Genomic DNA, 224131 nt, shown 5'->3' on the forward strand with positions numbered 1-224131 from the left:
GCCTGCGGCTGCGAGCGGCTGGTGCGTACGAGGGCTTCGATCGCGATCTGCAGATCCTGCACGTAGGACGACTGGCGTTCATTGAGGATCACGAAATCCACCGCCAGCTGCTTCATGCGCCAGTATGCGTGCGCCTTCAGCAGTTCGTGGGCGACATCGATGTCGTCGAGGTCGGAAATGCGGAGCAGCACGATGGGGAGGTCGCCGGAAATGCTCTGCGCCCAGAGGCCGGACTGCGGCCCCCCGCCGCGCAGGAGGGTGTCGGACGACGGGCGTAGCGTCGGCGCAGCGTAGATCGCATAGCCGGCGAGCCGCTGATATGTGGCCGCATCGCTCGCGGTGATGCCGAGGTGGTAGAGCTCGACCTGAGCCTGCGTCCAGGCGAGGGTTGCCGCGCGGCTGTAGGCGGCGGTGTCGCGATGCTTGTCGATGCCGTCCAGCAGCGCGCTGCGGCTGGACGTTGCCATGGTCCAGAACGCCACCCGCGCCATGCCGCCCGGCTCGATCCTCACGCGCCGGCGCAGGGCGAAGATGGGGTCCAGCACCCTGCCGGTGGTGTTGGAGAGGGGCCGCCCGTCGATGATCGCGATGGGGTCGCGCACGCCATGGCCGCGGCCGAGGAAGCGGGCCCGGTCGGTTTCGATCTCCGGCCCACCCACGGCCTCGCCATCCAGCACGCTGAAATGGGCGGCCCAGATTTCCGGCTCGCCCGGCGAGCGCCGCCGGCGCGTCGCGAGGATCGCACCGATGTCGGAGAGGTATTCGGTCTCGACGAAGAGCTTGGAAAAGGCAGGGTGGGCGATGTCGGAGGACTGGGGCGCCAGCACCAGCTCGGCGTAGGAGGTGATTTCCAGCTCCCGCCAGCGGGTGCCCGTGTTGGAGATCGAGACGCGGCGCACCTCGGCATCGTCCTCGGCGGAGACGAGCACATCCAGCGTGGTCTCCAGAGTGCCGTCGCGGCGCGCGAATTCCGCGCGGTCCTCGTGGAAGGTCACATGATAGGCGGCCGGCTCGACGCCGCTCGGCTGGGCCCCGCACGACCAGACCTCTCCGCTGTGCACGTCGCGGATGAAGACATAGGAGCCGTAGTCATCGCAGGTCGGATCCTCACGCCAGCGGGTGACGGCGAAGTCGCCCCAGCGGCTGTAGCCGGAGCTGGCGGCCGTCAGCATGGCGCAATAGCGCCCGTTGGAGAGCAGGTGGGTGGCGGGCGTTGCCTGCCGCGCAGAGGTGAAGGTGCGGCCGGCAGGTGGATCCAGATCGCGGGCGCGGGCCGTCGAGCGCCCGTCCGCCGACCAGGGGCGAACCACGGCCACGTCGCGGGGCGTGCGCTCCTGCAGCAGCAGTTCCGTCGCCTGGATCAACGGCTCGGCGTGGAAGCGCGCGCGCATGATGCCGCCCATCAGCGTGTCGGCGATGGCGACGATGGTCATGCCCTGATGGTGCGCCATGAAGGCCTTCACCACGGCATGCCGCGCGCCCACCGGGACGCGGCTCGTGGTGTAGTCCAGCGCTTCGTAGAAGCCGTAGCGGCCACGGCCGCCGGCCTCCCGGAGCCGGGCAAGATTGGCGCAGGCGGCGATCGGGTCGGCCATGGCGGCAAGAGCGGTCGCGTAGGGCGCGACCACCAGATTGTCGCCCAGCCCCCGCTTCAGCCCCAGGCCGGGAACGCCGAAATTGGAGTACTGATAGGTGAGTTCCAGGTTGCGGGCGTTGTAGGCGGATTCGGAAATCCCCCACGGCACCCGCAGGTCGGCCGCATAGTCGATCTGCCGGCGCACCACGAGCCGGTTGGTCTGGTCGAGCAGGCTGCCGGCGGGCGCACGCATGATCAGCGACGGCATCAGATACTCAAACATGGAGCCCGACCACGAGATCAGCGCGCCGCCATGGGCGATGGGCGTCACCGAGCGCCCGAGGCGGAACCAGTGCTTGGCGGGGACATCCCCCTTGGCGATGGCGAAGAAGCTGGCGAGGCGGGCTTCCGAGGCGAGAAGATCGTAGCAGCTGGGGTCGAGCGTCCCCTCCGCCACCAGATAGCCGATGGACAACAGGTTGCGGTCGCGGGACAGGAGGAAGCCGAACTCCATCTCAAGCGCCATGGCGCGGGCCGCATCCTCAAGTGCGGCGAGGCGGGAGGCGAGCGCGGTCTCCTGCGTCTGGCTGTGTGCGAGGTCCCGGCGATGGCTGGCGATGATGTCGAGGCTGGCCCGCGCCCAGAACAGCATATCCGCGCCGGCAGCGTCGCCGCGCTCGGTGGCGAGGGCGAGGGCGATATCCATCATGGTGTCCGCGCCGGCGGCGAGATCGGCGAGCCGGAGGGCGAGATCCTCGTCCGCGTGTGAGGCCCGGCGCGCGCCGGCGGCAAGGGCGGCGAGGGTCTCGTCCAGCTGCGGGAGGGTCACCGTCTGGGTGCGCCGTCCGTCGGCGAGGAGGCCGGCCTCCTCGCGGGTCAGGTCCAGCGCATCGGCAATGCCGGCCAGACGCTGCGCGATGGGCTGCTCGGACGCATTCCACGCATGGAGCGCGTTGGCGAGCGCGATGAGGTGCCCGGCGAGGTTGCCGCTGTCGACCGTGGAGACGTATTTCGGGTCTAGCGGGCGCAGGTCACTTGTATCATACCAATTGAAGAAGTGGCCGCGGAAGCGGGGAAGTCGCGCCATGGTGGCAAGGCTCGCTTCCAGCCGCCCCAAAGCGGCATCGGTGCCGAGCCATCCGAAATCGCGGGCGCTCGCGATGGAGAGAAGATAGAGGCCCATATTGGTGGGCGACGTCCGGTGCGCCACCACGGGCGCAGGGTCTTCCTGAAAGTTGTCCGGCGGCAAATGATGGTCGGACGCCGTCACGAACGTCTCGAAGAACCGCCATGTGCGCCGCGCGGTCAGCCGCAGGGTCTGTGCCTGGGCGTCGGACATTTCCAGCTGGCCTGCCGGATGGGGCGCACGGCTGATGCGGTACGCCACGGCTGGCGATGCAGCCCACGCCACGGCAAACACGGCCGCGAGCGGCCAGGCGCCCTCTCCCGCGACGGCCGCGACAGCCACCGCGACCGCAGCGATGATCAAGCCTCCGGCCATCCGGCGGTAGGAGCCCGCAAGGTCGAGGTGCCGGGCAAGGCTCGCCTGCGCGGCGGGCACCCATTCCAGCAGGTGGCTGCGGGTGACCAGCAGCCGCCACAGGGTGCGCACGATGGCATCGCCCATCAGCCAGGCCTCGTAGGCGAGGAACACCACATTGAGTGTGGATTGCAGCGTCGCCAGCCTGAGGTCGGCCAGCAGGGCGCGCAGATGGCTGACAGCTGCGATGCCGCGCTGGCGGGGCACGATGGCCGCGAGAACCGGAATGAAGTGCGGCAGCGCGAGGGTGAACAGCACGGCGGCGGTCCAAAACAGCGCGGCGGCGAACGGCAGCGTCCACCCGGCGACCAGAGCCGCAACGGCGAGCGGCGCCGAGAGCGAGCGGCGCAGATTGTCGAGCATCTTCCAGCGCCCCATGACGGGCATGGTGTCGAAGCCGGGGGCGGCGCCGGGAAGCTTGGGGCCGCGTCCGAGTATCCAGGGCAGAAGCTGCCAGTCGCCCCGCGCCCAGCGATGGCGCCGCAGGGCGCTGACGTCGTAGCGGGCGGGAAACTCCTCCACCACTTCCACATCGGAGGCGAGGCCCGCGCGCGCAAACACCCCTTCAAACAGATCATGGCTGAGCAGGGTGGAATCCGGCACGCGCCCGTTCAGCGCCGCCTCGAAGGCGTCCACGTCGTAGATGCCCTTGCCGACATAGGAGCCCTCGCCTGACAGGTCCTGATAGACGTCGGACACCGCCGAACCGTAGGGGTCGATGCCGCTCATGGAGGAAAATGTGCGCTGGAACAGGGATCCCTCCTCGCCCATGGGCAGAGAGGGCGTTACGCGCGGCTGCAGCACACCATAGCCTTCCACTACGCGGCCCGCCGCCGCATCGAAGCGGGGTCGGTTGAGCGGATGGGCCATCTTGCCGATGAGCCGGCGGACCGTGTCGCGCGGCAGCCGGGTGTCGGCATCCAGGGTCACCACATAGCGCACGCCCTCCGGCAGGCTCGGCGGAGATCCGGCGATGTCCACGAACGTGGTGTCGGTGGCGCCGCGCAGCAGGCGGTTCAGCTCATGCAGCTTGCCGCGCTTGCGCTCCCAGCCGATCCAGCGCGCCTCGCCCGCATTCCACACCCGCCGCCGGTGCAGCAGGGCGAACCGGGCACCGCCCGGCGCGGGCCCGTAGCGCGCGTTGAGGGCTGCGATCCCCGCCGCAGCCTCGGCGAGCAGGGCGTCGTCGCCGTCCGCATGCTCCGACTCGGAATCGGTCCAGTCGGACAAAAGAGCGAAATGCAGGTCGCCTTCGGGGCTGGCGAGGTGATGAATCTCCAGCCGTTCGACATTCTCCGCGATGGATGGGGGACTCGTCAGCAAGGTGGGCACCGCCACCAGGGTGCGCAGATGGGAGGGAACGCCATCGCGCAGCTCAAGCGCCGGCAGGGCCGTTGCCCCGAAGCCGAAGCTCATGGCGCGATTGACCAGGGCCACCGCGGCATCGATGGCCGGCACCGATCCGAGCAGAGTGAGAATAACGAGCTGTGCCGCACCGACGCCGGCGGCACCGAGGGCGAGAAGCGGCAGGGCCAGAAGCACTGCTGCCGCGATGGCGATGGCGGCCACATAGCCGCCGACGCCGAAAGCCCGGTTCAGGTGGGTGGAGATATTGCGGATGGGCAGGCGAAATCCGACGTGACGTTCGAAGGCGCGCCGTCCGCTTCCAATCAGGTGATAGCCGGGCTCGCAGTCACGCGGGAGCGGCTCCTGATGGGGATGCGCAGCGCAGGCACTCTCGATTGCGGCAATGGCCTCCCGGGCGATATCGAGTTCGCTGTGCCGGGACCCGCGCGCCAGTTGCTCGATGGCGTCCCGGTAGAGATTGCGGGTCGGAAAATCCATGGCGTCATAGTCGCTTCCGGCGGACAGCAAAGCGTGGACGAGGCTGGTGCGCTCGAAGACGTCCTGCCAGTCCAGGTCGGAGATCAGCCGCAGGCTGGTGATGATGTTGCGGATGGTGACGTTCGCCGCGCCCTGGCTGCGGTGCACGTCGCGCACCACCGTGTCGGCTGTCGTGTGCCGCGCCGCCAGGCGCTGGTCGAGCCAGACCAAAGCCGGAGTGATCCGCGGGTCCTGATCGCGCAGCCGGTGAACCAGCTGGACGGCGAAGGCGTCGGAGATCTGGCCCTGCTCATGCTTGCCGAGCACGCGTTCGACCGGCTCGCCGGGTGTCCCGCCGACGCCCAGCAGCCGATCGGCCAGCGCATCAGCCTCGCGCCGGGCGATCCGGTCGTCGACGATCGCCTCGGCCAGGCGCCGGAGATTCTCGATGAGCACGATCCGCAAGGTGATGGAGACCGCCCACAGCTCGCCGATAGTGAGCGGCTGGATCTCCTGATAGGCCGTGAGATAGCGCGTCAGCATCTCCGGATCGAAACGGCTGTCGGTATGGGCCACGAAAGCCCATGCCACGCCGAACACGCGCGGATACCCCGCGAACGGCCCGCCGGCGAGCTTGGGAAGCTGGCGGTAGTAGCCCGGCGGCAGATCGGAGCGGATCTCCCGGATCTGCTTTTCCACCAGATGATAGTTGTCGATCAGCCATTCCGCCGACGGGGTGATGGCGCCGCCTTCCGCGACGGATGTGGCGATGGCGCGGTAGGCGGCCAGCAGAATGGCGCCATTGTCGGCGAGGCGGGCGGAGAGCGCGTGTCCCCGGGCGAGCCGCGGTTCCACCATCTGGGCGGACGCAAGGCTGCGGGCGTGCTCTTCAAGCCTTTCCGAACCGAACAGTTCCTCGCGGATGGGCTGCTGATCCCACGGCGAGGATGCGGGTGTGCGCCCGAAGACACTGAGAAGAAGGGAAAGCAAATGGACCTTTCTGCCGCGTGGTGCGGCCGGTGATCGGCCGTGCGGAAAGCGCTGTCGATGTGCACAGCTTCGCGTGCGGTCTCATGACCGGCGGGACACCGCCCTAATCCTGAATGGTGTCCGCGAAGGCCCGGGCGAAGCGGACGGCAAGGGCGCGGGCGTCGGCCTGGAGTTGCTCGGTGCTCTTGGGAGCGGCCGCGCTATTGCGGACAGGAATCTCGAGCGTGAGGCTGCCGCCGCCGCTGTCCTGCTCGCGCCAGATGACCCGGGCGAGGACGTGCTCCGCGTCGAGCGACTGGAAAACGATCTGGAGGCCCTTGTTCATGCGATCGAACGCCTTTCTTGCCGGAGGCACGGCGTGCGACGCACCGCTCGCGTGCGATCGTGCGAAGGGGGCCGGGGCGCCGGCCGATGGTGGGCCCTAGAAGTCGGACGTGGACAGGCGGTGGAAGCTTTGCCGCCGCCGCGCGTAGACGCCGCTCGCGGCGCGCTCGATCCGCTGCCGGTTGGTGTCGAAGGTGCGCAGGGACGCGGCCTCGTCGTGGCCGCTCTGGGGACTGAACCGCGTCAGGACATCGGCATCGAGATGGAACGCGACTTCGAAGGCGGAATCGTGCCCCCAGAAGGTCACGCAGCGCCTGACGGGATCAAAGACGCGGCTGGCATTGGGAAACTGAAGGGTCATGGAAGCCTCCTGTTTGCGGCCCATCCGTCAAAGGAGGAGCGCGTCCGCCGAAGGGGCTTCACGCGCCCTCGCGGATGTCTGCTGGTCCTTCAAGACGGCGGCATCGAGTTCGGCGGCATTCACCGAAAGGCACTTGCTTCGACCCCGGGGCGCCGCGAGGGCGGGCGTGTGCAGCATCGTCGCCATGCGCCGGTAGGCCAGGAATGAGACGCCGAGAAGCTGCTCCTCGTCGATGACGAGTCGGTAGGTTCCCGCCGGGAGGTCGCCGTCCGTATCGCTGAGATGGAAGGCGTGGTCGAACGTGACCGTGGTTTCACGGGTGCGGACGTTCATGACATCACCTCAGCCTTTCTTCTTGGGCTGCCCCAAGGAAACGGGAGACCCTTTCACGAACGACGCCGGCGGCTCGGGCACCTTGATCTTCTTCGGCTTCTTGGTTTCGCGATTGCCGCGCATCTGTCCTTTGGCCATGATCGTCTCCTCTCGGGCACGTGGGTCGATCCTGCCGGCGAAACGAAAAACGCCCTGCGACCATCAAGGGCCACAGGGCGTCGGGCGCTCTGCCAGGCAAAGGGATGGCACATCGCCACCGGGGCTGCCGGTACATCCGCGGTCAGCCTTCGGCAACAACGATCAGTCCGGCGCTCCTGAAAGACTCGGGCTGCCGGCCATTAGGTCAGCTCAGATCCTTGAGCATGTCCGCGGACATCTTCCCGCTCTTGCGATCGGCGACGAGCTCAAAGCCCACCTTCTGGCCTTCGCGCAGCTCGCCAAGGCCGGAGCGCTCGACAGCGCTGATATGGACGAACGCGTCATTGCCGCCCGCATCAGGAGCGATGAATCCAAAGCCCTTCTGGGCGTTGAACCACTTCACGGTTCCCTCAGTCATGGGAAACCCTCTCAATTTCGATAATTAGCTCACCGGCCCATGGCCAGTCGTCGACATCGCATTTTCTGGCGAGAATTTCTGGATGGGCGCAAAATACAAATCTGCGCAAAACCAATTGATCAGGCTTTGTATCGACCAGATCACTATGCTCCGATATCCGCGAATTTGCAACATTATTTATAGGTCAATCAATTCAACAAGGCCGCAGCCCGCCCATGTGCTAAGCTTATGGTCCCGCCCCCTTTGAGCAGACCTGACCCCAGGCTAGCCAGGTGCGCTTTTGTTTGCGCAGCCTGGCCAGACGCCCAAGCGCGGCAGAGCCCCACCGAGGCGCCCTTGATTCCTCTCCAAATCCGCCGCACCACCACCTTTCGCTTCCATCGGCCGGTGATTCGCCCGGATGTTCCGCGGATAGCCCATGCTCCGGCAGATCCGTTCGATCATCAGCACGACGCTGCGCCGGTCGCGTCCATGACTGGTGACCGGAGATTACGTTCCTCAGCTGCTGTCCGATCGTCGAGGGCGGGGTGGCAAATTGAGGAGGGCAGAGCAGCCGTTGCGGGGCGGCTGTTCTGCCCCCATCCGCCTCCGGCGGAGGCAGATGCCGATGGTCTATTCAACTGGCATTCGATTTTAACGTGAACCCAGCGGTTTTGAGCGTCACAGGGCGCAACAAAAGCCCCTCGCGAATTCGCATTTTATCTGAGTCTGCGACTATGTCTCCGAGCAAAGACAACATCAACATCCGATCACTCGATGCGATAGATGTTTCGATGGCTGTAAACATGATAATTGCACGTTCCAGCGCCGCCAAGCGTTGCATTTTATCATTTCCTGCTAGGCAGATGGGCCGCGTCAGAATGGATTTCCATCTGCATCGCGAGCATCCCTGCGTCTCCCCTCCGAGGCAGATCTACGTTTTGCGGGATGGCGCAGGAATTCTGTCAGCTTTTTCTTCCGCAAGCAGGCGAATAAGAATTTTGCGGATGGTTGGGTCCGTTTCAGTCTCGATCTTTTTTTCAAAGTTCTTAATGTTATTGCGATGCACGAAGTCGTCATGGATGCTGGGCATTGCGCGCTCCTTTCCGGAGGGCAGTTCTCAGACGAAGCGCGACGTTACTCGTTTTACTACAATGCGTCCAACTATATGTACGTTGATCGTCGTGTTTTGCTGTTCCGCTCAAGCTGCCAATCTCGAACTTCTGTTCACCAGTTGGGGTGCTGAAAGCGCCGCTGCAGCCCCGGTGGACAGCAAACCGCCTGCGACCGGTTTCCTCGATGCGGGCCGAAGTGCTTCAGGCCATCTCAACCTCGCGGATCGCGCTCCCATGGCCCGCGTGGAGGCGGACGAATACCCTAGCCCTTGATAGGCCCCAGGTTAGGAGAGATGGGGCATCATGGCCAGCCCATGCCAGCCAAGCCAGGCGGTGTATAGCCCGACCATCAAGATAAGCGCGGCGGATGCATAGGGAGCACGCCGGGCGAAGGCGCTGAAGCCGGACCACCGCCGCGAGATATGCCGGACGCTGAGCGCGGCGAGCAGGCCGGCCGATACCAGCGTGAGAGCAAGGCCGATGCTGAAGCAAACCACCAGCACGAAGCCGATGCTCAACTGCTTGAGCTGCATGCAGATCAGCAGCACGGTGATGGCCGCAGGGCATGGGATCAGGTGAACCGCCCCTAGATTCCTGGACGCCTTCTTCCCTTCGGGCGGAGCACGGTGCGGATCGAGGGGAAGGCCAGCCTTCCCCGTCCTGTGATCTGGTGCAGCCGGTTGAGGATCGATACTGCCTGTCGGGGCAGGGGGCTCCGGTGCGGACGTCGCATCTTCATGCGCGCCGCCGGAATGGTCCATTCGGCCTTTTCCAGGTCGAACTCGCTCCATTCCGCCATCCTGAGCTCGCCAGGCCTCGGAAAGAGGATCGGCATGAGCTGCAACGCAGCTCTTGTCGTGGGTTGGGGGGAATGGTGCCGGATGAGGGGATCGAACCCCCGACCTTCGGTTTACAAAACCGCTGCACTACCGCTGTGCTAATCCGGCGGCCCCCATTCGGGTGCGTCTTTTCCTCTAGCAGCGGCGCCGCGCACGGACAAGCGCGGCGGTTGGGTCACATGAAAACGGCCCCGCCCGGGGGGCGGAGCCGTTCGATCTGAGGCCGCGCAGCAGGGCTGCGCGGGTGCTCAGTGCCAGTGATCGATGTTGCGATCCTTGGTCTCGGGCACGAACAGAAGACCGATGACGAAGGTCATCAGCGCGATCACGATCGGGTACCAGAGGCCGTAGTAGATGTCGCCGGTGGCCGCCACCATGGCGAAGGCCGTCGCCGGAAGCAGGCCGCCGAACCAGCCGTTGCCGATGTGGTAGGGCAGCGACATGGAGGTGTAGCGGATGCGGGCCGGGAACAGCTCGACCAGAGCCGCCGCGATCGGTCCGTACACCATGGTCACGAACAGCACGAGGATGAACAACAGCCCGATCACCGCCGCCACCTGCGGGCGGAAGATGTCGAACGGATGCGCCATCTTCACGACGTCCTTGTTGGTCGCCGCGGACGGGTAGCCCGCCGACTGCAGCGCCGCCAGGGCGTTCTTGTTGAAGTCAGGCGTATAGGGGATCACGGTGTCGTTGATCTTCAGCTGCACCGGGGAACCGGCGGGGCCGGCCTCGGTCGAGTACTTCACCGAGGACTTCGCGAGGAAGTCGCGGGCGAGGTCGCAGGGCTGGCTGTAGATACGGGTGCCCACCGGGTTGAACAGGCTTCCGCAGTTCGCCGGATCGGACACCACCGTGACCCGGATGTTCTGGATCGCCTTTTCCAGCGCCGGATTGGCGTAGGTGGTGATCATGTTGAACAGCGGGAAGTAGCTCGCCGCGGCGATCAGGCAGCCGGCGAGGATGATCGGCTTGCGGCCGATCTTGTCGGACAGCCAGCCGAAGAACACGAAGAAGCCCGTACCGAACACCAGCGACCACGCGATCAGCAGGTTCGAGGTGTAGCCATCGACCTTGAGGATCGATTGCAGGAAGAACAGGGCATAGAACTGGCCCGTGTACCAGACCACGCCCTGGCCGGCGACGAGGCCGAACAGCGCGATCAGCACGACCTTGAGGTTGCCCCACTTGGCGAAGGCCTCCGACAGCGGTGCCTTGGAGGTGGTGCCCTCCTCCTTCATCTTCTGGAAGGTCGGCGATTCGGAGAGCTGGAGACGAATCCAGACCGAGATGCCGAGCAGAGCGATGGAGACGAGGAACGGCACGCGCCAGCCCCAGGCCGCGAAATTCTGCTCGCCCACGATGGTGCGGGTGAACAGGATGACGATCAGCGAGAGGAACAGGCCGAGGGTCGCCGTGGTCTGGATCCACGAGGTGTAGAAGCCGCGGCGGCCGTGCGGGGCATGCTCGGCCACGTAGGTTGCAGCGCCGCCATACTCACCGCCGAGGGCGAGGCCCTGCAGCAGGCGCAGGGCGATGAGGATGATCGGAGCGGCGATGCCGATGGTGGCCGCGTTGGGCAGGATGCCGACGATGAAGGTCGACAGGCCCATGATGAGGATGGTGACGAGGAAGGTGTATTTGCGGCCCACGAGATCGCCGATGCGGCCGAACACGATGGCGCCGAAGGGGCGCACAAGGAAGCCGGCGGCGAAGGCCAGAAGGGCGAAGATGTCACGGGTGGCCGGCGGATAGGCCGAAAAGAACTGCGCGCCGATGATCGCCGCCAGCGAGCCGTACAGATAGAAATCGTACCACTCGAACACGGTGCCCAGGGACGAGGCGAAGATGACCTTCTTCTCCTCCCGGCTCATGGGGCGGGGCTTCGCTGCCGCCCCCGCTGTTGTCACGCTCATGGAACCACTCCCTCCCATCGCTTCGGGGCTCCGCCGCCGGCGGATGTCGGACCCAACAGGTCCTGCGGGAGAGGGTCTTTTCGGCGCAAGCCCACAAGGCCGTCCGCACGTGGCGTGCGGCGGATCTCAGGGCGTTCCTCCGGTAGACCCTCTGGGTTCCGCGTCATTGTTGGCGCGCGGATATCCCACAGGGCTGGGCGCGCACGGCGCGCCGAGCGGTATCATGGCGAAGGTGTGGCGACCTTACGATTGGTCAATGGTCTTAGGTGCAGGGCGGAATTGTGGGTGCGCTGCAGCGCGGCTGCACGCCCCGGTTCCGCTGCGCTTCAGCTCTTCTTGAGTGCGCGGCGGGCGATGCCGAGGGCCAGGGCGGCGGCGTTGGACACGTTGAGGCTCTTGATGGCGCCCGGCAGGTCGATGCGGGCCAGCACGTCGCACGTCTCGCGGGTGAGCTGGCGTAGCCCCTTGCCCTCGGCGCCCAGAACCAGAGCCAGCGGCGCCCTCAGGCCGGTGTCCTCGATGTCCGCCGGTCCGGCGCTGTCGAGGCCCACCACCAGCATGCCGTTGTCCTTCAGCTCGGTCAGGGCGCGGGAGAGATTCTGCACCAGGCAGAAAGGCACGTGCTCCAGCCCGCCGGAGGCGCTCTTGGCCAGCACGCCGGTCGCCACCGGGCTGTGGCGCGCGGTGGTCACGATGGCGCTGACCCCGAAGGCCGCCGCCGAGCGCACGATGGCGCCGACATTGTGCGGGTCGGTGATCTGGTCGAGCACCAGCACGAGCTCGCTCTGCGCCAGATCCTTGAGCGGCGGCGAGCGCAGGTGATCGACTTCCGCCAGCAGGCCCTGATGCACCGCATCGGGGCCGAGCAGCTTGTCGATGTCGCCGGGGCGCACCAGCTCGGGCGTGACCGGAGGCACGAGGCCCTCCTCGGCGAGGCGGTGGATGGCGTTCTCCGTGGCCATCAGCTTGCGGAAGCGCCGCTTGGGATTGCCGATGGCCTCGGCGACCGTGTGCCAGCCATAGAGCAGGGCGACGTCCTCCGCCCCGGCCCACGGCGGTGGCTTGCCGCCGCCCTTGCCTTTGCGCGGGGGAAACGGCGCGCCGGATGGGCGCGTGCCGCCACGGCCGGCGAAGGGCGGGCGGGCGCCGGGGCGGCGCGGTTCGCGAGGCGGACGATCAGACATGCCGTGGCTTTGTCAGACGCGGCCGCCCGGCGCAAGGGGCGTCGCGGTGGGGACGGGCCTTTCGCGGCCGGCTGCGCCGGTGCGGGCGGCCAAGCCGTCCACAGGGCCGCGGGCGCCGGCGCATGAGGCGGCGATTTCCGGTTGACTTCGGGACGGTGTTTTCACATAAACCCGGCCTCGGATGGCGATTTGAGTTCAGGCTCTGCGTCACCTTCGGCCGCTGGGGCTTTCCTGCATCACCAGTCCGGCTCGAAGCCTTCCTGCTTCGGCATGAAGGTCCGCGATGACGGGCGTCGTTATGGAGGGGTGCCCGAGTGGTTAAAGGGGACGGACTGTAAATCCGTTGGCTCTGCCTACGTTGGTTCAAATCCAACCCCCTCCACCACCCGTCGTCGCGATACGCTCTCAGGGGCGCGGGACCGCTTGCGCCGGTCCCTGGAAGCAGGACGGCACCGGTCGATCCGGTCGCCTGCCACCTCTTCCGCCCTTAAGGCCGGCGTGTTAAGCCGGTCGGAATGCGGGTGTAGCTCAATGGTAGAGCAGCAGCCTTCCAAGCTGAATACGAGGGTTCGATTCCCTTCACCCGCTCCAGCTTCATCTGCCGAAAATCAGATCAATCCGCTCTGCGCGGCAACGTCCCCCATATGAGCGTGGGCCGGTCCAGGCACCGCCCGCATTCCAATTGATTCGCGGGGGAGGGGAGACCGTGCCGCCGTCGGGCCGAGGGCGATGGCGACGGCTCGTCCCAAATAAACGGCCGTCAGGGGCGCTCGGCGCCCCTGACGGCCTGGAACCCCGCCTCGTTGCACGGCGGCCTGGGGCCCGCACGTACACCCCACCGAGGTCGAGGTTCCGATCCTGAAACGACCGCTGCGCGGCCGGTCACTGCGCGTTGATGGCGAGGCCTTCCACGTAGGTGAACTTGGCGTTGGTGCCCTGCTGGAGCGTCGGCAGCGCGCTGAGCACCGTGGCATTGGCGGCCCTCAGGACGCGCAGGTAGCCATCGGGGCCGGGGAAGCTCACGGTGCCGGCGGCGGGATCGGTGGCGACGACCGGGGCGACGATCGTCACCTCGCGCAGGCCGAAGCCTTCCGGCAGACCGGGGAGGCCGTCATTGACCACGACCTCGTTCAGCACTTCCGCCGGCTCGTTCTTGGCGGGCTTGGCGATGGCCGTGACCACGCCCGGCAGCTTGCGGATCAGCAGGCTCTGCCCGTTGCGGAAGGCGCTGAGGTCACCCACCAGCGGCGGCGCGACAACGGCCCAGCGCTTGCCGGCCGGGGTCTCCAGCACCACGGTGCGGGTCGCCGGATTGGCGGACACGAAGCGCACCTTCCAGGAGAGGATCGTGGCGCTGCCGAGGCCCGGCAGGGTCACGACGTCTATCGCCTCGGGCTTCGGCACATCCTGTGCGGCGGCCGGCAGGGCGGTGAACACGCTCGCCGTGGCGAGGCTCGCGGCGACGATGGCCAGCTTCAGGGTGCGAAAGGTCATGTGATAGTCCTTTTGGATCGTTGTATGGATGGGAACGCGCATGGATGCGCCCCGAAACGCGGATCGTCTTTTCGGCGGCCTGCGCCCCGGCGCATCGCTATTGCCTGACCCGCGCCGCGTGATGCGGCGGCGTCAGGAGGCCGTGACGGCGGGAATTTTCCAGCTGCCGTCGAGGATCGAGGGCTTCTTCGGGTTCGGCCAGTACATGCGCAGCATGAGAACGAACGTCCCGGCCGGCGCCGGGAGCCAGTTGGATTCCTTGTCGGCGCCCGGCGAGGCGTGCTGAATATAGAGGTCGACCGAGCCGTCGGCATTCGTCTTGAGGTTCTGCCGGGCACTGATCGAATAGCGGTTCAGTGGATTGGCGACGAAGAAATAATTCTCGTCATACATGGTCAGCGACCAGAAGCCCTTCACCGGGGGAAGCTGTCCCTTGGGGAAGTGCATGACATATGTCTTCGAGCCGTCGTACTTGCGCGCGAGAAGGCCGCCGCCGGACTTCAGCGAGGTCGGGTAGACCGCATCCTCCGGCCGGTTCGCGCCGAGGCCGACGGCCGTGATGAGGGCGCGCTGGATGTAGTCCGTGCCGTAGACGCCGGTCGCGGTAGTGAAGCGCCAGCCGTTCACGTTCTTGATTTCCGACCCGGTCACGAAGTGCGCCATGATGCGGTCGAAGCTGAACTTCGGCACCCGGTTGAGCACGGCGGGATCGGCGGCCTTGGGGTCGAAATCCTTGCCGGGGACGATGCCGATCGCGGCCAGCCGGGGCAGGATGGCGGCATCGGCCGGGGCGGGCGGGTTGGTCTTCATCAGTTCGGCGAGCAGCTTGAAGTAATCGACACCGCTGAGGCCGTTCACCTGGTCTCGCACCGCCGTCTTCATGTCGATGGCCGGGTTCACCGTGCCCGCCGCCGGCGTGTAGTCCTTGCCCCAGGCGCTGAGGGGATAGAGCTTGCAGGCGTCCTGAAGCGCATGCACCGCCGCATAATCCTCCGGCGTGCCGGTGCAGTAGATGCGGCCCAGCAGCCAGACGAGAGCGGTCGGAGATTTATACTGCACGACGCCGGCCGGCAGCGTGCCCTTCCAGCCGGGACCGGTAATGGCATAGGTCTGCGCACCCGTGCCCGTGGTGCGCGTTCCCGGCACCTGGAACACGTTGGTCCAGCCGTCGAGCATGGGGAAGAGGAAGTAGCGCCCCTTCATGTCGGGGATGCTGACGATCCACGGCTCCTTGCCCACGTCGAGCCAGGCGGTGGTGTAGAGCGTGTCGGCGTTGGGCGCCGTGACGTCGCGGAAGCTCGCGTCGGGATAGGTGCGCAAGCGCACCAGCTGTCCCATGGGCGCCCGCGTGCCCTCCGCGGTGGCAACGTTGGTCATCACCCGGCGGGTCATTTCCATGGTCACCAGCGGATAGCCGTAAATATAGGCTTCCGAGGCGGCGCGCAGGTCCTCGACGTCGGCGGTCAATTCATGGATCAGGCCTTCTGCCTGAGCCGAGCCAAGCGCGGTGCTCGCTGTCAGAAGGCCGAGACCGGCGGCAACTGTGCGCCTGGAAACTTTCATCGCGTATCCCCCGATCAACAACGTGCAACTTGCGTTGCCTCTGGCGGCCCTGCGGCGCGGCGGGACGTTATATCAAGCCAAAGGGGCAGGTTTTGCTTTGCGCGCCATCGCGGGAAGCTTCGGGGCAGCACGTCGGCACCTGTCGTTACGGAGGGTGGTAATACAGTAGCCTCCCGGAATTTGGTACGTGCTGACGAAGAAGAAATTTGTACAAATATTGTAATGACTTCGCGGATCATCGGGCGCAGAGGGACCCCAGCGGCCCTTTGCCCGCCGAAAATTGGCTCCAACTTACATACAAACCCGAACTGCCCTGCCGTTCTCAAGCGGACTGGTATTTGAGGACGTTCGCTCACTTCTTGCCGGGCGCAGGATTCGGCAAAGAGGGCTCAGCGGCCCGCATCAGGGTTTCCGTGTCGCCCAGCCAGGGAGGCCGGCGTGCGCGGATCGGGCGGCCCCGCGCTGGCGATACCGCCGCGTTGCGCGTGCGGCTGCCCTGATTATTGTTCCGGTGGAGCTTCAAGGAGACGCGCGTGCGTAGAGTTCGACGTTGGGCCAAGGCTTTCGCGGCCGGAATGGGCCTGTCGGCCGTCATCGCCCTGCCGCCGCTGGCCGCTGCGCCCCTCGAAACGCTCGCGCCGGGCACGCTCTCGGTGTGCATGTTCGCTACCTTCCCGCCCTTCGTCGGCAAGTCCGATGCCGGCGCGTGGGAGGGATCGGACGTGGACTATCTGAAAGCCTTCGCCGCGAAGATGGGGCTCCGGTTCCTGCCGGTGGAGGTGGCGGATTTCGACGGGCTGTGGCTGCGCCCCGGCGCGGGAGCCTGCGACATCGCCGCCTCGGGCATTGCCGACCTTGCCGCGCGCCGGCAGGAGACGGGCGCGGCGGGGGTGTGGTCGGATCATTATTATTTCGTCCTGCGCGCCTTCGGCGTCCGCAAGGCCGATGCCGGGAAGCTGTCGCGTGCAGGCGACCTTGAGGGCAAGACGATCATGGTCATCGCCGGCTCGACGGCGGATGTCGATGTCAGAAGCCGGGTTGCGAATGGCCACGTCCCGGATGTCACCATTATCGGCACCTCGGACGACGTGGAGAATGCGCGGCGGGTCCGTGATGCCTCGGGAGACGATGGCCCCTTCGCGTTCGGCTCAGGGCTTGGCACCGTTCAATACCTGTCCCGGAAGATGGGCCTCGTCCCGGTGTGGCCCCACTGCATGATGACGCCGGACGGCAAGGTGAGGAACGAGCCCTTCTCCTTCATCGTCCGGGCGAAATCGATCGGCGTGGCGGAGGCGCTCAACGCCTTCATCGCCGCGACGCCCTACGGTGCCGGCCGGGGCCAGGATGCCTGTCCGGATGACGGGCGATAGGCGAGGGGAGGGCCTCGCCCCCAGGATCAGGCCGAGGGCTTTTCCGCCAGCCAGCCCTTCACCTTGCCGATCACCGCGGCGGCGATGCTGTCCACGGATTCGCCGCTGAACTGGGCGGCCGCGCTTGAGGCCTTCACATCGGCCACGGCGGCGAGGACCGCCCCGGTGGGCACGTCCACGAGAGTGACATCGCAGGTGATGAAGATGCCCTGGGTCGTGCTCACGGCGACACCGGCGGCGAGGGGGCCGGCGATGACGGCTGTCAAAGCGGTCGCCGCCATGACCTGCCCGGTCCGCTCGGACGAGGTGGGAATGAGCAGGCTGCGCACGGTGATTTCCAGCCGTGCGGGACGCGTTCCCTGCATCAGGCTCGGCAGAAGTCGGTGGCTCTCGGTCGTCAGGGCCGCCGCGAGCCGGTGCTCCGCATAGGAGCGGAAGCCGGCGCGCTCGACGCGGTGGAGATCGGCCCTGGGCGTCTCCTGCTCCTTCTTTTCCAGCGCGTCGGCCTCGGCCCATTTCACGGCGGCGTCGGAGGGAAACGTGACCTTCACGCTGGCAAGCGTGAGGCCGGCCACGTCGGCTTCGGTCAGGGTGTGCTTCGGCAAAGTGGAGCAGGCGGCAAGAAGCACCGCGACGGCGAGCATGGCCGTCGTGCAGATTCGCAGTTTCAATCGATCCTCCCGCCCTTTTGTGACGGACGGTGTCGGGCGGCCGCCCGCATGGCAAGGCGTATTCCGCTGGGAAGTGCACGTTTTGGATGTGTGTGGTTGCAATGACACGTCGGCTCAAGAACCCGGAGCGCCCGCGCCGAGGCCGGACGCCAATCGGGCCGCGGCCCAACGGGGTGGAGGATGCCCCGCAGCATGTCCCGCCCCAATGAAGCGCCTCTTGCATCCGCCCCTGAAACCCCCTATCCCACGGCGGATTTTTTGGCGGCCCGCGCGGGGCGCTGACCGAGAGTGAGAGAGAGAAATGGCCAAAGAGAAGTTCAACCGCTCGAAGCCGCACTGCAACATCGGCACGATCGGTCACGTTGATCACGGCAAGACGTCTCTGACGGCTGCGATCACGAAGATTCTTGCGGAGTCCGGCGGCGCGACGTTCACGGCGTACGACCAGATCGACAAGGCGCCGGAAGAGAAGGCGCGCGGCATCACGATCTCGACCGCTCACGTTGAGTACGAGACCAACAACCGCCACTACGCGCACGTCGACTGCCCCGGGCATGCCGACTATGTGAAGAACATGATCACCGGCGCGGCGCAGATGGACGGCGCGATCCTGGTGGTGTCGGCGGCCGACGGCCCGATGCCGCAGACCCGCGAGCACATCCTGCTCGCCCGTCAGGTCGGCGTGCCGGCGCTGGTGGTGTTCCTGAACAAGTGCGACATGGTGGACGATCCGGAGCTCCTGGAGCTCGTGGAGATGGAGGTGCGCGAGCTCCTCTCGAAGTACGACTTCCCCGGCGACGACATCCCGATCATCCGCGGCTCGGCGCTTGTTGCGCTGGAGAACGGCGATCCGGAGCTGGGCAAGAACGCGGTGCTGAAGCTGATGGAGGCGGTCGACGCCTACATCCCGCAGCCCGAGCGTCCCATCGACCTGCCGTTCCTGATGCCGATCGAGGACGTGTTCTCGATCTCCGGCCGCGGCACCGTGGTGACCGGCCGCGTCGAGCGCGGCATCATCAAGGTGGGTGAGGAAGTCGAGATCGTCGGCATCCGCCCGACGGTGAAGACGACGGTGACCGGCGTCGAGATGTTCCGCAAGCTGCTCGATCAGGGCCAGGCTGGCGACAACGTCGGCATCCTGCTGCGCGGCACCAAGCGCGAGGACGTGGAGCGCGGCCAGGTGGTGTGCAAGCCGGGTTCGGTGAAGCCGCACACGAAGTTCAAGGCCGAGGCCTACATCCTGACGAAGGAAGAGGGTGGTCGTCACACCCCCTTCTTCACCAACTACCGCCCGCAGTTCTACTTCCGCACGACGGACGTGACCGGCGTGTGCACGCTGCCCGAAGGCACCGAGATGGTGATGCCGGGCGACAACGTGTCGATGGACGTGCACCTGATCGTTCCGATCGCCATGGAGGAGAAGCTGCGCTTCGCCATCCGTGAAGGCGGCCGTACGGTTGGCGCCGGCGTCGTCGCTGCCATCATCGAGTGATTGCAAAGACCCTCAGGTCTTTCCGGACGGGCGCCTTCGGGCGCCCGTTTGCTTTTGGGCGGCGGCCTGAGTTGGGGACACGGCACGAGATCATCCAGCCGCCCCTTTACAGCCGCGCGGCATCCCACTAAACACAGCCGGCCGATGCGCTGGGTCACTTCCCGGCGCGGCGGAGTCTACCCTCGAGGCAGGTTGATCGCTGAATAGCGGATTATTCCGGGCGTCGGGGCGCAGGCCTTAGGAGTGTAGCTCAACTGGTTAGAGCACCGGTCTCCAAAACCGGGGGTTGGGGGTTCGAGTCCCTCCACTCCTGCCATTTCCGGAAAGCCCAAGGAGCGGGCTTGCTCGGGATGGCAGGTCAGGCGAGACGCCGCCGAAACGGCACGGCTTGAAGGCGCGTTTCGGGTGGCCCATATGAGGCATGGCCCGGCCCCGCCGAAGGCAGCACCGCAGCAACGTCTCGCGAGAGCCGAAGCCGGCGGGAAGAGAATTTAAGCGGCAAGTGCCGCATCCGCGCCACCGGGCGGTCCGGGGCGCATGAGCAGGCGGCGCGGGAACGGGCGGCAACAGGAACGGACGGCAAGACGCCATGGCGAAGAACAGCCCGATGGAGTTCTATCAGCAGGTCCGCGCGGAGACGGCCAAGGTCACCTGGCCCACCCGCCGCGAGACGCTGATCACCACCGCCATGGTGTTCGTGATGGTGTTCCTGGCGTCCATCTTCTTTCTCGTGGCCGACCAGATCATCCGGTTCGGCGTCTCCACGCTGCTGACCCTCGGGCACTGAGGCGGGAGGCCCACATGGCGAAGCGCTGGTACATCGTTCACGCATATTCGAACTTCGAGAAGAAGGTGGCCGACTCGATCCGCGAGCAGGCCGACCAGCGTGGCCTGACCGACCTGTTCGAGCAGATCCTCGTGCCCACCGAAAAGGTGGTGGAAGTGCGCCGCGGCCGGAAGGTCGATGCCGAGCGCAAGTTCTTCCCCGGCTACGTCCTGGTGAAGATGGACCTCACCGACGAGGCGTTCCATCTCATCAAGAACACGCCGAAGGTCACCGGCTTCCTGGGCGCCGACAACAAGCCCATGCCCATCTCCGAATCGGAGGCCATGCGCATCCTGCAGCAGGTGCAGGAAGGCATCGAGCGTCCGAAGCCGTCGATCTCCTACGAGGTCGGCGAGACGGTGAAGGTGTCGGACGGCCCGTTCGCCTCCTTCAACGGCATCGTGGAAGAGGTGGACGACAGCCGCTCGCGCCTGAAGGTGGCGGTGTCCATCTTCGGCCGCGCGACGCCGGTGGAACTCGAATTCGGTCAGGTCGAGAAGGTCTGACCGGAACGGCCCGTCGCTCCTTCGGGGGCAAGGGGCCGAAGTCTGGCGCGCTGCCTTGGGGCCGTGCGCCGGCGTGGGAGGGGAGGGGGCGTCTCGCCAAGCGCCCTTTTGACCCGCACCACGCAATCCCGCCCGCCGCTCCCTCACCGGACGGCGGCGCATTTTGGGAGTTGTTGAAATGGCGAAGAAAATTACCGGTTACGTCAAGCTGCAGGTGCCCGCCGGCAGCGCCAATCCGGCCCCGCCGATTGGTCCCGCGCTCGGTCAGCGCGGCCTGAACATCATGGAATTCTGCAAGGCGTTCAACGCCCAGACCGCGCAGCTCGAAAAGGGCATGCCGATCCCGGTGGTGATCACGGCCTATCAGGACCGCTCCTTCACCTTCGAGCTGAAGACCCCCCCGGTCTCCTACTTCCTCAAGAAGGCCGCCGGCCTCGAGACGAAGAAGAAGCCCGGCTCGGGCTCGAAGACGCCCGGCAAGGGCACCTTCGTCGGCAAGGTCACGCGCGCCCAGCTCGCGGAGATCGCCGAGAAGAAGATGAAGGATCTGAACTGCGACACCGTTGAGGCCGCCGTCCAGATGATCGAAGGTTCGGCCCGGTCCATGGGCCTGCAGGTTCAGGGGTGAGCGCCATGGCGAAGGAAGGCAAGCGCATCCGCGCCATCAACGAGGGCATCGACCGTAACAAGCTGTACGGCCTGGACGACGCCCTCAAGCTCCTCAAGGAGCGCACCACCGCCAAGTTCGACGAGACCATCGAGGTCGCGCTGAACCTCGGCGTGGATCCCCGTCACGCCGACCAGATGGTCCGTGGCGTGTGCAACCTGCCCAACGGCTCCGGCCGGACCGTGCGCGTGGCGGTGTTTGCCCGCGGCGCCAAGGCCGACGAGGCCAAGGCGGCGGGCGCCGACATCGTGGGCGCCGAGGACCTCCTGGAGACCATCCAGGGCGGCACCATCGAGTTCGATCGCTGCATCGCGACCCCGGACCTGATGCCCCTCGTCGGCCGTCTCGGCAAGGTGCTCGGGCCGCGCGGCCTGATGCCGAACCCGAAGGTCGGCACCGTGACCATGGACGTGAAGGGCGCCGTCGCCGCCGCCAAGGGCGGCGCGGTGGAGTTCCGCGTCGAGAAGGCCGGCATCATCCACGGCGGCATCGGCAAGGCCTCGTTCCCGGCCGACAAGCTGGCCGAGAACATCCGCGCCTTCGTGGACGCGGTGGTGAAGGCCAAGCCCGCCGGCGCCAAGGGCACCTACCTGCAGCGCGTCGCAGTCTCCTCCACCATGGGGCCGGGCATCAAGGTTGAGCCGTCCACCGTGCTCTCCGCCTGATCGGCACAGATCAAGCTTCTGGAAAGGCCGGGCCGGTTGGTCCGGCCTTTTCGTTTGGATGTCACGTCTTGGCGAGGTTCGCACGGCCTTCCATCGGTGCATGGCAGGCCGGCAGCTGCCGTATGCAAAAAGTGCGCAAGGATCATGATCGGGGCGTGACAAGAGGAAGAGCAGCCTCTATATGGGCTGTTCCCGGGCGGCTTGCTGCCCGGATCAGGTATTGTGGCTTTCGCCCTTGACCGGGTGGAAGGGCTGGGAGGGTTCGCCCGCCCGGCCTTGTCGTCTGTCAGGCGTTCGGGTGGCTCCTTGGAGCCTCCGGGCGAACCAGCAGGCAAAGTCCTGTCCGAGACTGCCGGTGCCGTGGTGCCGGCCCGATGGAGATGCGCCCGCAAGGGATGTTCGCTCAATCGGGCCGAGGATCAAGGCTTAATTCCCGAAATCCGCCCTAACGGGTGGTTAATGGGGAGCCAGCATAGACGGGGAAGACCGTAATTTGCCCTCCGGACGGCGCGAGCCGGCGGAGATGAAGATCGGTTCGGAACCAGCGCCTTGCGCTTCGCGACACGGAATTCCGTGCCCGGGCAATAGGGGACAGGGCATGAGAGCGTCGCGGATCGCGGCCTTCCATGTCGTCAGACAGGTTGGCCGCAGGACGCGGCAAGGCGCAACCGGCGGGACCGGACGCCTCCTTCGGGAGGTTGAGGGTGCCGCCAAGGCTTAAAGAGAGCCAGACGTGGATCGAGCGGAAAAACAAGAGCTCGTCACGACGCTCACGGATGTGTTCAAGAGCACGTCCGTCGTCGTGGTCGCCCACTATTCCGGCCTCACCGTGGCCCAGATGTCGAAACTCCGTCGACAGATGAAGGCCGAGGGTGCGACCGTGAAGGTGGCCAAGAACCGCCTCGCCAAAATCGCTCTGGAAGGCTCCGACGTCGCCCATGTGGCGTCCCTGCTGAAGGGACCCACCGTGATCGCCTATTCCAGCGATCCGGTGGCGGCGCCGAAGGTTGCCGTCGAGTTCGCCAAGGCCAACGACAAGTTCGTGATCCTCGGCGGCGCGATGGGCAAGACGGCCCTTAACGTGGACGGTGTGAAGGCGCTTGCCACACTCCCGTCCCTGGACGAACTGCGTGCCAAGCTCGTCGGCCTTATCCAGGCCCCGGCGACCAAGATTGCGCAGCTCACCACGGCACCGGCGGCCAAGCTCGCCCGCGTGTTTGGGGCCTATGCCAAGCAGGACGAAGCAGCGTGAGGCCGCGGCCGCCTTTGGCGGCCTGATCTCGCAATTCCAAAATCCGAACCTATCTTAAGGAATATCCCATGGCTGACCTGACCAAGCTCGTCGACGAGCTGTCCTCCCTCACCGTGCTCGAGGCCGCCGAGCTGGCGAAGCTCCTCGAGGAGAAGTGGGGCGTTTCCGCCGCCGCCGCCGTGGCCGTGGCCGCTGCCCCGGCTGCTGCCGCCGCCGCGGTGGAAGAGCAGACCGAGTTCACCGTGATGCTTGCCGCCGCCGGCGACAAGAAGATCGAAGTCATCAAGGAAGTCCGCGCCATCACCGGCCTTGGCCTCAAGGAAGCCAAGGACCTCGTGGAAGGCGCTCCGAAGCCCGTCAAGGAAGGCGTTTCCAAGGACGAGGCCGAGAAGCTCAAGGCCCAGCTCGAGAAGGCTGGCGCCAAGGTCGAGCTCAAGTGAGCTTTTGACGTTTCGGGTCCCGGCCTTGTGCCGGGACCCGTTCCATAGCCGGCCGGAAGGCCGGACAGGGAGAGAGACGGTTCTCCCGGCAGCCGGTCCGGACAAGGTTCGGGGCTGCCGGGAGAGCCGTCATGGTGCTGAAAGGGGATGGCGTTTCGCCCCCAACCCTTGAAGGCACGATGGCTGATTGAGGTTCCGGTGCCGGCGCGGCGAGCCCGCCTCCTTCGGGAGGACAGGGGCCGGCCCGAGAGACCAGGACGGACGAGGATCGAGATGGCGCAAACGTTCACCGGTCGTAAGCGGATCCGCAAGTTCTTCGGCAAGATCAAGGAAGTGGCCGAGATGCCGAACCTCATCGAGGTTCAGAAGGCGTCCTACGACCAGTTTCTCCAGATCGAGGAGCCCAAGGGCGGACGCGACGACGACGGCCTGCAGGCGGTGTTCAAGTCGGTGTTCCCGATTTCCGACTTCTCCGGCGCGGCCATGCTGGAGTTCGTGCGCTACGAGTTCGAGCCGCCGAAGTATGACGTGGACGAGTGCCGCCAGCGCGGCATGACGTTTGCCGCCCCGCTGAAGGTGACGCTCCGCCTCATCGTGTTCGATGTGGATCCGGACACCGGCGCCAAGTCCGTCAAGGACATCAAGGAGCAGGACGTCTACACCGGCGACATCCCGCTGATGACCATGAACGGCACGTTCATCGTCAACGGCACCGAGCGCGTCATCGTCTCCCAGATGCACCGCTCGCCGGGCGTCTTCTTCGACCACGACAAGGGCAAGACCCACTCCTCGGGCAAGCTCCTGTTCGCGGCGCGCATCATCCCCTATCGCGGGTCCTGGCTCGACATCGAGTTCGACGCCAAGGACATCGTCTATGCGCGCATCGACCGTCGCCGCAAGATCCCGGTGACGAGCCTGCTGTACGCGCTCGGCCTCGACAACGAGGAAATCCTCTCGACCTTCTACGAGAAGGTGCCCTACGAGCGCGCGAAGGGCGGCTGGCGCATGCCGTTCGATCCCAAGCGCATGAAGGGCTACAAGGCCGTCGCCGACCTGATCGACGCCGACACCGGCGAGGTCGTGCTCGAGGCCGGCAAGAAGCTCACCGTTCGCGCCGCGCGTCAGCTCGCCGAGAAGGGCCTCAAGGCCCTCAAGATCTCGGATGAGGAGATGGTCGGCCAGTACATCGCCGAGGACCTCGTGGACCTCCAGTCCGGCGAGATTCACGCCGAGGCCGGCGACGAGATCACCGAGAAGACGCTGAAGCTGCTCGAGGAAGCCGGCTACAACGAGATTCCGATCCTCGACATCGACCACGTCAACACCGGCGCCTACATCCGCAACACGCTGGCGGCGGACAAGAACGTGACCCGCGAGGACGCGCTCTTCGACATCTACCGCGTGATGCGCCCGGGCGAGCCGCCGACGCTCGATTCGGCGCAGGCCATGTTCCACTCGCTGTTCTTCGATCCCGAGCGCTACGACCTCTCCGCGGTCGGCCGCGTGAAGATGAACATGCGCCTCGACCTCGACTGCCCCGACACCGTGCGGGTGCTGCGCCGCGACGACATCCTCTCCGTCATCAAGACGCTGGTGGAGCTGCGCGACGGCAAGGGCGAGATCGACGACATCGACCACCTGGGCAACCGCCGTGTCCGCTCGGTCGGCGAGCTCATGGAGAACCAGTACCGCGTCGGCCTGCTGCGCATGGAGCGCGCCATCAAGGAGCGCATGTCGTCCGTCGACATCGACACCGTGATGCCGCAGGACCTCATCAACGCGAAGCCGGTGGCGGCCGCGGTGCGCGAGTTCTTCGGCTCCTCGCAGCTGTCGCAGTTCATGGACCAGACCAACCCGCTCTCCGAGATCACGCACAAGCGGCGTCTCTCGGCGCTTGGCCCGGGCGGTCTGACCCGCGAGCGCGCCGGCTTCGAGGTGCGCGACGTGCACCCGACCCACTACGGTCGCATCTGCCCGATCGAGACGCCGGAAGGCCCGAACATCGGCCTCATCAACTCGCTGGCGACCTTCGCCCGCGTGAACAAGTACGGCTTCATCGAGGCGCCCTACCGCCGCGTCGTGGATTCGAAGGTCACCGACGAAGTGGTCTATCTCTCCGCCATGGAGGAGGGGAAGTACTACGTCGCGCAGGCCAACATCCCGCTCGACAAGGATGGCCGCTTCGAGGAAGACCTCATCGTCTGCCGCCATGCGGGCGACGTGCTGCTCGTCAGCCCCGACCGCGTGGACTTCATGGACGTGTCGCCGAAGCAGCTGGTTTCGGTCGCCGCGGCGCTGATCCCGTTCCTTGAGAACGACGACGCCAACCGCGCGCTCATGGGCTCGAACATGCAGCGCCAGGCGGTTCCGCTGGTGCGTTCGCAGGCGCCGCTCGTCGGCACCGGCATGGAGGCCGTGGTCGCCCGTGACTCCGGCGCCGCCATCGCCGCCCGCCGCACCGGCGTGATCGACCAGGTGGACGCCACCCGTATCGTCATCCGCGCCACGGAAGAGTCCGACCCCTCCAAGTCGGGCGTCGACATCTACCGGCTGATGAAGTTCCAGCGGTCCAACCAGTCGACCTGCATCAACCAGCGTCCGCTGGTGCGCGTGGGCGATCAGGTGCGCAAGGGCGACATCATCGCCGACGGCCCGTCCACGGAGCTGGGCGAGCTCGCGCTCGGCCGCAACGTGCTCGTCGCCTTCATGCCGTGGAACGGCTACAACTTCGAAGACTCGATCCTCCTCTCGGAGAACATCGTCAAGGAAGACGTGTTCACCTCGATCCACATCGAGGAATTCGAGTGCATGGCCCGCGACACCAAGCTCGGGCCTGAGGAAATCACCCGCGACATTCCCAACGTCTCGGAAGAGGCGCTGAAGAATCTCGACGAGGCCGGCATCGTTTACATCGGCGCCGAGGTCCGCGCGGGCGACATCCTGGTGGGCAAGATCACGCCGAAGGGCGAGAGCCCGATGACGCCGGAGGAAAAGCTCCTGCGCGCCATCTTCGGCGAGAAGGCCGCCGACGTGCGCGACACCTCGCTCCGCCTGCCGCCGGGCACCACGGGCACCATCGTCGAGGTGCGCGTGTTCAACCGCCATGGCGTCGACAAGGATGAGCGCGCCCTGGCCATCGAGCGCGAGGAGATCGAGCGTCTCGCCAAGGACCGTGACGACGAGCAGGCGATCCTCGATCGCAACGTCTACGGCCGCCTGACCGAGATCCTCGACGGCAAGGTCGCCATCGCGGGGCCGAAGGGCTTCAAGAAGGAAACCGCCGTCACCCGCGAGATCCTCACCGAGTATCCGCGCTCGCAGTGGTGGCTGTTCGCCGTCGCCGACGACGCCATCATGGCCGAGCTGGAGGCGATCCGCGCCCAGTACGACGATTCGAAGAAGCGGCTCGAGCAGCGCTTCCTCGACAAGGTCGAGAAGCTGCAGCGCGGCGACGAACTGCCCCCCGGCGTGATGAAGATGGTCAAGGTCTTCGTCGCGGTGAAGCGCAAGATCCAGCCCGGCGACAAGATGGCCGGCCGGCATGGCAACAAGGGCGTGGTCTCGCGCATCGTGCCGGTGGAGGACATGCCGTTCCTCGAGGACGGCACCAACGTCGACATCGTTCTGAACCCGCTGGGCGTGCCCTCGCGCATGAACGTCGGGCAGATCCTCGAGACGCATCTCGGCTGGGCCTGCGCGGGCCTCGGCCGGCAGGTGGCCGCCGCGGTGGAAGCCTATTACGCCAAGCAGGATCTGAAGCCGCTGCGCGATCGGCTGGAGATCATCTACGGCAAGGATGAGATCGAGCAGCTCAAGGACGACGAACTGCCCGAGCTCGGCGAGAACCTGCGCAAGGGCGTGCCGATGGCCACTCCGGTCTTCGACGGCGCCCACGAGGCGGACATCGAGCACGAGCTGGAACGGGCGGGACTCGACCGCTCCGGACAGTCCACGCTGTTCGACGGACGCACCGGCGAGCCGTTCGATCGTAAGGTGACGGTCGGCTACATCTACATGCTGAAGCTGCATCACCTGGTCGACGACAAGATCCACGCCCGGTCCATCGGCCCCTACTCGCTCGTCACCCAGCAGCCCCTGGGCGGCAAGGCGCAGTTCGGCGGCCAGCGCTTCGGCGAAATGGAGGTGTGGGCGCTCGAAGCCTACGGCGCCGCCTACACGCTGCAGGAGATGCTCACCGTGAAGTCGGACGACGTGGCCGGCCGCACCAAGGTCTACGAGGCCATCGTGCGCGGCGAGGACACGTTCGAGAGCGGCATTCCCGAGAGCTTCAACGTGCTCGTGAAGGAAATGCGCTCGCTCGGCCTCAACGTCGATCTCGAGAACACCTGACGGGCGCTTCAGCCCGTCGCCCCGCGCAAAGCGGATTGCCCGACCGGCGCTTCTGCCGGCCGGGCCTCAAGTTAAAGGCCCACTTCGTTTGGGAGCCAGCTCATGAATCAGGAAATCCTGAACGTCTTCAATCCGACCGTTCCGGCCCCGAGCTTCAATCAGATCCGCATCACGATCGCGAGCCCGGAGAAGATCAAGTCGTGGTCCTACGGCGAGATCAAGAAGCCGGAAACCATCAACTACCGCACGTTCAAGCCCGAGCGTGACGGCTTGTTCTGCGCGCGCATCTTCGGTCCCATCAAGGACTATGAGTGCTTGTGCGGCAAGTACAAGCGGATGAAGTACAAGGGCATCATCTGCGAGAAGTGCGGCGTCGAGGTCACCCTCTCGCGCGTGCGCCGCGAGCGCATGGGCCACATCGAGCTCGCCGCCCCGGTGGCGCACATCTGGTTCCTGAAGTCGCTGCCGAGCCGCATCGGCCTGCTGCTCGACATGACGCTCAAGGACCTCGAGCGCATCCTGTACTTTGAGTACTTCGTCGTCATCGAGCCGGGCATCACCAAGCTCAAGTACCGTCAGCTCCTCTCCGAGGACGATTACCTGCGCGCCCAGGACGAGTACGGCGAATCGAGCTTCACCGCCATGATCGGCGCCGAGGCCATCCGCGAGCTGCTGCGCTCCATGGACCTTGACAAGATCGCCGCCGATCTGCGCGTGGAGATCTCCGAGGCCACCACCGAGCTGAAGCCCAAGAAGCTCGCCAAGCGCCTGAAGATCGTCGAGGCCTTCCAGCTCTCCGGCAACAAGCCGGAGTGGATGATCCTCACCCATGTCCCGGTCATCCCGCCGGACCTGCGCCCGCTGGTGCCGCTGGACGGCGGCCGGTTCGCGACCTCCGACCTCAACGACCTGTACCGCCGCGTCATCAACCGCAACAACCGCCTCAAGCGGCTGATCGAGCTGCGCGCGCCGGACATCATCATCCGCAACGAGAAGCGCATGCTTCAGGAAGCGGTTGACGCGCTGTTCGACAACGGCCGCCGCGGCCGCGTCATCACCGGCGCCAACAAGCGTCCGCTGAAATCGCTCGCCGACATGCTGAAGGGCAAGCAGGGCCGGTTCCGGCAGAACCTGCTCGGCAAGCGCGTGGACTATTCCGGCCGCTCGGTCATCGTGGTGGGTCCGGAGCTGAAGCTGCACCAGTGCGGCCTGCCCAAGAAGATGGCGCTGGAGCTGTTCAAGCCCTTCATCTATTCGCGCCTCGACGCGAAGGGCCATTCGGCGACCGTCAAGCAGGCGAAGAAGCTGGTGGAGAAGGAGCGTCCGGAGGTTTGGGACATCCTCGACGAGGTGATCCGCGAGCACCCGGTGATGCTGAACCGCGCGCCGACGCTCCACCGCCTCGGCATCCAGGCGTTCGAGCCGGTGCTCATCGAAGGCAAGGCCATCCAGCTGCATCCGCTCGTCTGCTCGGCGTTCAACGCCGACTTCGACGGCGACCAGATGGCCGTCCACGTCCCGCTCTCGCTGGAAGCCCAGCTGGAAGCGCGCGTGCTGATGATGTCCACCAACAACATCCTGCACCCGGCGAACGGCCAGCCGATCATCGTGCCGTCGCAGGACATCGTGCTTGGGCTCTACTACCTCTCCATCATGAAGGAGAAGGAGCCGGGCGAGGGCATGATGTTCGCCAACATGGCGGAGATCGACCACGCGCTGAACGCCAAGGCGATCACACTCGCCACCAAGATCAAGGGCCGCTACATCGGCATCGGCCCGGACGGCAAGCAGTATTCCAAGATCTATGAGACCACGCCCGGTCGCATGAAGATCGGCGAGCTGCTGCCCAAGGATCCGAAGCTCTCCTACGACGTCGTCAACAAGCTGATGACGAAGAAGGAAATCTCCAACATGATCGATGCCGTGTATCGGCACTGCGGTCAGAAGGAGAGCGTGATCTTCTGCGACCGCATCATGGCGCTCGGCTTCTACAATGCGTTCCGCGCCGGCATTTCGTTCGGCAAGGACGACATGGTGGTGCCGAAGAAGAAGTGGGATCTGGTCGAGGAGACCCGCGCGCTCACCAAGGAATACGAGCAGCAGTACAACGACGGCCTCATCACCCAGGGTGAGAAGTACAACAAGGTCGTCGACGCCTGGGGCAAGTGCTCCGATCGCGTCGCCGAGGAGATGATGAAGGAAATCTCTTCGGTCAAGAAGGACCCCAAGACCGGCCGCGAGAAGCAGATCAACTCGATCTACATGATGAGCCACTCCGGAGCGCGTGGGTCGCCCGCTCAGATGAAGCAGCTCGCCGGCATGCGTGGCCTCATGGCCAAGCCGTCGGGCGAGATCATCGAGAGCCCGATCATCTCGAACTTCAAGGAAGGCCTGACCGTGATGGAGTACTTCAACTCCACCCACGGCGCGCGTAAGGGCCTTGCCGATACCGCTCTGAAGACGGCCAACTCGGGCTATCTCACCCGTCGTCTCGTCGACGTGGCGCAGGATTCCATCATCACCGAGCGCGATTGCGGCTCGGACAAGGGAATCCACATGCGCGCCATCATCGACGCGGGCCAGATCGTGGCGTCGCTCGCCTCACGCGTCCTCGGCCGCACCGCGGCGGAAGACATCGTGGAACCGGCGACCGGCGACATCATCGTGCCCAAGGGCCAGATGATCGAGGAGCCGCACGTCGAGCGGATCAACAAGTCGGGCATCCAGGAAATCAAGATCCGGTCGGTGCTGACCTGCGAGACCCGCAACGGCGTGTGCGGCACCTGCTACGGGCGCGATCTCGCCCGCGGCACGCCGGTCAACATGGGCGAGGCGGTGGGTGTCATCGCCGCCCAGTCGATCGGCGAGCCGGGTACCCAGCTCACAATGCGCACCTTCCACATCGGCGGCGCGGCGACCCTCGCCGACTCGTCCTTCGTGGAATCGAACTTCGAGGGCTCCGTCCGCATCCGCAACCGCAACGTGGCGCGGAACTCGGACGGCGATCTCGTGGTGATGGGCCGCAACCTCGCTGTGGTCATCGTCGATCATGACGGTACCGAGCGCGCGGTGAACCGCGTTCAGTACGGCGCCCGCCTCAAGGTGGACGAGGGCGATACCATCAAGCGCGGCCAGCGCATCGCCGAGTGGGATCCCTACACCCGTCCCATCCTGTCGGAAGTGGACGGCACGGTGGCCTTCGAGGACCTCATGGAGGGCTCCTCGATGAACGAGCAGGTCGACGAGTCGACCGGCATCGCCAAGCGCGTGGTGACGGATTCGCGGTCTGGCCGTGGTCCGGAGCTGCGTCCGGCGATCCTCATCAAGGGCAAGGACGGCAAGATCATCAAGCTGCCCCGTGGCGGCGATGCACGCTATGCCCTGCCTGTCGAGGCGATCATCTCGGTCGATCCGAACCAGACCTTGAAGGCCGGCGACGCGGTGGCCCGCGTGCCCATGGAAAGCGCCAAGACGCGCGACATCACGGGCGGTCTGCCGCGCGTGGCGGAGCTGTTCGAGGCGCGCCGTCCCAAGGATGCGGCCATCATCGCGGAGATCTCCGGCACCATCCGGTTCGGCCGCGACTACAAGAACAAGCGCCGGCTCTCCATCGAGCCGACGGACGGTGGGGATCCGGTCGAGTACCTGATCCCGAAGGGCAAGCACATCCATCTTCAGGACGGCGACGTGGTGGAGAAGGGTGACTTCATCGTCGACGGCAACCCGGCTCCGCACGACATCCTGGCGATCAAGGGCGTGGAAGAGCTTGCCGCGTTCCTCGTGAACGAGATCCAGGAGGTCTACCGGCTCCAGGGCGTGCACATCAACGACAAGCACATCGAGGTGATTGTCCGGAACATGCTCCAGAAGGTGGAGATCGACGACTCGGGCGAGACCGACTTCCTCGACAACGAGCAGGTCGACCGGCTCGAGTTCCTCGAGGCGAACGAGAAGGCCGCCGAGGAGGGCAAGAAGCCCGCCACCGGCCATCCCGTGCTGCTCGGCATCACCAAGGCGTCGCTGCAGACGCGCTCCTTCTTCTCGGCGGCCTCCTTCCAGGAGACCACCCGCGTCCTCACGGAAGCGGCGGTCAACGGCAAGATCGATCCGCTGGAAGGGCTCAAGGAGAACGTCATCGTCGGCCGCCTCATCCCGGCCGGTACCGGCGCCCAGATGTCTCGCCTGCGGACCATCGCGACCAACCGCGACGACCTCATCGTTGCGACCCGCGACGAGCAGGGCGACGGCCAGCCGCTCGTGGAAGGCCCCGCCGACGCGGCGGAGTGATCCGGCGCTCAAGCGCTCGCATCCATCGGAAAGGCCGCCCTTCGAGGCGGCCTTTTCTTTTGCCGGGAGAGGGCGGCCAAAGCGGCCGATCGGGCCGATCTCCGGCATTGCCCAGGCAACGCTAGCAAGCTGACACTGAGCACGATCTCGGGGGATTCGGGGCGCAGATCATGGTCAAACTCAAGCGTAACCTCGGGCCGGTCGAGGCTGTGGGGCTGTCGGTCTCGGTGATGGCGCCCACCATGGCCATGGCGCTCAATGTAACGCTGGCGGTCGGCGCCGCGGGTATCGCTGCGCCGCTCGGTTTCGCGCTCGGCACGCTCATGGTGGCGCTTGTCGGATTCTCCTTCGTCTTCTTCGCACGGAAGACGACGCGCGCCGGCTCGGCTTATTCCTACATCGGCCAGACCTTCGGTCCGCGTGCCGGGTTCATCGCCGGCTGGTGCATGCTGCTTTTGTACATTGCAGGCGGTTCGGGCAGCGCGGCTCTGGTGGGGGACTTCCTGCGGGCCGCCTTCGCCGACCACGGCATCCATATCGGAGCCTGGTGGCTGGCGCTGGGCGTCGCGGCGCTGCTCGTCGGCACGCTCTTCGCCTACCGCGACATGGCGGTGGCGGCGCGGCTCATGCTGCTGCTGGAGCTGGGCTCCATCTGCGTCATCGTCTATCTGGGCGTGAAGATCCTCACCGCCGTCGGCGCCACCGGCGGCCTCACCGCCGCGCCGTTCCGGCCGGATCCCACCATGGGCTGGTGGGGGGTGGGCTATGCGGTGGTGTTCGCCGTGCTCTCCTTCGCGGGCTTCGAGGCGGCAGCGACCCTCGCTGAGGAAACCGGCCAGCCCGGCCGCGCCATTCCCATCGCGCTCCTCGGCTCGGTGGTGCTCGCCGGCCTGTTCTTCGTCTTCGCCTCCTACATCCAGGTGGTGGGCTTCGGCGTCGACAACATGAAGGCGCTGGCCGCCGACGAGGCGCCGCTCAACACGCTGGCGCTGAAATACGGCACCCTTCGGATGGCGACCGCGCTGGACATCGCCGCCGCGGTGTCTGCCATCTCCTGCGTGCTTGGCACGCTTGCCGCGGCCGGGCGCATGCTGTTCGTGCTGGGCCGCGCGGGCCTGTCGGACACGGCTGCGTGGGTGCATCCCGTCCACGGCACGCCTGCGGTGTCGGTGCTGGTGGTTGGCCTGCTGATGCTCGCCGGCCTGCTGGCCTGGGCGCCCTTTATCGGCCCGGCGGATTATTACGACAATGTGGGCACCATCGGCGTGCTGGCGCTGATCGTCGCTTATCTCGGCGTCACGCTCGCCGCCGTCGTCCATGCGGTGAAGGCGAGGAGCCTCGTCTGGCTCGCGCTGGGACTGCTCGGCTCGCTCGCCATGCTCTGGCCGCTCTATAATTCTGTCTATCCTGTGCCAGCGTTCCCGGGAAACCTCTGGCCTTATGTGGTGATGGCCTGGATCGCGCTCGGCGCCGCCCTTGCGATGCTGCGCCCGGGCATCCGGAACGCCGAGCCGTAGGCCCGAGCCGATTTGGCTTCAGTCCTGCATGGCCGTACCGCGGATGTGCCGGTGCGGCGCCTTTCCGACAGGGAGGGGCTGAGGAAGCACCTCCCGGGCACGGGCACCTGTCACAGACACGCGCCCGCGGGCAAAAGGCGCGTTGCATGACCGACACGAGTTTCTCCGGGACCGAGCAATGGGTCGTCTGGAACGGCTCTCTGGGCGTGCTCGACATGGTCACCATCGGCCGTGTGGAGGCGGACGCTGCGGGGCGGCAGGCGTGGCTCGATGCACCCTATGGCGTGGTCGGGCCCTTCAGCCTGGACGAACTGGAGGAGACGGGCCGCATCGCCTTCGGCGCCTGCTTCGTCATGTCCCGGAAGCGCTGGCAGGAGGATCAGGTCGAGCTGCGCAGCGCCGCGCAGAAGGCCCGCCGCGCGCTCATGGCCATGTTTGACGGGGAGGACGACAGCGCGCACCGCGAGGCCCTGGGCCTGCCGCCCGACGGCCGGCTGGACGCCGCCGAGATCAACGCGGCCTTCCGCCGCCGCGCCAAGACCGCCCATCCCGATGCGGGCGGCAGCGATGCGCACTACCGCCGTATCGCCGAGGCCCGCGACGCGCTGCTGGAGATGCTGGTGGACGCGTGAGGCGCTGCTGGACCTGCAAGCGGGCGCCATGATGGTCAAGGCTTGCGCCATCGCCTATGGTGCCGCCCCGTTTCCAGCCTGATCGTGCCTCAGTGAGCTTCGCCGCAGTCCTCCAAGCCACCCTTGATCTGATTGAGGAAGTCGACGCCGTCGCGCGTCCGGCCGATGCTGTCGTCTCCGACTTCTTCCGCACCCGGCGTGATATTCCGGCGGTGCAGCGCGGCCCGATTTCGGAGCTGCTGTATATCCTGCTGCGGCATCACGCCCGGCTCGGCTGGTGGCTCAAGCGGCACGGACGGCCGGATACGCCCCGCAACCGGCTGCTGGCCTGGCTGGTGCTCGGCGGCGGCAAGACGCGGGATCAGGTGCAGGCGCTGTTCTCCGGCGCCAAGTTCGCGCCGGCCCCGCTCACCGATCCGGAGCGCGCGCTGCTGGTCAAGCTGCAGGGCGCGCGGATCGACCATCCCTCCATGCCGGAGGATGTGCGCTACGAATGCCCTGAATGGTGCGCGGAGGGGCTGCATTGCCGGTTCGGGGAGGACTTCCCCCATGAGATGGCGGCGATGCTGACGCCGGCGCCGCTCGACCTGCGCGTCAATCCGATCAAGGCTGACCGCGCGGAGATACTGGCCGCCCTGCGTGCCCTCGGCCTGCCGGCCGAGCTGTCGCTCCTCTCGCCCTATGGCATCCGCGTCAGCGAGCGCCCGGCGCTCAACCGCCTGCCCATGCTGAAGACCGGCGAGGTGGAGATCCAGGACGAGGGCTCCCAGATGGTGGCCGTCGTGGTGGATGCCAAGCCCGGCGAGCGGGTGGTGGATTTCTGCGCCGGGGCGGGTGGCAAGACGCTGGCCATCGCCGCGCAGATGAAAAACAAGGGCCACGTCATCGCCTGCGACGTGCTGGAGAACCGCCTGAAGCGCGCCGCCGAGCGGTTCCGCCGCGCCGGCCTCCACAATATCGAGACGCGCCCGCTCGCCAGCGAGACCGACCGCTGGGTGAAGCGCCACAAGGGCGGCTTCGACCGGGTGCTAGTGGATGCGCCGTGCAGCGGCACCGGCACATGGCGGCGCAATCCCGACGCGCGCTGGCGGGTGCTCGGGCCGGGGCTGGACGCGCTGCTGCCGCTGCAGGCCCGCATCCTCGCCAGCGCGGCGCGGCTGGTGAAGCCGGGCGGACGGCTGGTCTATGCCACCTGCTCCCTGCTCGCCGAGGAGAATGAGGAGCAGGTCGCCGCCTTCCTCGCGGCGCACCCCGCCTTCCGGGTCGTTCCCCTGAGCGAGGTGGCGCCGCAGATCCAAGGTTCGGCGCATCCCGACTATCTGGCGCTCACGCCCGCGCGGCACGACACGGACGGCTTTTTCGCCGCCGTGCTTCAGCGCGAGGCGGCTGCGGCCGAGACGGACTCAGACCCCGAATAGGCCGCCCTACTTCTTGCGCAGCGGCACGCCCTTGGTGGTGAAACGCTGCGCCCCGGCGGGGGTGGGCCGCACCGGGCGGCGGGTGCCGGCGGCCTTGCCGGTGCCGGGCGGCTGGTGCGCGGGGATGAGCTGGTCGGGGCGCGGGCCGATGAGGTCGGCGCGGCCCATGGCCTTGAGGGCATCGCGCAGCAGCGGCCAGTTATCCGGGTCGTGGTAGCGCAGGAAGGCCTTGTGCAGCCGCCGCTGGCGCAGCCCCGTGACGGTCGCCACCCGGTCGCTGCCGCCCCGCCGCACGGCGCGCAGCGGATTGACGCCGGTGTGGTACATGGCTGTGGCGGTCGCCATGGGTGAGGGCAGGAAGGTCTGCACCTGGTCGGCGCGATAGCGGTTTTTCTTGAGCCAGAGCGCGAGGTTCATCATGTCCTCGTCGGTCGTGCCCGGATGCGCGGCGATGAAATAGGGGATGAGGTAGTATTTCTTCCCCGCCTGCTTCACCGCGGCGTCGAACATCTCCTTGAAGCGGTCATAGGTACCGATGCCCGGCTTCATCATCTTGTCGAGCGGCCCGCGCTCGGTATGCTCCGGGGCGATCTTCAGGTAGCCGCCCACATGGTGCGTCACCAGCTCCTTGATGTATTCCGGGCTCTCCACGGCGAGGTCGTAGCGCACGCCGGAGGCGACCATCACCTTCTTCACCCCCTCCACTTCGCGCACCTTGCGATAGAGGCGGATGAGGTCGTCGTGGGAGGTGTTGAGGTTCGGGCAGATGCCGGGGAAGACGCAGGACGGGCGCCGGCAGGCCGCCTCGATCTTCGGATCCTTGCAGGCCATGCGGTACATGTTGGCGGTGGGGCCGCCGATGTCGGAGATGACGCCGGTGAAGCCCGGGGTCTTGTCGCGGATCAGCTCGATCTCGCGCAGGATCGAGCCCTCCGAGCGGTTCTGGATGATGCGGCCCTCATGCTCGGTGATGGAGCAGAAGGTGCAGCCGCCGAAGCAGCCGCGCATGATCGTCACCGAGAAGCGGATCATGTCCCACGCCGGGATCTTCGCATCCCCATAGGAGGGATGCGGCGCGCGGGCGTAGGGCAGGTCGTAGACCGCGTCCATTTCCTGCGTGGTGAGCGGAATGGGCGGCGGGTTCAGCCACAGGTCGCGGTCGCCATGGCGCTGCACGAGGGGGCGGGCATTGCCGGGGTTGCTCTCCCGGTGCAGCACGCGGGAGGCGCGGGCATAGGCTTCCTTGTCCACCTCCACCTGCTCGTAGGCCGGCAGGCGGATGACCACATCGCCGGGATGGCGCGCGGCGCCCTCGTCCGAGGCGTCGAGGTCGTCGGCGTGGAGTTCGGTGTAGTTCTCGGGCACGCGGCGGAACAGGGCCACGCCGCGCACGTCGTCGATGTCGCGCGGGGCGTCGCCGGCCGCGATGCGGTTGGCGACTTCCACCACGGCGCGCTCGGCATTGCCGTAGATGAGCAGGTCCGCCTTGGCATCGGCCAGGATGGAGCGGCGCACCTTGTCGGACCAGTAGTCGTAATGGGCGATCCGGCGCAGCGAGGCCTCGATGCCGCCGAGGATGATCGGCACGTCCTTGTACGCCTCGCGGCAGCGCTGCGTGTAGACGATGGTGCAGCGGTCCGGCCGCTTTCCGCCCTCGCCGCCGGCGGTATAGGCGTCGTCATGGCGCAGCCGGCGGTCCGCCGTGTAGCGGTTGACCATGGAATCGAGGTTGCCGCCGGTCACGCCGAAGAACAGGCGCGGCTTGCCCAGCGCCTTGAACGGCTCCGCCGACTGCCAGTCCGGCTGGGAGATGATGCCGACGCGAAAGCCCTGCGCCTCCAGAAGCCGGCCGATGATGGCCATGCCGAAGCTTGGATGATCGACATAGGCATCGCCCGTCACCAGAACGATGTCGCACTGATCCCAGCCGAGCGCCGTCATCTCGGCGCGGCTCATGGGCAGGAAGGGGGCCGGCCGGCTGGCCGGGGCGGGCCAAGGCAGGAAAGGCAACGGCGTTACGGGGCAGACCTGTGTGTCCATGGGTGACGAATAGGGATCAAAAGCGGCAAATTCAACCGATCCCGGCCCATGCCGGAACACATCTTCTCGTGCGGGGACCCTTCCCGTGCAAAGCCGGCTTGCGAAGGCGAAAGGTGCGCGGGGCGGCTGGCCGGTCTAGGTTGGCGGCAACGTTTCACAGCCCAGAAGTGTCTGCCTTGAAGAAGATCGGCTTTCTCTCGTTCGGCCACTGGACGCCCTCGTCCCAGTCGCAGACCCGCTCGGCGGCGGATGCGCTGCTGCAATCCATCGAGCTCGCGGTGGCGGCGGAGGAGCTGGGCGCGGACGGCGCCTATTTCCGCGTCCACCACTTCGCCCGCCAGCTCGCCGCCCCGTTCCCGCTTCTGGCGGCGGTGGGCGCGCGCACCAAGCGCATCGAGATCGGTACCGCCGTCATCGACATGCGCTACGAGAACCCGCTCTACATGGCGGAGGACGCCGGCGCGGCCGATCTCATCGCCGGCGGGCGGCTTCAGCTCGGCATCAGCCGGGGCTCGCCGGAGCAGGTGATCGATGGCTGGCGGTATTTCGGCTACGGCCCGCCGGAAGGCCAGACCGCCGCCGACATGGCCCGTCGCCATGCCGAGGTGTTCCTGGAGGTGCTGAAGGGCGAGGGCTTCGCTGAGCCCAATCCCCGGCCCATGTTTCCCAACCCGCCCGGCAAGCTGCGGCTGGAGCCGCACTCGCAGGGCCTGCGCGAGCGCATCTGGTGGGGCGCCAGCTCCAACGCAACGGCGGTTTGGGCCGCCAAGCTCGGGCTGAACCTGCAAAGCTCCACCCTGAAGGACGATGAGACGGGCGAGCCCTTCCATGTCCAGCAGGCCGCGCAGATCCGCGCCTATCGCGCCGCCTGGGCCGAGGCGGGCCACGCCCGCACCCCGCGCGTCTCGGTGAGCCGCTCCATCTTCGCGCTCGTGGACGACCGCGACCGCGCCTATTTCGGCCGGGGCGGCAAGGAGGAGGATTCCATCGGCTTCATCGATGAGAAGACCCGCGCCATCTTCGGCCGCAGCTACGCCGCCGAGCCGGACGCCCTCATCAAGCAACTCGCCGAGGACGAGGCCATCGCCGAGGCCGACACGCTGCTGCTCACCGTGCCGAACCAGCTGGGCGTCGACTACAACGCCCATGTCATCGAGGCCATCCTGACCCATGTCGCGCCAGCCCTGGGCTGGCGCTGAGGCGGGACATGATCGGCTTGCAGGGCCATGGCCCTGCAAGCTATCAGCCGCTGCAGAGGCGCATCCAGTGCCGGTGCTCGCGCGGGATGCGGCCGGCCTCGCAGGCGCGCCGCGCCTCGCCGTCGAGCGCCATGAAGCACGACTTGCCCTCGCGCAGATGCTGGCACCAGCCGCGATCCGCGGCGTCGTTGAACGACATGAAGCATGATTTCCCTTCGACATAGGCCTGGCAGAAGCCACGGTCCGGGCCGTCGAAGGTCATGAAGCAGGACTTTTTCTTGGAGCAGATCTCCGGCACCGGCTGAGCCTGGGCGGAAACCCCGCCCAGCGCCGCGAGAAGCACCAGAAGTCCGATAAGCCGTTTCATTGCGTCCACCATTCGTGGGTGTTGTTGGCTCCGGCCGGGATATCAGGCCTTGTGGCGGATCTTACCATTCATCATGGTCAGCTCGACCTTCGCCTTGTGGATGTCGCGCGGATCGCCCTCGAGGATGTTGCGGTCGAGCACGATCAGGTCGGCGAACTTGCCGACCTCCAGCGATCCGATCCTGTCGTCCATGCGGAGCTGGTAGGCGGCGCCCATTGTGTTGGCGTGAATGGCCTCGGCCACCGTCAGCCGCTCGTCGGCCGGCACAAGCACGGCGGCGTCCGCCTTGCCGATCAACCGGCGAGTCACGCCCACCTCGATGGAATCGAGCGGCTTGTAGGTGGAGAAATAGCCCGCCGCCGGCCAGTCGGTGCCGAACGATACGCGCCCGCCCTGGTTCAGGATGGTCTTGGTGCGGTACAGCTTGCTGGCGCGCGGCTGCCCGTAACGCGCGAGCATGTTGATCATCGTGTCCGGATCGGCCGACGACCAGTTGGCGGAGAACTGCGCCGTCACGTTCATCTTGGCGAAGCGCGGGGCGTCGCTGTCCTCCACATAGACCAGATGGGCGATGGCATTGCGGCGGTCGCGCTTGGGATTGGTGGCGATCGCCTTCTCCATGCCGTCGAGCGCCACGCGGGCCGTGCGCTCGCCACAGGCATGGACGTGGACGTCGTAGCCGGCCGCGTCCACCGCCCCGATGAGCTGGTGCCACTGGGCCTCGGTGAAGGGCGAGGCTCCGATGGAGTTGGGCATGTCGGCATAGGGCTCGATCAGCCACGCGGTGTAACCGCCCTGCGAGCCGTCACCGACGATCTTCACGATGTCCACGTGCACCAGCTCGCTCGACACCCGGCTACGGACGTCCTTGAACTGTTCGACCACGTCGTCGATGGGCAGGCTTTTCACCGAATAGGAGGCCGATACCCGGAACGGCAGGGCATCGCGCTTCTCTGCGTCCACATAGATGTTGATGACGGCGCCCTGGTCGGAGCCAATGGGTGGCACGCCGGCGTCGAACAGCGAGGTGATGCCGGCCGCTGCGGCCTTGGGCAGCCAGCGATCCAGCAGCTTGCCCAGGTTGGCGGCGGTGATCGGCTCGACCGCATTGACGAGGGCGAGCACGGCGTTGACTTCGAGAACATAGCCGGTGGGCTCGCCCTTCTCGTCGCGGGCGTAATAGCTGAAGCGCGGGATGGGGTCCGGCGTGTCGCGGGTCACTCCGGCCATCTCCAGCGCCTTCGAGTTCACCCACAGGCTGTGGCCGTCGATGGCGAAGAAGAAGGCCGGCCGGTCGGGCAGGATGCGGTCGAGCTCGGCGCGGGTCGGGCCCTCCGGCGGGAACATGTCGACCCGCCAGCCGAAGCCGCGAATGGGGCCGGTGGGATTTTCCTTGGCATATTGCTCGATGGCGGCGAGGGCATCCTTCATGGTCGGCAACTGGAGGTCGATGCCGGAGGTCAGGAAGGCGCCGAGCAGGGGATGGGTGTGCCCCTCCACGAAGCCCGGCATGAGCAGGCGGCCCTTGAGGTCGATCACCTGCGTCTTCGGCCCGGCGAGCGCCATGGCCCCGGCCTCGTCGCCCACATGGATGATGGTCTTGCCGCGCACCGCGACCGCCTTCGCCCAGGGCTGCGCGCCGGAGACGGTGTAGACCGGCCCGTTGCGGAACACGAAATCGGCCGGGCCGGTCGCCGCCGCGGCGGGCTGCGACCCCTGCGCGCGCACCTCGGTCGCGCGGAAGACCGGCGCCATGGCTGCCGCCGCCGTCATGGCCATGCCGGCGCCCAGCACGGAGCGGCGGTTGAGGCCGCTCGCCCGGCCGAAAGCCTCGAAATGGGGTGCCCATTCACACGCGATACACACTGCCGTCCCCTCCCGTGAGCGGCGATGTGCTGATTGCGCGTGCGTGAAAGCAACGCAAATCACTCGCCTTCCGAAAGGGTAGCGCGATCCTGTGACGGTAAAAACGACTTCTTTCGTGAATTTCGGCAACCGCTGCCCGCCGCCCCGGCTGCGCCCTTGACGCAGGTGAAGGCGCACCCAAATCAACATTGCCGGCCGCAAGGCCGGAACAGACATCGCACCATGCGTGCGAGGTGCTTGTACCCATGTTGCTCGAAGGAGGATGTGGCTATGAGAACCACGCGAGGCGAGCGGCCGCAGGCGCCGCCGTCCCTTCAGTCGAAAGCCGCTCTGGTCCATCCGGACCAGGTGCTCGATCACCCGTCCATGAATGATGAGGAAAAGCGGGCGCTGCTGTCGTCCTGGGCATCGGACCGCCACGCGGTCGAGAATGCGCCGGCGCTCCGGCGTCTCGACAGCGGCGCGGTTGTTTCCATCGACGACATCCTGGCCGCGCTGGCGGCGCTTCCCGCCGCGCCTCCCCAATGCGGACAGGGCGGGAGCTGGACCGCCGTCGAGCGCCGTCAGAAGCCGTTCTCGCCCCCGTGGCGCAAGGCGCGGTCACGCCCCAATGGAGAGCCGCCCCCGCGCGGCGGCGGTCGGGCCGCCCTGCGGCTGGCTCCGGTGAATGACGTGAATGCATGAAGCGGCGCGGCGCTGGTTCGATCCGGCGCCGCGCCCGCCGAGAATCAGCCCATCGGGGGCGTCATAGCCGGCACAACGGCGACCACCTCCAGCTGATGGCGCCGCCCGTCCCGGGCTGTCCAGGAGATGGACTGGTTTTCGGACAGGCCGATCAGCGCCGCGCCGACGGGGGTCATCACCGAGACCTTGCCGTCGGCGATATCCGCGTCCTCGGGATAGACCAGCCGGACGGTGCGGGTCGTGCCCCCCGACCGGTAAGTGACGGTGGTGCCCATCTGCACCGAGTTCGGCGGCGCGCGGTCGGGGGCCACGAGCCGGGCGCGATCCAGCTCCGAGAGCAGTTCCTCCGCCACGTCCGGAATGGTGTCGAGGGCAGCGGTGGCGAGGCTGGTGAGGCGGTCGTGGTCGGCGCGATTGAGGATGAGCGCCGGCAGGCGCTCCCGGCGGGATTGTTTCGTCATGTGGTCGATCTTTCGCACGAGCGCGCACTGCGGCGGCTGTCGGTGCAGCGGCCGCTCGCATAAGGCGCGATGGGATGGCGGATTTGCGCGATCGGCGGCCGCCGCCTCGGGTCCGGGCACGGCATCGCATCACCCCGGCATCCGGGGCGCAAACGCCGGACGCGGGGCTACGCTCCTGCGATAGGGCAGGGGCGGCAGTGAATGTATCGGGCGCCGTTCATGCGCCCATGAGGCCCCCGACCTTCCCTTATGTCAAGTCGGTCGGCGCGGTGCGCTGATGGGGCGGGAGGGCGAGATGTGGGCCATTCGCCGCGTCATTCGGCCAGCCGCGTGGCCGCCGTGAAAAGATGAGCCCTGCCGTCCGAGCGTGGACGGCAGGGTACATGGTTCAGTTGGCCTTTTTCTCGCCTCGCGCGGCAATCACCGCCGGGCAGGCGCTTTCGGACAAGGGGCGGAAGGCCTCGTCGCCGGGCAGGGTGGCGACCAGCTTGTAGAGGTCCCACTCGCCCTTGGAGGCCTCGGGAGACTTCACCTCGAAGACGTAGAAATCATGCACCATGCGCCCGTCCTCACGGAGCTTGGCATTGCGCACCACGTCGTCCTTGATCGGCAGCTCGCCCATCTTCTTCACGACGGTCTGCGCATCATCGCTCTTCGTCGCCGCCACAGACTTCAGATAGTGCAGGACGGAGGAATAGACGCCGGCGTGAATGGCGGACGGGATCTTGCCATTCTGCGCCTTGAAGCGCTCCGAGAAGGCGCGGGTGCCGTCGTCGAGGTCCCAGTAGAAGCCTTCCGAGAGCAGCGTGCCCTGCGCCACCGGCAGGCCGACGCTCTTCACGTCCAGCGCAGTGAGGAAGAAGGCGACCAGCTTCTGCTTCGAGGTGGTGATGCCGAACTCGCGGGCGGTCTTGATGCCCGTCACCGTATCGTTGCCGGCATTGGCGAGGGCGATGATGTCCGCGCCCGAGCCCTGCGCCGTCAGAAGCGGCGAGGAAAGGTCCACCGCCGGGAAGGGATGGCGCACGGAGCCGAGCACCTTGCCGCCCTTCTTGCCCACCACGGTCTTGGCGTCGGCCTCCAACTGCTGGCCGAGGGCGTAGTCCGCCGTCACCAGGTACCAGGACGTGCCGGGCTGGGTGAGGCGGTTGGCGATGCCGGCCACCTGCACGTAGGTGTCCCACATCCATTGCACCACGTGGCCGGGCTGGCACGCATCGCCGGTGAGGCGGGCGGTGCCGCCGGGGAAGAGCGCGACGCGGTTCTTCTCCTTCACCAGCGGCGCGATGGCGAGCTGGATGGAGGCGTTGGACATGTCGGCGAGGACGTCCACGCCATCCTGATCGATCCACTTGCGCGCGGTGGCGGAGGCGATGTCCGCCTTGTTCTGGTGATCGGCGGAGACCATCTCGATCTTCATGCCGGCGCACTCGGCCTTCAGGCAGTCGTCGATGGCCATCTGCGCGGCGATCAGCGAGCCTTTCCCGGTGATGTCCGAATAAACGCCGGACATGTCGGTGAGCACGCCCACCTTCACCGTGCCCCCGGAGATTTCTGCCGCCGCCGGAGCTGCGGCGAGTCCCGCCGCCAGGGCCAAGGCGAGGGGGCCGAATTTCGCTGTCATGGATGTCCTCCCGGTCATTCTTGTCATTGGTCGGCGCTCACCAGTGGACCATGGGCAGGCCCGCCACCGGTGAACGGAAAAAGGGAATGCGGGCGCCGCGCAGACTGCCCACATAGACGGTCCGAAGGTCCGGGCCGCCGAAGGTGACGCTCGCGAACCAGGGGGCGATGGTGCCGCCGCAGGCGAGCATCAGCTCCGGCGTCACGACGTCCTTCTCCAGCGCCGCCATCAGCGCCTTGCCGGCGGCGCTGCCGCGGTCGTCATCGAGGATGATGCGCAGGTCGCCGTCCGGGGTGATGGCGAAGATGCGGTCCGTCATCACATGGGTGCCCCAGAGGTTGCCATGCGCGTCGAAGGCGATGCCGTCGATGAAAGCGCCGTGGTCCGAGGGGCCGAAGGTCTCGCGGTCGGTGAGGTCGCCATTGGGCAGCGCCCTGAGGCGCGTCACCCGCTTGCCGCCCGTCTCGACAACGTAGAGCCATTCCTCCTTGGCGTCGAAGCGGATCTCGTTGGTGAAGCAGAAGCCGTCCGCGACGATGCGCAGATGGCCGTTCTCGTAAAGCGCCACATAGCCGTCCGAGACGTTCGGGCTCATCGCCTGCATCCAGTTCTTGATGCGGGTGGAGATGGTGAGCCAGATGCGGTCACGGCTGTCGCGCAGCACGAAATTGACCTTGCCGATGGGTGTGCCGTCGATGGTGTCGGCGAGCACGCGGGATTGTCCGTCGCGGGTCATGATTTCCAGCCGGTCGGTACCGAAATTGGAGATCAGGATGTCCCCATTGCGGGCGAAGGCGAGGCCGTTCGGCAGGGTGCCGGCGACGAAGCGGGTCTCCTCATCGGTGGCGGAGGCGAAGTGCGTCGCCTCGCTCTGCGCGATCAGCGTCTGGGTGCCGTCCGGGCGGATGTGGACGACCCCGCCACGGGCATCCGCGCTCCACAGCGATCCGTCGCGCTCGGCGAGGATGCATTCGGGACGCTGCAAGTTCTCGCCCACATAGGCGATGGCGGCGGGGTCGACCTCGAAGCCGTCGATGGGGTTGGGCGCTGCCATGGCGTTCCTCAGTCTGTCAGAAGCTCACCTTATCGGCGCCCTTCAGCCCTAGGGTGGTGCGGGCCTCGTCCGGGGTGGCGATCTCGTGGCCCAGCTCTTCCAGAATACGCCGGATCTTCGCCACCTGCTCGGCATTGGAGGAGGCGAGCTTGCCGCGGCCGATGAACAGGCTGTCCTCCAGCCCCACCCGCACATTGCCGCCCAGCATGGCCGCCTGCGTGGCGAACGGCATCTGGTGGCGACCGGCGGCCAGCACCGAGAAGTAATAATCCTTGCCGAACAGCTTGTCGGCGGTGCGCTTCATGAACATCAGATTGTCCATGTCCGGCCCGATGCCGCCGAGAATGCCGAAGATGAACTGCAGGAACACCGGCGGCTTGAACCAGCCCTGGTCGAGGCAGTGGGCAAGATTGTAGAGGTGGCCCACGTCGTAGCATTCATGCTCGAACTTGGTGCCGTGCTCCTCGCCCAGCATCTTGTAGATGCGCTCGATGTCGCCAAACGTATTGCGGAAGATGAAGTCCTTCGTGCCGGTGAGGTAGGGTTCCTCCCAGTCGTGCTTCCAGTTGGAATAGCGCTTCGCCAGCGGGTGCAGCGCGAAGTTCATGGAGCCCATGTTCAGCGAGCACATCTCGGGCGCGGCGATCAGCGGCGCGGCAAGGCGGTCCTCCACGGTCATGTTCAGGCCGCCGCCGGTGGTGATGTTGATGACCGCGTCGGTCGCCTGCTTGATGCGCGGCAGAAACTCCATGAACACGGCGGGATCGGGCGTCGGGCGCCCATCCTTCGGATCGCGGGCGTGCAGGTGCAGGATGGCGGCGCCGGCGTCGGCCGCTGCGATGGCCTGCTCGGCGATCTCGTTGGGCGTGATGGGCAGCGCGTCGGACATGGTGGGCGTGTGAATGCCGCCCGTCACCGCGCAGGTGATGATGACCTTGCTCAAGACGTGTCTCCGCAAAAATGCGTTCAATCGGGAAGGATGGCGACGGCGCGCGTCCAGCCGGCGGAGGCGGCGCGCACCTTCACCGGGAAGCAGCTGATGGTGAAGCCGGTGGAGGGCAGCGCCTCAAGATTGTGGAGCTTCTCGATCTGGCAATAGCCCTTCTCGCGGCCGGCCTTGTGGCCTTCCCAGATGAGGGAGGCATCGCCCGTCTCGGCAAAGCGGCGGGCGGTGAAGGAGAAGGGCGCGTCCCAGCTCCAGCCGTCCGTGCCGACCACGCGAACGCCTTGATTTACAAGGTGGAGCGTGGCGTCGCGGCCGAAGCCGCAGCCCTTGTCGATGTAATCGGCCTGACCATAGGCGATGCCGGCGGAGGTGTTCGCCACCACGATGTCGAGGGGGCTCAGCCTATGGCCGATGCGCGCCAGTTCCGCGTCGATCTCCGCCGGCGTCACCACATGGCCGTCGGGCAGATGGCGGAAGTCCAGCTTCACGCCGGGGCGGAAGCACCAGTCGAGCGGGATCTCGTCAATGGTGATGGCGCGGGCGCCGCCGTCCATGGTGGGGTGATAGTGCCACGGCGCATCCACATGGGTGCCGTTGTGGGTGGAGATGTGGGCGGTCTCCACCGCCCAGCCCATGCCCTCGGGAAGCTGCTCGGGCGTGAGGCCGGGGAAGGCGGCGCACAAGGTGGCGGCGGTTTCGGTGTGGACTGAATAGTCGATGCGGACCCGCTGGAAGGGTGGGTCGGCGGGCACGTCGTTTTCCAGCGGAATGGAGATGTCGACGAATTTCGGCACGGCGTCCCATCCTCCCCGGCCCGTCAGGCGGGCTTCGATTTTTGGCATTTTGAACAGTCGTACAAGTTATTGTACGTACGTTCAAGATGCATATGAATGCGAGGGCACCGATGGCGCAGATCCTCACACCGCGACTGGTGCGAATGCAATGGCAGCGCTAGAAGAGGCCATGGAGACGACGAAGAAGACCGCGCCGGTCCGGCGCTCGGCTGCTCCGGCGGCGCGCCGGAAGGCGCCGCGCCGCTCACCCGTGGCACCCGAGGAGATTCAGCGTCCCGACCGGCGGCAGGACATCCTCGACAGCGCGGAATTCCTCTTCGCCGAGCGGGGCTATGCCGCCGTTTCCGTGCGCGACATCGCCGCCCGCGCGGGGGTTCCCGTGGCGCTGGTGAGCTATTATTTCGGCCGCAAGCCGGAGCTGCTGGCGACCGTGTTCGCGCATCGGCAGGCCAATCTGGATGAGCGCATTTCCCGCATCCGGGAAATCGGCGCGCGCGGGCCGGGCCCTGGCCGCGTGGAAGAGATCGTGGCCGCCTGGGCGGAGCCGGTGGTGCGGCTGACCGGCTCGGCGAGCGGCGACAGCTTTTCCCTTCTCGTCGCCCGCACGGCCTGGGACCCGGGGCCGGAGGCGACGGAGATCATCGGGCGCTTCTACGATCCGCTGGTGCATGCCTTCCTGGAGGCCATGTCGGTGGCGCTGCCGGATTGCCCTGCGGACAAGCTGCTCTGGGCCTACGAATATGCGGTCGGCGCGCTGCTGATGTACGTCGCCGACAAGCGCATCGAGCGTCTGTCGAACGGCCGGGCAACGGCCGGAGACCCGGCGCGGTTCGACGATTTCGTTCGCTTCGTCACCGCCGGCCTCACGGCCATGTGCCGCTGAAGGCGGGCCGGGGGGCTCCGCAAGGCTGCGCAAGGGTTCCGCGCTTCAGGCGCCATCGGCGATGGGTTCAAGCCACCTCACGACCGGAAAAGCGCTCGCCGGGTGATGGCGCGGCGCGATCGATGGCAGCGGCGATCATCGTTGGCTGGAGCAGCCTCTGGCGCGACTTCCGGGCGGAGATCACGGGATGTGGCGGTACAACAAGCGTTTGCAACGCTTTGGAATGGTGCTGCGAGAGAGGATTGAAGGTCCTGCTTCGTCTGCCGAAACCCCAGTGCTCAAAGGGTTGTCGCGAGTTTGTTCCAGTCCGTTGGTGCAATGGCTTGTAGCAGATTCGGCGATTGCCGTCGCATCACCATTGCGCCTACCGGCGGCCTCACCACCTCGTGAGGGGACGTTCATGGTCGTGTTTCCCGCGACGTGTTCAACAAACTTGAAAGCCGTTGAGCATGGAGTATGTTCAACGTAAACGGATTTTGTTGAACATGGCCATCTCCCGGCATTCCACCATTGCCCACGCCGCCTATCTCGATCTTATCCGCTCTCTGGAAGACGAGGTGGTCTCGGACATCCGCGGCACGCCCACGAGGGTCCAGCGGGGGGAGCGGACCTATTGGTACGACACCTACCGGGTCGGTTCCGAGGTCATGAAGAGATACATCGGCGAGGACAGCGAGGAATTGCGGGGCCGCCTTGAACGTCTGAGCGAACTGCGAGGGGATGCCGATGAGCGCAGGAGGCAGCGGTCGCGGCTGATCCGCATCCTGCGCGCGGAGCGGTTCATGAGCGTCGATCCGGGGACAGGCAGCCTCCTTGCGAGCATGGAAAAGGCGGGCGTGTTTCGTCTCGGCGGGACCATCGTGGGCACCCATGCCTTCAGGCTCTACGAAGGGGAGCTGGGTGTAACCTACGGGTTCGAGGACACGGCGATGACCGATGATCTGGACATCGCGAGCTTCGAGCGTCTGTCGCTGGCGCTGGCGGATACCATATCTCCAACCCTCCAGCAGGTACTTTCCGATTTTTCGTTCGAACCCGTTCCTAAGCTGGAGCCCGAGAAGGTCTGGCGCTGGCGGCAGACGAGAAGCAACCTGCTCGTCGAGTTTTTGACCCCCTCTTTCGAGGAAGAGGAGGGGCTGAGGCCGCTTGCCGCCTTGGGAGTCTACGCCCAGTCGCTGCACTATCTGAACTATCTGGTCGCAGAGCCCATCAATGCTGCGGTTCCTTATCGTTCTGGGGTCCTCGTGCGAATTCCGCGTCCGGAGCGCTTCGCGATCCACAAGCTCATCGTCGCGGATCGTCGCCAGACGGGGCCGGACTGCCTCAAATCCGTGAAGGATCGTCGTCAGGCGGCTTTCCTGATTCAGATCCTCGCCGAGGATCGACCCGACGATCTCGCAGACGCCTACGAGGTCGCAATGAGGAACGGCCCGAATTGGCGGAAGCGGTTGGAGGCGAGCCTCAGTCGCGAGCCGGAAATCTCGGAGATCCTGACCGGGCTGGGCAGATAAGGACCGCTGTGGTCTTCCACTCCTTCCGGCACACGTTCGAGGACGCGGCACAGCGCTCCGACCTGCCCGGCGGCGTGATCGCGGCTCTTGGCGGATGGGATGTCCCCGGCGGGTGGGGCGCGATGGATGGCTATGGTCGGGCGAAGTTCGCTGTGAAGCTGGCTGCCGAAGTCGAGAAAATCGACTTTGAGGGCGTGCGTTTGTGAATGGCGTGCCGTCCGCGATGCGCCAGACCTTGCCAAATGCGCGTCTGAACGTCCGGTAGGGGGCCGGAAGTTGACGGACGGCTTTTGGAGAGCGAGTTTAAGAAAGCAGACTTTCGCTCACGTTCGATCAAAGTCGCGGTTCGAATCTTCTCTGCCGGGCCGCGAGCGACTTGGAAGAGAACTATCTGTTCGTCACAGCCCTCTCACTCCCACTCCCTGAGCAGCGTCGAGAGATCGACGGAGACACGTTCTGGGCGATAGGGAGGGAGACCTTTCGGCACGCGGCGAACGAGGTGCGCGACTTCCTCACTTCGTGACCGGAGGGGATCCGGCCACGAAGCGCTGATAACTGTTGGGCGGATTCAGCCGGCGAGGCGGAAGGCGATCACCGGCAGGTCTTCCATCTTCAGCGTCTCCGCCTTCACCGGCACGGGCCCCCGCTCGAACAGGGCGTGCAGGGACTCCGGCCGGGCCTCGACGCCAAGGATGATGGCCTGCACGATCGGCCCTTCCCGGAGCCGGAGATGGCCGTAGACATAGGGGGCGATCGTCTCGAAGCGGGGATGGCAGGCGGGCGTGATGTTGTGCGTCGCGTAGAGCAGCGTCGCCTCGCCGCTCAACTCGACGCCCTCGACCTCCCAGCTGCCGCAATGCTCGCAGCACCCGGTCGGCGGGAAGGTCAGCTTGCCGCAGGAGCGGCAACTCACCGCCCGGAACACGTTCTGCCCCAGTCCTTCGTAGTACCAGCGAATGGCGCTTGGCTGCTCGGCGACATCCTGCATGTCACAGTCCTCCCAGAACGACCACGGTGCCGATCATGGCGTAGCCGTGGGTGTGGATGACGGAAATCTCCGGCGGGCTCGGTATCTGCCGGGCACCGGCCTTGCCGCGCATCTGCAGCACTGCCTCATAGGTATCGCTGCCGGCGCTGGCGCCCCAGGCATGACCGAAGGCATGGCGGCCGCCATGGGTCGACATCGGCCGGTCGCCGTCGAAGCGCAGCCGCCCGCTACGTGCCGCGTCGAGCCCGCCGCCCGGCGGCAGGTAGCCGATCGTCTCCGCCGTGCACAGGCCGGAGATGTGCGAGCAGTCATGGGTGTGGAGATAGTCGATATCCGCCGGTCCGATAGCGGCCATGCCGAAGGCGGCATCGATGGCCCGCCGGTCGAATTCCCAATGGGTGGGATCCTCGCCATACCAGGGCAGATCGCTATAGCTGATGCCGAAGCCCTTGAACTCCACCGGCTGCGACTTGCCGCCCCTGGCGAGATCCGCGCGGGTCAGCACCATGGCGGAGGCGCCGTCGGCGGTGGTCACGAGGCTGAGCAGACGCGATGGCCAGGCGACGAACGGGTTATGCTCGTCCGAGCGCCAGTAATCGAAGGCATCGGTGAAGCCCTTGTCCGCCGCCCGGTCTTCCAGCGTCTCCTGAATGTTGGCCTTCGGGTTCAGCGAGCCGTGCAGCCGCCGCGTGCGGCAGAGCTCGAACATGCCCCGGTCGTAGTCCTCGATGGAGATTCCGTATTTGCGGCAGTAGCCCAGCGCGACGAGCCCGTTATAGGTCGAGAAAATGTCGTAGCCCTGCGGTACGCCGTAGGCCTGGTTGACCGCCATGTCGGTCCACAGCCATGTCTGCTGATGGGAAATGGGCTCGCGCTCATAAGGGCTGAAGCCCTTGACCTTGGTCCGGGTCGTCTCCAGCCCGTAGACCAGCACGGTGTCATAGACGCCGGCGGCGATCGACATGGCCGCCAGCGAGGCGCCCACATTGGTGGTCGAGCACTGGGCCTCGAAGTGAACGCCAGCCTTGAACTGGGTGCCGGTCCATTTCGCCAGTTGCGAATAGGTGCCCGGCACCTGCGAACTGTGCACCATGGCGTTGCCGGCGAAAACCGCATCGACATCCTGACCGGTGAGCCCGGCGTCGTCCAGCGCCTCCTTGACCGCGCGGGCGGTGAGTTCCTGGAGGCTCAGGCCCTTGAGTTCCGGTGTCTCCAGCAGGTCGCCGAACCGCGAACAGCCGACGCCGGAAATGGCCACACGTTCCCTAAGCTTGCTTTCCCTCATGGCGGAGGTCCTTTCATTCACTCCGGTGGGCGCACCCCGGAGGGGGAGCGGCGAGCTGTCGGGGAAATCGGCCGCACCGTGCTCTGCGCCGCTCCTGCAGCCCGCCGGAATGGGACACCCTTCGCCCCGGCTCGGTGTTGATGGGGATCAACGGATGCGGATAATTCTGTCCCTGGCCGCTCACGAGCCGGCAGTGCGCGCGCCGGACGGGAAGCGCGCCGGTTTCGCGACCACTTCCTCGTCACTCACCTCGCTGAAATCGCGGTAGAAGCCGCCGATCGCCTCGAACGGTTCCGGCACCATTACGCACTTCGGGCTCGCTTCGACTGGTTGAACTATTATACAATGCCAGCTGAATGAATGTCAGCTTTCGAGGCCATAGCAATGGCCCGCGAATGACCTCAATGGGGTCGATAGCTGCCGGGCCGCTTCCATAGTTCGCCAAATGCCGCTTCAGCATCGGCCTGAGCCAATATGACCTAAGCGACTTCGAGCGGCGCGTGATCGTGACGTTGCTGCCCCTTGACGTTGCCCCTCCTGGCTAATCCAGTTTGAAGTTCGTTCTGGCCCATTGAGAGGACCAGAACATGAGGGGCAGCCGCTTCACGGAAGAGCAGATCATCGGGATCCTGAAGGAGCACGAGGCCGGGGTGCCGGTCTCGGACCTGTGTCGCAAGCACGGGGTCAGTGACGCCAGCATCTACAAGTGGAAGGCGCGTTTCGGCGGGATGGACGTATCGGAGGCCAAGCGGCTGCGGGCGCTCGAGGATGAGAACGCCAAGCTCAAGCGCATGCTCGCCGACGCCATGCTGGACAACGTCGCGCTGAACCGCTCATGCTGGCTTCGTTCTCGACGCTCTCGAGCAGGCTGTGCACGAACGGCGAGCGAAAGCCACGTCACGCTCGAATGGCGCGACTGCAAGGATTACCCCACCTTCACACGACCCGTCACTCAGGTCGCCCCCAGCCACCCGGAGTGCAAGGTAGCTGCCTGAGGCCGAAAGACGGTGAATACGAAGAAAGGGGCGGCTTCGGCCGCCCCTTTCTTTTGTCCTGTCTGATTTCAATCATTGGGCCCGAATGCAACCTTGATCAGCTCGGCCAAGGGCGCGAACCCGTCCGCCGGTCGCAACAGGCGGAGCGGAGTGTCCCTACGCCCTGTGCTTGGGCTTTGCCGTCGATGCGCGCACAGGCTTCCGGTTCGGGAGCTTGAACCACGGCACGCCGGGCCACGCAGATTTATGGGCCACCGCCTAGGATTTGGGTCCCGGCGCGGATCGGCGCGGGTCACTTGGTGTCGCGGATCGCGTCAATCGTCTTCTGCCCAAAGCGCTTGGCGAATTCGGCATAGGCCGGTTCGAGAAGGGCGACGAACGGAGCCTTGTCCACCTCGTTGATCTCCATGCCTGAACTGCGCAGCGTCTGGACGCCGGTCGCCTCCAGCTTCTCCACCTCGGCGCGCTGGGCGCTGATCGCCTTGGCGACGCCCGCCTGGATGATCTTCTTGTCCTCTGCGCTGAGCTTGTTCCACGTGGTCGGCGCCATCAGGATGGCGGTGGGTGCGTACACATGGCCGGTCAGGGCGAGGTATTTTTGCACCTGGAAGAACTTTGCGGTGATGATGTTCGACAGCGGGTTTTCCTCGCCGTCGACCACGCCCTGCTGGAGCGCAGCGTAAAGCTCAGGCCAGGCGATCGGCGTCGGGCGCGCGCCGAGCTGGCTGAACGCCCGGACGTGAATCGGGTTTTCCATCGTGCGGATCGACATTCCGGAAATGTCGGTGGGCGCCTTCACCACCCGCTTGTTGTTGGTGAGATGACGAAAGCCGTTTTCGCCGTAGCCGAGGCCGACGAGGTTCTGCCCCGCGAACTTCTTGAGAATGTCCTGTCCAACGGGGCCATCGACAACCGCGCGGGCATGGGCGGTGTCGCGGAACAGGAAGGGAATGTCGAACACCAGAACCTCCGGCACGAAATTGCCGACCACCGAGGTGCTGGTCATCGCCATGTCGATGGTGCCGAGCTGCACGCTCTCGACGATTTCCCGCTCGCCGCCGAGGGAGCCGCCGGGAAAGATGTCGACCTTGATACGGCCGTCGGAATCCTTCTCAACTGACTGCTTGAACGCTGTCGCCGCCACGCCGAAGTGGCTGCCCACGGGATTGACAAAGGCATATTTCAGTTTGGTCGTCTGCGCATCCGCCGAGGTCGCGACGAAGGCGAGCAGGGCGGCGCCGATAAACCAGTTCTTCATCAAAAGTCTCCGGGTTGACGGTGTCGGGGGGACGGAGGTCGGGTTGCTCGGTGAAGGAGAAGCGATGCTCCGCGTTCAGGCCACGCGGTAGCGCTCGACAATGTCGAGGTCGGGCTCGATGCCGAGACCGGGCGCACGCGGCACGGGCAGGCGGCCGTTCACGGGCAAGGTGGCGCCGCCGTAGATCTCGGCCTCGAAGTCGCAGTACAACCGCTCCAGCATCGGCACGGAGCGCTGCGCGCCACAGATGTGCAGCGTCGCCACCTGGCCAGGGCCGAACAGGGCGCAGTGCGGCACGAACTCGATGGCGCTGGCCTCGCAGAACGCGGCGATCTTCATCAGCTCGCTCACGCCACCGGTCTTGGCCACATCGGGCTGCGCGATGTCGATGGCGCCGGCGTCGACCATGGCGACGAAGTCATGCAGCGAACCGGCATTCTCGCCGGCAGCGATGCGGTGCCGGCGCGACTGCCGGACCCGGGCAAGTCCGCGATAATTGTCCGGCGGCCAGATCGGCTCTTCCAGCCACATCAGCCCAAGGCCGGCGAGGCGGGCATCCATGGCCAAGGCCTCAGCGACCGACCACGGGCAGTTGACGTCGAGCATGACCTGCGCGTCCGTCCCGGCGGCCTCGCAGGCGGCGGCGATCTCGGGATAGGTGGTCTCGTGCAGCTTGATGTAGCGGTAGCCCTCGTCGATGGCGCGACGGGTGGCGCGGGCCACGCCCTCCTGCGTGCCGTAGCGCAGCAGGCTCGCATAGACCTCTACGTCATCCGCGAAGGTGCCGCCGAGCAGGTCGACCAGCGGTCGGCCGGCCGCCTTTCCGGCGATGTCCCAAAGGGCGATGTCGATGGCCGAGATGCCGTACATGGTCGGGCCCACCCGCCCGAAATTCTGCATGCCGAATTCCAGCTTGAACTTGATGCGCGAGATGGCGGCCGCATCCTCGCCAAGGATCAGCGGGAACAGGCGCGTCTCGATCAGGGCACGCAGCGAGACGTCCTCGTTGCGCGAGAACGCTTCCCCCCAGCCGACCTGCCCCGTGTCGGTCTCCAGCCGCACGAACAGCGTGTCGAAATTGTTGCGCGGCGCGCTGGTGAAGGCCCAGACCGGTGTGGCATCGCTCTGGAACGGTACCGAGGCGAGAAGACACTCCGCCTTGACAATGCGGCCGGCCGCGCTTTGCGAGGGACGGTCGAGCTTCAGGGTTGGGGCGAGATTCACGTCAGTCTCCGTTGAAAGGCAGCAGCGTCACCGCGCGCCGAGAAGGTCCGGGAGGGCGAGGGTCACGGCGGGAATGAGGGTGATGAGAACCAGCACGACCAGTTGCAGGGCGAGGATCGGGTAGATCTCGCGGTTGAGCTCCGACATCCTGACCTTGGCCACCATGCCGGTGACCGCCAGCAGGCTGCCCACCGGCGGCGTGATCATGCCGAGGTTGAGATTGATGATGACCACGATGGCGAAATGGGTCGGATCGATGCCGAGGGCGGCGGCCATGGGGGCGAGGATGGGCGCCAGCACCAGCACGCCGGGAAGCGGTTCGATGAAGATGCCGAAGATCAGCAGGAAGACGTTGACCGCCAGCAGGAAGGCGAGCTTGGACAGGCCGAGCGAGCCGATCCAGTCGGTCATCATCTGCGGCACCTGGGCGAAGGTGAGCAGCCAGGCGAAGGCCATGGAGGCGGAGATGATCAGCAGCACGGCCGCCGTCATGAACGCCGAGCGGGCCAGGATGTCCGGGATCATCGACCAGTTGAGCGTGCGGTAGACGAACATCCCGCACACGAGGGCGTAGAACACCGCGATGACGGAGGCCTCCGTCGGGGTGAACGCGCCGCTGTGCACGCCGACGACGATGAGCAGGGGCAGCATCAGCGCCGGAATGGCACGCCAGCTGGCGGCGAGGCCCTGCCGCCAGGTCGGGGGCACGCCGTCGTCGCGGAAGTTGCGGCGCCGGCTGACGTAGCCGTTGTAGCCGAGCAGCGCGCCGGAAATGAGCAACCCCGGCAGGACGCCGGCTACGAACAGCCGCGGGACCGAGACGGCGTCATCCTGCAGGGCATACAGTATCATGATGATGGAGGGCGGGATGATGGGCCCCACGAGCGAGGCGCTGGCGGTGAGCGCCGCCGCATAGGGCAGCGGATATCCCGAGCGGCCCATCATGCGGATGAGCAGGGCACCGGGCCCGGCCGCGTCAGCGACCGCCGAGCCGCTGATCCCGGAGAAGAAAGTGATGGTGAGGACGTTCGTATAGCCGAGGCCGCCGCGCTTATCGCCGACAAAAAGCGAGGCGAAGCGAAGCAGAACTTCCGCCAGCGAACCGCTCGACATCAATTCCGCGGCCAGCAGGAAGAAGGGGATCGCCATCAGCGGAAAGCTGTCGAGGCCGGCGATCATCTTCTGCGCGACGATGATCGCCGTCAGGTCGCCGGCATGGGTGGCTGTCAGGGTTGCCAGCACCAGCGCGAAGCCGATGGGCACCCCGATGACCAGCAGGCCGCTCAGCGCGGCAAACATGACGACCGAGATCATGACGCGGCCGCCTTCTGAGGATCGAGGTCTTCGGAGGATTCAAACGCGCCCTGCCGGACGAAGCCGACGGCAATCATCGCCAGGTGCCAGAGGGTCAGGGTGAAGCCGACCGGCGCGGCCAGCGCGACGACCGCGAAGGGGACACCGAGAACCGGCGTCGTCTGGTTCCACGAGCGCCCGACATAGGACCAGCCGGCATAGGCGACCCATATACATGTGGCGCCGACCAGAACGACCACCACCAGCCGCAGCAGCTTGCGCACGACGGGGGGAGCAAGCTCGGCCAGTGAATCCACAGCGACATGGCCGCCGACGCGCAGAACCGGGCCGATCCCGACAAGGGCGAGCCAGATCATGGCATAGCGGCTGAGCTCCTCCGCCCAGACCAGAGCGCCGATGGACAGGTAGCGGAGCATCACGCTGGTGAAGACCATGACCGCCATCGCGCCCAGGATCAGAATCATGAGCCACCGGTTGACGAAGAGAAGGGCGGCATCGGCCTGATGCACGCGGCGCCACCCTCCACCATCCGTGCCTTTGAAGGCGCTCTCAGTTCCCACGTCCGGCCTCTGAACTTATAGTTGATTGTCAACAATTGACGAATTTACACTCTTCGATATGAATTTGGTCAAGCTGATATTTGCGTCACTCAGGGACCGATAAATGAGCGGCATCACCTCGCTGGAGCCACCCAAGCGCCAGAGTCTCGACCGTGCGGCAGCGGACAGCCTGCGCCGAGCGATACTGACCGGCGCGATTGCCCCCGGCGCCCGGCTCACCGAAGCCCGTCTTGCCGAGCAGTTCATGCTCTCGCGGGGAACGGTCCGCGCGGCGTTGCAGCGCCTGGTGTCGGAAGGGCTGGTGATCCAGCGCCCCTATAGCGGCTGGGACGTGCTGACGTTGACGATTCAGGACGCCTGGGAGCTTTCCACTCTGCGCTCAAGCCTGGAGGCTCTTGCCGGGCGGCTCGTCGCCGACAAAATCAGCGATACGGGGCGCGCTGTTGTCATGGGCGCCTATGGGCAGCTGGCACAGGCCATCGAGAATGGTGGAGGCGAGGATCTGGTACAGGCCGACATGGACCTGCATCAGGCCATCGTCGGACTATCCGGCCATCGGCGATTGTGTGAGCAATACGCACTGATCGCCAACCAGCTTCGCCTCTACATCGCCTCGTCGAACAAGCTGGCGCAGACCATGGAGCGGGTACGCGAGCGTCATCTCGTGCTCATAGAGCCATTGCTTGCCGGAGATGCGGAGGCCGCGGAGGCGGCTTTCCGGGCCCATGCGATCCGCAGCGGCGAAGAAATCATCGAGCACTTGAAACTGTCAGCGACCAACTGAAGGTCGGGCCGGCGCCCCGGCGGGCATCCGTGGCCCATGGCGCCGTCTCGAACGGCGCTCTCCAGCCTGATCGGCTCAAGCGACTGTCTGACCCTCAGCTCCTGCAAATGCACCACCGACCGACGGATGCAGAGCGGCCCCCCTGACCTGAGCCCCATTTCTCCTCCGGTTCTGGCGAGAGTCCGCAGGTTGGTTTGTGGCCTCAGGCGGCCACGGTTTCCAGATTGATTGTTGCGGCGAACTCGGCTGGGGATCGCTGGCGCAGCGCCGAGTGAGGTCGGTTGAGGTTATAGTCCTCCTTCCATGAGCCGATGGTGGCGCGGGCCTGCGCCAGGTTCGAGAAGAGGGTCTCATTCAGGCACTCGTCCCGGAACCGGCCGTTGAAGCTCTCCACGAAGCCGTTCTGCATGGGCTTGCCCGGGGCGATATAGTGCCATTCGACGCCCGTCTGCTGGCACCATTTGAGCACCGCCATCGAGGTCAGCTCGGTGCCGTTGTCGGAGACGATGGACGAGGGCTGTCCCCGGATGGCCATTGGCCCATCCAGTTCACGCGTCACCCGAAGGCCCGACAGCGAAGTGTCCGCAACCAGCGCCAGGCACTCCCGGCTGAAGTCGTCCACGACGGCCAGCACACCTCGCCCGATAGCGGATGATCTGGCGGTGGGTGAGGGGCTTAGGGCCGGATCGTATCGCGTTCCATCGCGTCTCCAACTGGGCAAGCGCGATGCCGCGGCGGGACTTGGCGACGGCCGGATTGCGGATGCGCAGCGAGAACTTCACCTCCCGCCCCGGCCTGACCAGCGCGACGTGCTCCGGTTCTCCGGCTTCGGCAGGGAAGGCCAGGGCAATGGCCTGTCCCTTGGTCGCATCAACGATGTCCGCGGGGACTCGGGCGCGGAATGAGAGGAAGGAGGTGTCTCGGCGACGGACGGGGCGGGGCATGCGAAGGGCCATTGTGTGCCGCTCCTGTGTACCAGTGAGCGACCCGAAAATCCCTAATTTTCAACGATCTGAGGCCGGATAAGGCTTTGAGATGGTGCTGCGAGAGAGGATTGAACTCTCGACCTCTCCCTTACCAAGGGAGTGCTCTACCACTGAGCTACCGCAGCGTGCCGGCGGGCCGCATGGAAGCGGGGACCGCGGCGACGGGTGTGCCGTCGTCAGGAGCGCTCCTCTAGTACATGCGGCGCTGCGGTGCAAGGGGCCGGGTGCCGATGGCGGTGGATGACGCCACAAACGGACACGCCCGCGCAAACCCCCGGTGCCGTTCGCCGAAAAAATGCGCCTGCTTGCGGCTTGAGCGTTTCCTTCTGCCCAGCTAGCCTCCATCCTACGTGGCCTGGATGGGGGAAGTCATGGCAGCGGACAAGGCGCGCAAGGAAACCATAGGCGCCGTCCGGCGCACATTCGCCCCGTGGAAGGACCCCGGCCAGACCCCGCTCATCCGCTTCGAGAACGTCATCAAGCGGTTCGGCGACTTCACCGCCGTCAATAACGTCAGCCTCGACATCTACGAGCGGGAATTCTTCGCGCTGCTCGGCCCCTCTGGCTGCGGCAAGACCACCCTCATGCGCATGCTGGCCGGATTCGAGGAGCCCACCTCCGGCCGCCTCACGCTGGCCGGGGAGGATCTGGCGGGGGTGCCGCCCTACCGGCGGCCAGTGAACATGATGTTCCAGTCCTACGCGCTGTTCCCGCACATGAACGTGGCGGACAACATCGCCTTCGGCCTGAAGCAGGACAAGATGCCCAAGGCCGACATCGATGCCCGCGTCGAGGAGATGCTGCATCTCGTCAAGCTGGAGCAGTTCGCCAAGCGCAAGCCTCACCAGCTGTCCGGCGGCCAGCGCCAGCGCGTGGCGCTGGCGCGATCCCTCGCCAAGCGGCCCAAGGTGCTGCTGCTGGACGAGCCGCTCGGCGCCCTCGACAAGAAATTGCGCGAGGAGACGCAGTTTGAGCTGATGGACCTGCAGATGTCCCTCGGCATGACCTTCCTGATCGTGACGCACGACCAGGAGGAGGCCATGACCGTGGCGGACCGGATCGCCGTCATGAATCACGGCGTGCTGGTGCAGGTAGCCCCGCCCGCTGAAATCTACGAGCAGCCCGCCACCCGCTACATCGCCGACTTCATCGGCGAGGTGAATCTCATCGAATCCACCGTCACCGCCTGCGAGGGCGAGATGACCCGGCTGACCTCCGATGTGACGCCTTCTCCGCTGAGCGTGGCCCATCCGTGCGAGGTGGCCGCCGGGGGCAATGCCTGCATCGCCATCCGGCCGGAAAAGCTGCGGATCTCCCTCGATCCTCCGCCGGAGGGGAGCGAGAATATCTTCGCCGGCAAGATCTGGGATATCGGCTACCTGGGTGATCTCTCCATCTACCATGTGGAGCTCGCCTGCGGTCAGCGGCTGAAGGTGTCCCAGCCGAACCTGTCGCGCCGGGTGGCGCGCCCCATTTCCTGGGAAGACGAGGTGTGGGTCACCTTCGACCCCGACGCCGGCGTTCTGCTGACCCGCTGAGGAGAAACGGACATGGCCATGGCGGGCGAGAAGGGCAGGGGCCGCTGGTTCGTAATCGCGGTTCCCTATCTGTGGCTTCTGGCGCTGTTCCTCGCGCCCTTCCTCATCGTGTTCAAGATCTCGCTGTCGCAGGACGTGGTGGCCCAGCCGCCCTATGCCCCGCAGCTCGATCTGTCCAACGGCCTTGCGGGGCTGACGGACTTCCTCTCGCAGCTCTCCTTGGCCAATTACGGCTACGTGCTCGATTTCTCCAACGAGTTCCTGGAGGCCTACGGCTCAAGCCTTGTGATCGCCTCCATCTCCACCGTGCTTCTGCTGCTGGTGGGCTACCCCATCGCCTACGGCATGGCGCGGGCGCCGCGCTCCATCCAGCCGACGCTGCTGATGCTGGTGATCCTGCCGTTCTGGACCTCGTTCCTGATCCGCGTCTACGCCTGGATCGGCATCCTCTCGCCGGAGGGCCTGCTGAACCAGGGGCTCATGGCGCTGGGCGTCATCGATACGCCGCTGGAGATCCTGAACACCAATCTCGCGGTCTATATCGGCATCGTCTATTCCTACCTGCCGTTCATGGTGCTGCCGCTCTACTCGGCGCTGGAGAAGCTGGATCTGACGCTTCTTGAGGCCGCGGCAGACCTCGGCTGCCCACCGACCAAGGCGTTCTGGACCATCACCTTCCCGCTCTCCATCCCGGGCGTCGCCGCCGGCGCGCTGCTGTGCTTCATCCCGGCGGTGGGCGAGTTCGTGATCCCCGATCTGCTCGGCGGCTCCGACACCCTGATGATCGGCAAGTCGCTGTGGACCGAGTTCACCGTGAACCGCTCCTGGACGGTGTCATCGGCGGTGGCGGTGCTGCTGCTGCTGGTTCTGGTGATCCCCATCGTCATCTACCAGAACATCCAGCAGCGTGAACTGGAGGCGGGCAAATGAAGAAGGGCCTCACCTGGTTCAACATCACGTCCATCGTGCTCGGATTCGCCTTCCTCTACATCCCGATCCTTCTGTTGGTCATCTACTCCTTCAACGCCTCGCGCCTCGTCACCGTGTGGGCGGGCTTCTCCACCCAATGGTACTGGTCCCTGCTGGAGAACGAGCAGCTCATCGACGCCGCGTGGGTGACGCTGCGCATCGCCTTCTTCTCCTCGCTGGTGGCGACCGTGCTCGGCACCATGGCGGCGCTGGCGCTGACCCGCTACGGGCGGTTCGGTGGCCGCACCCTGTTCTCGGGCATGATCTATGCGCCCCTCGTCATGCCTGAGGTCATCACCGGCCTGTCGCTGCTGCTGCTGTTCGTGGCGGTGAATTTCGACCGCGGCTTCTGGACGGTGCTGCTGGCCCACATCACCTTCACCATGTGCTTCGTGGCCGTGGTGGTGCAGTCGCGCCTTGTCACCTTCGACCGCACGCTGGAGGAGGCGGCGCTGGATCTCGGTTGCCCGCCGTTCCAGACCTTCATCAAGATCACTTTGCCGCTCATCCTGCCGGCGGTGGTGTCCGGCTTCATGCTGGCCTTCACCCTGTCGCTGGATGATCTCGTGATCGCGAGCTTCACCACCGGGCCCGGTGCGACCACGCTGCCCATGCGCATCTATTCGCAGGTCCGCCTTGGCGTGACGCCGGAGATCAACGCGGTCTGCACCATCCTCATCGCCATCGTGACGGTGGTGGTCATCGTCGCCTCCATTCTCACCAAGCGCGCGGAGAACCAGCGGCAGGCGGAGGAGCGGGCGGCGCTGCAATAGGGCGCGAGAGGCGAAGGCCTTCGGGCGACCGGTTCGCGCATGCCGTCGCCTCGGCGCAGGGCCGCGAGGGCATCCCGGCGGCAAAAGCGCCGAACGCGGTCACGATCTGGATCATGAGCAGCAAGGCGCCGGCCAGCATCGCTCCGCCCATCAGCAGGGCGAGTCCACGGTTGCGATCAGCGGATACGGAGGCGGCGGTGGCCATGCCCAAACTCCCGGTGTGCGAGACACCGGGAGCGTGACAGTGAAGTGTTAACCATAACCTTAAGTTCTGCCCGTCCCGCGTCCGCGGCGAAAGGCCGCCTCAGCGCCCCTCCCGCACCCAGGCGGCGGTGATGACGCCGAGCAGCAGGAGCAGGCCGGAGAGGCCCGCGAACATCGGGAACAGGCCGATGCCGCGCACGACCGAGGCATCGCGCGTCTTCAGGCCCATCCAGTCCTCGCCGGCAAGCCTATCGGAGGCCGAGACCTGCACGAGGCGCGGCACCTGCCCGTTGAGGTCGGCAAGGCGCCACACGCCGCCGCCGGTGGCCGCCGCGATGGGGGCGAGCACGTCGCGGGTGCTGGTCACCTCGGCGAACTCCTTCGGATTCAGCGGGCCGATATTGGCTAGTGCATTGAGCGTGCCGTTCTGCGCCCGCCACAGGCCGAGTTCATCGGCCGGCGTCTTCGCCTGCCAAAGGCCGGGCTCCACCTGCGCCAGGGTGAGGGTGCGCAGCGCGCCGGATGGGGTGGTGACGGTGGCGGGCGGCACCTGGTCCGCCATAGTCTGGCGCTCCACGATGAGATCGCGGCCGGAGACGGTGAGCTTGAGCCGCTCCTCCTCCAGGTCCGGCTCCTTCATCAGCCAGTGGGACAGGCGGCGCAGCAGGTCGATATGGGGGCCGCCGCCTTCATAGCCGCGCGCCCACAGCCAGATGTGGTCCGAGAGGAGCAGGGCGACGCGGCCCTCTCCCACCCGGTCCACCAGCAGCACCGGCTTTTCGCCGGGCGCGGACATGAGGCTCGTGCCGGAGCGCGCCTGCGCGTCGATCACGCGGAAGAAGCGGCTCCAGTGGGGCGGGTCGCTCTCCGAGCCCGGCAGGTTGCGGGTGACGGGATGGCGCTTGCCGGGGTCGGTGAGCTTCGCGTGGTAGGGCGCATCGGTGGCCTCCCCGCGCGGAATGCCGGGCAGAATCTCCTCCAGCGGCGTGTTGTAGAGCGAGCCGGTATCGATGAAGTCCGTACCCGCCGCCACCAGCACGGCGCCACCGGCGCGCACGTAGCGCACGATATTGTCGAAATAGATCTGCGGCAGCACGCCCTGCTGGGCGTAACGGTCGAAGATGATGAGGTCGAAATCCTTGATCTTGGTCTGGAACAGCTCGCGGGTCGGGAAAGCGATGAGCGAGAGTTCGTTGATGGGCGTGCCGTCCTGCTTCTCCGGCGGGCGCAGGATGGTGAAGTGGACGAGGTCCACGTTGGCGTCGCTCTTCAAGAGGTTGCGCCAGGTGCGCTCGCCCACGTTCGGCTCGCCGGAAACGAGGAGCACGCGCAGCTTGTCGCGCACGCCGTCGATGGCGACGGCGGTGCGGTTGTTCACCTGCGTCAGCTCGCCATCGAGCGGCGGCACCTCGAACTCGACGATGTTGGGGCCGGCGTGGGTGATGTCCACGTCGATGCTGGCGCTGCGGCCGGTGGTGACGGTGGGCCGGCCGATCACCTCGCCGTCGCGGCGGATGGTGACGGGCACGCGGGCGCCGGCCGGGGCACCTTCGTCCGTCACCTTGAAGGTCACGGTCTGCTTCTGGCCGACGATGCCGAAGCGCGGCGTCTTCTCCAGCGCCACGCGGCGATCCCGCTCGCCGGCACGGCCGGTGATGAGGGCATGGACGGGAGCGGAGAAGCCGAGCGCGCCGGCATTCTCCGGCGTGTCATGGACGCGCCCGTCGGTGATCATGATGGCGCCGGCCACCCGCTCGGGCGGCACGTCGGCAAGGCCGGCCGAGAGCGCGGAGAACAGGCGCGTGCCGTCCGCCGAGCCGTCGCCCGCATCAGCCTCGATGGTCCGTACCTCGACGCCGGAAAGCTTGCCCAGGCGTTCGGCGAGCTGGGCGCGCGCCGCCTCGGTCTGCTGGGTGCGTTCGCCGAAGGATTGCGACTGGCTCTTGTCCACCACCACCGCCACCACGGAGGACAGCGGCTCGCGCTCCTCGCGGGTGAAAGAGGGGTTGGCGAGGGCGAGCAGGCCCACCGCCAGCGCCAGCGCGCGGAACACCGAGCCGCGGGTGCGGGAATAGACGAGCAGGCCCGCCAGCAGCGCAGCCGCGACCGCAACCGCTATCAGCGCCGGCAGCGGCAGGAAGGGGGAGAAGGTGAGGCCGTAGCTCATGCTTGGTCACTCGCGCGACTCCCTCTCCCCTTGCGGGAGAGGGCCGGGGTGAGGGGTCTGCCGGGCAAGGGGGCCGCCGGGAAAGCCTGGCGGAGCCACCCCCTCACCCCCCGGCCCCTCTCCCGCAAGGGGAGAGGGGAGGCGAGCGGCGAGCGCGGGAAGAAGACCGAACGGCCGGGCGTATGCATGCTATTGCCCCAGCCGTTCCAGCAGCGCCGGAACATGCACCTGGTCTGCCTTGTAGTTGCCGGTCAGCACGTACATCACCATGTTGGCACCGGCCCGGAAGGCGATCTCGCGCTGGCGCGGCTCGCCGGGCGTGAGCGGCAGCATCGGCTCGCCCGAGCGTGACACGGCCCAGGCGCCGGCCAGATCGTTCGAGGTGATGATGACGGGGGACACGCCGTCGCCGGCGCGGGCGGGGCGGTCGGCATCGTCGCGGGCGGCGGGTAGCGCTTCCACCCAGGTTGTGCCGCCGGTGAAGCGGCCGGGAAAATCCTTCAGGAGATAGAAGGCTTTGGTGAGCACGTGGTCGCGCGGCACCGGCTCCAGTTCCGGAATGTCGAGGCGGGAGAGGATTTCCTTCAGCCGCGCCTGCGCCGGGGTGAGCGGCGCGCCGGGGCCGCCGGGGGATTCGATGGCGTCGCGGGTATCGAAGATCACCGTGCCGCCCTGCTTCATATAGGTATCGATGCGCGCCAGCACCGGCTGGGCGGGAATGGGCGTGTTGGCGAGGATGGGCCAGTAGAGCACGGGGAAAAAGGCAAGCTCGTCCCGCGCGAGGTCCACGCCCATGGCCTCTCCCGCCTGCAGCGCGGTGCGCTGGCCGAGGAAGGTCGCAAGGCCGTCGAGGCCGGCGCGGGAGATGTCGTCCACCTCGCTGTCGCCCGTCACCACATAAGCGAAGCGGGTCTGCGTGGTGGCCTTCAGCGCGAAGCCATCGTCGGCGCGGGCCGGGGCGGGCACAAGGGCGCCGGCGGTCGCGCCCAGCATGAGGGCGGCGAGGAGGGCCGCCGCGGCGCCGCGACGGGCTTTCGTTCCACCCATGCGCGAGAGCCCTCCCGCCAGGAACAGCACCGCCAGCGCATCGAGAAGAAGCAACAGCATGGCGCCGATCAGGATCGGCCCGCGCATGTCGCGCGGCGCGCTCTCCTGCAAGGGCTCCGTGCGGCCCCCCAACGCTGCGAGATCAAGCACCTTGGGGCGGTCGGCCGGTAGCAGGGTGTTCACCGCCACGAGGCCGTCCGGCGGACCGTAAAAGCCGGGCGGATGATCGGCGGTGGAGCGGCCGCGATAATCGGCGGGCAAGGCGCGGGCGGTAGGGCCGGCGGGGCGGAAGGCGCCGAAGCCGTCGAGCACGCGGGCGGGCGGCAGCGCCGCCACATCCGGCCGGCCAGCGGATTGGAGCGCCGTGCCGGCGGGTGCCGTCTCGGGCGGGGGCGGGGCGTCGGACAGGGCAACCACGTGGCGCAGCATCTCAACGAATGTGCCGGAAAGGGGCAGGTTCGACCAGGAGGTGTCGCCGGTGACATGGAACAGCACCAGCGCGCCCTTGCCCCGGCGGGTACCGGTGACGAGGGGCGTGCCGTCCGCGAGCGTCGCCCACGTGCGGTCGCCGAGCGTGCCGTCCGGCTCGGCGAGCACCTGCCGGTTCACCGTCACGTCGTCGGCGGGCTTGATGTCGCGGAAGGGGCCTTCCGGCGTCAGGGAGCCGAGCTTCTGCGGCGTCTCCCACGACAGGGAGCCGCCCAGAACACGGCCGCCGCGTCGCAGGCGCACGGGCAGGAGATCGTCCTGCGCATTGGCGAGGCGCGGACCGGCGAAGCGGATGAGCACGCCGCCGTCTTCCACGAACTTGGCGAGCCGGTTGCGGGTGGCGGGCGGAATGGTGCCGACATCGGTCAGCGCCAGCACGGGCAGGCGCTGGTCCAGGAAGCGGTTGATGTTCTCCGTGGCCGATCCCGTCTCCGCCACCCGCAGGTCGGCGAAGGGGCCGAGCGCGCGGGAGAGATAATAAGTCGGCGCCAGCAGCGGCTGGCCGGTGTCGGTGGAGGTGCCTGAGACGACGCCCACCGAGCGCCGCCGCCACCGCTTGTCCAGAAGCTGCACGGCGCCGGCCGAGTGCTCGCCGGCAATCTCCAGCCGCGCCACTTCGTTGCGCAGTTCCACCGGCAGGTCGAAGCGGGCGTCCACCTCGCTCGTGCCCTCCGGCAAAGTGAAAGGCGCTTCGGCGAGGACGAGGCCGCGCATGTCGCGGGCCGTCACGCGGCCGGCGCGGGGGGCACCGGACGTGGGGCGCACCACCTTCACAGTGAGCGCCTCGGCTGCATTCTCCGCCGCCGCGAGCGCGAGCGGCTCGGCGACGCCGCCACCCACCACAAGCAGCCGGGCGCCGGCGCCGAGGTCGGCGAAGGCGCGGGCGGTGTCGGGATCGGCGCCAAGGTCGACGCCATCGGAAATGTAGACCACGCCCGCGCTGGGCTCCGCGCCGAGGAGGCGCCCGGCCAGCGCCAGCGCCTCCTTGCGGGCCGGCGCATAGGGCACCGGCTCCAGCGAGCGGAGGCGGTCCCGCGCGGCGGCGGGGGTGGAGAGCGTCGCCTCGCGCGGCACGTCGCCGGTGGGGATGAGGGCGACGCCGCGCCCGTCGGTCTCTGCCTCGTCGATGAGGGCCGCTGCGGCGCTGCGGCGGGCCTCCCAGCTCGCGGCGGCCGGCCAGCCCTGATCGATGACGAGGAGAAGCGGCCCGGAGCCGGCCGGCGCCGCGGCGGGCGGATTCCAGATGGGGCCGGCGGCGGCGAGGATCACGAGTGCGGCGAGCAGCATCCTGAGAGCCGTGAGCCACCATGGCGTGCGCGCCGCGCTCTCCTCCTTGGGCGTGATGCCGAGCAGCAGGCGCAGCGGCGGGAAGCTCACCTCGCGCGGCTTCGGCGGCACCACGCGCAGCAGGAACCACAGCAGCGGCAGCGCCAGGAAGGCGGTGAGCAGCAGTGGCGCGGAGAAAGCGAGGGGGAGACCGAACATCAGGCCGGTCCTCCGGACACGTAGGCATGTCCGCCGCCCTTCGGCAAAGCGGAAGGACCGCCGCCCACGCTCATGCGCTGGTGCAGGGCGAGCAGCATCTCGCTCGCCGGACGGTCGGTGCGGTGGATGGCGAAGCTCCAGCCGAGACGCTCCGCCGCGGCGCGCAGGCGCGCGCGGTGATCGACCAGCTTCAGGTCATAGTCGGCCTTCCAGCTCTCGGCCCGGCCGACGGTCAGGCGGTCGCCGCCCTCGGGCTCGCGGAACTCGATTCGGCCGGAGAAGGGGAAGGTCTCCTCCGCCGGGTCCACGATCTGCACCAGATGGCCATGGGCGCCGGACGCGGCCAGCGTGTGGAGGCGCGCCTCGATCTGGTCCGCCGGGCTCCAGAAATCACTGAACAGAACGATTTCCGACAAGGGCGAGGGACCGAACTCGGGCGGCAGGCTCGCCGGCAGGCGCGGTGCCAGCACCACGGCCTCGGCCATGCGCTCGACAATGCGGCGGTTGGCGGACGGGCGCATCAACTCGGGAATGCCCACGCGCTCGCCGCCCTTCACCAGCAACTCGGCGAGGGCGAAGGCCACCACCAGCGCGCGCTCGCGCTTCGGTGCCTGTCCCCGGGAAGCGTAATTCATGGATGCCGAAAGATCGGGCCAGATCCACACCGTGTGGCTTGCCTCCCACTCGCGCTCGCGCACATACAGATGGTCGTCGCGGGCGGAGCGGCGCCAGTCCACGCGGTTCGCCGGCTCGCCATCCACGAAGCGGCGATACTGCCAGAAGTTCTCTCCGGTGCCCGCGCGGCGTCGCCCGTGCAGGCCGTGCTGCACGCTCATGGCGATACGCCGTGCCTCCAGGACAAGCCGCGGCATGGCCGCCGCGAGATCGGCCGCGGCGTGGGTGGCCGTCTCGACCGCCTGATGCGCATCGTCGGTCGTGGTCTGGCCTTTCGCAGCGGTTGCCATGGGCGCGGGCCGGTCCGCGCTCACCCGAGTCGCTCGGTGAGGCGGCGGATGATGCCGGTGACGCTCTGGCGCTCGGCGCGGGCGGCGAAGGTCAGCGCCATGCGATGCTTCAGCACCGGTTCGGCGAGGGCCACCACGTCGTCGAGGGAAGGCGCATAGCGCCCGTCCAGCAGGGCACGGGCGCGCACCGCCAGCATCAGCGCCTGGCTGGCGCGCGGGCCAGGACCCCAGGCGATATAGGCCTGCTCCGGCCCTTCCGCGCCCGGACGGGCGGAGCGGACCAGGGTGAGAATGGCCTCCACCACCGATTCGCCCACCGGCAGGCGGCGGACGAGGCGCTGGGCGGCGATAAGGTCGTCCACCGTCATGGCGGCGCGGGGCTTCTGCTCCTCCGCCGAGGTGGTTTCGAACAGGATCTTCCGCTCCGCATCGCGGTCCGGATAATCCACGTCGATCTCCATCAGGAAACGGTCGAGCTGCGCCTCGGGGAGGGGATAGGTGCCTTCCTGCTCCAGCGGGTTCTGGGTCGCGAGCACATGGAAGGGCTTGGGCAGGTCATGCCGCTCGCCGGCGACGGTGACGTGGTATTCCTGCATGGCCTGCAGCAAGGCCGACTGGGTGCGGGGCGAGGCGCGGTTGATCTCGTCCGCCATCAGCAACTGGGCGAAGATCGGACCCTTGATGAAGCGGAAGGCGCGCCGCCCGCCGGCCGATTCTTCCAGCACCTCGGCGCCGAGGATGTCGGAAGGCATCAGGTCCGGCGTGAACTGCACGCGACGGGCATCGAGGCCCAGCACCGTGCCCATGGTGTCCACGAGCTTGGTCTTGGCAAGGCCCGGCACGCCGACGAGCAGCGCATGGCCGCCGGCGAGAATGGTGATGAGCGCGCGCTCCACCACAGTTTCCTGCCCGAAGATGACGTTGGAAATGGCCGCGCGGGCGGCCTTCACGTGGGCGGCGGCGGCTTCCGCGTTGCGGATGATCATCTGGTCGAGGTCGAAGGTCTCGCCGGCAGCCGACATATGCTCATCTCCTCCACGCGAACGAATCGCACGCCAAATACGCACCGCACGCACACTTGCCCGCATGCCGAACATGCACCGCAAGCTTGCTGCCAAAAGCGGCAACAAAACGCCTCCGCTCCTCCTTCGCCGGGCCGTTCCGCCCTCTGCCGGTCTGATGGGCATCGGGCGGGCCGTTCCATGCGCCGGCCTGGGACGGACGCCGAACCACGGGGCCGCCTTGCGGTCTCCGCGTGAAAAGGCCCGTCTCGCGAAGTCTTGCAAACGTCGCGCCACCCGGACACAGAGCTTACGATATGATGCGCGTGCGTCGAGCCCCCCCGAACGCTGCGCGGGTGCGCCGCACTCACGTCATCGCGAGCCCGCCGCTTTTTCGCGGCGTGACCGGCCAAGGAGACCAGATGCCCGCACCTGAGCCAGACACGCCCCCCGTTTCGCCGGACGCCGCATCCACCACCTCCTCGGCCGCCGGCCGGCTGGAGGCGCTGATGGCGGCCGCCCGCGCCGGCGGGGGGAAGGGTCCGGCGCCGGTAGAGCTGTGGAACCCGCCCGATTGCGGCGACATGGACATGGTGATCCGGGCCGACGGGACGTGGACCTACATGGGCACCCCCATCACGCGCCCGGCGCTGGTCAAGCTGTTCGCCTCCGTGCTCGCGCGGGAAGGCGAGCGCTTCGTGCTCAAGACGCCGGTGGAAAAGGTGGGCATCACAGTGGAGGATGCGCCGTTCCTCGCTGTCGATATGGCGGTGGAGGCCGGTGCGGCAGAGCACGGACCCCGGGGCGCCACTCTCGTCTTCCGCACCAATCTCGACGACGTGGTGCGCTGCGGGCCCGGCCACCAACTGCGCTTCGCCCACGGGGCTGGAGAGGGCGAAGTGGTGCCCTACCTGCACGTTCGCCGTGGGCTGGAGGCGCGGCTGTCGCGGGCGGTGCATCTCGACCTGATGGAACTCGGGGAGGTGCGGGAAGAGGGCGGCGTCCCCATGTTCGGGGTGGCGTCGGGCGGGCTCTTCTTCCCCATCCTTCCGGCGGCCGAACTGGGACTGGACTGATGCGGGCGTTCGATGAAGCGTTTTCCGAAACCAACAGCGCAGGCGGAAGCCTCGCTGATTTCCTGCGCCGCGCCGGGGAGCGCCTGTCGCCCACACCGCCGCCGTTCTATTCCGAAGGCGACTTTCTCGCTCTCAACGGCGATCACGCCTTGCAGCCGGAAAAGGTCAGCCTCATCCCGCAGGAGCGCCCCCGCCACGCCGCCGTGCTTGTGCCGGTGATCGCCCGGCCGGAGCCGACAATCCTGCTGACGCTTCGGTCATCACACCTCTCGCAGCATGCGGGGCAGGTGGCGTTTCCGGGCGGGCGCGTCGATCCCGGCGACAAGGACGAGATCGACGCGGCGCTCAGGGAGGCGCGCGAGGAGGTGGGGCTTGATTCGGCGCGGGTCCGTCCGCTCGGCTTCCTCGACGGCTACCTCTCTGGCACCGGCTTCTGGATTGTGCCGGTGGTGGCGCTGGTGGACCCGGCCTATACGCTCACGCTCAATCCGGCCGAGGTGGAGGAGGCGTTCGAGGTGCCGCTCGGTTTCCTCATGAGCCCGCGCAACCACGAGCGCCAGTCGCGGGAATGGAAGGGCACGCTGCGGCATTATTACGTGATGCCGTTCGAGGGGCATAATATCTGGGGCGCGACGGCGGGCATGCTGCGCAACCTTTACGAGAAGGTCTACGCCTGATGGCGCGCAGCCTGCTCATTGAACTTGCCCTGTTCCTTACGCCGTTCCTGCTCTACGGCGCCCTGCTGATCGCGACCAAAGGCTCGGCAGTGCCGGCCAACTGGTCGCCCCGCGCCCTCGCGGTCACCGCCTTCGCGGCAGTGGCTCTTGTCGTTCTGGGGCTCTTCCTGTTCGAGCATGGCCGCGTGGCGCCCCCCGGCGCGCATTACGTACCCGCGCAGACGAAGGACGGCGTGTTCGTGCCGGGGCATTTCGAATGACAGCGAGCGTTGCCGGCGCCCCGTTCTGGGCGACGCCCGGCCTTGCGCCCCTCCTCGCAGTCCTGAACGGCGGCGGAGAGGAAGCGCGGGTGGTCGGCGGCGCGGTGCGCAATTCGCTGCTCGGTCTGCCAGTGACCGACGTGGACATCGCCACCACCGCCGTGCCGCAGGAGGTCGCCGCCCGTGCCTCACGCGCCGGCCTGAAGGCGGTGCCCACCGGCATCGAGCATGGCACGGTCACGGTGGTGTCGGGCCACCATGGATACGAGGTCACCACCCTGCGCGAGGATGTGGAGACCGACGGCAGGCGGGCGGTGGTGCGCTTCGGCCGGAGCTGGGAGCATGATGCCGAACGGCGCGACTTCACGCTGAACGCGCTCTATGCGGCTGCGGACGGCACGGTGCTGGACCTTGTGGGTGGCCTTGCCGATCTCGAGGCGCGCAAGGTGCGCTTCATCGGCTCGCCGGAGGCGCGCATCCGCGAGGATTACCTGCGCATCCTGCGGCTGTTCCGCTTCCACGCGGCCTACGGGGCCGGCGCGGTGGATGGGGCGGCCTTTTCCGGGGCGGTGCGCCTTCGGCAGGGCCTGCTGTCCCTATCGCACGAGCGGGTGCGCGCGGAATTGCTGAAGCTGCTGCTTGCCCCCGGCGCGGCGGCGACGCTCGCGACCATGAGCGATGCGGGTCTCATCCAGCCGCTGATCGGTGGCATCGCCGATGCCCGCGCCTTCGCGCGGCTGGTGGAGATCGAGGCGCAATGGCGTGCGCAGGGCAGGAACGTCCCGCCGGATGCCATCCGCCGCCTCGCCGCCCTTGCCTTGCGGGTGTCGGACGATGCGGACCGTCTGCGCGGAAAGCTGCGCCTGTCCAATGCCGAGGCGCGGCGTCTCGCGCTCATGGCAGGCCCCGTGCCGGAGGTTGGCGACGATGCAGCCGCACAGGCTTTCATCTACCGCACCGGCGCGGACGCCGCCCGCGATCGCGCCCTGCTGGCGGCGGCGCGCGGACGGGGCGGCATGGAGCGGATCGGCCGGCTGGCGACGCACTGGACGGTGCCGCGGCCGCCCTTTAGCGCAGATGATCTGATGGCGCTCGGGCTCAAGCCGGGACGCGCCCTCGGTACGGCGCTTCGGCGGGCTGAGGTGGCATGGATCGACGCCGGCTTTCCCGGGGATCGCGCGCGGATCGACGCCCTCCTACGGGCGTCGATCGACACGGAGGGTGGGCCTGTCTAGGCCTCAGTCCTCGTCGTCTTCTTCCTCGTCCTCTTCCTCGAAATCGGCGATCTCGAGCTTCTCCACCGCGACGGCGGGCAGGGTTTCCTTGCGGAACTCGCTCACGTCCTCGGCGAACCACACCACCGAGATCTCCGTCTCGGAGGCGGTGACGACGGTGAGGGCGGGGCTGCCGGACTTGAGCTGGACGATATCTCCGGGGGCGAACGCCATGGCTGTGTCTCCGGGCCGGCCGCGAAGGGGCCGACGCACCGGCAAGCCTTAGTGCTCCTTTATGACGGGCCGATCACGGCCACTTCACCACCGGCGGCATGGAGGAGAGGATCGAATCCACGTTGCCGCCCGTCCTGAGCCCGAAGATCGTCCCCCGGTCATAGAGCAGGTTGAATTCCACATAGCGCCCGCGCCGAACGAGTTGCTCCTCGCGGTCGTCCTGCGTCCACGGCGTCGCCATGTTGGCACGCACGAGGCGGGGGTAGATGTCGAGGAAGGCAAGGCCGACCTCGCGGGTGAAGGCGAAATCATCCTCCCATCGGCCTTTGCCGGCTGCCGCCGAGTCCAGATAGTCGTAGAAGATGCCGCCGATGCCGCGCATCTCGTTGCGGTGCTTCAGGAAGAAATACTCGTCACACCACGCCTTGTAGCGCGGATAGTCCGCCACCGGGTGGGCGGCGCAGGACGCTTCGAAGGCGCGGTGGAAGGCGAGGGTGTCTTCGTCCTCCTGGGTGCGCCGGCGCGACAGCACAGGAGTCAGGTCCGCTCCGCCGCCGAACCACGCCTTGGTGGTGACGACGAAGCGCGTGTTCATGTGGACGGCGGGCACATGCGGATTGGCCATGTGCGCGATGAGCGAGATGCCCGACGCCCAGAAGCGCGGGTCCTCGGCGGCGCCGGGAATCTGGCTGCGAAACTCGGGCGCGAACTCGCCGAACACGGTGGAGGTATGGACGCCCACCTTCTCGAACAGGCGCCCGCGCATGAGCGCCATGGTGCCGCCGCCGCCCGGCGCGCCGGTATGGTCCGTGCGCGTCCACGGCGTGCGGACGAAGCGGGACGGGGAGGGGCCATAGAGCGCCGGATCGGCCTCGTCCTCCAGCGCCTCGAAGGCCGCGATGATGCGGCCCTGCAAGTCCTCGAACCACGCGCGGGCCTGCGCGCGGCGCGCGTCCAGCACGGCATCTGCGGTTGCCGGGGCGGGGGCGGAAGCAGGGGGCTTGGGGTTTTCCATGAGCGTTCCGCCTTCGCTGGTCTTCTGGCTGGCGCGCTTCTATCGCCTCCCTGCGGCGGAAGAAAGCTCAGCCGGGCAGGCCGCCCGTCTGCCGCAGCGCCTCGGCGAGGACGATGCCGGCGCTGACCGCCACATTGAGGGAGCGCACGCCCGGCCGCATGGGAATGCGCACCCGAGCATCCGCCGCCCCGTGAACCTCCGGCGGCACACCGGCGGATTCGCGGCCGAACAGGATCACGTCGTCGGGCTGGAAGGAGAAGCCGAACAGCGGTTCGGCGCCGGCGGTCGTGAGGAGCACAAGCCGGCTGCCTTCCGCGCGGCGCTCCGCATCGAAGGCGGCGAACGAGGCGTGCCGTCGCCAGACCACCTTATCGATATAGTCCATGCCGGCGCGGCGGAAGCCGGCGTCTCCCACGGGGAAGCCCGCCGGCTCGATAATGTGCACTTCCGCCCCCAGGCAGGCGCCGGTGCGCAGGATGGCACCGGCATTCTGCGCGATGTCCGGGCAATAGAGGGCGATGCGCAGGGTCAAGGGAAGGCTCCGGCGGGGACGCCGCCGGAGCGGGTCGTCAGGTCAGTTGCTGCACGTCATCTTGGACCAGGTGACATCAAGCGGCATCAGCGTGATGGTCAGCTGGGTGGGGTTGGCGAGGCCAATGTTGCTGCTGTTCTCGCACACGTCGTCATAGGCAAAGGCATAGGCGCCGCCACGGATCGAATTGGCGTGCATGGTGCTGGCGTAGAGGTTCACCGGCGTCTGCGTATAGGCGTTCTTCACCGGGCAGGCTGAAATATCCTTGTTCGTCAGGAAGATCGAACGCAGAAGTGCGGCCTGGATGTAACGCTGGAGGTCGCCCACGGGGGCCCCGCCGGCGCTCACGACCGGGGCGCCATTCTGCCAAGCATATAGCGTGCTCGGCTTGCCGAAAACCGCTGTCTGCCCCGAGGCGGGCTTGAGCTGAAGCTGATTGTTGACAACGGTGCCAGTGTAAGTCGTGTTCCCGCTCTTGAGCGTGAAGCTTTTTCCAGGCTGGGCAAAATTCGTCCAAACCCGATTTATATAGTTATCTAGAAATGTGTTCGGGAAATAATTCGGATCACTGGACGGGAGGATCATAGCCTTTTCGGGGATCAGCACGCGAAGCGCGCGCTTCTTGCTGTCCCGGACGATGAGCTTGTTCCACGGGGCTGCCGAGAGGCTGGCAAGGATTGTCGGGCCCGACGTGGCGTTGTTGAAGCCGGAGGTCAGGTTCTGGCTGGCGCTTTTCAGGTTCAGCTGCATGGGGATGCCGAGCGTATCCACCTGCGTGATGTCGACGTCGAAAGGCGGCGATGCCGCGTTATTGTAGTTGAATTCGGCGAAATCCAGAACAGTGCTGTAGTTCTTGTCGGATGGCGACCACGGCGCCGGAGTGTTGGGTGCGTAGATCTGGTCTCCGTTCAGGCTGACCGTGATGTAGGCCGGCTGGCAGAACGAGACGTAGACCCGGGCCGAAACGACTTGCTGGACATTGAAGGTAATGGAGCTGCCCGTGGTGTTGAAGCCGTAGTCGGTCGGCGTCGGGTTGGCGCTCGAGAAGGTCTTCTTGTTTCCGGCGGCATCAAAATAGACGAAGGATTTCCCGTTCAGTTCCTGTCCATATACCGTAACGAACATCTTCCCGTTGATGCCGGTCTTGTTCACGATCGTCACCGGGACGGTTTGGGCATAAGCAGTCCCCGCCGCGCCGATGCCGGCCACTGCCGCAAGGCAGGCCAGAATGCGTCTTGCCATGTGTTCTCCCCCGAGTCTGATTGGCGTGCGGCAAACCGGCTCATGCGGTCCGGCGCGGGTTGGGCCGACGCGGGCAGGACGAGGCTAGGCATGCCTTAGGAAAGCAAAGCCAAGCTAACGCTTGGTCTGGGCTCGTGCAATGCTTGATCTTGGCCTTAAGCCGGGTCGGAGCGTGCCGTCACAGCCTTCCGGAGCGTCGCCGCCCGACCTCACGTAGCGACACGCATCTGTCGCAGTGCAGGACCGCGTGCCGCATCGCCATGATCTGGACAAGATGGGGCTAGGGTGCAATTAGAGGCGCTTGAAATTGGCGGCTCGCATGTCCATGCGGCCGCGCAGGTGCGTGCGGCCTGTAGCCGGCGGTTTTGCTGGCGGCTGAGGGACGTGCGTCGGGACGACAACATTATCGGGGACTGCGCCGTGGCACATACGGAGACGTCGGACACGACGACGCGTCGGGACTTCCTCTACATCGCAACCGGCGCCGTGGGCGCTGTCGGCGCCGCAGCCATGGCGTGGCCCTTCATCTCCCAGCTGCAGCCCGATGCGTCCGTGCTCGCGCTGTCCACCACCGAGGTGGACCTGTCCCCCATCGCCGAAGGCCAAATCGTCACGGTGCAGTGGCGCGGCAAGCCCATCTTCATCTCCCATCGCACCCCGGAGGAGATCAAGTCGGCGGTGGATACCCCCCTTTCCGCGCTGCCCGACCCGCAGCCCGATTCGGCCCGCGTGAAGGCCGGCAAGGAGCAGTGGCTGGTTGTGATCGGCATCTGCACGCACCTCGGTTGCGTGCCGCTCGGCCATCAGGGCCAGTACAATGGCTGGTTCTGCCCCTGCCACGGCTCGGTGTACGACACGTCCGGCCGCATCCGGCAGGGACCGGCGCCGCTCAATCTCGAATTGCCGCCCTACGCCTTCACCACCGACACAAAGATCGTGATCGGCTGACGCGCGCATCGTCGCCGCTTTCAAAAAGGTTGGACTCATGGAAGGACATTCCACCTACCAGCCCAAGGGGAAGGTCGCGCAGTGGTTCGAGAGCCGCTTGCCGATCGTCGGGCTGATCCATTCCTCGGCCATCGCCTATCCGGTGCCGAAGAATCTGAATTACATGTGGACCTTCGGCGCGATCCTGAGCTTCATGCTCGTGTGCCAGATCGTGTCCGGCATCGTGCTGGCCATGCATTACGTGGCCTACGCGCCGATCTCGTTCGCCCGCGTCGAGCACATCATGCGCGACGTGAACTACGGCTGGCTGATCCGCTACATCCACGCCAACGGCGCCTCGATGTTCTTCATCGCGGTCTATATCCACATCTTCCGCGGCATGTACTACGGGTCCTACAAGGCCCCCCGCGAAGTGCTCTGGATCCTCGGCGTCATCATCTACCTGCTCATGATGGCGACCGCCTTCATGGGCTACGTGCTCCCCTGGGGCCAGATGTCGTTCTGGGGCGCCACCGTCATCACGAACCTGTTCTCGGCGGTCCCCTGGGTCGGCACCACCATCGTGGAGTGGCTGTGGGGCGGCTATTCGGTCGGTGATCCCACGCTGAACCGCTTCTTCTCGCTGCACTATCTCCTGCCGTTCATGATCGCCGGCGTGGTCGGGCTCCACATCTGGGCGCTCCACCACGTGGGCCAGAACAACCCGGACGGCGTGGACATCAAGAGCGTGTCGAAGGACACCGTGCCCTTCACCCCCTACGCGACGATCAAGGACACCTTCGCCATGGTGGTGTTCCTGATCTTCTTCTCCTGGTTCATCTTCTACATCCCGAACTATCTCGGCCACTCGGACAACTACATCCCGGCCAACCCGCTCTCCACGCCGGCGCACATCGTGCCCGAATGGTACTTCCTGCCGTTCTACGCGATCCTGCGCTCCATCCCGGACAAGCTCGGCGGCGTGCTCGCCATGTTTGCGGCGATCGCGGTGCTGGCCTTCCTGCCGTGGCTCGACACCTCCAAGGTGCGCTCGGCCAAGTACCGTCCGCTGTACCGCCAGTTCTTCTGGGTGTTCGCGGTGGTTGCCGTCCTCCTCGGCTACATGGGCTCCCAGCCCGCCGAGGGCGGCGCGCTCATCGTCTCGCGCATCCTGACGGCCTACTACTTCATCCACTTCCTCGTGATCCTGCCGCTGCTCGGCCTGTTCGAGCGCCCCAAGCCCGTGCCGGCCTCCATCGCGGATGCCGTGCTCGCGAAGTCGAAGGGCGGAGCGGTGGTGGTCGCCGGGGCGGCCGGTCCTGAGACCAAGTGATCGGCGCGGAGAGACCAGCAATGACCATTCGTAGCTCTCTCTTCGGTGCCGTCGCGGCGGCACTGCTCCTGACAGTGGGCGCCTCCGGCGCGCAGGCCGCGGAAGGCGCATCGCCGCGTCCGCATCGCATGTCGTGGTCCTTCGCCGGGCCGTTCGGCATGTATGATCCCGCGCAGCTGCAGCGCGGCTTCAAGGTGTTCAAGGAAGTCTGCGCCGCGTGCCACTCGGCCAACTACCTGTACTTCCGCAACCTCGCCCAGCCCGGCGGCCCCGGCTTCACCGAGGCGCAGGCGAAGCAGGTGGCGAGCGAGTACCAGATCACCGACGGCCCCAACGATTCTGGCGACATGTTCCAGCGTCCCGGCCGCCTGTCCGATCACTGGCCCGCGCCGTTCCCCAACGACAACGCCGCCCGCGCCGCCAATGGCGGTGCCCTGCCGCCGGACTTCTCGGTGCTGGCCAAGGCCCGCTCCTACCACGTCGGCTTCCCCGGCTTCATCACCGACGCCTTCATCCAGTACCAGGAGCATGGCGTGGACTACATCCACGCGCTGCTCACCGGCTACGTGGATGCGCCGGCGGATGCCCATGTGCAGCCGGGCCTGCACTACAACACCTATTTCCCCGGCCACCAGATCGCCATGCCGAAGCCGCTCAGCGACGGCCAGGTCGACTACACGGACGGCTCGCCCCAGACGGTCGACCAATATTCGCAGGACGTGTCGGCCTTCATGATGTGGGTGGCCGAGCCGCACCTCGACCAGCGCAAGCGCATCGGCTTCCAGGTCATGATCTTCCTGATCGTGCTCGGCGGCCTGCTCTATTTCACCAAGAAGAAGGTCTGGTCGAACGTCGCGCACTGACCGGGCGCGACGACACGATCCTGATCGAGCGATCAAGGGCCCCGCGAGGGGCCCTTTTTCGTGCTGACCACAGACTGGATCACGAGTTCGCGGCGTCGGCCCTTTCCGTTGTTTCGCAGCTTTCCCCGCCGCCGCCGCGGCCTTAGCTTCTCCGCCAAACCGGAGCCTGTCATGACCCCTGCCGATTTCGCCGCGTCCATCCGCACCATCGAGAATTATCCCAAGCCAGGCATCCTGTTCCGCGACATCACCACCCTGCTCGGTGATGCCCGCGCCTTCCGCCGGGCGGTGGACGAACTGGTCCAGCCCTGGGCCGGCGCGAAGATCGACAAGGTGGCCGGTATCGAGGCCCGCGGCTTCATCCTCGGCGGGGCGGTGGCACATCAGCTCTCGGCCGGCTTCGTACCCATCCGCAAGAAGGGCAAGCTGCCCCATCAGACCGTGCGCATGGCCTACGCCCTCGAATATGGCGAGGACGAGATCGAGATGCATGTGGATGCCATCACGCCCGGCCAGCGGGTGCTTCTGGTGGACGATCTGATCGCCACCGGAGGCACCGCCACCGGGGCCGTAAAGCTGCTGCAGCAGTGCGGCGCGGTGGTGGAGGCGGCCTGCTTCATCGTCGATCTGCCGGACCTGGGCGGCGCGGAGAAGCTGCGCGGCCTCGGCGTCGCCGTGCGCACGCTGGTGGCTTTCGAGGGGCACTGATCAGCCCCGGCGGCGGGCTCAGATCAGCCGCAGGCCCTTGAGGCTCGCGTGGCCGTCCTTGCCGACGATGATGTGGTCATGCACCTCGATGCCGAGGGGCTTGGCCACGTCGATGATGCGGCGGGTCATGTCGATGTCGGCGCGCGAGGGGGTGGGGTCCCCAGACGGGTGGTTGTGGCAGAGGATGAGCGCCGAGGCCGAGACCTCCAGCGCCCGCTTCACCACCTCACGGGGATAGACCGGAGCGTGGTCCACGGTGCCGGTCTGCAACACCTCGTCGGCGATCAGCTGGTTGCGCTTGTCGAGGAACAGCACCCGCACCTGCTCGCGGTCGGCATAGGCCATGGCGGTGCGGCAATAATCGATCACCGCACTCCAGGACGAGAGCGCTGGCCGGCGCTTCACCTGGCCCTTGGCGAGGCGCTGGGCCGCCGCCTCCACCACCTTCAGCTCGGTGATGATGGCATCCTTCACGCCGGGCACCTCGCCCAGCAGATGCACCGGCGCGGCGACCACCTCTGCGAACGAGCCGAAGCGGTCGACGAGGGCCTTGGCGAGGGGCTTCACGTCCCGGCGCGGCACGGCGCGGAACAGCACCAGCTCCAGCAGTTCGTAATCCGCCAGCGCCAGCGCCCCGGCCGAGCGGAAGCGCGCGCGAAGCCGGTCGCGATGCCCATGGAAGTGGGGCGCCTCGTTCAGGCCGTCTTCCGGCGCTTCGGCCATCCGGCTCCCTCAGGCGGTGACGTAAGGCGGCTTGTGATAGCCCTTCGGGCTCAGGGTGAAGATCTCGACGCCGGTCTCCGTCACGCCCACCGCGTGCTCGAACTGGGCGGAGAGCGAACGGTCCCGCGTCACCGCGGTCCAGCCGTCGGAGAGCACCTTCACGTGCGGGCGGCCGAGGTTGATCATCGGCTCCACGGTGAAGATCATGCCGGGCACCAGCTTCGGCCCCTCGCCGCGGCGGCCCACATGCACGATGTTGGGCTCGTCGTGGAACACCTGGCCCACACCGTGGCCGCAGAAGTCGCGCACCACGCTCATGTGCTGCGGTTCCACGAACTCCTGGATGGCCGCGCCGATGTCGCCCACATGGGCGCCCGGACGGATGGCGCGTATGCCGCGCATCATCGCCTCATAGGTCACGTCCAGCAGCCGCTCAGCCCGGCGCGGGATGGCCCCCACTGCAAACATGCGGCTCGAATCGCCGTACCAGCCGTCGAGCACGAGGGTCACGTCCACGTTCACGATGTCGCCGTCGCGCAGCGGGCGGGCGTTCGGCATGCCGTGGCACACCACGTGATTGACCGAGGTGCAGACCGAATAACGGTAGCCACGGTACATCAGCGTTGCGGGATAGGCGCCATGGTCCATGGCGAAGTCGAAGATGAGCTGGTCGATGGCGCTGGTCGTCACGCCGGGCCCGATCATTTCCGATACGGCATCGAGCGCCTGAGCGGTCAGCGCGCCGGCCCGGCGCATGCCCTCGAAGCCTTGCGGCCCATAGAGCTTGATATGGCCGGTCTTGCGCAGCGGCGCATTCGCCGCCTCAACATAATTCATGACGCTGCCTTCGCGGACGGCGCGCGGAGCCGTCCCGTTCCTTAGGATACAGACTACACAATTAGTCCTTGCCGGCGTCAAAGCAAGCTCGGCCGTTGCGGCGGCCCTTTGGGCGCATGCATTTCGGCGGGTTTGCAGCGATTTCACGCGGCCGGGGGGAGCCCTTAAGATCGCGCGGTTCGAATCGCGAAGAGCACCATGTCCATTCGCCGCCTGCCGCCCATCCTTATCGACCGCATCGCCGCCGGCGAGGTGGTGGAGCGGCCGGCTGCGGTGGTGAAGGAACTGGTGGAGAACGCACTCGATGCCGGGGCGCGCAGCATCGAGGTGGTGATCCAGGGCGGCGGCCGGCGCCTCGTGCGCATCACCGACGACGGGTCGGGCATGGGGCCGGACGATCTCGCTCTGTGCGTGGAGCGCCACGCCACCTCCAAGCTCTCCGGCGAGGACCTTCTGGCCATCGCCACCCTCGGCTTCCGGGGCGAGGCGCTGCCCTCCATCGGCGCGGTGGCGCATCTTTCCATCGCCAGCCGCCCGCCGGGCGCTGACCACGCCTTCGAGGTGCGGGTGGATGGCGGGGTGGTCACGCCGCCCCGCCCTGCGGCGCTGGGGGGCGGAACGCGGGTGGAGGTGCGCGACCTGTTCTACGCCACGCCGGCCCGTCTCAAGTTCCTGAAATCCGATCGCGCGGAAGCTGCTGCTGCGGCGGACGTGGTGCGGCGCCTCGCGCTGGCCCGACCCGACGTGGCCTTCACCCTCGCCACCGACGAGCGCGCGCCGGTGACCTTCCCGGCTCGCCCTGACGACGAGGCCGGCCGGGCGCAACGGCTCGCCGACGTGCTCGGTGCCGACGCCGGTCGCAATGTGATCGCCGTGTCCGGCCTGCGGGAGGGCGTGCGGCTCGATGGCCTCGCCGGCCTGCCGACCTTCTCCAAGGCCAATTCGCTGAGCCAGTACCTGTTCGTGAACGGTCGCCCGGTGCGCGACAAGCTGCTGATGGGCGCGGTGCGCGCGGCCTATGCGGACCTGCTGCCGTCCGATCGCTACCCGGTTCTGGCCCTGTTCTTCACCCTCGATCCGCGCGATGTGGACGTGAACGTCCATCCCGCCAAGACCGAGGTGCGGTTCCGCGATGGCGGCAACGTGCGGGCGCTCATCGTGCGCACGCTCTCCGATGCGCTCGCCGCCCGCATCCCCTCCACTGCCGCCACCATGGCGGACCGTCTCGTGGCACTGGCGCAAACGCCCACGCTGCCGCCCCGCGCTGCCTCCGGTCTCGCCGAACCCGAGCGCGGCGGGGCCTTCGCCGGCTTCCGGCCGGCGCCACGGCTCGATTACGACTGGCGCCAGTCGCCGGCCCGGCCCGAGGCTTTCCGCTCCAGTGAAGAGCAGGTGCGCCTCGAGATCGCCGAGCCGTCGGCCGATGCGCGGGCCGATGCCGCGCCCGTCTCTGCCGTCGATCTCGACCGGCCGCTGGGGGCGGCCCGCGCGCAATTGCACGAGACCTATATCGTTGCCCAGACCCGCGAGGGGCTGGTCCTCATCGACCAGCATGCCGCCCATGAGCGCCTCGTCTACGAGAAGCTCAAGGCCGCCATGGAGCGCGATGGCGTAGCGCGGCAGGGGCTGCTGATCCCGGCCGTGGTGGACCTCGACCCCGCCGACGCCGACCGCCTCACCGACCGGGCCGCCGACCTTGCGGCGCTGGGCCTGGTGCTGGAGCCGTTCGGCCCCGGTGCGGTGCTGGTGCGGGAGGTGCCGGCTGTGCTGAAGGATGCGGACGTGACCCGCCTCGTCACCGACCTCGCCGAGCACGCGGCCGAATGGGACGATGCCTTGCCGCTGGAGCGGCGCCTGCTGCATGTGGCCGCCACCATGGCCTGCCACGGCTCGGTGCGGGCGGGGCGGCGGCTTCGGGTGGAGGAGATGAACGCGCTGCTGCGGGAGATGGAGCAGACGCCCAATGCCGGCGAGTGCAACCACGGCCGGCCGACCTTCGTCACGCTTTCGCTGAAGGACGTGGAGAAGCTGTTCGCGCGGCGCTAGGGAGCCGCCGTCATCCCACGGATGGTCCGGGGGCTCCACTCATCCGATGGTCCTGCTCTGACAGGATGCACGCCGGACCAAGCCCAAGCGTGGATCGCCCGCACAAGGCGGGCGATGACGGCCATTAGGAAAGGCAGGGCAGAAACCCGCCCGCCTCAGGCCTTCTTCAGGAGCTTCTGCAGGTCGCGCCGGATCAGTTCGTTGCCGGCAACGATGTGGCCGTTGTCCAGCATCTTGTCGCCGTCGTCCATGTCGGAGACATAGCCGCCCGCCTCGCGCACCATGATGATGCCGGCCGCCATGTCCCACGGCGACAGGTTGCGCTCCCAGAAGGCGTCGAAGCGGCCGGCGGCGGTCCAGGCGAGGTCGATGGCGGCGGAGCCGGTGCGGCGGAGGCCCGAAACCTGCGGCTGTACCAGCTCGAGCTCGCGGTTGAACTGGTCATGGTTGCCGCGGCCCATGTGGGGCAGGCCGCAGCACACGACGCAATCGGCAAGCTTGCGCCGCGCAGCGACGCGGATGCGCCGCTCGTTGAGATAGGCGCCCTGGCCGCTCTCGGCCACGTAAAGCTCGTCGCTGACGGGATTGTAGATGACGCCCGCCACCGGCACGCCGTTGCGCACCAGCGCCAGCGAGATGGAGAAGATCGGGATGCCGTGCAGGAAGTTGGTGGTGCCGTCGAGGGGATCGACCACCCAGGTGTTGGCCGGGTCCGTGCCCTCCACCGCGCCGCGCTCTTCCATCAGGAAGCCGTAGTTGGGACGGGCGCGGGAGAGTTCGGCGAAGATGGTGTCCTCGGCCTTGCGGTCGGCGGCAGAAACGAAATCGCCGGGACCCTTCATGGAGACCTGAAGCTGCTCCACCTCGCCGAAATCGCGGGCGAGCGTGCGCCCGGCCTTGCGGACGGCCTGGACCATGACGGTGATGAGGGGCGAGCGGATCATGAAAAACCTGACGTGAGGCCGAAAGCCGGCGCGCCCGTCGCCGGGGCAGCGGGCAGGGAAGAGGGGTTGGACCTGCGTTTGCCCGCCTTGGCTCCCCTCGTCAAGGCGCGTTCAGCCGCGCCCCAAGAGAAGTTGGAGGTAGCCAGCTAATCTTAGGAGCGCAGCGGAGACCACGCCGGATCCGACCCGTAGCTCGGGGTCGGCAGGCGCTGCTCGTTGTAGCCGGTCACATCGACCGTATAGAGCGAGGGGCCGGAGGCGCCGCCCGGATCGCGGAAGAACATGAGCACGCGGCCGTTGGGGCAGAAGGTCGGCCCCTCATTGTGATAGCCCTCGGTGAGGACCCGCTCGCCCGAGCCGTCGGTGCGCATCACGCCGATAGCGAAACGACCATCGCCTTGGCGGGTAAATGCGATCCAATCGCCTTTGGGTGACCAGACTGGCGTCGAATAGCGGGCGTTTCCGAAAGAGATACGCTTCGCGCCGGACCCGTCCGCGTTCATCACATAGATCTGGGAGGTGCCGCCCCGGTCGCTCTCGAAGCAGATCTGCCGCCCGTCCGGCGAATAGCATGGGGCGGTATCGATGGCCGCCGTATCGGTCAGGCGGGTTGTCGCGCGCGAGCGCAGGTCCATGACGAAGATGTTCGAGTTGCCGCCCTGCTGGAGGCTCAGGATCACCTTCTGCCCGTCCGGCGCGAAGCGGGGCGCGAAGCTCATGCCGGGGAAATTGCCGACGATCTCCCGCTGGCCGGTCTCGATGTTCAGCAGGAATACGCGCGGATCACCCTGCCCGTAGGACATGTAGGTGATTTCCTGGCTGGTGGGCGAGAAGCGCGGGGTCAGCACCAGGCTGTCGCCGCGGGTGAGATAGCTCACGTTGGCGCCATCCTGGTCCATGATGGCGAGGCGCTTGATGCGGCGTTCCTTCGGCCCGCTCTCGTCCACGAAGACGATGCGGGTATCGAAATAGCCCTTCTCGCCGGTCATCTTCTCATAGATGGCATCGGCGACGATGTGGGCGATGCGTCGCCAGTTCTCCGGCTGCGCCACGAACTGCTGGGCGGCGAGTTGCTGCCCGGCGAACACGTCCCACAGGCGGAACACCACCTGCACGCGCCCGTCCGCCTGCCGGGTGACGCGGCCGGTGAGCAGCGCCTGGGCGTTGATGACGCGCCAGTCCTGGAAGCGCGGGGTGTCGGGATTGGTGATCTGCTCGACGAACGCCTTCGGATCGATGGGCGCGAACAGGCCGCAGCGGCGCAGGTCCGAGGTGATGACGCCGGAGATGTTGCGCCCGAGTTCCGGCTCGCCCAGCAGGTCGGTGATGGCGATGGGGATGGGCTTGAAGGCGCCGGGCGTGATCTCGATGCGGCCCTGCGCGTGGGCGGGGCCGAAGCCGCCCAGCATCCCGGCGGCGCCGGCGGCCATGCCGGTCCTCAGGAAGGCGCGGCGGCCGAGGCCGCGCGTGAGCGCGCCGGCGGCGTCAGCCTCATCGAGTGGGCGCTGGAAGGCTTCCGGGCGTCCGGACCGCGTCATTTTATCCTCGTTCTTTCGGGTCACGCCGCGCCCGAGGGGCCGGCGGCGCGGGCCGCCGGGGGCGCCAGCCTGTTATTGGGTAAAGAGCTTGTCGCTGAGGGTGATGCCCAGCGTCTTCCACGAAGAAGCGTATTTCTCGGGTTGGAACATCGTGTAGGGCTGGCACTGGATGATCGCCCGGATGCCGATGCTCGCCACCGCCTGGAAGGCCGGGTTGCCCGCATTCGCCTGTCCCGGAACGATCCGGGGCTGCGCCGACAGGGTGCCGTCCTTGTTGAAGAAGATGTCCACGTCCACCGGGGGCGGCGCGGTGAGATTGCCAGGCATCGTGCCCCAGCACGTCTTCAGGCGGCGCTTGAAGGCGTCGATCTCATTGATGCTGAGGGTCGCCGCCTGTCCGCTCGGTGCGCCGATGGAGGAGGTGTTCGAAATCTCGCCCGCGCTGGCCACCTGGCGGGTGGGCGTGCGCTTGTCGATCAATTCCTTGATCTGGTCGGTATTGAACTCCCGCGAGGGCGCGTTGGCCTCGATGGGCTTGGGCTGCTCGCGCGGCGGCGCGGGCTTGCGCGGGGGCAGGGGCGGGGCGGCCTCCGCCTTGGCCTGCTCCTGCGGCTGCTCCTGCTTCTTCGGCTCGTTCTTCAGCGCCACCTCCGCCGTTTCCTTGGGCGGCGGCGCCTGCTCTGCCTTGGGGGGCGTCGGCTGCTCGGCCTTCTGCGGGGGCGGGGGCGGCGGAGGCGGGGGCGGAGCGGTGGCCTCGACCGGCGGCTTCTCGCTGGCCTTGAGCTTGGGATCCTCGATTGGCGTCGGCGCGGCGACCTTCTCGGCCACCTGCTTCGGCTTCTCGGACTTCTGCCCGTTCAGCGCGCCTCGGGTCAGCTTGGTGTATTCGGAGGAGGTAATAACGTCGACGGGAATGTCCTGCATCATCGGGTCAAGCGGCTTCGCCCCGGAGAAGGTCACCAGGGTGAGGACGAGAACGCCCACATGGAGCGCCGTCGATGCTGCGAGGCTGCTGCGCATGGGGTTGATGGTTCAGCCTCCCTGCTCGACCTCGGTGACCAGCGCCACCTTCTTGAAACCTGCCCCCGACAGGCGGCCCATGACCCGCATGATCTGCCCGTAATTGGCGTTCTTGTCGCCGCGCACGAAGATGCGCTCCTCGAAGCCCCCGCGCGCCTGCGTCACCGCCTGCAACTTCGAGACCAGATCCTCGTACTTGATCTCGCTGTCGCCCAGATAGATCTGGCCGTTGGGCCGCACCGAGAGGGTGATCGGGTCCTTGTTCTCCTGGTTCACCGCGCTCGCCTGCGTCTGCGGCAGGTCGATGGGAACGCCCACCGTCAGCAGCGGCGCCGCCACCATGAAGATGATGAGCAGCACCAGCATGACGTCCACCATGGGCGTCACGTTGATCTCGGCCATCACCGGCGGCGCGCGACGGCGCGAGCGCCGGCTCTGCCATCCTGCCGCCCCTCCGCCCGACATGCCCATGATTCAGCCCCGCTCGTCGATCTGGCGCGAGAGGATGGCGGAGAACTCGTCCGCAAAACCCTCCAGACGCTGGGCCTGTCGCCCGACCTGGGAAATGAACTTGTTGTAGAAAATCGTCGCGGGAATGGCGGCAATGAGGCCCACCGCGGTCGCGAAGAGCGCCTCCGCGATGCCCGGCGCCACCACGGCGAGCGAGGTGTTCTTGGAGGCGGCGATGGACTGGAACGAGGTCATGATGCCCCAGACCGTGCCGAACAGGCCGACGAAGGGGCCGGCGGAACCGACGGTCGCCAGCACCAGCAGGCCGGTCTCCAGGCGCTCCACCTCGCGGGCGATGGTGACGTTCATCACCTTGTCGATGCGCTGGTTGAGGCCGGCGAGGGAGCGGGCGCCGCCCTCGTAGGTGCGCTTCCACTCGCGCATCGCCGCGACGAAGATGGCGGCCATGCCGTGATTGGAGCGGCCCGCCAGGGTGCGATAGAGGTCTTCGAGGCTCTGGCCGGACCAGAACACCTGCTCGAAGCGGTCCATCTCGCGCTTGTTGCGCGAGAACAGCATCCATTTGTTGATGACGATGGCCCAGACCCAGATCGAGGACACGATCAGGCCGATCATCACCAGCTTGACGACGATGTGGGCCTGCAGGAACAGGCCGAGGAAGGAGAAGTCCGCGGCCGGCGGCGCTGCCGCGCTGCCGATCGGATCCTGGGCGAGGGCGGGCAGGGTACCGAGCAGGAGAAGGCCCGCCGCCGCGGCGATCGCCGGCGTCAGGCGGGAAACGGTGCCGGTGCGGCTCGTCACATCAATCATCCTCGGCTCCGCGGCGCGCTCCCCCGGGAGGCCCGCTTCTGCGCTCGGGAGGGGCTGCCCCGCCCGAAGCATCCGGCTCCCGCTCCGGCTCAAGGCCGCGCGGGTTTCGAGCACCGGACGTCGCATTCAAAGTTTGACGGCCCTTTGAACGGGCGAAACTGTCCAAACTTTGACGGGCGTGCCGGTCTACGCTGCGGTGCGAAGGCGCCGCAACCGGATGAAGCTGTGCATGAACACGCTTAATGCTGCGTTAGCGCAACGCCGTAGAACGCGGGAAAACGCCGGATGACGTAGCGTTAGCGGCGGATTTCGCCGAGCGCCTCCGCCTCCCGCGCGTCGGCGAGCGTTGCCTGTCGCAGGGAATCAGGGATGCGCTTGGCGCGCCCCTCGGACACGAAGGCCACGCGCACGGTGGCGGAGACGAGCAGTTCATCTCCCCGCTTTACCTGCTGAAGCAAAGTGATGGACGCGCCCGCGACATCTTTCGAGAGAGTGACGATCTGCAGCACGTCGTCGATGCGCGCGGGTTTCAGAAAGTCGATCTGCATGGCGCGGACGACGAAGTGAAAGCCGGGCGCCTCCTCGGCCGCCTGGGCGAAGAGTTCGCCCTGCACCACGCCCAGCAGCCGCATGTAGTCCGAGCGGCCACGCTCCATGAAGCGCAGATAGTTGGCGTGATAGACGATGCCGGAGAAATCCGTGTCCTCGTAATAGACGCGCACGTCCAGCGCATGGCCGCCGGGAATGAGACGGCCGGCGAGATGGAGGCTCGTATCGGACGGGGAGGGTGTCGGGCGGTCAATCATGGCGCCTCCCATAAACGAGACCGCGCCCCTTGTGAACAAAGGGCGCGGTTCGGCCGATACGGAACCTGGGGGGCGTTGGCGACCGTACCGACGTTCGTGACCGGCGTTACGTCAGCAACGGTCAGCCGTTGCTGGTGGTGTCCGGCTGCGGCTCGTTGGCGCGGCGGCGGCGGTCGGCCATGAACTGGTCGAACTCGGCCTTGTCCTTGGCCTGACGCAGACGCTCAAGGAAGTCGCGGAAGTCCTTCTGCTCTTCCTCAAGGCGGCGCAGCGTGTCCTGGCGATACTCATCGAACGCCCGGTTGCCGCTGGAGGGAGCCGAACGGGTCCAGCATCCAAAGCCCTTCATCGTCTCTCCTCCCTGTTCCTGCCAGCGGGCAAAGCTGCGCTTGCCACATCCGAACCGTCCACTGCCGATGGCGAAGGCGAGGATCGCGAGGCCCAACGGCCACCAGGCCATGAAGCCCAGCACCGTGAGCGCGATCCACGCCGGTTTACCGTAGCTGTCGAGCTTGTAAGCGAGCTCCATGGCTGTCGTTCCCGGTTAATGTAAATAACATTCACATAGATAGGGGCGAGGGGGGCTTTTGTCAATGGCGCTCCTGCGGCGCCTCACGCGTCGGGCGCGCCGAGGCCTTTCAGATAGACGAGGAATCCGGCCTCAAGAAGGTCGTCCGGATCCATGGGCAGCTTGCGCCGGCCACCATCGGCGCGGCCGAACAGCGAGGCAATGCCATGGGCGAGGGACCAACAATGCAGGGCCACCATCAGCGCCGGCGGGCGCCCGGGGCCGGGCATGTGAGAGACCAGAACTTCCGCGGCTTCCCGCAGTACACCGAACGCCTTGTCCCCGGCCTGCTTCAAACCCTCGTGACGGTCGGGGGAGAGGCCGGATTCGAACATGGCCACATATTCGGCCGGCCGGCTGCGGGCGAAGGCGAGATAGGCGCGGCCGACCCGCTCGAACGCTTCCGAGGCCTTGGGGCGCCCGCTTTGCCAGGCGGCCTGCAAGGTCTCGGTGAGCCGCTCGAATCCTGCGGTGGCAACAGCCGCGAGCAGTTCGTCCCGGTCGCGGAAATGGCGGTAGGGGGCGGCGGGGCTCACCCCCGCGCGTCGGGCCGCCTCGGCGAAGGTGAAGCCGGCGACGCCTTTCTCGGCCACGAGGTCGAGCGCGGCCTGCATCAGGGCTTCCCGCAGGTTGCCGTGATGGTAGGAGCGCGTTTCGCCGTTCCGGGTCCAGCTCATGTCAATGTGCTTTACATTTCGCGGAAGCTGCCGTCGAGTGTGGCGTCAACCGCCGCTCAGTCGCCTTCGTCGAACAGCGGCATCTGCTTCACGGACGGTGGTTCGGCGAGACCGAGATGACGGAAGGCGGCACCGGTCAGCATCCGCCCGCGCGGGGTCCGCTGGATGAAGCCCTGCTGCACAAGGAAGGGCTCGACGATTTCCTCGATGGCATCGCGCGGCTCCGAAAGGGCTGCGGCCAGCGTATCCACGCCCACTGGGCCGCCGCCGTAGAATTCAGCGATCACCGTTAGGTAGCGCCGGTCCATGGCATCGAGACCGGCGGCATCCACCTCAAGCGCAAGGAGGGCGCGGTCGGCGATCTTGCGGTCGATGCGCTCCGCCTCGGCCACCAGCGCGAAATCACGCACCCGCCGCAGCAGCCGCCCGGCGATGCGCGGGGTGCCGCGGGCGCGGCGGGCGATTTCGGTGGCACCGTCCGGCGCGATGGCGATGCCCATCACCCGCGCCCCGCGCACCACGATCTTCTCCAGTTCCTCCACCGTGTAGAACTGGAGCCGGACGGGAATGCCGAAGCGGTCGCGCAGCGGCGTGGTCAGCAGGCCGGAGCGGGTGGTGGCCCCCACCAGCGTGAATTTCGGCAGCGAGATCTTCACCGAACGGGCAGCGGGGCCCTCGCCGATCACGAGGTCGAGCTCGTAATCCTCCATGGCCGGATAGAGGATTTCCTCCACGGCCGGGGAGAGGCGGTGAATTTCGTCAATAAAGAGCACGTCGCGCTCTTCGAGATTGGTGAGGATGGCGGCCAGGTCGCCCGCCTTGGCGATCACCGGGCCGGAGGTGGAGCGGAAGCCCACGCCCATCTCGCGCGACATGATCTGCGCCAGCGTGGTCTTGCCGAGGCCGGGCGGCCCCACGAACAGCACATGGTCCAGAGCCTCGCCGCGTGCCCGCGCCGCCTTGATGAAGATTTCCAGATTGGCGCGCGCCTGCGCCTGACCCACGAACTCCGACAGGAGCTGCGGGCGCAGGGTGGAATCGGCGGCATCATCGCCGCGCTTTTCGCCGGAGAGGAGGCGGGTGTTCATGACGAGAGCCTTGCGCGCCTCGGGACCAGCGACTCGCGCGACTGTAGTGCCTGCCGGCCGGGTACGGAAGGGGAACGGACCGGCCCGGCGTGATCTGGATTAATGCGGGCGCGAGCCGCACGTGGAAACCTGCCGCCTTCAGTTCAGGAGGTCGCCATGGGCCGTGCCATGAAGGAGCTTCCGCTCGCGGAGGTCTACAAGCTGATCGAGCCGGGGCCGGTGGTCCTGCTCACGACGGCGGCGCGGGGGCGGGCCAACGTCATGGCCATGTCCTGGCACATGATGGTGGAGTTCACCCCGCCGCTCATCGCCTGCATCGTCTCCTCCGCCGATTTCAGCTTCGGGGCACTGCGTACCACGAAGGAATGCGTCATCGCCATTCCCGCCGTGGCGCTGGCGGAGAAGGTGGTGGCCGTGGGCAACTGCTCCGGCGAAGAGGTGGACAAGTTCTCCACCGTCGGGCTCACGCCCGTTCCTGCGGCGCTGGTTCAGGCGCCGCTGGTGGCGGAGTGCTTCGCCAACCTTGAATGCCGCGTAGTGGAGACGCGGCTCGTGAACCGCTTCAACCTGTTCGTGCTGGAAGTGGTGAAGGCGTGGCGTGACCCGGCGCAGAAGGCGCCGCGCACCATCCACCATCGCGGCTACGGCACCTTCTCGGTCGATGGCGAAGAACTGAAGATCGCCTCGCGCATGCCCTGAGCCGCCTACTTGGCCAGTTCCTTGAGCCCGAGCCGGATCAGCGTCTCGGTCTTCGCATCCTCCCCCGCGCTGCGCAGAGCGGCGGCGATGGCGGTGTTGGCCTGCGGCGCCCCATAGCCGAGATTGACGAGCGCGGACACCGCATCCGCCGCCGCGCCACCGGCGACCGGGGCCGCGGCCGCGGCGCCGCCGAGGTCGGCGAGGGAGACCGAGCCGGTGCCGAAGCCCGGCATCTTGTCCTTCAGCTCGGTGACGATACGGGTCGCCACCCGGGGGCCGACGCCCGGAGCGCGCGCGACGGTCGTCTTGTCGCCCAGCGCGATGGCCTGCGTCAGCTCGGAGGCGCTGAGCGTGGAAAGCACCGCCAGCGCCGTCTTGGTGCCGATGCCCTGCACCCCCTGCAGCAGCCGGAACCAGTCCCGCTCCGCCGCCGAGGCGAAGCCGAACAGGCGGATGGCGTCTTCCCGCACATGGGTCTCGATGAACAGGGCCGCCGCCTCGCCGGCCCTTGGCAAGGCCGAGAGCGTGCGGCCGGAGCAGTGGACGAGATAGCCGACGCCGTGCACGTCGATGATGGCGTGGTCCTCGTTGAGTTCGTCCACCACGCCCTTGAGCTTGCCGATCATGTGCGACCCTTCAGCCCGTGGCTGCGATGAAAAAGACGAAGGTGGCCAGCGCCCCGAGGCCGGTGCGCACCATATGCAACTGCCCCCAGTTGGCGATGAGGCGGCGGGTGTCCGGCCCCGCCTCCTCCTCCCGCGCGCCCATCAGCGCCCGGTTGGTGGGCATGATGCCGACCATCGTGAACGGCCAGTTGGCGAGCATCAGCACCGCGCCGGCGAGCCAGCGCCAGTCGTCATCGGTGGCAAAGGCTGCGCCGCCGAGCAGCGCGCCGACCAGCGCGAGGGTTGCCTGCATGGCGAAGCCGCGCCGGTAGGCCGGCTTCCATTGGGCGAGCGCCGCGCCGTCCGGCAGCATCAGCCGCGCCGGCTGCTCGACCGCATTGATATAGAAGGCGGCGCCGGTGAAGACGGCCGCCGTCACGAGCGCCAGTTGTCCATAGATCATGGCGAACATCCCTGAGGGCCGCCGGCGAGCTTACAGCGCCGCGCGCGCGCGCGCAGCCGCGCCGCGATGATGCGCATGGGTGATGGCGATGGCGAGCGCGTCGGCGGCGTCGTCGGTCTCGGGCGTCGCCTTGGGCAAGAGGATGCCGATCATCATCCGCACCTGCGCCTTCTCGGCCCGGCCGGCGCCGACCACGCTCTTCTTCACCAGCAGCGGAGCGTACTCCGCCACCGGAAGGCCCATCTGTGCGGGCGCCAGCATGACGACCCCGCGCGCCTGGCCGAGCTTCAGGGTCGAGGACGGGTTCATATTCACGAACGTCTCTTCCACCGCCGCCTCGGCCGGGGCGAAGCGCAGGAGCACGTCAACCAGCCCGCGATGCAGGGCGGCAAGCCGCTCGGCCATCTCGCCCGTCTCGGGCGGCAGGATGGTGCCGCAGGCGACGAAGGACAGCCGCGAGCCCAGCACGTCGATGACGCCCCAGCCCGTGCGGCGCAGGCCGGGGTCGAGGCCGAGGATGCGAATCGCGTTCAGGTTCATGGCGGGAAGGTGCGCCACCGGCCGGGCGGGGGAAAGGGGATGCCGTAGACCGGCATCCCGCGCCGCGCGGTCAGCGGGTGGTGCCGGCGGAGCTTGCGACGCGGGTCGCGGCCTTGGACGGGGCGGCGTTGGCCACCACGTCCGCGGGCTGCTCCTGCCACTCGGGCTTGACCGTCACCATGTTGGCGGCGGCCACCGGCGTCGCGGGAACGAAGGTGGCGGACGCCTGCTGCGCCTTGGCCAGCCAGGCGGAATCCGCGTCGCGACTCAGGATGTCGCGCTTGCGGGCGCTGTCCTCGTCGCCCTGACGGGCAGCGAGATCGAGCCACTTCCACGCTTCCGCCGCATCGGCGCTCACGCCGAGGCCACGGGCGTAGATGACGCCCAGATTGTACTGGCTGTCGCGATGCCCGAGGTCGGCGGCGGCGCGGAACCACCTGAGCGCGCCGGCCCAGTCCGGCTGGCCGTTGAGGCCGGGCAGGGTGCCTTCCGACAGGAGCATGGCGAGCGCGTGCATGGCCCGCACGTTCCCCTGTTCTGCCGCCCAGGTGTAGAAGCGCCGCGCTTCGCCCATGTCCTTGCCGGCGGACTCATAGAGCGCGCCGAGCCGGAGCGCGGCGAGGGCGGAGCCGCGCTGCACCGCATAGCCGAGCCATTTGGTGGCGGCGTCGAGGTCCGCGTCCGTCCCGCGTCCTTCCGCATAGCGGCCGGCGACGAGGAAGGCGGCCGCCGGATCTCCCGCGCGGGCGGCGATCTGCAAAGCGGACGGCCCGATGGCCGGCGGCAGCTCGGTGGGGGAGACCCCGGCGACGGCTGGCGCGGCCAGCCGGCGGAGCGTATCCGTCAGGCTCGTGACAAGCTCGGGACCGCTGCGCACGGCCATGCCCACGCTGAGGCCGGTGAAGACGGTGGTCGCGCCGGCGATGAGCGCCACCATGGCGATGTGACGGCGCCGCGCGAACAAGCTGGCGAAGACGCTTGCCCCTTGAGGGCGGCGCTCCCGGGTCTTTTCGGTTTTCCGGCTGCGCTTTTCGACGCGGGGACGCTCTTCGTCCGTCTCCTTGGCCGAGGATGGGGGGGTACCCCAGTCGACGCGCCGGTTCGGACGGGGCCACGGAACGTCGCCCGCCGCCGCACGCAGGGCGCTCTCCAGAGGATCGACCTCCGTTGCGGCAACGTGGGCGTCGGCGGCGTGAGGTTGAGCGGATTGGGGTTCGGCGGCGTAAGGTTGCGGATGGGGCGCTGCGGCTTCGGTTTGCGAGAGCGTCGCCTCCTCGAAGAACGGTTCCCGGTAATATCCGGCCGCCTGATCCGTGACATCCCGATACGCAGCGTCCTCATCGTCGCCGTCGTGCGCCCGCGCGGGAGCTGTGCGCGGGGCATAGGTGCCGTCACCCGCCTGGGCGAGGGAGACGGAGATACCTTCGAGCTGCTGTTCAAGCTCGGCGCCATAAAGCTCGCCGGCCCGGCGCTCCATCTCGTCCTGACGCGCCTCAAGGGCGGCAAGCCCGCGCTTCAGCCCGAGCACGGCGGCGCCGTCCGGATGGTCAGACACCTTGGCGGCCACGGCCGAGGCGGCCTCGGAGGCGACGGAGCGCGTATCCTCGCGCACGTGGCGTACTTCCTCGCTCAGGCGGCGCAGGCCTGATTCGATATCGTCCAGCCGACCGAGCCGCTCCTGGGCCTGGCGCAACTGCTCGGAGAGGCCGGACAGGTGACGCTCCATCGTGTCGACGATGGGGTGGTCCGCCCTGCCGCTTTCCTCGGCCGCGGTCAGGCGTGCCGCGAGGGCGCCGAGCCGCTGGGAGATTTCAAGGCCAAGCGCGGGCGAGACGCTCGCCGCCTGGTCGGCGATCTGTCCGGACATGCGGTCGAGCCGCGCCTGGACGCCGTTCACGGCTTCGAGGAGCGAGGACCGAAGGTGCTCTGTCGCCTGCGCATCGTCAGCGCGGCCGCGCGCCTCGACCTCGGCGAAGCGCTGTAGCAGGGCATCGGCATTGCGCTCGAAATCGACGGCCGCATCGGTGACCCGCCGCGCCGCCTGCTCGCCGGCGAGGGCGACACCCTCGGCGCAGGCCGCGAGGCGCTGGGCGAGCTTGGCCATGGCGTCCTGGCCCTGGCCACCGCTGACGAGGCGCTGCACCAGTTCGCGCATCTCGTTCATCTGGCTCTGCAGGCGGGCGACCTCAACCGGGTCCACCGCGCGGGCGCCGAGCAGCTCGATCTTGCGACCGAGGGCATCGATGCCCGATTCGACCACCTTGAAGCGCTCGGTGGACCGCTCGTTGCGGCCCATCTGGCCGAGGCTGTCGCGGATGGAAGTGAGCTCGGCGAGGATCGCCTGATCCGAACCGTCGCGGGTCGCGCCGGCTTCCCGAAGGTCGTCCACACGGCGCGCAAGAAGCGTGATCGCGCGGTCCATCTCGGTCACGGCGCGCTTGGGCGCAGCCGTCGCGAGACGTTCCCGCAGAATGCCGATTTCACCCCGCAGGGCCTCGATCGCCGACGCGGGAAGATCAAAGACGTCCCATGCGGGGACGTCGGGGTGATCGGCCTGCGCATGGGGATCGAAGCCATGGTGGGCCTCGAAGCCTGCGCGCGTCCGGGCCGTGCGCTCAAAACGCTCCATTCCGGCCTCCCGGGGCGACAAATGACTTTGAGGTGTCAAAGTACCGCGCCCCGATTCGGTGATGTCTTCGGCACAGAATTTCGGATCAAGGTAAATCGCCGGTTAATCCTGCGGCCAAAGACGGAAGAGGGGTCGAGCGCCATTCGTTCGCCGGCAGGGCGTTACAGGCCGGAAATACAATCAAGGAGTGTGTTCAAGCTCCGCCTTCAGGGTCGTTTAGCGTGCCGCTACGGACACCTAACCAGCGTCGCACCCGCCGCAGCGGCAACTTGAGGACGTTGGATGCCATGGCGAGGGCCCTGAACGTGCCCCATCTAACTATCTGAGTTTGCAGACTTGTAACTGTTACTTTCCCCTACGGTAGCCCCGAGAACCTCCCCATCGTGCCGGCATGGCGGTACGCATAGTGGCGCAGCGGCACCTCGTGATCCGGCTTGGGTCATCCAGCCCACCCGAGAGAGCCGGTTCCGTCCCCGGGGGAACGCACTCAGGTGCGTGGGGGCGCTGCGTCCATAAGCACGTCGTTACCGGCCCCCCGTCCGCGCCAGGACGGGATCGAGATAAGGGGAATTGAGGCATGGACGCCAACACGTTCGAGAAGTCGTTCGACCACGGGCTGGACACCGTCGCTCCGGCGCAGGCTCACCCGGCTGGTGAGGGCTATCGCGAGGCCGTGGTCTTCACGATCGGCGACCTCTCCCGCGAGTTCGGGATCACCCTGCGGGCCCTGCGCTTCTACGAGGACAAGGGCCTGATTTCGCCCCGCCGCGACGGCATGACCCGGCTCTATTCCGAAACCGATCGCAAGCGTCTGGCGGTGATCCTGAAGGGCAAGCACCTCGGCTTCACCCTGGCGGAGATCCGGGCGCTGGTGGCGGCCCATGAGGGCGGCGAGAGCGAGCTTTCCCTGTCGCGCGATCGCTGCCTGTCGCAGATCGCCCAGCTGGAGCGTCAGCGCGGCGAGATCGACACCGCCATCTCCGAGCTGAAGTCCATGGCCCTGGCTTTCGCGGCCTGAGCTGGACGGAGGCGGCGCAGGCCGCCTCTGGACATTTCGAATGGAAAACGCCCGGTCTTGCCGGGCGTTCGATCTCAAAGCGGGCGCGGGATCAGGCGCTCAGCTTCGCCAGCAAGGCATCGGACAGCTCGAAATTGGCGGTGACGGTCTGCACGTCGTCATTGTCCTCGAGCGTCTCGACGAGGCGCATGAGCTTCTCGCCGGTCTCGTCGTCCACCGCCACGGAATTCTGTGGCCGCCACACCAGCGCCGCCTTGCTCGGCTCGCCGAACTTCTGCTCCAGCGCCCGCTGCACCTCGGCCAGTTGCTCGGCTGCGCAGATCACCTCGTGGCCGTCCTCGCTGGAGGTCACGTCATCGGCGCCGGCCTCGATGGCCGCTTCCATCATGGTGTCGGCATCCGCCTTGTTGGCGGCATATTCGATGCGCCCCACCCGGTCGAACATGAAGGACACCGCGCCGGTCTCGGCGAGGTTGCCGCCCGACTTGGTGAAATAGGAGCGGACTTCGGAGGCAGTCCGGTTGCGGTTGTCGGTGAGCGCCTCGACGATCACGGCGACGCCGCCGGGGCCGTAGCCCTCATAGCGAATCTCGTCGTAATTCTCGGTGTCCGCCCCGGCCGCCTTCTTGATGGCCCGGTCGATGTTGTCCTTGGGCATGTTCTCGGCGCGGGCCGCAAGGATGGCGGCGCGCAGGCGCGCGTTCATGTTGGGATCGGGCAGGCCCATCTTGGCCGAGACCGTGATCTCGCGCGCCAGCTTGGAGAACAGCTTGGAGCGCATCGCGTCCTGCCGCCCCTTGCGGTGCATGATGTTCTTGAATTGTGAATGCCCGGCCATGGCCGCCACCGTCCCGTTGTGCGGACCCGCCCCGCGCCCCGCATCAGCGGCGCCGCCCGGACCGATCCTGTTGACTGGAGCGGGCCTTATAGGCGGGCCAAAGGGAAAAGGGCAAGGAAGCGGGTGCAGCATAACGATGCCACGCTTCTTCTACCGCTAAGGCAGGGGCTCAATCCCAGAAGGTCGGCCGCGACGGTTCCAGTCCCGCGCCCATGCGCACGGCCGCCACCTTCACCGCAAGGCCGGTGCGGTCGTCGGTCTCGACCGCGACGCCGGAGAGCGCGGCCGGTCCTGCCGCCGGCTCGAACCGGCCGGACGCGAGCTTGCGGGTGAAGCGCCGCAGCGGCTCCTCCTTGTCCATGCCGATCACCCCATCGTAGGCGCCGCACATGCCGGCGTCGGTCATGTAGGCCGTGCCGCCGGAGAGAATGCGGTAATCGGCGGTGGGGACGTGGGTGTGGGTGCCCACCACGAGGGAGGCGCGGCCGTCGCAGAAATGGCCGATCGCCTGTTTCTCGCTGGTGGTCTCGGCGTGCACATCCACCACCACGGCATCCACCATCTCGCCCAGCGTGGCGCCGTCCAGCGCCCTGTCGAGGCCGGCGAAGGGATCGTCCAGCGGATCCATGAAGACGCGGCCCATCACGTTGACCACCAGCACGCGGGCGCCGTTGCGCGCCTCCACCAGAGCGGCCCCGCGTCCGGGCGTGCCGGGCGGATAATTCAGCGGCCGCACCAAAGCCGGAGCGCGCTCGATGAACACCAGGGCCTCGCGCTGGTCGAAGGCGTGGTTGCCGAGGGTGATGGCATCGGCGCCGGCGGCGCGCAGTTCGTCATGGATCGCCTCGGTAATGCCGAAGCCGCCGGCGGCATTCTCGCCGTTCACCACAACGAGATCGAGAGACCATTGGGCGACGAGGCCCGGCAAATGCGACACGACGCATTCGCGGCCCGAGCGGCCGACGACGTCGCCAAGAAACAGAATGCGCATGAACTCTTCCGGCAACACGAACGAAGGGCAGCGGGCGTGCGTCAGGGCCGCGCCGTCACGCTGAAAGCTTCCCTCTCCGTTATCATCATGTCCACCGGCTCGTCATGGGGTTCAGCGGATACCTTTTCGACCTCCTGGCACGCAAAAGCATAGCCCAGCGCCCGCACGGGACGCTCGGCGCGCAGCCGGGCGAGGGTGCGGTCGTAGAAGCCAGCCCCGTAGCCGATCCGGTAGCCTCTGCGGTCGAAGGCGGCGAGGGGCACCATCAGGATGTCCGGTATGACCGCGCCGGCCTCCTCCGGCGGCTCCGGAATGCGGAAGGCGCCAGCCGGCGTAAGCACGTCGTCGGCACGCCACCGCCGGAAGAGCAGGGGCTCGCCGCGCCCGAGGATGACAGGTAAAGCGAGCAGCGCGCCGCGGGCCCGCAGCTTTTCGGCCAGGGGGGCGGTGTCGATCTCGTCGCGGAAGGCACAGAAGAGTGCGATGGTGCGGCCCGTCACGTCGCCCAGCGCGGCGACGGCATTGAGGGCCGCGGCCTCGGACGCAGCGCGGCGGGCATTCTCGCCCATCGCCGCGCGCCGGCCGAGGGCGACGAGGCGCAGGCGTTTCTTTTCGCCAGCCAGCGTCGCGCCGGCCGCATCTGCGGAGGCCATGTCAATCTGAACGCGTCGATGGAAAGAAGAGTGCGGAGCCACAAAAGCCGTCGGAGGTCGATCCCGGGAAACCTACAGCGTAGGTGGGCGCCGTGTGTCCAAGCCCAGAGGCGAGGTCAGGGACAGCTCCCTTAAGGATCGATAAGGCCCCGGGGAAAAGTCTCCTAACGAGCCCCGCAGCCCCGCCTCACCAATGTAGGGACGAAAGCGGTTGGGCGCCAGCCCCTTCGATCCGGCGCCTCAGCCCATCCCCACCGTTCCGCGCTCCTTCGGCGCGAGTTCGGCCACCAGGCGCTCGATGCGCTCGGCCACCGCATCGATGGTGCGGGCGACCTCCTCCTCGCTGGCCTCGATGCGGGCCATGGCGGAGGCGCGGGCGTCGCGCTGGCTCTCGATGTCGCTTTCCAGCGCCCGGATGCGCCCGCGCGCCCCGGCCAGCTCGTCGGCGATGGTGATGGCGGCCATCACGACGAGCCGCTGGTCGCCGATCTCGCCGAACGCGCCGCGCAGCTGGGTAATGCGCTCGTCGATATCGCGGGCGAGGCGGATGAGGTGCTCCTCTTGCCCCTCGTCGCAGGCCATCCTGTATTGCCGGCCCGCGATGGTGACGGAGACGTGAGGCATCTCGTCAGCCGCCGTGGGTCGCGAGCACGTCGCGGATGGTGCTCATGGCCACGTCGAGGCGGCGGATGATCTCGCGGCCGGCTTCCTCGACCTCGCCGGCCTCCGCCTGCGCCACGTCCAGCTCGGCGGCGAGCCGGGCGCGGTCGTTCCCGAGGGCGTGCAGCTGGGCCAGCAGCGCCTCCTGATGGCGATCAGCATCGCGCCGGCGATCGATGGCGTCGGTGAGCGCATCGAGCGCGGCGTGGAGGCGCCGGGTCGACGCCTCGATGGGGGCATCCTGCAGCGGCGGGCGTTGCTTCAGCGCGTACATGAGCGAACTTTAGCCGAGTCGGCCGGGCAGCGGAACGCCGCTCGTTCCAGTCTGTCAACATGAATGCGATGGCGTCGGGTGGCAACCTGCAACCCCTGCCTGCAAGGTCGATCTGTGGCACGCCTCGGCGCATGGCATTGTTGCGTTGCCGCGACGATGCGGCGCGGGCGGCGGGGCGGGCGCTGGCTTGACGTGAGGGGACGGGGCAGGTTTGACAGCGCGGCGAGCCTTGGTACAAGGCGCCTCGAAGGCTAGGGTCCATCGGTTCGGACAGGGGCTGAAGCCCGTTCCGCCGCCTTGGACCATGTCCCCCCTGAGTGCCTCTAGCCGGCCGGCTGCCCAGAGCGCCGGCACCGGAGAAACGGGAATATGTCCAGCCGCATAAGCGACCGCTCCACGAGTCACGACCGATTGGCCAATGCCATCCGGTTTCTCTCAATGGATGCGGTCGAGGCCGCGAACAGCGGTCACCCGGGCCTGCCCATGGGCGCGGCGGATATTGCGACCGTGCTGTTCACCAAGGTGCTGAAGTACGATGCCTCCCGCCCGTTCTGGCCGGATCGCGACCGCTTCGTGCTCTCCGCCGGCCATGGGTCCATGCTGCTCTATTCGGTGATGCACCTCGCCGGATACGAGAAGGTGACCATCGACGAGATCAAGCGCTTCCGCCAGATGGGCTCTCTCACGCCCGGCCACCCCGAGAATTTCGTCACCGAGGGCATCGAGACCACCACCGGCCCGCTCGGGCAGGGCATCGCCACCGCCGTGGGCATGGCCATGGCTGAGCGCCTGCTCGCCGCCCGCTTCGGCGCGGACGTCGTGGATCATTACACCTACGTCCTCGCCTCCGATGGCGACCTGATGGAGGGCATCAGCCAGGAGGCGGCCGATCTCGCCGGCCACCTGAAGCTGTCCAAGCTCATCGTCATGTGGGACGACAACAAGATCTCCATCGACGGCCCCACCTCCATCTCCGGCTCGACCGACCAGCTCGCGCGCTTCGCCGCGTCCGGCTGGGCCACGGCGTCGGTGGACGGGCATGATCCCGAGGCGATCCTCGCAGCCCTTACGGCCGCCAAGGCCTCCGACCGTCCGACCCTGATCGCCTGCCGCACCACCATCGGCTTCGGCTCCCCCAAGAAGGCGGGGTCCGAGAAGGTCCACGGCTCGCCGCTGGGCGCCGAGGAGATCGCCGCCACCCGCGCCGCCCTCGGCTGGGAAGCGCCGGCCTTCGTGGTGCCGGAGGACGCACTCGCCGGCTGGCGCGCGGCTGGTGCCGCCGGTCGCGCTGCCCGCGAGGCCTGGGACACCCGCCTCGCGGCCCGCCCGGCCGAGGAGCGCAGCGAGTTCGAGCGCCGGGTCGCCGGCACGCTGCCCCAGGCCCTGGAAGGTGCCATCGTTGCCGCCAAGGAGAAGGCGGTGAAGGACGGCGGTGCGATCGCCACCCGCAAGTCGTCCGAGCTGGTGCTGGACTTCATCACCCAGGCAGTGCCCGAGATGGTGGGCGGCTCCGCCGATCTCACCGGCTCGAACAACACCAAGGCCAAGGGCGCCAAGTCCGTGACGCCGGACGACTTTTCCGGCTCGTTCATCCATTACGGCGTGCGCGAGCACGGCATGGCCGCGGCCATGAACGGCATGGCGCTGCACAGGGGGCTCATCCCGTTCTCCGGCGGCTTCATGGTGTTCTCGGACTATTGCCGCCCCTCCATCCGCCTTGCGGCCCTGATGGGGGAGCGGGTCATCCACGTGCTCACCCACGATTCCATCGGCTTGGGCGAAGACGGCCCCACCCACCAGCCGGTGGAGCACCTCGCCGCCCTGCGCGCCATTCCCAATCTCCTCGTGATGCGTCCCTGCGACACGGTGGAGACAGCGGAATGCTGGCAGATTGCGCTACAGTCCACGGACAGGCCCTCGGCGCTCATCCTGTCGCGCCAGAACCTGCCGCTGCTGCGCTCCGATGCCACCGCCGAGAACCGGTCGGCGGAGGGCGCTTACGAAATCCTCGCTGCGTCCGGGCCGGCGCAGGCGAGCCTGTTCGCCACCGGCTCGGAAGTGTCCTTGGCGGTGGAAGCCGCCAAGCTGTTGGAGGCGCAGGGTGTACCCACCCGCGTCGTCTCCATCCCCTCGTTCGAACTGTTCCTCGAAAGGCCTGCCGCAGAGCGGGCAAAGGTGATCGGGGACGCTCCGGCCAAGGTCGCGGTTGAGGCCGCGATCCGCATGGGGTGGGACGCCATCGTCGGTTCGGATGCCGCCTTCGTGGGAATGACCTCGTTCGGCGCCAGCGCGCCCGCAAAGGAGCTTTTCGCCCATTTCGGCATTACTGCCCAGGCGGTCGCGGCGCGCGCGCTCGACCAGCTCCGGCAGGCCTGAGGTTCGGCGCACGGCGGGCGCGAAGGAACGGCGTCGCGGATCATCCGCAGGCGCCCATCTCAATTCAGCGAGGCCGGGCTTAAAGCCGGCTCAGGAGGACCCAACATGAGCGTCAAGGTGGCCATCAACGGTTTCGGTCGCATCGGTCGCAATGTGCTGCGCGCCATCATCGAATCGGGCCGCACCGACATCGAGGTGGTGGCGATCAACGACCTCGGCCCGGTGGAGACGAACGCCCACCTCTTCCGCTTCGACAGCGTGCACGGCCGCTTCCCCGGCGAGGTCAAGGTCGCCGGAGATACCATCGACGTGGGCCGCGGCCCCATCAAGGTCACCGCCGTGCGCAACCCCGCCGAGCTGCCCCACAAGGAGCTGGGCGTGGACATCGCGCTGGAATGCACCGGTATCTTCACCTCGCGTGACAAGGCTGCGGCGCACCTCACCGCCGGCGCCAAGCGCGTGCTGGTCTCGGCCCCGGCCGACGGCGCGGACCTGACGGTGGTCTATGGCGTCAACCACGACAAGCTCACCAATGAGCACCTCGTCGTATCCAACGCCTCCTGCACCACCAACTGCCTCGCCCCCGTGGCCAAGGTCCTCAACGATGCCGTGGGCATCGAGAAGGGCTTCATGACCACCATTCACTCCTACACCGGCGACCAGCCCACGCTGGACACCATGCACAAGGACCTTTACCGCGCCCGCGCGGCGGCCATGTCCATGATCCCCACCTCCACCGGCGCCGCCAAGGCGGTGGGCCTGGTGCTGCCGGAGCTGAACGGCAAGCTGGACGGCACGTCCATCCGCGTGCCCACGCCCAACGTCTCGGTGATCGACCTGAAGTTCGTCGCCAAGCGCGCGACCAGCAAGGAAGAGATCAACGAGGCGATCATCGCCGCGGCGGCGCAGGAGCTGAAGGGCATCCTCGGCTTCACCGACCAGCCCAACGTGTCGATCGACTTCAACCACAACCCCAACTCCTCGACCTTCCACCTGGACCAGACCAAGGTCATGGAAGGCACGCTGGTGCGCGTGCTGTCTTGGTACGACAACGAGTGGGGCTTCTCGAACCGCATGAGCGACACGGCCGTCGCCATGGGCAAGCTGGGCTGACCGGGAAAAGGGGGCGCCATCATGATCGCCTTCCGCACCCTCGATGACGCCGCGGACCTCGCCGACAAGCGGGTCCTCGTCCGTGTCGACCTCAACGTTCCCATGGAGAGCGGGCGCGTCACCGACGCGACCCGTCTCAAGGCTATCCTGCCCACCATCCGGGACATCACCGGCAAGGGCGGCAAGGTCGTCCTGCTGGCGCACTTCGGGCGGCCCAAGGGCCGCGACGAGACCCAGTCCCTCGCCCCCGTCGCCAAGGCGCTCGAAGGCGAACTCGGCCGCAAGGTCGCTTTCGTCGGCGACTGCGTGGGAGACGAGGCGAAGAGCGCCGTCTCCAGCCTCGCCTCCGGCGAGGTGATCGTGCTGGAGAACACCCGCTTCCATGCGGGCGAGGAGAAGAACGCGCCGGACTTTATCGAGGCTCTCGCGAGCCTCGGCGACGTCTATGTCAATGACGCGTTCTCCACCGCCCACCGGGCGCACGCCTCCACCGAGGGGCTTGCCCACAAGCTGCCGGCCTATGCCGGCCGCTCCATGGAAAGCGAGATCGAGGCGCTGACGAAGGCCCTCGAGGCCCCGCAGCGCCCGGTTCTCGCCGTGGTCGGCGGTTCCAAGGTGTCCACCAAGCTCGAACTGCTCGGCAATCTCGTGCGGAAGGTGGATATCCTCGTCATCGGCGGCGGCATGGCCAACACCTTCCTCGCGGCTCTCGGCAAGAAGGTGGGCAAGTCGCTCTGCGAGCATGACCTGGGCGATATCGCGCGGGACATCCTGGACAAGGCCAAGGCGGCCGGATGCGAGATCGTCCTGCCGGTGGACGCGGTGGTCGCCACCGAGTTCAAGGCCAATGCCGCGCACCGCGTCGCCAGCGTCGATGACGTGAAGGACGACGAGATGATGCTGGACGCCGGGCCGGCGACGGTCGCGATCGTCAAGCAGAAGCTCGACGGGGCGAAGACGGTGGTGTGGAACGGGCCTTTCGGCGCGTTCGAGCTGACCCCGTTCGATGCGGCGACGGTGGCCGTGGCCCGCTATGTGGGCGATCTCACCCATAACGGGAAGCTGCTTTCCGTTGCGGGCGGCGGCGATACCGTGGCGGCGCTGAACCACGCCGGCGCGGCGGATCGCTTCTCCTACGTCTCGACGGCCGGTGGTGCCTTCCTCGAATGGCTCGAGGGCAAGGCGCTTCCGGGCGTGGAGGCCCTGCGGCGCTGATGTTGCGCTGCGGAACAAAATGACGAGAATTGCGCCCGCCCGGCCTCCGCGGCGGGCGCTTTTCGGGTAGGGCACCGGTCGGGAACCCGGTGCCGGCTTCCGGACTTGCTGCCGCGCTACAGGCGCGCTGCGGTCCGGGCGTGCCACGACCTCCAATATGCCGGAGTGCCACGCTCCGGTGTCCATGTCCGCCGAGGGGCGGCAACAAGGCAGGTGAAGAACATGACGGCGGAGCTCGACGCGATCGCGCAGAAAATGGTGGCCGACGGCAAGGGCATCCTCGCGGCAGACGAGAGCGGCGGAACCATCAAGAAGCGGTTTGATGCCATCGGGGTGGAATCCACCGAGGAGAATCGTCGCGACTACCGCGAGCTGATGTTCCGCTCGCAGGGCATGGACTACATCTCCGGCGTCATCCTCTATGATGAGACCATCCGCCAGAAGGCGAAGGACGGCACGACGCTGGTCTCGCTGATCGAAAAGGCCGGCTCCATCCCCGGCATCAAGGTGGACGCCGGCGCCAAGCCGCAGCCCTTCTGCCCGGGCGAGACCATCACCGAGGGCCTCGACGGCCTGGCCGGCCGCCTCAAGGAGTATTACGACCTCGGCGCCCGCTTCGCGAAGTGGCGTGCGGTGATCGACATCGACACCACCAAGCACATCCCGTCCTACACCTCGCTCCGCGCCAACGCCCACGCGCTCGCCCGCTATGCGGCGCTGTGCCAGGAGGCGAAGATCGTCCCGATCGTCGAGCCGGAAGTGCTCATGGACGGCGCCCACGACATCGACACCTGCTACCGCGTCACCGAATGGGCGCTGAAGACGGTGTTCGAGGAGCTGTACTACCAGCGCGTCCGCCTGGAAGGCATGGTGCTCAAGCCCAACATGATCGTGCCCGGCAAGAAGAGCTCGGCGCAGGCCTCGGTGGCCGAGGTGGCGGAGAAGACCGTGCGCGTGCTCAAGGCCTGCGTGCCCACCGCCGTTCCGGGCATCGCCTTCCTTTCCGGCGGCCAGTCCGACGAGGACGCCACTGCCCATCTCGATGCCATGGTGAAGCTCGGCGGCCTGCCGTGGAAGCTCACCTATTCCTACGGCCGCGCCCTCCAGGCCGCGCCGCAGAAGGCATGGGCCGGCAAGCCCGAGAACGTCGCCAAGGCCCAGGCCGCCTTCGCCCACCGGGCGCAGATGAACTCTCTCGCGGCCCTCGGCAAGTGGTCGCCCGAGGACGAGCGCAAGGCCGCCTGAGCGTAAGGCACATCACCCATAGGGAGGGGCCGGCTTGCGCCGGCCCTTTTCTTATGGTCTGGCGAAAGCCGAGGACATTCCGCGTCCGTGCCCCCAATTCGCCGATTTCTTGGCAGACCGATCAGACCCATGGCCAATCCTCCGCCCGCCCCCGGCGCCCGCCTCATGCTCGTGTTCACCCTGACGCCCGCGCTCGACCCGCGCACGGTGGAGGCGGCGGTGCGCGCGGGCGATGTGGCGTGCGTGGTTCTGCGCGTGGCGCCGGGCGAGACGGTCGATGCCGCGCGGCTCGCGGAGATTGCCGGAGCGGTGCAGCGCCATGACGTGGCCGTGCTTCTCGACGGCCCGGACGGCCTCGTCGCTGCCGCTGGCCTGGATGGCGTCCACGTCGCCGCCGGACCGGCGCTCGATGCGACCCTGCGGCTGCTGAAGCCCGCCGCCATCGTGGGAGCCGGAGGGCTGGTCACGCGCCACGAGGCCATGGTCGCGGGCGAGAGCGGCGCGGATTACGTCGCCTTTGGCCCGCTCGCCCCTGAAAGCGGGGACTTCTTTCGCGTGCTCGATCTGGTGGGCTGGTGGGCCGAACTGTTCGAGGTGCCCTGCGTCGGTGTCGCCTCCACCCTCGACGAGGTGAGCGCGCTCGCCGGAGCCGGTGCCGATTTCGTCGCCGTGTCCGAAGCGCTGCTGGCGTCGGCGGGGGGACCGGCGAAGGCGGTCGCCGCCGTGCAGGCGCGCCTTGCCGCGGGTGCGTCCGACGCGGGTGAAGACGCGCAATGACGTGGTGTTTCCGCGCTCCGCGCCGCTGGCCGGGTGAAGCCATGCCTTTCCGCGCGGTGCTGTTCGCCGCCGCCCTGGGGGCGACGCTTGCCGCCCTGCCATCCCTCAGCTTTGCGCAAGCCACCGGCGGGGCTGCCCCATCCGGCCAGGCCGCGCCCAAGCCGGCGGCAAAGCCCAAGCCCGATCCAAAGCCCGATCCAAAGCCGGACGCGAAATCCGGAAACAAGCCGGCAAAGCCCGATCCGAAGGCCGCCCAGCGTCCCCGCGAACCTGCGCCCATGCCCCTGCTGGGCCAGCAGATCAGCTATCCGAGCCTAGATACCCCGGGCGGCACCGGCGATCTCGCTTATGGCGCATACCAGCGCGGCTATTACATCTCCGCCTTCAACGAGGCCCTGAAGCGTGCCCGCGCGGGTAACGATCCGGCCGCCATGACGCTGCTCGGCGAGCTCTATTCGGAAGGCCTCGGCGTGCCGCTGGACCCGAAGAAGGCCGTCGAGTGGTATCGCAAGGCGGCGGACGCCGGGTCAGTTTCCGCGCTGTTCGCTCTTGGCAACATGACGCTCGCCGGCCGGGGCGTCCCCATGGATGAGCCGGCGGCGGCGCAGCTGTTCCGACAGGCTGCGGAGAAGGGTAGCGCGGGCGCCGCCTACAATCTCGGCCTGCTTTACCTCCAGGGACGGAAGATTCCCAAGGAGCCGTCCGAGGCCGCGCGGTGGTTCGAAATCGCCGCCGCCAAGGACGTGGAGGACGCCCAGTACGCCCTCGGCGTGCTGCTGAAGGAAGGCAACGGTGTCGACAAGGATATCGCGGCCTCGGCCCGCATGATCGGTGCGGCGGCGCGGCTCGGCCACGTCACGGCGCAGGTGGAGTTCGCGATCATGCAGTTCAACGGCACCGGCGTGCCGAAGGACGAGGCCGCGGCGGCCGCCATGTTCCGCAAGGCGGCGCTGGCCGGCAATGCCATCGCCCAGAACCGCTATGCGCGGCTGCTCGCCGTGGGGCGGGGCGTCGCGCAGGACAAGGTGCAGGCGGCGGCCTGGCACCTCGTCGCGAAGAGCCGGGGCCTTGGCGATCCCATGCTGGACGAGGTGGTCGCGAAGCTTCCCGAGGCCGATCGCAAAAAGGCTCAGGCCCAGGCCGCCCGCTGGGAAGCCGGTCGCGCCTGACCGGACGCCGCACGGCACCGCGTGACGATGGCTGTGGCCATTCTGCAACGCCCCAAGCCACACTCGCTCTGCCTTCACCCCTGCACCTCCGCGCCATGATGACGCCACGTCGCGGCATCAGTGAAGGACGCGCCGGACGGGGGTTGACACCTCTCCCGGCCCTTCGGGACAGCCTCTCGCCACCGCCCGCGCCTGCTTGGCGCGCGGGATGATGCGAGCTGCCGGATCCGGAGGAGTGGCGATAACGGCCCGGAAACCATGGCGAGCGGGAATTGCCCGTACCCGCTTGTTTTCGGCCCTCGGAGCGGCCCGTCAGCCGCGCACGGAACGTTCGCTTAACCGGACGGCTTTAGACCCGAAGCCTCCGGTGCAGTGTTTAGAAGGGAGTTACCGGATGCGTTTCCTCAGCCTTGCTCGCGGCTTCCGGTTCGCGGCTCTGTTCGGCTTCGCGCTGGCGCTTGCCGCGTGCGCCAACAATCCCAACCAGAATGCCGGCGTCGGCGGCGCGGGTGGCCCTCCCGGTTCCCCTCAGGAGTTCGTGGTCGCCGTCGGCGATCGCGTATTCTTCGAGAGCGACCAGACCGATCTCACCCCGCAGGCGCGTGCCACCCTGGACCGTCAGGCCCAGTGGCTGCAGCAGTACAACCGCTACACCTTCACCATCGAAGGCCATGCGGACGAGCGCGGAACCCGCGAATACAACATCGCGCTGGGGGCCAAGCGCGCCCAGAGCGTGCGGGACTACCTCACGTCCCGCGGCATCGACCCGGCCCGCATGCGGACCATCTCCTACGGCAAGGAGCGGCCGGTGGCGGTGTGCAACGACATCTCGTGCTGGTCGCAGAACCGACGCGCGGTGACGGTGCTGAATGGCGGCGGCGCCTGAGTGTCATGACCACGTCCCGAAGGCCGGCACCCACGGGTGCCGGCCTTCGCGCGTGTGGCGCTGGACGGGCGGCCTGTGCCGCCAAGCCATTGCCGGGTCACACTTTGGACGCGATCGCCGGGGTAAAGTCTCTTTGCCCGAGCCGGCACGTTTCCGGCCGCGATCCTCACCACCAGCCTCAAGCAAAAGTCTCATGAAGATGCGCCTGCGCCCGGTCGGTGTTCTTGTCGGCACCCACGCCGTCCTCCTCGGCATCGCCTTCGCTGCGGCCCTTGGCACGGCGGCGCCGGCGGCGGCGCAGAACGACGGCAACCTCTTCGGCAACCTCTTCAAGCCGCCCCAGCCCGTGCAGGAGGCCCCGCGCGAGGACCCCGAGCTGACAGGCCGCATGGAGCGTCTGGAATCGACCTTGCGCCAGCTCACCGGCCAGGTCGAGCAACTCCAGTATCGCAACCAACAGTTGGAGGCGCAGGTGCGCCGGCTGGAAGAGGCCGGCGGTGGCCGTCCCTCGGCGCCTCCAGCCGCGTCTCCCGCCGCAGGGCCGGGGCCGGCCCCGGCCTTGCTCCCCTCCGGCCGCCCGGCGGCTTCCCCCGCCGCGCCCGCGCGTCGCTCGGACGCGTTCGATCCCAATATGGACCCCGCCGCGCCGGGCGCTCCGCAGCCGCTCGGCTCGGCCGGGAGCGCCGCGCCTCCGTCGCGCACAGTCGAGGGTGCGCCCGTGCGCGCCTCCACGGGCCAGCAGGTCGCGGCGCTGCCATCCGCCGGCGCCACGGTGCGTGAGCTGTACGATGCCGGCCAGTCCCAGCTTCAGCGCCAGGATTATGCCGGTGCCGAGCAGACGTTCCGGCAGATCATCCAGGCCTCGCCCAACGATCGCCTGATCGCCGACGCGACCTTCATGCTCGGGGAGAGCCTCTTCCTGCGGCAGAATTATTCCGACGCGGCGGCCTCGTTCCTCGAAGTCTCCACCAAGTACCAGAATTCCGCCCGCGCACCCGAGGCGCTGCTGCGCCTCGGCCAGTCGCTCGCCGGCCTCGGCGAGAAGGAGACCGCCTGCGCCACCTTCCAGGAGGTGGATCGCAAGTATCCCCGCACCGCCTCCTCCATCCGGCAGGCCGTGGAGCGCGAGCAGAAGCGCGTCGGCTGTTGAGGCATGGCGAGGGACCCCGCAGACCGTTCGCGCGGGACATCCGGATCGCCTGTCCCCCCGGGTGCTGCCGAAAGCATCGCGCCCGAGCCTGGCTCCGCCATTGCGGACAGTGAGCTGGACCTGCTGTTCGCGCGTTTCTCCGGCCATGCGGCCATCCTGATCGCCGTCTCCGGCGGCCCCGATTCGACAGCTCTGATGCATCTCGCCGCGCGCTGGCGGGACCGAGCCCCAGGCGGGCCCCGGCTTTTCGCGGCGACGGTCGACCATGGCCTCAGGGCGGCCTCGGCAGGGGAGGCGGAGGAGGTGGCGCGTTTGGCGGGGGCGCTCAAGCTGCCCCATCGCACCTTGCCCTGGCAGGGCGACAAGCCGGACCATGGATTGCAGGAAGCGGCCCGCGAGGCGCGCTATGGCCTGCTTGCCGCCGAGGCGCGGCGTGTGGGGGCCTCGGCCCTCGCGCTGGCTCATACACGCGATGACCAGGCTGAAACGGTGCTGTTCCGCATGGCGCGCGGCTCCGGCCTCGCCGGCCTTGCTGGGATGAGTGCCGAGACGACCCGTGGCGGGCTCGTGCTGCTGCGGCCGTTCCTCGACCTGCCAAAGGCGCGTCTTCTGGCGACGCTCGATACGGCCGGGCTCGTCTACGCAAGCGATCCGTCCAACCTCGACGCCCGCTTTGCCCGTCCGCGGCTTAGGGCGCTTGCGCCCGCGCTGGCGCGCGAGGGGCTCGATGCGCGGCGTCTTAGCCGCCTTGCCCGTCGGGTCGCCCGCGCGGACGCGGCGCTTGAGGCGGCCACGGACCGGGCGGAGGCGGAGCTTGTTACCGTCCAGAAATCCGGCCGCGCGATCAGCGGTTCCGCTTTCGCGGCCTTGCCCGATGAAATCGCCCTGCGGCTTCTCGGCCGATTGGTCGCCACGCAGGGCAGGGAAGGGCCGGTGGAACTCGCCAAGCTCGAGCTTCTGCTGGAGGCGGTGCTGGCTGCGCTGGCGCTGGTGCCTGCTCCATTTCGCCGCACCCTTGCGGGCGCCAGTGTGACCGTCCGAAAGGGGCAGGTGCTCGTATCCACCGCACCTCCCCGGCGCCTTGCCGCAAGGATCGCGACGAATTCAAGTGCGGAAAAGGCTCCTGTCCTTGGCAAGTCGGGGCCTCGCACCTAAATTAGCCGCTGGACGGTGCGGGAGGTTCCACCGACGGCGGTACGGTGCGGAGTTTTCCTTCCGTATGGTGAGGCGTCGAAGCGGGACCGCCCTTCTGTCCCCACGAGGGTTCAATGAACGCCAATCTACGTAATTTCGCCCTTTGGGTGATCATCGTCCTGCTCCTGCTGGCCCTGTTCTCGCTGTTCAACAGCCCGGGCCAGCGCACCAATGCGAACGAAATCTCCTTCTCGCAGCTGCTCAACGAAGTGGACGCCGGCAAGGTGGCCGAGGTCGTGATCGAGGGGCCGAACATCACCGGTACCTATACCGGTCGCTCGGGCTCGTTCCAGACCTACGCGCCGAACGACCCCTCGCTCGTGCAGCGCCTGTACGGCAAGGGCGTGCAGATCACCGCGCGCGCCCCGTCGGACAACGTGCCCTGGTTCGTGAGCCTGCTTCTGTCCTGGCTGCCCTTCCTCGCGCTGATCGGCGTGTGGATCTTCCTGTCGCGCCAGATGCAGGGTGCCGGCGGCAAGGCCATGGGCTTCGGCAAGAGCCGCGCCAAGCTCCTCACCGAGGCGCATGGCCGCGTGACCTTCGACGACGTGGCCGGCATCGACGAGGCCAAGAGCGACCTCACCGAGATCGTGGAATTCCTGCGCGACCCGCAGAAGTTCCAGCGCCTCGGTGGCCGCATCCCGCGCGGCGTTCTGCTCGTCGGCCCCCCCGGCACCGGCAAGACGCTGCTCGCCCGCGCCATCGCGGGTGAGGCCAACGTGCCGTTCTTCACCATCTCGGGCTCCGACTTCGTCGAGATGTTCGTGGGCGTCGGCGCGAGCCGCGTGCGCGACATGTTCGAGCAGGCGAAGAAGAATGCGCCTTGCATCATCTTCATCGACGAAATCGACGCGGTGGGCCGCCACCGTGGCGCCGGCCTCGGCGGCGGCAATGACGAGCGCGAGCAGACCCTCAACCAGCTGCTGGTGGAGATGGACGGCTTCGAGGCGAACGAGGGCATTATCCTTATCGCCGCGACCAACCGCCCCGACGTGCTTGACCCCGCTCTGCTGCGTCCGGGCCGCTTCGACCGCCAGGTCATCGTTCCCAATCCGGACGTGGTCGGCCGCGAGCAGATCCTGAAGGTGCATGCCCGCAAGATTCCCGTCGCCCCCGACGTGAACCTGAAGACCATTGCCCGCGGCACCCCCGGCTTCTCCGGCGCGGACCTCGCCAACCTCTGCAACGAGGCGGCGCTGATGGCGGCCCGGCGCAACAAGCGCATGGTCACCATGTCCGAGTTCGAGGACGCCAAGGACAAGGTGATGATGGGCGCCGAGCGTCGCTCCCTCGTGATGACCGAGGAAGAGAAGATGCTCACCGCCTACCACGAAGGCGGTCACGCCATCGTGGCGCTGAGCGTCCCGGCCACCGACCCGGTCCACAAGGCCACCATCATCCCGCGCGGCCGCGCGCTCGGCATGGTCATGCAGCTTCCGGAGCGCGACAAGCTCTCCATGAGCTATGAGCAGATGACCTCGCGCCTCGCCATCATGATGGGCGGCCGTGTCGCGGAAGAGCTGGTGTTCGGCCACGACAAGGTGACGTCCGGCGCCGCCTCCGACATCGAGCAGGCGACCCGCCTGGCCAAGATGATGGTGACGCGCTGGGGCTTCTCCGACCTCCTCGGTCAGGTGGCGTATGGCGAGAACAACGAGGACGTGTTCCTCGGCATGTCCATGCAACGCCACCAGAATGTGTCCGAGGCCACCGCGCAGACCATCGACAAGGAGGTCCGGCGACTGGTGGATGAGGGCTATTCCGAGGCCAAGCGCATCCTGACCGAGAGGTACGATGACCTCGAGGCTCTTGCGCGCGGCCTGCTCGAATACGAGACGCTGTCGGGCGAGGAGATCGTGGACCTCCTCGACGGCAAGACGCCGAACCGGGAGAGCGTGATCGAGCCGTCGAACCCGCGCGGCTCGGCCATCCCCACCACCAAGCGCCCGCGTCCGGGCGGTGCCGGCGGCTCTGTGGAGCCCCAGCCCCAGGCCTGACGCCATATCATCCTGGGAAAACGCCCGCGCAAGCGGGCGTTTTTCGTTCTGGCCGGTATCAGGGCAGTGCGCCGGGCGAGTGCCTGATTTGGCGCGCGCGGGCCGGGGGGAGGACGGGCGCGGACCCCATCGACAGCCTGGTCCGTGCAGGGCATAGCCTCTCACATGTCCCTTCTCGCCCGCACCTCTCTCGTCTCGGCGGCAACGCTCGCGTCCCGTGTTCTGGGTTTCGCCCGGGACGCGGCCACGGCCGCCGTGCTGGGCGTGGGGCCGGTGGCGGATGCGCTCGCGGCAGCCATGGCGCTGCCCCTGCTGGCGCGCCGGCTTCTGGCGGAGGGGGCCTTCAATCTCGCCTTCATTCCGGCCCTCGCGCGGGCGGGCGACGATGAGGCCGCACCCCGAAGGCTCGCCGGCGCGACCCTGCTCCTGCTCTGCGGCCTGCTCCTTCTCCTTGCCGCTGCGGCCGCGCTCTTCATGCCGCAGCTGATCGGCCTTATGGCGCCGGGCTTCGAGGCGGGCGGACAGCGGGCGGATGTCGCCATTCTCTGCGGCCGGGTGGTGGTGCTCTATGTTCCTCTGGCCGGACTGGCGGCAATCTACGGGGGTATCGCCAATGCCACCCACCGGGTGCTGCTGCCGGCGCTGGCCCCGGCGGCGGCCAATGTAACCGTGCTGTGCGTCATCGCCGTCCTCCTCGCCAGAGGGCTGATGGAAAGCGACACGGCCGCCTTCGCCATCGTCGTCGCCCAGGTGGGCGCGGGCGCCGCCCAGTTCGTTCTGATGCGACTGGCCGCCCGCGGGTGCCCCGCGCTGCCGTTGTTCCGTGTTCTGACGGTGCAGGATTTCCGGGGTGCGCTCGGCGTCCTGCGCGCGGCCTCGCCCGCGCTGCTGTTCGCGGGGCTGAGCCAGCTGCGCTTCATCGTGGTGGTCGCGGCTGTCTCGGCCAGCCCTGGCGCCGTGGCGGCGCTGAACTATGCCCAGCGGCTGCTCGATCTGCCCCTCGGCCTTGTCGGTGCCAGCGCCGGGGCCGTGCTGGTGCCCGCACTGCTGCGGCGGGGGAGGGCCGAAGCGGCGGACGATGCGGGACGTGCCGTGCTCGCGGCGCTCGCCTTCGCTCTGCCTGCGGCGGTGGGGCTGGCGGTCCTGGCCGAACCCATCGTCGTCACGCTGTTCCAGCGCGGCAGCTTCGATGCCGAGGACGCCCGCCTCACCGGGGCGCTACTCGCCGTGCTCGCCGCCTCGCTGCCGGCGCAGGGGCTGGAGCGCATTCTCTCTGCCGCCGCCTCCACGGTGGGCCTCATCACGGTCGCGGAGCGAATCGCGCTTGCCTCCCTCGTGCTCTGCATCGCGGCGGCCGCGGCGCTCGCCTGGGGCCTGGGGCCACTGGCTGCGGCGGGCGCCGTGGCGCTGTCATCGCTGGCTTCGATCCTCGCCCTCGGCGGTGTACTGGTGCGGCGGGGTGCATTGCGTTTTTCCGTGCCCGCGCTGCTTGCCGCCGCCGGGCTCGCGGCCGCGAGCCTTGCCATGGGCGTCGCGGTCCATGCCTTCGCTTCGGCCTGGCCGCCGGCGCAGGGAACGCTTTCCGGCATCCTGCGGCTGACGGGGCTGATCTGCTGCGGAGCGGTCATCTATGGCGCCGGCGCGCTTGGCGTGAAGGTCGCCGTTTCACGTGCCTGGCGGCACGGCACCTGAGCGGGCAGGGGCGGTACGGGCGGCGCCCTTGCGCCCTGCCGCACCAGGTGGCATGACGCGCCGCATTCACTTTCGCGGGCCATTGCCCGCATTCAGGTCGAGCGGCGCGCCGCTCTTTGGGGAGTTCGCCATGGCGGCGGTCGCAGAACGCGTATTTTCCGGCGTGCAGCCCACGGGCAATCTGCATCTCGGCAATTATCTCGGCGCCATCAAGCGCTTCGTGGAGCTGCAGAAGAGCCACGAGTGCATCTATTGCGTGGTCGACCTGCACGCCATCACCGTCTGGCAGGACCCCGAGGAGCTGAAGCGCCACACACGCGAGGTCACTGCCGCCTTCATCGCCTGCGGCATCGATCCCGAGGCCCATATCGTGTTCAACCAGAGCCAGGTGTCCGGCCACGCCGAACTCGCCTGGGTGTTCAACTGCGTCGCCCGCATGGGCTGGCTGAACCGCATGACGCAGTTCAAGGAGAAGGCCGGCAAGGACCGCGAGAACGCTTCCGTGGGCCTGTTCGCCTACCCGACCCTGATGGCTGCCGACATCCTGCTCTATCGCGCCACCCATGTACCGGTGGGCGATGACCAGAAGCAGCATCTGGAGCTGACCCGCGACATCGCCCAGAAGTTCAACACGGACTTTGCCCCCTCCATCGCCGCCAACGGGCATGGCGAGGGCTATTTCCCCATCACCGAGCCGCTCATCGCCGGGCCGGCGACGCGGGTGATGAGCCTGCGCGACGGCTCCAAGAAGATGTCGAAGTCGGAGCCCTCGGACTTCTCCCGCATCAACCTCACCGACGATGCCGACGCCATCGCCGGCAAGGTGCGCCGGGCCAAGACCGATCCCGAGCCGCTGCCCTCCGAGGAGGAGGGGCTCAAGGGCCGACCGGAGGCGGATAACCTTGTCGGCATCTTCGCGGCCCTCTCCGACACCACCAAGGCGCAGGTGCTGGTGGAGTATGGCAACGCGCAGTTCTCGGCGTTCAAGGCGGCGCTGGTGGATCTTGCTGTCGCGAAGCTCGGCCCCATCGGCACCGAGATGCAGCGCCTGATGGCCGATCCCGCCGCCATCGACGCCATTCTGATCGATGGCGCCGACCGCGCGCGGGTGATCGCGGACCAGACCCTCCGCGACGTGAAGGACATCGTCGGCATGGTGCGCTGACCGGGACTGCCGGCGCGGCCTTGCCCGCGCCGGATGCGGCGCCTAAGTGTGGGGCATGTCGCCCGCCGCAGAGGAGGCCGTGATGCCGCAGATGAACGCCACGGTTGACCCGGAAGAGGTCTCCCGCTTCGATGCGCTCGGGGCCCAGTGGTGGGACCTGAAGGGCAAGATGGCGCCGCTGCACGCCATGAACCCCGCGCGCCTCGCCTTCCTGCGCGACACGCTGGTGCGCCATTTCTCCCGTGACGCCCGCTCGCTTCGCCCGCTGAAGGGCCTCACCCTCCTCGATATCGGCTGCGGCGGTGGGCTCCTGAGCGAGCCGCTCTCCCGCATGGGCGCGGACGTGACCGGCATCGATCCCGCGCCGGGCAATGTGGACATCGCCCGCGCCCATGCCGCCCAGTCGGGTCTCATGGTGACCTACGAGGCGGAGACGGCCGAGGTGCTGGCCGAGCGGGGCGTGCGCTTCGACGTGGTGGTGGCGCTGGAGGTGGTGGAGCATGTGGCCGATGTCGGCCTGTTCGTGCGCACCGCCGGGCGTCTGGTGGCGGAGGGCGGCGTGCTGGTGCTCTCCACGCTCAACCGCACGCCCAAGAGCTTCGCCCTCGCCATCGTCGGTGCCGAATATGTCCTGCGCTGGCTGCCGCCCGGGACCCATCGCTGGGAGAAGTTCGTGACGCCGGAGGAACTGGAGGCGACGCTCGCCGCAGCCGGCTTCGCCGCGCGGGAGAAGGTAGGCCTCGCCTACGAGCCCTTCTCCGGCGACTTCCGCCTGACGGAGGACCTGTCGGTCAACTATTTCATGGTGGCCGAGCGCGAGGCCTGAGCCTCAGTTCCGATCTTCCGGCAACACGGGCAGAGGGAATATCTCCACCTCGTCCTCGTGCAGCGCCTTGACCTCGTCCACCGTCGCCTCGCCGCGGATAGGGCGGTGCTCGATCTCGCCATCATGCATCTTGCGAGCGAGGTCGGCGAAGCTGTCGCCCACATAGTCGGAGTTGGCGACGATGTGGTCGCGCAACTGGCGCATGAGTGTGCGCAGTTCGCCGTCGGGCCGGGCCATCATCGGCACTGGCGTGCCCTCCACGGCGGGCCCTCCGACCGGCGCGCCTGCCAATGCGCTCCCGGACTCCGCCGCAGGCTCCTGCGCCGGCCCACCCTTGTCCGTGCGCGCGACGGAGGGCGCCATCACGGCCTTGTCCACCTGCGCCGAATTGCAGGTGGGACAGGTGACGAGGCCGCGGCCCCGCTGGGTGTCGTAGCTGGCGGATGACGGAAACCAGCTTTCGAACTCGTGGCCGTCGTCGCACTTGAGGGTGTAGCGGATCATGAGGAGGCACGCACCACGTGGAGGTGGCCGATCTGTCCCGGCTCCGCGATCTCGAACCGGCGGCCGTTGGCGAGGGACGGCACGCGCGCCCGGGCGGCGGCGACTTCCGCCATGTCGATCTCGGCCAGGATGACCCCCGGATCGGTGCCGCCTTCGGCGATGACACGGCCCCAGGGGTCCACGACCAGCGAATGGCCGTAGGTGTCGCGACCATTCTCGTGCCGTCCGCCCTGGGCGGCGGCGAGGACATAGGCGCCGTTCTCGATGGCGCGGGCGCGCAGCAGCACGTGCCAGTGGGCCTCGCCCGTGGGCCGGGTGAAGGCCGAGGGCACGGTGAGCACCTTGGCGCCGCCTTCCGCGAGCGCCCGGTAGAGCGAGGGAAAGCGCAAATCGTAGCAGATGGTCATGCCGAGGCGGATGCCGTCCACGTCGGTCAGGATGGCGCGCTCGCCGGGCCGGTAGGCGTTCGACTCGCGGTAGCTTTCGCCATTGCCGAGGTCCACGTCGAACATATGGATCTTGTCGTAGCGGGCGCTGATCTCGCCGTCCGGGTCGATGACGAAGCCGCGGTTGACGGCCTTCGCGTCGGAGACCTTGAGGGCGAGCGAACCAATATGCAGGGTGATGCCCAGTTCGCGCGTCAGTTGCCGCAGGGAGGCGAGGGTCGCGTCGGCGCCTTCGTCTTGCAGCTTCTCGAAGAGGACCTTGCGGTCCAGCTCCATGATGTTGGTGACTTCGGGCGTCTGGACGTATTGCGCACCGTCGCGCGCCGCCTCGCGGATAAGGGCGGCGGCGGCATCGAGGTTCGCCGCCGGCTCGCGGCCGCTGCGCAGCTGGACCAGGCCAACGCGGAGCGTCGAGCCCATGCGCGGTTCAGACGCGGAATTGGCCGGAGTCGGTTCCGAGGGGGTCATGGGGCTTGCTCTTTCGCTGCCGCCGGAGCCAGGATCGCCGTATCGCGCCCGGCACGGCGCGACATCAGACAGATAGGCTCTTCCCAGCGAGAATGCACGGGTCGGCCGTCGGCCTGCCCCGCGCAATGTTTCCCGGGACCGCCATCAAGCCGCCAGTGCGTCCAGCCGGCCGGCCTCCTCAAGGGCATAGAGATCGTCGCAGCCGCCCACATGGGTCTCGCCGATGAAAATCTGCGGCACGGACGTGCGGCCATTGGCGCGCCGGATCATCTCCTGCTGGCCTTCGGCGTCGGTGGTGACGTCGAGTTCGGTGAAGGTCAAGCCTTTGCGCCGCAGCAATTCCTTGGCGGAGTGGCAATAAGGGCACCAGCTCTTGGTATAGATCTCGATGGGTTTCATCATGTCACGACAGGTAGGACGGCCAGGGGGCGTGCCGTCACGAAAGCGTCGTATCATAAGGGGTCAGCCGAATTCGACAACCCGCGCGAACGTCAGCGCGTCAACGCCTGCCGCGCCCGCCCGCCGCAGTGCGAGGGCGCACACATCAAGCGTCGCGCCGGTCGTGTAGACATCGTCCACCAGAAGCACGCGCCGGCCCTCGATCCTGTGGGTGGCGCTCTGCTGCACCGCGAAGGCGCCGGCGACATTGGCACGACGCGCGGCGCGGCCCAGCGCCGTCTGTGAGGGCGTTCGGCGTCGGCGCACCAGCGCGGTCGAATCCACCTTGAGGCCGGTTGCCGCCCCGATGTGCCGAGCGAGCAGCGCCGCTTGGTTGAACTTGCGCCGCCACAGCCTGAGCGGATGGAGCGGCACCGGCACGATGATCTCCGCCGTGGCGGTGAGGTCCGTGCCGGCCTGCAGCATCATCCGGGCCATGGGCGCGGCGAGGTCGAGACGGTCGGCATATTTCAGCTTGTGGACGAGGCCGCGGGCCACGTCGTCGAAGGTCACCGCCGCGCGTGCGCGATCATAGGCCGGCGGATCGGCGAGGGCCTCGGCGGAAACCCACCCATCGCCGAACACGCGGTCGGGATCGTGGCTGAACGGCGCGCCCGTCCGCTCGCAATAGGGCCGGCTGATGAAGGAGAGCCTGCCCCAGCACGGGCCGCACAATCCCCCCGCCGCGCCGGTGATGTCGCCGCAGGCGATGCAGGTGGGCGGAAGGGCGAGGCCGAGCAGAGCGGAACCGAGGCCGCGTGCGGCGGCGCCCGCCCGGCCGATCCGCTCCGAAATGCCCGCCGCTGAAAGCCCCATGACCGCCCCCGGATCGATCTTCCGTCCGCGGGCGGTGCCTGTAAAGCCGGGCTATTTCAGCGCGGCGTGAAGGTCCGCAGCAGCAGGGCGTTGGCGATGACGCTGACCGAGGAGAGCGCCATGGCCGCCGCCGCCACCATGGGCGACAGGAGCAGGCCGAGGCTGGGATAGAGCACGCCGGCCGCGATCGGCACGCCGGCCGCATTGTAGAGGAAGGCGAACAGCAGGTTGCGCCGGATGTTCGCCATGGTGGCTCGGGACAGGGCGCGGGCATGGGCGATGCCGGCGAGGTCACCCTTGAGCAGGGTGATGCCCGCGCTTTCCATGGCGATGTCCGTGCCCGTGCCCATGGCGATGCCCACATCCGCAACGGCAAGGGCGGGGGCGTCGTTCACGCCATCGCCGGCCATGGCAACCACATGGCCTTCCTTGCGCAGCCGTTCCACCACCTCGGCCTTGCGGGCGGGCAGAACCTCCGCCTCCACCTCGGTGATGCCGAGGCGCTTGGCCACGGCCAGAGCCGTGGTGCGGTTGTCTCCGGTGAGCATGACCACACGCACGCCATCCTGCTGGAGGCGCTTCAGCGCGGCCTCGGTCGTATCCTTCACGGGATCGGCGATGGCGACGAGGCCGGCGGCCTTGCCGTCGATGGCGACGAACACCGCCGTCGCGCCTTCGCGGCGGAAACTCTCGGCAACTGCCGTCTGGTGATCGGTGTGAACTCCGATCTCACTCATGAACGCGGCATGGCCCACGGCAACGACATGCCCTTCCACCTGCCCGACGATGCCCTTGCCGGCTGGGCTCTCGACCCCGGTCGGCTCGGATGTGACGAGCTCGCGCGCTGAAGCCTCATGCACGATGGCGGCGCCGAGCGGGTGCTCGCTCGACCGCTCCAGCGCGGCGGCAAGGCGCAGCACCTCGCTTTCGTCGCGACCGTTGAAGGCGCGCACGGCGATCACCTTGGGCTTGCCCACGGTGAGGGTGCCGGTCTTGTCCACCACCACCACGTCCACCTTTTCCATGCGCTCCAGCGCTTCGGCGTTGCGCACCAGCACGCCGAGCTGGGCGCCGCGGCCGACGCCCACCATCACCGACATGGGGGTGGCGAGGCCGAGAGCGCAGGGGCAGGCGATGATAAGCACGCTCACGGCCGCCATCAGCGCGAAGGTGAGCCGGGGCTCGGGGCCGACCGCCATCCACACCGCGAAGGCGACGACGGCGGCGGCGAACACCAGCGGTACGAACCAGCCAGAAACCTGATCCGCCAGCCGCTGGATCGGCGCGCGCGAGCGCTGCGCCTGCGCCACCATCTGCACGATCTGGGAGAGGAGGGTGTCGCTGCCCACCTTCTCCGCCTTCATGGTGAAGACGCCGGAGGCGTTGACCGTGCCGCCGATCACCTTCTCGCCGGGTTCGCGGGAGACGGGCAGCGACTCGCCCGTGACGAGGCTTTCATCCACCACGGCGCGGCCGTCTGCCACCGTGCCGTCCACCGGCACCTTCTCGCCGGGGCGCACGCGCAGGCGGTCGCCGGGGGCGACGAGGCCGAGGTCGATGGTCTCGTCCGAGCCATCGGCCCGGATACGCAGCGCGGTCTTGGGGGCGAGGGAGAGCAAGGCCTTGATCGCGCTCGATGTCTGGTCGCGGGCCCGCAGCTCCAGCACCTGCCCGAGCGCGACCAGCACCGTGATGACCGCCGCCGCCTCGAAATAGACCGGCACGCCGCCGCCATGGGCGTGGAAATCGTGCGGGAACAGGTCGGGCGCGAAAGTTCCCACCAGCGAATAGAGATAGGCCACCCCCGTGCCCATGGCGATGAGGGTGAACATGTTGAGATGCCGCGTCTTCAGCGACAGCCAGCCGCGCTGGAGGAAAGGCCAGCCCACCCAAAGCACCACGGGCGTCGCGAGGGCGAACTGCACATAGTTCGACATCTGCTGCGGCAGCGGCGACCAGCCGAAGAGGTGGCTACCCATCTCCAGCACGAAGACGGGAAGTGTCAGGGCGAGGCCGATCCAGAAGCGGCGGGTCATGTCCACCAGCTCGTGGTTCGGCCCGTCGTCGAGGGTGACCACCTCCGGCTCCAGCGCCATGCCGCAGATGGGGCAGGTGCCCGGCCCGATCTGCCGGATCTCCGGGTCCATGGGGCAGGTGTAGATGGTGCCGGCCGCCACCTCGACGGGCGGCGGCGGGGCGCTTCCGCCCACGTAGCGCACCGGATCGGCCTTGAACTTGGTTTCGCAGGAGGAGGAGCAGAAGAAATAGGGCTTCTTCTCGTGCCGGGCAGAATATTTCGCCGAGCCGGGGGACACCATCATCCCGCACACGGGGTCCTTCACGGGCGCCAGATAAGTCTCGGGCGCGGCCTCGAATTTGGTCTTGCAGCCGTTGCAGCAGAAGAAATAGGTCCGCCCCTCATGCTCCGTCGTGGGCTTGCCGGCGGCCGGGTCGGTCTTAACGTCCATGCCGCAGACGGGATCCTTCACCGTCTCGGGCAGCACCGGCCTGGCGGCGGCCGACAGGTCGAGCGGGGGCGGGGCCTTGCCGCCGCAGCAATCGCCGCCGCGGGAGGAATGGTCGTGCGATGAATGATCCTGTGCCATGGCGGCTCCGCAAATCCGGCTGCCAGCGTTAGGCCGCATCAGGGCAGGTGGCCTTGCGCTGGCTCATGTTCAAGGCAGCAATAAACCCCCTGGGGGTATCTCTCTTGTCCAATATACCCATGGGGGGTATAAGGCAAGCCATGCGCAGCCCGACCAAAGAGCAAGTCCAGAAGCGCCTGAGCCGCATCGAGGGCCAGGTGCGCGGCCTCTCCCGCATGGTGGAGGAGGACCGCTACTGCATCGACATCATCACCCAGCTCTCCGCCGTCCGCGCCGCCTTGCGGCGGGTGGAGGAGGAGGTGCTGAAGGATCATGTGGGCCATTGCGTCGAGCACGCCATCCGTTCCGGGGACGCGGAGGACCAGCGCCGCAAGGTGGCCGAGCTGATGGAGGTGATCGTCCGCAGCGAGCGGTGAGGGCCGGACTCAGGCCCGCTCGATGAAGGTCAGCTCGCTCTCGTCGTAGGCGCGCCGCTCGATCTCGCGGAAGCCGTCGGGCGTGACGAACAGGCCGGTACGTTCCTCGACGATCAGCAGGGCATCCGCCGTCAGCCAGCCGCCCTCGACCGCCGCCACGATTGCCTGCTCGGCGAGGCCCTTGCCATAGGGCGGATCGCAGAAGGCGAGCCCATAAGGCTCTCCTGGTCCCATTTCGCCGAGGCGGGTCGCGTCGCGGCGGAAGACCTTTGTGACGCCGGTGAGGCCGAGCGCCTCCACATTGTCGCGGATGAGGCCCCGCGCCTCCGCCGCCTCCTCCACGAACAGCGCGAAGCGCGCCCCCCGCGACAGGGCCTCGATGCCCAGCGCGCCGGTGCCGGCGAACAGGTCGAGCACGCGCGCGCCCTCGGACGGGTCGCCATAGGCATGGGCGAGCACGTTGAACAGGCTCTCGCGCAGCCGGTCGGAGGTCGGCCGCGTGAGGTTGGAAGACGGGCCTTTCAGAGCCCGTCCCTTGAGGCGGCCGCCCACGATGCGCATGGGTCAGAAGCCTGTGTCAGCGTTTGCCGCGCGGACCGCCCGGCTTGCCAGCACCGGAGCGTCCCGCGCCGGGCTTGCCACCCGGCTTGCCGCCCGAAGGCCGACCACCGGGCTTTCCGCCTCCCTTGCTCGGGCCCTTCGCGCCGAAGCCGCCGGGTTTTCCGCCCGGCCGTCCCGCCGGCTTGCCACCGCCCGGACGATCGTCGAACGAACGGGTGCGGCCAGCCGGCTTGTCGCCATAGCTGCGCTCACGCGGCGGCCGGTCGCCGAAGTCGCCTCGTCCTTCCGGTCGGGGCCGGGCACGGGTGGGGCGATCGCCTTCCGCCCGATCGCCGCCGAAGCTGCGTGGGCGTGCAGGCTTATCGCCATAGTCGCCGCCACGTCCTTCCGGCCGGGGCCGGGCACGGGCGGGGCGATCGCCCTCGGGCCTGTCACCACCGAAGCTGCGGCTGCGGGCGGGCTTGTCACCGAAGTCGCCACCACGACCCTCGGGGCGCGGACGGCGGGTCGGACGGTCGCCCTCGGGGCGGTCGCCGCCGAAGCTGCGGCTTCGGGTCGGCCGGTCACCGAAATCGCCGTTGCGCCCTTCCGGACGCGAGCGGAACGGGCGGTCGCCTTGCGGGCGCTCGCCCTCGCGGCGGGGGCCGGAGCGCTTGACGCCGCCGTCGTCCTCATAGCGGCGGGGCCGCTCGTCGCCGCCGCCGGAGCGGGTGGGGCGGCGGCGGAAATCTTCCTTCTCCTCACGCGGCCCGCGCCCGCGCGGCGCGTCGTCGCGGAAGGCGGGACGGCCGGCGTGGCGCGGACGATCCCCCGCGCCCTCCTCGCGGCTCTTGCGGAAGGGACGGCCCTCGCCTTCCCCGGATGCGGACCGGCCGGCCGGCCGGGCACCGCGCGGTGCCTCGTCCTTCGGCGCCCGCACCCGCTCGACCTTGACCGCGCGGCCCTTGCGGTCGGCGACGGTGCCCACGCGCTCGGTGCCATGCTCCTCGCTGGCGCGACGGCGCACACGCGGCGCGGCAGGGCGGATGACATCCTCCACCGGCGCGTCGAAGTCTTCACGCTCCCGAGTGGTGCGACGCGACGTTGCTTTCAGCCCGCCGGCCTTGTCGGCCACAGCCTGCTTGCGTCCGGCGGGGCGGTAGGCCGGCCGGACCGGCACTTCCTCGATCTCGCGCTCCACCAGCGGGCCAGCGAAGTCCGCTCCCGCGGCGGCGGCGAGGTCGGCGCCGATCTGGTCGCGCAGCACGCGGGTGCGGACCTCCTCGACGCTGCCTTCGGGAATTTCGCCCAGCTGGAACGGCCCATAGGACACGCGGATCAGCCGGTTCACGGCCAGGCCGAGCGCGCCCAGCACGTTACGGATCTCGCGATTCTTGCCTTCGCGCAGGGAGACGGTGATCCAGGCATTGGCGCCCTGCACGCGGTCGAGTTCCGCCTCGATGGGGCCGTACTCCACGCCGTCCACGGTGATGCCCTTCAGCAGCGTGTCGAGCTTCGCCTGATCGATCTCGCCGTTGGCCCGAACGCGGTAGCGGCGCAGCCAGCCGGTCTCGGGCAGCTCCAGCACACGGGCGAGGCCACCGTCATTGGTGAGCAGCAGCAGGCCTTCGGAATTGAGGTCCAGCCGGCCCACGCTGACGAGGCGCGGCAGGCCCTTCGGCAGGATCTCGAACAGCGTCGTGCGGCCTTCCGGGTCGCGGTTGGTGGTCACGACGCCCTTGGGCTTGTGGTACAGGAAGAGGCGGGTGCGCTCGCGTTCGGGTAGCGGCTCCCCATCGATGGTGATGGCGTCGGCCGGCGTGACGGTGACGGCGGGGCTGGTGAGCACCTCGCCGTTCACGGCCACACGGCCGGCCTCGATCCATTCCTCGATCTCGCGGCGCGAGCCGAGGCCGGCGCGGGCGACGACCTTGGCGACGCGCTCCGCCTCCTTCTGGGGGGCGGCGGGAAGTTCTCGCTTCTGGCGCGGAACGCGGTTCTTGTCCTTGCGGGGCGGTGATGTGCGCGGCATGAGGGGGAGTTAGCACAGCGCAGGCTGCGCGGCGAGCGCGGCGATGCGCCGGGCGGGATCGGGGGCGGCAGGCACCATGTCGGGAACGTTCATGCAGATGGCGCTCAACGAAGCGCGCGCGGCGGCCGAGCGGGGCGAGGTTCCGGTGGGCGCGGTGCTGGTGCGCGGATCGGAAGTCGTCGCCCGCGATGGCAACCGCACCCGCGAGCTGAACGACCCCACCGCCCATGCGGAGATGCTGGTGATCCGCGCGGCGGGCGCGCAGTTCAAATCCGAGCGGCTGATGAACTGCGATCTCTATGTGACGCTGGAGCCCTGCGCCATGTGCGCGGCGGCGCTCTCCTTCGCCCGCATCCGCCGGCTCTACTTCGGCGCGCCGGATCCCAAGGGCGGTGCCGTGGAGCACGGCCCGCGCTTCTTCTCCCAGCCGACCTGCCATCACACGCCGGAAGTCTATGGCGGCATTGCCGAGCGGCAGGCGGCGGAAGTGCTGCGCGCCTTCTTCCAGGAACGCCGATAGGCCGTTACGACCGGCCCTGCGCCAGGAAAGGGATTGCCGCATCGAGCGTCGCCTTCGGGGCCTCCTCCGCAATGAAATGGCCCGCCTCGATGGCCTGCCCCTCCACCTGCGGTGCAAAAGCTTTCCAGGCCTCCAGCGGGCTCGCGCCCCGGCTCGGAATGCCGGCGGCGCCCCACAATGCGAGGGTGGGGCAGGAGAGGGTGCGACCGGCCGCGAGGTCGGCCTCGTCATGGGCAAGGTCGATGGTGGCGCCGGCCCGGTAGTCCTCGCACATGGCGTGCAGCCGGTCGGGCGAGGAGATGGCCGCACGATAGGCCGCCATGGCGCGCGGATCGAAGGCTGAGATGTCCTTGTGCGCTGTCCAGCTCGCCATGGTCCAGTCAAGGAACCAGGCAGGGTTGGCCCCCACCAGCTTCTCCGGAAGCGGCTTCGGCTGGGCGAGCATGGACCAGTGATAGACCTGCAGCGCCCGTGCCCGGTCCATGCGGTGCCACATGACGTAGGTCGGCACGATGTCGAGCAGCACCAGCCGGTCGAGGCGGCCCGGATGATCCAGCCCCAGGCGGTAAGCGGCCCGCGCGCCCCGGTCATGGCCCATGACCGAGAAATGGGCGAAGCCGAGGTTTTCCATCACCTCCACCATGGCGGCGGCCATGGCGCGCTTGGAATAGGGGAAATGGTCGGCCCCGCCTTCGGGCGCCGCGCTCCAGCCGTAGCCGGGCAGGTCGGGGATGACGAGCGTGTGCTGTTCGGCGAGCTTCGGCGCCATGCGGTGCCACATCACGTGGCTCTGGGGGAAGCCGTGCAGCAGCAGCAGGGGCGCGCCCGTTCCCCCCTGTCGCAGGAAGATGCGGCCAGCCTTCGTGTCCACGTAGTGCGAGGCAAATCCGGGAAAAAGATCAGACAGTTCGGACATGAAACCTCCTCTCGCCGCCGGCTGAGCGGCGGCCGGAATTGCGGACGGCTATGGAAGGCGTGGCCGCAGCAGCGGGTTCCGCGCTCAGTCGAAGACTTCGTCGGCCGCAGTTATGAGGCCGAGGCTCGGAGACTTGGCGCAGAAGCCGGCGAGCTTTTCGGCATTCTTCACGAACTTGTCCGTGTCGATCACCGGCGGGGCGTCGTCGTCCTTGTAGTAGGCATCCAGCCACGTCAGGATAATGGTGATCGTATCCTTGTCCGCCTGCAGGAACTGCTGGCAGGTCATGGTGGAGAGATCCCACTTCTCGGCCGTCGCGGGGCCAAGACCCGCCATGAGAATGATGGCCCCGACCGCCAGACGTTTCAGCATTGCGCCCTCCCAGGATGCGGCGGCCGTTCGGCCTGCGGTGCCATGATGCGCCCGAGAGCTTGGCGGCACCAGACGGGGCGGGGCATGTCCTGAAAGCAAGATCGCGCGAGCACGCCACATTCACCGCGCGTCGAGCACGGCGGCGCAGGCGTCCGGCAGATCGGCGAGGGTGAGAGGCGGCTTGGGCTTGGAGGGTTCCTTCTCGGGCTTGGGGTGCAGCACGGCGTCAGAGAACCACCAGTCCAGCTCCGATCCGCAACCCTCGCCGGTCGGCGGCGCTTCCTGCGGCCGGCAGTCGGGGCTGGAGGCGGGGCAGGTGAGGCGGATGTGCATGTGGTAGTCATGCCCCCAATAGGGCCGCACCTTGGCGAGGAAAGAGCGGTCGCCCGTCGCCTCCCGGCACAGGGCTTTCTTGATGGCGGCATTGACGAAAATGCGCTCCACCCGCGGCTCGACGGCGGCGGCGCGGATGACCTTCCAGGTGTCCGGGCGCCAGTTGGCGGGGTCGATGTCCTTGCGGTCGGCGCGGACCATCATGGAGGCGGAGAGCTTCTCGCGTTCCTCGCGGCTCAGTTCCCGGCCGGGGCTGGGGGTGAGCCAGATGTCGGCGTCGAGGCCGATCTGGTGGGAGGCATGGCCGGTGAGCATGGGGCCGCCGCGCGGCTGGGCCATGTCGCCGACGAGAATGCCTTGCCAGCCAGACACTTGCGGCACCTTCGCCGAGAAGCGCTCCAGGAAGGCAACGAGGTCCGGATGGCCCCAGTTGCGGTTGCGGGAGAGGCGCATGACCTGCCAGTTCGGACCGTTGACCGGCAAGGCCTCGCCGCCGGCAAGGCAGCCTTTGGAATAGAAGCCGATGCTACGCGCAGCCATGGGAGCCGGCTGGGTGGCGCGGCCGAACAGTTCCTTCGCCGGCACCGGCGGCTTGCTCTGGGCATGAGCGGCGGTGCCCAGAAGGACGAGAGCGAGGGCGGCGGCGAGCCGGCGCATCAGCTCGTAACCTTCTGCTTCATCACAACAAATCCGCCGTCGCTCCGGGTGCCGGGATGGGCGGGGAGGTCGGTGAGGAAGAGCGTCGCGCCCGGCGTCACCAGCGCCGCCACCTGCTTGTTGATGGAGGGATCGACGCTGATCCGGGCCAGCGCATCCTGCGCCTGACCGGCCGCGACGCCGCTGCCCTCATAGGAAACGGCGCTCCAGCGGGGGGCGCTGCCGTCCTTGCTCATGAGCACATAAACGAGATTTCCCAATGGGTTCTGCGGATCGCGGATGGTCACCGGACCCTGCACGGCGGTCTGGGCGCCCTTCAGGACGGTGATGGACGAATCGGCCCGGCTCACCACCATGGAGACCGGCTCCGGGGCGGCGGTGGCATCCTGCGGGGCGCCTTCGCCAGTGGCGGAGGTGGCGAGCTGCTGCTCCAGACCCTCGCTCATGATAAGTCCCGGATTTAAAACATCTTCTGGCGCCGAATGGCTGTCTGCAATGATCACCGGGGTGCCCAGATGGGTGATGCCGAAGACGAGCTTCGAGAATTCGAGAGGCAAATGGATGCACCCGTGGGACGAGGGGTATCCCGGTAACCCACCCGCATGCAGAGCCACGCCCGACCACGTCAGGCGCTCCGTGTAAGGCATTGAAGCGTCGTTATAAAGCGAGGAATGGTGGTCCACGTCCTTGCCCAGGATCGTGAATACCCCGGTAGGGGTTTCGTGCCCGTCCTTGCCGGTGGAGACCCTGGAGGCCCCTATCCGGACACCGTTGCGGTACACGAAGCACAATTGGTCCGTCAGATTCACCACGATGGCCACGAAGCCGTCCGGTGCGCGCTCGGGATACCAGACGTAAGTGCCTGGTTTCAGGGCCTTAATCTCGGCGAGGTCGGGATCGTCGGCGGCGATGGCGGGCAGCAGGGCGTCGGCCACCACGGCACCGGCGAGGGTTGCGGCGAGTTTCAGGGTTCCGCGGCGGGAGAGGCTGAACGGGTCGGCCATCGGCGATTCACCCCAGGTTTCCGAATCGGGTTTCACCACGTTTTCGCCCGGGGTTCAGTGCGTGTCCAATGGTGTCAGCTCTCGAATCGGCGCCTCACCCCAGCATCGGCACGGTGCGGATCACCCAGATACCTTCCGGTGTGATCCGGCAGGCGAGGCCGATGGCCTCCACTCCGGCTGCTCGCGCCCGGTCGAAGGCGCGCCCATATCCGGGGTCGAGATCGCGGGCGAGGGCGATCGAATCCGCCGAGCCGATCTGGCTGATGTAGACCATCACCGCCCGCCGTCCGGCCGCCACCTCGCCGGCCAGCTCCTCCAGATGCTTCGCGCCGCGGGCGGTCACGCAGTCGGGGAACTCGGCCTTGCCGGGGGCGCGCATGAGGTGGACGTTCTTCACCTCCACGAAGCAGTCGGGGCGGGAGTCGTCCTCCAGCTTGATGTCCACCCGGCTCGCCTTGCCGTACTTCACCTCGCGGCGCATGCGGGCATAGCCGGAGAGGGGCGGCACCTGGCCGGCGGCGATGGCTTCTGCGACCAGCAGATTGGGGTGCATGGTGTTCACCCCCACCCATTCCGGGCCGGCGCCGAAATCGGCCTCCACCAGCTCCCAGCTCAGGGCCAGCTTGCGGGCCGGGTTGAGCGAGCGGGAGAGGAGCACGCGGCTGCCGGGGGCATCGAGCCCCAGCATGGCGCCGGAGTTCGCCACATGAGCCGTGGTGATTTGCGCCGTGGTCTCGGTGCCGTCGTCCAGCACCACGTCGGCGAGGAAACGCTTGTAGCGCCGCACCAGCCGGCCCGGCAGCAAAGGGGCGGCGAACAGCATCAGGCGCGCGCGTCGGGGCGGCCGGCGAGGCACATCAGGGTCTGGGTGGCGGTGGCGCAATGGGTGCGGGTGCTGCCGGCCTCGGCATAGACCTCGATCTTCGCGACGGTGAGGGTGCGCCCCGCCCGCGTCACCTCGCCCACAGCGACGAGGCGCTCGCCTTTGCCGGGGGCCATGATGTTGATCTTGTACTCCACCGTCAGCACGGTGGAATCCGGCGGAAACAGGCTGAAGGCGGCATAGCCCCCGGCCGTGTCGGCGATGGCGCCGATGGAGCCGCCATGGAAATAGCCGTGCTGCTGGGTCACCTTCTCCGCATGGGGCAGCACGATCTCCACCCGCCCCGGCGCCACCGCGCCCAGCTCGGCGCCGATGAGGGTCATGAAGGGCTGGCGGGCAAAGCTGTCGCGCACCTTGGTCTCATAGGCGGGATCACGGGGGGGGAAGGGCTCGGTCACGGTCGCCGTCATGCTGGGGGAAGGGGAGGGGCGACCATAGCCGGGTGATCGCGGTGCTGGAAGCGGGAGGGTAGGGAGCGCTCACGCCGTTCAGGCGCCGTCGTCCTCCGGTTCAACCGGCGGACCCATGGCGCCGCTTGTCCCGGCCTTCGTCGCTGGTGCTGAGGACGGGATGGGCCCTCCGGTCAGGCCGGAGGGCGACGGCGGTTGTGGTTGGAGGTTGGAGATTGGAGGTTGCCGGAAGAGGCGGGCATTCCCCGCGTTGACAGCGGCGGGGCCGGCGCCTCTTCTGCGCGAGGGGCTGCGGGGCGCAGCGGGGGGCCGCACATGAGCTACGTCTATCTTCTCATCGCCATCGTCGCGGAGGTCATCGCCACCTCGGCCCTCAAGTCGGCGGAAGGCTTCACCAAGCTCGGCCCCTCGGTCATCGTGGTGATCGGCTATGCGATCGCCTTCTTCTGCCTGTCGCTTACCCTGCGCACGTTGCCGGTGGGCATCGCCTATGCCATCTGGTCCGGCGTCGGCATCGTGCTCGTCACGGGTTTCGCCTGGATCTATTACGGCCAGAAGCTGGACCTCGCGGCGCTGATCGGCCTCGGGCTCATCATCGCCGGCGTGGTGGTCATCAACCTGCTGTCGAAGAGCGTCGCCCACTGAGGCGAAGCGCCGGCAAGACGCCTACAGCTCCTCGGCGCCTTCCCTGGCGCGGGAGAGGAGCGTCTTCGCCGCGATGATCGCATCCTTTTCCGCGTCATGCACCACGGCGCCGAACGCGCCGGCGAGGGCGGCGAGCACCGCCATGGCGCTCACCTCCTCGCGGATGTCGCCGCTCCACTTGATGTCGGCGGCCACGTCCCGCGCGCCCAGCATGGGGGCGAGGGCGGGATATTTGCCGCCATCCTCCCCCAAGTCGCGAAACCGCAGGGTGAAGCCTGCATCCTCGCCGTGGAGGGTGCAGGGCAAATAGCCGGAGGTTTCCAGCGGCACATAGCCGTCATCCAGCACCAGCTTGAGCTTGAAGGCATCGAGCGCCGCTTGAAGCGCGGCACGGTCGGGCACATCGGCCCGGTTGAGATAGGCGGTACGGGCGCGCGCCATGGCGGGCAGCTCCAATGACATGACTGAAAAGGGTGCCGGTCGGGCCGGCGGCGGATGAAACGGGGGGAGTTTAATGGAGACGCGCGGCTGACGGTATCCCGCCGCATCAGCCTGTTGCGCCGTCGCTGGACCGGGGAACGAGGCGCCGGGCGCCACGCAAAGGCAGCGCGATGTGAGGGGCGGCAAGGCCGGTGGGGCCTCCCATACCGCCGTCATGGCCGGGCTTGTGCCGGGCATGACGACCGGACAAAGCGGAATGCGAGCCGGAGCCCGCACCCGGAAACGAAAACGGCGCCCCGGCGGTGAGGCCGGGACGCCGTGTTCAGGGCTCGAAACCGGCGCCGGGGCGCCAGCGCAGGCCTCAAACCGATATCAGGCTTCCTCGCCTTCCTCGGCGGCGAGTTCGGCGGCCACGGCGGCGCGCTCGATGGCGAGCTCGGCCTCGATCTCGGCGTCCTCGTCACGGGCGGTGCGCACGTCCTCGCCGCGGGACTGGCGCTCGGCCTCTTCCGCGTTGCGGGCGACGTTGACCTGCACGGTCACCTCGACCTCGGGGTGCAGGCTCACCGGCACCACGTGCAGGCCGAGGGTCTTGATGGGGTGGTTGAGCACGATCTGGCCGCGATCGAGGTGGAAGCCAGAGGCGGTGAAGCCGTCGGCGATGTCGCGGGTGGAGACCGAGCCGTAGAGCTGGCCGCTCTCGCCCGCCTGGCGGATCATGATGACAGCCTGGCCCTTGAGCTTCTCGGCAACCGCCTCGGCGTCCTTGCGGCGCTCCAGGTTGCGGGCCTCGAGCTCGATCTTCATGGTCTCGAACCGCTCCTTGTTCGCCTTGGTGGCGCGCAGGGCCTTGCCGTTGGGCAGCAGGAAGTTGCGGGCGAAGCCGTCCTTCACCTTCACCACTTCGCCCATCTGGCCAAGCTTGGCGACGCGCTCGAGAAGAATGACGTCCATTTTGGTTCTCCTGTCTCTGATCGTTGGATTTGGTTGAATTTCAGCGGTCGTTCGCGGCGGGCGGGCTTTGCCCGGAGCCCATGCGCGAGCGGAAGTCGAACATGGCGTCGACGAAGCCGAGCACCGCCATGGCGATGACCGGCCAGCCGAGCATGGCCGTGGTGAGCCACAGCCCGGCGAGGATGAGGAAACGGGCCGAATGGCCGATGGTCACGGCATGCACCACGGCGAAGCCCGCGAGCGCGTAGGCGCACACCAGCGTCGCGGCCGCGGCGGAGGCCGACAGCCCGACCATCGCTCCCGCCATGGACAGGGCGATCGCCACCGCCAGCACCAGCGAGGTCGCGGGCGGCAGGCGGACGGCCGACAGGTTCGGCCACGGACGCCTGAGGCGGCCGGAGATCCGCGCGGCGCGGGCCGCGAGATAAAGGCAGACGAGCTGCGAGACCATGGACATCACCGCCGCCATGCCCGGCAGCAGGCGTGCGACGAGGGCGCCGACGGCGGAAGGATCGGCCGGCTCAGCGCCGGGCAGCACCTGGCCCGAGAGCAGCGCCTCGAACGCGGCGATCACCGCGCGGCGGTAGGTCTCGTAATCCCCCGCCACGGCGAACAAGGCGATGATGACCGCGAGCGTCGAAAGCCCGGCGGAGAGCAGCACCAGCCCACCCACCGGGAACCACACCAGCCCGTCGCGGCCGGCCGGATCGGGCCGCGCCAGCATCGCCGCATAGGCCAGGGCGAACGCCGGCCCGCCGAGGCTGACCACATAGGTGAGGAGGAAGGTGCCGCCGAAGCCGAGGCCGAGCCCCGCGCCGCCCACCATCACGGCGACGAAAGCCGCCAGGGGCGAGAAGGCGATGCCGGCGATCATCACCGGCAGGGGCGAGAGATAGAACAGGGGCACGGCCAGCGCCGATCCCGCCGCGGCTCCGGCGGCAAGAAGGGCGGATGCGAGGCCGGCAGCCACGCCTGTGAGAAGAAGGTACACCATCTCGACAAGCTGTCCCGCGGGTGCGGTTAGAGGCGGGATTTCCGCCCCAGCAGACGATCCGGGGGTCATTCCCCGAAGCGCGTCTTAAAATAGGTTCGCCCTCCCGGAGGAGGGCGAACCGGATCAGCGGATCACGCGATCAGCGGATCACGAAGGGCAGCAGGCCCAGGAACCGCGCGCGCTTGATGGCGGCGGACAGCTCGCGCTGCTTCTTGGCGGAGACCGCCGTGATGCGCGAGGGCACGATCTTGCCGCGCTCGGAGATGTAGCGCTGCAGGAGACGCACATCCTTGTAGTCGATCTTCGGCGCGTTCGGGCCGGAGAAGGGGCAGGTCTTGCGACGGCGGAAGAAAGGACGGCGCTGGCCGCCGCCGGCGCCACCGGACGATGCGAAAGCCATCAGTTCTCCTCCTCGGCCTGCACTTCTTCAGTCGGACGCGGACGGCGGGGGCGATCCTCGCGGCCGCCGAAGCGGTCACCACGATCACCGCGGTCGCCACGCTCTCCGCGCTCGCCACGATCGTCCCGGTCACGCTTCTGGAGCATGGCGGAGGGGGTCTCCTCGTGCTCCTCGACGCGCAGGGTGAGGACGCGCAGGACGTCCTCGTCGATGCGCTGCTGGCGCTCCAGCTCCTGCACCGCCGCCGCGGGGGCGTCGATGTTGAGCAGGGTGAAGTGGGCCTTGCGGTTCTTGTTGATGCGATAGGTGAGGGACTTCACGCCCCAATACTCGGTCTTTCCGACCGAGCCGCCATTCGCCTCGATAACACCCTTGAACCGGGTGGTGAGTTCCTCGACCTGCTGCGCCGTGACATCCTGGCGCGCGAGGAACACGTGCTCGTAGAGCGGCATGTGTTCACTGCCTTTCGGTTTCACTTTTCCGCCCACCGGCGCCAAGCCCTTCTTGCCTTTCGGAAAGGCGCGAAGCTCGGAAGGCGGGGACACGGGACGACGGGCTCTCACCCTGCCTTCCTGAACCTTGGCCACCCCGGAGGATGGGCCGCGACAAAAGAAGACCGTCCGTTCAGCCCCCGGCCGGGTGCGACGGAAGCGGGGCGTATAACAGGTTTCCCCGGAAAGGCAAGGCGGGAGGGGGCGGGCGTGATCATCACATAGGATAGAATATGCCCTTGATGCAGGCCGGATTGCGAACGGCGATCTGCACGTGGCTCTTGCTGTAGAACCCGCTTCCCCTGAACGCCCTGCCGCCTTCGACGAACATCCCCCGGACCGTATCAAAGGGCACGATCTCGGGATTGTTCCTCGAAGCCTCCTCGATAATCTCGTGGAGATGCCGCAAGACGGCACAATCCAGGAAGCGAAGCACCCGGTCCTTGTCGCCGGAGCCTCGGGGACTGCGGTTCTGAGGGATCGGCAATCCGGCGGTTTTCTGCACTTCGACGAAGGAATCGTGGGCTGCCCGAACGAGTTCGATGTCTTCCCGCGAGACGAGATCAAGACAGTTCCGAAGGTCGATCACCGCGCCCACCACTGCTGCCGTCTTATATTGGCCTGCCGAGACCTTCCAGTTCGCCCACTCCATCGCGCGGAGAGGGTCAGATTCCCAGAAATAGGCGCCCGGTCCGAGCCAGTCATAGTCTCTGTCGCTCTGGAGCAGTCGCACATTGCCCAGCACGGCGTCACGAGCAACGGACGCCTCGCAGCCGTGGTAGCCAAGCACAAAGGAGGTCGCGAGGCGGCTCAAGCAGCTTCAGCGTCCTTCTTGGGCTCGGATCCGCCGAACGCCGCGCGGAGCTTGCCCTTCTTCGTGTAAATTCCCTCTTCGACGAGGGAATCGCGGGCCGCCTTTTTGGAGACAGTCACGCGCTTTGTCTTGGCTTGGATCGCCTTGAGAATTTTTTCGTTGCGCTCGCTGTTCGCCATCGTCGACTCCCGATCAAGAAGGGATGCCCGCACCTAACGCCGACGCAGCCGCATGTGACGGGTAATTTTTGCTCACCGCCATGAAGGGTGCAACGAGCAAATTGGCTTCTATGACTAATTGCGGCGGCCGCGTCGGGTTCCTCCCGCCCCAGTCCCTCAATACAGCCCGACGCTGGCCGGCGGGCGCGGCGCTGTCGACGCCGGCCTGGCACTGACAGGCTTGGGAGCGGTGGAGGCCGGCTTCGCGGCGGTGGAGCCGGCGGTGCTGGCGCTGGCCGTCGCAGCCGTGCCCTGGGGCTTCGGCTTCTTCTTCGGCGCCGGGTTGAGGGCGGCGACCTTGGGCTCGGGCACGCCCTTGTTCATGGCGATGAGCTGGGCGACGGTGACGAACTTGTAGCCCTTGGCCAGAAGGTCATCGAGCGTCTTCGGCATGGCGTCCACCGTGGTCGGGTGGATGTCGTGCACGAGGATGATCGCCCCCGCGTGGACATTGTTCACGATGCGGTCGTGGATAAGCTGCGGGTTGCGGTCCTTCCAGTCCAGCGGGTCCACGGACCAGTAGATGAAGGTGGAGCCGAATTTCTCGCGCAGGTGCGCGCGCAGCGCCGGGGTCATGGCGCCGTAGGGCGGGCGCACGTTGCGGATCTTGAGGCCGGTGATCTGCTCGATGGCGGCGTTGGTGTCGCCGATCTGCTTGTCGGCGGCAGCCTGCGGGATCTTGGGCAACTGGGGATGATCCCAGGAGTGGTTCGCCACCTCGTGCCCCTGCGCGACCATCTGCTTGATGATGTTGGGCGAGGCGACGGCGCGGCTGCCGAGCACGAAGAAGGTGGCCTTGATGCCGCGCTGCTCCAGCATCTTCAAGAGGCGCGGGGTGGTCTCGGGGTTCGGGCCGTCGTCGAAGGTGATGGCGATGTAGGGGCCATCCACCACCGCCGAGGAATAGGCGACGAGATTGTGCGGGTCGGTCCCGCCGGAGGCCGCCGCCGGGGCGGCCATGCCGGTGCTCGCCGGCAGGTTGGCCGGGGCCGGCTCCATCATGGAGGAGGGCACGGGGCCGGTCATCAGCGCGGGCTTCGCCGGGGTGAAGGTGGAGGTGGGCGGCGCGGAAGGCGCAGTGCCGGACGGCGTCAGCGTCTGCGCGCAGGCGGGGACGATGACGGTGGCGGAGAGGAGCGCGGCGGCAAGAAGCGCCGGAAATCCCCGGATGGCCTTCACTTCAGGCTTCACGGCGGAACCACTTTCTGATGCGGACGTACCTGTCGGCGCCCAATGTCCATCGCTCGTTATGGATAAATTGTGAAGCGGGCGTGGCCAACCCCCAGTTTCCTCATCGTAAGGACGGGTTGACAATCGCGCCATCGGCGTGCCGCCGGTTACCTTGCCTTGACTCCCCCACAATCCCGGTGTCTCTCCGCTCCCCAATTTCCAGCCGGAGGGCCGCCCATGACCGAAGGGTCGCGCACAACACCCCAGACCGCCTTCATTTTTCCCGGTCAGGGCAGCCAGGCCGTGGGCATGGGCAAGGCCCTCGCCGACAATTTCCCCGCCGCCAGGGCCGTGTTCGAGGAAGTGGATGCCGCCCTCGGCGAAAGCCTCACCAGCATCATGTGGGAGGGTCCGGCCGATGTGCTGACCCTCACCGCCAACGCCCAGCCGGCGCTGATGGCGGTATCCATTGCCGCCCTTCGCGTGCTCGAATCGGAAGCGGGGCTCGATCTCGCCCGCGAGGCGGCCTTCGTCGCCGGCCATTCGCTGGGCGAATATTCGGCGCTGGCGGCTTCCGGCGCGCTCACCCTCACCGAGGCGGCGCGGCTTCTGCGCATCCGCGGCCGCGCCATGCAGGATGCGGTGCCGGTGGGCGAAGGCGCCATGGCCGCTCTGCTTGGCCTCGACTACGACCAGGCCGTCGCGGTGGCGGCGGAAGCCGCTGGCGACGACGTGTGCGAGGCGGCCAACGACAACGCGCCCGGACAGGTGGTGGTCTCCGGCACCAAGGCCGCCGTGGAGCGCGCCATTCTCATCGCCAAGGAGCGCGGCGCGCTGAAGGCGGTGCTGCTGCCGGTGTCCGCCCCCTTCCATTGCCGCCTCATGGGCCCTGCCGCCGAGGCCATGGAAGTGGCCCTCTCCGGCTCCACCGTGATGACGCCGCGCGTGCCGCTGGTGGCCAATGTGCGCGCCTCCCCGGTGACCGACCCGGCCGAGATCGTCCGCCTGCTCGTGGAGCAGGTGACGGGCACCGTGCGCTGGCGCGAGAGCGTGATCTACATGGCCGGCGCGGGCGTCACCCGCGTGGTCGAGGTGGGCGCCGGCAAGGTGCTCTGCGGCCTCGTGAAGCGCATCGACAAGCAGATCGCGGCGAGCGCCGTGGGCACGCCCGACGATGTGGCGGCCTTCATCGCCGCCCGCAACGCGGCCGCTTCCGCCGCCTGACATTTTTTCACCGCACGGGCGCCCTCCCCGGAAAAATCCGGGCGAGGGCGCCCTTGTGTCGGGACACCATCCGACCAAGCCGATACAACCGGCGGCGCAAAAGCCGCGACACCCGAAAGAAACTGGGGGCTGACATGTTCGATTTGACCGGCAAGACCGCGCTCGTGACCGGCGCCACCGGCGGCATCGGCGGCGCCATCGCCAAGGCGCTGCATGCCCAGGGCGCCACCGTCGCCGTCTCCGGCACCCGCCGCGAGGCGCTCGATGCCATCGCCGCCGAGATGGGCGGCGAGCGCGTCATCGTGCTGCCCTGCAACCTCGGCAACACCGAAGAGGTGGAGAAGCTCATCCCCGCCGCCGAGGAGGCGCTGGGCGGGCATGTGGACATCCTCGTCAACAATGCCGGCATCACCCGCGACAACATCTTCATGCGCCTGTCGGATGAGGCGTGGGACCAGGTGATCGCGGTGAACCTCACCGCCGCCTTCCGCCTGTCGCGCGCGGCCGTGCGCACCATGATGCGCCGCCGCTCCGGCCGCATCATCTCCATCACCTCCATCGTCGGCGTCACCGGCAATGCGGGCCAGGGCAATTATGCCGCCGCCAAGGCCGGCATGATCGGCATGTCCAAGTCGCTGGCGCAGGAAGTCGCCTCGCGCGGGGTGACGGTGAACTGCATCGCCCCCGGCTTCATCGCCACGCCGATGACCGACGCGCTCAACGAGAAGCAGCGCGAGGGCATCCTCAAGGCCGTGCCCGCCAACAAGCTCGGCACGCCGGAGGATATCGCCGCCGCCTGCGTCTACCTCGCCTCCAACGAGGCCGCCTACGTCACCGGCCAGACGCTGCACGTCAACGGCGGCATGGCGATGATTTGATCTGGCGATGATCTGACGCCTTCCGATACCGCTTTTCGGCGTCCGCCCGGGACCTTCAACCGGGCGGACGTTGTAAGCGGGATCGGAACTGATCTATCTTCAAGAAGCGTGCGGGGGACGGGAGGCACGCATGAGGATAGAGCGGGTGCGCGCGGGCTCGCAGCCGGCTGAGCTGTCGTTGCGCCGGAGGCCGAAAGGCCGGGTCGGGCGCGTCTGGGACCGCATTCTCGATTTCGCGCTCGTCCTCTGGGTCTTGCGCGTTCCGCTCTTCAGCGTCCTCCTTGGCCTCGCGCTGATGGCGGGCGTGACGCAGGCGCAGGACGTGACCCTCGATGTCGCCATGGCCGGCGCCCCGGTGGGTGCGGCGGCCGGCCTCTCCCGCGCAATCCTCTCCCTCGTCGGCGCCGTCTTCCTCTTGTGGGCCATGCCGGTGCACTACGCCGCGCGGCTGCTGGTGGAGACGGACAACGGCCTCGCTGCCAAGGTCGCCCGGCGCGATTCCGCCGCGGGCCGCCGTGGCATTGCGGGGCACGACGGGCTGATGGCCGCCATGGTGCGCGAGGTGCCCCGTCTCATCGGCGTGCTGCCCTTCCTGATCTTCGCGATCGGCGCCTATGCCGCCATCGCCAACCTGCCGACACTCGCCGACCGCCCGGCCATCGAGGCCGCCCACCACCAGCTTACGGTGCTGATGTGGGCCATGCTGGCGGCGGCACCGCTCTTCTATCTCTATTGCGTGCTGCGCGGGCGGCTGACGCGGGTGGGTGCCCTCGCGGCGTTCGACCGCGTGCTGGGGCGCTGGCTGAAGCCGGTGTTCGCGCTGCTGGGCATCGCCCCCCGGCGGGACGATGCCGAGGGTCAGCTCCACGCCACGGGCCGGCTCGTCCTCCTTGTCTACGCGCTGCTGGTGGTGGCGGTGCTGGTGGCCAGCCCGCACTGGCTCGCGGCGCGGCTGCCGCTCGCTTTTGCCGTGCCGCTGATCTTCGGCGGCTGGGTGCCGATCCTCGCCTACCTCTCCTCCGTGGGGCGGCGCTTCCATGTGCCGATCCTGACCGGCCTGTTCGTCGCCGGGGCCGTCGGCGTCTATGTGTTCGGCGACAACCACGCGGTGCGCACCGTGGTGGCCGACGAGCCGGCGCATCGGCGCACCGGCCTCGTGCAGGCGGTCCACCTGTGGATGCAGGCCAACGGCTGCGCCGAGATGCCCGCCTCCTGCCCGCGCCCCGTGATCGTCGCCGCCGCCGGCGGGGCGAGCCGGGCCGGCTTCTTCACCGCCAGCGTGATCGGCCATTTCCTGGACTACGACCGCCAGAAGCAGGCCTTCGCCTTCACCCGCGCGGACGGCTCCAAGGTGAGCCGCGCGGCCCGGGACGACGGGCGTTTCACCCCGGCCATCCAGAGCGCGCTCGACGGGCAGCAGCTCCAGAGCAAGGACATCGCCACCCGCCTGTTCGCCATCTCCGGCGTCTCGGGCGGCGCCTATGGCGCGGCGGTGGTGGCCGCCGCCCTGTCCGGACGCATTGGCAACGCGCCGCCGTGCCCCGCCGAGGCGCCGGCCCACTGGTTCGGCGGCGCCATCAACGGCTGGCGCGACTGCCTGGAGAGCATGACGGCGGACGACTTCCTCACCTCCACCTTCTTCGGCCTCGCCTTCCACGATCAGGTGCAGCTCTTCCTGCGCGACCGTGCCGCGCTGCTGGAGGAGGCCTGGGAGGCGAGCTTCGCCCGCCATGCGGGCGCGACCGGCGCGCCGGCCGGCCCCGGCGCCGCGCGCCGCCTCTCCGAGCCGTTCCTCGGCGCCCCGCGCGATCCCGCGCACTGGGTGCCCTATCTGGTGCTCAACGGCACGTCGGTGGAGACCGGCCAGCGGATCATCACCACCGATCTCCTGCCGACCTACGCGGCGTCGAGCCGCTGCCCGAGCGGCGGCCCCAATGCCGAGTGCCCCATCTTCACCCACGCCATCGACTTCCACAGCCTCGTGCGCTCGGACCTCGACGTGCGCCTCTCCACGGCGGCCACCAACTCCGCCCGCTTCCCGGTGATCTCGCCGCCGGGCGCCATCTACCAAGTGGACACGGACGTGGTGGACCGCATCGTGGACGGCGGCTATTTCGAGAATTTCGGGGCCGAGAGCGCCCTCGAACTCGCGCAGGCCATCGTGGATGTGGAGCCGGCGCTCGCGCCCTTCATCCTCGTCATCTCCAATGATCCCCAGAGCGTGCTCACCGAGGAGCGCACCGCGCGCGGCGTGGTGGTTCCGGATGCCGAGGAGAGCAGCCTGCTGCCCGAGGTCGCCGGCCCGCTCGGCGCCATCGGCGCGGTGCGCGGCGGACGCGGCCGGCTTGCCGTCGCCCACGCCTCGGCCTGGCTCGACGCCCGCTTCGGCGGGCGCTGCCCGGTGAACCTCGTGCAGATCAAGGTCTGGCCCGAGGACAGCGCCGGCCGCTGCCCCGTGGGCACCGCAACGCCGGAGAAGATCCGCCAGGTCTCCATGAGCTGGTGGCTGTCCAAGCCGGTGCAGATGAACCTGCACGAGCAGCTGGAGCCCACCCCCGACCGCTGCAACAACCGCGCGGCGGTGAGCGCGGTGTGGTCGGCCCTGGCCACGCGCTCCGACGTCTGCACCGGCCCGACGCCCTGAGCTGCCGAGCACCTGAGTCAAATCGTCGCGTGCCGTATTGCGGTGCGGCACGGTTGGTGTTTTCATTTCGAGGTTGCGGCGCTTCAGGCCGGGAACTTCGGGTCGCAGGAGGCGGGCCGGATCGTCTTTGGCCGGGAAGCGGGAAAGGACCGAGCGGGCGAGCGCGGAGGCGGCCGATGGACCGGTTGCTGGAAATACTGCTGCGGCGCGTCATCGTGAATGGCGCGCTGAAGGTCACGACGGCCACGGGCCGGAGCTTCACCGTGAACGCCCCGCCCCGCGACGGGCCGCCCCAAGAGGCCCCGCACCAAGAGCCCCTCCTTGCCGTGCGCTTCACCACCCCGCAGGCCGAGCGCGGCATTGTCCTCGACCCCGAGCTGAAGCTGGGCGAGGCCTATATGGACGGCGAGCTGGTGATGGAGGCGGGCGACATCGCCGATCTCCTCGCCCTGCTCATGTCGCAGCCGGCCTCCTTCAATCCGAGCGTGCCGGCCAAGGCGTTCCACATGCTGCGGCGGCTCGGGCGGCGCATCGCCCAGTTCAACCCGCCCGAGCGGTCGCGGGCCAACGTGGCCCACCATTACGACATCGACGGCCGGCTCTATTCCCTCTTCCTCGATCACGACCGGCAATACAGCTGCGCCTATTTCGAGCATGAGGGGCAGAGCCTCGACGACGCCCAGCTCGCCAAGAAGCGCCATGTGGCGGCAAAGCTGGTGCTGGACCGGCCGGGGCTCCGGGTGCTCGACATCGGCTCCGGCTGGGGCGGGCTTGCCCTCTATCTTGCGGACGTGGCGGGGGCGGAGGTTTCCGGCGTCACGCTCTCTCAGGAGCAACTGGCCCTCGCCACCGCCCGCGCCGGGGAGCGGGGGCTGGGGGAGCGCGTGTCCTTCGCCTTGCGGGACTACCGGGACGTGGAGGGGCCGTTCGACCGCATCGTCTCGGTGGGCATGTTCGAGCATGTGGGCGTGGACCATTTCGGCGCCTTCTTCCGCAAGGCGCGGAGCCTGCTGAAGGAGGACGGGGTGATGCTGCTGCACGCCATCGGCCGCTCCGATCCGCCGGGCGTCACCAATCCGTTCATCGCCAAATACATCTTCCCCGGCGGCTACATCCCGGCCTTGTCGGAAGTGACGCCGCACATCGAGAAGAGCGGCCTCTTCATCACCGACATCGAGCTTTTGCGCCTGCATTATGCGCAGACGTTGAAGGCGTGGCGCCAGCGCTTCCGCGCCCGCCGGGACGAGGCCGTGCGCCTCACCGACGAGCGGTTCTGCCGCATGTGGGACTTCTACCTCGCCGCCAGCGAGATGGGGTTTCGCCACCAGGGCCTGAACGTGTTCCAGATCCAGCTCGCCCGCCGGCAGGATGCGGTGCCGCTGACACGCGGCTACATCGCCGAGGCCGAAGCGCGGCTGCGGCAGGCGGAAGCCGCCCGCGCCGCGCCGCTGCGGCTGGCGGGGGAGTAGGGGCGGTTTCGGCACCGCGTGGAGGTGAGCGGCGCCGCGCCGAGCGGTCCGTCGCCCTCCGGCGTGACCGGAGGGCCCATGGTGCCGCCGGCGCAATCGGCGGGATGGGTGCTCCGGTCAAGCCGGAGCACGACGGCTGCGATCAGCCGGCGGCCCGCTCCCCGGACCAGCGACGGCGAAAGCCGGAGCGCCGAGCCGGGGTCCAGCGCAACACCCCCCGCGCAGCGGGACGGTGCCTTTGGCCAACGCTGTATGGCGTCCGAAGCACGACGGCGTTCCGGCCCCGGCGCCCCCGCCACTCAGACGAAATACAGCCAGGTGATCAGCGCGAAGGGCGGCAGCAGGAAGGTGAAGGACCACGCCATGTAGCCGAAGAAGCTCGGCATCTTCACCCCGCGATGGCGGGCGATGGAGAGCACCATGAAATTCGGCGCATTGCCGATATAGGTGATGGCGCCCATGAACACCGCGCCGGCCGAGATGGCCTCCAGCGTCACCGCCAGCGGCCCCATCAACTGGTGGGGATCGCCGCCGGCGAGATTGAAGAACACCAGATAGGTCGGCGCATTGTCGAGGAAGGCGGAGAGCGCGCCCGTCAGCCAGAAGTACCAGACGTTCACCGGCTGTCCGTCCGGCCCGGTGACGAGATCGACGAGGGGGGAGAGCGCGCCGCTGCTGCCCGCCTTCAGGATGGCGATCACCGGGATGATGGTGAGGAAGATGGCGGCGAACAGCTTCGCCACCTCGCGGATGGGCTCCCAGTCGAAGCCGTTGCGCTCGCGCACCAGCGCCGGGGTGATGGCGAGCGAGATCAGCGCGAAGACGATGAGCAGCACGTCGCGCACCACCCACTGCAGCTCCACATGGGTGCCGTAGACGTTGAAATTGATGCCGGGCTTCCACAGCGCCGAGACGAGGATGGCGCCGATGATGCCGCCGAGCAGCGGGATGTTCTGCGCGCCGCGCAGGCCGATGCTGTCCGTGGTCGGCGTCGGGTCCGGCGGGTGGCGGATGATCTCGTCTTCCCGCGAATAGAAGAAGCGGTCGAGGATGTAGAAGGCGCCGAGCAGGATGGCCGCCACCACGAGGGTGTCGTGGAAGAGGTGGGTGGTGGTCCAGAAGAAGTTCACGCCCTTCAGGAAGCCGAGGAACAGGGGCGGGTCGCCGAGCGGCGTCAGCGAGCCGCCGATGTTCGACACGAGGAAGATGAAGAACACCACCGTGTGCACATTGTGCCGGCGGTTGTCGTTGGCGCGCAGCAGCGGGCGGATCAGCACCATGGAGGCGCCCGTGGTGCCGATGAGGCTGGCGATCACCGTGCCGATGGCGAGGATCACCGTGTTCAGCAGGGGCGTGCCCCGGAGGTTGCCCGTGACGAGGATGCCGCCGGACACGGTGAACAAGGCGAACAGCAGGATGATGAAGGGGATGTATTCCAGGAGCGCCGTGTGCACCACCTCGTGCGCGGTCGCCGACGGCCCGTAGGTGAGCGAGAACGGCACCGCGAAGGCCAGCGCCCAGAACAGCGCCACCTTGCCGTAATGATGGTGCCAGAAGTGCGGGGCAAGCAGCGGGAAAAGCGCGATCGACAGCAGCATGCCGGCGAAGGGAATGCCCCAGAGCAGGGGGAGCGCGGCGCCGTTGAGGGCGGGCACGCCGTCCGCCGCCAGTGCCGGCGCGGCCGAGAGGGTGGTCAGGAGGAGTGTTGCTGCAACGCCCGAAGCGACCCTCAACCCGCGACCCGGCGCCGTCATCGCCACCCTCCAGTTTGATCCCTCCGGTTTTGATGGACGAAGGGCCGGCATGTGGCAAGGCCAAACCAGCCGCGACGGCGGTCGGGGGCGGTGCGCGGCGCGTCGTGATAAGCTCGGCCCGATGACCGAGATCCTCTTCTATCACCTTGAGCGCCGCCCGCTGGAACAGGTGCTGCCGATGCTGCTGGAGAAGTCGCTGGAGCGCGGCTGGCGGTGCGTGGTGCAGTGCGGCTCGGCGGAGCGGCGGGACGCGCTCGATTCCCACCTTTGGACCTACAGCGAGGCGTCCTTCCTGCCCCATGGAACGGAGGCTCAGCCCCTGCCTGAGCGCCAGCCGGTGCTCATCGCCACCACCGAGGCGAACCCCAACGGCGCGCAGGTGCGCTTCCTGGTGGATGCGGTGCCTTTGGCCGATGCCTCGCCCTATGCGCGGGTCGTCCACCTGTTCGACGGGCGCGACGACGAGCAGGTGGCCAAGGCGCGCGAGCGCTGGCGCGAGGCGAAGGCGGCGCCCGGCAACGAACTCACCTACTGGCAACAGGATGAGAACGGGCGCTGGGTTCGCAAGGCGTGAGCAGCCGGGCGTTACCCTCGGAGGAGCGATCTCCGTGGTCCGTCATCGCCCGCCTTGTGCGGGCGATCCACGGTTCGGCGGGGTCACGCATCCGCGCATCGCTCAAACGGCAAAGTGAATCCCCCGGAACCCGGCTGCAACCGGGGTCCTGCCTTTGCGAACGGAAGTCGGCAGCAGCCGACTTCCGGACAAGCCGGGGATGACGGAGCCCGAGAGTTCCTACGCCCGCGGCCGGCGGCGGAACAGCCGCGACAGCAGCGTCAGCGCCGGCAGCACGAGGCCCGGCACGGCGGCGAGGGAGGCGTAGGAGGCGACGTTGGCCTGGGTGGCGCGCATGTCCGCGGCCACCGCGTCCATGGCCGACTGGCTCACCTGGTTGGCCAGAGCCAGTTCGCGCGAGGGCTTCAGCGAGGCGCCGATGATGGCGACGATGAGGGCGAGCAGCAGCCCGCCGCCGCCCACCGTCACGGCCGCCCAGATCGGCCCCATGGATTGCTCCAGCGCCAGGAACAGCGCGACGCCCAGCATCACCACGCCGAAGCTCGCCACCAAGGCGGCAAAGGCGAAGAGGCCCGTGCGCGCCGCGATGTGGCGCAGGTGGATTTCGGCGATGATCGTGTTGGTGCGCAGCAGAATCTTCAGATTCCGCGAAAGCTGGTCGAAATTCATCCCGCGTCCCTTCCTCTGCGCACCCACCGGACCGGCTGGAGCAGCGAGCCTGCCACCGTACCGGCGACGAAGGCCACCGCCATCCACGCCAGCGGGCTCATCCGCACGGTCCGCCGCGCCCTGGCGCTCCCGGCGGCGGCGACCGCCTCGGGTCCGCTGGGCGGATCCTTCGACATGGCCGCCCTGAGGGCCACCCCCGCCAGCTCGCTCTGGAGCCCGACCAGCTCGGATTCCCGTTCGTCGCCCATGCCGCCTCCCGGATCGTCTCCGGGCGCCTGAGAGGGAAGCACCGCGCCCCGTCCTGTCAAGCCGCCCTGCGCAAGCAACAACTGCCGGATCGGGCGATTGATCCGCGATGAACCGACATCGCGGGCTTCAAGGCGGTGAAAAGCGGCTTTCTTGTCGAAAGAGGACGATTCACCGATCAAGTTGTTCAACTTGATCGGATCGCGCTCTAGCATCCCCCTCCCGCCCAAGGACGATCCCTAAAGAGGCCTGCCCCATATGAGCCCGACCAACGCCGCGCCGCGCACCCTCGACTATTTCTTCTCCAGCGTGAGCCCCTGGACCTTCCTCGGCCATGGCCCGGTGATGGCGGTGGCCGCCCGCCACGGGGTCGAGGTGCGCTTCCATCCGGTGTCGCTCGGCCCCGTCTTCGCCGAGACCGGTGGCCTGCCGCTGCCCAAGCGCGCCCCGCCGCGCCAGCGCTATCGCATCCTCGAACTGCAGCGCTGGCGCGAGAAGCGCGGTGTGGACCTCAAGGTCCATCCCGCCCACTGGCCGTTCGACGGCACGCTCGCCGACCAGACCATCATCGCCGCCATCGAGGCGGGGCACGCGCCCGGCGACCTGATGGAGCGCATCTTCTCCGGCGTCTGGGTGCGGCAGGAGAACCTCGCTCTGCCCGAGGTCATCGCCGCCTGCGCCGACGCGGTGGGCCTGCCCGGTGCCGATCTGGTCGCGGCGGCGGGGGAGGAAAAGATCGCCGCCATCTATCTTGAGAACCGCGCGAAGGCCCTCGCCGCCGACGTGTTCGGCGCGCCGTCCTACGTGCTCGACGGCGAGGTGTTCTGGGGCCAGGATCGCATCGACCTGCTGGACGATGCCCTCACCTCGGGACGGGCGCCCTACAAGCCGGATGTGGCCTGATCCCGTCCGCCCCCTTCCGGCCCCGATCGGCGTGCTTATCTAGCGACGATGACGCGGCGGAATGGCCGCGGGACGTGAGGCGGGATTTGGAGGCGCGCATGGTCTTCCCGACAGCCCCGGCGCATTCGGCCGGACTTCCCCTCGCGGCGGCCCTCGCCGCGAGCCTTCTCGCGGCCCCGGCCCTCGCGCAGGCGCCGGTGCCGGTGCCGCCCGGCGACACGGCGGCGCCGCGCTTCTCCTTCGCCCCGGTGGAGGGCGGCGCGCTCAAGCTCGACCGCGAAACCGGCCGCGTCTCCCTGTGCGCGAAACGCGGCACCGGCTTCACCTGCGAGGCGGTGCCGGATACGCGCGACGCCTACGAGGCGGAGATCGCACGCCTGCAGGCGGAGAACGAGACCCTGCGCCGCTCGGCCCAGCTTCCGCCCATCCCGCCCTTGCCTCCGTCGCCCGGTGCCGGGCCGAACGCCAGCCCCGACACGTCGGACATTGACCAGGCGCTGGCCTATGCCGAGCGCTTCTATCGCCGCCTGAGGGGGATGATCGACGAGTTCCGCTCGCCCAACGGGCAGGAGCGGCTCTGAGAGCGGCCTTGCGCCCCGGACACGCGGCGGCGGAGCCGGAGCGCTGATCCGAGGCCAGGTGAGGGTTCCCGCGCAGCGGGCATCCTCCCTCTCCCGCAAGGGGAGAGGGAGACGCTGCTGCGCCTTCGGCGGTCTTTTTGCGCTGGGTCCCGGCGCGCATTCCGCTGCGCTGCATGCGTCCGGGACGCGAGAATGCGCAGACAACTCTCCCCTCAGAAATCCGCCAGATACCCATCCACCCGCTTCAGCGCCTGATCGGAGATGCTGCCCGGGAAGGCGATGAAGACGTGGCAGCCGCCGGGATAGACGTCCAGCTCCGTCCCGTTCCCGGCCGCAGCCCACGCGTTGGCCATGAAGAGGGTGTCGTCCACCAGAAGGTCGCGGCTGCCGACGATGAACAACGCCTTGGGTAGGCCCTTGAGGTTGGCGAGGAGAGGCGACACGTCGGGATCGTCCGCCTTGCCTTCGAGGCGCAGGTAGTTGTTGACGAAGAAGGTCACGTCCCGCGTGTTCAGCACCAGCGGCAGGTCGCCCCAGTTGCGGACGGAGGCGGTCAGGCGCAGATCGTAGCAGCCGGCGGTGAGCACGGCGGCGGAGAAGGGGCTGAGGCCGTGGCGGTCGCGCAGCCGCAGCAGGGTGACGACCGCCAGCGTCGCGCCGCCCGATTCGCCGCCGATGGCGAAGCGCTCGGTGCCGAAGCGGGCCTTGCCCTCCTTCACCAGCCACAGCGCCGCCGCCTCGCAATCGTCGGGGCCTGCGGGATAGGGGACTTCCGGCGCGAGGGCATAATCCACCGACACGACCGCCAGCCCGCAATTGGCGGCGATGCGGTCGAGCAGCGCCTCGTTCTCGCGCGCCGAGCCCACCGTCCAGCCGCCGCCATGGATGTGCAAATAGACGCCCTTGGGCGCCCCGTCCGGCATGAAGATGCGCACCGGCACCGCACCGCGCGGGCCGGGGATGGTCTCCACCGAGGCGCGCGGGCTCTCCGGCGACAGCGGGAACGTGCCCTTGCCGGCGAGGCGGGCGGCACGGATGTCGGCCAGCGGCGCCGCCCAGCGGTCCGGGATCGCGCCGAGGGCCTTCACGATGGCATCGTTGACCATGCGCGTGTCCGGCGCGATGGCCGCGTCGGAGAACACGGCGGGATCGAGAACCAGCTTCGACATGGATGGACCCTAGATCTTGGGCGTCGCCGTCCGAAAAGGCGGCGCGGCAGGCCGTGAACTGGTACGTGGCGGGCGAGAACCGCGCAAGCAGGAGGAGAGATCACCATGGCGCGCACCAGCCGCACCCCGGCGAGACTGAGCGGGGCCGTGCGCCACGCCGAGGCGACGCTCCAGGTGGAGACCCCCGGCGAGGGCTTCACCGACATCACCCGCGAGGCCACCGCCTTCCTCACCGAGATCGCGGCCGGCGACGGCGTGCTGACCGTCTTCTGCCGGCACACATCGGCCTCCCTCACCATCCAGGAGAATGCCGACCCGGATGTGCAGACCGATCTCCTCACCGCCTTGCGCACCCTCGCGCCGCGCACTTTCCGCTGGGTCCACGACACCGAGGGGCCGGACGACATGCCGGCCCATGTGCGCACCATGCTGAGCGACGCGAGCCTCTCCATCCCGGTGCGCGGCGGGCGGCCGTGGCTCGGCACATGGCAGGGCCTCTATCTCGTGGAGCACCGTGACCGGCCGCATCGCCGGGAGGTGGTTTTGACTTTCACCGGAACGCTTGGTCAATTTCCCTGATCGGCTTGTCACCGGTTCGCCACGGATTGATGATCGCAAGATTGATTCGTGCGTGCTCTTCGTGAGTTTAGAGGGCGATTCACCCATCAAGTTGGTTTAGCTTGGTCGGATTGCGCTCTGGCGTTGCGGCGGCTGCGCGACAAGAAGCGGAAGCCTTGCGGGGGAGGAAGCATGGTGGAAGATGCCGGGAACGGACTGCGCCTCGTCATAGCCGACGACCATCCCCTGTTCCGCGGCGCCCTGCGCGAGGCGGTGCTCGGCCGCAGCGCCGACGCACGGATCGAGGAGGTCGGCACCTTCGACGACCTGACCGCGCTTCTGGAACGCGACGCGGATTTCGACCTCATCCTCCTCGACCTCACCATGCCGGGCGCGCGGGGCTTTTCCGGCCTCATCTATCTGCGCGCGCAATACATGGCGATCCCGGTGGTGGTGGTCTCCGGCAACGAGGAGCCGGCGGTGATCCGCCGCTGCATCGATCTCGGCGCCTCCGGCTTCATCCCCAAGAGCATGAGCGTCGGCAGCATGCGCGATGCGGTGGCGCAGGTGCTGAAGGGCGAGACCTTCCTGCCGCCCGACATCAACGTGACCACCAAGGCCGACGCCGAGACCGACGCCATCATCGCCCGCCTCTCCACCCTCACGCCCCAGCAGGTGCGGGTGCTGATGATGCTGGCCGAGGGCCGGCTCAACAAGCAGATCGCCTACGAGCTGTCCGTCTCCGAGGCGACGGTGAAGGCGCACGTCTCCGCCATCCTGCAGAAGCTCGGGGTGGAAAGCCGCACCCAGGCCGTGATCGCCGTGTCCAAGGTGGAGCAGGGCCTGTGGAGCCATCCGCAGGCGTGAGCGCGGGCTGGCCGGCTCCGCCGCGGTAGGGACCTCTTCACCGCTCCGTCCTAAACAGGGCGGGGACCGGCACGCCTGCGGCGTCGCGGGAACGGCGGAAGGATCAAGATGACCGAGCAAAGCCTGAGCGGCGCTGAAGGCCCCCGGCGCCGCACCCTGAAGGAGGCGGTCGCGCTCTACACCCAGCGCGACGTGCTGTCCGTCAGCCTGCTCGGCTTCTCCTCCGGCCTGCCGCTGGCGCTGGTGGGCGGCACGCTCTCGCTGTGGATGAAGGACGTGGGGGTGACGCTCACCGCCATCGGCCTGTTCAGCCTCGTGGGCCTGCCCTACACCCTGAAATTCCTCTGGGCGCCGGTGCTGGACGCGGTGGACGTGCCGCTCCTCTCCCGCCTGCTCGGCCGGCGGCGCGGCTGGCTTTTGACCTGCCAGATCGTGCTCATCGCCGCCATCGCCGCGCTGGCGCTCCAGGACCCCATCGCCGCGCCCTTCGGCGTCGCCGCCTGCGCGCTCGCCGTCGCCATCGCCTCGGCGACGCAGGACATCGCGGTGGACGCCTTCCGCGTGGAGCGGCTGGAAAGCGCCGGCGAGCAGGCGGCCGGCATGGCCGGCTACGTCACCGGCTATCGCATCGCCATGCTGGCCACCGGCGCCGGCGTCATCGCGCTGGTCGCCTATCTGGAAACGGCGCTGGGCCTGCCGCGCGGCACGAGCTGGTTCTGGGGCTACATGATCGCCGCCGGATGCGTCCTCATCGGCGTCGGCGCCACCCTCTTCGCCCGCGAGCCCACGGCGCCGGTGCGCGCGAAGGACGAAGGCACCGGCCACCGGCTCGTCGCCACCACGGTGGGCGCGTTCGGCGAGTTCCTCCGCCGCAACCAGGCGGTGATGATCCTGCTGTTCGTGATGCTGTTCAAATTCTGCGATGCCTTCGCCGGCGTGCTCACCGGGCCGTTCGTGCTGGATATCGGCTTCTCGAAGGCGACCTACGTGGAAATCGTGAAGGTGGTGGGCTTCGGCGGCACCATCGCCGGCAGCTTCGCGGGGGCGTGGCTTGCGCGCGAGCGTCCGCTGGTGACGTGCCTGTGGATTTCCGGCGTGCTGCAGATGGCCTCCAACCTCGGCTTCACCCTCCAGGCCTATGCGGGGCCGAACGAGGCGGTGCTGACGGGCGTCATCCTTGTCGAGAACTTCACCAGCGCCGTCGGCACGGTGATCTTCGTCGCCTATCTCTCGGCCCTGTGCGGCGCACGGGAGCACACCGCGACCCAGTATGCGCTCCTCACCGCGCTGACGGCGGTGGGCCGCACGCTGCTCGGCTCCTCCAGCGGCGCCATCGCGGAGGCGTCGGGCTGGCCGGTGTTCTTCATCCTGACCGCCGTCGCCGGACTGCCGGGCCTTGCCGTGCTGTTCTGGCTGCAGACGAAGGGGCACTTCGCCGAGCTGGCGCGGGAGAAGGCCTGACCGGCGCGCCTCAGCGCCGGCCGAAGGCCGGACGGCTGAACCAGAGCAGCACGAGGGCGAGCGGGATCATCACATGATCCAGGATCTTGCCCGGCGGCGCGTGGGTGACATCCAGCGGCCGCATGTGGCCGAGGAGATAGCGGCCGGCATATTCCACGAACATGAAGACCAGCAGCAGCGGGATCAGCGCCCGGTAGCGCGCCAGCGCCACCACGTAGAAGAGCCCCATGATGAGCTGCGACAGGCCCCAGAGCGCGAAGACGAAGATCACCGCCTGACCCGCCTGCACCGGCGAGAAGGTGTCGAGCGGGATATGCGCCACCGATTGCGCCCCGCCATCCGGCGCGAACATGTGGAACAGGCTGCGCCCGATGGTCATGGCGGTGATCGCCGCGAACACCGCCACCACCGCGCGATGGCCGGGAAAGTGATTGTCGATGCGGTCCGGCAGGATCCAGTTCATGCAGCGCTCCGGGCAGGCGAGGACGGGCGGCACGCGGGACGAAGCCGCCATCCGGAGTTATGGCATCGCTCGCGCCCGGACCGGATGGCGGAAAATGGCCCGAAGGGCGGGCGCTTTCCTGGGGATGTCATCGCCCGCCTTGTGCGGGCGGTCGCCCCCTCAGCCGGCAGGATGATCGCCACACTGGCACCGGAGCGGCGGATACGTGGATCCCCCGGACAAGCCGGGGTGTGACGCTTCATTCGGAGTGTTGATCTACCGCCGCCGCCCGGCCTGCTGGGCCACCTGCAGCACCACGCGCTCGCAGATGGCGGGGGCCAGCGTCGCGTTGCGGCGGGCGGCGAGCACCGCGTCGTCCACGGCGAGCAGCGCCTTCATGCAGCGGTCGGGGTCGAAGCCGCGCAGGGCCTTTTCCAGCTTGGGCTTGCGGGAGAAATGCACCGGCGGGCGGGCGGAGCCCACCACGCTGTCGGGGCTCGATCCGCCCGCCACGGCCAGCGTCATGGGGTGCAGCGCGGTGAGGGCGCGGAGCAGGCCGCCGAGCACCGCATCCGGCCGCATCGCCGCGCCGAAGGCCTTGGAAAGCGCGGCCAGCGCCTCCCGCGTCTCGCCGGCCAGCGCCGAATCCACCACATCGTCCAGCGCGAGGGCAGAGGCATCGCCGACGATGAGGCGCACGTCGTCCAGCGTCACGCGCTGGGAGCCCATGGCGTAGAGGATGAGCTTGGCGATCTCCCCGCGCGAGGCCAGCCGGTCGCCGCCGATGAGGGAGACGAGCAACTCGCGCGCGTCGCGGTCGATGGCAAGGCCCGCCTCCGCCATCATCTGGTCCACGAGGCGGGCGAGGTCGCGCTCGCTGTCGGCGTAGCAGGCGATGGCGAGGGCGTTCTGGGCGTTCTCGCACAGCGTGCGCAGCGGGGCGCCCTTCTTGAGGTCGCCGGCCTCCACCACCACCAGCGCGTCACAGGGATTGGACAGCACCGGCTGGAGCGCGGGCACGATGTTCTTGGAGCCGGCGCGCACCCACACCACCCGCTCGCCGCCGAACAGGCCGATGGTGGAGGTTTCGTCGATCAGCCGGCGGGGGTCGGAGGCGATCTCATCGCCCTCCAGCCGCACCAGCGCGAAGGGGTCCTGGGCGTCGGGCACGGCACGGCGCACCAGCCCCTCGGCACGCTCGCGCACGAGGCCGGTGTCGGGACCGAAGATGAGGACGACGCTCTTGCCGCGGTCGCGCCGGGCGAGCGCCGCGTCGGCGTCGCCGGGCCGGACCGCGACCATGGCTCAGCTTCCCGAGCGGACGGGCGGCGCGTTGCCGGTGCGGATGAACCAGGCGGCGAGCTGCGCCTTGATCTGGTCCGCCACGGAGCGGGCGGCGCGCTTCTCGGCGTCGATCTGCGCGCTGTAATTGGCGAAGCGCTGGTCGCTGGTGTCGATGGTGGCGGTGCCGGTGGCCGCGCCTTCCGTCACCGTCGCCTTCTTCTTGTCGTCCGCCTTGATGATGCGCCAGTTGGCGGTCACGCGGATGATCTGGTTCTCGGGCAGGCCCGAGGCCGAATTGATGAGCGCCGTGGAGGTGGAGGAATCCACCGAGATGATCATCTGCAGGGGCGCACCCTTGGGGTTCCCCTCGCCGCCGGTGAGGGCGAAGATCAGGTCGTTGCGCAGCTCGTTGCCCAGCCGCCCCTGGATCTGGACGATCTCGACGTCCTTCATCTTGTCCAGCAGGGCCGGGCCGCCGGTGGTCGAATTCTCGGCATAGAGCGGCTGGAAGCAGCCCGCGAGCGCGCCCGAGAGGGCGCCCACGACCATGAGCCGCGCCAGCAGGCGCGCGGGGTGCGTTCGGGACGAGGGATCAGGCGACGACATTCACGATCCTCTGCGGCACGACGATGATACGCTTCGGCGCGCGTCCGTCGAGTGCCCGCTGCACGCTTTCCAGCGCCAGCACGGCGGCCTCGACCTCGGCGGGGGTCGCCTCGCGCGGGACGACGATATCGTCACGCTTCTTGCCATTGATCTGGATCGGAAGTGTGACCGTGTCACGGCGCAGCAGCGCCGGGTCGGTCGCGGGCCACGCGGCCTCGGCGGCGAGGCCCTCATGGCCGAGCACCACCCAGCACTCCTCCGCGAGATGCGGCACCATGGGCGCCACCACGGCTGCGAGCATCTGCGCCGCCTCGGTGAGCGCGAAGGCAAGGTCGTCCGGCACCGGCTTCGCATTGCGGGCGGCGGCGATGGCCGAGCCGAACACGTTGGCGAATTCGTGCACATGCGCCACGGCCACGTTGAAGCGCAGCCGCTCGATGTCCTCGGCCACCGTCGCGACGAGGCCATGGGCGGCGCGGCGCAGGCCGAGGGCCTGCTCGCTGAACGTCTCAGGGCGCGGCGCACCCGAAGTTGCACCCGGCTTGGCGCCCAGCTCCACCGCCTCGTTCACCAGGCGCCACACGCGCTGGACGAAGCGCCAGGCGCCCTCGATGCCGCCCTGCGTCCACTCGCTGTCGCGCTCGGGCGGGGTGTCGGAGAGCATGAACCAGCGGGCGCAGTCCACGCCGTAGGTATCCGCCACCACCTCGGGCGCCACCACGTTGCGCTTGGACTTGGACATCTTCTCCGGCGGGGAGACGGTGACGGGCGTGCCGTCCTCGATCTTCACCGCCTTGCCGTTGCCGAGGAGCTTCACCTCCTCGGGGAAGAGCCACTTGCCCTCGGTATCCTTGTACGTCTCGTGGACGATCATGCCCTGGGTGAAGAGGCCGGCGAACGGCTCCTCCAGGTCTACCCGGCCGCAATGCTTCAGGGCGCGGGTGAAGAAGCGGGAATAGAGCAGGTGCAGGATCGCGTGCTCGATGCCGCCGATATACTGGTCCACCGGCAGCCAGTGGGAGACCGCGGCCTTGTCCAGCGGCTTCTCCAAATTATCCGAGGCGTAGCGCAGGAAGTACCAGGACGAATCCACGAAGGTGTCCATGGTGTCCGTCTCGCGCCGGGCCGGCTTGCCGCATTTGGGGCACGGCACGTCGCGCCACGCCTTGGCGCGGTCCAGCGGATTGCCGGGGCGGTCGAAGGTCACGTCATCCGGCAGTTGAACCGGCAGCTGGTCGCGGGGCACGCCCACCGGGCCGCAATCATCGCAATGGATGACCGGGATGGGGCAGCCCCAATAGCGCTGGCGGGAGATGCCCCAGTCGCGCAGGCGGAAATTGACCCGCCGCGTGCCCTGCGGCTCCTCGCCCACCCGGAAGCGCTCCAGCTGGCGGGCCACCGCCTCCTTGGCCTCGGGCACGCTCATGCCATCGAGGAAGGCGGAATTGAACAGGGTGCCGTCGCCGTCATACGGCCCCTCGGCCACCGAGAAGGTGGCGGGGTCCGCGCCCTCGGGCAGCACCACGGGGGTGATGGCGAGGCCGTATTTGGTGGCGAAGTCGAAGTCGCGCTGGTCGTGGGCCGGGCAGCCGAAGATGGCGCCGGTGCCGTAGTCCATCAGCACGAAGTTCGCGACATAGACCGGCACGGTGCGGGTGGCGTCCAGCGGGTGGACGACACTGAGCCCGGTGGCGTAGCCCTTCTTCTCCTGCGTCTCGATCTCTTCCGCCGAGGTGCCGCCGCGCTTGCACTCGGCGATGAAGGCGGAGAGCTGCCCGTCCGTGCCGGCGAGGTGCTTGGCCAGCGGATGGTCAGGCGAGAGCGCGAGGAAGGAGGCGCCGAACAGGGTGTCCGGGCGGGTGGTGTAGACCTTCACCGCCTTCGTGTCGGCCGGCAGCTTGCCGGCGGCGACGGAAGCCTTGGCGAACTCGAACAGCACCTCCAGGCCTTCCGAGCGGCCGATCCAGTTGCGCTGCATGAGGCGCACCTTGTCCGGCCAGCGGTCGAGCGTGTCGATGGCGTCGAGCAGTTCCTGGGCAAATTGGGTGATGCGCAGGAACCACTGCGAGAGCTTGCGCCGCTCCACGATGGCGCCGGAGCGCCAGCCGCGGCCGTCGATGACCTGCTCGTTGGCGAGCACGGTGTTGTCCACCGGGTCCCAATTGACCTCGCTCTCCTTGCGATAGGCGAGGCCGTTGTCCAGGAAATCGAGGAAGATGCGCTGCTGCTCCACGTAATAGGACGGGTCGCAGGTCGCGATCTCGCGGTTCCAGTCGAGCGACAGGCCGAGCAGCTGGAGCTGCTCGCGCATGGAGGCGATGTTCTCGTAGGTCCAGGCCTTGGGGTGGATGCCGCGCTCGATGGCGGCATTCTCCGCCGGCAAGCCGAAGGCGTCCCAGCCCATGGGATGGAGCACGTTGAAGCCCTGCATGCGCTTGTAGCGCGCGAGCACGTCGCCCATCACATAGTTGCGGCCGTGGCCGATGTGGATGCGCCCCGACGGATAGGGGAACATCTCCATGACGAAGAATTTCGGACGCGGGTCGTCGTTGCGCGTGCGGAAGATGCCGCGCTCGGCCCAGGTCTTCTGCCACTTCGGCTCGGCTTCGCGGGCGTTGTAGCGGTCTTGCGTGCGGTCCTGGGTGCGATCTTGCGCGCACTCGGCGGCGTTGTCCGGCATACGATCTTGGGTCATGGGTCCGTCAGGCGTCGAAACGGCCGGGACTAGGACAGAAACGGACCCTGCGGTCAACCGTCCCGCACTGCGGAAGGCCCAGCTCTCTCCGCAACCGGAGAGGCTGGCACGCAGGGGCGCGAGCGCCGCGCTCCGGCTTGACCCGCCCGTGGGGGCCTTCCATATGCCGGCCATGAGCCTCATCCAGAACGAGCGCACCAAGCTGACGGCCAATGCCCTCGACCGGGCGTCCACCGCGTGCCTCACCGTGGGTGCGCTGGGGCCGGCGGTGGCCTCGCTCTATGGGCTCGGCGGCATCGGCGCGGCGGGGCCGTCCCATGGCGTGCTCATCGCCCTCGGCAGCGTCTTTTGGCTGGCGGCCGCGGGTGTGCTACATTTCATGGCAAGAAGCGTGCTTGGACGACTGATATGACCGGCCTCTGGCTGTACGCGTATGTGGTGATGCCGCTCGTCGTGATCGCGATGGGCTATGCCGCCGTGCGCCTGACCGAGCCCAAGCACCCGCCCCACGCCGGGCCTGCGGAATAACGCCGCTTCATCCGCTGTCCATCGCCTGCAATTGCCGTCGCTTGCAACCGCCGTCGCTTTGAACCGCCGTCGTCCTCCGGCTCGACCGGAGGATCCATGGCGCCGTTTGCTCGTCCTTCCCCGCCTTGTCTCAGGCGGTGGGATGGGCCCTCCGGTCGAGCCGGAGGGTAACGGTGGTGAAAGAGGCGAGGGCGGCCCGAGGAGGGCGACGGCCTCACCCCTCGTAGTGGTCCTTCACCAGCTGGTCGAGCAGGCGCACGCCCCAGCCCGAGCCCCAGCTCTTGTTGATGTCGCTCGCCGGCGAGGACATGGCCGTTCCGGCGACGTCCAGATGCGCCCACGGGGTCTTGTCCACGAAGCGGGCGAGGAACTGGGCGGCGGTGATGGAGCCGGCGTGGCGGCCACCGGTGTTCTTCATGTCGGCGAACTTGGAATCGATCATCTTGTCGTATTCCGGGCCGAGCGGCATGCGCCACACCCGCTCGCCGGTCTCCTGGCCGGCCTTGGAGAGGCGCTCGGACAGCTCGTCGTCGTTGGAGAACAGGCCGGCATATTCCGCGCCCAGCGCCACCAGGATCGCGCCGGTGAGGGTGGCGAGGTCGATCATGAACTTGGGCTTGAAGCGCTCCTTGGCGTACCAGAGCACGTCGCACAGCACGAGCCGGCCCTCGGCGTCGGTGTTGATGATCTCGATGGTCTGGCCGGACAGCGAGGTGACGATGTCGCCGGGGCGCTGGGCGGCGCCGTCGGGCATGTTCTCCACGAGGCCGATGAGGCCCACCGCGTTCACCTTCGCCTTGCGGGCGGCGAGCGCATACATGAGGCCGGTGACGCAGGCGGCGCCGCCCATGTCGCCCTTCATGTCCTCCATGCCGGCGGCGGGCTTGATGGAGATGCCGCCGGTGTCGAAGGTGACGCCCTTGCCGATGAAGGCGACGGGGGCCTCGCCCTCGGGGCCGCCATTCCAGCGCATCACCACGACGCGGCTTTCCTTGATGGAGCCCTGGCCGACGCCGAGCAGCGCCTTCATGCCGGCTTCCGCGAGGGCGTCGTCATCCAGCACCTCGATCTCGACACCGACGGCGGAGAGATGCTCCTCGGCGCGACGGGCGAATTCCGGCGGGTCGAGCACGTTGGCGGGCTCGTTCACGAGGTCGCGGGCGAACAGCACGCCGTCGCCCACCGCCTGCCGGGCGGCATAGGCGCGCTTCGTGCCGGCCTCGTCGGAAACGAGGAGGGTCACGGCGCGGGCGGTCGTCGCCTCCGCATCGTCCTTCTTCTTGGTCTTGTAGCGGTCGAAGCTGTAGCTGCGCAGCGAGATGCCCAGCGCCACCTCGGCGGCGGCGTCGGCGGAAATCTTGGTGCCGGGCAGCTCCAGCACCACGCTCGCCTCGCGGGCGGAGGCGGGCAGCTTGCCGGCGATGAGGCCGCCGAGCTTCAGGAAGTCCTTGGGCTTCAGGTCCGCCGCCTTGCCCACCGAGAGCACGATGAGGCGCGGCGCCTCGATGCCGGCGGGGGCCAGCAGGTCCAGCGCGCTCCAGGCCTTGCCCTTGAACTTCTCCGCGTCGAACGCGCGGGTCAGCGCCTTGTCCGCCCCCTTCACCAGCTTCTGCGCCTGCGCGCCGAAGGCGAGGCTGTCGTCGGTGAGCACCACGAGCACGCCCTTGGGCGCGCCGGTGAGCCGGGCGAACGAGACGGTGACGGGATCGGACATCAGGCGCTCCAGAAGCAGCAAAGGGGGCAGAATGGATTCAAAAGATGCGTCGCCCTTGTCTAGCCCGGCCGGCGGACAGGGGAAACCGCCAATGGCGTGGCGCCTTAGCGCGCCTTGCCGCCGCGCCCGAGCTTTCGGGGCTGGGGCTTAGATAGGTGCCGGGGCGCGGTTGTGAACCGTTCTGCCAAAAGAAAAGGGGGCGCCAGGCGCCCCCATTCCCCATCTTCCCGAAAGGAAAGCCTCACTCGGCGGCTTCGCCACCGGCGGCCGCGGCGGCCTTGTCGGCCTTCTCCTTGGCGCGCTCCTGGGCCTTCTGGCCGGGCTCGGCCTTCTTCGGGTTGTTCTTGGCTTCGCGCTTCAGCAGGCCGGCGGCGTCGAGGAAGCGGGCCACGCGGTCGGTGGGCTGGGCGCCCTTTTCGAGCCAGGCCTTCGCCTTCTCGGTGTCGAGCACCACGCGGGTCTCGGAATCCTTGGCGAGCAGCGGGTTGAAGGTGCCGATCTTCTCGATGAAGCGGCCATCGCGCGGGGCGCGGGCGTCGGCGACGACGATGCGGTAGTAGGGACGCTTCTTGGCGCCGCCGCGGGCGAGACGGATCTTGAGGGACATGGTTTTCTTCCTTTTTAAATCAGTGTCTTGCGTTTGGTATTCGGGTTGATTGCTGTTGCCGGCGCCCGGGCAGGCAGGGGGCGTTGGCTTTACTTCTTCTTGCCGGGGCCTCCCACTCCAGGAAAGCCCTTGGGCAGGCCGGGAAGGCCGCCGGGGAATTTGGATGGCAGGCCGCCGCCGGGCAGGCCGGGGAAGTTCGGAGGCAGGCCGCCGCCAGCGCCGCCGGGCATGCCGCCCTTGCCCATCTTTTCCGCCATCTCCTGCAGCATCTCGGGCGAGGGGCCGCCGCCGCCGAAGCCCATCATGCCGGCGAGGCCGGCGAGCGGGCCGCGCTTGCCGGCGGCGCCGCCGAGCGACTTCATCACGTCGGCCATCTGGCGGTGCATCTTCAGGAGGCGGTTGATCTCCTCCACCTTGGTGCCGGAGCCGGCGGCGATGCGGCGCTTGCGCGAGGCGTCGAGCAGCTTGGGGGCGCGGCGCTCCTTGGGGGTCATCGAGTTGATGATGGCCACCTGCCGCTTGAACACCTTGTCGTCGAGATTGGCGCTGGCGATCTGGTTCTTCACCTTGGCGACGCCGGGCATGAGGCCCATGAGCCCGCCGAGGCCGCCCATCTTGGCCATCTGCTCCAGCTGGCCGCGCAGGTCGTCAAGGTCGAAGGTGCCCTTGCGCATGCGCTCGGCAGTGATCTTCGCCTTCTCGATATCGATATTCTCGGCGGCCCGCTCCACGAGGGCGACCACGTCGCCCATGCCGAGGATGCGGCCGGCCACGCGGTGGGGATCGAAATCCTCCAGCGCGTCCATCTTCTCGCCGGTGCCCAGCAGCTTGATGGGCTTGCCGGTGACGGCGCGCATGGAGAGCGCGGCGCCGCCGCGGCCATCGCCATCCGCACGCGTCAGCACGATGCCGGTGAGGCCGACGCGGCCGTCGAAGGCTTTCGCGGTGTTCACCGCGTCCTGGCCGGTGAGGCTGTCGGCGACCAGCAGCACTTCGTGCGGCTTGGTGAGGGCCTTCACCTCGGCCACCTCGGCCATCAGCCCCTCATCGAGGGTGACGCGGCCGGCGGTGTCCAGCATCACCACGTCGTAGCCGCCGAGCTTGGCCGCCTCGATGGCGCGCTTGGCGATCTGCACGGCGGACTGGCCGGCGACGATGGGAAGGGTCGCGACCTCCACCTGCTTGCCCAGCGTGGCCAGCTGCTCCATGGCCGCCGGACGGCGGGTGTCGAGCGAGGCCATCAGCACCTTGCGCTTGCCGCGTTCGGTGAGGCGCTTGGCGATCTTGGCGGTGGAGGTGGTCTTGCCCGAGCCCTGCAGGCCGACCATCAGGATCGGCACCGGGGCGGGGGCGTTCAGGTCGATGGGGTCGGCGTCGGAGCCGAGAGTCGCCACGAGCTCGTCGTGGACGATCTTCACCACCATCTGGCCGGGGGTGACGGACTTGATGACCTCCACGCCCACGGCGCGCTGGCGCACCCGGTCGGTGAAGGAGCGCACCACGTCCAGCGCCACGTCCGCCTCGATCAGCGCGCGGCGCACCTCGCGCATGGCCTCGCCGACGTCGGCCTCGGTGAGAGCGCCGCGCCGCTTCAGCTTGTCGAGTATGCCGCCGAGGCGGTCGGAAAGGTTGTCGAACATGGGCACCCATGCGTTGAGGGTTCACACCGGACCGCTATGATCTCCCGCGCCGCGCAGGACGAGATGACGCCGCATCAAGCCAACGCAAAGCACGCCCGAGGGCGCATCGCGCTGTCGGGCGGGGGCCTCCGGGCTCTCGGCCCGGTCGGCGGGATCGGCATGGCCGTCCGTGTGAAGCTGGGGCTGTTAGCAGGTTTGGGGGCGAGAGGCAAATTTCCCGGCGGAAAGCCCATCGCGCACGGGCATCCTGCGCTGGCGCCTTCGCTGCGGCAAGTTTCGCCTTGCAGGCGAAGTTTGCGCGGAACGCCACTACTAGGCGTCATCGGAAGAGCGCATGTTTCCATTGGCGCATCACGCGCGGGTCCGCCGGCCACCGGCGGGGAGGAAACCATGCCCCAGACTTCGACTGCCCCCGAAGCAAGCCAGATCGTTCCCTTTCCCGCCGATTTCCGTGTCCAGGAGATCGCGACCAACGGCACCACCCTCCATGTCCGCACCGGCGGGCAGGGGCCGGCGGTGCTGCTCATCCACGGCTATGGCGAGACCGGCGACATGTGGGGCGCGCTCGCCGCAGCGCTGGCGCCGATGCACACGGTGGTAGTGCCGGACCTGCGCGGCATGGGCCTCTCGGCCAAGCCGCCCGGCGGCTACGACAAGAAGACCCAGGCCGCCGACATGGCGGGCCTGCTCGATGCCCTCGGCATCGACAAGGTTGCGCTCGTCACCCACGACATCGGCAACATGGTGGGCTTCGCCTTCGCCGCGCTCCATCGTGACCGAGTGACGAAGTTCGCGCTCATCGACGCGCCGCTGCCGGGCGTCGGGCCATGGGAGGAGATTCTCAAGAACCCGCTGCTCTGGCATTTCCGCTTCGGTGGGCCGGACATGGAGCGCCTCGTTGCCGGGCGCGAGCGCATCTATCTCGATCGCTTCTGGAACGAATTCTCCGCCGATCCGAGCCATTTCTCCGAGGCCGCGCGCGCCCATTACGCCGCGCTCTATGCCCAGCCCGGCGCCATGCATGCGGGCTTCGCCCAGTTCGCGGCCTTCGACCAGGACGCCGTCGACAACGCGGAATTCCTCAAGGCGGGCAAGCTCGCCATGCCGGTGCTGGCGCTGGGCGGCGAGCATTCGTTCGGCCTGACCATGGCCGAGGTGATGCGTTTCGCCGCCACCGACGTGACGGGCGACGTGGTGCCCGGCAGTGGCCACTGGATCATGGAAGAGAATCCCGCCGCCACCATCGCGCTGGTGACGGACTTCCTGGACGGGAAGTAGAAGCCCGCTCAGGCCCCGTCTCCCCCCTGCTCGGCGGTCGTGCTAAATCACGGCCGTCACAGGAGGTCAGCCCATGTCCGAGAACAACCAGCTCACGCGCTTTTTCGGCGGTTCGCCGGCCTGGGTGCTGGTGCGGCTCGTGCTGCTCTCGGTGGTGGTGGGCGTGATTCTGGCCGCCCTCGGGCTCGACCCGATGAACATATTCACCAGCCTTCAGCGCCTGCTGCGCAACCTGTTCAGCTTCAGCTTCGAGGCGGTGGAGCGCATGTGGCGCTATTTCCTGCTGGGCGCCGTCATCGTCATCCCGCTCTGGCTGCTGATGCGGGTGTTCGGCCGGCGCTGAGGCCGTGTCGCTCGCGGCTGTTTCCGGGGGCGTGACGCACCGGCGCGTGCTGGCCATCGCGCTGCCCATGACGCTGGCGCACCTCACCACGCCTTTGCTGGGCGTGGTGGATGCGGCTGTGGTGGGCCGGCTCGGCAGCGCTGCCCTGCTGGGCGGCGTGGCGCTGGCCTCCGTCATCTTCGACATGCTGTTCTGGGTGTTCGGCTTCCTGCGCATGGGCACGGTGGGCCTCGCCGCGCAGGCGGTGGGGCGGCGCGATGCGGTGGAGGAACGGGCGGTGCTGGCGCGCGGCCTGCTGGTCGCCGGCGCGCTCGGCCTCCTCATCGTGCTGCTGCGCACGCCCATCGAGAGCGCGGCCCTGTCGCTGGCCGGGGCGAGCGAGGAGGTGAACGCGGCGGTGCGCGACTATTACGCCATCCGCATCTTCGCCGCGCCCTTCACGCTCGCGAACTATGTGGTGCTGGGCTGGCTGGTGGGCCTCGGCCGCACCGGGCGGGCGCTCGCCCTTCAGCTGGGCATCAATGTCCTCAACATGGGCCTGTCGGCCGCCCTCGTGCTCGGTGCCGGATGGGGCGTTCCCGGCTCGGCGGCCGGCACGCTGGTCGCCGAGATCGCCGGCGCGGTGGCGGGCGTCGCGGTGTGCGCCGGCCTGCTGGGCGGGCGGCTCGGGGTGGCGCGGGCGGTGCTCATCGACAAGGCGCGCCTCATCGAGACGGTCATGCTCAATCGCGACATCATGATCCGCACGGCGGCGCTGATGTTCGCCTTTTCCTTCTTCGCCGCGCAGGGCGCGCGGGCGGGGGACGTGACGCTGGCCGCCAACGCCGTCCTCCAGAACATGGTGATGGTGGCCGCCTATTTTCTCGACGGCTTCGCCACCGCCGCCGAGCAGATCTGCGGCTCCGCCGTGGGCGCGCGGCGCAAGGCGGATTTCTCCGCCGGGGTGCGGCTCTCCATCGTGTGGGGATTTGCCTTCGCGGTGCTGGCGGGGGCGGTCTACCTCGTCACCGGCCCGGCCATCGTGGACGCCATGAGCACCAGCCCCGAGGTGCGGGCGGAGGCGCGGGTCTTTCTTCTCTACGCCGCCCTGCTGCCGGTGGCGGGGGTGACGGCCTATGCCTTCGATGGCGTGTATATCGGCGCGCTCTGGTCGCGCGACATGCGCAACCTGATGCTGGCCTCCCTCGTCGTCTATCTCGGCGTGTTCCTGGCGCTGCGGTCTCTGGGCAATCACGGCCTGTGGCTCGCGATGCTCGCCTTCCTGCTCGCACGCGGTGGCTTCCAGGCGCTGCGCCTGCCCGCGCTCGTGCGGCGGACCTTCGGATGAGGCCAAGCCCGCGCGGCGCTTGAGCACGCGCCGATCTGATTGCGTCGCAATCAGATCGGATCACGCGTTCTCTTTCTTGAGTTTAGAGGGCGATTCACCGATCAAGTTGATTCAACTTGATCGGATCGCGCTCTAGAGCGTCACCCGCTTGGCATCGGTCGAAGACCGAGGCCGACGGCATCAGTCCAGATCGGGAAAGACGTGCGCCCCGTCTGCGCCCAGCGGCAGGTCGCGCACCCAGCGCACGGCTGTGAGCGGCAGCGGCGCATAAAGGTGCGGGAAGAGGGCGCCGCCGCGCGAGGGCTCCCACTTCAGCGCCGCGCCCAGCGCCGCGACCTCCACCGCCACCAGCTTCAGGTCGGCCTGCCCGGCGAAGTGCTTCGCCGCCGTCTCGCGGGCCTGCGCGGCGGTGGAGAAATGGATGTAGCCGTCCGCAACATCCACCGGCGCGCCGGTGAACACGCGCGCGTGCTCGGCGGCGGCCCAGAGCGCGGCGGGGGCGATCTTGTAGATGAGCGGGGCGGCGGTCACGGGCGATGCTCCTCGGGCGTCCTTGGGGTGGGTCGGCGCCGCACATAGGCCGGGACGAACGAAAGGGCAACTGCGTTCGCCTTATGGTTGCATGCGGACTGAAGTCCTGTACAAATGGGGAACAAATTCATATTGTCCGCGCTTCAGGGGGCGCGGCGTTGCGCAGGGCGCCCGGTCCGCATCCGGATTCGCCGTCGAGCAAAGACCGTCGAGGCAAAGGCACGTCGAGGCAAGGAACGTCTTTCCCATGCTGACCCACGGTAAGATATGGCGTGCCGTCGACCAACTCGCCGAGCAGCACGGGCTTTCCACCTCCGGCCTCGCGCGGCGGGCGGGGCTCGATCCCACCACCTTCAACCGCTCCAAGCGCATCACCATTGACGGCCGCCCGCGCTGGCCCTCCACCGAGAGCATCGCCAAGGCGCTCGCCGCCACCGGCACCAGCCCGGAGCAGTTCTTCTCGCTGCTGGACGCCTCCGAGCGGCCGGCCCATGGCGGCGGCTTTGCCGAAGATGCGCCCGTCCCGGCGCCGCGCCCGCTCAACGCCATTCCGCAGATCGGTTTCGCCCAGGCCGGCTCCGGCGGCTTCTTCGACGATGCCGGCTTCCCGGTGGGCGCCGGCTGGGACGAGGTCGTCTTTCCCGATGTCCACGACGCCCACGCCTATGCGCTGGAGATCGCCGGCGATTCCATGGAGCCGGTCTATCGCGACGGCGACGTGGTGGTGGTCTCCCCCGCCTCCGAGCCGCGCCGCGGCGACCGGGTGGTGCTGAAGACCAGGGAGGGCGAGGTGCTGGCCAAGGAGCTTGTGCGCAAGACCACCCGCCACATCGAGCTGCGCTCCCTCAACCCCGCCCACGAGGACCGGCAGATTCCCCTCGATCAGGTGGACTGGATCGCGCGGATCGTGTGGGCGAGCCAGTAGGGACACAAAGCGGCTCGACGAGAGACATCGCTGTCGTGCTCCGGCTCGACCGGAGCACCCATCCCGACGTTTGTCCCGGCGGCGGAATGGGCCCTCCGGTCGAGCCGGAGGGCGACGGCCCACATCTGAGCGCGCCGCCCCCTCACCCCAAGAGCGCCTCCAGCGTCTCCAGCCGGTCCGCCTCGCCCGGCGGCTTGTCCCATCTGAGGCGCGCAATGCGGGGGAAGCGCATGGCGATGCCGGAGCGGTGGCGGGTGGAGCGGGCGAGGCCCTCGAAGGCCACTTCCAGCACCAGCCCTTCCTCCTTCTCGTGCACCACCTCGCGCACCGGGCCGAAGCGGTTGATGGTGGCGCGGCGCACGAAGGCGTCGATCTGCTTCAATTCCTCGTCGGTGAAGCCGAAATAGGCCTTGCCCACCGGCACCAGCACATCCTCGCCCTCGTCGCCGATGGTCCATACGCCGAAGGTGTAGTCCGAGTAGAAGGACGAGCGCTTGCCGTGCCCGCGCTGGGCATACATGAGCACCGCATCCACCGTGTGCGGATCGCGCTTCCACTTCCACCATGGCCCCTTGGGGCGGCCCGGCAGATAGGGGCTGTCCGCCCGCTTGATCATCACCCCTTCCACCGCCCCGGCATCCGCCCCCGCGCCGGCCGAGGCGGGGTCGCGGCGGGCGGCGGTCAGTTCCTCCCAGGTCGAGAAGGGCACCATGGGCGAGAGGTCGATGCGCGGGGTGTGGAGGCGGGCGACGAGCGCCTCCAGCCGGGCGCGGCGGGCGGCGAAGGGCTCTCCGCGCAAATCGTCCGTGCCGTCGACGAGCAAATCGTAGGCGCGGATGTGGGCGGGGAATTCCGCCAGCATCTTCACCGTCACCGTTTTGCGGTTCAGCCGCTGCTGCAGCACGTTGAAGGGCTCCACCTTGCCGTCGCGGACGATGAGCAGTTCGCCGTCCATGGCGCCGTCGAAGGCGATGGCCTCCGCCATATCCGGAAAGGCGCCGGAGATGTCTTCCCCCGTGCGCGAATAGAGCCGCACCACCCGCGCGCCGTCCGGGCCCGTGCCGGCGACGGCCTGCACGCGGATGCCGTCCCACTTCCATTCGGCCCGGAAATCGGTGGGGGCGAGAGCGGTGAAATCCGTCTCCTCGATGGCGTGGGCCAGCATCACCGGGCGGAACGGGGCGGGGTTGGTGGTTTCCGGCCGCGGGCCGCGCCCCTCCACCCAGGCGAACAGCTCCTGATAGGGCGGCTCAAGGCCGGGCCAGACCAGCTCCACCTCGTCCGGCGTGATATCTCCGAGGCTCGCCACGGCGGTCTTGGCGAGGCGCGCGGAGGCGCCCACGCGCATGGCGCCGGTGATGAGCTTCAGGAGCGCCCAGCGGCCGGTCTCGTCGAGGCCGTCCAGCCAGTCGGCGAGATGCCGGGGCAGGGACACCTTTGAGAAGGTGGAGAGGCCGTGGACGATCTCGGACAAGAGCGGCGCGTGGGGCCGCGCGCCCTCCGGCCGGGGCCACATGAGGGCGACGGTTTCCGAGAGGTCGCCCACATAATCGTAGGACATCTCGAACAGCACCGGGTCGGCCCGCTCGGCGATCAGCGCGCGCACCGCGCCGGGCTTGGCATTGGCAAACGACAGCGCCCCGGTGAGCGCCGCCAGCGCGAGCCCGCGCTCCGGGTCCGGCGTGGAGCGGAAATAGTCCGCCATGAGCCGGATCTTGGCATTGCGCCCGGCCTCGTAGGACATGCGATCGAGTAAAGCGGCGAAGCGGTTCATGGCTGCTTGCCTTGCCTAAACGCGACCGACGCTCCCTGACGCACCATTCGCTCCGCCGTCATGGCCCGGCTTGTCCGGGCCATCCACGCCTCCCTCGGCGGGGTGCCGGGCTTCGCGGCAGCCCTCTCGCGGCGCGGTGGATCCCCCGGACAAGCCGGGGGATGACAGCTGGAGAGATCGCGGTGCATGGCGCGCGTGCGAGAGTGCGCCGGCCCCTGCGATCGCAGCGCCATCCCCTCCGCCGTCATGGCCCGGCTTGTCCGGGCCATCCACGCCTCCCTCGGTGGGGTGCCGGGCTTCGCGGCAGCCCTCTCGCGGCGCGGTGGATCCCCCGGACAAGCCGGGGGATGACGGCTGGAGAGATCGCGGTGCATGGCGCGCGTGCGAGAGTGCGCCGGCCCCTGCGATCGCAATGCCACCCCCTCCGCCGTCATGGCCCGGCTTGTCCGGGCCATCCACGCCTCCCTCGGTGGGGTGCCGGGCTTCGCGGCAGCCCTCTCGCGGCGCGGTGGATCCCCCGGATAAGCCGGGGGATGACGGCTGGAGAAAGCGCGGTCAGGGCCGGGCAATGTCATCGTACAGATCCAGCCAGTGCGGATTTTCACGCTCGATGAGGTTCATCTTCCACTCGCGCGGCCATTTCTTCAGCCGTTTCTCGCGTGTGATGGCGGCGTAGGCTGTGTCATGCAGTTCGAAATAGACCAGCCTCTTGACGCCATAAGTTTTGGTGAAGCCTTTTGCGTCTTCGCCGCGGTGCTCGAAAGCCCTGCGCACAAGATCGTTCGTCATCCCGATGTAGAGCGTTCCATTGCGTTCGCTGGCGAGGATGTAGACGAAGAAGGCGGCGCTCATCCACCCGCCTCCTTCTCCCCATCCGCCGCCACCGCGGGCTCCTCATCCTCCTCTCCGTAACCGACCATGTGGAGGGGGCGGGCGCGGAGCTGGCGGGTGTGGGCCCAGTGGACGAGGGCGTCCTCGGCGCCGTGGGTCACCCACACTTCCTCGCAGCCGGTGGCGCGGATGGAGGCGGTGAGGCCATCCCAATCGGCGTGGTCCGACACCACGAGCGGCAGTTCCACGCCGCGCTGGCGGGCGCGGGCGCGCACGCGCATCCAGCCGGAGGCGAGCGAGGTGATGGGATCGGCGAAGCGGCGCGCCCAGATGTCCGTCATGGAGGAGGGCGGGGCGATGACGATGGCCCCGGCGAAGGCGGATTTCGGCGCGCCCTTCACCGGCAGGATCTCGCCGAACTCCATGCCGCAGCTCTGATAATAATCGGTGATGTTGACGAGCGCCCCGTGCACGTAGATGGGCGCGTCATGCCCCGCTTGGCGGATCAGCGCCATCATCCGCTGCGCCTTGCCGAGGGAATAGGCGCCGACGATGTGGGTGCGCTCGGGGAAGATGCGCACCGAGGCGAGCAGCTTGTCCACCTCGCCCGCCGCCGGGGGATGGCGGAACACCGGCAGGCCGAAGGTCGCCTCGCTGACGAAGACGTGGCAGCGAATGGGCTCGAACGGCGCGCAGGTGGGGTCGGCGGCGTCCTTGTAGTCGCCGGAGACGACGATCACGAGCCCGTCCTTCTCAAGGCGCACCTGCGCCGAGCCGAGCACGTGGCCGGCGGGATGGAGGCTGACTTTCACGCCGTTGATGGCGACCGCCTCGCCATAGGCCAGCGCCTGCGTCCCGCCGGCGAAATCCGCCCCCATGCGCAGGGCCATGATGTCCAGCGTCTCGCGGGTGGCGAGCACATGGGCGTGGCCGGCGCGGGCGTGGTCCGAATGGCCGTGGGTGATCACCGCCCGCGGCACGGCGCGCGTCGGGTCCACGTAGAAGTCGCCGATGGGGCTGTAGAGGCCCTTGGGCGAGGGGCAGAGGAGATCTTCCGGGCGCATCACGCTAACGGATCATTCGCCCGTCGTCCGCAAGCTTCCGCGAACATAACGCTGTGCCCCAAACGTCTCATCACCCAGGTTGGGCCGAGTTCATCCAGCTTTGCATAGCATGGATCATTTCGTGCATGGGATATTCACCGAGGTCTTCCTCAGATGCGCCGCGCTGGAGCTGATCATCAAGATACCACCCTTGGAAATCCTCATACCGTGCAAGAATGCGGCTTGGGCCAATGGGTTCCGCACCCGCCTGATGAACGAGCCAACTGCGGACGCGCTGAACTGCCTTCTGATGATTGCCGCCGTGTGCCTCTATGTCCCAGCCGGAAATATCAGACAGTGTTTTCTGAAAATCGTAGCGGGTGTCTTCCAGAACGAGCAGTTTCTTGTCACCGAGGTGAGCTGGGCCGAACTTTCGGCAGCCGAGGTCCAGCCCGAGCTCGAAAGGCATATTCATCCGGGCGAACTCTCCCGCAGATTGGGCGCGGCAACGGCGGATGTCGTGAATTGCAAATTTCGAAGTAAGGATGAGGTGAAGAATACGATCCAGTCGTGCAACGCCATTGTCTGGATTTTCTGGTGCCAGTCTCGGTGTAAATCCGAGAAATACAACGCAAAATGCAATTGCACGAAGAACAGGCTGATAAGCTGCATCAAAAGGGCAATTGATGAAGACCGATTTCTCGAACGGCGGCTCGGCCCCCGGCATTGTCATCCCTTGGCTGGAAAGCGGTCTTCTCCATAGGAATTGCGCGAACGGATCAGGCCATCGCGCCCATGGATGTAGACTTCCGTCTTTTTGGTCTTTGCAATTCGAACGGCGGCGGCGATGGCTTCCTCCTGCGTAGCATAGCGGCCCGATACGCGGGCGGATCCCGAAGAACGGACTGCCCACCCTCCCTCGCGGGGAACCACATGCTGACCTTTGGCGGCCATGCTGGAACTCCTCTGAACCTAGCTTGAGGGTAAGCGATATTCGCCCTTCGATCAATGAATCGCTCCGAGCCGAGCGAACAGCATGGGCGCGGCTTTTGAGGTAAGGACTATGCCCGCTATGTAAGTGCGGCCAACCATTTTACGAGGCCTCGACGGTGGTACCCTCGGCTATGATCTCCTCCTCCGGCGATCCCGTCCTCGACCGGCGGCTCGACTGGGCGCGCGCTTTCCTTGGCGAGCGGGATTTTGCCGCCGCCGCCGAGCTTCTGGCCGAGACGGTAGAGGCGGCGCCGACTTTCGCCGCCGCCTGGTTCCTGCTGGGCGAGGCGCGGGAAGGGCAGGGGGAAGGGGACGCCGCGCGGGAGGCCTATGGCCGGGCGTTGGCGCTCGATCCCGCCGACCGGCTCGGCGCCGGGCTCAGGCGGGCGCGGCTCGGGGATGGGACGGAAGGCGCGGAAGGAGCCATGTCGGCCGCCTATGTGCGGACCCTGTTCGACCAATATGCCGATCGCTTCGACACGGCGCTGCGCGAGAAACTCGCCTATCGCGGCCCCGAACTGCTGCTGGAAGCGGTGCGCGCCGCATGCACCGCGCAGGGCCGGGAGCTGCGCTTCGGCGCGGCGCTGGATCTCGGCTGCGGCACCGGCCTCGCCGGTGTGCTCTTCGCGCCGCTCGCGGAGCGGCTGGATGGGGTGGACCTCTCCCCCGCCATGCTGGAGAAGGCGCGCGCGCTCGGCCTCTACGCCGCGCTTGAAGCCGGCGAGATGGGCGCGGCGCTTCAGGCGGTGCCGGCCGGCAGCCTCGATCTCGTCATCGCCGCTGACGCGCTCTGCTATGTGGGCGACCTTGGCCCCATCTTCCACGCCGCCCGCGCCGCGCTGGCGCCGGACGGGCTCTTCGCCTTCACGCTGGAGACGCATGAGGGCGAGGGCGTGCTGCTGCGCGAGACGCTGCGCTATGCCCACGCGCAAGTGTATGTCCGCGCGCTGGCGGGGGAGGCAGGGCTTGCCCTCCTGCTGCTGGAGCAGGCCTCCACCCGTTCTGAGAAAGGTGCGCCGGTGCCGGGGCTCGTGGGGGTGGCATGCCGCGGATGATCCCCCGCGGCATGCCCGTCACAATCTGAGGTTCGATCCGCTGAGCGAGGTGACGCCGGTGAGCGCGATCGAAAGATCGGCGATCCGGTCGCCATTGGTGTCGCCCTGCAGCTGGCCGTTGGCCAATCTGAGCTCACCGGCTGTGCCGGAGAATTCGGCGGCGCCGACATAGACGAACGCATCGTTCGCGCTGCCGCCCACGCTGTTGGCGTCGATGGCGGTCAAGTCGATGACGTCGCCCGCGGCCGCGGAGAAGTCGCCGATGGTGTCGAAGGACGAGGCGCCGGAATCGCTGGTGGCCTTGTAGACGAACGTGTCTGCGCCGGCGTCCCCGAACAGCGTGTCCGCGCCGCCGAGACCGGTGATGGTGTCGTTGCCCGTGCCGCCTCGGATGACGTTGGCGAGGCCGTTGCCCGTGCCGGACAGCCCGGCCCCCACCAGCGTGAGGTTTTCCACGTCCGAACCCAGCGTGTAGCTGGAGAGATAGGACGTGACCGTATCGGTGCCGCCGCCGAAATACTCCGTCACCACATCCCCGGCGGCATTGACGACATAGGCGTCGTCGCCGGAACCGCCGATCATGGTGTCGTCGCCGGCGCCGCCGTCCAGCGTGTCGTTGCCCGCAAGGCCGTAGAGGGTGTCGTTGCCGGCGCCGCCCCTCAGGATGTCATTGCGGGTGCCGCCCTTGAGGGTGTTGACGAGGCCGTTGCCGTTGCCGGTGAAATCGCCGGAGCCGGTGTAGGTCAGGTTCTCCAGCTCCGCCGCAAGGCTGTAGGTGGAAAGCGACGTCTTCACCGTGTCCGTGCCGCCCCCGGCATATTCGATGATCGAGCCGCCGACATAATCGATGATGTAGGTGTCGTTGCCCGATCCGCCGATCCGCACGTCGTTGCCCGAACCGCTGTCGATGATGTCGTCGCCGGCGAGGCCGTAGATGGTGTCGTCTCCCGCACCGCTGGACAGGACATCGTTCGCGGCGCCCCCCTTCAGCACATTGTCGAGGGCGTTGCCGGTGCCGGTGAAGCTGCCCGTGCCGGTGTAGGTGAGGTTTTCCACCTCGGCGTCCAGCGTGAAGGCCGACAGGCTCGTGCGCACGGAGTCGGTCCCGCCGCCAGCATATTCGACGGTGGTGTCGCCGAGGGAATCCACGAAATAGAGGTCGTCGCCCGAGCCGCCGATCATGGCGTCGTTACCGGCTCCTCCATCGAGGGAGTCATTGCCGGCGAGGCCGTAGAGGGTGTCGTTGCCGCTGCCGCCGTACAGGGTGTCGTTGCTGCTGCCGCCCTTGAGCATGTTGTCGGCGCCGGTGCCGGTGCCGGTGAAGGCGCCCGTCCCGGTATAGGTGAGGTTCTCCACGTAGGTGCCGAGCGTGTAGGCGCCGAGCGTCGTGCGGACGGAATCGGTTCCCCCGACCGCACTTTCCGTGACCGTGTCGCCGATGGAATCGACATAATAGAGGTCATCGCCGGCGCCACCGATCATGGCGTCGTTGCCTGCGCCACCGTCGAGCAAGTCGTTGCCGTCGAGGCCATAGAGCGTGTCGTTGCCGCCGCCGCCGTATAGGGAATCGTTCCAGTTGCCGCCGCTGATGGTGTTCGCCAGGCTGTTGCCGGTGCCGGTGAACGCTGCTCCGGTGCTGGGGAAGGCGAAGGTGTAGGTGAGGTTCTCCACCTCGGCGCCGAGGGCGAAGGAGGTCAGCGTCGTCTGGACGGTGTCGGTGCCGCCGCCACTGTATTCGGTCACGACATCGCCGGTGGCGTCCACCACATAGGTGTCGTTGCCGGATCCGCCAATCATGGTGTCATTGCCCGAACCGCCGTCGAGCATGTCGTTGCCGGCGAGGCCGTAAAGCGTATCGTCCCCGTCACCACCGTACAGGGCATCGTTGCCGGTGCCGGCCTTCAGCACGTTCGCGAGCTTGTTGCCGGTGCCGGTGAAATCGCCGGATCCCGTGTAGGTGAGATTTTCCACCTCCTGCCTGAGCGTGTAAGTCGCCACGGACGCCCGGACCAGGTCGTTGCCGCCGTCGGAGTATTCGTAGACGCCGTCGTATGCGGAATCGACCAGATAGACGTCGTCGCCGGTCCCGCCCTCCAGGTGCTCGCCGCCGGTCCCGCCATCGAGCACGTCGTTGCCGGAGCCCCCATAGAGAGCGTCATTGCCCGCGCCGCCGTCGATTATGTCGCGGCCGGCCTGACCGTAGATGGTGTCATTGCCGTCACCACCCGACAGCGTGTCGTCGCCCGTGCCGCCCGTGATCTTGTTGGAGCTGGAATTACCCTCGCCGGTAAACGCGCCCGTGCCGGTGAACTTGAGCTGCTCGACGTTGGCGGGAAGCGCGTAGCTGGCAAGCGAGGTCAGCACGTAATCGGTGCCGCTGAAGGCCTGCTCCGTCACCACGTCGCCGACATCGTCCACCACATAGGTGTCGTTGCCGTCGCCTCCGGCCATGGTGTCGCTGCCCGCGCCGCCATCGAGCCAGTCCGCGCCGTTGCCTCCGGTCAGGGTGTCGTTGCCGGCGCCGCCGAGCAACTCGCCTGTCCAAACATCAGGGTCGAGGGTGAGGGTGTCGTTGCCCGCGCCGCCGGTGATCCTTCTCGTGCTCCCGGTGCCGATGCCGGTGAAATCACCGGTGCCCTCGTAAACGAGATACTCGACGTAGCTCGGCGGCGTGTAGGTGGAAAGGGACGTGCGGATGGTGTCGATGCCCTCGCCGTCGCGGTCATATTCGATCACCTGATCGCCGGCGCTGTCGACGATGAAGGTGTCGTTCCCGGTGCCGCCGTACATCGTGTCGTTGCCGGGGCCGCCCACGAGGAGATCGTCGCCCTCGAGGCCGCTGAGGATGTCATCGCCGCCGAGGCCGTAGATTTGGTCATTGCCGGACCCGCCGGTCAGGTCGTCGGGACCGTCGGTACCGATAATGGGTGCCGGATCGCTCATGGCTGCTCACGCTCCGTGTTCGCGGCTCGCACCTGACGGCCGCCGGTCCATTGAGATCACGGGGCGCGCCAGACACCCGCTCCCGCCCGGCTCGAACGCACCGGGACTGGACGCGGGGACGGCAGCGCGGCCCCGGGACGATCAGGAATGGTGACGAGTCTTGTTTTCCGGCACGCATCGCGCCGTGGCCGGGAACGCAGCGATGGAACGCCCGAACGCGGGTGAACCATCGCAGAGGGCCATGCTCGTTCCTGCCGCGAACCGTATCCTATGACCATCGCCCCTACAACCTTACGTCACGCCGCGCGCTCACGACGCCGCGCGGCGTCGCGGTGCTTCAGCGTTGCCGGGGGAGGGGTAGGCCGGCCCGGTCAGGCCACGGGCAGAGCGAAGGGCTCGCCCTCGAAGGCGTCGGCGCCGCGGCCGATGGCGTGGATGGCGGCGACCATCCGTCCCTCCCGCTTCAGCGCCGCATCGGCGAGGGAGACGATGCGCGGGTTGGGCGTCGCGGTGGGCGAGGCGTGGCGCAGGCGCTGGGCCAATTCCATCTCGTCGCGGTCCGGCAAGAGGGCGCACAGGGTGGCATAGGCGGCCGCCGTGGAGCGCGAGATGCCGGCGTAGCAATGGATCACCAGCGGCGTCTGGCGCGGCCAGGCGCGCACGAACTCGAACAGCTCGAGCATGTGCGCCTCGCCCGGCGCGACCAGTCCCTCGATCTCCTCGGCGATGTCGTTGATGCCGAGGAAGAGGTGGTTGGTGGGATCGACGTTGCTCGGCCGGGTCAGAACCGTGCCGCCGTTGATGAGGGTGATGACATGCCGCGCGCCGGTCGTTGCGACCGTATCGTGCAGCTTGGCGAGGGAGCAGACATGGATCATGGCGCAAGCTCCTCGAATCTCTTGAGGAAACGGGCTTTCGCCGTTTCCGCCTCCCAGGGGGTGAGATAATCCTTTTCCACCCCAGCGTCGAGGCGGGCGGGGCGGCCGAAGAAGGCTTTCGCCTCCTCCTCCGCGAATCCCGCCAGCCGCGTCGCCTCGAAATAGGCCGAGGCGCGGTCCGCCGCCTTGACGATCTTCAAAAGTTGATCGGGCCAGCCCACCGGCAGTGAAAAGCGCACGCAGATGGCACTGAGGAGGCGCGCCTCCACGGCCTTGTAGTCGCCCCCCAGAACGGCCTTGAAGGGGGAGATCATGTCGCCGATGACGTATTCCGGCGCATCGTGCAGCAGCACGCACAGGCGCCAGCGGGCGTCGAGGTCCGGATGGGTGCGGCGGGAAATCTTCTCCACCAGCAGGGAATGCTGCGCGACAGAGAAGATGTTGGCGCCCGAGGTCTGGCCGTTCCAGCGCGCCACGCGGGCGAGGCCGTGGGCGATGTCCTCGATCTCCACGTCGAGGGGGGAGGGGTCCAGCAGGTCGAGCCGGCGGCCGGAGAGCATGCGCTGCCACGCGCGCGGCGCGGCGCCGGCGCGGCGGGAGGTCTTTGGAAGGGGTTTGGCGGGGACGGCTGGCTCGGTCACGAATCGCGTGCTCCTCGGATCGGGGAAAGGTAAGCTCCGGCCGAAACGCCACAAGCCGCCCGTCACGGGTGGCCGCGACCCTTTCCGTTCCGGGATTTCTCATGTCCGACACCCTTGAGCGCGAGACGCCGGCCCTCCCGCCGGTGGAGGTGCGCCCGACGCTCGCCGCCAGCGCCGCCGTGTTCCGCGGCCCCCTCGTGCTGCTCGCCCGCCGTGCCGCCAATCCCGGTGCCGGTCTGTGGAGCCTGCCGGGCGGGCGTGTCGAGCCGGGCGAGACGGTGGCCGAGGCGGCCGTGCGCGAGGTGATGGAAGAGGTGGGCGTGGAGGCCGAGATCATCGGCCTCGCCGCCGCCCGCGACATCATCGTCCGCAACCGCGAGGGCGAGCTGAAGGCCCATTTCGTGGTGCTCGCCCATGCCGCCCGCTGGCGTGGCGGGGAGCCCATGCCCGGCGCGGAAGCGGCGGAAGTGGGCTGGTTTCGCATCAATGAGGTCGCCGGCCTCACCACCACCGAGGGGCTCGCCGAGGTGGTAGCCAAGGCCGCGCTCCTGATGGGCGAGATCTGAGCCGCGGGTTCGCCGCCCCCTTGACCGCGGACGGCGGGCGCCGCAGGAGTGGCGGTGGAACCATGCTGATGCGCGCGCTCTCTCTCCTTCTCGCCGCCGGCCTCCTGCTGGCCGGCCCTGAATCGTCCCGCGCCGCCGGACCGACGGAAGGCGCGGCGCCGCCCTATGACGGCGATTTGATGCGGCTCGCGGAAATCCTCGGCGCCCTGCATTACCTGCGGCCCCTGTGCGGCGTCACCGCCGAGGCGCAGCGCTGGCGCAACGAGATGCAGGCGCTGATCGACACCGAGCAGCCTTCGGAGACGCGCCGCACCAAGATCATCGCCAGCTTCAACCGCGGCTATTCCAGCTATGCCGAGGTCTATCGCAGCTGCACGCCGGCCGCGCGGATGGCGGTGGACCGCCAGCTTGACGAGGGCGGGCGCCTCACGCACGAAATCGTCGTGCGGTATGGGGGCAATTGACCGGTTCCGTGTTAACCTTTTGGTCAGAACTCGCCTGAATCGCCCTGCGTGAAGTGCTAGATATCCCGTGCGCCGTTCGGTTCTGCGGCGCGGAGGCAGCCAAACGTGTCCACCTTGACCAACCCCGTCATCGACCTGCCCGAAATCTCGGACATGGCCGCCGATGACCGTCACGCCGCTTTGACCTATCTGAACGATGCGTGGGTCGAGGCCGTGCGCGAGGGGCTGGACGAGGATTGCCTGGTGCAGGCCGCGCTCTTCACCGCTTTGCGCAGCCTCGTCGCCACCTATGGCGAGGCCGCGAGTTCCGAATATGTCGCGCGCGTCGCCGAGCGGGTCGCCGCCGGCGAATACACCGTGGTCAGCCGCTCGCACTGAGCGGCGCGGCGAGCCCCCTCGCCGTTCTGTCTTCGTCGCATTCCTCCCGCCGGGCCTCTCGCGAGCGCCCGGTTTTTCTTGTGTGCCGGCCCAAAAGAAAACCGGCGCCCCGAGGGACGCCGGTTTTGCCTTTTCGGGTTCGCCACCCACGTCCCGCACTGCCGTCATTCCCCGGCTTGTCCGGGGGATCCACGGTACGGCCGGGGTGGTCTTCGCCGCTCAAACCGCTCCATCGGCCCGGTGGATGGCCCGGACGAGCCGGGCCATGACGGTGACGATGAGGGAACGCCGGAGACTTGCCGCTCAGGCGGCGTGGCGCTTGTTCTGGCGGTTGCTGAAAAGAAAACCGGCGCCTCGAGGGACGCCGGTCTGGTCTTACTGTCGCTCCCGCCGACCTTTTCACCGCCGTCATCCCCCGGCTTGTCCGGGGGATCCACGGAGCGGCTGGGCCGGATATTCGCCGCTCAAACCGCTCCATCGGCCCGGTGGATGCCCCGGACGAGCCGGGGCATGACGGTGACGATGAAGGGCGTCTGAGACGTGCCGCTCAGGCGGCGTCGCGCTTGTTCTGGCGGTTGCTGATGAGGTCTTCCACCACGCCGGGATCGGCCAGCGTCGAGGTGTCGCCGAGGCTCTCGAACTGGTCTTCCGCGATCTTGCGCAGGATGCGGCGCATGATCTTGCCCGATCGGGTCTTGGGCAGGCCCGGCGCGAACTGGATCAGGTCGGGCGAGGCGATGGGGCCGATCTCCCGGCGCACCCACGCCACCAGTTCCTTGCGCAGCTCCTCGGTGGGTTCGACGCCGTCCATCAGGGTGACATAGGCATAGATGCCCTGGCCCTTGATGTCGTGCGGGAAGCCCACCACCGCCGCCTCGGACACCTTCGGATGGGCGACGAGGGCGCTTTCCACCTCCGCCGTGCCCATGCGGTGGCCGGAGACGTTGATCACGTCGTCCACGCGGCCGGTGATCCAGTAGAAGCCGTCCGCGTCGCGGCGGCAGCCGTCGCCCGTGAAGTACTTTCCGGGGTAGGTGGCGAAGTAGGTCTGCTCGAAGCGCTCATGGTCGCCATAGACCGTGCGCATCTGGCCCGGCCAGCTATCGGCGATCACGAGGTTGCCCTCGCAGGCGCCGTCCAGCACCTGGCCGGCCGCATCCACCACTTCCGGCTGCACGCCGAAGAAGGGACGGGTGGCCGAGCCGGGCTTGAGCTTCGTGGCGCCGGGCAGGGGGGTGATGAGGATGCCGCCGGTCTCGGTCTGCCACCACGTATCGACGATGGGGCAGCGCTCCTCGCCGACCACGCGGTAGTACCACTCCCAGGCCTCCGGATTGATGGGCTCGCCCACCGAGCCGAGCAGGCGCAGGGAGGCGCGCGAGGTCTTCTTCACCGGCTCCTCGCCCGCCTGCATCAGCGAGCGGATGGCGGTGGGGGCGGTGTAGAAGATCGACACCTGGTGCTTGTCGATCACGTCCCAGAAGCGGGACATGCTGGGATAGTTGGGGATGCCCTCGAACATCAGCGTGGTGGCGCCGTTCGCGAGCGGGCCGTAGACGATGTAGGAATGGCCCGTCACCCAGCCCACGTCGGCGGTGCACCAGTAGATGTCGCCGGGGTGATAGTCGAACACGTACTGATGCGTCATGGACGCATAGACGAGATAGCCGCCGGTGGTGTGCAGCACGCCCTTCGGCTTGCCGGTGGAGCCGGAGGTGTAGAGGATGAACAGCGGATCTTCCGCGTTCATGGGCTCGGCCGGGCACTCGTCCGTCACCATGGCGGCGGCTTCGTCGTAATAGACGTCGCGGCCGGGAACCATGTCCACCTTGCCGCCGGTGCGGCGCACCACGATCACGTGGTCCACGCCGCCCTCGATCTGGTTCACGGCCGCGTCCACATTGGCCTTCAGCGGCACCTTGCGGCCGCCGCGCAGGCCTTCGTCCGCGGTGATGACGACCTTCGAGCCGCAGTCGGCGATGCGCCCGCCGAGGCTGTCCGGGGAGAAGCCGCCGAACACGATGGAGTGAATGGCGCCGAGCCGCGCGCAGGCGAGCATGGCGAACGCCGCCTCGGGGATCATCGGCAGATAGATGGTGACGCGGTCGCCCTTCTCCACGCCGCGGTTGCGCAGCACGTTGGCGAGCTTGTTCACCTCGGAGGAGAGTTCGCGATAGGTGATCTTGCGGCTCTCGTCGGGGCTGTCGCCCTCCCAGATGATGGCCACCTGGTCGCCGCGGGTCTCGAGATGCCGGTCCACGCAATTGTAGGCGACGTTGGTGACGCCGTCCTCGAACCACTTGATGGAGACGTGGCCGGGATCATACGAGGTGTTCTTCACCTTCGTGTAGGGCGTGAACCAGTCGATCCGCTTGCCGTGCTCGCCCCAGAAGGCGTTCGGGTCGTTGACCGAGGCGGCATACATGGATTGATAGTGCGCGTCGTCCACATAGGCCTTCTGGGCCCACTGGGACGGAACGTCATAAACCTTGTCGGACATTTTCAAGCCTCCCTCGCGCGGACTGCTTCGTCCGCTGTCCATCGTTCACGGCGGTACCCGCCTTGGTTGGGGCGGATTATGCTGAGCGCCTCGACGCTCCACAAGGCACCGCCCAGCCAGACTTTGGGCTCATAGCCCTTGGTTGGCCCCGGGCATTGCCGGGGAATCGTGACGGGCGCTGCAACACCCTGCGCCGCGATGTCATGCACCGCGACCCTTCCGGCGGGCGTATAGACGGGGCTGCCCGCGATCGGCCGCGGCGCCTCAAGGAAACGCCCGATGGACCTCTGGACCCGTCTTCTCGTCCTTCTTGCCGGCCTGTTCGGGGCGGCCGGCGTCGCCGCCTCGGCGGCTGCGGCCCATGTGGGCGGCGGACCCAATCTGGAAACCGCCGCGCACTTCCTGCTGTTCAACGCTGCCGCGCTGGCCGCGCTGGTGGCCCTTGCCCTTCAGCTCACCCGTGGCGGCGTGCTGCTGAAGGTGGGGGCAAGCGCCATCGCGCTCGGCACGCTTCTGTTTTCGGGCGATCTGGCGGCGCGGGCCTTGATGGATGTCAAGCTCCTGGGCGGCAGCGCGCCGTTCGGTGGCAGCCTGATGATCCTCGGCTGGCTGACGGTGGCGGCGACCGCGCTGCTGGCGCGGCGGCGCTGAGGCGCATCAGGACGTTCGCGCGGCGGCGCGGGCCTCGGCGCGGTCGATCAGGACATCCAGCGCGTCCGTGCCATCGAGGACGAGGCGGACGGGCAGGGTGGCGATGCCGTCCCCGACCTCGGGTGCCAGCCGCACGTGATCCTTCTGCGTCGTCACGAGCCGCGCCCCGCGCCGCGCCGCGTCCGCCGCGAGGCGGGCGATCTCCTCGGGCCGGTAGGGATGGTGGTCGGCGAAGGCATGGCGGGCGACCACCGTCAGGCCGCAGGCTTCCAGCGTGGCGAAGAACTTCTCCGGCCGTCCGATGCCGGCGAAGGCGATTAGCGGCATGCCCTCCAGCGCCGCGATGGCCGCAGGCTCCGGCGCGAGATGCCCGCGCAAAACGGGAAGCCCCGCCGCGCGCGCCGCGACGGCCACCCGCTCACCCGGCGCACCATCGCCGATCACCAGTACCGCGTCGGCCTTGGCGAGCTGCGGCGCCAGCGGGGCGCGCAGGGGACCGGACGGGGTGACTTGGCCGTTGCCCACACCCACGCCGGCGTCGATGACCAGCAGCGCGCTGTCCTTGTTGAGCGAGGGATTCTGGAACCCGTCGTCCATCACCACATGGCTCGCGCCCTGCGCCACCGCGAGCCGCGCCCCACCCAGGCGATCGCCACCGGCGACGATGGTGGGCGCGTGGCGGGCGAGCAGCAGGGCCTCGTCGCCCACGTCCGCCGCGCCGTGGGCGGCGGGATCGACGCGAAGGGGGGCCTTGGCCTTGCCGCCATGCCCGCGCAGCAGCGCGAACGGCCGCGCGCCGCGCGCCTTGAGCCGCTCGATGAGGGCGATGGCGGTGGGCGTCTTGCCCGCGCCGCCAACGGTGGGATTGCCGATGCAGATCACCGGCACGTCCACCGTGCCGCCGGCCTGCCCGAGCCGGCGCAGCGCGACGCCGCCGATCACCGCCGCCACCGGAGAGAGCAGGGCGGCGGCAAGGCCGGGCCGGTCGCGCCACCAGAAGGCGGGCGCGCGCAGCATCAGCGGGCCTGCAGGCGGATATGGACCAGATAGGGCTCGATGGCGGCGAGCGTGCGGTCTAGCGCGCCGCCCAGCGATGTCACGGCCGCATGGGCGGCATCCGCCATTTCGCCGTGCAGTTGCGGGTCCTTGATGAGGGCATAGGCGGCGCGGGCGATGCCCAGCGCGTCGGTCACTTCCGCCGCGCCTTCGTCGGCATCGAGCCGCTCGTAGATGTTGGCGAAGTTCCACACATGCGGCCCATGCAGCACCACCGCCCCGAGCTTCGCGGGCTCGATGGGGTTCTGCCCGCCATGCTCCACCAGCGAGCCACCCATGAAGACCACGGGCGCCATGCGGTAGAACAGGCCCAGTTCGCCGATGGTGTCGGCGATGTAGATGTCGGTCTCTTTGTCCGGCAGCTCGCCGAGGCTGCGCTGACGGGTGGCGAGGTCCGCCGCCTGGGCGAGCGCCGCCACATCAAGCCCGCGCTCGGGATGGCGGGGGGCGATGACGGTGACCAGCTCAGGGATCTTCGAGGTGAGGATCTCGTGCGCCTCGATCATCAGCGCCTCCTCGCCCTCATGGGTGGAGGCGGCCAGCAGGATCGGCCGCTTGCCGAGCGCCTTGTCCAGCCGCTGCAATTCGGCCGGGTCGGCGGAGGGGGCCGGCACGTCGAATTTCAGATTGCCGCACACTTCCACGCGTGGCGTGCCCAGCGCCCGGAATCGCGCGCCATCCTCCTCGCTCTGGGCGAGGCACAAATCGACGCGGGAGAGCAGCGCCCGCGCGCTCTTGGGCAGCTTCCCCCAGCGCCTGGCGGAACGCTCGGAGAGCCGGCCGTTGATGAGCACGATGGGCGTTCCCCGCCGGCCAAGCTCGGAGAGCAGGTTCGGCCAGAGTTCGGATTCGGCCAGCAACACGAGGTCCGGCGCCCAATGGTCGAGGAAGCGGGCGACGAAGGCCCGCGCATCCAGAGGCACGAACTGGTGGATGACGCCGGGCGGCGCCCGCCGCTCGGCCACCCGGCTGGAGGTGAGCGTGCCGGAGGTGAGCAGCACGCGGAAGCCGCGCTGGGTCAGCCGCTCGATCAGCGGCAGGACGGAAATGACCTCGCCGACGCTGGCGCCATGCACCCACACCATAGGGCCGGGGGGACGCTCGGTGCTGGCATAGCCGCGCCGCTCGGCGAGACGCGCGGGATCCTCCTTGCCCTTGCGGACACGGTAGGACAGCCAGGCCGGAGCCAGCAGCGACGCCACGGAACTCGCCCGCCGGTAGGCGCGCAGAGTGATGGGCAGCTTGCGCCCCTTCATGCCGGCGCCTTCATCGACGCGTGGTCCGCGCGGCCAGCGCCTCGGCCCGGCGGGTCACGTCCTCAAGGCTGGCCTGCACCTGATCGCGGGCCGCGAGGAGGCCGGCGTCGTCCACGTCACGGGCCACCCAGATGGGGGCTCCGGCGACGGCGGCGCCCTTCCCGAACGGCAGGTTCAGGCTGGCACGGTCCCAGCTCTTCAGGGTGATGCGATTTCGGGTCGCCATGGCGATCGGGATGATAGGGCGTCCCGAGTAGCGTGCAATGGTAACGACGCCCATGCCCACCTTGCGGGCGATCTTGGGGACATCGGCGGTCATCGCCACATTGATGCCTTCCGCAAGGGTATCGAGCATCTGATAGGTGGCGGAAACCGCCCCCTTGCGGTGGAAGTCGCGCCTGGAGGTGGCGCCGGAGCCGCGAATGGTCCCGACGCCGAGCTTCTCGGCGGCGATGGCGTTGATCTCCGCATCCGCATGGCGGGAGATCAGCACCTTGGCCTTGTGGTGGGGCTTCATGGCGAACGGCGTGAGGAAATGCTGCCCGTGCCAGAAGGTGACGATCACCGGCAGGTGCTCGTCGATGGTCTCGAAGACGTCTGGCGGCTCGATGACGAAGTCGCTCGTCCGCGCCACGAGCTTGAAATAGGACGCAAACGTCGTTCCCGCTGCCACCTTGAAGGCGCGGTTGGTCCTCAGTCGCCGCCACATCTATGGTTTGCCCACTGTTGTTGCGTCCTGCCCGGTGGGCAGGACGAGGGACCCGATGCTCACCCGCCCTGAACCTTGCCGGTTTCCGGATCAAGGAGGCGGTGGAGATGTACCACGAAGTAGCGCATCAGGGCGTTGTCCACGGTCTGCTGCGCCTTCGCCTTCCAGGCGGCCGCGGCGCTGGCATAGTCGGGATAAATGCCGACGATGTCGAGCTTGGTGAGATCCTTGAATTCGGTGCTGTCGATCGCGGTCAATTCCCCGCCGAACACAAGGTGGGGCAACTGCTTCTTCGTCTCAGTCATGGCGTATCCAATGCGGCTTTGAAAGAAACGGGTGCGCCCATGGCCTCAAGCGCGACCGGGTGCAGCGGAGCACCGGCGCAGACGAGGGGGGCGTGGCTCGGGACGGGCGCATTGTAGCGCAAGGGCGCCCCGTCATGGCCGGTGAGGCGGCCCTGGGCCTCGCTCACCACCAGATCGGCGGCGGCCAGATCCCAGTCGTTGGAATTGCCGCCGGCAAGGGCGACATCGATCTCCGCCGTCGCCACCCGCGCGAGGCGCAGCGCCAGCGAGCGGATGCGCGGCAGGCGCTCGATGGGCGCGGCGCGGGCCATGCGGTCGAGATCGGCCGGCGGGCCGGCGACCCGTGCGCCGTCCAGCCGCGCACGGGGCGATACGGCGAGGGGGCGGCCGTTGCGGAAGGCGCCCGCGCCGGCAATGGCCGTGAACATCTCGTCGGTGGCGGGAGCGAACAAGGCGGCGGCGACAGGACGCCCCTCCACCACCAACGCCACGGACACCGCCCAGTCGCTGCCCGCCGCCATGAAGGCGCGGGTGCCGTCGATGGGGTCCACCACCCACAGCCGCCGGGCGGACAGGCGCGCGGGCGTATCGGCCGATTCCTCGGACAGCCAGCCGGCAGCCGGATCGAGCGCCGTCAGATGCTGCCGCAGGAAGGCGTCCACCGCCATGTCGGCCTCGGTGACGGGGGAATCGTTGCCCTTCGTCCAGGTCTTCACGCCGGCCGCGAACATGCCGCGCGCCATCTCACCGGCCTCGGCCACGGTCGCGACCATACGGCGGGCAAAGGCATCGTCGATGGCGATCCGGGGATGATCCCCGCCGCCGGCGCGCGTCGGTTCGGTGCTCATTGCCCTGCCAGATAGGGGCGTAGACGCCGCGAGGCAAGCCACCTGATGCTGCACCGCGTCAATCGGACCGCCCTCCGGCTTGCCCTTACGGCAAGAGAGGCAGGATGGTGTTGGGCAGGAGGGTGTCGAGGGCGAGGCCCGCAAACAGGATGAGCCCGGCGTCGCGATTCGACTTAAAGACGGCGAGGCAGCGCTCGGGATCATCAATGTCGAGACGGCGCACCTGCATCCACAGGTGAAGGGCGAATCCGATCAGGCCGAGGTAGGCAAACGGCCCCACCGGCACCGACATGAGCGCCCCCGCGAACAGGAACACCACCAGCACATAGCACAGGGAGACGGCGAGCCCCGTGCTGCGCCCGAACAGCAACGCGGTGGAGCGGACGCCGACGATGGCGTCGTCCTCCTTGTCCTGATGGGCATAGATGGTGTCGTAGGCGAACACCCACAGCACCGAGCCGGCGAACAGCAGCAGCGCCGGGTCCGCGATGGTGCGCATCACGCTCGCCCAGCCCATCAGCGCGCCCCACGAGAAGGCGATGCCGAGAATGAGCTGCGGCACCGAGGTCACGCGCTTCATCAGCGGGTAGACCGCCACCACGCCGAGGGAGGCGATGCCCGTGACGATGGCGAAATGCGGCAGGGACAGAAGAACCGCCAGCCCGATGAGGGCCTGAACCACGAGAAAGGCGAAAGCCGCGGGAACGCTCACCTGGCCGGAGGCGATGGGCCGGCCGCGCGTGCGCGCCACCTGCCGGTCGATCTTGCGGTCGAGAATGTCGTTCCAGGTGCAGCCCGCCCCGCGCATGGCGACGGCGCCGATGGCGAACAGCACCAGCAGCTTCACCGAAGGGTAGGGATCGTCATTGGCGATGGCGGCAAGCGCGGTGGACCACCAGCAGGGCAACAGCAGAAGCCAGGAGCCGATCGGGCGGTCCATCCGCGCGAGTCGCAGGTATGGACGCACCGGGCCTGGAGCGATGCGCTCCACCCAGTTACCGCGCGGGGCATCGGCAATCTGCGGGGCGGCAGCCCCTTCGCGGGCACTCAATACGGCAACCTCACTTCAGCGCGTTGCCGTTGAGCGTACCGAACACGCCGGAGTTCTTTTCCGCGTTGACGCTGTAGCCGGTGGTGATGCCGAGCGCGCTGGACATGGAGCCCTGCGGCGGGGGCTTGTTGGGTCCGCCGACGCCGGTCGCGCCATTGGCGGCGGCTTCGCAGATCTTGTTGCGCAGATCGGCGGTCTTTTTGTTGGAGGCGGCGGCCTGATCGATGGCCTGCTGGGGAACCTGACACCAGTCCTTGTTGTCGGTCAGGAACTTCACCCACTTCTGCTCGGCCGCGGCATAAGCGCGGAACGCGGGGCAGAGCACCTGCGGGTTCTTTTCCTTCTTGCTCACGACCGACTGCAGGGCCTTGCCCTTTTCCTCCAGTTCACCGCGAACCGACGCGACATCGCTCTGGCAGTCCGCCAGCGCGACGCCGGCAGACAGCGCAGTTGCGAGCAGAGTGGCCGAGATCGCGAGCGTGAACTTCTTCATGAGGCAGCGCCCCTCCTCATCGGGGTCCTTCGGGACCACAGGTTTGATATACAGACCCCCAACTTTGGGCAATATCACGGCGGAAGCTGCGGAAAGCTACAACACATTCCCTAACGGAGTGCATCGACGCTTGACGGCCCTGCTCCTCATGGGTAATTTCGCGCAACTTTTGAAAGGGACGGCGCCGACATGCGCAAGATCGTTATTCTTCTCGTAGGGTGGTGCGCCACTTTCCGTCCGGCCTGAGGCTGCGACGAACGAGGTGGCGCGTGACGAGGGGCCTTCGGGCCCCTTCGTCGTTTCTGAGCCGGGGCGCCGGCGCGGAATTTTTGAGATCGAGCCGGGCCGCAGGCCGGGTTGAGACAGCGACAGAAGTCCGGCGGAGCCCGCCGGCCGGGACCGGCAAGGATCCCGCAGGGAGTTGGGCCATGAGCAAGCAGATGACCGGCGCCGAGATGGTGATCCAGGCCTTCGCCGACCAGGGCGTCGAGCACATCTTCGGCTATCCCGGCGGCGCGGTGCTGCCGATCTATGACGCGCTGTTCCACCAGAACCACATCGAGCACATCCTGGTGCGCCACGAGCAGGCGGCGGTGCATTCGGCCGAGGGCTATGCCCGCTCCTCCGGCAAAGTTGGCGTGGTGCTCGTCACCTCCGGCCCCGGCGCGACCAACGCTGTCACCGGCCTCACCGACGCGCTGATGGATTCCATCCCGATCGTCTGCATCACCGGACAGGTCGCGACCCACCTCATCGGCAACGACGCCTTCCAGGAATGCGATACGGTCGGCATCACCCGTCCCTGCACCAAGCACAACTATCTGGTGCGGGACGTGAATGATCTCGCGCGCACGCTGCATGAAGCCTTCTATGTCGCCCAGAACGGCCGGCCCGGTCCGGTGGTGGTGGACATTCCGAAGGACGTGCAGTTCGCCACCGGCACCTATGTCGGCCGCGAGAACATCCAGCACAAGACCTACCGCCCCAAGCTCGACGCCGAGGCGCCGCAGATCGCGGCGGCGGTGGAGCTGATCGCCGGCGCGAAGAAGCCGATCTTCTACACCGGCGGCGGCGTCATCAATTCCGGGCCGGAGGCGAGCCGCATCCTGCGCGAGCTGGCCCGCCTCACCGGCGTGCCCGTGACCTCCACGCTGATGGGCCTCGGCGCCTATCCGGCGGCCGACCGCCAGTGGCTCGGCATGCTGGGCATGCACGGCACCTATGAAGCCAACATGGCCATGCACGATTGCGACGTGATGGTCTGCATCGGCGCGCGCTTCGACGACCGCATCACAGGCCGCCTCGACGCTTTCGCGCCCTTCTCCAAGAAGATCCACATCGACATCGACCCCTCGTCCATCAACAAGAACGTCAAGGTGGACCTGCCCATCATCGGCGACTGCACCCGCGTGCTCGCCGACATGCTGGCCGCCTGGAAGGCGCGCAGCCTGAAGCTGGACAAGGCGGCGCTGGACGCCTGGTGGGCGCAGATCGACCGCTGGCGGGCGCGCAACTCGCTCGCCTACCGGCACTCGGACGAGATCATCAAGCCGCAATACGCCATCGAGCGGCTCTACAATCTCACCAAGGACAAGGACGTCTACATCTCCACCGAGGTGGGCCAGCACCAGATGTGGGCGGCGCAGTTCTTCCGCTTCGAGGAGCCGAACCGCTGGATGACCTCCGGCGGCCTCGGCACCATGGGCTACGGTCTGCCCGCCGCCATCGGCGCGCAGAAGGCGCATCCCGACGCCCTGTGCATCGACATCGCCGGCGAGGCCTCAATCCTCATGAACATGCAGGAGATGTCGACCGCCGTGCAGTTCGACCTGCCGGTGAAGATCTTCATCCTGAACAACAAGTACATGGGCATGGTGCGCCAGTGGCAGGAGCTGCTGCACGGCGGGCGCTACTCGCACTCCTATTCGGAGGCGCTCCCGGACTTCGTGAAGCTGGCCGACGCCTATGGCGGCGTGGGCATCCGCTGCGACAAGCCGGCCGATCTCGATGCGGCCATCGAGGAGATGATCGCCATCAAGCGGCCGGTGATCTTCGACTGCATCGTGGACCAGCAGGAGAACTGCTTCCCCATGATCCCGTCGGGCCGCGCCCACAACGAGATGATCCTCGGCGACATGGCGATCGATCTCGACGAGGCCATCACCGACGAGGGCAAGATGCTGGTGTGAGGCGGGCCCTCTCGCTTCCTCCCCTCTGCCCTTGCGGGAGAGGGGCCGGGGGTGAGGGGGATGCCGGGATATGGCCCGGCACCTGACGGACCGCGACATACCCCTCACCCCACCCCTCTCCCGCAAGGGGAGAGGGAGCCTCTTCTCGGCGCATCGCCGCCCCCATCTCCATTCGAGACTTCCATGCCCAATTCCTCCGAGCCCATCGAGCGCCACACCCTCTCCGTCCTGGTCGACAACGAGCCGGGCGTGCTGGCGCGCGTCATCGGCCTGTTCTCCGGCCGCGGCTACAATATCGACAGCCTCACGGTGTCCGAGGTGAGCCACGAGGGTCACCTCTCGCGCATCACCATCGTCACCACCGGCACGCCCATGGTGATCGAGCAGATCAAGAACCAGCTCGACCGCCTCGTGCCGGTGCACCGGGTGCGCGACCTCACGGTGGAGGCGAGTTCGCTGGAGCGGGAGCTGGCCATGGTGAAGGTGCGCGGCGTGGGCGAGGCCCGCGGCGAGGCGCTCCGGCTCGCCGAGGCCTTCCGCGCCCGCGTGATCGACGCGACCCGCGAGAGCTTCGTGTTCGAGATCACCGGCAAGTCGGACAAGATCGACCAGTTCGCTTGGCTCATGGAGCCGCTTGGCCTCGTGGAGGTGGCGCGCACCGGCGTGGTGGCCATCTCGCGCGGCCCCGAGGCCATGTGAGGACCGCGGCCTGAGCATGTGACCATTCGGAAACAGGCGTTCGCCGGCAGCGCTGCCGTGCGAAACGCCTGTTTTCATTTGCCGCGATCCGGTGCAAAGGAGCCGCGGCCATCCCCCAATTCAAGACAACGCCCACAAGGAGACCACCATGCGCGTTTATTACGATAGCGATGCCGACCTGAACCTGATCAAGGGCAAGAAGGTCGCCGTCATCGGCTATGGCAGCCAGGGCCATGCCCACGCGCTCAACATGCGCGACTCGGGCGTGAAGGATGTCATCATCGGCCTGCGTCCCGGCTCCGCCTCCGCCAAGAAGGCCGAGGCCGAGGGCTTCAAGGTGATGGCGCCCGCCGAGGCGGCCAAGATCGCCGACGTGGTGATGATGCTGACCCCCGACGAGCTGCAGGGCGACATCTATCGCGAGAGCCTCGCCGACAACATGAAGCACGGCGCGGCGCTGCTGTTCGCCCACGGCCTCAACGTCCACTTCAACCTCATCGAGCCCCGCAAGGACCTCGACGTGCTGATGGTCGCCCCCAAGGGCCCCGGCCACACCGTGCGCTCGGAGTACCAGCGCGGCGGCGGCGTGCCGACCCTCATCGCTATCGCCCAGGACGCCTCGGGCAACGCCCATGATCTCGGCCTCTCCTACGCTTCCGCCATCGGCGGCGGCCGCGCCGGCGTCATCGAGACGACCTTCAAGGAAGAGTGCGAGACCGACCTCTTCGGCGAGCAGGTGGTGCTCTGCGGCGGCCTCGTGGAGCTGATCCGCGCCGGCTTCGAGACGCTGGTGGAAGCCGGCTACGCCCCCGAGATGGCCTATTTCGAGTGCCTCCACGAGGTGAAGCTCATCGTCGACCTCATCTATGAGGGCGGCATCGCCAACATGAACTACTCCATCTCCAACACCGCCGAATACGGTGAATACGTCACCGGCCCCCGCATCATCACCGCCGAGACCAAGGCCGAGATGAAGCGCGTGCTGAACGACATCCAGTCCGGCAAGTTCACCCGCGACTGGATGCTGGAGAACAAGGTCAACCAGGCCTCCTTCAAGGCCACCCGCGCCCGCGTCAACGCCCACCCCATCGAGGAAGTCGGCGAGAAGCTGCGCGCCATGATGCCCTGGATCAAGGCCAAGGCGCTGGTGGACAAGACCAAGAACTGAGAACGGAATCCCCGTTATCCCCGGTATTGTCCACCTGTGAAAATGATCGGGGTGCAGAGGTGGATTTCCTTCGCCCATAAGTAGAGTCTCGGTTCTGTCGATGAAATGGCGGTGGATTCGCGAGACATTGCATGGGCGAGACCGACGACCTCGAATGGGATGACAAAAAGGACGGGGCGAACCGCGATCTGCGTGGTTTGCCCCTTCCTCTCGCCGCGCGCCTGTTCGACGGACGGCCGCGCGTCGACGACGTTTCGCCGAAGTCGCTCGATGGCGAGGTGCGTTTTGAGACGTTGGCCGAATATGAGGGGCGTGTGCTATTCTGCGTGTGGAAGTGGAACGGCGAACGGCGCCGCATCATTTCCCTGAGGATCGCCCATCGGAGTGAACGCCGTGCCTACCAAGAAGCAATTGGAAGAGGCCGATCGTCTCGCAAAGACGGTTGATTGGGCGAAGTTCGACGCCATGAGCGACGAAGAAATCCGCGCGCACTGGGCGTGGGACAAGGACATGACCTGGCCCACCGACGAGGAACTGGCCGAGTTCGATCTCGTCATCCCCGCCAAGAGCCGACGCAAGCCGCCCAAGGAGGCGGCGGAATAGCTCCCGCTCGAGCCTGATTATTTGCCGGCCGTCGCATCCTCTCCCGCGACCGGGAAGGCCATGTAGCGGGCGATGCGCCACATGCCGTCGGCTTCCCGGCGGAAGATGTCCATGCCTTCATCGCGGGACACCAGCCGGCCCTCCGGTCGCTCGGTGAGGATCCAGGTAAGACGGACCATCGCGAGGTCGCCGGACACCATGATGTCCTTGATGTCGAACGCATAGGCGAGCCTGCCGGGCGATTTCGCCAAAGCCTTCGCAATGCGCGCGCAGACGGCGGCCTTGTCGCCCGCCGGCGCGCCCTGCATGTCCGACTGGAGGTCCTGGGCGAACAATTCGCAGGTGGCCGCGGCATCGCCCCGGTTGAAGGCCTCGGTCCAGGCGGCGAGGCGGGCGCGGATGGCGGTCTCGGCGGCGCGATCCGCAACGGCGCGATCCTCGGCCAGCGTGATCGCAGGCGCGAGCAGCAGAGCAAGGATCAGAACGGCGCGGCGCATCTCTCACGTCTCCGATCGGCGCGCCGGTGACTAGAACACCCGCACCCACAATCCGGCAACCGTCAGTCCACGATGCGGGCCTGAATGGTCAGAATGTCCCACGCGGGCATGTCCGGAGGGTTGGCGTAGGCGGTCGTGAAGACGCCGCTGCGTCCATCCGGATCGATGGCGTGGCGCGCTAGCCCGCCGATCTCCGCGCCATGCACCTCGATGTGGATGGCCGGCGCGGTGGCGGAGCCGTTGGCGATGGCGAGGCCGTCGCCATCCTTCGCGACGAAGGCATCGACCATGCCCGCCATCAGCTGCTTCGCCGCCGCCCGTGCCGTCGGCGGCAAGCCTTCGGGAAGCGCGAAGCGCTGGCGCGCGACCTCACCCCGCAGCACCCCGGCCAACTCCCAGACCGGCTGCGCGCACAAGGGCAGGGCAGCGCCGGGGCCGAGCACGGTGGCGATCACCGTGAAGCGGGTCATCTGGTCTGCATAAAGCTGGTACTGGCGAAACGGCGCGCCGTCGAGGCGGGCGAAGGCGTCGGGCAGCCAGTCGTCCTGCGCCACCAGACGGGCCATGAGGTCGCGGCCTATCATCAGGATTTCGCGCGGATCGTCGGCCAGCTCCACCATGGACTGGATGTCCCAGCAAAAGCGCCGCAGCGGCTCGGGCGGGGCTCCCGCCTCAGTGGTCATGATCGTGGTCGCCGTGGTCATGGTCATCGCTCGCTTTCTTCGGCTTCACGAGGGCGGCCGTCAGCACGCTGCCGGCAGCGATGATGCCGTCGTCGTCCTCCCCATGGCCGAGGCCGGGCCGGCGCATGCTCTTCACCGGCAGGCCGAGGGCCTTCAGGCGGTCGCGGGTGGCGATCATGTCGGCGAGCGGCACCACCGCATCGTCCTCGCCATGGATGAACACCACCGGCGGCTGCGCGCGCGGCGCGCCGATGTCACGCGTCTCGGGCAGGGCACCGCCGAAGGCGATGATGACGGCGGGCGGCACGGCACGGCGCAGACCCACGTCGAGCGCCAGCATGGCCCCCTGCGAGAAGCCCACGAGGGCGAGATGGTCGCCCGGCAGGCGCCGTGCTGACAGCATTTCGTCGAGAAAGGCGTCGAGCAGCGGCGCGCTGGTCGTGAGGCCGGCGACGATGGTCTCGGTGGAAAAGCCTTCGCCGGGAAACCAGCGGCGGCCCGTCGCGGCCGGGAACGGCGCCTCGGCGGCAAGGAAATCCGCCTTTGGCAGTTCGGGCGCGAAGTTCAGCGCGAGGTCGATCACCTCCTGCCCGGAACTGCCCTCGGCATGGAGCAGCACCACGAGATAGACCGGCTTGCCGCAAGAGAGCGCGGCGATCTTTGGCCCGGCGGCGATGGCGGCCGTCATCAGGCCGTTGCCCGGAAGCTGGGGCAAGAGGCGCCATGTCGGGTTTGCGACGCGGTGCCAAGGCGTCCGGCCCGTTCGCATTCATCTTGTAAAACCAATGACATATTCACCTGCTGCGGCCGCGTGCCGGCGAACCCGGCCACCCAGCCGCAGCCGACGCAAGAACAGGGCCGGGAGAGCCTCAGCTTCCGGCGACCGCCAAGCGTGCGCCTGCGATGTCGCAATGCACAATATGTCGGTCCGAAGACAAAGATCGGTAAAAATGTACTAATATCAATCGACTAATAATACTCATCGCGACCACGAAATCGCCGTTGACAACCCCATGACCCAGAAATAGCCTTTTGTCCGACAAAGCGTCCTTTCGTGGATTTTCCGGTGCTCATGGAACGGTTCGACCGCATCAAGGTCCCCTCAGCCTACGAGATGGTTGCAGAGGCCATCGAGGCCGAGATCGTGTCCGGCCGGCTGCGGCCGGGGGACGAGATCGGCACCGAGGCGGCGCTGGTGCGGCAGTTCGGGGTGAACCGTTCCACCGTGCGCGAGGGCATCCGCGTGCTGGAGCAGGGTGGCCTCGTGCGGCGGGAGGCGAGCCGCAAGCTGTTCGTGTGCGAGCCGCACCCGGCGGCGCTCTCCACCCGCATCAGCCGCGCGCTGGTGCTGCAGGACGTGACCTTCCGCGAATTGTTCGACACCGCCATGGTGCTGGAGGTCGGCTCAGTCGAGGGCGCCGTCGTCCACGCGGATGAAGAGATGCTGGCCGCGCTGGAGGACAATCAGGAACGCCTTGAGGCAGCGGTGAACAATCCCGCCGTCATCGCGGAGCTGGATTCCGAATTTCACGCGCTCCTCGCGCGCGCCTGTGGCAACCGCGTGCTCGAAATGGCGCGCGAGCCCGCCGCTTTGCTGTTCTTTCCGTCCACGGAGATGATCTGCCGGCGGGTGCCCGAGGGCGCGCGGCGCATGGCGGAGGCGCACCGCTTCATCATCGAGGCCGTCAAGGCGCGCGACCTCGAACTCTCCCGTACCTGGATGCGCCGCCACCTGAACGACTGGCGCAAGGGGTTCATTCGGGCAGGCCGCGAGATCGACGCGCCCGTGGAACGCATCTTCGCGCGCTATGCGCTGAGCAAGTCGCAAGTTTGAGCTGAAGTAAAACCAAGACGATCGCCGGAAAACCGGCGGCTTTGGAGGGAATGCCTTGGAATACGTCAACTCGGTCCCCATGGCCGGGCGCCGCGGATGCGTCGGCTCGCGGCTGGGGAGGGCGGCATGAGCGCCGCTCCCGCCTCCGCGGCAACGCATGCGCCCCCCGCCGCGCATCTGGCGGTGGATGGACTCGGCCTATGGTTCGGCGGGCTGAAGGCGCTCACCGACGTGTCGTTCGAAGTGAAGCCCGGCACCATCACCGCCCTCATCGGCCCGAACGGGGCCGGCAAGACCTCGCTGTTCAACTGCATTTCGGGCTTCTACCGCCCGCGCGCCGGCATCATCCGGCTCGACGGCGCGGACATCACCCACACTCATCCCCCCGCGCGCGCCAAGGCCGGGCTTGCCCGGACCTTCCAGAACATCGCGCTCTTCAAGGGCATGACCGTGCTCGACAACATCAAGCTCGGCCGGCACGCCCACATGAAGACCAACCTGTTGCAGGCGCTGACCTATTGGGGCGCGGCCCGGGCCGAGGAGATGGAGCTGCGCGCTGAGGTGGAGCGGCAGATCATCGATTTCCTGGAGATCGACCACATCCGCAACAAGCCGGTCGCCTCGCTCTCCTACGGCCTCCAGAAGCGCGTGGAACTCGCCCGCGCGCTCGCCATGCGCCCGCGCCTTTTGATGCTGGACGAGCCCGTCGCCGGCATGAACCGGGAAGAGACCGAGGACATGGCCCGCTTCATCCTCGACGTGAAGGAAGAATGGGGCATCTCCATCCTCATGGTGGAGCACGACATGGGCATGGTGATGGACATCTCCGACCATGTGGTGGTGCTGAATTTCGGCAAGGTCATCGCGCAGGGGCTGCCGGCGCAGGTGCAAGCCAATCCCGAGGTCGCCGCCGCCTATCTCGGTTCGGGCGATCCGGCCGAACTGATGCGGCGCCTCGCGGGCGTGGGGGAGGCGGCCTGATGGATTGGCTCTTCTTCACCGAGGTGACGCTGGCGGGGCTCGGCTCCGGCGCATTGCTGTCGCTCACCGCACTGTCCTTCGTGCTCATCTACAAGGCGACGCGCGTCATCAATCTTGCGGTGGGCGAGATCTTGATGCTGGGCGGCTATCTCTTCTTCGCCTTCGTCACCGCCTTCGGGCTTTCGACCTGGCTTGCCATTCCGCTCGCCATCGCCGGGGGTGCGCTGTTCGGCTTCGTGGTGGAGCGCACCCTCATCCGCCCCATGCTGGGGGAAAGCTCCATCTCCGTGCTGATGCTGACGGTGGGTCTCGGGTCCGTGCTCATCGGCGCGACGGAATTGATCTGGAACACCGATCCGCGCGCGCTGCCGGACTTCATGGGGCAGGCGCCGGTGTTCATCGGCGAGGCGTATGTCTCGCGCAAGATCGCCATCGGCTTCGTCGTGTCGGCGCTGGTCATCGCCCTGTTCCTGCTGCTGTTCCGCTTCTGGCGCGGCGGCGTCGCCCTGCGCGCCACGGCGACCGACCAGGCGGCGGCCTATTCCTGCGGCATCAACGTGCCGGCGGTGTTCTCGCTGGCCTGGATGGTGGCCTGCGCCACCGCCGCCGGGGCGGGGCTGCTGGTGGGCGCCATCGGCGGCATCTCGCCCACCATGGGTGTGTTCGGCCTCTCGGCGCTGGTGGTGGTCATCATTGGCGGGCTGGACAGCGTGCTCGGCGCGCTCATCGGCGGCATCCTCATCGGCCTCGTGGAAGCCTGGGCCGGCACCTTCCTCGGCGGCGAGTACAAGCTCGTCACCACCTTCTCCATCCTCATCGCGGCGCTGATGATCCGGCCCTACGGCCTGTTCGGCACCGTGGAGATCGAGCGGCTCTGATGCGCATCGCCACCGCCAAGGAAACCTACATCGCCGACGAGGGCCTGCTCGTCACCGCCACGCAGCGGGCGTGGATGGGCGTGCTCCTCGCGATGCTGGTGCTCGCGCCCTTCGTGCTCAACCAATACTGGCTTTATCTGGCCTGCCTCGTCGCCATCAACGTGGCGAGCGCGACAGGACTCAACATCCTCACCGGCTATACCGGCCTCGTCAGCCTCGGGCAGGCGGCCTTCATGGCGGTGGGCGCCTATACGGTCGCCTTCTTCGAGGGGCAGGTGGGAACGCCGTTCCTCGTCAACATCATCGCCGCCGGCTTCGTGGCGGCTTTCGTGGGCGTGCTGGTCGGCATTCCGAGCCTCCGGGTTAAGGGGCTCTATCTTGCCATCGCCACCATCGCGGCCTCGGTGATCCTGCATTTCGTCTTCACCCACTGGGTGTCGGTGACGGGCGGCGTGCGCGGCATCAATGTCGCGCCCGCGCGGCTCTTCGGGCTGGAACTGGCGAGCCCGTTCGCGCTCTATTTCGTCATCGTGCCCATCACCTGCCTCATGGTGCTGGGCGCGGCCAACCTGTTCCGCACGCGCATCGGCCGCGCCTTCATCGCCATCCGCGACCGGGATATCTCGGCCGAGGTGCTGGGGATTCCGCTGCTCCGCTACAAGCTCATGAGCTTCGCCCTCTCGTCTTTCTACGCGGGCGTCGCGGGCGGCATGTGGGCCTATTTCTTCCGCGTGGTGACGCCGGAAAGCTTCCCCTTCGCCACCTCCATCTTCTTCCTCGCGGCGGTGATCGTGGGCGGGCTCGGCACCATCATCGGCTCGGTGCTGGGCGCGGCCTTCATGACGCTCATGCCGGAGCTGCTGAAATATGTGGTGGAGTGGCTCGCGCCCATCTTCCCCAATGCGGGCGCGGCGCTCTCGCCGGTGCGCACCATCGTGTTTGGCGCGCTCATCATCCTGTTCCTCGTTTTCGAGCCGCATGGACTGGCGGAAATGGTGCGCCGTGCGCGCCGCTTCTTCCATCTGTGGCCGTTCCGGACGTGAGGCGCACATGAAAAGCCCCTCGCATCACCGCCGTCATCCCCCGCCTTGTGCGTGGGATCCACCCGGCCGCGTGGCGGGTGTTTGAAACGAAGAGTACAGCCCGGCCGGACCGTGGATGCCCCGGACGAGCCGGGGCATGACGAAAAATAAGATCAAGTAGAAATCCAAGGGAGAAAACGCCAATGACCAGTCTCAACAGACGCCAGATCATGGGCCTCGCCGCCGGCGCCGGCCTCGCCTCGGCCTTTCCCGGCTTCACCGCCTATGCGCAGGAGAAGGAGATCGTCATCGGCGGGTCGATCCCGCTCACTGGCGTCTTCGCCTTCGCCGGCGTCGCCATCGAGGCGGGCATTTCGGATTATGTGAAGCTCACCAACGAGGCGGGCGGCATCGCCGGGCGCAAGCTGCGCCTGGCCTATGAGGACACCGCCTACAAGGTGGATGCATCGGTGGCCGTCTTCAACAAGCTCACCACCCAGAACGACATCCATCTCTACTATGGCGACAGTACCGGCTTCGCCAAGACCATCAACGAGGAGCTCAACCGCCGCGGCTCCATCATGATGGCCGGCGCCTCCTTCGCCAGCGAACTGAACGATCCCGCCAAGTATCCGTTCCAGTTCATGGCCGGGCCGGACTATGTGGAAATGTTCGCCATCCTGCTCGAATACATCGCCAAGGCGCAGCCGGGCGCGAAGCTCGTCTTCGTGAATTCCGATACCGAGTTCGGCCGCGACCCCATCGAGGCGAGCGTGAAGCGGGCGAAGGCCATGGGGCTCGACGTGGTGGCGCAGATCGTCACCCCGCCCTCGGCGGTGGACGTCTCCACCGAGGTGCTGAAGCTGCGCCGGGCCAATCCGGACTTCACCATCTTCCATGGTTATGTGCTGGCGCCGCTGCCGGAATTCATGTCTCAGGCCAAGCAACTCGGGCTCAAGACCAAGTTCATGGGCACCTTCTGGTCCATGGACAACTCGCTCTGGGCCAATGTCGGCGCGCCGGCGGACGGCTTCATGGGCGTGATGCCCTACCGTTATTACTACGATACAGCTCCCGACGCGCCGATCCTCGAGAAGATCCGCAAGCTCCGCCCCACCTATCAGGCGACAGGCTACATGCAGGGCTTCCTCACCGCCATGCTCATGGGCGAGGCGGCCAAGCGCACGCTCGCCGCCGGGCAGGAGCTGAACGGCAAGACGCTGAAGGCCGCCCTCAATTCCATCAAGGATTTCGACACCGGCGGCATCATCGGCGTTCCGATCTCGGTGCCCGGAAATTCCGTCCCTGTGGGCCGCATCTACCAGTTCAGCGCCGCTGACAAGCAGATGAAGCCGGCGTCCGACTGGATCAGCCTGAAGAAGTGATGGCGATGACCGCGCAACCCATCCTCGACATCTCCAACATCGAGGTCGTCTACAACAAGACGATCCAGGTGCTGCGCGGCCTGTCGCTCAAGGTGGAGGCCGGCAAGGTGGTGGCGTTGCTCGGCTCCAACGGGGCCGGCAAGTCCACCACGCTCAAGGCCATCTCCGGCCTTCTCGCGCTGGAGGACGGCGACGTCACCTCCGGCTCCATCACCTTCGACGGGGTGGCGAGTGGCGAAGCCAAGCCGCACGACCTCGTGCGCCGGGGCCTGTTCCACGTCATGGAGGGGCGGCGTATCTTCGAGGATCTCTCTGTGGAGGAGAACCTCGTCGCCGCCACTTATGCCCTCACCGGGCGGGCGGCGAAGCCCTCCTCCTTCGATGCGGTGTACGAGTATTTCCCTCGCCTGCACGAGCGGCGCACCGGCCGCGCCGGCTATCTCTCCGGCGGCGAGCAGCAGATGCTCGCCATCGGCCGCGCTTTGGTGGCGGAGCCGAAGCTGATCCTGCTGGACGAGCCCTCCCTCGGCCTGTCGCCCAAGCTGGTGGAGGAGATCTTCACCATCATCGCCCGCATCAATCGCGAGCGGGGCGTCTCCATGCTGCTGGTGGAGCAGAATGCGGCGGTGGCGCTCGCCGTCTCCCACTACGGCTACATCATGGAGACCGGCAAGATCGTGCTGGATGGTCCCACCGAGCGCCTCATGGCGGACCAGGACGTGCGCGAATTCTACCTCGGCATGGCCGGGGAGGCGGGGGCGAAGAGCTACCGCGACATCAAGCATTACAAGCGCCGCAAGCGCTGGCTTTCGTGAGCGCGCGACCATGACCGCACCCCAATTCCCCGACCTCACCCTGCCGCAGATGCTGCGCCTCAATGCGGAGCGCATCGCCACCCGCACGGCCATTCGCCAGAAGGATTTCGGCATCTGGAATCCGGTGTCCTGGCAGGCCTATTTCGAGCGTGCCGCCCTCGCCGGCCACGGCCTGCGTGCGCTCGGCCTGCCTGAGGGCGGGCATGTGGCGGTACTCTCCGAAAACCGCATCGAATGGGTGCTGACCCAGCTCGGCGCCGGCCTCCTCGGCGCGGTCACGGTGGGTGTATATCCCACCAGCCCGGCGAACGAGGTGGCCTATGTGCTCGGCCATGCGGAGGCGGAGATCGTCGTCTGCGAGGACCAGGAGCAGGTGGACAAGGTGCTGGAGCGGCGGGACGAACTGCCGAAGCTCCGGCGCATCGTGGTGGTGGAGAAGAAGGGCCTGCGCACCTATGCGGGCGGCGAGGTGATCGCCTTCGATCAGCTCGTGGAGATGGGCGCCGCCCATCGCGCCGCCCACCCCCGCCTCATCGACGCGGCGCTGGCGCGCCAGTCGCTCACCGACGTGGCGCTGATGATCTACACCTCCGGCTCCACCGGAAAGCCCAAGGGCGCGATGCTCACCTATCGCAACCTGCGCGCCGAGGCGATCGCGCTCGCGGAGCGGCTCCAGCTGGATGAAACGACGACCCACGTCTCCTACCTGCCGCTCTGCCACGTGGCCGAGCAGATGCTCACCACCATGGCGCCCATCTATCTGGGCTCGCAGGTGAATTTCGGCGAGAGCATCCGCACGATCCAGGAGGACCTGCGGGAGGTCGCGCCCTCCATGTTCCTCGGCGTGCCGCGCATCTGGGAAAAGCTCGCGGCGTCCATCACCATCAAGATGATGGAGGCGGGAGGCCTGCGCCGCACGCTCTACGAACGCCTCGTGAAGGCGTGCGAGCCGTTCGCCGAGAAGCATCCCTCGGCGCGGACGCTGAAGGAGCGGGCGCTCTTCTTTATCGCTTACCTTCTTTACTTCCGGGCGCTGCAGAATTTCATCGGCCTGAGGCGCGCCAAGGTGGCGATGACCGGCGCGGCGCCCATCTCGCCCAACATCGTGCGCTTCTTCCGCACGCTCGGCGTGCCTCTGGTGGAAGTCTATGGCGCCACCGAGACCACCGGCATGTGCACCGGCCAGCGGCTCGACGACCTGCGCCCCGGCTGTGTCGGGCCGGCTGCGGAGGGCGTCGAGGTGAAACTCGGCCCCCACAACGAATTGCTGGTGCGGGGCGATCTCGTCTTCGCCGGCTATTACCGCAGCGAGGAGGCGACCGCCGCCGCCCTGCGCGACGGCTGGCTCCACACCGGCGATGTGGTGGAGATGGTGGGCGATCAGGTGAAGATCGTGGATCGCCTCAAGGACATCATGATTACGGCGGGCGGCAAGAATCTGAGCCCGTCGGAGATCGAGAACGTCGCGAAATCGAGCGTCTTCATCAAGGAATGCATCGTCATCGGCGAGGCGCGCAAATATGTCTCCGCCCTCATCCAGATCGATTTCGAGACGGTGGGCAAATGGGCGGAGGAGAAGTCCATTGCCTACACCAATTTCCGCAACCTCGTGGAAAACCCGCAGGTGCGCGCGCTGATCGAGGGCGAGGTCGCCAAGGCCAATGCGGAATTGGCGCAGGTGTCCCACATCCGCCGCTTCCACCTCCTCACCAAGGAGCTGGACCATGACGACGACGAGGTGACGGCGACCATGAAGATCCGTCGCTCCAACATCCAGAAGAAATACGCCTCCGAGATCGAAAGCCTCTACGCCTGAACGGCGTGACCGAAAGACCTTTGGGGGCTGCAAGGATATTTTATGCCAGACGCTTACATCTTCGACCATGTGCGCACCCCGCGCGGTCGCGGCAAGCCGGATGGCGCGCTGCACGCGGCGACGCCCGTGCATCTCGCCTCAACCGTGCTGTCCGCCCTGCGCGATCGCAGCGGGCTCGACACGGCGATGGTGAGCGACATCGTGATGGGTGTCGTCATGCCCATCGGCGAGCAGGGCCAATGCCTGCCGCGCATCGCGGCCCTGCGCGCGGGCTATGACGACGAGGTGGCGGGCGTTCAGATCAACCGCTTCTGCGGCTCCGGGCTGGAGGCGGTGAACATGGCCTCGGCCAAGGTCATGGCCGGGCAGGCGGACATGGTGATCGGCGGCGGCTGCGAGAGCATGTCGCGCATTCCCATCCTCTCCGATGGCGGGGCCTGGAGCCAGGACCCGGACGTGGCCTTCGCCACGCGCTTCGTGCCGCAGGGCATCAGCGCGGACCTCATCGCCACCAAATGGGGCTATTCGCGCGCGGATGTGGACGCCTTCGCGGTGGAGAGCCACCGCCGTGCCGCGCAGGCGTGGGCGGAAGGGCGTTTCGCCCGCTCCGTCGTGCCTGTCACCGACCATATCGGCGAGGTGATGCTGGACCGCGACGAGACGGTGCGCGGCAATTCCAGCGTTGACGATCTCGCCCGCCTCAAGCCCGCCTTCGCCGCCATGGGGGCGGACCCCGGCTTCGACGAGATCGCGCGCCTGCGCTATCCCGAAGTCGGCGAGATCGCCCATGTGCACCATGCCGGCAATTCCTCCGGCATCGTGGACGGCGCGGCCGCTGTGCTCATCGGCACGCGCGAGGCCGGTGCGGCAGCGGGGCTCAAGCCGCGCGCGCGAATCCGCGCCTTCGCGGAGATCGGCTCTGAGCCCACCATCATGCTCACCGCCCCCTCCTTCGCCGCGCAGAAGGCACTGAAGCGGGCGGGAATGGGCGTCGCGGATATCGACCTGTATGAGATCAACGAGGCGTTCGCCGCCGTGGCGCTGCGCTTCATCGATGCGCTGGAGCTGGACCCCGCGCAGGTGAACGTGAACGGCGGCGCCATCGCCATGGGCCACCCGCTCGGCGCCACCGGCGCCATGATCCTCGGCACCGTGCTGGACGAGCTGGAGCGCACGGGAAAGGGCACGGCGCTCGCCACCCTGTGCATCGGCGCCGGCATGGGCGTCGCCACCATCATCGAACGGGTCTGAGCCATGCTGCGCACCGAGATCGACGGCGACGGCATCGCCACCCTCATCCTCGACCAGCCGGGCCGGTCGGTGAACACGCTCGGCTGGGCTCTGGTGGACGCGCTGGAGGCCGAGGTGGAGCGGCTGGCGGCGGATGGCGTCGTTGCCGGCATCGTCGTCACGTCCGCCAAGTCCTCCTTCCTCGCCGGGGCCGACCTCGCCATCATGGGCGACCTCGCGGCGCCGGATGTGAGCCTGCCTGAGGCGGCGCGGCGCATCGGCCGCATGGGCGCGCTGTTCCGCCGGCTGGAGACCTGCGGCAAGCCGGTGGTCGCCGCAGCGCCGGGCACCGCGCTGGGGGCGGGGCTGGAACTGATGCTCGCCTGCCATCACCGGTTGGCAGCAGACAATCCGAAAGGCCTGTTCGGCCTTCCGGAGGTGACGCTCGGCATCCTCCCCGGCGCCGGCGGCACCCAGCGCGTTCTGCGTCGCCTCGGCATCGCCGCCGCCTTGCCGATCCTGCTGGAGGGGTGCCCCATGAGCGCCGCCGAGGCGCAGGGGGCGGGGCTGATCAATGCGGTCGTGGCGCCGGACGATCTCGTTCCCGCCGCCAAGGCCGCCCTGCGCGAGGGCCGGGTCACCGCCGTCGCGCCCTGGGATGTGAAGGGCTTCCGCCTGCCGGGCCTCGCGCCCACCAGCATCGCCGCGGGCGACCTCTTCGCTTTGTGGAACGCCCGCGTGCTGGCGCGCACCAGGGGGGAGGACCCTGCGCAGCGTGCCATCCTCTCGTGTGTGTTCGAGGGCGCACGCCTGCCCATCGACAAGGCGCTCAGGGTGGAGCGCGATTATTGCGCCAGCCTCATTCAGAGCCCCCAGGCGCAGGAGAAGATCGCCGTCTTCTTCGCCCGCCAGGCCGCGAAGGCGGGCGGAGCGGCATCGTAAGCGGTCGTCATCCCCCGGCTCGTCCGGGGGATCCACTTGGCCGCAAGAGGAGCGCCGGAACGCGTAGCACCGCCCCCCGGCGGCGGCGTGGATGCCCCGGACGAGCCGGGGCATGACGGTTCACAATATGCCAATGAGACGGCGGCTCAGCCGCCCCAGAACAAGGACCACCCCATGCCGCTTCCCGCCGCCTTCGAGGGCCGCCTGAAAATCCCCGCCGTGGCCGCGCCCATGTTCCTCACCTCCGGCCCCGATCTCGTGGTGGAAGTGTCGCGCTCGGGGCTCGTGGGCACCTTTCCGGCGCTGAACGCCCGCACGAGCGACGGCTTCCGCGACTGGGTGCGCGAGATCAAGGCGCGCCTCGCCGAGACGGCGGATGCGGCGCCGTTCGGCGTCAATCTCATCGTTCACAAGTCCAACCCGCGCGTTGAAGCGGACCTCGCCATCTGCGTCGAGGAGAAGGTGCCGCTCATCATCACCTCCCTCGGCGCGGTGCCCGATCTCGTGAAGGCGGTGCATGCCTATGGCGGCATCGTGTTCCACGATGTCATCGGCCGCCGCCATGCGGAGAAGGCGGCGGAAGCCGGCGTGGACGGGATCATCGCGGTGTCCGCCGGCGCGGGCGGCCATGCGGGGCAGCTCAGCCCGTTCGCCCTCGTCACCGAGATCCGCCAGGTGTTCGCCGGCACCATCCTGATGGCCGGCGCCATCAACACCGGCGCGCAGATCCTCGCCGCCCGCGCGGCCGGGGCGGACCTCGCCTACATGGGCACGCGCTTCATCGCCACGCGCGAGGCCATGGTGCAGCAGGAGTTCAAGGACATGATCCTGTCCTCCTCGGCGGCGGATATCCTCTACACCCCGGCCATCAGCGGCGTGAACGCCAATTTCATGAAGCCCAGCATCCGCGCGGCAGGGCTCGATCCGGACAATCTCCAGGGCCACGCCAAGCTCGACATGTCCAACGAGGCGAAGGCATGGAAGACCGTGTGGTCGGCCGGGCAGGGGGTGGGCGGCATCGCAGACTTGCCCGGCGCGGCCGAACTCTGCGCGCGGCTGGGCGATGAATATCGCGCGGCGCTCAAGGCCCTGTCCTCGGATGCGTTCGCCGGGGTCTGACCGGCAAGGGGCTTATCAGTACAGCGTCGCCCTCCGGCTCGACCGGAGGGCCCATGCGTGCGGCGGGCCAGGCGGCGGGAAATGCGGGCTGGGTTCGAGCCGGGCGCACGGCGGAGCTGGCGATGGACCGGCACCCGCCGCGGCGCTACGGTCCGGCTCCCGCTTGCTGCCTCGATGCCCGCCTTATGCCCGTTTCCGGAACCCATTTCATCGATCCGCCCCACGCCGCGCCGCCCCTCGGGCGTGTGACGAGCCTCGACGGGCTCCGGGGCTTCGCATCCTGCACGGTCGCGATCTTCCATTTCTTCTACGCCTTCGTGCCCGGCCCCTTCCGGTCCTGGGGGCGCGAGGGGTTTTCGGTGTCCGACACGCCACTGGCGGTGCTGTGGAACGGGCATTTCTCGGTCGCCGTCTTCTTCGCCTTGAGCGGCTTCGTGCTGGCCGCCTCGGCGCCGCGCACGCTGAAGGAAGCGCCGCTGCTGATCGGCCTCAGGTATTTCCGCCTCGCCTTGCCGGCGCTGGCCGGCTCGCTCATCGCCTGGTTCTGGATCGCCGGTTTTCCAGATGCCGGGAAGGCGGCGCAGGCGCTCTCCGGCAGTTCCTGGTTCCGCTGGACCCATCAGCCGCCCATCCCGCCTTTATGGCAGGCGGTGTGGGAAGGGGCGGTCCAGGTGTTCGTGGCAACGGGCAAGCCGCTGTTCGACAATCCATTGTGGACCATGCGCATCGAGCTTATGGGCTCGATCCTCATCTATGGCGGCTATGCCCTCGTGCGCGGACGGGCGCGGGTTCCGGCACTGGTCGCGGGGCTGGTCGCCTTGGGGGTGGCCGGCAACTTTTCCCTCGCCGCCTTCTGCGGCGGGGCGCTGGTGTTCGAGTTGCGCGGCTGGTTGAGGCCCATTCCGGTGGCGGGCACGCTGCTCGCGCTCCTCGGCCTCGTGCTGGGCGCGACCTATCCCGGCCATGCGGCCGGGCCGGGACTTGCCGATGCCGTGCTCTCCCGCCTCGGCGGCGAGGGATGGCGGGAGGCGGGGGCGCTCCTCGTCATCATCGCCTTTCTCACCACGCCCTGGCTGCGCGACCTGTTCGAGCGGCCGGCGCTGCAGCATCTGGGCGCGCTCTCCTTCCCGCTCTATCTGGTGCATGTGCCGCTGATCGTCGGGCCGGCGGCCTGGGCCTTCGTGCATTTCGCGCCGGTGGGCGTGGGAGGGCTCGCGCTCCTGTTCGCGCTGACCGCGCTGGCGACGTTCGCCCTCGCCAGCCTGTTCCTCGTCGCCGTGGAGCGTCCGGTGCTGGATGGCCTGCACGCCGTGCGCAAATGGGGTCGGGCGCGGCTGGCCGCTGCGTAAACGTTGCCTCCGCTCAGGCGCCGCGCGGGCTTGTCCGTTGCCTCCGCTCAGGCGCCGCGCGGGCTTAGAGGGCCACTGCTATCGCCGGCATGGCGATCACCTCTTCATCCTCCGACCCGTAGTCGCGCCACATGAGGAGCGCGAAGGGGGACGGCGCATCGAGCACCGTCAGCGGCGCATGCCATGTGCCCGGGGCGAGCGTGATGCCCTGTCCCGGCGCGGGCAGGAAGGCTTCCGCCGCCGCAAGGTCCGGCCTGTCCTCGGCGGTGCCCGGCGCCACCACGATCACCCAGCGCGCCGCCGCCATGGGCACGAAGCTCTGGGAGGTGAAGACGTGCCGCTCGATCACCTCCACCACCACCGGCTGGGGCACCGGCGCGGCGAGGATGATGGAGAGGCTGGCGGGCACATGGGGCTTCAGGTTGGCGAGGCCTCTGTCGAACGAGGTGCGCACGCCCACCGCCTCCGGCACCGCGAACACCTCGCCATAGGGCGCGAAGGCCTCGGCCGTCAGCGGACGCGGAACCAGCGCCATCAAGCCCCGCCGCCCGCCACTGCGAGCACCGCGTGCAGCAGCACGTTGGTTCCGGCGGCGCAGTCGTCCGGCTTGGCGGATTCCAGCTCGTTGTGGCTCACACCGTCCTTGCACGGCACGAAGATCATGGCGGTGGGCACCAATGTGGCGAGGTGGAAGCTGTCATGCCCCGCCCCCGAGACGATGGGCCGATGCGGCAGGCCGAGCCGGTCGGCGGCGGCGGCGATGGCGCCGGTCATCACGGGATCGAAATGGGTGGGCTCCTTGCGCCAGATGGTGTCGAGCCGGACGTCCACCTTCCGCCGGGCGGCGATCTCCTTCACCTTGTCCTGAAGCGCCTTGTCCAGCGCATCGAGGATGCCGGCGTCCGGCGTGCGGAATTCGCCGGAAAAGGCGATCTCGCCGGGGATCACATTGCGCGAGGGCCGCGCGATCACCGCCTCGCCGACGCTGCCCACCGCATTCGGCCCATGGGCCTTGGCGAGCGCCTCGATGGCGAGCACGATCTCGGAGAGGGTCGCCAGCGCATCCTTGCGCAGATGCATGGGCGTGGAGCCCGTATGGCTCTCGAAGCCGGTGATGCGGCCGTCGTACCAGATGATCCCCTGGCCGTGCTCCACCACGCCGATGGGGAGGCCCTCCGCCTCCAGGATCGGCCCCTGCTCGATGTGCAGTTCGAGGAAGCCCGAAAGTTTCTGCGCGCCCACCTCTTCCGGTCCGCGATAGCCGATGGCGTCGAGCGCCGTGCCGACGCTCACGCCCTCCGCATCGGTGCGGGCGAGGATGTCCGCGACCGGCAGGTCCGCCACATAGCCCGCCGAGCCCATCATGGCGGGGGCGAAGCGGGAGCCTTCCTCGTTGGTCCAGTTGCAGATGCAGAGCGGCGCGTCGGTCTCGATGCCGGCGTCGTTCAGCGTGCGCACCACCTCCAGCGCCGCCATCACGCCAAGAACGCCGTCGAACTTGCCGCCGGTGGGCTGGGTGTCGAGGTGGGAGCCGATGCCGAGGGGCGGCTTCGTCATGTCCTTGCCCGGCCGCAAGGCGAACATGTTGCCGAGGCCGTCCACGGTCACGGTGCAGCCGGCTGCCTCGCAGGCGGCGCGGAACCAGTCGCGCACCTGCCGGTCTTCCTCGCTCAGGGTCAGGCGGCGCACGCCGCCCTTGTCCGTGCCGCCGAAGCGGGCGGTCTCGATGATGGTGCTCCAGAGGCGGTCGGCGTTGATCGTGAGGTTGGAGGCGGGCGCGGACATCAATTCACCGGGACGGGGGTTTCAGCCAGAATGCAGCGCACGTCGCGCCCGGGTCCGAGATGGACGTAAGGCGGCGGCGCGGCGGTGCATCGCGGCTGCGCGTAGGCGCAGCGCGGCGCAAAGGAGCAGGCGACGGGCGCCTTGTCGAGGGATGGCGGCGTGCCGGGAATGGTCTCCAGCCTCGCCCCGCGCGCCGCGCCGTGGACGGTGGAGGCGAGCAGCCCGCGCGGATAGGGATGGCGCGGCGTGCGGACGATCTCGCCCAGCGTGCCCGTCTCCACGATCTGGCCGGCATACATCACCGCCACCTGGTCGCAGATCTCGATGGCGACGCCGATGTCGTGGGTGACGAAGATCACCGACATGCCCATCTCCCGCTGCAACTCGCGCAGCAAAAGCAGGATCTGGATCTGCACCGTGGCATCGAGGGCGGTGGTGGGCTCGTCCGCCAGCAGGATCTTGGGGCGGCAGGCCAAGGCGAGGGCGATCATGGCGCGCTGGCGCATGCCGCCGCTCATCTCGTGGGGATAGGCATCGAGCCGGCGCTTCGCCGAGGGAATGCGCACCAGCTCCAGCATCTCGAGCGCGCGGGCGGTGGCGTCGCGCTGGCTCGCCCCCTCGTGGCGCATCACCGATTCCGAAATCTGCCGGCCGATGGTGTAGACCGGGTCCAGCGCCAGCGCCGGCTCCTGAAAGATCATCGAGACGGTGCGGCCGCGGAAGTCGGAAAGGGTGGCGTCGTCCATGGCGAGCACATCCTGCCCCGCCACATGCACGCTGCCGGAGATCACCGAGCGGCGTTTGGGCAGGAGACGCATGAGCGCGCGCATGGTGACGCTCTTGCCGGAGCCGGATTCACCCAGCAAGCCCAGCACCTCGCCCTCGCCGAGGGAAAGGGACACGCCGTTCACCGCGTGAACGGTTCGCTCGCCGGTAAAGCGGATGGTGAGGTCGCGGATGTCGACGAGGGGGGCGGGGGCGTCGGCCATTATGCCTCCTCCGGCATCTGTTCGTGGAAATCGGTCTCACGCTGGAAAGCGGCGCCGATGCGGATCAGCGTCGCCTCGGCGAACGGCCGGCCGATGACCTGAAATCCGATGGGAAGCCCCGTGCCGGTGAAGCCGCAGGGCAGGCTCACGGTGGGCAGGCCGAGATAGTTCACCGGACGGGTGAAGCGGGTGATGCGCTGGATCATCGCCTCCGCGCCCGGCCCGCCGTCCGTGTCGGTCTCGGCGATGGTGGGGGCGGGCATGGGTGCGGTGGGAGCGAGCACGGCATCCACCTCGGCGACTGCGGCCAGATGCTCCGCCAGCGCCGGCCCGCGCCAGCGCAGCGCCTCCAGATAGGTCACGGCGGGGATGGCGAAGCCGTTCTCAAGCCGGGAGCGGATCTGCGGGCCATAATCCTGCGGACGCTCCAGAAGCCACGCCTTGTGACTGGCTGAGGCCTCGCAGTTCAGCACCACCTGCGAGGCGCCGGAGAGCTTCGTCTGGTCGGGCAACGAGACGCCGACGATGCGCGCGCCGCCGCGCTTCAGGGTGGCGATGGTCTCGTCCAGCACGCGGGCGACCTCGGGGTCGAGATCGTCCACATAGAAGGCATCGGGGATGCCGATGGTGAGGCCCTTGAGGCGACCTTCGGCGGCGGCGAGATAGTCCGGCACCGGCGCGGTAGCGGTGGTGGGGTCGAGCGGGTCGTGGCCGGCCATCAGCTGGAGCAGGATGGCGCAATCCTCCACCGTTCGCGCCAGCGGGCCGATGGTGTCGAGGGAGAAGGACAGCGGCATGGCGCCGTAGCGGCTCACGAGCCCGACCGTGGTCTTCAGCCCCGTGACGCCGCAGAAATTGGCCGGCATGCGGATGGAGCCGCCGGTGTCCGAGCCGAGCGCGCCATAGGTGAGCCGCGCCGCCACCGCCGCCCCCGAGCCGGAGGAGGAGCCGCCCGTCACATGGGCGGTGTTCCACGGGTTTCGCGCCGCGCCGAAATGGGCGTTGTGGCCGGTGGGGCCATAGGCGAACTCCACCATGTGCAGCGTGCCGAGCCGCACCGTTCCCGCCGCCTTGATGCGGGCGAGGGCCGTGGAGTTCGTGGTCGCCACCTTGTCCCGCAGGATCTTCGAGCCGCAGGTGGAAACGCGACCCTCCTCGTAGAACATGTCCTTGTGAGCGAGGGGCAGGCCGTGCAGCAGGCCCTTCTCCTCGCCCCGCGCCAGCGCCGCGTCGGCCGCGTCTGCGCCGGCGAGTGCCGCCTCCGGCTCGATGGCGATGAAGGCGTTGATGGTTGGCTGGAGCCGCGCGATGCGGGCGAGGCACGCCTCCGTCGCCTCGCGGGATGAAAGCACGCCCGCGCGGATGGCCATGGCGGCTTCCGCGAGCGTCATCAGCGCAGGGTCGGCCGGACCACCGGCGGAGGGGCGGAGCGACAGGCTCATTGGCCGCCCTCCTTCGGCTCCGCGCAGGGCCGCTGCACCGCGAGGAAGGTCGCCGGTTCGAGATCGAACGGCAGGGTTCCGGCGATGGCCGAGAAGGCTGTGAGGCCGGGCGAAATGCCGGAAGCGATGCGCGCGGCATCACTGGCGGGAAGATCGAGGCCGGCGGCGCGGATGATGGCGGCGGCGTCTTCTGTTGAGAGATGCTGGCTCATGCGGCGACCTCCGTCGCGGCGGGCGCGCGGCTATGGCCGGAGCCCGGAATCACCATGTGGCAGGCGGCGAGATGGGCATCGGGCGCCGTATCGCCCGGCGTCGCCGGGGAGAGCGCCGGGCCGACGCGGCCGCACACCTCTTCGGCGAAGGAACAACGGGTGTGGAAGCGGCAGCCGGCGGGCGGATCGATGGGGTTGGGCGGATCGCCCGAGAGCGGCGGCGTCTGCGTGCGCTTGTCCGGATCGAGGGCCGGCATGGCGGCGAGCAGAGCGCGCGTATAGGGGTGGGCGGGGGCCTCCCACACCTGATCCACCGGCCCAACCTCCACCACCTGACCGAGATACATGACGAGCACGCGGTCGGAGATGTAGCGGACCACGTTGAGGTCGTGGCTGATGAAGACGTAGGTGAGGCCGAACTCGCGCTTGAGGTCGGTGAGCAGGTTCAGCACCTGCGCTTCCACCGACTTGTCCAGCGCCGAGACCGCCTCGTCGAGGATCACGAGCCGGGGATTCAGCGCGAGGGCGCGGGCGATGTTGACGCGCTGGCGCTGGCCGCCGGAGACCTCGTGGGGATAGCGGTTGGCGAAGACCTCGGGGCGCAGGCCCACCTTGCCCATCAGCTCGCGGGCGAGCGCCCGCGCCTCCTTGTCGGAGACGCCGTGGACCTTGGGGCCGAAGGCGATGCTGTCCTCGATGGTGAGGCGCGGGTTCAGGGACGCATAGCTGTCCTGGAACACCATCTGCATCCCGCGCCGGAACTCGCGCAGGGAGAGGCTGTAGCCGACGACCTGCCCGTCGAAGAGGATTTCGCCTGATGTGCGCGGCATGAGGTGCATCAGCAGGCGCGCGGTGGTGGACTTGCCGCATCCGCTCTCGCCCACGATGCCCAGCGTCTCGCCCTTGGCGACGGCGAAGGACACGTCGTCCACCGCCCGCACCGTCTTCTTCTCGGCGAACAGGCCGCCGCCGATGGGGAAGTGCTTGGTGAGGCTGTTGACGGCGAGCAGCGGCTGGGCCGGTCCGCCGAGATCCTCAAGAGGTTCGATGGTGCTCAATTGCGGATGTCCATGGCGCTGCGCAGCCCGTCGCTGAGCATGTTGAAGCAGATGGAGACGGCGAAGATCATCACGCCCGGCAGCGCCGCGACGCCCGGATTGACGTAGATCGCGGTGCGCAGGGTGTTCAGCATCAGGCCCCATTCTGGCTCCGGCGGCCGCGTGCCGAGGCCGAGGAAGGAGAGGCCCGCCGCGAGGATCATGGAGACCGAGATGAGGCCCGTCGCATAGACGAAGATCGGGCCCAGCACGTTGCCCAGCATGTGCACGCGCATGATGGTGAAGGCCGAGGCGCCCGACGCCCGCGCCGCGTCCACGAAGTCCAGCGAGCGCACCGAGGTGGTCACGCTCTCCGCCACGCGGGTGATCTGCGGCACGAACACCACGGTGAGCGAGACGATGGAATTGACGATGCCCGCCCCGAGCACGCCGGAGATGGCGATGGCCAGCAGCACGGAGGGGAAGGCGTAGAACACGTCGATCGTGCGCATGATGAGCGTGTTGACCTTACCGCCCAGATAGCCCGCCAGCAGCCCGAGGCTGGTGCCGATGCCGAAGGCGAGGATGACCGGCAATATGCCGATGAGCAGCGACAGCCGTCCGCCATAGACGAGGCGGGAGAGCATGTCGCGCCCGAGCTCGTCGGTGCCCAGCGGGTAGTTGGGCGTGCCGATGGGGCGCAGCCGGCGGATCATGGAGCCCTGATAGGGATCGGCGAGGCCGAGCCAGGGGGCGAAGATGGCCGCCAGCACGATGAGGAGGAGGATGGCCGCGCAGGCCATGCTCACCTTGTCGCGGGAGAGGCGGCGGGCCACCGTCGCCCAGTAGCCGCGGGCCTTCTCGATGGGGGCCGCCTCGAGGGCGGCGTCGCTTGTAGCGGTCACGCTCAGGCCCTCTTGATGCGCGGGTCGATCGCCGCCTGGGCGATGTCCACGATGAGGTTGAGGAAGACGAAGAACAGCGCCAGCACCAGGATCGTGCCCTGCAGCAGCGGCAGGTCGCGCTGGAAGATCGCCGAGTTCAGGAGAAAGCCCGTGCCGGGCCAGGAAAACACCGTCTCGATGAGGATCGAGCCGCCGAGCAGATAGCCGAGCTGGAGGCCCATCACGGCGATGGCGGTGGGCAGAGCGTTCTTCACCACGTGGCGGAACACCTGCGTCTCGCGCAGGCCCTTGGAGCGCAGCGCCTCGACGAAGTCCTGGGAAAGGATGTCGCCGGTGAGCGCGCGCACCGTTCGCGTTATGATGCCCATGGGGATCACCGACATGGTGACGGCCGGCAGGATGAGGAAGCGCAGGTGCTCCCAGTCCCACGACCAGCCGCCCGGCCCCATGCCCACGGCTGGCAGCCAATTGAGCCACACCGAGAAGATGATGACGAGCACCATGCCGAGCCAGTAGTGCGGCACCGAAACGCCGGCCACCGCGATGGAGGTCGCGAGCTTGTCCACCCAGGTGTTGCGGAAATAGCCGGCAATGAGGCCGAAGAAGGAGCCCAGCACGAAGCCGATGCAGGCGGCCGTCACCGCGAGGATGAAGGTGTTGCCCACCGCAGCCGTCACTTCGCTGAGCACCGGCCGGCCGGTGGCGATGGAGGTGCCGAGATTGCCGTGCAGGGCCTTCCAGATCCAGATGCCGAACTGCACCGGCAGCGGCTGGTCGAAGCCGTAGGCCGCGCGCATCTGCGCCGCGAGTTCCGCGGAGGCGTCCGGCGGCAGCACCGCCACCAGCGGATCGCCGGGGGTCATGTGCACCAGCAGGAAGCACACCAGCGCCACCGAGACGACGATGGGGATCACATAGACGATGCGCCGCAGGATATAGAGGAGCACGGGGCCACCTTGCTTGTGTCGGAAGAGCGCGGGGCGGCGGCTCCGCGCTTAGGTCGCTTCTGTTCTCTCCCCTCTTCCCTTGCGGGAGAGGGGGCGGGGGTGAGGGGTGAAAGCGCCTCGGCCTACGGGCACCTTCCGGCCCGCGACAGCCCCCTCATCCGTCTCGCGGCTGCGCCGCGATCCACCTTCTCCCGCGAGGGGAGAAGGAAGCCCTCCGGCCTGCTCCGCCCCGTCGCCGATGCCCGGGACACGCTCGGGCATCCGGGCCGTTTGAGGAACTTCACTGCCCGATGGACACCGGCGAGAAGTCCACGAACCAGCTCTTGGGCTGCACGAAGCCCTTGATCTTCGGGCTCAGCGCGCGCGGACCCACGTCATGGGCGACCCACAGGAAGGCTGCATCGTCCACCGAGGCGGCGTGCAGTTCGGCGAGGGCAGCATCGCGCGCGGCAGGCTCGAAGGAGTTGCGCGCCTTCTTCACCAGCTCGTCGAACTTCGGGTTGTTGATGAAGCCCCAGTTGTTGGACACCGGCGGCGCCATGCCGGACTGGAGGAACCGCACCATGGCGAAGAACGGATCCATGGCCGCATAGGTCACGTTGGTCGCGTTCGAGCCGTTGGCGGAGGGGTCCTTGGCGCCCTTGCGCCAGTTGGTGAACAGCGTGTTCCACTCGATGACGTCGAGCTGCACGTCGAAATAGCACTCGGCGAGCGCCTGCTGCAGGTATTCGTTCATGGGCAGCGGCAGCATCTGGCCCGAGCCGGAGGCCGATGTCTGCGTCTTCACCTTCAGCTTCTTGTCGGGGCCGAAGCCGGCCTCCTTCATCAGCTTCTGTCCCTCCTTCACATCATACTTGATCTGGAAGGTGGGGCTGCCGCGCCAGGGGTGGCCGGGCTCTACGGTGCCGGTGGCCGGAGCCATGAGGCCGCCGAGCAGCCCGTCCTTCATGCCCTCCCGGTCGATGCACAGGTTCGCCGCCTTGCGGACGCGGATGTCGTTCCAGGGCGACCCCTCGATGCGCGAGAACTGCCACGGCCAGACGTGCGGCTGCTCGTTGCTCTCGATCTTGAAGCCGCGCGACTTCAGCTGTGGCAGCGCATCGGGGGCGGGCGCCTCGATCCAGTCCACCTGTCCGGCGAGGAGCGCGGCGGTGCGGGCGTTGGCCTCGGGCATGGGCAGAAGCACCATGCGGTCAGTCTTGGGGATGCGGTTCTTGTCCCAATAGACCGGGTTCTTGACCAGCTCCAGCCGCTCGCGCGGCACGAAGGCGGCCATTTTCCACGGGCCGGTGCCGGAGGCGCTGCGGGCGAAGATGGTCCAGGCCGCCGCGGCCTTCGCCTTGGCGTCGGCGCCCTCGGCGGTCTCATAGAGCTTCTGCCAGTGGGCGGGGCTCGCCATGAACAGGTTGGTGAGGTTGTAGGGCAGGAAGGAGTCCGGCTCCGAGGTGGTCAGCTCCACCGTCAAATCGTCGATCTTCTTGGCAGAGCGCAGGGTGGGCATGCGCGAGGCAGTGACGCCCACCTGGCTGGCATCAAACTGGGGTGCCTCCTTGTTGAGCACCTTGTCCACGTTCCACACCACGGCATCGGCGTTGAACGGCGAGCCGTCATGGAAGGTCACGCCGGGGCGCAGCTTGAAGGTCCATTTGGTCTTGTCGCTCTCGTCCACCTTCCACTCGGTAGCGAGGCCGGGGAGGAGGACGCTGGGCTTGGTGGCGGAGGACAGGTCCCACAGCACCAGCGCGTCATACATGGTGAGGCCGGTGAAGCGGTTGCCCTCGAAGCCCTGGTCGGGCTGGCCGAGGGTGCGCGGAATATCAGCCGCCGTCATGCCGATGCGCAGCGTGGTCTCGGCGGCGGCAAAGCCCGGTGCCAGAAGGGCCGGGGCGGTGATGGCACCCCCGGTGGCCACAAGGAAGGCGGCCGTCCGCAGGAGGCGGCGGGCAGGGCTGTTGCGCAGATCGTTGGTGAGCATCGTCGAGTCCTCTTCGGCGAGATGCCCCGGTGGCTAGCAACCCCTGTGCCACCCGACCGGAACCGGCCGCGAACCTTTGTGCCGCTAGGTAATGAGGCAAACAATTCATCTTTAAATCATCAACGATTTGTATATTTGCCTATCGATTGGGCATCCCTGGCTCATCGCATGCATTTCAGGTGGGAGACGGCCCGTGCCGCTTTTCAGTGTGGCCTGAGGATGCTTCCCTTGGTGCGGGCAGGGGAGGGGGCTGTGAAGATTCTTGTTCTGAACGCGAACACCAGCGAGGCCGTCACCGACCGGATGGTCGCGGCCCTGAGGCGCCGCGCGCCTGGGGATGTCGAACTCGCCGGCATCACCGCTACCTTCGGCCAGCCCTACGTCACAACGCGCCAATCCGCGGTGGTGGCGGGCCATGCGGCGCTTGAGGCGGTGGCGGCGGCTGTCACGAAAGAGGAAGAGGCCGGGCGCCCGCCCTTCGATGCCGCCCTCTATGCCTGCTTCGGTGAGCCGGGGCTGGAGGCCCTGCGCGCCAATTTCGCCTTTCCCTTCGCGGGTATGGCTGAGGCGAGCATCCTCGCCGCGCTCCAGCTGGGCGAACGATTCTCCATCGTGGTGCCGCACGGCGAGTGGCCTGCCATGCTGCGTGAACTGATGCGCCGCACCCATCTGGAGGGGCGCTGCGCCGGCATCGCCATGGTTCCGGGCGATGCCCTCGGCCTCTCCACGCGCCATCCCGACGGTTCCTCGGACAAGACCTGGGCCGTGGCGCGGGTGGTGGAGGAGACCATCGCGGCGCAGGCACCGGACGTGCTCATCCTCGGCGGCGCCGCCCTCGCCGGCTATGCGGCCGAGATCGAGGTCGAAGCACCCGTTCCGGTGATCGATTCCCTCGAAGCCGGCTTCGAGCAGGCGCTGGCCCTCGCGCGGCTCGGCCCATGCCGCAGGAAAAGGCGGTGAGGATCCTGCTGGAGCTTGGCCTTCAAGGGTAATTTCTGTCGTACCGGGTCCGCCGGGCTGCTATAGGCGGCGGGCCGGCGCTTGCCTGTGACCGGCGCCCGCTCCCGCGTGAGGGCGGCTGCCGCAGCGAGTTCCCCTTGATCGTCGATCCCGCCTTCTACGCCGCCGCCGTGCCTGCCACCATTCTGGTGGGCCTCTCCAAGGGCGGCTTCACCGGCCTCTCAGTGCTGGGCCAGCCCATTCTGGCACTGGTGATGTCGCCCATCCAGGCGGCCGCCATCATCCTGCCGGTGCTCATCGTGCAGGACGTGGTGAGCCTCTACGCCTATTGGCGCCGCTGGAGCCGGAGCGAATTGCTGCGCACCCTGCCCGGCGCCGTCGCCGGCATCGTGCTGGGCTATCTCCTCGCCGCCTCGGTGTCGGATGCGGCGGTGGCCTTCGGCATCGGCGTGCTCTCGGTGGTGGAGGCGGCGCGCGCTTTCCTGTCCCGCCGGCTGAAGCGCGAGCCGGGAGAGGCGGGCCCGGTCTCGGGCGCGGTGTGGAGCGCGGTCTCGGGCTTCACCAGCATGATCGCCAACGCGGGCGGGCCGCCGCTGATGATCTACCTGCTCCGGCGCTCGCTTCCCGTCCAGCAGTTCGCGGCGACGGCGACTGCCTTCTTCGCGGTGGTGAACTGGGTGAAGCTGCCCTTCTTCCTCGCGCTCGGCCAGGTCTCCTTCGAGAACCTCGCCACCTCGGCCGTGCTGTTTCCCATCGCTGTGGTGTCGACCATGGCCGGCGTCTGGCTGGTGCGGCGGGTCTCGCCGAAGCGCTTCTTCGGTTTCGTCTATACGATCCTCGCCGTGGTCGGCCTGAAGCTCATCTACGACGGGCTGACGCACTTCTGAGAGGCGCCCCGCCTGCTTTAGGTCAATGGCGTCGGCATGAGCCCCTGAACCGCCGGCCGGGCCTTCAGCCGTCCGTACCAAGCGGCGAGGTTGGGCAGGTCCGGCCGCTCCAGCCCGGTGCCCTCCAGCGGCAGGTTGAACCAGCGGTGGGCGCAGCAGGCGAGGGGGATGTCCGCGACGGTGAGGGCCTCGCCCACCAGGAATGCGCGGCCGGCCAGCGCCGTGTCCACGAGCGCCAGCGCCGCACCGAGGTTCGCGAAGGCCGGAGCGACAGCCTTGATATCCCGCTTCTCCGGTGCCGTGCGAACGATGCCCCACGTCAGCGCGCTCAGTGGCGCGGCCACTGTCCCGAGCTGGAAGTCCATCCAGCGTCCGGCCTCGGCCTGCGCGCGCGGATCGGCGGGCATCAGCGTGCCGAGCCCGTGGCGGGTGGCGAGGTAGCGCACGATGGCGTTGGATTCCCACAGCACGAAGCCGTCATCCTCGATCACCGGCACCCGGCCCACCGGGTTCATGGCGCGGAACGCGGGCGTATCCACCACCCCGAAGGCGCCGCCCGCCTCGATCCGCTCGAAGGGTAGACCGAGCTCCTGGAGGGTCCAGATCACCTTCTCCACATTCACCGAATTGATGCGGCCCCAGACCTTCAGCATGGTCGTGTCCTGTCGTCGTTCGCGGCTCTTCTAGTCCGGTTGGCGTCACCGCGCGAGGGCGTCAGCGCTCGGTGAAGGAGCGGGCCATGGCGTCCGAGAGGGGGCGCAGCAGATAGCTCAGCACCGTGCGCGAGCCGGTATGGAAGGCGACTTCCGCATCCATGCCCGGCTGGAGCCGGCCGCGCAGGTCGGCGGGAACATCCGTTTCGTCCACCCCCACGCGGGCGAGGAAGTAGGGCTGGTGGGTGGTCTCGTCCACCAGCCGGTCGCGGGACACCGAGCCGAGATGGCCGAGCACCATGGGGGTGGTGCGGCCGTGGAAGGCGGGAAAGCGCACCTCCACCGCCTGATGAAGATCGAGGCGGTCGATGTCCTGCACGGGCACGCGCGCCTCCACCACCAGGGGGGCGTCCAGGGGCACGATCTCCAGCAGCGTGTCGCCGGGGCGCACGACGGCGCCCACCGTGTAGATGCGCGGATTGATGTTCTGCACGATGCCGCCGCTCGGAGCGCGGATCTCGATGCGCTCCAGCACGCTGCGGGTGACCTGCACTTTCTCCTTCAGCTCCGCGAGCTTTTCGCGCACCTCAAGCAACTGGGAGCCGACATCCTCGGCCCGCTGCTGGCTGAGCTGGACCATCTGCATCTTCTGCTCGCCGATGGAGCCCCGCGCCTTGGCCTCGTCGGCGATGTTGCGGCCGACGAGGCCCTCGAGGCGCGCCTTCTCCCGTTCCAGCGATGAGACGCGGGACTTGTTGACGAGGCGCTTGCGCTCCAGCTCGCGCACGGCGGTCAGCTCGTCCTCGATGAAATCGAGCTGCTGGCGGGCAGACGCGCGTTCCTGCGCGAGGCCCTCCAGTTCGTGGCCGAGCTGGACGATGCGGCCGTTCAATATGTCGATCTGGCTCTGGAAGGCGGCGCGGCGGTCGCGGAACTGGGCGATCTGGTCGGCCATGGCCTCGCGCACGGCTGGCACGCGGGCGAGATCCATCAACTCCGGCGGGAAGGTGATCGTCGGGGCGTCGTCCCGCTCGGCGACGAGACGGGCCTCCAGCGCCAGAGCGGCGCGGCGCTGGGCCAGGGCGGCCTCGTCGTTGGCCCGCGACTGGGTGGGGTCGAGCCGGAACAGCACGGCGTCGCGGACCACCCTCTGCCCCTCCTGCACCAGAATGGCAGCGACGATGCCGCCCTCCAGGTGCTGAACCACCTGCCGCTTGCTCTCCACGCCGATGACGCCGGGCGCCACCACGGCACCGTCGACGCGCGCCGTCGCCGCCCATCCGCCAAGGCCAAGGAAGGTGACGGCGATCAGCGCGTAGCCGACGAGCGCGACGCTGCGATAGCCCGAGGGCGGCCGCGGCGCGGTGCCGATGACGGGACGCTCAGTCAAAGCGGGTGCGGCGGGAAAGGTCACGGGCGCCTCACGGCTGGTTCGCCGGATCGCCGGACGGTGCGGGGCGCGTGGCCCCGAGGCCGGCGACGGATTTTCGCACCCGGACAGAGGGCGCGGCGGGCGCCGGCGAGGGCGCCGCCCCGGCCGGGGCGCCTTGAGCCGCCTCTGCGACGCGTTTCATCACCTCGTCGCGCGGGCCGAAGGCGAGGGCGACGCCGTCCTTCAGGGCCAGCACGAGGTCGCACTGGGCGAGGGCGGCCGGCCGGTGGGTGATGAGCACCACCGTGCGGCGCGCCGCCTTCAATTGCTTCAGCGCCTCGGTCAGCGCGGCCTCGCCGGCCGGGTCGAGGCTCGCGTTGGGCTCGTCGAGCACGATCAGCGCCGGCAGGCCGAAGACCGCCCGCGCGAGGCCGATGCGCTGGCGCTGCCCGCCGGACAGGGCGAGGCCGCCGTCGCCGATCTCGGTATTGTAGCCCTGCGGGAGCTGCTGGATCATTTCGTGGACCCCGGCCAGCCGCGCCGCCGCCACGACGGCCTCCGACTCGGCCGTCGTGAAGCGGGCGATGTTCTCGGCGATGGTGCCGGCGAACAGCTCCACGTCCTGCGGCAGGTAGCCCACATGGCGGCCGAGCTGCTCCTCGTCCCAGTGGGCAAGGTCGGAGCCGTCGAGCCGCACCGCGCCGGAGGCGGCCGGCCATACGCCGACCAGCGCCCGCGCAAGGGTGGATTTCCCCGCCGCCGTCGGCCCGATGACGCCGAGCACGCTGCCGGCATCGAGGCGGAACGACACTTGGCGCAGCACCGCGGCCTCGCGGCCCGGTGCCCGCACGAACAGGTTCTCCACGCTCACCGCGCCCGAGGGCTCGGGCAGGCGCAGCCGTTCGGCGGGGGGCGGGGCGGCGCGCAGCAGCAGCTGGATGCGGCCATAGGCGGTGCGCATGTTCACCACCGATTTCCAGTTGCTCACCGCCTGCTCGATGGGCTGGATGCAGCGGCCCACGAGGATGGAGCCGGCGATGATCATGCCGGGCGAGATCTGCTTCTGAATGGCAAGCCACGCGCCCAGCCCAAGCACGATGCTCTGCACCAGCGCCCGGTTGAACTTGGTGATGCCGATGAGGAGCGCCCCCCGGTCGCCCGCCCGGCTCTGCCAGCCCATGGCGGCCTCGTGCGCCTCACTCCAGCGCGCGCGCAGGGCTTTCGACATGCCCATGGCCTTGAGCACTTCCGCATTGCGCAGGGTGGCCGTGGCAAGAGCATTCGCCTTGATGCCGGCGCGGCTCGCCTCGGCGAGGCTCTGTCGGGTCGCGCGGTTGTTGAGCACGGCGAGAAAGCCGGAGAACAGGCAGCTCGCCACCGCCAGCACGCCATAATAGGGGTGCAGCAGCGTGGCGCAGATCATGTAGATGGGCACCCACGGCACGTCGCACAGAGCGGCGAGGCCGGCGCCGGCGTAGAAATCGCGCACGGTGTCGAGATCGCGCAGGGCCTGGGCCTGTCCGTTGCCCGGCGCGCGCAGCGCCATGCGGCGCACGGCGTCGAACACGTCCGCCGCTACCTTGGTATCGAAGGCGATGCCGGCCCGCTCCAGCAGGCGCGAGCGCAGCCCCTCCAGCGCCGCCCACACCAGATAGAGGAAGCCGGTGATGAGGGTGAGCAGCACCAGCGTCTCGATGCTGCGGCTGCCGAGCACCCGGTCGTAGACCTGCATCATGTAGATGGAGGCGTTGAGGCCGAGCAGGTTGATGAAGAAGCTGAACACCACGACGCTCACGAAGGCCGGCCGGATCGTCCTCAGAGCCTGGTCCAGTGCCGTCGGCGCGCCCGCGGCGGCTGGTTCTCTCGATCCCGTAACGCTCATGCCCCGGCGTCTCCGGCCCGGCTTCGGGCCTGTGCTCGTCTCGCGCGCGACGGCGCTCCTCCCTTGTATGCGGGCGAAGCGGCCGGCGGAAGCCGCGCAGCGACACGGCGCGACGGCAATCTGCCGTATGCTTGCGGCAGGTGGACGTCTTCGACTTCGCCACAATGCGGTGCGAAGATGACGGCACGGAAAGACCATGGCCCGCATCTTCGCCTTCCTCGTCGTCTTCATCTCGCTGCTCGGCGCGGCGCCCTGGCTCGTGCCCGTGGCGAAGGAGAGCGCGAAGCTCATCGCCGCGCGGGATGACCCCGCCGCGCTCGCCGACCTCGGCCTTCAGGGCTTCAGCGGGGCGGACGCGGCGCGCGCCATCGAGGCGGCATTGGCGGAGGACGATGCGGCCCTCGCCACCTCCTATCTCGCGCTGGCCGACGCCCGGCACCTCGAAGTCCCGGCCGATCTGCGCGCGCGGGTGGAAACGGCCAACGGCGCGGCGGCGCAGGCGCTCCACTCCGCCAAGGCGTTCGGCATGGGCTTCGTCACCGGCCAGCCGACCGATCTCGCGGGTCTTGCCGGCGCGGCGACCAGCGACCTCATGGTCTGGGGCGACATCCGCGATGCCGGCCGCGAGGGCCTGAAGATCGCGCGCGGCGAGGAGCCGGACCAGCTGATTCTCGGCCTGTCCGCCGTGGGCATCGCGGTGACCGCCGGCACCTATGCCACCGTGGGCGCGAGCCTGCCGGTGCGCATGGGCATTTCCCTGGTGAAGGCGGCGAAGCGCACCGGCCGCCTCTCCGCCGGGCTGCTGCGCAGCTTCACCCGTGCCGCTCGGGAAAGCGTGGACTTCATCGCCCTGCGCCGCCTCCTCTCCGGCTCGGCGGCGGTAGATGGAGCGGCGGTTAAGAGCGTGGTGCGCACCGATCGTGTCGCCACCCTCACGCGCATGCTGGACGACACCGCGCGGGTACAGGCCAAGGCTGGCACCCGCGCCGCGCTGGAGGGCCTCAAAGTGGCGGAAGGCGGCCGCGATCTCTCCCGCGTCGCCCGCCTCGCCGATGCCAAGGGCGCGCAGACGCTGGCCATCCTGAAGACGCTGGGGCGCGGCGCCATCGCCATCACCAGCCTGCTGTTCCACCTCATCTGGTGGGCTTTTCTGGCGGCCTTCTACCTCTTCGCTCTCGTATCGAGCTTCAATTCCTTCTGCGTCGCCTGCGCCCGGCGGACATGGCGGCCCAAGCGGCGCAAGAACAGCGTCCCGCGTAACGTCCCCCGCGCGCCGACCCTCGCGCCGGTGGCGGAACGCACCGTTCCGGCCGCCAGCGCCGGCGATGTCATCGCCGCCGCGACGCGGGACGTGCTCGCGGCCACGGAAGCGGTGCGTGCGCTTGGACGGGAGCAAGGAGCGGGCGGGGAGTTGGCAGGCGGGGAGGGACCTTCTAGTTTCCCGGCCCGCGCGCCCGAGCGGCGCGAGGCTCCCCCGCTTGTCGTTCCCCGCGAAGGTCCCTCATGCCCCATTTCTCCTCCGATGGCGTCGATATCGCCTATCTCGATCAGGGTGCCGGCGAGCCGGTCCTCCTGATCCACGGCTTCGCCTCCACCAAGGAGATCAACTGGGTCGGTCCCTCCTGGACGAAGACGCTCTCCGAGGCCGGCTACCGCGTGATCGCCTTCGACCATCGCGGTCACGGGGAATCCGAAAAGCTCTACGATCCCGCGCTCTACGACACGCGCCTGATGGCGGAGGACGCCCACCGCCTGATCCGACACCTCGGCCTCGAGCGGGCGGACGTAATCGGATACTCCATGGGCGCCCGCGTCGCCGCCCAGATGGCGCTCCACTTCCCCCACGCCGTACGCTCGGCGATCTTCGGCGGGCTGGGCATCCATCTGGTGGAAGGCGCGGGCCTGCCGCAGACGGTGGCGGACGCGCTGGAGGCGCCCAGCCTCGATGACGTGAAGGACGCCATGGGCCGCATGTTCCGCGCCTTCGCCGATGCCAACAAGGCGGACCTCAAGGCGCTCGCCGCCTGCATCCGGGGGTCCCGGCAGGTGCTGACGCGGGAGGAGGTGGGCCGCATCTACCAGCCGGTGATGGTGGCCATCGGCACCCGCGACACGGTTGCGGGCGCCGCCGCGCCGCTCGTGGCCCTGCTGCCGGACGGCACCCAGCTCGACATCCCGAACCGCGACCACAATCCCGCCGTGGGGGACAAGGTGTTCAAGCAGGGCGCTCTCGACTTCCTGAAGGCCCGCCCCTGACGCCGGCCGGCGGGAACCTCTCGCCTTGCCGCAGCATGTGCTAGAACAGGGGCAAGTCTGATCCCCGAGGAGGCAGAGATGCCGCAAGTGCCGATGGTTTCGCCCCTGCCGGTTTCGTCCGCGCCGGACATTGCCGCGCCGCGCGTCACGCGCCTTGGCACCGAGCGCTGGCACGACGTGGTGGACCCGGTCTGGGCGCGCCTGCGCAACGAGGCCGAGGAGGCCGCCGAGCGCGAGCCTCTGCTCGCCGGCTTCTTCACCAGCGCCATCCTCGGCCAGCCGAGCCTGGAAGCCGTGATCGGCGAGCGCATCGCCGCCCGTCTCGGCGACACCGATCTGCCGGGCTCAGCCATCCGCGCCGCCTGGCTCGATGCGGTCGCCCGCGACAAGGACATCTCCCAGGCCCTGCGCGCAGACGTGATGGCGGTGGTGGACCGCGATCCCGCCGCCGACCGCACGCTGGAGCCGGTGCTGTATTTCAAGGGCTTCCACGCCATCCAGTCGCACCGGCTGGCCCATTCCCTGTGGAACAACGGGCACAAGGATTTCGCGCTCTATCTCCAGAGCCGGGCCTCTTCCGTCTTCGCCGTGGACATCCATCCGCAGGTACCGATCGGGCGGGGCGTGTTCTTTGACCATGCGACCGGTATCGTCATCGGCGCGACGGCGGTGATCGAGGATGACGTTTCCATCCTCCAGGGCGTCACGCTCGGCGGCACCGGCAAGGAGAGCGGCGACCGCCATCCCAAGATCCGCCGCGGCGTGCTCATCGGCGCCGGGGCCAAGGTGCTGGGCAACATCGAGGTGGGCCGCTGCGCCCGCGTCGCCGCCGGCTCGGTGGTGCTGAAGCCGGTGCCGCGCAACTCAACCGTGGCCGGGATCCCGGCCAAGGTTGTGGGCGAGGCCGGCTGCGCCGAGCCCTCGCGCTCCATGGACCAGATGTTCGAGGACAACATCTGGTCCGGTGCGGACATCTGACCCGGCCGGCTTGAACGCGCGCCCGATGGCGGCCATAAGGCGGCCATCCGCTCTCAGGAGGACACCCCTTGGACAAGACCGAGATCGAGCAGGTGCAGCGTTATATGCGGAACCTCTTCAACAATCCGCAGATCAACGTGGCGGCCCGCGCGAAGCCGAAGGGCAGCGCCGAGGTGTTCCTCGGCGAGGAAGCCATCGGCACTCTGGACAAGGACGAGGAGGACGGCGAGCTTTCCTACCATTTCCGCATGCCGGTTCTGGATAAGGACGCTCCGAGCTACCTCCGCACCAAGTTCGGCAATCCGAAGTTCAAGGTGGTTGCCTTCGCGAAGTCGAAGGACACGGCCGAGGTCTATCTCGGCGATGATGCCATCGGCACCCTCACCAAGGACGAGGAAAAGGGGAAGGCCACGCAGAACTTTCGCATGGCCATCTTCGAGACCGATCTGGAGTGAGCGCGCGGTAAGGGTTTCTCCCTCGAACCGTCCACGTCCCTTTTCCCTCGCTCTCCCCTTCTGCCGCCGTCGCCCTCCGGCTCGACCGGAGGGCCATGGTCTGGCCCGGCGCCGGTGCGGGAGGAGAGGTGGGTCCTCCGGTCGAGCCGGAGGACGACGGTCGGCTACAGCCCGCTCCGGCGGTCACACTTTCCACCATACGCTTGCGCCTTCCCCTGAACGCGCTACACCTCTGGCATACTGAATCCGGAGGGGAGGGCGCCGTGGCGCTGCTGGAGGTTTCGGGCGAGCGGTTCAGGGTGGAGGTGACCGGGCCGGTGGGCGCGCCGCCGCTCATTCTCTCCCACTCCCTCGGCTGCACGCTCGGCATGTGGGACGAGGTGGTGCCCCTGTTCCCCGGCCGCCGCCTCATCC

General features: G+C 68.1%; 212 protein-coding genes, 5 tRNA genes, 1 other RNA gene and 3 pseudogenes (2 of these 221 cut by a window edge). 96 read left to right on the forward strand and 125 right to left on the reverse strand.

What is annotated here, in order from left to right:
* The 12 genes and pseudogenes from V5F63_RS08325 to rlmB all read right to left on the reverse strand — a co-directional run.
* Positions 1 to 5930, reverse strand: the 5' portion of a protein-coding gene (locus V5F63_RS08325; RefSeq protein WP_394102000.1) for a glycoside hydrolase family 94 protein. 2629 nt of this gene lie to the left of the window's left edge; 5930 of the gene's 8559 nt are visible here — the first part of the coding sequence; its start codon is at positions 5928 to 5930; its stop codon lies off the left edge, out of view.
* A 103-nt stretch (positions 5931 to 6033) separates the two neighbouring features.
* Complete coding sequence (locus tag V5F63_RS08330) at positions 6034 to 6255, reverse strand: hypothetical protein (RefSeq protein ID WP_209488616.1); 222 nt, start codon at positions 6253 to 6255, stop codon at positions 6034 to 6036.
* Between the two features lie 96 nt (positions 6256 to 6351).
* Positions 6352 to 6615 (reverse strand): DUF1488 family protein, encoded by a 264-nt coding sequence (locus V5F63_RS08335; protein ID WP_169124479.1) that lies wholly within the window; start codon positions 6613 to 6615, stop codon positions 6352 to 6354.
* A 27-nt stretch (positions 6616 to 6642) separates the two neighbouring features.
* A complete protein-coding gene (locus V5F63_RS08340) occupies positions 6643 to 6948 on the reverse strand; it encodes a hypothetical protein (RefSeq protein ID WP_394101999.1) in 306 nt (101 codons plus the stop codon).
* Positions 6949 to 6957: 9 nt separating this feature from the next.
* A complete protein-coding gene (locus V5F63_RS08345; RefSeq protein ID WP_394029751.1) occupies positions 6958 to 7086 on the reverse strand; it encodes a hypothetical protein in 129 nt (42 codons plus the stop codon).
* A gap of 205 nt (positions 7087 to 7291) precedes the next feature.
* Positions 7292 to 7504 (reverse strand): cold-shock protein, encoded by a 213-nt coding sequence (locus tag V5F63_RS08350; RefSeq protein ID WP_024278065.1) that lies wholly within the window; start codon positions 7502 to 7504, stop codon positions 7292 to 7294.
* Between the two features lie 616 nt (positions 7505 to 8120).
* On the reverse strand, positions 8121 to 8327 hold the full coding sequence (locus tag V5F63_RS08355) for a hypothetical protein (RefSeq protein WP_394029750.1): 207 nt from the start codon (positions 8325 to 8327) through the stop codon (positions 8121 to 8123).
* Positions 8328 to 8417: 90 nt separating this feature from the next.
* The gene (locus V5F63_RS08360) at positions 8418 to 8576 is read right to left on the reverse strand and encodes a hypothetical protein (protein ID WP_209488620.1); all 159 of its coding nucleotides are present in this window, start codon (positions 8574 to 8576) and stop codon (positions 8418 to 8420) included.
* Positions 8577 to 8882: 306 nt separating this feature from the next.
* Positions 8883 to 9173, reverse strand: a pseudogene (locus V5F63_RS08365) (HoxN/HupN/NixA family nickel/cobalt transporter); the annotation flags it as partial.
* A gap of 297 nt (positions 9174 to 9470) precedes the next feature.
* Positions 9471 to 9545, reverse strand: a tRNA-Thr gene (locus V5F63_RS08370).
* Positions 9546 to 9685: 140 nt separating this feature from the next.
* Positions 9686 to 11353, reverse strand: coding sequence for an MFS transporter (locus V5F63_RS08375; protein ID WP_209488621.1), 1668 nt, complete (start codon positions 11351 to 11353; stop codon positions 9686 to 9688).
* Positions 11354 to 11679: 326 nt separating this feature from the next.
* Positions 11680 to 12537 carry a 23S rRNA (guanosine(2251)-2'-O)-methyltransferase RlmB gene (rlmB, locus tag V5F63_RS08380; protein WP_209488622.1) on the reverse strand — a complete coding sequence of 286 codons (858 nt, stop codon included), beginning with the start codon at positions 12535 to 12537 and terminating at the stop codon, positions 11680 to 11682.
* A 300-nt stretch (positions 12538 to 12837) separates the two neighbouring features.
* On the opposite strand from rlmB, the gene V5F63_RS08385 reads away from it, so the two are divergent.
* Positions 12838 to 12922, forward strand: a tRNA-Tyr gene (locus tag V5F63_RS08385).
* A gap of 132 nt (positions 12923 to 13054) precedes the next feature.
* Positions 13055 to 13128, forward strand: a tRNA-Gly gene (locus V5F63_RS08390).
* Positions 13129 to 13419: 291 nt separating this feature from the next.
* On the opposite strand, the gene V5F63_RS08395 is transcribed toward V5F63_RS08390, so the two are convergent.
* Positions 13420 to 14031, reverse strand: coding sequence for a hypothetical protein (locus V5F63_RS08395; protein ID WP_209488623.1), 612 nt, complete (start codon positions 14029 to 14031; stop codon positions 13420 to 13422).
* 132 nt (positions 14032 to 14163) lie between these two features.
* Entirely contained in the window at positions 14164 to 15594 is a 1431-nt protein-coding gene (locus tag V5F63_RS08400) for a DUF1254 domain-containing protein (protein WP_394101998.1), read from the reverse strand.
* A gap of 533 nt (positions 15595 to 16127) precedes the next feature.
* Between V5F63_RS08400 and V5F63_RS08405 the strand changes: the two genes are divergently transcribed.
* A complete protein-coding gene (locus V5F63_RS08405) occupies positions 16128 to 16964 on the forward strand; it encodes a substrate-binding periplasmic protein (protein WP_394101997.1) in 837 nt (278 codons plus the stop codon).
* 26 nt (positions 16965 to 16990) lie between these two features.
* Here V5F63_RS08405 and V5F63_RS08410 read toward each other — a convergent pair whose 3' ends face one another.
* The gene (locus V5F63_RS08410) at positions 16991 to 17635 is read right to left on the reverse strand and encodes a hypothetical protein (RefSeq protein WP_209488626.1); all 645 of its coding nucleotides are present in this window, start codon (positions 17633 to 17635) and stop codon (positions 16991 to 16993) included.
* Between the two features lie 301 nt (positions 17636 to 17936).
* On the opposite strand from V5F63_RS08410, the gene tuf reads away from it, so the two are divergent.
* The 13 genes from tuf to V5F63_RS08475 all read left to right on the forward strand — a co-directional run bounded on the left by tuf (position 17937) and on the right by V5F63_RS08475 (position 35687).
* Positions 17937 to 19127: an elongation factor Tu gene (tuf, locus tag V5F63_RS08415; RefSeq protein ID WP_029557786.1), complete on the forward strand. Its 1191-nt coding sequence runs from the start codon at positions 17937 to 17939 to the stop codon at positions 19125 to 19127.
* Between the two features lie 239 nt (positions 19128 to 19366).
* Positions 19367 to 19443: transfer RNA gene (locus V5F63_RS08420), tRNA-Trp, on the forward strand.
* Between the two features lie 273 nt (positions 19444 to 19716).
* A complete protein-coding gene (gene secE / locus V5F63_RS08425) occupies positions 19717 to 19914 on the forward strand; it encodes a preprotein translocase subunit SecE (protein WP_209488627.1) in 198 nt (65 codons plus the stop codon).
* 14 nt (positions 19915 to 19928) lie between these two features.
* On the forward strand, positions 19929 to 20459 hold the full coding sequence (nusG, locus tag V5F63_RS08430; protein ID WP_024279836.1) for a transcription termination/antitermination protein NusG: 531 nt from the start codon (positions 19929 to 19931) through the stop codon (positions 20457 to 20459).
* A 178-nt stretch (positions 20460 to 20637) separates the two neighbouring features.
* Positions 20638 to 21087, forward strand: a complete 450-nt coding sequence (gene rplK / locus V5F63_RS08435) for a 50S ribosomal protein L11 (RefSeq protein WP_024279835.1) — start codon at positions 20638 to 20640, stop codon at positions 21085 to 21087.
* 5 nt (positions 21088 to 21092) lie between these two features.
* Complete coding sequence (gene rplA / locus V5F63_RS08440) at positions 21093 to 21791, forward strand: 50S ribosomal protein L1 (protein WP_209488628.1); 699 nt, start codon at positions 21093 to 21095, stop codon at positions 21789 to 21791.
* A gap of 733 nt (positions 21792 to 22524) precedes the next feature.
* On the forward strand, positions 22525 to 23043 hold the full coding sequence (gene rplJ / locus V5F63_RS08445) for a 50S ribosomal protein L10 (RefSeq protein WP_209488629.1): 519 nt from the start codon (positions 22525 to 22527) through the stop codon (positions 23041 to 23043).
* A gap of 68 nt (positions 23044 to 23111) precedes the next feature.
* Positions 23112 to 23483 carry a 50S ribosomal protein L7/L12 gene (gene rplL / locus V5F63_RS08450; RefSeq protein WP_024279832.1) on the forward strand — a complete coding sequence of 124 codons (372 nt, stop codon included), beginning with the start codon at positions 23112 to 23114 and terminating at the stop codon, positions 23481 to 23483.
* A gap of 273 nt (positions 23484 to 23756) precedes the next feature.
* Entirely contained in the window at positions 23757 to 27833 is a 4077-nt protein-coding gene (rpoB, locus tag V5F63_RS08455) for a DNA-directed RNA polymerase subunit beta (protein WP_209488630.1), read from the forward strand.
* 102 nt (positions 27834 to 27935) lie between these two features.
* Positions 27936 to 32120 (forward strand): DNA-directed RNA polymerase subunit beta', encoded by a 4185-nt coding sequence (gene rpoC / locus V5F63_RS08460; protein ID WP_209488631.1) that lies wholly within the window; start codon positions 27936 to 27938, stop codon positions 32118 to 32120.
* 170 nt (positions 32121 to 32290) lie between these two features.
* Positions 32291 to 33637, forward strand: coding sequence for an APC family permease (locus V5F63_RS08465; RefSeq protein ID WP_209488632.1), 1347 nt, complete (start codon positions 32291 to 32293; stop codon positions 33635 to 33637).
* 146 nt (positions 33638 to 33783) lie between these two features.
* Positions 33784 to 34269: a J domain-containing protein gene (locus V5F63_RS08470; protein ID WP_209488633.1), complete on the forward strand. Its 486-nt coding sequence runs from the start codon at positions 33784 to 33786 to the stop codon at positions 34267 to 34269.
* Between the two features lie 92 nt (positions 34270 to 34361).
* On the forward strand, positions 34362 to 35687 hold the full coding sequence (locus V5F63_RS08475; RefSeq protein ID WP_394102172.1) for an RsmB/NOP family class I SAM-dependent RNA methyltransferase: 1326 nt from the start codon (positions 34362 to 34364) through the stop codon (positions 35685 to 35687).
* Between the two features lie 6 nt (positions 35688 to 35693).
* Here V5F63_RS08475 and V5F63_RS08480 read toward each other — a convergent pair whose 3' ends face one another.
* Positions 35694 to 37643 (reverse strand): YgiQ family radical SAM protein, encoded by a 1950-nt coding sequence (locus V5F63_RS08480; protein ID WP_394102173.1) that lies wholly within the window; start codon positions 37641 to 37643, stop codon positions 35694 to 35696.
* Positions 37644 to 37903: 260 nt separating this feature from the next.
* On the opposite strand from V5F63_RS08480, the gene V5F63_RS08485 reads away from it, so the two are divergent.
* A complete protein-coding gene (locus V5F63_RS08485; protein ID WP_209488636.1) occupies positions 37904 to 38926 on the forward strand; it encodes an LLM class flavin-dependent oxidoreductase in 1023 nt (340 codons plus the stop codon).
* Between the two features lie 43 nt (positions 38927 to 38969).
* On the opposite strand, the gene V5F63_RS08490 is transcribed toward V5F63_RS08485, so the two are convergent.
* Positions 38970 to 39293, reverse strand: a complete 324-nt coding sequence (locus tag V5F63_RS08490; protein ID WP_394102174.1) for a hypothetical protein — start codon at positions 39291 to 39293, stop codon at positions 38970 to 38972.
* Positions 39294 to 39335: 42 nt separating this feature from the next.
* On the reverse strand, positions 39336 to 41159 hold the full coding sequence (locus tag V5F63_RS08495) for an amidohydrolase (RefSeq protein ID WP_394102175.1): 1824 nt from the start codon (positions 41157 to 41159) through the stop codon (positions 39336 to 39338).
* A 270-nt stretch (positions 41160 to 41429) separates the two neighbouring features.
* Here V5F63_RS08495 and V5F63_RS08500 point away from each other — a divergent pair, with 270 nt between their 5' ends.
* The gene (locus tag V5F63_RS08500; RefSeq protein ID WP_394102176.1) at positions 41430 to 41843 is read left to right on the forward strand and encodes a hypothetical protein; all 414 of its coding nucleotides are present in this window, start codon (positions 41430 to 41432) and stop codon (positions 41841 to 41843) included.
* A gap of 44 nt (positions 41844 to 41887) precedes the next feature.
* Here V5F63_RS08500 and rnk read toward each other — a convergent pair whose 3' ends face one another.
* The 5 genes from rnk to V5F63_RS08525 form a co-directional block, all read right to left on the reverse strand.
* Entirely contained in the window at positions 41888 to 42304 is a 417-nt protein-coding gene (gene rnk, locus V5F63_RS08505; RefSeq protein ID WP_394102177.1) for a nucleoside diphosphate kinase regulator, read from the reverse strand.
* Positions 42305 to 42692: 388 nt separating this feature from the next.
* Positions 42693 to 43928 (reverse strand): ABC transporter substrate-binding protein, encoded by a 1236-nt coding sequence (locus tag V5F63_RS08510; protein ID WP_209488640.1) that lies wholly within the window; start codon positions 43926 to 43928, stop codon positions 42693 to 42695.
* 37 nt (positions 43929 to 43965) lie between these two features.
* Positions 43966 to 44982 carry an SMP-30/gluconolactonase/LRE family protein gene (locus V5F63_RS08515; protein ID WP_394102178.1) on the reverse strand — a complete coding sequence of 339 codons (1017 nt, stop codon included), beginning with the start codon at positions 44980 to 44982 and terminating at the stop codon, positions 43966 to 43968.
* 16 nt (positions 44983 to 44998) lie between these two features.
* On the reverse strand, positions 44999 to 45925 hold the full coding sequence (gene kce / locus V5F63_RS08520) for a 3,5-dioxohexanoate:acetyl-CoA acetone transferase (RefSeq protein WP_394102179.1): 927 nt from the start codon (positions 45923 to 45925) through the stop codon (positions 44999 to 45001).
* Positions 45926 to 45948: 23 nt separating this feature from the next.
* Entirely contained in the window at positions 45949 to 46722 is a 774-nt protein-coding gene (locus V5F63_RS08525; protein ID WP_348634355.1) for a cyclase family protein, read from the reverse strand.
* Positions 46723 to 46891: 169 nt separating this feature from the next.
* Here V5F63_RS08525 and V5F63_RS08530 point away from each other — a divergent pair, with 169 nt between their 5' ends.
* The 3 genes from V5F63_RS08530 to V5F63_RS08540 all read left to right on the forward strand — a co-directional run bounded on the left by V5F63_RS08530 (position 46892) and on the right by V5F63_RS08540 (position 49322).
* The gene (locus V5F63_RS08530) at positions 46892 to 47605 is read left to right on the forward strand and encodes a TetR/AcrR family transcriptional regulator (RefSeq protein ID WP_209488644.1); all 714 of its coding nucleotides are present in this window, start codon (positions 46892 to 46894) and stop codon (positions 47603 to 47605) included.
* Between the two features lie 485 nt (positions 47606 to 48090).
* The gene (locus V5F63_RS08535; protein WP_509210826.1) at positions 48091 to 49116 is read left to right on the forward strand and encodes a GSU2403 family nucleotidyltransferase fold protein; all 1026 of its coding nucleotides are present in this window, start codon (positions 48091 to 48093) and stop codon (positions 49114 to 49116) included.
* Between the two features lie 8 nt (positions 49117 to 49124).
* Positions 49125 to 49322, forward strand: a complete 198-nt coding sequence (locus V5F63_RS08540) for a hypothetical protein (protein ID WP_394102181.1) — start codon at positions 49125 to 49127, stop codon at positions 49320 to 49322.
* Positions 49323 to 49684: 362 nt separating this feature from the next.
* On the opposite strand, the gene V5F63_RS08545 is transcribed toward V5F63_RS08540, so the two are convergent.
* The 3 genes from V5F63_RS08545 to V5F63_RS08555 all read right to left on the reverse strand — a co-directional run bounded on the left by V5F63_RS08545 (position 49685) and on the right by V5F63_RS08555 (position 51692).
* Positions 49685 to 50104: a Zn-ribbon domain-containing OB-fold protein gene (locus V5F63_RS08545; protein WP_394102182.1), complete on the reverse strand. Its 420-nt coding sequence runs from the start codon at positions 50102 to 50104 to the stop codon at positions 49685 to 49687.
* Between the two features lies 1 nt (position 50105).
* Positions 50106 to 51389 carry a thiolase family protein gene (locus V5F63_RS08550; RefSeq protein WP_394031434.1) on the reverse strand — a complete coding sequence of 428 codons (1284 nt, stop codon included), beginning with the start codon at positions 51387 to 51389 and terminating at the stop codon, positions 50106 to 50108.
* 180 nt (positions 51390 to 51569) lie between these two features.
* Positions 51570 to 51692, reverse strand: a complete 123-nt coding sequence (locus V5F63_RS08555; protein WP_394031432.1) for a hypothetical protein — start codon at positions 51690 to 51692, stop codon at positions 51570 to 51572.
* Between the two features lie 284 nt (positions 51693 to 51976).
* Between V5F63_RS08555 and V5F63_RS08560 the strand changes: the two are divergent.
* A pseudogene (locus V5F63_RS08560) lies at positions 51977 to 52216 on the forward strand (transposase); the annotation flags it as partial.
* Positions 52217 to 52676: 460 nt separating this feature from the next.
* Here the strand turns inward: V5F63_RS08560 and V5F63_RS08565 are convergent.
* The 4 genes from V5F63_RS08565 to V5F63_RS08580 form a co-directional block, all read right to left on the reverse strand.
* On the reverse strand, positions 52677 to 53642 hold the full coding sequence (locus V5F63_RS08565; protein WP_394031709.1) for a TRAP transporter substrate-binding protein: 966 nt from the start codon (positions 53640 to 53642) through the stop codon (positions 52677 to 52679).
* Positions 53643 to 53717: 75 nt separating this feature from the next.
* Positions 53718 to 54866 (reverse strand): mandelate racemase/muconate lactonizing enzyme family protein, encoded by a 1149-nt coding sequence (locus tag V5F63_RS08570; protein ID WP_394102183.1) that lies wholly within the window; start codon positions 54864 to 54866, stop codon positions 53718 to 53720.
* Positions 54867 to 54893: 27 nt separating this feature from the next.
* Positions 54894 to 56180 carry a TRAP transporter large permease gene (locus V5F63_RS08575; RefSeq protein ID WP_394102184.1) on the reverse strand — a complete coding sequence of 429 codons (1287 nt, stop codon included), beginning with the start codon at positions 56178 to 56180 and terminating at the stop codon, positions 54894 to 54896.
* The gene (locus tag V5F63_RS08580) at positions 56177 to 56689 is read right to left on the reverse strand and encodes a TRAP transporter small permease (protein WP_394102185.1); all 513 of its coding nucleotides are present in this window, start codon (positions 56687 to 56689) and stop codon (positions 56177 to 56179) included. The genes V5F63_RS08575 and V5F63_RS08580 overlap by 4 nt, the downstream gene beginning before the upstream one ends.
* Positions 56690 to 56843: 154 nt before the next feature.
* Between V5F63_RS08580 and V5F63_RS08585 the strand changes: the two genes are divergently transcribed.
* Complete coding sequence (locus V5F63_RS08585; RefSeq protein ID WP_394031715.1) at positions 56844 to 57524, forward strand: GntR family transcriptional regulator; 681 nt, start codon at positions 56844 to 56846, stop codon at positions 57522 to 57524.
* 202 nt (positions 57525 to 57726) lie between these two features.
* Here the strand turns inward: V5F63_RS08585 and V5F63_RS08590 are convergent.
* Together V5F63_RS08590 and V5F63_RS08595 are read right to left on the reverse strand one after the other, a co-directional pair.
* Positions 57727 to 58158: pseudogene (locus V5F63_RS08590) on the reverse strand (integrase core domain-containing protein); the annotation flags it as partial.
* Between the two features lie 402 nt (positions 58159 to 58560).
* Positions 58561 to 58635: transfer RNA gene (locus V5F63_RS08595), tRNA-Thr, on the reverse strand.
* A 246-nt stretch (positions 58636 to 58881) separates the two neighbouring features.
* Here V5F63_RS08595 and V5F63_RS08600 point away from each other — a divergent pair.
* The 3 genes from V5F63_RS08600 to V5F63_RS08610 are packed head-to-tail and all read left to right on the forward strand — an operon-like array spanning position 58882 to position 61790.
* Entirely contained in the window at positions 58882 to 60048 is a 1167-nt protein-coding gene (locus tag V5F63_RS08600) for an ABC transporter ATP-binding protein (protein WP_209488645.1), read from the forward strand.
* 12 nt (positions 60049 to 60060) lie between these two features.
* The gene (locus V5F63_RS08605; protein WP_209488646.1) at positions 60061 to 60978 is read left to right on the forward strand and encodes an ABC transporter permease subunit; all 918 of its coding nucleotides are present in this window, start codon (positions 60061 to 60063) and stop codon (positions 60976 to 60978) included.
* Entirely contained in the window at positions 60975 to 61790 is an 816-nt protein-coding gene (locus V5F63_RS08610) for an ABC transporter permease (protein ID WP_209488647.1), read from the forward strand. Before V5F63_RS08605 ends, V5F63_RS08610 begins: the two co-directional genes overlap by 4 nt.
* Before the next feature lie 304 nt (positions 61791 to 62094).
* Here the strand turns inward: V5F63_RS08610 and V5F63_RS08615 are convergent, their stop codons facing one another.
* From V5F63_RS08615 to V5F63_RS08630, 4 genes are all read right to left on the reverse strand, one after another.
* A complete protein-coding gene (locus tag V5F63_RS08615) occupies positions 62095 to 64161 on the reverse strand; it encodes a hypothetical protein (RefSeq protein WP_394102187.1) in 2067 nt (688 codons plus the stop codon).
* A gap of 189 nt (positions 64162 to 64350) precedes the next feature.
* On the reverse strand, positions 64351 to 67182 hold the full coding sequence (locus V5F63_RS08620) for a DUF4159 domain-containing protein (RefSeq protein ID WP_394102188.1): 2832 nt from the start codon (positions 67180 to 67182) through the stop codon (positions 64351 to 64353).
* Positions 67182 to 68147 carry a DUF58 domain-containing protein gene (locus tag V5F63_RS08625; protein ID WP_394102189.1) on the reverse strand — a complete coding sequence of 322 codons (966 nt, stop codon included), beginning with the start codon at positions 68145 to 68147 and terminating at the stop codon, positions 67182 to 67184. The genes V5F63_RS08620 and V5F63_RS08625 overlap by 1 nt, the downstream gene beginning before the upstream one ends.
* 20 nt (positions 68148 to 68167) lie before the next feature.
* Entirely contained in the window at positions 68168 to 69169 is a 1002-nt protein-coding gene (locus tag V5F63_RS08630) for an AAA family ATPase (RefSeq protein WP_209488651.1), read from the reverse strand.
* Positions 69170 to 69570: 401 nt separating this feature from the next.
* Between V5F63_RS08630 and V5F63_RS08635 the strand changes: the two genes are divergently transcribed.
* The 4 genes from V5F63_RS08635 to V5F63_RS08650 are packed head-to-tail and all read left to right on the forward strand — an operon-like array spanning position 69571 to position 72396.
* Positions 69571 to 70224, forward strand: a complete 654-nt coding sequence (locus V5F63_RS08635) for a DUF1285 domain-containing protein (protein WP_394102190.1) — start codon at positions 69571 to 69573, stop codon at positions 70222 to 70224.
* A complete protein-coding gene (locus V5F63_RS08640) occupies positions 70224 to 70901 on the forward strand; it encodes a CoA pyrophosphatase (protein ID WP_394102191.1) in 678 nt (225 codons plus the stop codon). The genes V5F63_RS08635 and V5F63_RS08640 overlap by 1 nt, the downstream gene beginning before the upstream one ends.
* Positions 70901 to 71161, forward strand: coding sequence for a DUF6111 family protein (locus V5F63_RS08645; protein ID WP_209488654.1), 261 nt, complete (start codon positions 70901 to 70903; stop codon positions 71159 to 71161). Before V5F63_RS08640 ends, V5F63_RS08645 begins: the two co-directional genes overlap by 1 nt.
* Entirely contained in the window at positions 71158 to 72396 is a 1239-nt protein-coding gene (locus V5F63_RS08650) for a CCA tRNA nucleotidyltransferase (protein ID WP_394102192.1), read from the forward strand. Before V5F63_RS08645 ends, V5F63_RS08650 begins: the two co-directional genes overlap by 4 nt.
* A gap of 3 nt (positions 72397 to 72399) precedes the next feature.
* Here the strand turns inward: V5F63_RS08650 and V5F63_RS08655 are convergent, their stop codons facing one another.
* The 4 genes from V5F63_RS08655 to V5F63_RS08670 all read right to left on the reverse strand — a co-directional run bounded on the left by V5F63_RS08655 (position 72400) and on the right by V5F63_RS08670 (position 75398).
* The gene (locus V5F63_RS08655; RefSeq protein ID WP_209488656.1) at positions 72400 to 72609 is read right to left on the reverse strand and encodes a YodC family protein; all 210 of its coding nucleotides are present in this window, start codon (positions 72607 to 72609) and stop codon (positions 72400 to 72402) included.
* 73 nt (positions 72610 to 72682) lie between these two features.
* A complete protein-coding gene (gene hemF, locus V5F63_RS08660) occupies positions 72683 to 73624 on the reverse strand; it encodes an oxygen-dependent coproporphyrinogen oxidase (protein ID WP_394102193.1) in 942 nt (313 codons plus the stop codon).
* Positions 73625 to 73691: 67 nt separating this feature from the next.
* Positions 73692 to 74156 (reverse strand): tRNA (cytidine(34)-2'-O)-methyltransferase, encoded by a 465-nt coding sequence (locus V5F63_RS08665; protein WP_394102194.1) that lies wholly within the window; start codon positions 74154 to 74156, stop codon positions 73692 to 73694.
* Between the two features lie 42 nt (positions 74157 to 74198).
* Positions 74199 to 75398: a beta-1,3-glucanase family protein gene (locus tag V5F63_RS08670; protein ID WP_209488658.1), complete on the reverse strand. Its 1200-nt coding sequence runs from the start codon at positions 75396 to 75398 to the stop codon at positions 74199 to 74201.
* Positions 75399 to 75818: 420 nt separating this feature from the next.
* On the opposite strand from V5F63_RS08670, the gene petA reads away from it, so the two are divergent.
* The 4 genes from petA (at position 75819) to V5F63_RS08690 (ending at position 79229) form a co-directional block, all read left to right on the forward strand.
* Positions 75819 to 76346 carry a ubiquinol-cytochrome c reductase iron-sulfur subunit gene (gene petA, locus V5F63_RS08675; protein ID WP_209488659.1) on the forward strand — a complete coding sequence of 176 codons (528 nt, stop codon included), beginning with the start codon at positions 75819 to 75821 and terminating at the stop codon, positions 76344 to 76346.
* Positions 76347 to 76383: 37 nt separating this feature from the next.
* Positions 76384 to 77658, forward strand: a complete 1275-nt coding sequence (locus tag V5F63_RS08680) for a cytochrome b (RefSeq protein ID WP_209488660.1) — start codon at positions 76384 to 76386, stop codon at positions 77656 to 77658.
* A 20-nt stretch (positions 77659 to 77678) separates the two neighbouring features.
* Positions 77679 to 78521, forward strand: a complete 843-nt coding sequence (locus V5F63_RS08685) for a cytochrome c1 (RefSeq protein ID WP_209488661.1) — start codon at positions 77679 to 77681, stop codon at positions 78519 to 78521.
* Between the two features lie 171 nt (positions 78522 to 78692).
* Positions 78693 to 79229, forward strand: a complete 537-nt coding sequence (locus tag V5F63_RS08690; RefSeq protein WP_209488662.1) for an adenine phosphoribosyltransferase — start codon at positions 78693 to 78695, stop codon at positions 79227 to 79229.
* An 18-nt stretch (positions 79230 to 79247) separates the two neighbouring features.
* Here V5F63_RS08690 and radC read toward each other — a convergent pair whose 3' ends face one another.
* Together radC and map are read right to left on the reverse strand one after the other, a co-directional pair.
* Positions 79248 to 79952 carry a RadC family protein gene (gene radC, locus V5F63_RS08695; RefSeq protein ID WP_209488663.1) on the reverse strand — a complete coding sequence of 235 codons (705 nt, stop codon included), beginning with the start codon at positions 79950 to 79952 and terminating at the stop codon, positions 79248 to 79250.
* A 9-nt stretch (positions 79953 to 79961) separates the two neighbouring features.
* Positions 79962 to 80789 (reverse strand): type I methionyl aminopeptidase, encoded by an 828-nt coding sequence (gene map, locus V5F63_RS08700; RefSeq protein WP_209488664.1) that lies wholly within the window; start codon positions 80787 to 80789, stop codon positions 79962 to 79964.
* A gap of 198 nt (positions 80790 to 80987) precedes the next feature.
* Here map and mutL point away from each other — a divergent pair, with 198 nt between their 5' ends.
* Complete coding sequence (mutL, locus tag V5F63_RS08705; RefSeq protein ID WP_394102195.1) at positions 80988 to 82835, forward strand: DNA mismatch repair endonuclease MutL; 1848 nt, start codon at positions 80988 to 80990, stop codon at positions 82833 to 82835.
* Positions 82836 to 82990: 155 nt separating this feature from the next.
* On the opposite strand, the gene V5F63_RS08710 is transcribed toward mutL, so the two are convergent.
* The 9 genes from V5F63_RS08710 to ruvB all read right to left on the reverse strand — a co-directional run bounded on the left by V5F63_RS08710 (position 82991) and on the right by ruvB (position 90757).
* Complete coding sequence (locus tag V5F63_RS08710) at positions 82991 to 83779, reverse strand: inositol monophosphatase family protein (protein ID WP_394029417.1); 789 nt, start codon at positions 83777 to 83779, stop codon at positions 82991 to 82993.
* Between the two features lie 152 nt (positions 83780 to 83931).
* Complete coding sequence (gene tolB / locus V5F63_RS08715; RefSeq protein ID WP_245328042.1) at positions 83932 to 85209, reverse strand: Tol-Pal system beta propeller repeat protein TolB; 1278 nt, start codon at positions 85207 to 85209, stop codon at positions 83932 to 83934.
* A gap of 180 nt (positions 85210 to 85389) precedes the next feature.
* On the reverse strand, positions 85390 to 86337 hold the full coding sequence (gene tolA / locus V5F63_RS08720; protein WP_394029416.1) for a cell envelope integrity protein TolA: 948 nt from the start codon (positions 86335 to 86337) through the stop codon (positions 85390 to 85392).
* A gap of 12 nt (positions 86338 to 86349) precedes the next feature.
* Positions 86350 to 86808, reverse strand: a complete 459-nt coding sequence (tolR, locus tag V5F63_RS08725) for a protein TolR (RefSeq protein WP_209488668.1) — start codon at positions 86806 to 86808, stop codon at positions 86350 to 86352.
* Positions 86809 to 86811: 3 nt separating this feature from the next.
* Positions 86812 to 87618 carry a protein TolQ gene (tolQ, locus tag V5F63_RS08730; protein ID WP_209488669.1) on the reverse strand — a complete coding sequence of 269 codons (807 nt, stop codon included), beginning with the start codon at positions 87616 to 87618 and terminating at the stop codon, positions 86812 to 86814.
* Positions 87619 to 87914: 296 nt separating this feature from the next.
* On the reverse strand, positions 87915 to 88424 hold the full coding sequence (ybgC, locus tag V5F63_RS08735; protein WP_209488670.1) for a tol-pal system-associated acyl-CoA thioesterase: 510 nt from the start codon (positions 88422 to 88424) through the stop codon (positions 87915 to 87917).
* 121 nt (positions 88425 to 88545) lie between these two features.
* Entirely contained in the window at positions 88546 to 88953 is a 408-nt protein-coding gene (locus V5F63_RS08740; RefSeq protein ID WP_394102196.1) for a DUF2852 domain-containing protein, read from the reverse strand.
* A gap of 83 nt (positions 88954 to 89036) precedes the next feature.
* Positions 89037 to 89669, reverse strand: coding sequence for a TetR/AcrR family transcriptional regulator (locus V5F63_RS08745; RefSeq protein ID WP_394029412.1), 633 nt, complete (start codon positions 89667 to 89669; stop codon positions 89037 to 89039).
* Positions 89670 to 89725: 56 nt separating this feature from the next.
* Positions 89726 to 90757 carry a Holliday junction branch migration DNA helicase RuvB gene (gene ruvB / locus V5F63_RS08750; RefSeq protein WP_029557872.1) on the reverse strand — a complete coding sequence of 344 codons (1032 nt, stop codon included), beginning with the start codon at positions 90755 to 90757 and terminating at the stop codon, positions 89726 to 89728.
* A 168-nt stretch (positions 90758 to 90925) separates the two neighbouring features.
* Between ruvB and V5F63_RS08755 the strand changes: the two genes are divergently transcribed.
* On the forward strand, positions 90926 to 91456 hold the full coding sequence (locus V5F63_RS08755; RefSeq protein ID WP_209490418.1) for a flavin reductase family protein: 531 nt from the start codon (positions 90926 to 90928) through the stop codon (positions 91454 to 91456).
* A 5-nt stretch (positions 91457 to 91461) separates the two neighbouring features.
* Here V5F63_RS08755 and ruvA read toward each other — a convergent pair whose 3' ends face one another.
* The 4 genes from ruvA to V5F63_RS08775 form a co-directional block, all read right to left on the reverse strand.
* Positions 91462 to 92082, reverse strand: coding sequence for a Holliday junction branch migration protein RuvA (gene ruvA, locus V5F63_RS08760; protein ID WP_394029410.1), 621 nt, complete (start codon positions 92080 to 92082; stop codon positions 91462 to 91464).
* 10 nt (positions 92083 to 92092) lie between these two features.
* Entirely contained in the window at positions 92093 to 92524 is a 432-nt protein-coding gene (locus V5F63_RS08765; RefSeq protein ID WP_394029409.1) for an anthrone oxygenase family protein, read from the reverse strand.
* 30 nt (positions 92525 to 92554) lie between these two features.
* On the reverse strand, positions 92555 to 93064 hold the full coding sequence (ruvC, locus tag V5F63_RS08770) for a crossover junction endodeoxyribonuclease RuvC (protein WP_209488675.1): 510 nt from the start codon (positions 93062 to 93064) through the stop codon (positions 92555 to 92557).
* 70 nt (positions 93065 to 93134) lie between these two features.
* Entirely contained in the window at positions 93135 to 95693 is a 2559-nt protein-coding gene (locus tag V5F63_RS08775; protein ID WP_394102197.1) for an SEL1-like repeat protein, read from the reverse strand.
* A gap of 577 nt (positions 95694 to 96270) precedes the next feature.
* Between V5F63_RS08775 and V5F63_RS08780 the strand changes: the two genes are divergently transcribed.
* Positions 96271 to 96711, forward strand: a complete 441-nt coding sequence (locus tag V5F63_RS08780) for a MerR family transcriptional regulator (protein WP_209488677.1) — start codon at positions 96271 to 96273, stop codon at positions 96709 to 96711.
* Between the two features lie 91 nt (positions 96712 to 96802).
* Here V5F63_RS08780 and V5F63_RS08785 read toward each other — a convergent pair whose 3' ends face one another.
* The 6 genes from V5F63_RS08785 to V5F63_RS08810 form a co-directional block, all read right to left on the reverse strand.
* Positions 96803 to 97549 carry a YebC/PmpR family DNA-binding transcriptional regulator gene (locus V5F63_RS08785; protein WP_394029406.1) on the reverse strand — a complete coding sequence of 249 codons (747 nt, stop codon included), beginning with the start codon at positions 97547 to 97549 and terminating at the stop codon, positions 96803 to 96805.
* A 169-nt stretch (positions 97550 to 97718) separates the two neighbouring features.
* On the reverse strand, positions 97719 to 98540 hold the full coding sequence (locus tag V5F63_RS08790; RefSeq protein ID WP_394102198.1) for a TIGR00282 family metallophosphoesterase: 822 nt from the start codon (positions 98538 to 98540) through the stop codon (positions 97719 to 97721).
* A 41-nt stretch (positions 98541 to 98581) separates the two neighbouring features.
* Complete coding sequence (locus V5F63_RS08795) at positions 98582 to 99193, reverse strand: 5-formyltetrahydrofolate cyclo-ligase (protein WP_394029404.1); 612 nt, start codon at positions 99191 to 99193, stop codon at positions 98582 to 98584.
* Positions 99194 to 99224: 31 nt separating this feature from the next.
* A non-coding RNA gene (ssrS, locus tag V5F63_RS08800) (6S RNA) lies at positions 99225 to 99379 on the reverse strand.
* A gap of 54 nt (positions 99380 to 99433) precedes the next feature.
* Positions 99434 to 99817, reverse strand: coding sequence for a cell division protein ZapA (locus V5F63_RS08805; protein WP_209488681.1), 384 nt, complete (start codon positions 99815 to 99817; stop codon positions 99434 to 99436).
* A 4-nt stretch (positions 99818 to 99821) separates the two neighbouring features.
* Positions 99822 to 100127 (reverse strand): DUF4164 domain-containing protein, encoded by a 306-nt coding sequence (locus V5F63_RS08810; protein WP_209488682.1) that lies wholly within the window; start codon positions 100125 to 100127, stop codon positions 99822 to 99824.
* 369 nt (positions 100128 to 100496) lie between these two features.
* Between V5F63_RS08810 and tkt the strand changes: the two genes are divergently transcribed.
* The 13 genes from tkt to ubiG all read left to right on the forward strand — a co-directional run bounded on the left by tkt (position 100497) and on the right by ubiG (position 116932).
* The gene (gene tkt / locus V5F63_RS08815; protein WP_394102199.1) at positions 100497 to 102503 is read left to right on the forward strand and encodes a transketolase; all 2007 of its coding nucleotides are present in this window, start codon (positions 100497 to 100499) and stop codon (positions 102501 to 102503) included.
* Between the two features lie 105 nt (positions 102504 to 102608).
* Positions 102609 to 103616, forward strand: coding sequence for a type I glyceraldehyde-3-phosphate dehydrogenase (gene gap, locus V5F63_RS08820; RefSeq protein ID WP_209488684.1), 1008 nt, complete (start codon positions 102609 to 102611; stop codon positions 103614 to 103616).
* A gap of 21 nt (positions 103617 to 103637) precedes the next feature.
* Positions 103638 to 104831, forward strand: a complete 1194-nt coding sequence (locus V5F63_RS08825; RefSeq protein WP_394102200.1) for a phosphoglycerate kinase — start codon at positions 103638 to 103640, stop codon at positions 104829 to 104831.
* A gap of 222 nt (positions 104832 to 105053) precedes the next feature.
* The gene (locus tag V5F63_RS08830) at positions 105054 to 106076 is read left to right on the forward strand and encodes a class I fructose-bisphosphate aldolase (protein ID WP_394102201.1); all 1023 of its coding nucleotides are present in this window, start codon (positions 105054 to 105056) and stop codon (positions 106074 to 106076) included.
* Between the two features lie 129 nt (positions 106077 to 106205).
* Positions 106206 to 106853, forward strand: coding sequence for a thiamine phosphate synthase (locus V5F63_RS08835; RefSeq protein WP_394102202.1), 648 nt, complete (start codon positions 106206 to 106208; stop codon positions 106851 to 106853).
* A gap of 41 nt (positions 106854 to 106894) precedes the next feature.
* Positions 106895 to 108022 (forward strand): tetratricopeptide repeat protein, encoded by a 1128-nt coding sequence (locus V5F63_RS08840; RefSeq protein ID WP_394102203.1) that lies wholly within the window; start codon positions 106895 to 106897, stop codon positions 108020 to 108022.
* A gap of 394 nt (positions 108023 to 108416) precedes the next feature.
* Positions 108417 to 108908: a peptidoglycan-associated lipoprotein Pal gene (gene pal / locus V5F63_RS08845; protein WP_209488689.1), complete on the forward strand. Its 492-nt coding sequence runs from the start codon at positions 108417 to 108419 to the stop codon at positions 108906 to 108908.
* A gap of 193 nt (positions 108909 to 109101) precedes the next feature.
* The gene (ybgF, locus tag V5F63_RS08850) at positions 109102 to 110058 is read left to right on the forward strand and encodes a tol-pal system protein YbgF (protein WP_394029398.1); all 957 of its coding nucleotides are present in this window, start codon (positions 109102 to 109104) and stop codon (positions 110056 to 110058) included.
* Between the two features lie 3 nt (positions 110059 to 110061).
* On the forward strand, positions 110062 to 111213 hold the full coding sequence (gene tilS / locus V5F63_RS08855) for a tRNA lysidine(34) synthetase TilS (RefSeq protein ID WP_509210827.1): 1152 nt from the start codon (positions 110062 to 110064) through the stop codon (positions 111211 to 111213).
* 113 nt (positions 111214 to 111326) lie between these two features.
* Positions 111327 to 113249: an ATP-dependent zinc metalloprotease FtsH gene (ftsH, locus tag V5F63_RS08860; RefSeq protein WP_394029397.1), complete on the forward strand. Its 1923-nt coding sequence runs from the start codon at positions 111327 to 111329 to the stop codon at positions 113247 to 113249.
* A 165-nt stretch (positions 113250 to 113414) separates the two neighbouring features.
* Positions 113415 to 114941, forward strand: a complete 1527-nt coding sequence (gene murJ / locus V5F63_RS08865; RefSeq protein ID WP_394102204.1) for a murein biosynthesis integral membrane protein MurJ — start codon at positions 113415 to 113417, stop codon at positions 114939 to 114941.
* A 130-nt stretch (positions 114942 to 115071) separates the two neighbouring features.
* Positions 115072 to 116106 carry a tryptophan--tRNA ligase gene (gene trpS / locus V5F63_RS08870; protein ID WP_209488693.1) on the forward strand — a complete coding sequence of 345 codons (1035 nt, stop codon included), beginning with the start codon at positions 115072 to 115074 and terminating at the stop codon, positions 116104 to 116106.
* An 82-nt stretch (positions 116107 to 116188) separates the two neighbouring features.
* Positions 116189 to 116932 carry a bifunctional 2-polyprenyl-6-hydroxyphenol methylase/3-demethylubiquinol 3-O-methyltransferase UbiG gene (ubiG, locus tag V5F63_RS08875; protein ID WP_394102205.1) on the forward strand — a complete coding sequence of 248 codons (744 nt, stop codon included), beginning with the start codon at positions 116189 to 116191 and terminating at the stop codon, positions 116930 to 116932.
* 3 nt (positions 116933 to 116935) lie between these two features.
* Here the strand turns inward: ubiG and V5F63_RS08880 are convergent, their stop codons facing one another.
* The 5 genes from V5F63_RS08880 to V5F63_RS08900 form a co-directional block, all read right to left on the reverse strand.
* Complete coding sequence (locus V5F63_RS08880) at positions 116936 to 117436, reverse strand: DUF1178 family protein (protein ID WP_209488695.1); 501 nt, start codon at positions 117434 to 117436, stop codon at positions 116936 to 116938.
* On the reverse strand, positions 117433 to 118302 hold the full coding sequence (locus V5F63_RS08885; RefSeq protein ID WP_394102313.1) for a carbon-nitrogen hydrolase family protein: 870 nt from the start codon (positions 118300 to 118302) through the stop codon (positions 117433 to 117435). The genes V5F63_RS08880 and V5F63_RS08885 overlap by 4 nt, the downstream gene beginning before the upstream one ends.
* Before the next feature lie 192 nt (positions 118303 to 118494).
* Positions 118495 to 118749: a glutaredoxin 3 gene (gene grxC / locus V5F63_RS08890; RefSeq protein WP_394102206.1), complete on the reverse strand. Its 255-nt coding sequence runs from the start codon at positions 118747 to 118749 to the stop codon at positions 118495 to 118497.
* Between the two features lie 63 nt (positions 118750 to 118812).
* Positions 118813 to 119604 (reverse strand): ComF family protein, encoded by a 792-nt coding sequence (locus tag V5F63_RS08895; RefSeq protein ID WP_209488698.1) that lies wholly within the window; start codon positions 119602 to 119604, stop codon positions 118813 to 118815.
* A 56-nt stretch (positions 119605 to 119660) separates the two neighbouring features.
* Entirely contained in the window at positions 119661 to 122210 is a 2550-nt protein-coding gene (locus V5F63_RS08900) for a heavy metal translocating P-type ATPase (RefSeq protein ID WP_394102207.1), read from the reverse strand.
* Positions 122211 to 122350: 140 nt separating this feature from the next.
* Between V5F63_RS08900 and V5F63_RS08905 the strand changes: the two genes are divergently transcribed.
* Positions 122351 to 122626, forward strand: coding sequence for a metal-sensitive transcriptional regulator (locus V5F63_RS08905; protein WP_024279715.1), 276 nt, complete (start codon positions 122351 to 122353; stop codon positions 122624 to 122626).
* 9 nt (positions 122627 to 122635) lie between these two features.
* Here V5F63_RS08905 and rsmD read toward each other — a convergent pair whose 3' ends face one another.
* Positions 122636 to 123187, reverse strand: a complete 552-nt coding sequence (gene rsmD / locus V5F63_RS08910; protein WP_394102208.1) for a 16S rRNA (guanine(966)-N(2))-methyltransferase RsmD — start codon at positions 123185 to 123187, stop codon at positions 122636 to 122638.
* A 16-nt stretch (positions 123188 to 123203) separates the two neighbouring features.
* Positions 123204 to 125198: a pseudouridine synthase gene (locus V5F63_RS08915; RefSeq protein ID WP_394102209.1), complete on the reverse strand. Its 1995-nt coding sequence runs from the start codon at positions 125196 to 125198 to the stop codon at positions 123204 to 123206.
* A gap of 76 nt (positions 125199 to 125274) precedes the next feature.
* Here V5F63_RS08915 and V5F63_RS08920 point away from each other — a divergent pair, with 76 nt between their 5' ends.
* Positions 125275 to 125718: a nucleoside deaminase gene (locus V5F63_RS08920; RefSeq protein WP_209488702.1), complete on the forward strand. Its 444-nt coding sequence runs from the start codon at positions 125275 to 125277 to the stop codon at positions 125716 to 125718.
* A gap of 4 nt (positions 125719 to 125722) precedes the next feature.
* On the opposite strand, the gene V5F63_RS08925 is transcribed toward V5F63_RS08920, so the two are convergent.
* The 6 genes from V5F63_RS08925 to V5F63_RS08950 all read right to left on the reverse strand — a co-directional run bounded on the left by V5F63_RS08925 (position 125723) and on the right by V5F63_RS08950 (position 130206).
* Positions 125723 to 126634 carry an alpha/beta fold hydrolase gene (locus V5F63_RS08925; RefSeq protein WP_394102210.1) on the reverse strand — a complete coding sequence of 304 codons (912 nt, stop codon included), beginning with the start codon at positions 126632 to 126634 and terminating at the stop codon, positions 125723 to 125725.
* A gap of 84 nt (positions 126635 to 126718) precedes the next feature.
* Entirely contained in the window at positions 126719 to 127006 is a 288-nt protein-coding gene (locus V5F63_RS08930; RefSeq protein WP_394102211.1) for an HdeA/HdeB family chaperone, read from the reverse strand.
* A gap of 120 nt (positions 127007 to 127126) precedes the next feature.
* A complete protein-coding gene (mepA, locus tag V5F63_RS08935; protein ID WP_209488705.1) occupies positions 127127 to 127996 on the reverse strand; it encodes a penicillin-insensitive murein endopeptidase in 870 nt (289 codons plus the stop codon).
* Positions 127996 to 129000: a L,D-transpeptidase gene (locus V5F63_RS08940; protein WP_394102212.1), complete on the reverse strand. Its 1005-nt coding sequence runs from the start codon at positions 128998 to 129000 to the stop codon at positions 127996 to 127998. Before V5F63_RS08940 ends, mepA begins: the two co-directional genes overlap by 1 nt.
* A gap of 94 nt (positions 129001 to 129094) precedes the next feature.
* Entirely contained in the window at positions 129095 to 129823 is a 729-nt protein-coding gene (gene sfsA / locus V5F63_RS08945; protein ID WP_394102213.1) for a DNA/RNA nuclease SfsA, read from the reverse strand.
* Positions 129823 to 130206: a PaaI family thioesterase gene (locus tag V5F63_RS08950; RefSeq protein ID WP_245328043.1), complete on the reverse strand. Its 384-nt coding sequence runs from the start codon at positions 130204 to 130206 to the stop codon at positions 129823 to 129825. The genes sfsA and V5F63_RS08950 overlap by 1 nt, the downstream gene beginning before the upstream one ends.
* Before the next feature lie 402 nt (positions 130207 to 130608).
* Here V5F63_RS08950 and V5F63_RS08955 point away from each other — a divergent pair, with 402 nt between their 5' ends.
* Positions 130609 to 130938 carry a DMT family transporter gene (locus V5F63_RS08955; protein WP_024279705.1) on the forward strand — a complete coding sequence of 110 codons (330 nt, stop codon included), beginning with the start codon at positions 130609 to 130611 and terminating at the stop codon, positions 130936 to 130938.
* 21 nt (positions 130939 to 130959) lie between these two features.
* On the opposite strand, the gene V5F63_RS08960 is transcribed toward V5F63_RS08955, so the two are convergent.
* From V5F63_RS08960 to V5F63_RS08995, 8 genes are all read right to left on the reverse strand, one after another.
* Positions 130960 to 131379 (reverse strand): hypothetical protein, encoded by a 420-nt coding sequence (locus V5F63_RS08960; RefSeq protein ID WP_394102215.1) that lies wholly within the window; start codon positions 131377 to 131379, stop codon positions 130960 to 130962.
* 372 nt (positions 131380 to 131751) lie between these two features.
* Positions 131752 to 132333: a 50S ribosomal protein L9 gene (gene rplI / locus V5F63_RS08965; RefSeq protein WP_209488710.1), complete on the reverse strand. Its 582-nt coding sequence runs from the start codon at positions 132331 to 132333 to the stop codon at positions 131752 to 131754.
* A 40-nt stretch (positions 132334 to 132373) separates the two neighbouring features.
* The gene (locus V5F63_RS08970; RefSeq protein WP_394102216.1) at positions 132374 to 133327 is read right to left on the reverse strand and encodes a DUF2232 domain-containing protein; all 954 of its coding nucleotides are present in this window, start codon (positions 133325 to 133327) and stop codon (positions 132374 to 132376) included.
* 139 nt (positions 133328 to 133466) lie between these two features.
* Positions 133467 to 133727, reverse strand: coding sequence for a 30S ribosomal protein S18 (rpsR, locus tag V5F63_RS08975; protein ID WP_168456403.1), 261 nt, complete (start codon positions 133725 to 133727; stop codon positions 133467 to 133469).
* Positions 133727 to 134179: a 30S ribosomal protein S6 gene (gene rpsF / locus V5F63_RS08980; RefSeq protein ID WP_209488712.1), complete on the reverse strand. Its 453-nt coding sequence runs from the start codon at positions 134177 to 134179 to the stop codon at positions 133727 to 133729. The genes rpsR and rpsF overlap by 1 nt, the downstream gene beginning before the upstream one ends.
* A 256-nt stretch (positions 134180 to 134435) precedes the next feature.
* Positions 134436 to 135032, reverse strand: coding sequence for a hypothetical protein (locus V5F63_RS08985; protein WP_394102217.1), 597 nt, complete (start codon positions 135030 to 135032; stop codon positions 134436 to 134438).
* On the reverse strand, positions 135029 to 135211 hold the full coding sequence (locus tag V5F63_RS08990; protein ID WP_394102218.1) for a hypothetical protein: 183 nt from the start codon (positions 135209 to 135211) through the stop codon (positions 135029 to 135031). Before V5F63_RS08990 ends, V5F63_RS08985 begins: the two co-directional genes overlap by 4 nt.
* A gap of 156 nt (positions 135212 to 135367) precedes the next feature.
* Positions 135368 to 136441, reverse strand: a complete 1074-nt coding sequence (locus V5F63_RS08995; protein WP_394102219.1) for a polysaccharide deacetylase family protein — start codon at positions 136439 to 136441, stop codon at positions 135368 to 135370.
* A gap of 216 nt (positions 136442 to 136657) precedes the next feature.
* Here V5F63_RS08995 and fabD point away from each other — a divergent pair, with 216 nt between their 5' ends.
* The 4 genes from fabD to V5F63_RS09015 all read left to right on the forward strand — a co-directional run bounded on the left by fabD (position 136658) and on the right by V5F63_RS09015 (position 142635).
* Positions 136658 to 137644, forward strand: coding sequence for an ACP S-malonyltransferase (fabD, locus tag V5F63_RS09000; protein WP_394102220.1), 987 nt, complete (start codon positions 136658 to 136660; stop codon positions 137642 to 137644).
* 134 nt (positions 137645 to 137778) lie between these two features.
* The gene (gene fabG, locus V5F63_RS09005; protein WP_209488715.1) at positions 137779 to 138522 is read left to right on the forward strand and encodes a 3-oxoacyl-[acyl-carrier-protein] reductase; all 744 of its coding nucleotides are present in this window, start codon (positions 137779 to 137781) and stop codon (positions 138520 to 138522) included.
* Between the two features lie 130 nt (positions 138523 to 138652).
* Entirely contained in the window at positions 138653 to 141166 is a 2514-nt protein-coding gene (locus V5F63_RS09010) for a hypothetical protein (RefSeq protein WP_394102221.1), read from the forward strand.
* A 176-nt stretch (positions 141167 to 141342) separates the two neighbouring features.
* Positions 141343 to 142635 carry a cyclopropane fatty acid synthase gene (locus tag V5F63_RS09015; RefSeq protein ID WP_394102222.1) on the forward strand — a complete coding sequence of 431 codons (1293 nt, stop codon included), beginning with the start codon at positions 141343 to 141345 and terminating at the stop codon, positions 142633 to 142635.
* Positions 142636 to 142934: 299 nt separating this feature from the next.
* Here V5F63_RS09015 and V5F63_RS09020 read toward each other — a convergent pair whose 3' ends face one another.
* Positions 142935 to 144389, reverse strand: coding sequence for a sodium:proton antiporter (locus V5F63_RS09020; RefSeq protein ID WP_209488718.1), 1455 nt, complete (start codon positions 144387 to 144389; stop codon positions 142935 to 142937).
* A 121-nt stretch (positions 144390 to 144510) separates the two neighbouring features.
* Here V5F63_RS09020 and V5F63_RS09025 point away from each other — a divergent pair, with 121 nt between their 5' ends.
* Positions 144511 to 144963: a DNA polymerase III subunit chi gene (locus V5F63_RS09025; protein ID WP_209488719.1), complete on the forward strand. Its 453-nt coding sequence runs from the start codon at positions 144511 to 144513 to the stop codon at positions 144961 to 144963.
* A gap of 219 nt (positions 144964 to 145182) precedes the next feature.
* On the opposite strand, the gene V5F63_RS09030 is transcribed toward V5F63_RS09025, so the two are convergent.
* Positions 145183 to 145632 (reverse strand): hypothetical protein, encoded by a 450-nt coding sequence (locus V5F63_RS09030; RefSeq protein WP_394102223.1) that lies wholly within the window; start codon positions 145630 to 145632, stop codon positions 145183 to 145185.
* A complete protein-coding gene (locus V5F63_RS09035) occupies positions 145629 to 146093 on the reverse strand; it encodes a hypothetical protein (protein ID WP_394029372.1) in 465 nt (154 codons plus the stop codon). The genes V5F63_RS09030 and V5F63_RS09035 overlap by 4 nt, the downstream gene beginning before the upstream one ends.
* Before the next feature lie 43 nt (positions 146094 to 146136).
* On the opposite strand from V5F63_RS09035, the gene V5F63_RS09040 reads away from it, so the two are divergent.
* Positions 146137 to 146781 (forward strand): 2-hydroxychromene-2-carboxylate isomerase, encoded by a 645-nt coding sequence (locus V5F63_RS09040; protein WP_394029371.1) that lies wholly within the window; start codon positions 146137 to 146139, stop codon positions 146779 to 146781.
* A gap of 98 nt (positions 146782 to 146879) precedes the next feature.
* Entirely contained in the window at positions 146880 to 147362 is a 483-nt protein-coding gene (locus tag V5F63_RS09045; protein ID WP_394102224.1) for a hypothetical protein, read from the forward strand.
* A 212-nt stretch (positions 147363 to 147574) separates the two neighbouring features.
* Here the strand turns inward: V5F63_RS09045 and V5F63_RS09050 are convergent, their stop codons facing one another.
* On the reverse strand, positions 147575 to 148531 hold the full coding sequence (locus tag V5F63_RS09050) for an alpha/beta hydrolase (RefSeq protein WP_209488724.1): 957 nt from the start codon (positions 148529 to 148531) through the stop codon (positions 147575 to 147577).
* 105 nt (positions 148532 to 148636) lie between these two features.
* On the opposite strand from V5F63_RS09050, the gene V5F63_RS09055 reads away from it, so the two are divergent.
* The 3 genes from V5F63_RS09055 (at position 148637) to V5F63_RS09065 (ending at position 151417) form a co-directional block, all read left to right on the forward strand.
* Positions 148637 to 149110, forward strand: coding sequence for a secondary thiamine-phosphate synthase enzyme YjbQ (locus tag V5F63_RS09055; RefSeq protein WP_394102225.1), 474 nt, complete (start codon positions 148637 to 148639; stop codon positions 149108 to 149110).
* 171 nt (positions 149111 to 149281) lie between these two features.
* Complete coding sequence (locus tag V5F63_RS09060) at positions 149282 to 149956, forward strand: LuxR C-terminal-related transcriptional regulator (protein WP_209488726.1); 675 nt, start codon at positions 149282 to 149284, stop codon at positions 149954 to 149956.
* Positions 149957 to 150064: 108 nt separating this feature from the next.
* Positions 150065 to 151417 (forward strand): AmpG family muropeptide MFS transporter, encoded by a 1353-nt coding sequence (locus tag V5F63_RS09065; RefSeq protein WP_394102226.1) that lies wholly within the window; start codon positions 150065 to 150067, stop codon positions 151415 to 151417.
* Between the two features lie 10 nt (positions 151418 to 151427).
* Here the strand turns inward: V5F63_RS09065 and V5F63_RS09070 are convergent, their stop codons facing one another.
* From V5F63_RS09070 to leuS, 4 genes are all read right to left on the reverse strand, one after another.
* Positions 151428 to 151880 carry a hypothetical protein gene (locus V5F63_RS09070; protein ID WP_209488728.1) on the reverse strand — a complete coding sequence of 151 codons (453 nt, stop codon included), beginning with the start codon at positions 151878 to 151880 and terminating at the stop codon, positions 151428 to 151430.
* Positions 151881 to 152135: 255 nt separating this feature from the next.
* Positions 152136 to 153161, reverse strand: coding sequence for a DNA polymerase III subunit delta (gene holA / locus V5F63_RS09075; protein ID WP_394102227.1), 1026 nt, complete (start codon positions 153159 to 153161; stop codon positions 152136 to 152138).
* Positions 153162 to 153164: 3 nt separating this feature from the next.
* Positions 153165 to 153749 (reverse strand): LPS assembly lipoprotein LptE, encoded by a 585-nt coding sequence (gene lptE / locus V5F63_RS09080; RefSeq protein ID WP_209488730.1) that lies wholly within the window; start codon positions 153747 to 153749, stop codon positions 153165 to 153167.
* On the reverse strand, positions 153736 to 156429 hold the full coding sequence (gene leuS / locus V5F63_RS09085) for a leucine--tRNA ligase (RefSeq protein WP_394102314.1): 2694 nt from the start codon (positions 156427 to 156429) through the stop codon (positions 153736 to 153738). The genes lptE and leuS overlap by 14 nt, the downstream gene beginning before the upstream one ends.
* Before the next feature lie 178 nt (positions 156430 to 156607).
* On the opposite strand from leuS, the gene V5F63_RS09090 reads away from it, so the two are divergent.
* A complete protein-coding gene (locus tag V5F63_RS09090) occupies positions 156608 to 156856 on the forward strand; it encodes a hypothetical protein (RefSeq protein WP_245327500.1) in 249 nt (82 codons plus the stop codon).
* A gap of 330 nt (positions 156857 to 157186) precedes the next feature.
* Here the strand turns inward: V5F63_RS09090 and V5F63_RS09095 are convergent, their stop codons facing one another.
* The 3 genes from V5F63_RS09095 to ffh all read right to left on the reverse strand — a co-directional run bounded on the left by V5F63_RS09095 (position 157187) and on the right by ffh (position 160933).
* Positions 157187 to 158686 (reverse strand): leucyl aminopeptidase, encoded by a 1500-nt coding sequence (locus V5F63_RS09095; RefSeq protein ID WP_394102228.1) that lies wholly within the window; start codon positions 158684 to 158686, stop codon positions 157187 to 157189.
* 241 nt (positions 158687 to 158927) lie between these two features.
* Positions 158928 to 159293 (reverse strand): 30S ribosomal protein S16, encoded by a 366-nt coding sequence (rpsP, locus tag V5F63_RS09100; protein ID WP_029557928.1) that lies wholly within the window; start codon positions 159291 to 159293, stop codon positions 158928 to 158930.
* 89 nt (positions 159294 to 159382) lie between these two features.
* Positions 159383 to 160933, reverse strand: coding sequence for a signal recognition particle protein (gene ffh / locus V5F63_RS09105; RefSeq protein WP_209488733.1), 1551 nt, complete (start codon positions 160931 to 160933; stop codon positions 159383 to 159385).
* A gap of 390 nt (positions 160934 to 161323) precedes the next feature.
* Between ffh and V5F63_RS09110 the strand changes: the two genes are divergently transcribed.
* From V5F63_RS09110 to V5F63_RS09120, 3 genes are all read left to right on the forward strand, one after another.
* Complete coding sequence (locus V5F63_RS09110; RefSeq protein WP_394102229.1) at positions 161324 to 162211, forward strand: alpha/beta fold hydrolase; 888 nt, start codon at positions 161324 to 161326, stop codon at positions 162209 to 162211.
* Positions 162212 to 162284: 73 nt separating this feature from the next.
* Positions 162285 to 162554: a DUF6460 domain-containing protein gene (locus V5F63_RS09115; protein ID WP_209488735.1), complete on the forward strand. Its 270-nt coding sequence runs from the start codon at positions 162285 to 162287 to the stop codon at positions 162552 to 162554.
* Positions 162555 to 162558: 4 nt separating this feature from the next.
* Positions 162559 to 163881: an MATE family efflux transporter gene (locus V5F63_RS09120; protein WP_394102230.1), complete on the forward strand. Its 1323-nt coding sequence runs from the start codon at positions 162559 to 162561 to the stop codon at positions 163879 to 163881.
* 180 nt (positions 163882 to 164061) lie between these two features.
* Here V5F63_RS09120 and V5F63_RS09125 read toward each other — a convergent pair whose 3' ends face one another.
* Positions 164062 to 164412, reverse strand: a complete 351-nt coding sequence (locus tag V5F63_RS09125; protein WP_394029362.1) for a DUF952 domain-containing protein — start codon at positions 164410 to 164412, stop codon at positions 164062 to 164064.
* Positions 164413 to 164659: 247 nt separating this feature from the next.
* Between V5F63_RS09125 and V5F63_RS09130 the strand changes: the two genes are divergently transcribed.
* On the forward strand, positions 164660 to 165337 hold the full coding sequence (locus V5F63_RS09130) for a LexA family transcriptional regulator (RefSeq protein ID WP_394029361.1): 678 nt from the start codon (positions 164660 to 164662) through the stop codon (positions 165335 to 165337).
* Positions 165338 to 165479: 142 nt separating this feature from the next.
* On the opposite strand, the gene V5F63_RS09135 is transcribed toward V5F63_RS09130, so the two are convergent.
* The 5 genes from V5F63_RS09135 to V5F63_RS09155 form a co-directional block, all read right to left on the reverse strand.
* Entirely contained in the window at positions 165480 to 167111 is a 1632-nt protein-coding gene (locus V5F63_RS09135) for a cisplatin damage response ATP-dependent DNA ligase (protein ID WP_394102231.1), read from the reverse strand.
* A gap of 555 nt (positions 167112 to 167666) precedes the next feature.
* The gene (locus tag V5F63_RS09140) at positions 167667 to 167963 is read right to left on the reverse strand and encodes a GIY-YIG nuclease family protein (RefSeq protein WP_394102232.1); all 297 of its coding nucleotides are present in this window, start codon (positions 167961 to 167963) and stop codon (positions 167667 to 167669) included.
* Positions 167960 to 169006 (reverse strand): ligase-associated DNA damage response exonuclease, encoded by a 1047-nt coding sequence (locus V5F63_RS09145; RefSeq protein WP_394102315.1) that lies wholly within the window; start codon positions 169004 to 169006, stop codon positions 167960 to 167962. The genes V5F63_RS09140 and V5F63_RS09145 overlap by 4 nt, the downstream gene beginning before the upstream one ends.
* A gap of 70 nt (positions 169007 to 169076) precedes the next feature.
* Positions 169077 to 169712 (reverse strand): hypothetical protein, encoded by a 636-nt coding sequence (locus tag V5F63_RS09150; protein WP_394102233.1) that lies wholly within the window; start codon positions 169710 to 169712, stop codon positions 169077 to 169079.
* Positions 169713 to 169714: 2 nt separating this feature from the next.
* Positions 169715 to 169939, reverse strand: a complete 225-nt coding sequence (locus tag V5F63_RS09155) for a DUF2188 domain-containing protein (protein WP_394102234.1) — start codon at positions 169937 to 169939, stop codon at positions 169715 to 169717.
* Between the two features lie 170 nt (positions 169940 to 170109).
* On the opposite strand from V5F63_RS09155, the gene V5F63_RS09160 reads away from it, so the two are divergent.
* Entirely contained in the window at positions 170110 to 171033 is a 924-nt protein-coding gene (locus tag V5F63_RS09160) for a methyltransferase domain-containing protein (RefSeq protein WP_394102235.1), read from the forward strand.
* Positions 171034 to 171051: 18 nt separating this feature from the next.
* Here V5F63_RS09160 and V5F63_RS09165 read toward each other — a convergent pair whose 3' ends face one another.
* The 3 genes from V5F63_RS09165 to V5F63_RS09175 form a co-directional block, all read right to left on the reverse strand.
* Positions 171052 to 173976, reverse strand: a complete 2925-nt coding sequence (locus V5F63_RS09165) for a hypothetical protein (protein ID WP_394102236.1) — start codon at positions 173974 to 173976, stop codon at positions 171052 to 171054.
* 371 nt (positions 173977 to 174347) lie between these two features.
* Positions 174348 to 174854, reverse strand: a complete 507-nt coding sequence (locus V5F63_RS09170) for a tyrosine phosphatase family protein (protein ID WP_209488745.1) — start codon at positions 174852 to 174854, stop codon at positions 174348 to 174350.
* Positions 174851 to 175414 (reverse strand): HD domain-containing protein, encoded by a 564-nt coding sequence (locus tag V5F63_RS09175; protein WP_169121510.1) that lies wholly within the window; start codon positions 175412 to 175414, stop codon positions 174851 to 174853. Before V5F63_RS09175 ends, V5F63_RS09170 begins: the two co-directional genes overlap by 4 nt.
* A gap of 182 nt (positions 175415 to 175596) precedes the next feature.
* Between V5F63_RS09175 and V5F63_RS09180 the strand changes: the two genes are divergently transcribed.
* The 3 genes from V5F63_RS09180 (at position 175597) to V5F63_RS09190 (ending at position 176903) form a co-directional block, all read left to right on the forward strand.
* Positions 175597 to 176061, forward strand: a complete 465-nt coding sequence (locus V5F63_RS09180; protein ID WP_209488746.1) for an NUDIX hydrolase — start codon at positions 175597 to 175599, stop codon at positions 176059 to 176061.
* Positions 176062 to 176123: 62 nt separating this feature from the next.
* Complete coding sequence (locus V5F63_RS09185; RefSeq protein ID WP_209488747.1) at positions 176124 to 176525, forward strand: TIGR02301 family protein; 402 nt, start codon at positions 176124 to 176126, stop codon at positions 176523 to 176525.
* Positions 176526 to 176630: 105 nt separating this feature from the next.
* Complete coding sequence (locus V5F63_RS09190; protein WP_229645783.1) at positions 176631 to 176903, forward strand: hypothetical protein; 273 nt, start codon at positions 176631 to 176633, stop codon at positions 176901 to 176903.
* A gap of 547 nt (positions 176904 to 177450) precedes the next feature.
* On the opposite strand, the gene acs is transcribed toward V5F63_RS09190, so the two are convergent.
* On the reverse strand, positions 177451 to 179403 hold the full coding sequence (acs, locus tag V5F63_RS09195; protein ID WP_394029356.1) for an acetate--CoA ligase: 1953 nt from the start codon (positions 179401 to 179403) through the stop codon (positions 177451 to 177453).
* Between the two features lie 279 nt (positions 179404 to 179682).
* Between acs and V5F63_RS09200 the strand changes: the two genes are divergently transcribed.
* Positions 179683 to 180054, forward strand: coding sequence for a DUF423 domain-containing protein (locus tag V5F63_RS09200; RefSeq protein WP_209488749.1), 372 nt, complete (start codon positions 179683 to 179685; stop codon positions 180052 to 180054).
* Positions 180055 to 180060: 6 nt separating this feature from the next.
* On the opposite strand, the gene lpxK is transcribed toward V5F63_RS09200, so the two are convergent.
* The 7 genes from lpxK to V5F63_RS09235 all read right to left on the reverse strand — a co-directional run bounded on the left by lpxK (position 180061) and on the right by V5F63_RS09235 (position 185772).
* On the reverse strand, positions 180061 to 181068 hold the full coding sequence (lpxK, locus tag V5F63_RS09205) for a tetraacyldisaccharide 4'-kinase (protein WP_394102316.1): 1008 nt from the start codon (positions 181066 to 181068) through the stop codon (positions 180061 to 180063).
* 2 nt (positions 181069 to 181070) lie between these two features.
* A complete protein-coding gene (locus tag V5F63_RS09210) occupies positions 181071 to 182366 on the reverse strand; it encodes a 3-deoxy-D-manno-octulosonic acid transferase (RefSeq protein WP_209488750.1) in 1296 nt (431 codons plus the stop codon).
* Between the two features lie 10 nt (positions 182367 to 182376).
* Positions 182377 to 183075 carry a lysophospholipid acyltransferase family protein gene (locus V5F63_RS09215; RefSeq protein WP_394029354.1) on the reverse strand — a complete coding sequence of 233 codons (699 nt, stop codon included), beginning with the start codon at positions 183073 to 183075 and terminating at the stop codon, positions 182377 to 182379.
* 59 nt (positions 183076 to 183134) lie between these two features.
* A complete protein-coding gene (locus V5F63_RS09220) occupies positions 183135 to 183380 on the reverse strand; it encodes a DUF4170 domain-containing protein (protein ID WP_168456440.1) in 246 nt (81 codons plus the stop codon).
* The gene (locus tag V5F63_RS09225; RefSeq protein ID WP_394029353.1) at positions 183377 to 184228 is read right to left on the reverse strand and encodes a 3'(2'),5'-bisphosphate nucleotidase CysQ; all 852 of its coding nucleotides are present in this window, start codon (positions 184226 to 184228) and stop codon (positions 183377 to 183379) included. Before V5F63_RS09225 ends, V5F63_RS09220 begins: the two co-directional genes overlap by 4 nt.
* 85 nt (positions 184229 to 184313) lie before the next feature.
* A complete protein-coding gene (gene ubiA / locus V5F63_RS09230) occupies positions 184314 to 185279 on the reverse strand; it encodes a 4-hydroxybenzoate octaprenyltransferase (RefSeq protein ID WP_209488753.1) in 966 nt (321 codons plus the stop codon).
* 10 nt (positions 185280 to 185289) lie between these two features.
* Complete coding sequence (locus tag V5F63_RS09235) at positions 185290 to 185772, reverse strand: hypothetical protein (RefSeq protein ID WP_209488754.1); 483 nt, start codon at positions 185770 to 185772, stop codon at positions 185290 to 185292.
* A gap of 428 nt (positions 185773 to 186200) precedes the next feature.
* Between V5F63_RS09235 and V5F63_RS09240 the strand changes: the two genes are divergently transcribed.
* The 5 genes from V5F63_RS09240 to V5F63_RS09260 all read left to right on the forward strand — a co-directional run bounded on the left by V5F63_RS09240 (position 186201) and on the right by V5F63_RS09260 (position 190431).
* Positions 186201 to 187961 (forward strand): acetolactate synthase 3 large subunit, encoded by a 1761-nt coding sequence (locus tag V5F63_RS09240; RefSeq protein WP_394102237.1) that lies wholly within the window; start codon positions 186201 to 186203, stop codon positions 187959 to 187961.
* Between the two features lie 183 nt (positions 187962 to 188144).
* On the forward strand, positions 188145 to 188660 hold the full coding sequence (gene ilvN / locus V5F63_RS09245) for an acetolactate synthase small subunit (protein ID WP_169121281.1): 516 nt from the start codon (positions 188145 to 188147) through the stop codon (positions 188658 to 188660).
* A 148-nt stretch (positions 188661 to 188808) separates the two neighbouring features.
* The gene (gene ilvC, locus V5F63_RS09250; RefSeq protein ID WP_394029350.1) at positions 188809 to 189828 is read left to right on the forward strand and encodes a ketol-acid reductoisomerase; all 1020 of its coding nucleotides are present in this window, start codon (positions 188809 to 188811) and stop codon (positions 189826 to 189828) included.
* Between the two features lie 131 nt (positions 189829 to 189959).
* A complete protein-coding gene (locus V5F63_RS09255; RefSeq protein ID WP_394029349.1) occupies positions 189960 to 190274 on the forward strand; it encodes a BrnT family toxin in 315 nt (104 codons plus the stop codon).
* A 19-nt stretch (positions 190275 to 190293) separates the two neighbouring features.
* Entirely contained in the window at positions 190294 to 190431 is a 138-nt protein-coding gene (locus V5F63_RS09260) for a hypothetical protein (RefSeq protein WP_394029348.1), read from the forward strand.
* 17 nt (positions 190432 to 190448) lie between these two features.
* Here the strand turns inward: V5F63_RS09260 and V5F63_RS09265 are convergent, their stop codons facing one another.
* The 3 genes from V5F63_RS09265 to V5F63_RS09275 all read right to left on the reverse strand — a co-directional run bounded on the left by V5F63_RS09265 (position 190449) and on the right by V5F63_RS09275 (position 192326).
* Complete coding sequence (locus tag V5F63_RS09265) at positions 190449 to 190928, reverse strand: YybH family protein (RefSeq protein WP_394102238.1); 480 nt, start codon at positions 190926 to 190928, stop codon at positions 190449 to 190451.
* 62 nt (positions 190929 to 190990) lie between these two features.
* Positions 190991 to 191638 carry a cysteine dioxygenase family protein gene (locus V5F63_RS09270; RefSeq protein ID WP_394102239.1) on the reverse strand — a complete coding sequence of 216 codons (648 nt, stop codon included), beginning with the start codon at positions 191636 to 191638 and terminating at the stop codon, positions 190991 to 190993.
* Complete coding sequence (locus tag V5F63_RS09275) at positions 191601 to 192326, reverse strand: alpha/beta hydrolase (protein ID WP_394102240.1); 726 nt, start codon at positions 192324 to 192326, stop codon at positions 191601 to 191603. Before V5F63_RS09275 ends, V5F63_RS09270 begins: the two co-directional genes overlap by 38 nt.
* A gap of 357 nt (positions 192327 to 192683) precedes the next feature.
* Between V5F63_RS09275 and V5F63_RS09280 the strand changes: the two genes are divergently transcribed.
* The 11 genes from V5F63_RS09280 to V5F63_RS09330 all read left to right on the forward strand — a co-directional run bounded on the left by V5F63_RS09280 (position 192684) and on the right by V5F63_RS09330 (position 204982).
* Positions 192684 to 193445, forward strand: coding sequence for a FadR/GntR family transcriptional regulator (locus V5F63_RS09280; protein ID WP_209490430.1), 762 nt, complete (start codon positions 192684 to 192686; stop codon positions 193443 to 193445).
* A gap of 126 nt (positions 193446 to 193571) precedes the next feature.
* Complete coding sequence (locus tag V5F63_RS09285; RefSeq protein WP_394029344.1) at positions 193572 to 194426, forward strand: ABC transporter ATP-binding protein; 855 nt, start codon at positions 193572 to 193574, stop codon at positions 194424 to 194426.
* Positions 194426 to 195304, forward strand: coding sequence for a branched-chain amino acid ABC transporter permease (locus tag V5F63_RS09290; protein ID WP_209488758.1), 879 nt, complete (start codon positions 194426 to 194428; stop codon positions 195302 to 195304). Before V5F63_RS09285 ends, V5F63_RS09290 begins: the two co-directional genes overlap by 1 nt.
* Entirely contained in the window at positions 195304 to 196347 is a 1044-nt protein-coding gene (locus V5F63_RS09295) for a branched-chain amino acid ABC transporter permease (protein WP_394102241.1), read from the forward strand. The genes V5F63_RS09290 and V5F63_RS09295 overlap by 1 nt, the downstream gene beginning before the upstream one ends.
* A 182-nt stretch (positions 196348 to 196529) precedes the next feature.
* On the forward strand, positions 196530 to 197711 hold the full coding sequence (locus V5F63_RS09300; protein ID WP_394102242.1) for an ABC transporter substrate-binding protein: 1182 nt from the start codon (positions 196530 to 196532) through the stop codon (positions 197709 to 197711).
* Positions 197712 to 197716: 5 nt separating this feature from the next.
* Positions 197717 to 198526: an ABC transporter ATP-binding protein gene (locus V5F63_RS09305; protein ID WP_394102243.1), complete on the forward strand. Its 810-nt coding sequence runs from the start codon at positions 197717 to 197719 to the stop codon at positions 198524 to 198526.
* 10 nt (positions 198527 to 198536) lie between these two features.
* Positions 198537 to 200342, forward strand: coding sequence for an AMP-dependent synthetase/ligase (locus tag V5F63_RS09310; RefSeq protein WP_394102244.1), 1806 nt, complete (start codon positions 198537 to 198539; stop codon positions 200340 to 200342).
* A 42-nt stretch (positions 200343 to 200384) separates the two neighbouring features.
* Positions 200385 to 201593: an acetyl-CoA C-acetyltransferase gene (locus V5F63_RS09315; protein WP_394102245.1), complete on the forward strand. Its 1209-nt coding sequence runs from the start codon at positions 200385 to 200387 to the stop codon at positions 201591 to 201593.
* A gap of 3 nt (positions 201594 to 201596) precedes the next feature.
* Entirely contained in the window at positions 201597 to 202514 is a 918-nt protein-coding gene (locus V5F63_RS09320) for an enoyl-CoA hydratase-related protein (RefSeq protein WP_394102246.1), read from the forward strand.
* Between the two features lie 174 nt (positions 202515 to 202688).
* Entirely contained in the window at positions 202689 to 203633 is a 945-nt protein-coding gene (locus tag V5F63_RS09325) for an NAD(P)H-dependent flavin oxidoreductase (protein ID WP_394029338.1), read from the forward strand.
* Positions 203634 to 203686: 53 nt separating this feature from the next.
* Positions 203687 to 204982, forward strand: a complete 1296-nt coding sequence (locus V5F63_RS09330; RefSeq protein WP_394102247.1) for an acyltransferase family protein — start codon at positions 203687 to 203689, stop codon at positions 204980 to 204982.
* Between the two features lie 64 nt (positions 204983 to 205046).
* On the opposite strand, the gene V5F63_RS09335 is transcribed toward V5F63_RS09330, so the two are convergent.
* The 9 genes from V5F63_RS09335 to V5F63_RS09375 all read right to left on the reverse strand — a co-directional run bounded on the left by V5F63_RS09335 (position 205047) and on the right by V5F63_RS09375 (position 214274).
* Positions 205047 to 205517 (reverse strand): ureidoglycolate lyase, encoded by a 471-nt coding sequence (locus V5F63_RS09335; protein ID WP_394102248.1) that lies wholly within the window; start codon positions 205515 to 205517, stop codon positions 205047 to 205049.
* A complete protein-coding gene (locus V5F63_RS09340; RefSeq protein WP_394102249.1) occupies positions 205517 to 206767 on the reverse strand; it encodes a Zn-dependent hydrolase in 1251 nt (416 codons plus the stop codon). The genes V5F63_RS09335 and V5F63_RS09340 overlap by 1 nt, the downstream gene beginning before the upstream one ends.
* Positions 206767 to 207756 (reverse strand): ABC transporter ATP-binding protein, encoded by a 990-nt coding sequence (locus tag V5F63_RS09345; RefSeq protein ID WP_394102250.1) that lies wholly within the window; start codon positions 207754 to 207756, stop codon positions 206767 to 206769. The genes V5F63_RS09340 and V5F63_RS09345 overlap by 1 nt, the downstream gene beginning before the upstream one ends.
* A complete protein-coding gene (locus V5F63_RS09350) occupies positions 207756 to 209198 on the reverse strand; it encodes an amidase (RefSeq protein WP_394102251.1) in 1443 nt (480 codons plus the stop codon). The genes V5F63_RS09345 and V5F63_RS09350 overlap by 1 nt, the downstream gene beginning before the upstream one ends.
* Positions 209195 to 209410: a hypothetical protein gene (locus tag V5F63_RS09355; protein ID WP_209488771.1), complete on the reverse strand. Its 216-nt coding sequence runs from the start codon at positions 209408 to 209410 to the stop codon at positions 209195 to 209197. The genes V5F63_RS09350 and V5F63_RS09355 overlap by 4 nt, the downstream gene beginning before the upstream one ends.
* A complete protein-coding gene (locus V5F63_RS09360) occupies positions 209407 to 210468 on the reverse strand; it encodes an ABC transporter ATP-binding protein (protein ID WP_394029332.1) in 1062 nt (353 codons plus the stop codon). The genes V5F63_RS09355 and V5F63_RS09360 overlap by 4 nt, the downstream gene beginning before the upstream one ends.
* Entirely contained in the window at positions 210465 to 211358 is an 894-nt protein-coding gene (locus tag V5F63_RS09365; RefSeq protein ID WP_394102317.1) for an ABC transporter permease, read from the reverse strand. Before V5F63_RS09365 ends, V5F63_RS09360 begins: the two co-directional genes overlap by 4 nt.
* The gene (locus V5F63_RS09370) at positions 211355 to 212299 is read right to left on the reverse strand and encodes an ABC transporter permease (protein ID WP_209488773.1); all 945 of its coding nucleotides are present in this window, start codon (positions 212297 to 212299) and stop codon (positions 211355 to 211357) included. Before V5F63_RS09370 ends, V5F63_RS09365 begins: the two co-directional genes overlap by 4 nt.
* Positions 212300 to 212579: 280 nt before the next feature.
* The gene (locus V5F63_RS09375; protein ID WP_245327505.1) at positions 212580 to 214274 is read right to left on the reverse strand and encodes an ABC transporter substrate-binding protein; all 1695 of its coding nucleotides are present in this window, start codon (positions 214272 to 214274) and stop codon (positions 212580 to 212582) included.
* Positions 214275 to 214526: 252 nt separating this feature from the next.
* Between V5F63_RS09375 and V5F63_RS09380 the strand changes: the two genes are divergently transcribed.
* On the forward strand, positions 214527 to 215234 hold the full coding sequence (locus V5F63_RS09380) for an aspartate/glutamate racemase family protein (protein WP_394102252.1): 708 nt from the start codon (positions 214527 to 214529) through the stop codon (positions 215232 to 215234).
* Between the two features lie 137 nt (positions 215235 to 215371).
* Positions 215372 to 216121: a sulfite exporter TauE/SafE family protein gene (locus tag V5F63_RS09385; protein ID WP_394029330.1), complete on the forward strand. Its 750-nt coding sequence runs from the start codon at positions 215372 to 215374 to the stop codon at positions 216119 to 216121.
* Between the two features lie 17 nt (positions 216122 to 216138).
* Here the strand turns inward: V5F63_RS09385 and V5F63_RS09390 are convergent, their stop codons facing one another.
* From V5F63_RS09390 to V5F63_RS09400, 3 genes are all read right to left on the reverse strand, one after another.
* Positions 216139 to 216774 (reverse strand): glutathione S-transferase family protein, encoded by a 636-nt coding sequence (locus V5F63_RS09390; RefSeq protein ID WP_209488776.1) that lies wholly within the window; start codon positions 216772 to 216774, stop codon positions 216139 to 216141.
* Between the two features lie 61 nt (positions 216775 to 216835).
* Positions 216836 to 218188: an HlyD family type I secretion periplasmic adaptor subunit gene (locus tag V5F63_RS09395; RefSeq protein WP_394102253.1), complete on the reverse strand. Its 1353-nt coding sequence runs from the start codon at positions 218186 to 218188 to the stop codon at positions 216836 to 216838.
* A 7-nt stretch (positions 218189 to 218195) separates the two neighbouring features.
* Positions 218196 to 220028, reverse strand: coding sequence for a type I secretion system permease/ATPase (locus V5F63_RS09400; protein ID WP_394102254.1), 1833 nt, complete (start codon positions 220026 to 220028; stop codon positions 218196 to 218198).
* A 196-nt stretch (positions 220029 to 220224) separates the two neighbouring features.
* Between V5F63_RS09400 and V5F63_RS09405 the strand changes: the two genes are divergently transcribed.
* The 5 genes from V5F63_RS09405 to pcaD all read left to right on the forward strand — a co-directional run.
* On the forward strand, positions 220225 to 221604 hold the full coding sequence (locus V5F63_RS09405) for a hypothetical protein (protein WP_394102255.1): 1380 nt from the start codon (positions 220225 to 220227) through the stop codon (positions 221602 to 221604).
* The gene (locus V5F63_RS09410; RefSeq protein WP_209488780.1) at positions 221532 to 222284 is read left to right on the forward strand and encodes an alpha/beta fold hydrolase; all 753 of its coding nucleotides are present in this window, start codon (positions 221532 to 221534) and stop codon (positions 222282 to 222284) included. Before V5F63_RS09405 ends, V5F63_RS09410 begins: the two co-directional genes overlap by 73 nt.
* Positions 222285 to 222362: 78 nt before the next feature.
* Positions 222363 to 223262 carry a serine O-acetyltransferase gene (gene cysE, locus V5F63_RS09415; protein ID WP_209488781.1) on the forward strand — a complete coding sequence of 300 codons (900 nt, stop codon included), beginning with the start codon at positions 222363 to 222365 and terminating at the stop codon, positions 223260 to 223262.
* A 68-nt stretch (positions 223263 to 223330) separates the two neighbouring features.
* Positions 223331 to 223717, forward strand: coding sequence for a DUF3126 family protein (locus V5F63_RS09420; RefSeq protein WP_024279618.1), 387 nt, complete (start codon positions 223331 to 223333; stop codon positions 223715 to 223717).
* 263 nt (positions 223718 to 223980) lie between these two features.
* Positions 223981 to 224131 carry the 5' end (the start) of a 3-oxoadipate enol-lactonase gene (gene pcaD / locus V5F63_RS09425; protein WP_394102256.1) on the forward strand. Its footprint extends 623 nt past the window's final position, so 151 of the gene's 774 nt are visible here — the first part of the coding sequence; its start codon is at positions 223981 to 223983; the stop codon falls past the right edge of the window.

Origin of the sequence: Xanthobacter wiegelii, assembly GCF_043193855.2 — a bacterium.
Taxonomy (GTDB): Bacteria; Pseudomonadota; Alphaproteobacteria; order Rhizobiales; family Xanthobacteraceae; genus Xanthobacter; species Xanthobacter flavus_A.

Bases quoted from the DNA above. Each gene is read 5' to 3' on its own strand.
- V5F63_RS09090 (WP_245327500.1), top strand. From the start codon at position 156,608: ATGCCGGCCATGAGCCTCATCCAGAACGAGCGCACCAAGCTGACGGCC.
- V5F63_RS08830 (WP_394102201.1), top strand. From the start codon at position 105,054: ATGACGGCGGAGCTCGACGCGATCGCGCAGAAAATGGTGGCCGACGGC.
- tolA (WP_394029416.1), bottom strand. From the start codon at position 86,337: ATGCGCAGCAGCCTCGCAGCATCGACGGCGCTCCATGTGGGCGTTCTC.
- V5F63_RS08395 (WP_209488623.1), bottom strand. From the start codon at position 14,031: ATGACCTTTCGCACCCTGAAGCTGGCCATCGTCGCCGCGAGCCTCGCC.
- V5F63_RS09010 (WP_394102221.1), top strand. From the start codon at position 138,653: ATGAGGATAGAGCGGGTGCGCGCGGGCTCGCAGCCGGCTGAGCTGTCG.
- V5F63_RS08920 (WP_209488702.1), top strand. From the start codon at position 125,275: ATGTCGGGAACGTTCATGCAGATGGCGCTCAACGAAGCGCGCGCGGCG.
- V5F63_RS09285 (WP_394029344.1), top strand. From the start codon at position 193,572: ATGAGCGCCGCTCCCGCCTCCGCGGCAACGCATGCGCCCCCCGCCGCG.
- V5F63_RS08885 (WP_394102313.1), bottom strand. From the start codon at position 118,302: ATGGGCTCGACGCTCCGCGTTGGCCTGGTCCAGCTGCGCAGCGGCCGC.
- V5F63_RS09110 (WP_394102229.1), top strand. From the start codon at position 161,324: ATGCCCCAGACTTCGACTGCCCCCGAAGCAAGCCAGATCGTTCCCTTT.
- V5F63_RS09070 (WP_209488728.1), bottom strand. From the start codon at position 151,880: ATGAACTGGATCCTGCCGGACCGCATCGACAATCACTTTCCCGGCCAT.
- rpsF (WP_209488712.1), bottom strand. From the start codon at position 134,179: ATGCCGCTCTACGAGCACGTGTTCCTCGCGCGCCAGGATGTCACGGCG.
- V5F63_RS08880 (WP_209488695.1), bottom strand. From the start codon at position 117,436: ATGATCCGCTACACCCTCAAGTGCGACGACGGCCACGAGTTCGAAAGC.
- V5F63_RS09290 (WP_209488758.1), top strand. From the start codon at position 194,426: ATGGATTGGCTCTTCTTCACCGAGGTGACGCTGGCGGGGCTCGGCTCC.
- V5F63_RS08805 (WP_209488681.1), bottom strand. From the start codon at position 99,817: ATGCCTCACGTCTCCGTCACCATCGCGGGCCGGCAATACAGGATGGCC.
- V5F63_RS09200 (WP_209488749.1), top strand. From the start codon at position 179,683: ATGGACCTCTGGACCCGTCTTCTCGTCCTTCTTGCCGGCCTGTTCGGG.
- V5F63_RS08655 (WP_209488656.1), bottom strand. From the start codon at position 72,609: ATGGCGTTCGCCCCCGGAGATATCGTCCAGCTCAAGTCCGGCAGCCCC.
- V5F63_RS08545 (WP_394102182.1), bottom strand. From the start codon at position 50,104: ATGCAGGATGTCGCCGAGCAGCCAAGCGCCATTCGCTGGTACTACGAA.
- tolR (WP_209488668.1), bottom strand. From the start codon at position 86,808: ATGGGCATGTCGGGCGGAGGGGCGGCAGGATGGCAGAGCCGGCGCTCG.
- V5F63_RS09345 (WP_394102250.1), bottom strand. From the start codon at position 207,756: ATGGCCGACGCCCCCGCCCCCCTCGTCGACATCCGCGACCTCACCATC.
- V5F63_RS09235 (WP_209488754.1), bottom strand. From the start codon at position 185,772: ATGAAGAAGTTCACGCTCGCGATCTCGGCCACTCTGCTCGCAACTGCG.
- V5F63_RS09045 (WP_394102224.1), top strand. From the start codon at position 146,880: ATGGTCTTCCCGACAGCCCCGGCGCATTCGGCCGGACTTCCCCTCGCG.
- rpsP (WP_029557928.1), bottom strand. From the start codon at position 159,293: ATGTCCCTCAAGATCCGTCTCGCCCGCGGCGGCGCCAAGAAGCGTCCC.
- V5F63_RS09330 (WP_394102247.1), top strand. From the start codon at position 203,687: ATGCGTGCGGCGGGCCAGGCGGCGGGAAATGCGGGCTGGGTTCGAGCC.
- pal (WP_209488689.1), top strand. From the start codon at position 108,417: ATGCGTTTCCTCAGCCTTGCTCGCGGCTTCCGGTTCGCGGCTCTGTTC.
- cysE (WP_209488781.1), top strand. From the start codon at position 222,363: ATGCCGCAAGTGCCGATGGTTTCGCCCCTGCCGGTTTCGTCCGCGCCG.
- V5F63_RS08670 (WP_209488658.1), bottom strand. From the start codon at position 75,398: ATGGCAAGACGCATTCTGGCCTGCCTTGCGGCAGTGGCCGGCATCGGC.
- V5F63_RS08930 (WP_394102211.1), bottom strand. From the start codon at position 127,006: ATGCTGAAACGTCTGGCGGTCGGGGCCATCATTCTCATGGCGGGTCTT.
- V5F63_RS08950 (WP_245328043.1), bottom strand. From the start codon at position 130,206: ATGACCCTCATCGGCGCCGAGCTGGGCGCGGTGGCGCCGGGGCGGGTG.
- ybgF (WP_394029398.1), top strand. From the start codon at position 109,102: ATGAAGATGCGCCTGCGCCCGGTCGGTGTTCTTGTCGGCACCCACGCC.
- ruvC (WP_209488675.1), bottom strand. From the start codon at position 93,064: ATGAACCTGAACGCGATTCGCATCCTCGGCCTCGACCCCGGCCTGCGC.
- V5F63_RS08530 (WP_209488644.1), top strand. From the start codon at position 46,892: ATGGAGACGACGAAGAAGACCGCGCCGGTCCGGCGCTCGGCTGCTCCG.
- V5F63_RS09015 (WP_394102222.1), top strand. From the start codon at position 141,343: ATGGACCGGTTGCTGGAAATACTGCTGCGGCGCGTCATCGTGAATGGC.
- V5F63_RS09335 (WP_394102248.1), bottom strand. From the start codon at position 205,517: ATGGCGCTGGTTCCGCGTCCGCTGACGGCCGAGGCCTTCGCGCCCTAT.
- V5F63_RS09065 (WP_394102226.1), top strand. From the start codon at position 150,065: ATGACCGAGCAAAGCCTGAGCGGCGCTGAAGGCCCCCGGCGCCGCACC.
- V5F63_RS08765 (WP_394029409.1), bottom strand. From the start codon at position 92,524: ATGATCTATGGACAACTGGCGCTCGTGACGGCGGCCGTCTTCACCGGC.
- V5F63_RS09060 (WP_209488726.1), top strand. From the start codon at position 149,282: ATGGTGGAAGATGCCGGGAACGGACTGCGCCTCGTCATAGCCGACGAC.
- rplL (WP_024279832.1), top strand. From the start codon at position 23,112: ATGGCTGACCTGACCAAGCTCGTCGACGAGCTGTCCTCCCTCACCGTG.
- V5F63_RS09020 (WP_209488718.1), bottom strand. From the start codon at position 144,389: ATGACGGCGCCGGGTCGCGGGTTGAGGGTCGCTTCGGGCGTTGCAGCA.
- V5F63_RS09140 (WP_394102232.1), bottom strand. From the start codon at position 167,963: ATGAGCGCCGCCTTCTTCGTCTACATCCTCGCCAGCGAACGCAATGGA.
- V5F63_RS09040 (WP_394029371.1), top strand. From the start codon at position 146,137: ATGAGCCCGACCAACGCCGCGCCGCGCACCCTCGACTATTTCTTCTCC.
- murJ (WP_394102204.1), top strand. From the start codon at position 113,415: ATGTCCCTTCTCGCCCGCACCTCTCTCGTCTCGGCGGCAACGCTCGCG.
- V5F63_RS08970 (WP_394102216.1), bottom strand. From the start codon at position 133,327: ATGGTGTACCTTCTTCTCACAGGCGTGGCTGCCGGCCTCGCATCCGCC.
- V5F63_RS08335 (WP_169124479.1), bottom strand. From the start codon at position 6,615: ATGACCCTTCAGTTTCCCAATGCCAGCCGCGTCTTTGATCCCGTCAGG.
- gap (WP_209488684.1), top strand. From the start codon at position 102,609: ATGAGCGTCAAGGTGGCCATCAACGGTTTCGGTCGCATCGGTCGCAAT.
- hemF (WP_394102193.1), bottom strand. From the start codon at position 73,624: ATGGAAAACCCCAAGCCCCCTGCTTCCGCCCCCGCCCCGGCAACCGCA.
- tuf (WP_029557786.1), top strand. From the start codon at position 17,937: ATGGCCAAAGAGAAGTTCAACCGCTCGAAGCCGCACTGCAACATCGGC.
- V5F63_RS08350 (WP_024278065.1), bottom strand. From the start codon at position 7,504: ATGACTGAGGGAACCGTGAAGTGGTTCAACGCCCAGAAGGGCTTTGGA.
- V5F63_RS08780 (WP_209488677.1), top strand. From the start codon at position 96,271: ATGGACGCCAACACGTTCGAGAAGTCGTTCGACCACGGGCTGGACACC.
- rpoB (WP_209488630.1), top strand. From the start codon at position 23,757: ATGGCGCAAACGTTCACCGGTCGTAAGCGGATCCGCAAGTTCTTCGGC.
- ubiG (WP_394102205.1), top strand. From the start codon at position 116,189: ATGCCGCAGATGAACGCCACGGTTGACCCGGAAGAGGTCTCCCGCTTC.
- V5F63_RS08895 (WP_209488698.1), bottom strand. From the start codon at position 119,604: ATGGGGCTTTCAGCGGCGGGCATTTCGGAGCGGATCGGCCGGGCGGGC.
- V5F63_RS09160 (WP_394102235.1), top strand. From the start codon at position 170,110: ATGATCTCCTCCTCCGGCGATCCCGTCCTCGACCGGCGGCTCGACTGG.
- V5F63_RS08925 (WP_394102210.1), bottom strand. From the start codon at position 126,634: ATGTCCGAACTGTCTGATCTTTTTCCCGGATTTGCCTCGCACTACGTG.
- V5F63_RS08905 (WP_024279715.1), top strand. From the start codon at position 122,351: ATGCGCAGCCCGACCAAAGAGCAAGTCCAGAAGCGCCTGAGCCGCATC.
- V5F63_RS08640 (WP_394102191.1), top strand. From the start codon at position 70,224: ATGCGGGCGTTCGATGAAGCGTTTTCCGAAACCAACAGCGCAGGCGGA.
- rlmB (WP_209488622.1), bottom strand. From the start codon at position 12,537: ATGTCTGATCGTCCGCCTCGCGAACCGCGCCGCCCCGGCGCCCGCCCG.
- rnk (WP_394102177.1), bottom strand. From the start codon at position 42,304: ATGACGAAACAATCCCGCCGGGAGCGCCTGCCGGCGCTCATCCTCAAT.
- V5F63_RS08375 (WP_209488621.1), bottom strand. From the start codon at position 11,353: ATGAGCGTGACAACAGCGGGGGCGGCAGCGAAGCCCCGCCCCATGAGC.
- V5F63_RS08575 (WP_394102184.1), bottom strand. From the start codon at position 56,180: ATGATCTCGGTCGTCATGTTTGCCGCGCTGAGCGGCCTGCTGGTCATC.
- V5F63_RS09350 (WP_394102251.1), bottom strand. From the start codon at position 209,198: ATGAGCCTGTCGCTCCGCCCCTCCGCCGGTGGTCCGGCCGACCCTGCG.
- V5F63_RS08650 (WP_394102192.1), top strand. From the start codon at position 71,158: ATGACAGCGAGCGTTGCCGGCGCCCCGTTCTGGGCGACGCCCGGCCTT.
- V5F63_RS09030 (WP_394102223.1), bottom strand. From the start codon at position 145,632: ATGAATTTCGACCAGCTTTCGCGGAATCTGAAGATTCTGCTGCGCACC.
- V5F63_RS09410 (WP_209488780.1), top strand. From the start codon at position 221,532: ATGCCCCATTTCTCCTCCGATGGCGTCGATATCGCCTATCTCGATCAG.
- V5F63_RS08510 (WP_209488640.1), bottom strand. From the start codon at position 43,928: ATGACAGCGAAATTCGGCCCCCTCGCCTTGGCCCTGGCGGCGGGACTC.
- V5F63_RS09315 (WP_394102245.1), top strand. From the start codon at position 200,385: ATGCCAGACGCTTACATCTTCGACCATGTGCGCACCCCGCGCGGTCGC.
- rpoC (WP_209488631.1), top strand. From the start codon at position 27,936: ATGAATCAGGAAATCCTGAACGTCTTCAATCCGACCGTTCCGGCCCCG.
- radC (WP_209488663.1), bottom strand. From the start codon at position 79,952: ATGGCCGAAGCGCCGGAAGACGGCCTGAACGAGGCGCCCCACTTCCAT.
- V5F63_RS08960 (WP_394102215.1), bottom strand. From the start codon at position 131,379: ATGGCGCGCGCCCGTACCGCCTATCTCAACCGGGCCGATGTGCCCGAC.
- V5F63_RS09050 (WP_209488724.1), bottom strand. From the start codon at position 148,531: ATGTCGAAGCTGGTTCTCGATCCCGCCGTGTTCTCCGACGCGGCCATC.
- V5F63_RS08400 (WP_394101998.1), bottom strand. From the start codon at position 15,594: ATGAAAGTTTCCAGGCGCACAGTTGCCGCCGGTCTCGGCCTTCTGACA.
- V5F63_RS09185 (WP_209488747.1), top strand. From the start codon at position 176,124: ATGCTGATGCGCGCGCTCTCTCTCCTTCTCGCCGCCGGCCTCCTGCTG.
- ftsH (WP_394029397.1), top strand. From the start codon at position 111,327: ATGAACGCCAATCTACGTAATTTCGCCCTTTGGGTGATCATCGTCCTG.
- V5F63_RS09295 (WP_394102241.1), top strand. From the start codon at position 195,304: ATGCGCATCGCCACCGCCAAGGAAACCTACATCGCCGACGAGGGCCTG.
- V5F63_RS09320 (WP_394102246.1), top strand. From the start codon at position 201,597: ATGCTGCGCACCGAGATCGACGGCGACGGCATCGCCACCCTCATCCTC.
- V5F63_RS08490 (WP_394102174.1), bottom strand. From the start codon at position 39,293: ATGAAACGGCTTATCGGACTTCTGGTGCTTCTCGCGGCGCTGGGCGGG.
- V5F63_RS08465 (WP_209488632.1), top strand. From the start codon at position 32,291: ATGGTCAAACTCAAGCGTAACCTCGGGCCGGTCGAGGCTGTGGGGCTG.
- V5F63_RS08635 (WP_394102190.1), top strand. From the start codon at position 69,571: ATGCCCGCACCTGAGCCAGACACGCCCCCCGTTTCGCCGGACGCCGCA.
- ffh (WP_209488733.1), bottom strand. From the start codon at position 160,933: ATGTTCGACAACCTTTCCGACCGCCTCGGCGGCATACTCGACAAGCTG.
- V5F63_RS08585 (WP_394031715.1), top strand. From the start codon at position 56,844: ATGAGCGGCATCACCTCGCTGGAGCCACCCAAGCGCCAGAGTCTCGAC.
- V5F63_RS08835 (WP_394102202.1), top strand. From the start codon at position 106,206: ATGGCCAATCCTCCGCCCGCCCCCGGCGCCCGCCTCATGCTCGTGTTC.
- map (WP_209488664.1), bottom strand. From the start codon at position 80,789: ATGAATTATGTTGAGGCGGCGAATGCGCCGCTGCGCAAGACCGGCCAT.
- V5F63_RS08565 (WP_394031709.1), bottom strand. From the start codon at position 53,642: ATGAAGAACTGGTTTATCGGCGCCGCCCTGCTCGCCTTCGTCGCGACC.
- tkt (WP_394102199.1), top strand. From the start codon at position 100,497: ATGTCCAGCCGCATAAGCGACCGCTCCACGAGTCACGACCGATTGGCC.
- V5F63_RS08810 (WP_209488682.1), bottom strand. From the start codon at position 100,127: ATGTACGCGCTGAAGCAACGCCCGCCGCTGCAGGATGCCCCCATCGAG.
- V5F63_RS08825 (WP_394102200.1), top strand. From the start codon at position 103,638: ATGATCGCCTTCCGCACCCTCGATGACGCCGCGGACCTCGCCGACAAG.
- ybgC (WP_209488670.1), bottom strand. From the start codon at position 88,424: ATGATTGACCGCCCGACACCCTCCCCGTCCGATACGAGCCTCCATCTC.
- V5F63_RS09095 (WP_394102228.1), bottom strand. From the start codon at position 158,686: ATGTCCGATCCCGTCACCGTCTCGTTCGCCCGGCTCACCGGCGCGCCC.
- V5F63_RS09255 (WP_394029349.1), top strand. From the start codon at position 189,960: ATGGGCGAGACCGACGACCTCGAATGGGATGACAAAAAGGACGGGGCG.
- V5F63_RS08625 (WP_394102189.1), bottom strand. From the start codon at position 68,147: ATGGCAACCGCTGCGAAAGGCCAGACCACGACCGACGATGCGCATCAG.
- V5F63_RS08515 (WP_394102178.1), bottom strand. From the start codon at position 44,982: ATGGCAGCGCCCAACCCCATCGACGGCTTCGAGGTCGACCCCGCCGCC.
- V5F63_RS09405 (WP_394102255.1), top strand. From the start codon at position 220,225: ATGGCCCGCATCTTCGCCTTCCTCGTCGTCTTCATCTCGCTGCTCGGC.
- V5F63_RS08915 (WP_394102209.1), bottom strand. From the start codon at position 125,198: ATGCCGCGCACATCACCGCCCCGCAAGGACAAGAACCGCGTTCCGCGC.
- V5F63_RS08940 (WP_394102212.1), bottom strand. From the start codon at position 129,000: ATGGCCGACCCGTTCAGCCTCTCCCGCCGCGGAACCCTGAAACTCGCC.
- rplA (WP_209488628.1), top strand. From the start codon at position 21,093: ATGGCGAAGGAAGGCAAGCGCATCCGCGCCATCAACGAGGGCATCGAC.
- holA (WP_394102227.1), bottom strand. From the start codon at position 153,161: ATGGTCGCGGTCCGGCCCGGCGACGCCGACGCGGCGCTCGCCCGGCGC.
- V5F63_RS08645 (WP_209488654.1), top strand. From the start codon at position 70,901: ATGGCGCGCAGCCTGCTCATTGAACTTGCCCTGTTCCTTACGCCGTTC.
- V5F63_RS08680 (WP_209488660.1), top strand. From the start codon at position 76,384: ATGGAAGGACATTCCACCTACCAGCCCAAGGGGAAGGTCGCGCAGTGG.
- V5F63_RS08685 (WP_209488661.1), top strand. From the start codon at position 77,679: ATGACCATTCGTAGCTCTCTCTTCGGTGCCGTCGCGGCGGCACTGCTC.
- V5F63_RS08900 (WP_394102207.1), bottom strand. From the start codon at position 122,210: ATGGCACAGGATCATTCATCGCACGACCATTCCTCCCGCGGCGGCGAT.
- V5F63_RS09165 (WP_394102236.1), bottom strand. From the start codon at position 173,976: ATGAGCGATCCGGCACCCATTATCGGTACCGACGGTCCCGACGACCTG.
- V5F63_RS08990 (WP_394102218.1), bottom strand. From the start codon at position 135,211: ATGGCGAACAGCGAGCGCAACGAAAAAATTCTCAAGGCGATCCAAGCC.
- V5F63_RS08470 (WP_209488633.1), top strand. From the start codon at position 33,784: ATGACCGACACGAGTTTCTCCGGGACCGAGCAATGGGTCGTCTGGAAC.
- nusG (WP_024279836.1), top strand. From the start codon at position 19,929: ATGGCGAAGCGCTGGTACATCGTTCACGCATATTCGAACTTCGAGAAG.
- V5F63_RS09300 (WP_394102242.1), top strand. From the start codon at position 196,530: ATGACCAGTCTCAACAGACGCCAGATCATGGGCCTCGCCGCCGGCGCC.
- tilS (WP_509210827.1), top strand. From the start codon at position 110,062: ATGGCGAGGGACCCCGCAGACCGTTCGCGCGGGACATCCGGATCGCCT.
- trpS (WP_209488693.1), top strand. From the start codon at position 115,072: ATGGCGGCGGTCGCAGAACGCGTATTTTCCGGCGTGCAGCCCACGGGC.
- V5F63_RS09150 (WP_394102233.1), bottom strand. From the start codon at position 169,712: ATGCCGGGGGCCGAGCCGCCGTTCGAGAAATCGGTCTTCATCAATTGC.
- V5F63_RS09260 (WP_394029348.1), top strand. From the start codon at position 190,294: ATGAGCGACGAAGAAATCCGCGCGCACTGGGCGTGGGACAAGGACATG.
- ilvN (WP_169121281.1), top strand. From the start codon at position 188,145: ATGCCCAATTCCTCCGAGCCCATCGAGCGCCACACCCTCTCCGTCCTG.
- acs (WP_394029356.1), bottom strand. From the start codon at position 179,403: ATGTCCGACAAGGTTTATGACGTTCCGTCCCAGTGGGCCCAGAAGGCC.
- ruvB (WP_029557872.1), bottom strand. From the start codon at position 90,757: ATGAACACCCGCCTCCTCTCCGGCGAAAAGCGCGGCGATGATGCCGCC.
- V5F63_RS08955 (WP_024279705.1), top strand. From the start codon at position 130,609: ATGAGCTACGTCTATCTTCTCATCGCCATCGTCGCGGAGGTCATCGCC.
- V5F63_RS08790 (WP_394102198.1), bottom strand. From the start codon at position 98,540: ATGCGCATTCTGTTTCTTGGCGACGTCGTCGGCCGCTCGGGCCGCGAA.
- V5F63_RS08555 (WP_394031432.1), bottom strand. From the start codon at position 51,692: ATGGTGCCGGAACCGTTCGAGGCGATCGGCGGCTTCTACCGCGATTTC.
- mepA (WP_209488705.1), bottom strand. From the start codon at position 127,996: ATGCGCCGGCTCGCCGCCGCCCTCGCTCTCGTCCTTCTGGGCACCGCC.
- tolQ (WP_209488669.1), bottom strand. From the start codon at position 87,618: ATGATTGATGTGACGAGCCGCACCGGCACCGTTTCCCGCCTGACGCCG.
- V5F63_RS08610 (WP_209488647.1), top strand. From the start codon at position 60,975: ATGAAGAAGGGCCTCACCTGGTTCAACATCACGTCCATCGTGCTCGGA.
- V5F63_RS08740 (WP_394102196.1), bottom strand. From the start codon at position 88,953: ATGGAGCTCGCTTACAAGCTCGACAGCTACGGTAAACCGGCGTGGATC.
- V5F63_RS09355 (WP_209488771.1), bottom strand. From the start codon at position 209,410: ATGAGCCAGCATCTCTCAACAGAAGACGCCGCCGCCATCATCCGCGCC.
- leuS (WP_394102314.1), bottom strand. From the start codon at position 156,429: ATGCCGGACAACGCCGCCGAGTGCGCGCAAGATCGCACCCAGGACCGC.
- V5F63_RS09035 (WP_394029372.1), bottom strand. From the start codon at position 146,093: ATGCTAGAGCGCGATCCGATCAAGTTGAACAACTTGATCGGTGAATCG.
- ilvC (WP_394029350.1), top strand. From the start codon at position 188,809: ATGCGCGTTTATTACGATAGCGATGCCGACCTGAACCTGATCAAGGGC.
- rpsR (WP_168456403.1), bottom strand. From the start codon at position 133,727: ATGGCTTTCGCATCGTCCGGTGGCGCCGGCGGCGGCCAGCGCCGTCCT.
- V5F63_RS09375 (WP_245327505.1), bottom strand. From the start codon at position 214,274: ATGCTCACCAACGATCTGCGCAACAGCCCTGCCCGCCGCCTCCTGCGG.
- V5F63_RS08340 (WP_394101999.1), bottom strand. From the start codon at position 6,948: ATGAACGTCCGCACCCGTGAAACCACGGTCACGTTCGACCACGCCTTC.
- V5F63_RS08710 (WP_394029417.1), bottom strand. From the start codon at position 83,779: ATGATCCGCTCGCCCCTCATCACCGTCATGGTCCAGGCCGTCCGCAAG.
- V5F63_RS09265 (WP_394102238.1), bottom strand. From the start codon at position 190,928: ATGCGCCGCGCCGTTCTGATCCTTGCTCTGCTGCTCGCGCCTGCGATC.
- V5F63_RS09325 (WP_394029338.1), top strand. From the start codon at position 202,689: ATGCCGCTTCCCGCCGCCTTCGAGGGCCGCCTGAAAATCCCCGCCGTG.
- rplI (WP_209488710.1), bottom strand. From the start codon at position 132,333: ATGGACGTCATTCTTCTCGAGCGCGTCGCCAAGCTTGGCCAGATGGGC.
- V5F63_RS09310 (WP_394102244.1), top strand. From the start codon at position 198,537: ATGACCGCACCCCAATTCCCCGACCTCACCCTGCCGCAGATGCTGCGC.
- V5F63_RS08775 (WP_394102197.1), bottom strand. From the start codon at position 95,693: ATGGAGCGTTTTGAGCGCACGGCCCGGACGCGCGCAGGCTTCGAGGCC.
- V5F63_RS09225 (WP_394029353.1), bottom strand. From the start codon at position 184,228: ATGAGCACCGAACCGACGCGCGCCGGCGGCGGGGATCATCCCCGGATC.
- V5F63_RS09180 (WP_209488746.1), top strand. From the start codon at position 175,597: ATGTCCGACACCCTTGAGCGCGAGACGCCGGCCCTCCCGCCGGTGGAG.
- V5F63_RS08605 (WP_209488646.1), top strand. From the start codon at position 60,061: ATGGCCATGGCGGGCGAGAAGGGCAGGGGCCGCTGGTTCGTAATCGCG.
- V5F63_RS09270 (WP_394102239.1), bottom strand. From the start codon at position 191,638: ATGACCATGACCACGGCGACCACGATCATGACCACTGAGGCGGGAGCC.
- V5F63_RS09025 (WP_209488719.1), top strand. From the start codon at position 144,511: ATGACCGAGATCCTCTTCTATCACCTTGAGCGCCGCCCGCTGGAACAG.
- V5F63_RS08690 (WP_209488662.1), top strand. From the start codon at position 78,693: ATGACCCCTGCCGATTTCGCCGCGTCCATCCGCACCATCGAGAATTAT.
- V5F63_RS09170 (WP_209488745.1), bottom strand. From the start codon at position 174,854: ATGATCCATGTCTGCTCCCTCGCCAAGCTGCACGATACGGTCGCAACG.
- V5F63_RS08355 (WP_394029750.1), bottom strand. From the start codon at position 8,327: ATGCAACGCTTGGCGGCGCTGGAACGTGCAATTATCATGTTTACAGCC.
- V5F63_RS09390 (WP_209488776.1), bottom strand. From the start codon at position 216,774: ATGCTGAAGGTCTGGGGCCGCATCAATTCGGTGAATGTGGAGAAGGTG.
- V5F63_RS08535 (WP_509210826.1), top strand. From the start codon at position 48,091: ATGGCCATCTCCCGGCATTCCACCATTGCCCACGCCGCCTATCTCGAT.
- V5F63_RS08745 (WP_394029412.1), bottom strand. From the start codon at position 89,669: ATGAGCTGGACCCGGAACGGCGAAACGCGCTCCTACCATCACGGCAAC.
- sfsA (WP_394102213.1), bottom strand. From the start codon at position 129,823: ATGCTGTTCGCCGCCCCTTTGCTGCCGGGCCGGCTGGTGCGGCGCTAC.
- V5F63_RS08500 (WP_394102176.1), top strand. From the start codon at position 41,430: ATGAGAACCACGCGAGGCGAGCGGCCGCAGGCGCCGCCGTCCCTTCAG.
- V5F63_RS09400 (WP_394102254.1), bottom strand. From the start codon at position 220,028: ATGAGCGTTACGGGATCGAGAGAACCAGCCGCCGCGGGCGCGCCGACG.
- V5F63_RS09340 (WP_394102249.1), bottom strand. From the start codon at position 206,767: ATGTCCGCGCCCGCCTCCAACCTCACGATCAACGCCGACCGCCTCTGG.
- fabD (WP_394102220.1), top strand. From the start codon at position 136,658: ATGACCGAAGGGTCGCGCACAACACCCCAGACCGCCTTCATTTTTCCC.
- V5F63_RS08480 (WP_394102173.1), bottom strand. From the start codon at position 37,643: ATGAGCCGCGCCGAGATGACGGCGCTCGGCTGGGATCAGTGCGACATC.
- V5F63_RS08620 (WP_394102188.1), bottom strand. From the start codon at position 67,182: ATGTTCGGTCTCCCCCTCGCTTTCTCCGCGCCACTGCTGCTCACCGCC.
- V5F63_RS09175 (WP_169121510.1), bottom strand. From the start codon at position 175,414: ATGCTCTCCGGCCGCCGGCTCGACCTGCTGGACCCCTCCCCCCTCGAC.
- V5F63_RS08360 (WP_209488620.1), bottom strand. From the start codon at position 8,576: ATGCCCAGCATCCATGACGACTTCGTGCATCGCAATAACATTAAGAAC.
- V5F63_RS09220 (WP_168456440.1), bottom strand. From the start codon at position 183,380: ATGACTGAGACGAAGAAGCAGTTGCCCCACCTTGTGTTCGGCGGGGAA.
- V5F63_RS09280 (WP_209490430.1), top strand. From the start codon at position 192,684: ATGGAACGGTTCGACCGCATCAAGGTCCCCTCAGCCTACGAGATGGTT.
- V5F63_RS08785 (WP_394029406.1), bottom strand. From the start codon at position 97,549: ATGGCCGGGCATTCACAATTCAAGAACATCATGCACCGCAAGGGGCGG.
- V5F63_RS08840 (WP_394102203.1), top strand. From the start codon at position 106,895: ATGCCTTTCCGCGCGGTGCTGTTCGCCGCCGCCCTGGGGGCGACGCTT.
- rplK (WP_024279835.1), top strand. From the start codon at position 20,638: ATGGCGAAGAAAATTACCGGTTACGTCAAGCTGCAGGTGCCCGCCGGC.
- V5F63_RS09055 (WP_394102225.1), top strand. From the start codon at position 148,637: ATGGCGCGCACCAGCCGCACCCCGGCGAGACTGAGCGGGGCCGTGCGC.
- V5F63_RS09155 (WP_394102234.1), bottom strand. From the start codon at position 169,939: ATGGCCGCCAAAGGTCAGCATGTGGTTCCCCGCGAGGGAGGGTGGGCA.
- V5F63_RS08345 (WP_394029751.1), bottom strand. From the start codon at position 7,086: ATGGCCAAAGGACAGATGCGCGGCAATCGCGAAACCAAGAAGCCGAAG.
- secE (WP_209488627.1), top strand. From the start codon at position 19,717: ATGGCGAAGAACAGCCCGATGGAGTTCTATCAGCAGGTCCGCGCGGAG.
- V5F63_RS08795 (WP_394029404.1), bottom strand. From the start codon at position 99,193: ATGGCCTCCGCAGATGCGGCCGGCGCGACGCTGGCTGGCGAAAAGAAA.
- fabG (WP_209488715.1), top strand. From the start codon at position 137,779: ATGTTCGATTTGACCGGCAAGACCGCGCTCGTGACCGGCGCCACCGGC.
- V5F63_RS09145 (WP_394102315.1), bottom strand. From the start codon at position 169,006: ATGCGCCCGGAAGATCTCCTCTGCCCCTCGCCCAAGGGCCTCTACAGC.
- V5F63_RS09115 (WP_209488735.1), top strand. From the start codon at position 162,285: ATGTCCGAGAACAACCAGCTCACGCGCTTTTTCGGCGGTTCGCCGGCC.
- V5F63_RS09240 (WP_394102237.1), top strand. From the start codon at position 186,201: ATGAGCAAGCAGATGACCGGCGCCGAGATGGTGATCCAGGCCTTCGCC.
- ruvA (WP_394029410.1), bottom strand. From the start codon at position 92,082: ATGATCGGCAAGCTCAAGGGCGTGGTGGACGAACTCAACGAGGACCAC.
- V5F63_RS08550 (WP_394031434.1), bottom strand. From the start codon at position 51,389: ATGAGGGAAAGCAAGCTTAGGGAACGTGTGGCCATTTCCGGCGTCGGC.
- V5F63_RS08600 (WP_209488645.1), top strand. From the start codon at position 58,882: ATGGCAGCGGACAAGGCGCGCAAGGAAACCATAGGCGCCGTCCGGCGC.
- V5F63_RS09305 (WP_394102243.1), top strand. From the start codon at position 197,717: ATGACCGCGCAACCCATCCTCGACATCTCCAACATCGAGGTCGTCTAC.
- grxC (WP_394102206.1), bottom strand. From the start codon at position 118,749: ATGAAACCCATCGAGATCTATACCAAGAGCTGGTGCCCTTATTGCCAC.
- V5F63_RS09215 (WP_394029354.1), bottom strand. From the start codon at position 183,075: ATGTGGCGGCGACTGAGGACCAACCGCGCCTTCAAGGTGGCAGCGGGA.
- V5F63_RS08630 (WP_209488651.1), bottom strand. From the start codon at position 69,169: ATGTCGGCTGCCGGCGAGACCTTCGACCTCGACCAGATGATCATCCGC.
- V5F63_RS09130 (WP_394029361.1), top strand. From the start codon at position 164,660: ATGCTGACCCACGGTAAGATATGGCGTGCCGTCGACCAACTCGCCGAG.
- V5F63_RS08755 (WP_209490418.1), top strand. From the start codon at position 90,926: ATGAAGGAGCTTCCGCTCGCGGAGGTCTACAAGCTGATCGAGCCGGGG.
- V5F63_RS09210 (WP_209488750.1), bottom strand. From the start codon at position 182,366: ATGAAGGGGCGCAAGCTGCCCATCACTCTGCGCGCCTACCGGCGGGCG.
- tolB (WP_245328042.1), bottom strand. From the start codon at position 85,209: ATGGCCGCCGGCGCCGCCGGGATGCTGGGCGGCTTCGGCCCCGCCCAC.
- V5F63_RS08615 (WP_394102187.1), bottom strand. From the start codon at position 64,161: ATGAGCTACGGCCTCACCTTCTCCCCCTTCCTGCCGCTGCCGGCGCTG.
- lptE (WP_209488730.1), bottom strand. From the start codon at position 153,749: ATGTCGTCGCCTGATCCCTCGTCCCGAACGCACCCCGCGCGCCTGCTG.
- V5F63_RS08330 (WP_209488616.1), bottom strand. From the start codon at position 6,255: ATGAACAAGGGCCTCCAGATCGTTTTCCAGTCGCTCGACGCGGAGCAC.
- V5F63_RS09135 (WP_394102231.1), bottom strand. From the start codon at position 167,111: ATGAACCGCTTCGCCGCTTTACTCGATCGCATGTCCTACGAGGCCGGG.
- mutL (WP_394102195.1), top strand. From the start codon at position 80,988: ATGTCCATTCGCCGCCTGCCGCCCATCCTTATCGACCGCATCGCCGCC.
- rsmD (WP_394102208.1), bottom strand. From the start codon at position 123,187: ATGCGCATCGTGGGCGGCCGCCTCAAGGGACGGGCTCTGAAAGGCCCG.